The organism is Streptomyces sp. NPDC050264 (assembly GCF_040655895.1).
Taxonomy (GTDB): domain Bacteria; phylum Actinomycetota; class Actinomycetes; order Streptomycetales; family Streptomycetaceae; genus Streptomyces.
In genome coordinates this window covers 1-186,065 of record NZ_JBFAKV010000020.1, presented here as the reverse complement: position 1 = coordinate 186,065, position 186,065 = coordinate 1, and the positions used below count along the sequence as shown (strand labels likewise).

At 71.2% G+C, this 186,065-nt stretch carries 166 protein-coding genes, 2 tRNA genes, 1 pseudogene and 1 riboswitch; of the genes and pseudogenes, 119 read left to right on the top strand and 50 right to left on the bottom strand.

Annotation, left to right across the window (positions count from 1 at the left end; translation table 11 throughout):
* Positions 1-220 precede the first annotated feature (220 nt).
* The 3 genes from AB0J02_RS30820 (at position 221) to AB0J02_RS30810 (ending at position 3,027) form a co-directional block, all read left to right on the top strand.
* A complete protein-coding gene (locus AB0J02_RS30820; RefSeq protein ID WP_363197086.1) occupies positions 221-1,267 on the top strand; it encodes a chorismate-binding protein in 1,047 nt (348 codons plus the stop codon).
* A 35-nt stretch (positions 1,268-1,302) separates the two neighbouring features.
* A complete protein-coding gene (locus tag AB0J02_RS30815; protein WP_363197085.1) occupies positions 1,303-2,124 on the top strand; it encodes an aminodeoxychorismate lyase in 822 nt (273 codons plus the stop codon).
* Positions 2,125-2,199: 75 nt separating this feature from the next.
* A complete protein-coding gene (locus tag AB0J02_RS30810) occupies positions 2,200-3,027 on the top strand; it encodes a GNAT family N-acetyltransferase (RefSeq protein ID WP_363197084.1) in 828 nt (275 codons plus the stop codon).
* Positions 3,028-3,046: 19 nt separating this feature from the next.
* Here AB0J02_RS30810 and AB0J02_RS30805 read toward each other — a convergent pair whose 3' ends face one another.
* On the bottom strand, positions 3,047-3,550 hold the full coding sequence (locus AB0J02_RS30805) for a DsbA family protein (RefSeq protein WP_363197083.1): 504 nt from the start codon (positions 3,548-3,550) through the stop codon (positions 3,047-3,049).
* A gap of 178 nt (positions 3,551-3,728) precedes the next feature.
* Between AB0J02_RS30805 and AB0J02_RS30800 the strand changes: the two genes are divergently transcribed.
* A complete protein-coding gene (locus AB0J02_RS30800) occupies positions 3,729-4,172 on the top strand; it encodes a hypothetical protein (RefSeq protein ID WP_363197082.1) in 444 nt (147 codons plus the stop codon).
* A 241-nt stretch (positions 4,173-4,413) separates the two neighbouring features.
* Entirely contained in the window at positions 4,414-4,620 is a 207-nt protein-coding gene (locus AB0J02_RS30795) for a hypothetical protein (protein ID WP_363197081.1), read from the top strand.
* Positions 4,621-4,635: 15 nt separating this feature from the next.
* Here the strand turns inward: AB0J02_RS30795 and AB0J02_RS30790 are convergent, their stop codons facing one another.
* The gene (locus tag AB0J02_RS30790) at positions 4,636-5,205 is read right to left on the bottom strand and encodes a CGNR zinc finger domain-containing protein (RefSeq protein WP_363197080.1); all 570 of its coding nucleotides are present in this window, start codon (positions 5,203-5,205) and stop codon (positions 4,636-4,638) included.
* Between the two features lie 255 nt (positions 5,206-5,460).
* On the bottom strand, positions 5,461-5,874 hold the full coding sequence (locus AB0J02_RS30785) for an SsgA family sporulation/cell division regulator (RefSeq protein WP_004002642.1): 414 nt from the start codon (positions 5,872-5,874) through the stop codon (positions 5,461-5,463).
* 190 nt (positions 5,875-6,064) lie between these two features.
* On the opposite strand from AB0J02_RS30785, the gene AB0J02_RS30780 reads away from it, so the two are divergent.
* The 9 genes from AB0J02_RS30780 to AB0J02_RS30740 all read left to right on the top strand — a co-directional run bounded on the left by AB0J02_RS30780 (position 6,065) and on the right by AB0J02_RS30740 (position 14,068).
* Complete coding sequence (locus AB0J02_RS30780; RefSeq protein ID WP_363197079.1) at positions 6,065-6,502, top strand: TIGR02611 family protein; 438 nt, start codon at positions 6,065-6,067, stop codon at positions 6,500-6,502.
* Between the two features lie 61 nt (positions 6,503-6,563).
* Positions 6,564-6,635, top strand: a tRNA-Val gene (locus tag AB0J02_RS30775).
* Positions 6,636-6,885: 250 nt separating this feature from the next.
* On the top strand, positions 6,886-8,172 hold the full coding sequence (locus tag AB0J02_RS30770) for an extracellular solute-binding protein (RefSeq protein ID WP_363197078.1): 1,287 nt from the start codon (positions 6,886-6,888) through the stop codon (positions 8,170-8,172).
* Positions 8,173-8,186: 14 nt separating this feature from the next.
* Positions 8,187-9,161 (top strand): sugar ABC transporter permease, encoded by a 975-nt coding sequence (locus tag AB0J02_RS30765; RefSeq protein ID WP_363197077.1) that lies wholly within the window; start codon positions 8,187-8,189, stop codon positions 9,159-9,161.
* On the top strand, positions 9,158-10,030 hold the full coding sequence (locus AB0J02_RS30760) for a carbohydrate ABC transporter permease (protein WP_363197076.1): 873 nt from the start codon (positions 9,158-9,160) through the stop codon (positions 10,028-10,030). Before AB0J02_RS30765 ends, AB0J02_RS30760 begins: the two co-directional genes overlap by 4 nt.
* Positions 10,031-10,050: 20 nt before the next feature.
* Positions 10,051-10,617: a hypothetical protein gene (locus tag AB0J02_RS30755; protein WP_363197075.1), complete on the top strand. Its 567-nt coding sequence runs from the start codon at positions 10,051-10,053 to the stop codon at positions 10,615-10,617.
* 74 nt (positions 10,618-10,691) lie between these two features.
* A complete protein-coding gene (locus tag AB0J02_RS30750) occupies positions 10,692-13,448 on the top strand; it encodes a Tat pathway signal sequence domain protein (RefSeq protein WP_363197074.1) in 2,757 nt (918 codons plus the stop codon).
* A gap of 53 nt (positions 13,449-13,501) precedes the next feature.
* Complete coding sequence (locus tag AB0J02_RS30745) at positions 13,502-13,957, top strand: SRPBCC family protein (RefSeq protein WP_363197073.1); 456 nt, start codon at positions 13,502-13,504, stop codon at positions 13,955-13,957.
* Between the two features lie 39 nt (positions 13,958-13,996).
* Positions 13,997-14,068 (top strand) — tRNA-Val (locus AB0J02_RS30740).
* 75 nt (positions 14,069-14,143) lie between these two features.
* On the opposite strand, the gene AB0J02_RS30735 is transcribed toward AB0J02_RS30740, so the two are convergent.
* Entirely contained in the window at positions 14,144-14,869 is a 726-nt protein-coding gene (locus AB0J02_RS30735; RefSeq protein ID WP_363197072.1) for a 3'-5' exonuclease, read from the bottom strand.
* A 214-nt stretch (positions 14,870-15,083) separates the two neighbouring features.
* Here AB0J02_RS30735 and AB0J02_RS30730 point away from each other — a divergent pair, with 214 nt between their 5' ends.
* The 3 genes from AB0J02_RS30730 to thrS all read left to right on the top strand — a co-directional run bounded on the left by AB0J02_RS30730 (position 15,084) and on the right by thrS (position 19,014).
* Positions 15,084-15,650: a DUF4365 domain-containing protein gene (locus AB0J02_RS30730; protein ID WP_363197071.1), complete on the top strand. Its 567-nt coding sequence runs from the start codon at positions 15,084-15,086 to the stop codon at positions 15,648-15,650.
* 50 nt (positions 15,651-15,700) lie between these two features.
* Positions 15,701-16,918: a hypothetical protein gene (locus AB0J02_RS30725; RefSeq protein WP_363197070.1), complete on the top strand. Its 1,218-nt coding sequence runs from the start codon at positions 15,701-15,703 to the stop codon at positions 16,916-16,918.
* Between the two features lie 119 nt (positions 16,919-17,037).
* The gene (gene thrS / locus AB0J02_RS30720; RefSeq protein WP_363197069.1) at positions 17,038-19,014 is read left to right on the top strand and encodes a threonine--tRNA ligase; all 1,977 of its coding nucleotides are present in this window, start codon (positions 17,038-17,040) and stop codon (positions 19,012-19,014) included.
* A 9-nt stretch (positions 19,015-19,023) separates the two neighbouring features.
* Here thrS and AB0J02_RS30715 read toward each other — a convergent pair whose 3' ends face one another.
* Positions 19,024-19,704 (bottom strand): potassium channel family protein, encoded by a 681-nt coding sequence (locus AB0J02_RS30715; RefSeq protein WP_363197068.1) that lies wholly within the window; start codon positions 19,702-19,704, stop codon positions 19,024-19,026.
* A gap of 67 nt (positions 19,705-19,771) precedes the next feature.
* Here AB0J02_RS30715 and AB0J02_RS30710 point away from each other — a divergent pair, with 67 nt between their 5' ends.
* Positions 19,772-20,335 (top strand): HIT domain-containing protein, encoded by a 564-nt coding sequence (locus AB0J02_RS30710; RefSeq protein WP_363197067.1) that lies wholly within the window; start codon positions 19,772-19,774, stop codon positions 20,333-20,335.
* Between the two features lie 26 nt (positions 20,336-20,361).
* Here AB0J02_RS30710 and AB0J02_RS30705 read toward each other — a convergent pair whose 3' ends face one another.
* Complete coding sequence (locus AB0J02_RS30705; protein ID WP_363197066.1) at positions 20,362-21,828, bottom strand: PLP-dependent aminotransferase family protein; 1,467 nt, start codon at positions 21,826-21,828, stop codon at positions 20,362-20,364.
* Between the two features lie 124 nt (positions 21,829-21,952).
* On the opposite strand from AB0J02_RS30705, the gene AB0J02_RS30700 reads away from it, so the two are divergent.
* On the top strand, positions 21,953-22,651 hold the full coding sequence (locus tag AB0J02_RS30700; protein ID WP_363197065.1) for a hypothetical protein: 699 nt from the start codon (positions 21,953-21,955) through the stop codon (positions 22,649-22,651).
* Here the strand turns inward: AB0J02_RS30700 and AB0J02_RS30695 are convergent.
* Entirely contained in the window at positions 22,596-24,344 is a 1,749-nt protein-coding gene (locus tag AB0J02_RS30695; RefSeq protein ID WP_363197064.1) for a hypothetical protein, read from the bottom strand. The two genes, AB0J02_RS30700 and AB0J02_RS30695, sit on opposite strands and share 56 nt — an antisense overlap.
* Before the next feature lie 167 nt (positions 24,345-24,511).
* Positions 24,512-26,728, bottom strand: coding sequence for an elongation factor G-like protein EF-G2 (locus tag AB0J02_RS30690; RefSeq protein ID WP_363197063.1), 2,217 nt, complete (start codon positions 26,726-26,728; stop codon positions 24,512-24,514).
* 258 nt (positions 26,729-26,986) lie between these two features.
* Here AB0J02_RS30690 and pgsA point away from each other — a divergent pair, with 258 nt between their 5' ends.
* From pgsA to AB0J02_RS30615, 15 genes are all read left to right on the top strand, one after another.
* A complete protein-coding gene (pgsA, locus tag AB0J02_RS30685; protein WP_363197062.1) occupies positions 26,987-27,655 on the top strand; it encodes a phosphatidylinositol phosphate synthase in 669 nt (222 codons plus the stop codon).
* Complete coding sequence (locus AB0J02_RS30680; RefSeq protein WP_363197061.1) at positions 27,652-28,566, top strand: phosphatidylinositol mannoside acyltransferase; 915 nt, start codon at positions 27,652-27,654, stop codon at positions 28,564-28,566. Before pgsA ends, AB0J02_RS30680 begins: the two co-directional genes overlap by 4 nt.
* Positions 28,563-29,723: a glycosyltransferase family 4 protein gene (locus AB0J02_RS30675; RefSeq protein WP_363197060.1), complete on the top strand. Its 1,161-nt coding sequence runs from the start codon at positions 28,563-28,565 to the stop codon at positions 29,721-29,723. The genes AB0J02_RS30680 and AB0J02_RS30675 overlap by 4 nt, the downstream gene beginning before the upstream one ends.
* A 52-nt stretch (positions 29,724-29,775) precedes the next feature.
* Positions 29,776-30,321, top strand: coding sequence for a hypothetical protein (locus AB0J02_RS30670; protein WP_363197059.1), 546 nt, complete (start codon positions 29,776-29,778; stop codon positions 30,319-30,321).
* A 120-nt stretch (positions 30,322-30,441) separates the two neighbouring features.
* Complete coding sequence (gene pdxS / locus AB0J02_RS30665) at positions 30,442-31,371, top strand: pyridoxal 5'-phosphate synthase lyase subunit PdxS (protein WP_363197058.1); 930 nt, start codon at positions 30,442-30,444, stop codon at positions 31,369-31,371.
* Positions 31,372-31,377: 6 nt separating this feature from the next.
* A complete protein-coding gene (pdxT, locus tag AB0J02_RS30660) occupies positions 31,378-31,986 on the top strand; it encodes a pyridoxal 5'-phosphate synthase glutaminase subunit PdxT (protein ID WP_363197057.1) in 609 nt (202 codons plus the stop codon).
* A gap of 47 nt (positions 31,987-32,033) precedes the next feature.
* Entirely contained in the window at positions 32,034-32,786 is a 753-nt protein-coding gene (locus tag AB0J02_RS30655; protein ID WP_363197056.1) for a YebC/PmpR family DNA-binding transcriptional regulator, read from the top strand.
* Positions 32,787-32,890: 104 nt separating this feature from the next.
* Positions 32,891-33,421, top strand: coding sequence for a crossover junction endodeoxyribonuclease RuvC (ruvC, locus tag AB0J02_RS30650; RefSeq protein WP_363197055.1), 531 nt, complete (start codon positions 32,891-32,893; stop codon positions 33,419-33,421).
* The gene (ruvA, locus tag AB0J02_RS30645; RefSeq protein WP_363197054.1) at positions 33,418-34,029 is read left to right on the top strand and encodes a Holliday junction branch migration protein RuvA; all 612 of its coding nucleotides are present in this window, start codon (positions 33,418-33,420) and stop codon (positions 34,027-34,029) included. Before ruvC ends, ruvA begins: the two co-directional genes overlap by 4 nt.
* 45 nt (positions 34,030-34,074) lie before the next feature.
* Entirely contained in the window at positions 34,075-35,148 is a 1,074-nt protein-coding gene (ruvB, locus tag AB0J02_RS30640) for a Holliday junction branch migration DNA helicase RuvB (protein WP_363197053.1), read from the top strand.
* 166 nt (positions 35,149-35,314) lie between these two features.
* Entirely contained in the window at positions 35,315-35,836 is a 522-nt protein-coding gene (gene yajC, locus AB0J02_RS30635) for a preprotein translocase subunit YajC (RefSeq protein WP_363197052.1), read from the top strand.
* A gap of 149 nt (positions 35,837-35,985) precedes the next feature.
* Positions 35,986-37,722, top strand: coding sequence for a protein translocase subunit SecD (secD, locus tag AB0J02_RS30630; RefSeq protein ID WP_363197051.1), 1,737 nt, complete (start codon positions 35,986-35,988; stop codon positions 37,720-37,722).
* Between the two features lies 1 nt (position 37,723).
* Entirely contained in the window at positions 37,724-38,842 is a 1,119-nt protein-coding gene (gene secF / locus AB0J02_RS30625; protein ID WP_363197050.1) for a protein translocase subunit SecF, read from the top strand.
* A gap of 154 nt (positions 38,843-38,996) precedes the next feature.
* A complete protein-coding gene (locus tag AB0J02_RS30620; protein WP_363197049.1) occupies positions 38,997-39,536 on the top strand; it encodes an adenine phosphoribosyltransferase in 540 nt (179 codons plus the stop codon).
* Between the two features lie 169 nt (positions 39,537-39,705).
* Complete coding sequence (locus AB0J02_RS30615; RefSeq protein ID WP_363197048.1) at positions 39,706-42,228, top strand: RelA/SpoT family protein; 2,523 nt, start codon at positions 39,706-39,708, stop codon at positions 42,226-42,228.
* Between the two features lie 81 nt (positions 42,229-42,309).
* Here AB0J02_RS30615 and AB0J02_RS30610 read toward each other — a convergent pair whose 3' ends face one another.
* Entirely contained in the window at positions 42,310-43,542 is a 1,233-nt protein-coding gene (locus tag AB0J02_RS30610; RefSeq protein ID WP_363197047.1) for a DUF349 domain-containing protein, read from the bottom strand.
* Between the two features lie 136 nt (positions 43,543-43,678).
* Complete coding sequence (locus AB0J02_RS30605) at positions 43,679-44,533, bottom strand: peptidylprolyl isomerase (RefSeq protein ID WP_363197046.1); 855 nt, start codon at positions 44,531-44,533, stop codon at positions 43,679-43,681.
* Positions 44,534-44,714: 181 nt separating this feature from the next.
* Here AB0J02_RS30605 and AB0J02_RS30600 point away from each other — a divergent pair, with 181 nt between their 5' ends.
* From AB0J02_RS30600 to rpsD, 5 genes are all read left to right on the top strand, one after another.
* Complete coding sequence (locus AB0J02_RS30600) at positions 44,715-45,425, top strand: MBL fold metallo-hydrolase (protein ID WP_363197045.1); 711 nt, start codon at positions 44,715-44,717, stop codon at positions 45,423-45,425.
* Between the two features lie 12 nt (positions 45,426-45,437).
* Entirely contained in the window at positions 45,438-46,700 is a 1,263-nt protein-coding gene (gene hisS, locus AB0J02_RS30595; RefSeq protein ID WP_363197044.1) for a histidine--tRNA ligase, read from the top strand.
* A 130-nt stretch (positions 46,701-46,830) separates the two neighbouring features.
* Complete coding sequence (locus AB0J02_RS30590) at positions 46,831-47,481, top strand: vitamin K epoxide reductase family protein (RefSeq protein WP_363197043.1); 651 nt, start codon at positions 46,831-46,833, stop codon at positions 47,479-47,481.
* Between the two features lie 59 nt (positions 47,482-47,540).
* Positions 47,541-48,908 carry a replication-associated recombination protein A gene (locus AB0J02_RS30585; protein ID WP_363197042.1) on the top strand — a complete coding sequence of 456 codons (1,368 nt, stop codon included), beginning with the start codon at positions 47,541-47,543 and terminating at the stop codon, positions 48,906-48,908.
* A gap of 391 nt (positions 48,909-49,299) precedes the next feature.
* Positions 49,300-49,914, top strand: a complete 615-nt coding sequence (gene rpsD / locus AB0J02_RS30580; RefSeq protein WP_356495324.1) for a 30S ribosomal protein S4 — start codon at positions 49,300-49,302, stop codon at positions 49,912-49,914.
* Between the two features lie 30 nt (positions 49,915-49,944).
* Here rpsD and AB0J02_RS30575 read toward each other — a convergent pair whose 3' ends face one another.
* Entirely contained in the window at positions 49,945-52,173 is a 2,229-nt protein-coding gene (locus AB0J02_RS30575) for an AAA family ATPase (RefSeq protein ID WP_363197041.1), read from the bottom strand.
* A 170-nt stretch (positions 52,174-52,343) separates the two neighbouring features.
* Between AB0J02_RS30575 and AB0J02_RS30570 the strand changes: the two genes are divergently transcribed.
* The 15 genes from AB0J02_RS30570 (at position 52,344) to AB0J02_RS30500 (ending at position 68,116) form a co-directional block, all read left to right on the top strand.
* A complete protein-coding gene (locus AB0J02_RS30570; RefSeq protein ID WP_363197040.1) occupies positions 52,344-52,790 on the top strand; it encodes a DUF948 domain-containing protein in 447 nt (148 codons plus the stop codon).
* A gap of 7 nt (positions 52,791-52,797) precedes the next feature.
* On the top strand, positions 52,798-53,172 hold the full coding sequence (locus AB0J02_RS30565; protein WP_363197039.1) for a DUF6167 family protein: 375 nt from the start codon (positions 52,798-52,800) through the stop codon (positions 53,170-53,172).
* On the top strand, positions 53,172-55,844 hold the full coding sequence (gene alaS / locus AB0J02_RS30560; protein ID WP_363197038.1) for an alanine--tRNA ligase: 2,673 nt from the start codon (positions 53,172-53,174) through the stop codon (positions 55,842-55,844). The genes AB0J02_RS30565 and alaS overlap by 1 nt, the downstream gene beginning before the upstream one ends.
* The gene (gene ruvX / locus AB0J02_RS30555; RefSeq protein WP_363197037.1) at positions 55,844-56,308 is read left to right on the top strand and encodes a Holliday junction resolvase RuvX; all 465 of its coding nucleotides are present in this window, start codon (positions 55,844-55,846) and stop codon (positions 56,306-56,308) included. Before alaS ends, ruvX begins: the two co-directional genes overlap by 1 nt.
* 134 nt (positions 56,309-56,442) lie before the next feature.
* A complete protein-coding gene (gene mltG, locus AB0J02_RS30550) occupies positions 56,443-58,164 on the top strand; it encodes an endolytic transglycosylase MltG (RefSeq protein WP_363197036.1) in 1,722 nt (573 codons plus the stop codon).
* Positions 58,145-58,978 (top strand): shikimate dehydrogenase, encoded by an 834-nt coding sequence (locus AB0J02_RS30545; RefSeq protein WP_363197035.1) that lies wholly within the window; start codon positions 58,145-58,147, stop codon positions 58,976-58,978. The genes mltG and AB0J02_RS30545 overlap by 20 nt, the downstream gene beginning before the upstream one ends.
* Positions 58,979-59,124: 146 nt before the next feature.
* Positions 59,125-60,309, top strand: coding sequence for a chorismate synthase (gene aroC, locus AB0J02_RS30540; protein ID WP_363197034.1), 1,185 nt, complete (start codon positions 59,125-59,127; stop codon positions 60,307-60,309).
* Complete coding sequence (locus tag AB0J02_RS30535; protein WP_363197033.1) at positions 60,306-60,821, top strand: shikimate kinase; 516 nt, start codon at positions 60,306-60,308, stop codon at positions 60,819-60,821. The genes aroC and AB0J02_RS30535 overlap by 4 nt, the downstream gene beginning before the upstream one ends.
* A gap of 14 nt (positions 60,822-60,835) precedes the next feature.
* Positions 60,836-61,927: a 3-dehydroquinate synthase gene (gene aroB / locus AB0J02_RS30530; protein WP_363197093.1), complete on the top strand. Its 1,092-nt coding sequence runs from the start codon at positions 60,836-60,838 to the stop codon at positions 61,925-61,927.
* Positions 61,928-62,063: 136 nt separating this feature from the next.
* Positions 62,064-62,903 (top strand): Pro-rich N-terminal domain-containing protein, encoded by an 840-nt coding sequence (locus AB0J02_RS30525; RefSeq protein WP_363197032.1) that lies wholly within the window; start codon positions 62,064-62,066, stop codon positions 62,901-62,903.
* Between the two features lie 85 nt (positions 62,904-62,988).
* A complete protein-coding gene (locus tag AB0J02_RS30520) occupies positions 62,989-64,107 on the top strand; it encodes an aminopeptidase P family protein (RefSeq protein ID WP_363197031.1) in 1,119 nt (372 codons plus the stop codon).
* A 72-nt stretch (positions 64,108-64,179) separates the two neighbouring features.
* Positions 64,180-64,746 (top strand): elongation factor P, encoded by a 567-nt coding sequence (gene efp, locus AB0J02_RS30515; RefSeq protein WP_363197030.1) that lies wholly within the window; start codon positions 64,180-64,182, stop codon positions 64,744-64,746.
* A 2-nt stretch (positions 64,747-64,748) separates the two neighbouring features.
* A complete protein-coding gene (gene nusB, locus AB0J02_RS30510; RefSeq protein ID WP_363197029.1) occupies positions 64,749-65,183 on the top strand; it encodes a transcription antitermination factor NusB in 435 nt (144 codons plus the stop codon).
* A 102-nt stretch (positions 65,184-65,285) separates the two neighbouring features.
* The gene (locus AB0J02_RS30505; RefSeq protein WP_363197028.1) at positions 65,286-66,668 is read left to right on the top strand and encodes an MFS transporter; all 1,383 of its coding nucleotides are present in this window, start codon (positions 65,286-65,288) and stop codon (positions 66,666-66,668) included.
* Entirely contained in the window at positions 66,665-68,116 is a 1,452-nt protein-coding gene (locus AB0J02_RS30500) for an aminotransferase class V-fold PLP-dependent enzyme (protein ID WP_363197027.1), read from the top strand. The genes AB0J02_RS30505 and AB0J02_RS30500 overlap by 4 nt, the downstream gene beginning before the upstream one ends.
* Before the next feature lie 84 nt (positions 68,117-68,200).
* On the opposite strand, the gene bldD is transcribed toward AB0J02_RS30500, so the two are convergent.
* Complete coding sequence (bldD, locus tag AB0J02_RS30495) at positions 68,201-68,701, bottom strand: transcriptional regulator BldD (protein ID WP_093894511.1); 501 nt, start codon at positions 68,699-68,701, stop codon at positions 68,201-68,203.
* 243 nt (positions 68,702-68,944) lie between these two features.
* Between bldD and pyrR the strand changes: the two genes are divergently transcribed.
* From pyrR to AB0J02_RS30425, 14 genes are all read left to right on the top strand, one after another.
* Positions 68,945-69,517: a bifunctional pyr operon transcriptional regulator/uracil phosphoribosyltransferase PyrR gene (gene pyrR, locus AB0J02_RS30490; RefSeq protein ID WP_363197026.1), complete on the top strand. Its 573-nt coding sequence runs from the start codon at positions 68,945-68,947 to the stop codon at positions 69,515-69,517.
* Between the two features lie 104 nt (positions 69,518-69,621).
* Positions 69,622-70,605 (top strand): aspartate carbamoyltransferase catalytic subunit, encoded by a 984-nt coding sequence (locus tag AB0J02_RS30485; RefSeq protein WP_363197025.1) that lies wholly within the window; start codon positions 69,622-69,624, stop codon positions 70,603-70,605.
* Complete coding sequence (locus tag AB0J02_RS30480) at positions 70,602-71,900, top strand: dihydroorotase (protein WP_363197024.1); 1,299 nt, start codon at positions 70,602-70,604, stop codon at positions 71,898-71,900. Before AB0J02_RS30485 ends, AB0J02_RS30480 begins: the two co-directional genes overlap by 4 nt.
* Positions 71,897-72,478 carry a hypothetical protein gene (locus AB0J02_RS30475; protein WP_363197023.1) on the top strand — a complete coding sequence of 194 codons (582 nt, stop codon included), beginning with the start codon at positions 71,897-71,899 and terminating at the stop codon, positions 72,476-72,478. The genes AB0J02_RS30480 and AB0J02_RS30475 overlap by 4 nt, the downstream gene beginning before the upstream one ends.
* Positions 72,475-73,626 carry a glutamine-hydrolyzing carbamoyl-phosphate synthase small subunit gene (gene carA / locus AB0J02_RS30470; protein WP_363197022.1) on the top strand — a complete coding sequence of 384 codons (1,152 nt, stop codon included), beginning with the start codon at positions 72,475-72,477 and terminating at the stop codon, positions 73,624-73,626. Before AB0J02_RS30475 ends, carA begins: the two co-directional genes overlap by 4 nt.
* A complete protein-coding gene (gene carB / locus AB0J02_RS30465; protein WP_363197021.1) occupies positions 73,619-76,927 on the top strand; it encodes a carbamoyl-phosphate synthase large subunit in 3,309 nt (1,102 codons plus the stop codon). Before carA ends, carB begins: the two co-directional genes overlap by 8 nt.
* An 80-nt stretch (positions 76,928-77,007) precedes the next feature.
* Entirely contained in the window at positions 77,008-78,114 is a 1,107-nt protein-coding gene (locus tag AB0J02_RS30460; protein ID WP_363197020.1) for a quinone-dependent dihydroorotate dehydrogenase, read from the top strand.
* Complete coding sequence (gene pyrF / locus AB0J02_RS30455; RefSeq protein WP_363197019.1) at positions 78,111-78,959, top strand: orotidine-5'-phosphate decarboxylase; 849 nt, start codon at positions 78,111-78,113, stop codon at positions 78,957-78,959. Before AB0J02_RS30460 ends, pyrF begins: the two co-directional genes overlap by 4 nt.
* Positions 78,960-79,224: 265 nt before the next feature.
* Entirely contained in the window at positions 79,225-79,548 is a 324-nt protein-coding gene (locus AB0J02_RS30450) for an integration host factor (RefSeq protein ID WP_026246651.1), read from the top strand.
* Between the two features lie 62 nt (positions 79,549-79,610).
* A complete protein-coding gene (gene gmk / locus AB0J02_RS30445) occupies positions 79,611-80,168 on the top strand; it encodes a guanylate kinase (protein ID WP_363197018.1) in 558 nt (185 codons plus the stop codon).
* Positions 80,169-80,215: 47 nt separating this feature from the next.
* Positions 80,216-80,488, top strand: coding sequence for a DNA-directed RNA polymerase subunit omega (rpoZ, locus tag AB0J02_RS30440; RefSeq protein WP_005319902.1), 273 nt, complete (start codon positions 80,216-80,218; stop codon positions 80,486-80,488).
* 130 nt (positions 80,489-80,618) lie between these two features.
* Positions 80,619-81,845, top strand: a complete 1,227-nt coding sequence (gene coaBC, locus AB0J02_RS30435) for a bifunctional phosphopantothenoylcysteine decarboxylase/phosphopantothenate--cysteine ligase CoaBC (protein WP_363197092.1) — start codon at positions 80,619-80,621, stop codon at positions 81,843-81,845.
* Between the two features lie 288 nt (positions 81,846-82,133).
* Positions 82,134-83,342 (top strand): methionine adenosyltransferase, encoded by a 1,209-nt coding sequence (gene metK, locus AB0J02_RS30430; protein WP_363197017.1) that lies wholly within the window; start codon positions 82,134-82,136, stop codon positions 83,340-83,342.
* A 106-nt stretch (positions 83,343-83,448) separates the two neighbouring features.
* A complete protein-coding gene (locus AB0J02_RS30425) occupies positions 83,449-85,596 on the top strand; it encodes a primosomal protein N' (RefSeq protein ID WP_363197016.1) in 2,148 nt (715 codons plus the stop codon).
* A gap of 87 nt (positions 85,597-85,683) precedes the next feature.
* Here the strand turns inward: AB0J02_RS30425 and AB0J02_RS30420 are convergent, their stop codons facing one another.
* On the bottom strand, positions 85,684-86,226 hold the full coding sequence (locus AB0J02_RS30420; protein WP_363197015.1) for a hypothetical protein: 543 nt from the start codon (positions 86,224-86,226) through the stop codon (positions 85,684-85,686).
* 267 nt (positions 86,227-86,493) lie between these two features.
* Between AB0J02_RS30420 and fmt the strand changes: the two genes are divergently transcribed.
* The 7 genes from fmt to AB0J02_RS30385 all read left to right on the top strand — a co-directional run bounded on the left by fmt (position 86,494) and on the right by AB0J02_RS30385 (position 93,287).
* A complete protein-coding gene (gene fmt, locus AB0J02_RS30415) occupies positions 86,494-87,423 on the top strand; it encodes a methionyl-tRNA formyltransferase (RefSeq protein WP_363197014.1) in 930 nt (309 codons plus the stop codon).
* Positions 87,424-87,548: 125 nt separating this feature from the next.
* The gene (locus tag AB0J02_RS30410) at positions 87,549-89,033 is read left to right on the top strand and encodes a transcription antitermination factor NusB (RefSeq protein WP_363197013.1); all 1,485 of its coding nucleotides are present in this window, start codon (positions 87,549-87,551) and stop codon (positions 89,031-89,033) included.
* A 133-nt stretch (positions 89,034-89,166) separates the two neighbouring features.
* Positions 89,167-89,850, top strand: coding sequence for a ribulose-phosphate 3-epimerase (gene rpe, locus AB0J02_RS30405; protein WP_363197012.1), 684 nt, complete (start codon positions 89,167-89,169; stop codon positions 89,848-89,850).
* A 157-nt stretch (positions 89,851-90,007) separates the two neighbouring features.
* Complete coding sequence (locus AB0J02_RS30400) at positions 90,008-90,988, top strand: sugar-binding domain-containing protein (RefSeq protein WP_363197091.1); 981 nt, start codon at positions 90,008-90,010, stop codon at positions 90,986-90,988.
* 46 nt (positions 90,989-91,034) lie between these two features.
* Entirely contained in the window at positions 91,035-91,397 is a 363-nt protein-coding gene (locus AB0J02_RS30395) for a ribonuclease domain-containing protein (RefSeq protein WP_363197011.1), read from the top strand.
* Positions 91,394-91,705 (top strand): barstar family protein, encoded by a 312-nt coding sequence (locus AB0J02_RS30390; protein ID WP_363197010.1) that lies wholly within the window; start codon positions 91,394-91,396, stop codon positions 91,703-91,705. The genes AB0J02_RS30395 and AB0J02_RS30390 overlap by 4 nt, the downstream gene beginning before the upstream one ends.
* Positions 91,706-91,844: 139 nt before the next feature.
* Positions 91,845-93,287 carry a GuaB1 family IMP dehydrogenase-related protein gene (locus AB0J02_RS30385; RefSeq protein WP_363197009.1) on the top strand — a complete coding sequence of 481 codons (1,443 nt, stop codon included), beginning with the start codon at positions 91,845-91,847 and terminating at the stop codon, positions 93,285-93,287.
* 19 nt (positions 93,288-93,306) lie between these two features.
* Here AB0J02_RS30385 and AB0J02_RS30380 read toward each other — a convergent pair whose 3' ends face one another.
* From AB0J02_RS30380 to AB0J02_RS30350, 7 genes are read right to left on the bottom strand one after another with little or no spacing between them, the layout of a single operon-like run.
* Complete coding sequence (locus tag AB0J02_RS30380) at positions 93,307-93,660, bottom strand: ATP-binding protein (RefSeq protein ID WP_363197008.1); 354 nt, start codon at positions 93,658-93,660, stop codon at positions 93,307-93,309.
* Between the two features lie 21 nt (positions 93,661-93,681).
* The gene (locus AB0J02_RS30375; RefSeq protein ID WP_363197007.1) at positions 93,682-94,074 is read right to left on the bottom strand and encodes an STAS domain-containing protein; all 393 of its coding nucleotides are present in this window, start codon (positions 94,072-94,074) and stop codon (positions 93,682-93,684) included.
* Positions 94,071-95,309 carry a PP2C family protein-serine/threonine phosphatase gene (locus AB0J02_RS30370; RefSeq protein ID WP_363197006.1) on the bottom strand — a complete coding sequence of 413 codons (1,239 nt, stop codon included), beginning with the start codon at positions 95,307-95,309 and terminating at the stop codon, positions 94,071-94,073. Before AB0J02_RS30370 ends, AB0J02_RS30375 begins: the two co-directional genes overlap by 4 nt.
* Positions 95,306-96,319 carry an ATP-binding protein gene (locus AB0J02_RS30365; RefSeq protein ID WP_363197005.1) on the bottom strand — a complete coding sequence of 338 codons (1,014 nt, stop codon included), beginning with the start codon at positions 96,317-96,319 and terminating at the stop codon, positions 95,306-95,308. The genes AB0J02_RS30370 and AB0J02_RS30365 overlap by 4 nt, the downstream gene beginning before the upstream one ends.
* Entirely contained in the window at positions 96,316-96,741 is a 426-nt protein-coding gene (locus AB0J02_RS30360; RefSeq protein WP_363197090.1) for an ATP-binding protein, read from the bottom strand. Before AB0J02_RS30360 ends, AB0J02_RS30365 begins: the two co-directional genes overlap by 4 nt.
* A gap of 16 nt (positions 96,742-96,757) precedes the next feature.
* The gene (locus AB0J02_RS30355; protein WP_363197004.1) at positions 96,758-97,159 is read right to left on the bottom strand and encodes an STAS domain-containing protein; all 402 of its coding nucleotides are present in this window, start codon (positions 97,157-97,159) and stop codon (positions 96,758-96,760) included.
* Entirely contained in the window at positions 97,156-98,040 is an 885-nt protein-coding gene (locus AB0J02_RS30350) for an STAS domain-containing protein (protein WP_363197003.1), read from the bottom strand. Before AB0J02_RS30350 ends, AB0J02_RS30355 begins: the two co-directional genes overlap by 4 nt.
* A 445-nt stretch (positions 98,041-98,485) precedes the next feature.
* On the opposite strand from AB0J02_RS30350, the gene AB0J02_RS30345 reads away from it, so the two are divergent.
* The 3 genes from AB0J02_RS30345 to AB0J02_RS30335 all read left to right on the top strand — a co-directional run bounded on the left by AB0J02_RS30345 (position 98,486) and on the right by AB0J02_RS30335 (position 102,381).
* Positions 98,486-99,991, top strand: coding sequence for an amino acid permease (locus tag AB0J02_RS30345; RefSeq protein WP_363197002.1), 1,506 nt, complete (start codon positions 98,486-98,488; stop codon positions 99,989-99,991).
* Between the two features lie 10 nt (positions 99,992-100,001).
* Positions 100,002-100,454 (top strand): Lrp/AsnC family transcriptional regulator, encoded by a 453-nt coding sequence (locus AB0J02_RS30340; protein WP_363197001.1) that lies wholly within the window; start codon positions 100,002-100,004, stop codon positions 100,452-100,454.
* Between the two features lie 223 nt (positions 100,455-100,677).
* The gene (locus tag AB0J02_RS30335; RefSeq protein WP_363197000.1) at positions 100,678-102,381 is read left to right on the top strand and encodes an NAD(P)/FAD-dependent oxidoreductase; all 1,704 of its coding nucleotides are present in this window, start codon (positions 100,678-100,680) and stop codon (positions 102,379-102,381) included.
* Here AB0J02_RS30335 and AB0J02_RS30330 read toward each other — a convergent pair.
* Both AB0J02_RS30330 and AB0J02_RS30325 read right to left on the bottom strand, forming a co-directional pair.
* Entirely contained in the window at positions 102,378-103,307 is a 930-nt protein-coding gene (locus AB0J02_RS30330) for an LLM class F420-dependent oxidoreductase (RefSeq protein ID WP_363196999.1), read from the bottom strand. The genes AB0J02_RS30335 and AB0J02_RS30330 overlap by 4 nt on opposite strands.
* 87 nt (positions 103,308-103,394) lie before the next feature.
* Positions 103,395-104,111: a DUF5995 family protein gene (locus tag AB0J02_RS30325; protein ID WP_363196998.1), complete on the bottom strand. Its 717-nt coding sequence runs from the start codon at positions 104,109-104,111 to the stop codon at positions 103,395-103,397.
* A gap of 190 nt (positions 104,112-104,301) precedes the next feature.
* Between AB0J02_RS30325 and AB0J02_RS30320 the strand changes: the two genes are divergently transcribed.
* Positions 104,302-105,435, top strand: a complete 1,134-nt coding sequence (locus AB0J02_RS30320) for a glycoside hydrolase family 6 protein (protein ID WP_363197089.1) — start codon at positions 104,302-104,304, stop codon at positions 105,433-105,435.
* Here the strand turns inward: AB0J02_RS30320 and AB0J02_RS30315 are convergent.
* A complete protein-coding gene (locus AB0J02_RS30315; RefSeq protein ID WP_363196997.1) occupies positions 105,417-106,841 on the bottom strand; it encodes a solute carrier family 23 protein in 1,425 nt (474 codons plus the stop codon). The genes AB0J02_RS30320 and AB0J02_RS30315 overlap by 19 nt on opposite strands.
* Positions 106,842-107,051: 210 nt before the next feature.
* Here AB0J02_RS30315 and AB0J02_RS30310 point away from each other — a divergent pair, with 210 nt between their 5' ends.
* Together AB0J02_RS30310 and AB0J02_RS30305 are read left to right on the top strand one after the other, a co-directional pair.
* Positions 107,052-108,305 (top strand): alginate lyase family protein, encoded by a 1,254-nt coding sequence (locus tag AB0J02_RS30310; RefSeq protein WP_363197088.1) that lies wholly within the window; start codon positions 107,052-107,054, stop codon positions 108,303-108,305.
* A 71-nt stretch (positions 108,306-108,376) separates the two neighbouring features.
* Positions 108,377-108,676, top strand: coding sequence for a hypothetical protein (locus AB0J02_RS30305; RefSeq protein ID WP_363196996.1), 300 nt, complete (start codon positions 108,377-108,379; stop codon positions 108,674-108,676).
* 17 nt (positions 108,677-108,693) lie between these two features.
* Here the strand turns inward: AB0J02_RS30305 and AB0J02_RS30300 are convergent, their stop codons facing one another.
* On the bottom strand, positions 108,694-109,896 hold the full coding sequence (locus AB0J02_RS30300; protein ID WP_363196995.1) for an MFS transporter: 1,203 nt from the start codon (positions 109,894-109,896) through the stop codon (positions 108,694-108,696).
* Positions 109,897-110,014: 118 nt separating this feature from the next.
* Between AB0J02_RS30300 and AB0J02_RS30295 the strand changes: the two genes are divergently transcribed.
* Positions 110,015-111,199, top strand: coding sequence for an ROK family transcriptional regulator (locus tag AB0J02_RS30295; RefSeq protein WP_363196994.1), 1,185 nt, complete (start codon positions 110,015-110,017; stop codon positions 111,197-111,199).
* A gap of 36 nt (positions 111,200-111,235) precedes the next feature.
* Here AB0J02_RS30295 and AB0J02_RS30290 read toward each other — a convergent pair whose 3' ends face one another.
* A complete protein-coding gene (locus tag AB0J02_RS30290) occupies positions 111,236-111,979 on the bottom strand; it encodes an NAD(P)H-binding protein (protein WP_363196993.1) in 744 nt (247 codons plus the stop codon).
* Positions 111,980-112,131: 152 nt separating this feature from the next.
* Positions 112,132-113,034, bottom strand: a complete 903-nt coding sequence (locus AB0J02_RS30285; protein WP_363196992.1) for an RNA polymerase sigma-70 factor — start codon at positions 113,032-113,034, stop codon at positions 112,132-112,134.
* A gap of 164 nt (positions 113,035-113,198) precedes the next feature.
* A riboswitch (FMN riboswitch) is annotated at positions 113,199-113,329 on the top strand.
* Positions 113,330-113,494: 165 nt separating this feature from the next.
* On the opposite strand from AB0J02_RS30285, the gene AB0J02_RS30280 reads away from it, so the two are divergent.
* The 9 genes from AB0J02_RS30280 to AB0J02_RS30240 all read left to right on the top strand — a co-directional run bounded on the left by AB0J02_RS30280 (position 113,495) and on the right by AB0J02_RS30240 (position 120,856).
* Positions 113,495-114,097 (top strand): riboflavin synthase, encoded by a 603-nt coding sequence (locus tag AB0J02_RS30280; protein ID WP_363196991.1) that lies wholly within the window; start codon positions 113,495-113,497, stop codon positions 114,095-114,097.
* Complete coding sequence (locus AB0J02_RS30275; protein WP_363196990.1) at positions 114,094-114,744, top strand: nicotinamide mononucleotide transporter family protein; 651 nt, start codon at positions 114,094-114,096, stop codon at positions 114,742-114,744. Before AB0J02_RS30280 ends, AB0J02_RS30275 begins: the two co-directional genes overlap by 4 nt.
* Complete coding sequence (locus AB0J02_RS30270) at positions 114,741-116,030, top strand: bifunctional 3,4-dihydroxy-2-butanone-4-phosphate synthase/GTP cyclohydrolase II (protein ID WP_363196989.1); 1,290 nt, start codon at positions 114,741-114,743, stop codon at positions 116,028-116,030. Before AB0J02_RS30275 ends, AB0J02_RS30270 begins: the two co-directional genes overlap by 4 nt.
* A 33-nt stretch (positions 116,031-116,063) precedes the next feature.
* Positions 116,064-116,549: a 6,7-dimethyl-8-ribityllumazine synthase gene (ribH, locus tag AB0J02_RS30265; RefSeq protein ID WP_363196988.1), complete on the top strand. Its 486-nt coding sequence runs from the start codon at positions 116,064-116,066 to the stop codon at positions 116,547-116,549.
* Positions 116,550-116,583: 34 nt separating this feature from the next.
* On the top strand, positions 116,584-116,856 hold the full coding sequence (locus AB0J02_RS30260; protein WP_324775649.1) for a phosphoribosyl-ATP diphosphatase: 273 nt from the start codon (positions 116,584-116,586) through the stop codon (positions 116,854-116,856).
* 53 nt (positions 116,857-116,909) lie between these two features.
* Positions 116,910-117,767 carry an ATP phosphoribosyltransferase gene (gene hisG, locus AB0J02_RS30255; RefSeq protein WP_363196987.1) on the top strand — a complete coding sequence of 286 codons (858 nt, stop codon included), beginning with the start codon at positions 116,910-116,912 and terminating at the stop codon, positions 117,765-117,767.
* A gap of 12 nt (positions 117,768-117,779) precedes the next feature.
* Positions 117,780-118,220 (top strand): PH domain-containing protein, encoded by a 441-nt coding sequence (locus tag AB0J02_RS30250; RefSeq protein WP_363196986.1) that lies wholly within the window; start codon positions 117,780-117,782, stop codon positions 118,218-118,220.
* Positions 118,221-118,445: 225 nt separating this feature from the next.
* On the top strand, positions 118,446-119,783 hold the full coding sequence (locus tag AB0J02_RS30245; protein WP_363196985.1) for a hemolysin family protein: 1,338 nt from the start codon (positions 118,446-118,448) through the stop codon (positions 119,781-119,783).
* The gene (locus AB0J02_RS30240) at positions 119,780-120,856 is read left to right on the top strand and encodes a hemolysin family protein (protein WP_363196984.1); all 1,077 of its coding nucleotides are present in this window, start codon (positions 119,780-119,782) and stop codon (positions 120,854-120,856) included. The genes AB0J02_RS30245 and AB0J02_RS30240 overlap by 4 nt, the downstream gene beginning before the upstream one ends.
* 29 nt (positions 120,857-120,885) lie before the next feature.
* Here AB0J02_RS30240 and AB0J02_RS30235 read toward each other — a convergent pair whose 3' ends face one another.
* Both AB0J02_RS30235 and AB0J02_RS30230 read right to left on the bottom strand, forming a co-directional pair.
* Positions 120,886-122,757 carry an AAA family ATPase gene (locus AB0J02_RS30235; RefSeq protein WP_363196983.1) on the bottom strand — a complete coding sequence of 624 codons (1,872 nt, stop codon included), beginning with the start codon at positions 122,755-122,757 and terminating at the stop codon, positions 120,886-120,888.
* Between the two features lie 417 nt (positions 122,758-123,174).
* A complete protein-coding gene (locus tag AB0J02_RS30230; RefSeq protein WP_363196982.1) occupies positions 123,175-123,816 on the bottom strand; it encodes a hypothetical protein in 642 nt (213 codons plus the stop codon).
* A gap of 211 nt (positions 123,817-124,027) precedes the next feature.
* Here AB0J02_RS30230 and AB0J02_RS30225 point away from each other — a divergent pair, with 211 nt between their 5' ends.
* On the top strand, positions 124,028-125,413 hold the full coding sequence (locus AB0J02_RS30225; protein WP_363196981.1) for a peptidase C39 family protein: 1,386 nt from the start codon (positions 124,028-124,030) through the stop codon (positions 125,411-125,413).
* A 61-nt stretch (positions 125,414-125,474) separates the two neighbouring features.
* On the opposite strand, the gene AB0J02_RS30220 is transcribed toward AB0J02_RS30225, so the two are convergent.
* Positions 125,475-126,956 carry a M1 family metallopeptidase gene (locus AB0J02_RS30220; RefSeq protein ID WP_363196980.1) on the bottom strand — a complete coding sequence of 494 codons (1,482 nt, stop codon included), beginning with the start codon at positions 126,954-126,956 and terminating at the stop codon, positions 125,475-125,477.
* 183 nt (positions 126,957-127,139) lie between these two features.
* On the opposite strand from AB0J02_RS30220, the gene AB0J02_RS30215 reads away from it, so the two are divergent.
* Entirely contained in the window at positions 127,140-127,292 is a 153-nt protein-coding gene (locus tag AB0J02_RS30215) for an SCO1431 family membrane protein (RefSeq protein ID WP_363196979.1), read from the top strand.
* Positions 127,293-127,373: 81 nt separating this feature from the next.
* Here AB0J02_RS30215 and AB0J02_RS30210 read toward each other — a convergent pair whose 3' ends face one another.
* Positions 127,374-128,615 carry a glycoside hydrolase family 18 protein gene (locus AB0J02_RS30210; protein ID WP_363196978.1) on the bottom strand — a complete coding sequence of 414 codons (1,242 nt, stop codon included), beginning with the start codon at positions 128,613-128,615 and terminating at the stop codon, positions 127,374-127,376.
* A gap of 373 nt (positions 128,616-128,988) precedes the next feature.
* Between AB0J02_RS30210 and AB0J02_RS30205 the strand changes: the two genes are divergently transcribed.
* From AB0J02_RS30205 to AB0J02_RS30195, 3 genes are all read left to right on the top strand, one after another.
* Positions 128,989-130,152, top strand: a complete 1,164-nt coding sequence (locus AB0J02_RS30205; protein ID WP_363196977.1) for an acyl-CoA dehydrogenase family protein — start codon at positions 128,989-128,991, stop codon at positions 130,150-130,152.
* Positions 130,153-130,625: 473 nt separating this feature from the next.
* The gene (locus AB0J02_RS30200; protein WP_363196976.1) at positions 130,626-131,762 is read left to right on the top strand and encodes a hypothetical protein; all 1,137 of its coding nucleotides are present in this window, start codon (positions 130,626-130,628) and stop codon (positions 131,760-131,762) included.
* A gap of 29 nt (positions 131,763-131,791) precedes the next feature.
* Positions 131,792-132,904 (top strand): phosphotransferase family protein, encoded by a 1,113-nt coding sequence (locus tag AB0J02_RS30195; protein ID WP_363196975.1) that lies wholly within the window; start codon positions 131,792-131,794, stop codon positions 132,902-132,904.
* Between the two features lies 1 nt (position 132,905).
* Here the strand turns inward: AB0J02_RS30195 and AB0J02_RS30190 are convergent, their stop codons facing one another.
* Positions 132,906-133,358 carry a hypothetical protein gene (locus AB0J02_RS30190; RefSeq protein WP_363196974.1) on the bottom strand — a complete coding sequence of 151 codons (453 nt, stop codon included), beginning with the start codon at positions 133,356-133,358 and terminating at the stop codon, positions 132,906-132,908.
* Positions 133,359-133,592: 234 nt separating this feature from the next.
* Between AB0J02_RS30190 and AB0J02_RS30185 the strand changes: the two genes are divergently transcribed.
* The 4 genes from AB0J02_RS30185 to fxsA all read left to right on the top strand — a co-directional run bounded on the left by AB0J02_RS30185 (position 133,593) and on the right by fxsA (position 137,608).
* The gene (locus tag AB0J02_RS30185; RefSeq protein WP_363196973.1) at positions 133,593-134,033 is read left to right on the top strand and encodes an Lrp/AsnC family transcriptional regulator; all 441 of its coding nucleotides are present in this window, start codon (positions 133,593-133,595) and stop codon (positions 134,031-134,033) included.
* A 64-nt stretch (positions 134,034-134,097) separates the two neighbouring features.
* Positions 134,098-135,711 (top strand): amidohydrolase, encoded by a 1,614-nt coding sequence (locus tag AB0J02_RS30180; protein ID WP_363196972.1) that lies wholly within the window; start codon positions 134,098-134,100, stop codon positions 135,709-135,711.
* Between the two features lie 418 nt (positions 135,712-136,129).
* Complete coding sequence (locus AB0J02_RS30175) at positions 136,130-136,903, top strand: polyprenol monophosphomannose synthase (protein ID WP_363196971.1); 774 nt, start codon at positions 136,130-136,132, stop codon at positions 136,901-136,903.
* Between the two features lie 114 nt (positions 136,904-137,017).
* Entirely contained in the window at positions 137,018-137,608 is a 591-nt protein-coding gene (gene fxsA, locus AB0J02_RS30170; protein ID WP_363196970.1) for an FxsA family membrane protein, read from the top strand.
* A 91-nt stretch (positions 137,609-137,699) separates the two neighbouring features.
* Here the strand turns inward: fxsA and AB0J02_RS30165 are convergent, their stop codons facing one another.
* From AB0J02_RS30165 to AB0J02_RS30150, 4 genes are all read right to left on the bottom strand, one after another.
* Positions 137,700-138,074: an RNA polymerase-binding protein RbpA gene (locus AB0J02_RS30165; protein ID WP_003977404.1), complete on the bottom strand. Its 375-nt coding sequence runs from the start codon at positions 138,072-138,074 to the stop codon at positions 137,700-137,702.
* Between the two features lie 255 nt (positions 138,075-138,329).
* Complete coding sequence (locus AB0J02_RS30160; RefSeq protein ID WP_363196969.1) at positions 138,330-139,685, bottom strand: MFS transporter; 1,356 nt, start codon at positions 139,683-139,685, stop codon at positions 138,330-138,332.
* Positions 139,686-139,731: 46 nt separating this feature from the next.
* The gene (locus AB0J02_RS30155) at positions 139,732-140,499 is read right to left on the bottom strand and encodes a glycerophosphodiester phosphodiesterase (RefSeq protein ID WP_363196968.1); all 768 of its coding nucleotides are present in this window, start codon (positions 140,497-140,499) and stop codon (positions 139,732-139,734) included.
* Positions 140,496-141,167: a hypothetical protein gene (locus AB0J02_RS30150; protein ID WP_363196967.1), complete on the bottom strand. Its 672-nt coding sequence runs from the start codon at positions 141,165-141,167 to the stop codon at positions 140,496-140,498. The genes AB0J02_RS30155 and AB0J02_RS30150 overlap by 4 nt, the downstream gene beginning before the upstream one ends.
* Before the next feature lie 119 nt (positions 141,168-141,286).
* Between AB0J02_RS30150 and AB0J02_RS30145 the strand changes: the two genes are divergently transcribed.
* Positions 141,287-142,786 carry a PLP-dependent aminotransferase family protein gene (locus AB0J02_RS30145; RefSeq protein WP_363196966.1) on the top strand — a complete coding sequence of 500 codons (1,500 nt, stop codon included), beginning with the start codon at positions 141,287-141,289 and terminating at the stop codon, positions 142,784-142,786.
* A 31-nt stretch (positions 142,787-142,817) separates the two neighbouring features.
* Here the strand turns inward: AB0J02_RS30145 and AB0J02_RS30140 are convergent, their stop codons facing one another.
* Together AB0J02_RS30140 and AB0J02_RS30135 are read right to left on the bottom strand one after the other, a co-directional pair.
* Positions 142,818-144,464, bottom strand: a complete 1,647-nt coding sequence (locus tag AB0J02_RS30140; protein ID WP_363196965.1) for a hypothetical protein — start codon at positions 144,462-144,464, stop codon at positions 142,818-142,820.
* 37 nt (positions 144,465-144,501) lie between these two features.
* On the bottom strand, positions 144,502-144,696 hold the full coding sequence (locus tag AB0J02_RS30135) for a hypothetical protein (protein ID WP_018534760.1): 195 nt from the start codon (positions 144,694-144,696) through the stop codon (positions 144,502-144,504).
* A gap of 278 nt (positions 144,697-144,974) precedes the next feature.
* Here AB0J02_RS30135 and AB0J02_RS30130 point away from each other — a divergent pair, with 278 nt between their 5' ends.
* The 9 genes from AB0J02_RS30130 to AB0J02_RS30090 all read left to right on the top strand — a co-directional run bounded on the left by AB0J02_RS30130 (position 144,975) and on the right by AB0J02_RS30090 (position 158,338).
* Positions 144,975-145,367, top strand: coding sequence for an ankyrin repeat domain-containing protein (locus tag AB0J02_RS30130; protein ID WP_363196964.1), 393 nt, complete (start codon positions 144,975-144,977; stop codon positions 145,365-145,367).
* A gap of 279 nt (positions 145,368-145,646) precedes the next feature.
* Positions 145,647-147,059, top strand: a complete 1,413-nt coding sequence (locus AB0J02_RS30125) for a HEAT repeat domain-containing protein (protein ID WP_363196963.1) — start codon at positions 145,647-145,649, stop codon at positions 147,057-147,059.
* A gap of 162 nt (positions 147,060-147,221) precedes the next feature.
* A complete protein-coding gene (locus tag AB0J02_RS30120; RefSeq protein ID WP_363196962.1) occupies positions 147,222-148,346 on the top strand; it encodes a glycosyltransferase family 1 protein in 1,125 nt (374 codons plus the stop codon).
* Complete coding sequence (locus tag AB0J02_RS30115) at positions 148,343-149,506, top strand: glycosyltransferase (protein ID WP_363196961.1); 1,164 nt, start codon at positions 148,343-148,345, stop codon at positions 149,504-149,506. Before AB0J02_RS30120 ends, AB0J02_RS30115 begins: the two co-directional genes overlap by 4 nt.
* Positions 149,503-150,360, top strand: a complete 858-nt coding sequence (locus tag AB0J02_RS30110) for an SGNH/GDSL hydrolase family protein (RefSeq protein ID WP_363196960.1) — start codon at positions 149,503-149,505, stop codon at positions 150,358-150,360. The genes AB0J02_RS30115 and AB0J02_RS30110 overlap by 4 nt, the downstream gene beginning before the upstream one ends.
* A 72-nt stretch (positions 150,361-150,432) precedes the next feature.
* The gene (locus AB0J02_RS30105; protein WP_363196959.1) at positions 150,433-151,131 is read left to right on the top strand and encodes a GntR family transcriptional regulator; all 699 of its coding nucleotides are present in this window, start codon (positions 150,433-150,435) and stop codon (positions 151,129-151,131) included.
* Positions 151,132-151,200: 69 nt separating this feature from the next.
* Positions 151,201-152,727 carry a hypothetical protein gene (locus AB0J02_RS30100; RefSeq protein WP_363196958.1) on the top strand — a complete coding sequence of 509 codons (1,527 nt, stop codon included), beginning with the start codon at positions 151,201-151,203 and terminating at the stop codon, positions 152,725-152,727.
* A 120-nt stretch (positions 152,728-152,847) separates the two neighbouring features.
* Positions 152,848-153,684 (top strand): hypothetical protein, encoded by an 837-nt coding sequence (locus AB0J02_RS30095; RefSeq protein ID WP_363197087.1) that lies wholly within the window; start codon positions 152,848-152,850, stop codon positions 153,682-153,684.
* 43 nt (positions 153,685-153,727) lie between these two features.
* Positions 153,728-158,338 (top strand): hypothetical protein, encoded by a 4,611-nt coding sequence (locus AB0J02_RS30090; RefSeq protein ID WP_363196957.1) that lies wholly within the window; start codon positions 153,728-153,730, stop codon positions 158,336-158,338.
* 7 nt (positions 158,339-158,345) lie between these two features.
* Here AB0J02_RS30090 and AB0J02_RS30085 read toward each other — a convergent pair whose 3' ends face one another.
* From AB0J02_RS30085 to AB0J02_RS30070, 4 genes are all read right to left on the bottom strand, one after another.
* Positions 158,346-159,470, bottom strand: a complete 1,125-nt coding sequence (locus AB0J02_RS30085; RefSeq protein ID WP_363196956.1) for an aromatic ring-hydroxylating dioxygenase subunit alpha — start codon at positions 159,468-159,470, stop codon at positions 158,346-158,348.
* A 10-nt stretch (positions 159,471-159,480) separates the two neighbouring features.
* Positions 159,481-160,638, bottom strand: a complete 1,158-nt coding sequence (gene solA / locus AB0J02_RS30080; RefSeq protein WP_363196955.1) for an N-methyl-L-tryptophan oxidase — start codon at positions 160,636-160,638, stop codon at positions 159,481-159,483.
* A 40-nt stretch (positions 160,639-160,678) separates the two neighbouring features.
* Positions 160,679-163,147: an FAD-dependent oxidoreductase gene (locus tag AB0J02_RS30075; protein ID WP_363196954.1), complete on the bottom strand. Its 2,469-nt coding sequence runs from the start codon at positions 163,145-163,147 to the stop codon at positions 160,679-160,681.
* 298 nt (positions 163,148-163,445) lie between these two features.
* Positions 163,446-164,180 (bottom strand): IclR family transcriptional regulator, encoded by a 735-nt coding sequence (locus AB0J02_RS30070; RefSeq protein ID WP_363196953.1) that lies wholly within the window; start codon positions 164,178-164,180, stop codon positions 163,446-163,448.
* A gap of 310 nt (positions 164,181-164,490) precedes the next feature.
* Between AB0J02_RS30070 and AB0J02_RS30065 the strand changes: the two genes are divergently transcribed.
* Both AB0J02_RS30065 and AB0J02_RS30060 read left to right on the top strand, forming a co-directional pair.
* A complete protein-coding gene (locus tag AB0J02_RS30065; protein ID WP_363196952.1) occupies positions 164,491-164,871 on the top strand; it encodes a bifunctional 3-phenylpropionate/cinnamic acid dioxygenase ferredoxin subunit in 381 nt (126 codons plus the stop codon).
* 32 nt (positions 164,872-164,903) lie between these two features.
* Positions 164,904-166,184, top strand: a complete 1,281-nt coding sequence (locus tag AB0J02_RS30060) for an FAD-dependent oxidoreductase (RefSeq protein WP_363196951.1) — start codon at positions 164,904-164,906, stop codon at positions 166,182-166,184.
* A gap of 168 nt (positions 166,185-166,352) precedes the next feature.
* Here AB0J02_RS30060 and AB0J02_RS30055 read toward each other — a convergent pair.
* Positions 166,353-166,724, bottom strand: a pseudogene (locus AB0J02_RS30055) (hypothetical protein); the annotation flags it as partial.
* A gap of 507 nt (positions 166,725-167,231) precedes the next feature.
* On the opposite strand from AB0J02_RS30055, the gene AB0J02_RS30050 reads away from it, so the two are divergent.
* The 4 genes from AB0J02_RS30050 to AB0J02_RS30035 are packed head-to-tail and all read left to right on the top strand — an operon-like array spanning position 167,232 to position 171,439.
* Positions 167,232-169,934 (top strand): nitrate- and nitrite sensing domain-containing protein, encoded by a 2,703-nt coding sequence (locus AB0J02_RS30050; protein ID WP_363196950.1) that lies wholly within the window; start codon positions 167,232-167,234, stop codon positions 169,932-169,934.
* Positions 169,931-170,368, top strand: a complete 438-nt coding sequence (locus AB0J02_RS30045) for a roadblock/LC7 domain-containing protein (RefSeq protein ID WP_363196949.1) — start codon at positions 169,931-169,933, stop codon at positions 170,366-170,368. Before AB0J02_RS30050 ends, AB0J02_RS30045 begins: the two co-directional genes overlap by 4 nt.
* Positions 170,369-170,377: 9 nt before the next feature.
* Complete coding sequence (locus tag AB0J02_RS30040) at positions 170,378-170,782, top strand: DUF742 domain-containing protein (RefSeq protein ID WP_363196948.1); 405 nt, start codon at positions 170,378-170,380, stop codon at positions 170,780-170,782.
* Positions 170,783-170,833: 51 nt separating this feature from the next.
* A complete protein-coding gene (locus AB0J02_RS30035; protein ID WP_363196947.1) occupies positions 170,834-171,439 on the top strand; it encodes an ATP/GTP-binding protein in 606 nt (201 codons plus the stop codon).
* 89 nt (positions 171,440-171,528) lie between these two features.
* On the opposite strand, the gene glpK is transcribed toward AB0J02_RS30035, so the two are convergent.
* From glpK to AB0J02_RS30010, 5 genes are all read right to left on the bottom strand, one after another.
* Positions 171,529-173,055: a glycerol kinase GlpK gene (glpK, locus tag AB0J02_RS30030; protein WP_363196946.1), complete on the bottom strand. Its 1,527-nt coding sequence runs from the start codon at positions 173,053-173,055 to the stop codon at positions 171,529-171,531.
* Positions 173,056-173,122: 67 nt separating this feature from the next.
* Positions 173,123-173,890, bottom strand: coding sequence for an MIP/aquaporin family protein (locus AB0J02_RS30025; protein ID WP_363196945.1), 768 nt, complete (start codon positions 173,888-173,890; stop codon positions 173,123-173,125).
* A gap of 452 nt (positions 173,891-174,342) precedes the next feature.
* On the bottom strand, positions 174,343-175,533 hold the full coding sequence (locus tag AB0J02_RS30020; RefSeq protein WP_363196944.1) for a lipid-transfer protein: 1,191 nt from the start codon (positions 175,531-175,533) through the stop codon (positions 174,343-174,345).
* Complete coding sequence (locus AB0J02_RS30015; RefSeq protein WP_363196943.1) at positions 175,530-175,988, bottom strand: zinc ribbon domain-containing protein; 459 nt, start codon at positions 175,986-175,988, stop codon at positions 175,530-175,532. Before AB0J02_RS30015 ends, AB0J02_RS30020 begins: the two co-directional genes overlap by 4 nt.
* A gap of 161 nt (positions 175,989-176,149) precedes the next feature.
* Positions 176,150-176,959 (bottom strand): M15 family metallopeptidase, encoded by an 810-nt coding sequence (locus tag AB0J02_RS30010; RefSeq protein WP_363196942.1) that lies wholly within the window; start codon positions 176,957-176,959, stop codon positions 176,150-176,152.
* A gap of 72 nt (positions 176,960-177,031) precedes the next feature.
* Here AB0J02_RS30010 and AB0J02_RS30005 point away from each other — a divergent pair, with 72 nt between their 5' ends.
* Positions 177,032-177,568 (top strand): NUDIX domain-containing protein, encoded by a 537-nt coding sequence (locus tag AB0J02_RS30005; protein WP_363196941.1) that lies wholly within the window; start codon positions 177,032-177,034, stop codon positions 177,566-177,568.
* 36 nt (positions 177,569-177,604) lie between these two features.
* Here the strand turns inward: AB0J02_RS30005 and AB0J02_RS30000 are convergent, their stop codons facing one another.
* Entirely contained in the window at positions 177,605-179,956 is a 2,352-nt protein-coding gene (locus AB0J02_RS30000; RefSeq protein ID WP_363196940.1) for a glycoside hydrolase family 31 protein, read from the bottom strand.
* A 213-nt stretch (positions 179,957-180,169) separates the two neighbouring features.
* Here AB0J02_RS30000 and AB0J02_RS29995 point away from each other — a divergent pair, with 213 nt between their 5' ends.
* Both AB0J02_RS29995 and AB0J02_RS29990 read left to right on the top strand, forming a co-directional pair.
* The gene (locus tag AB0J02_RS29995) at positions 180,170-182,143 is read left to right on the top strand and encodes an acetoacetate--CoA ligase (RefSeq protein WP_363196939.1); all 1,974 of its coding nucleotides are present in this window, start codon (positions 180,170-180,172) and stop codon (positions 182,141-182,143) included.
* Positions 182,144-182,245: 102 nt separating this feature from the next.
* On the top strand, positions 182,246-183,145 hold the full coding sequence (locus AB0J02_RS29990) for a hypothetical protein (RefSeq protein WP_363196938.1): 900 nt from the start codon (positions 182,246-182,248) through the stop codon (positions 183,143-183,145).
* 78 nt (positions 183,146-183,223) lie between these two features.
* On the opposite strand, the gene ptsP is transcribed toward AB0J02_RS29990, so the two are convergent.
* Both ptsP and AB0J02_RS29980 read right to left on the bottom strand, forming a co-directional pair.
* Positions 183,224-184,894, bottom strand: a complete 1,671-nt coding sequence (gene ptsP, locus AB0J02_RS29985) for a phosphoenolpyruvate--protein phosphotransferase (RefSeq protein WP_363196937.1) — start codon at positions 184,892-184,894, stop codon at positions 183,224-183,226.
* A 77-nt stretch (positions 184,895-184,971) separates the two neighbouring features.
* Positions 184,972-185,421: a PTS glucose transporter subunit IIA gene (locus AB0J02_RS29980; protein ID WP_363196936.1), complete on the bottom strand. Its 450-nt coding sequence runs from the start codon at positions 185,419-185,421 to the stop codon at positions 184,972-184,974.
* Between the last annotated feature and the right edge of the window lie 644 nt (positions 185,422-186,065).

The window sequence follows — 186,065 nt, the reverse complement described above, 5'->3', positions numbered from 1 at the left end:
ACCGGCGACCTCAACCTTGGCAAGGTTGCGCTCTACCAACTGAGCTACGTTCGCGTGTCATTCCGTTCGGCTTGCGCGTCCCGGCGACGTGTTGAACTCTAGCGGATTCCCGGGCCAGCACAAAAACGCGTTTGCGCAGCGTGCTGAGGTGCTACCGGGGAAGCGGTCGCGAAACCTCCACCCTGGGTGACCTTCCCGCCACCCGCCTAAACTCGATGGCGTGATCGACGCCCCTCCTCTTGCCCGCTTCGGCGAACTCCTCGCGACCGGTCTGCTGGACGTGACCAGCGACCCGGCCGCTCTGGACTCCACCGGCTTCTGGGCGGTGACCGCCGACTTCGAGGGGCGCCTGGTCTGCGCCCGCTTCGAGGACGTACGCACGGAGCCGGTGCCCGCCCCGCGTCCCGGCGCCTGGCGCGGACCCGCGACGGCGCAGTGGGCGTCCTCGCTCGATCACGCCGCGTACACGGCAGGCGTACGACAGATACGCGCCCACATCGCGACCGGCGACGTCTACCAGGCCAACCTCTGCCGCGTTCTGACCGCGCCGATCTCCGTCGGCGCGGACATCGACGCGCTCACCGCCCTCCTGGCCCGCGGCAACCCGGCACCGTACGCGGGCACCATCCGCCTCCCCGGCCACGGCGTGGAGATCGCGACGGCCTCCCCGGAACTGTTCCTGCGCCGCCGGGGCGCGGTCGTCGAATCGGGGCCCATCAAGGGCACCGGGCGGACCGAGGCGGACCTCCTGGAGAAGGACCACACCGAGAACGTCATGATCGTGGACCTGGTCCGCAACGACCTGGGCCGCGTCTGCGCGCCCGGCACCGTGACCGTCCCCGACCTGTGCGTGGTCGAGAAGCACCCCGGGCTCGTGCACCTGGTGTCGCAGGTCCGCGGCGAACTGCGCACAGGCGCCGGCTGGGCCGAGCTGCTCGCCGCCACCTTCCCGCCCGGTTCCGTCACCGGGGCGCCCAAATCCAGCGCACTGCGCATCATCGACGCCCTGGAGACCGCGCCGCGCGGCCCGTACTGCGGCGGCATCGGCTGGGTCGACGCGGACCGAGGGACCGGTGAACTGGCCGTCGGGATCCGTACGTTCTGGATCGACCGGAGCGACGCGGGAGCCGTACTGCGGTTCGGCACCGGCGCCGGGATCACCTGGGGCTCCGACCCGGAGGGGGAGTGGCGGGAGACCGAGCTGAAGGCGGCGCGGCTGCTCGCGGTAGCGTCGGAGGGGTACGACGGGCAAGCGAGCGGTTCGTAGTCCGGGCACGCACGGAGAAGGCAGAGGGACCTGACGTGAAGATCTGGCTCGACGGCCGGCTGCAGGACACGGAGGAGGCGCGCGTCTCCGTCTTCGACCACGGGCTCACCGTGGGCGACGGCATCTTCGAGACCGTGAAGACGGTCGACGGCAAGCCGTTCGCGCTCACCCGGCACCTCGACCGGCTGGCCCGCTCGGCGCGCGGCCTCGGCCTGCCCGAGCCGGACCTCGACGAGGTGCGCCGCGCCTGCGCCGCCGTCGTCGAGGCCAACCCGATGGCCCTCGGCCGCCTGCGCATCACGTACACCGGCGGCGTCTCCCCGCTCGGCTCCGACCGCGGCGACGCGGGCACCACGCTCGTCGTCGCCCTCGGCGAGGTCACCCGGCGCCCCGACATCACCGCGGCGATCACCGTGCCGTGGACCAGGAACGAGCGCGGCGCCCTCGCGGGCCTGAAGACCACCTCGTACGCGGAGAACGTCGTCGCGCTGGCCCGCGCCCACGAACTCGGCGCGTCCGAGGCCCTGTTCGCGAACACGCTGGGCCGCCTCTGCGAGGGCACCGGCTCGAACGTCTTCGTCGTCCTCGACGGGGAGATCCACACTCCGCCGGTCGCCTCCGGCTGCCTGGCGGGCATCACGCGCGCCCTCGCCGTCGAGTGGACCGGCGCCAAGGAGACGGACCTGCCGCTGTCGGTGCTCGCCCAGGCCGACGAGGTGTTCCTGACGTCGACGCTGCGCGACATCCAGGCCGTGCACCGCGTCGACGACCGTGACCTGCCGGGCGCGCCGGGACCGGTCACGGCGAAGGCGATGCGCGTCTGGGACGAGCGGGCAGCGGACCACCTGGATCCGTAGAGCCGCGGGCAGCAGACCACCCGGGCCCGTAAATCCGCTGTCGTCCGCGGCGTACGGGCGGGTAGAACTCCCGTGATGACCACGACTCTGCGGCCGACCGAGCCGCTCCAGCGCACGGCCGACGGGTCGAGCTCGCGCCGCTTCGCGGTGTGCGTGAACAGCCGTCCCGTCGGCACGCTCCACCTCGCCACGCACCCTGTGTTCGGCCCGAAGGTCGCCCGGGTCCTGGACCTGCGCATCGATGAGCCGGACCGGGGACGCGGCCGCGCCACGGTCGCCGCGCTGGCCGCCGAGGAGGTGGCCCGCTCCTGGAACTGCCGACGGCTCGAGGCGTCGGTCCCCGCGGAACAGGGCGGGCTGCTCCGGCTCGCGGGCGCGCTCGGTTACGTGGAGCGCAATCGGAACCTGGCGAAGACGCTGCCCGAGGGCCGCTGCCCGGCGCTCCCCGCGGGCAGCGTCGGGCGGCGCATGACGGAGGACGAGTTCGGGCCGTGGCTGGCCCTGGCCAAGGAACGGTACGCACGCACCGTGGTCGAGCGCGGCGCCACGGAGGAGGAGGCCAGGGCGAAGGCCGAGCACGATCACGCCGCGCTGCTGCCCGAGGGCGTCGCGACCCCGGACGTCCTGGTCAGCGTGGTGGAGCACGACGGTGAGACGGTCGGCACCCTGTGGCTGGCCCAGCGCGCCGACGGAGCGTACGTCTATGACGTGGAGGTCGCCCCCGACCACCGGGGCCGGGGCCACGGGCGCGCCCTGATGCTGCTGGCCGAGGCCGACTCGATCGCCGCGGGCGCCACCCGGATCGGCCTCAACGTGTTCGCGGGCAACGCTCCCGCACTGCGCCTGTACGAGGCGCTCGGCTACGAGCCGACCCAGCACCACCTGTACAAGCAGCTGCTCTGAGCCTCGGCGCCACCTACCGCTACGGCTGCTCCGCGAGAAGCCGGTCGGCGATCTCCGCGATGCGCTGCCGCAGCCCTTCCTGGCTCTTGCCGCCGTCGAGAGGCTCGCCTCCGATGACATACGTCGGCGTGCCCGTCACACCGATCGCCTTGCCCTCGGCCTGGTCGGCGTCGACGATCAGGATGTGCCGTCCGTCGATCAGCGCGGTGTCGAACTCCTCGGCGTCCAGGCCGAGTTCACGCGCCACCTCGACGAGGAACGGCTCGCCCGCGCGGTCGAACTCCTCGACGCGGCTCAGCACCTTCTCGACGTAGGGCCACCCCTTGCCCTGCTCGAACGCCTCCTCGGCGGCCTGCGCCCCGGCGAAGGAGTGCTTGTGCTTCTCCAGCGGGAAGTGCCGCAGCCGCAGCTCCAGGCGGTCGCCGTAGCGCTCGCGCAGCGCGCGGACGTCGTCCAGGGCCGAGCGGCAGTCGGGGCACTGCAGCTCGCACCACACGTCAAGGATCGGGTTCAGGGCGTTCATGGGGCCAGTCTTCCAGGCCGGGTCACCGCCGCCCAACCTGGACCTGCGGAGGAGAGGCGACCCCGAGATCTCCCTGAGGTCCGTCGCCGCCGTGGCCCGGGGCCACCCCGGCGGTGCAGGATGGAAGGGGACGGAACGCCCCGCCCGCGACCGAAGCGCCCGAGCCCTGGAGGACCGGATGATTGCCGAGACAGTCTGCTCCGCCGTGTCCGTGGCGGGCCTGGGCATCGCCGCGGTCACCGCCTACCGCAAGCGGTTCCTCGCGGCCGCCCGGACCGCCGCCTACTCCCTGGTCCCGCTGGGACTGGTGATGACCGGCGCGGTCGGCTGGGTCGTCGACACCGCGTTCAGCCCGACCGCGTGGGCCGGGTTCGGTGTGCTCGGGGTGGCCTGGCTGACGTTCATGGGGACCCGCGCGGTCGAGCGGCGCGGCGGCGGCACCCGCAAGGAGCGCAAGGCGGCGGCGAAGGCCGCGCGCGGCGAGGCGGTGGCCCCGGCGGCGTCGGCCCCCTCGCTCGGCCAGGGCGCCCGCACCGCGCCTGTCGCCCAGGCCAAGCCGAAAGCCGCCACGGGCGAGGACTTCAGCGACATCGAGGCGATTCTGAAGAAGCACGGCATCTGATCAAGGTCCGTTCACGTCAGAGCGGTTGACCGTCCAGGCGGCTCGCGCGCCGAGCGGCCCCGGGGCGCTCCGGGCTCAACACCCTTCCGGCGTAAGACTCGTAGGACTGGACGCACGTACGACAAATACCTGATTTATCGCGCAGGTGTCCGGGCCGGGGGTCGCGGGATCCGGCTAACTCCCGCCCCGATCGGGCATGTTGGCAACCGGCAGCCTCGGCCTGCGACATCATCACGGCGAGATGCTGGACACACCACAGCTGGCCGACCAGCTGGACGCCGACCAGGGGCAGGCGCCGCACCACGAGCCCGCGCCGCCCACACCCGCACCCCCCGACACCCGGCGAGGCTGCCTCTTCGCGCTCTCCCAGCCGCCACTGATGATCTTCCTCGGAGTGATCGGCTGTCTGCTCCTGACGGCCGCGCTGCACGATCTGCTGCTGTTGTGAAAGGCCGACAGGCTCTCAGCCCGCGGCCTCCTTGCGGCGCGCCCGATAGGCGGCCACATGCAGCCGGTTCCCGCAGGTACGGCTGTCGCAGTAGCGGCGCGAGCGGTTGCGGGACAGGTCCACGAACGCGAACCGGCAGTCCGGCGCCTCGCAGCGGCGCAGCCGCTCCTGTTCCCCGGCGACGACGAAGAACGCCAGAGCCATCCCGCAGTCGGCGGCCAGGTGGTCCGCGACGGACGCCCCGGGGGCGAAATAGTGCACATGCCAGTCGTAGCCGTCGTGGTCGGTCAGTCGTGGTGTGGTGCCGGCCGCCGCGACCAGATCGTTGATCACCGTCGCCGCGCTGTGCGGATCCGGTGCGGCGAACACTTGTGCGAACTGTGCTCGGACCGCACGGACCGCGGCGAGGTCACGCTCCGCGAGCACGCCGACGTCGCTGATCTCGTGCTTCCCTACGAACTCCGCCAAAGCCGGCACCGTCGCGAGACCGTCGGCGCCCTCGGGGCCGGCGGCGCTGTCCGGTGCGGTGTTCACCAGATCAACCACGGTGTCGAGCGAGCACCGGGTGTCGTGGGTGATCAGCACGATTCGCTCCCTGGCCTGGGGGGTCGGGCCGCTGCCCGCCGATGCTGGCCGAGCCTAGCGCCCTTCCGGGGCGGGAGGAGTCGCGAGCACGCAACGGCGCCACCCCCGTGGAAGCTCCCACGGCGGCGGCGCCGATGTCTGCCCTATGCGGTTGTCCTGCACTTGCTGAACCGCGCCGTCTCCCCGAGTCGACGGCGCGAAGGCGCTCTCGCTCCGCTCACGCCGGCTGGCTGCCGGCGCGGGCCGCCCACGCGGCTAGCTTTCCGCGAGGATGTGCGAGAGCTCCTGATCGAGATCGAAGTGGCGATGCTCGGTGCCTGGTGGCACGGCGGCATCGGTCCGCTTCAGGAACGACTCGAGGGCCCGCGCCGGGGCCTCGAGCAGAGCCTCGCCCTCCGGGGAGCTCAGGGCGATGCAGACGACGCCCTGACCGTGGCTCCGGGACGGCCAGACTCGGACGTCTCCGGTGCCGGTCGGCCGGTGAAGGCCTTCGGCGAGGAGATCGCGGGCGAAAACCCACTCGACCGTCTCCTCGGCTCCGGTGTGGAAGGTGGCGTGCACGGCATACGGATCGGCCGTGTCATACCGCAGTCCTGCGGGTACAGGCAGTGAGGACTCGCTCGACACAACGAGGCGCAGGTGCAGCTCGCAGCTGACCGTGGTGTTCATAAGCGCCAGGGCCTTTCGCTCAGTGTGCGCTCGGGGATTCGCACGTCGGCGAAATCGACATGCCACCTACGGTGCCGTTGTAAACCCCTCTGAGTGTTTTGGGCGCCTTTAGGTAGCTCGTACGGCCGAGTCTTATCCGGCGGGGAACGGCCATTCCGGTGACGCGAATGTGTCCGGTAGGTTTGGTGCCATGAATACGGGGAGTGACGAGGCGGCCGGCCCGGCCGCCGGTGTCGAGGAGGACGCGTCCGGAGCGAAGCCGCTGGGCTCGCGGGCGCCGGGTTTCATCCAGGAGCGCAGGGCGCTGCATCTGAGCTGGCAGGTCGGCGTCTTCATCGTGGGGCTCGCGGTCGTCGGGGCGGGGATCGTCATGCTGCCGCTGCCGGGACCCGGCTGGCTGGTGATCTTCGGCGGCATGGCGATCTGGGCGACCGAGTTCGTCTGGGCCCAGCTGGTGCTGCGTTGGACGAAACGCAAGGTCACGGAGGCCACGCAGCGGGCTCTCGACCCCAGAGTGCGACGGCGGAACATCATCCTGACCACGGTCGGAGTGGTGATCATCGCGGTGCTGGTCGCGGTCTACGTATGGAAGTTCGGGTTCGAGATGCCGTGGAGGATCAAGCAGTGAGCGCGGGGCGCGGGGTGGTCCCAGGAACCCCCTGACATGGGGTAATGTTCTTCCTGCGCCGGGGCGATTAGCTCAGTGGGAGAGCGCTTCGTTCACACCGAAGAGGTCACTGGTTCGAACCCAGTATCGCCCACCCGGACCGAAGGCCCCGGAGACATCGAGTCTCCGGGGCCTTCGGCGTCCCCGCACCCCGGTATATCGGTGTACCGGATCTGCGCGTCTCCATTTACGTGTATCGCTTCAGTCACCGCTGTGAGCTGCCCATTCGAAGCGCTTCGACGCAATTCTTGCCTGAACCGTTGACGCGCTCCCGACACGTCTCTACCTTTGCCCGGCAAGCGCTTTCCTAAAACGATTCAATGCGCAGGGTGGAGGGGCGAACTGTGCCTACGAACTGGGATCTCGACCGGCGTGGCCTGCTGAAGGTCACGGGAGGGTCGATCGCGGCGCTCGGTCTGACGGCCGCCGGCTGCGGTGGCGGGAGCGGGTCGGGCGACGGACCGGTCACCCTTCGGTACGCGTGGTGGGGCGGGGAGCCGCGAGCTGTCGCGATCAAGAAGACGATCGCGCTCTTCGAGAAGAAGTACCCGAAGATCAAGATCAAGCCCGAATTCACCGACTACGAGGCGTTCTGGGAGAAGTTCCAGACACAGGCCTCCGGTGGTAATCCGCCGGATGTTTTCCAAAATTCGGTCGCCTTTCTGCGCAAGTACGACAAGCGCGGTGTTCTGATGGATCTCAAGTCCCAGTCGGACGCCGGAAATCTGAGCCTGAAGAACTTCCGGAACGGAGTGCTGACGTCCGGTCAGGTGGACGGCGGCAAGCAGGTCGGAATACCCGTCGGTGCCAACACCATGGCACTCGTCATCGATCTCAACGTCTTCAAAAAGGCGGGTATAGAACCGAAGTTCGGCTGGACCTGGGACGAGTACTGGAAGGCGCTGCAGAAGATCCAGGACACCCAGAAAGTCGCGGGTGACACCGGCTACTTCGGCGTGATGTACATGTACGACCTGTTCCTCCGTCAGAACGGCAAGGCCTTCTTCACCGAGACCGGACTCGGCTTCACCGAGGCCGATCTGACGCAGTGGTGGAAGGACGGCTACAAGCGGGTGAAGGCCGGGCTCGTCGCCGACCCGAACAAGATCGACCAGGCCAAGCCCGCCTCCGGCCTTTCCAAGGGACTCGCCGCGTCCGAATTCACGTGGGACAACTTCTCCGTCCGCTACGAGGGCGAGGGCGACTCCGACTACGGGCTCGTGTCGATCCCCACCACGGACGGCAAGCAGACCGGCCAGTACCTGTCCTCCCTGATGCTCAGCGCCTTCAGCGGGACCAAGCACCCCAAGGAGGTGGCCCAGTTCATCGACTTCATGGTCCACGACCCGGAGGTCGGCAAGATCATGGGTTACGACCGCGGCATCCTCGCGACCACCGAGCAGTACGACGCGTACCAGCCGACGGACAAGACCAACAAGGCCGTCGCCGCCTATGAGGCGGAGGTCTCCAAGGCCGGGGTGCTCGGCAAAATGACGCCGCAGCCGTCCGGCACCGATGTCGTCGAGGCGGCGTTCCTGCGCATCGGCGGAGAGGTCGCCCACGGCAAGACCCAGCCGGCCGCTGCCGCCAAGCAGTTCTTCGGCGAGGCGAAGGCCGCGTTCGCGGGCTGAGGGGACGTACCGCCATGACGCTACTCAAGGAAGCGCCCGCGCGCCCGGCAGGGACGCGGTCCGCCGTGCCCCCGGCCGGGCGGCGCGGGCGGCGCCGCGAGAACCTCGCCGGCTACCTCTTCATGTCGCCGTGGATCGCGGGGTTCGTCCTGCTCACCGCGGGGCCGATGATCGCCTCGCTGTACTACGCGTTCACCAGCTACAACCTGTTCACCCCGCCCCAGTGGGTCGGCCTGGACAACTTCACGACGATGTTCCAGGACCCGCGCTGGCAGAAGTCGGTGCAGGTCACCCTGAAGTACGTCGTGGTGGCCACGCCGCTGAAGCTGCTGCTCGCGCTCGGAGTGGCGATGCTGCTCGCGCAGAAGCGGCGCGGACAGGGTCTCTACCGGGCCGCGTTCTACCTGCCGTCGCTCATCGGCGCCAGCGTCTCCGTCGGCTTCGTGTGGCGGGCACTGTTCTCCGACAACGCCGTCGTGGACCGTACCCAGCAGATCTTCGGGCTCGACGTCGGCGGCTGGATCGGCAACCCGGACTACGTCATCTACGCCCTGGTCGCCCTGAGCATCTGGCAGTTCGGCGCGCCCATGGTCATCTTCCTGGCCGGGCTCAAACAGGTGCCGCAGGAGCTGTACGAAGCCGCCGAGATGGACGGGGCGGGGCCGCTGCGCCGCTTCTGGAACATCACCCTGCCGATGATCTCCCCGGTGCTCTTCTTCAACGTCCTGCTGGAGTCGATCCACGCGTTCCAGGTGTTCGGATCCGCGTACGTCGTCTCCAACACGCAATGCGGGCCGGCCGACGCCACGCTCGTCTACACCTGTTACCTCTACCAAAAGGGCTTCAAGGAGTCCCAGATGGGCTTCGCCTCCGCGATGGCCTGGACGCTCGTGATCGCGGTGGCACTCGTCACGGCCGTCCTGTTCTGGTCGCAGAAGAAGTGGGTGTACTACGCCAACAGCGCTGACAGCACGGAGGCCGTCAAGTGACCAGTGTGACCAGCCCCGTTGTGACCGCCGCGAGTGAGCGGCGGCGTACCGGATCCCTCGTCTGGCACGTGGGCGCGCTCGTCGTCCTCGCGGTCATCCTCTACCCGGTGATCTGGGTGCTCGGCGCGTCCTTCAAGCCGAGCAAGGACATCGTCGGCAGCCTCGACCTGTTCCCCGGCAGTCCGGTCCTCGCGAACTTCTCCGGGCTCGCCGACGGAATCTCCGGTATCTCCATCAGCAGCTTCTTCGTCAACTCCCTGACCTACGCGGGCCTCGCCGTGGTCGGCGTCGTGCTCTCCAGCTCACTGACCGCCTACGCCTTCGCCAAGATCCGGTTCGCCGGGCGGAACCTGCTGTTCACGCTGATGATCGGCACGCTCCTGCTGCCGTACCACGTGCTGCTCATCCCGCAGTACGTGCTGTTCCGCAAGCTCGGCTACATCGACACGTTCGTGCCGCTCGTCGCCGGCAAGTTCCTGGCCACGGAGGCGTTCTTCGTCTTCCTGATGGTGCAGTTCATGCGCGGCCTGCCCAAGGAGCTCGACGAGGCCGCCAAGCTCGACGGGTGCGGGCACCTGCGGACCTACTGGTCCATCGTGCTGCCGCTGAGCCGGCCCGCGATCATCACCAGCGCCATCTTCACCTTCATCAACGCGTGGAACGACTTCATGGGGCCGCTGATCTACCTCAACAGCCCCGACAAGTACACCGTCTCGCTGGGCCTGATGATGTTCCGGGACCAGGAGGGCATCTCCAACTACGGCGGTCAGATCGCCATGTCACTGGTGGCGCTGATCCCCGTCATCGCGTTCTTCGCCGCGTTCCAGCGCTATCTGATCGACGGCATGGCGACCTCGGGGCTCAAGTGACCGCCCGCCCCGGATCAGCCATGGCCGAGTCCCGGCGGCGTGTCGGATTCGGCGTCTTCGCCGAGTGCCTGCTGACCGGCGTGTGGATCGCGCTCGCGTCCGTGCCCGTCGTCACCGCCCCGGCCGCGTTCGCGGCAGGGTCCCGGCATCTGCGCCGGCACCTGGGGCAACACATCGGCGGACGACGGGAGTTCATCGCCGATTTCCGGCTCGCCGTCCGGCGCGGCTGGCTCGTCGGGCTCGCCGGGACCGCGGCCTGCGCGGCCGTCTGGATCGATCTGCGGGTCGCGCGCTCCGGACTCCCCGGCGGTCAACTCGCCGCCGCCGTCGGCATCTTCGCGCTGCTCGGCGCCGCCGTGACCGTGCTGCGGGCCGCCGCCGTCTGGGAGCCGGAAGCGCACTGGCGGCCGCTGCTCGGCGCCGCCGCCCGGCGCACCGTCCTGGCCCCCGCCGGTTCCCTCCTGCTCGTCTGCGGCCTCGCCGTCGTGGTCCTGTGCGCCGAATTCCTCGCACCGCTCGCCGTGCCCGTGCTCGGCGTCCTCGCCGCGGCGGCCGTCGCCGTGGAAGAACGCGGCCGGACCCGCTGACGCCGATCTCCTCTCCGCATCACCCCAACACCCTTCTCGTACAGCACCTTTGGCATGCACGGAAAGGAACGACGATGTCCGCTGTATCTCCCGGACTGCCCCGCAGATCCCTCCTCAAGGCCGCCGCGGTCGCCGGTGCCGCCGCCCAGTTCAGCTGGGCCCTCGGCAGCAAGGCCGCGCAGGCCGCGCCGAGCGCCCAGACCGCCGACGCCGAGCCCGTCACGCTCGGCTGGCTGGAGGACGGCGGACTCGGCGCCGCACCCGGCTCCACCGTCGGCGTGCCCTGGCCGAAGGGCGCGTACGAGAAGGGCCAGGAGTTCGCGCTCACCGACGCCGACGGCGCCCAAGTACCCGTACAGACCTGGCCGTTGGCGCAGTGGCCGGACGGATCGCTGAAGTGGACCGCGCACGCCGTCGGCCCCGGCGCCGGTGACGGGAAGCTCACGCTGACGGCCGGGAACGCCGCCGCGCCCGCGAAGAAGGTCACCGTCGCCACGAACGGCGGCGCCGTCACCGTCGACACCGGCGTCATCGTCGCCAAGCTCGGCAAGAGCGGATCCAGCCTCGTCAAGACCGTCACCCGCGGCTCCACCGAGATCGCCAAGGACGGCCGGCTCGTCCTGCTGCGCCAGGGCGAGATCGAGGACGGCGACCAGGGGACCCAGAAGTACGAGCGGTTCGAGAGTGTCATCGAGGAGACGAAGGTCGAACAGGACGGGCCCGTCCGCGCCGTCGTCCGCATCGACGGCAAACACCGTAAGGGAAACCGCAGTTGGCTGCCCTTCTCGATCCGGTTCTCCTTCTACGCGGGCGCCGACTCGTTCCGCATGGTGCACACGATCACCTTCGACGGGACGCAGGAACCCGGCAAGGCCTCCGGCGACTTCATCCGCGGGCTCGGCGTCCGGTTCACCGTCCCCATGCGCGACGCCGCGTACGACCGGCACATCCGTATCGGCGGCGAGTCCACCGGCATGATCCGGGAAGCGGTCCAGGGCATCACCGGGCTGCGCCGCGATCCCGGCGCGGCCGTCCAGGCGGCCCAGTTCGCGGGCGAGAAACTGCCCGACCCCGCGACCTGGGACCAGCGCGTCACCACGCGACTGCAGTACATCCCCGAGTGGGGCGACTACACCCTGTCCCAGCTGTCGGCCGACGGCTTCACCCTGCGCAAGCGCACGAAGAAGGGACATGGCTGGATCGGCGCGGGCGGCGGCCGCAGGGCGAGCGGTTTCGGCTACCTCGGCGGCCCGAGCGGCGGCTTCTCCTTCGGCATCCGCGACTTCTGGGAGAAGCACCCGGCCGGCCTCGACATCCGCGACGCGGGGACCGACGAGGCCGAGGTCACGCTGTGGCTGTGGTCGCCGGAAGCGCAGCCGATGGACCTGCGCTTCTACCACGACGGCATGGGCCAGGACACGTACGCCGAACAGCTCGAAGGCCTCAACATCACGTACGAGGACTACGAGCCCGAGTTCGGGACGCCGTACGGGATCGCGCGCACCAGCGAGCTGCTGTTCTGGGCCAACGAATCCACACCGAAGCCCGAGGTCCTCGCCCAGCAGGTCGAGGCCGTACGCGTGCTGCCGCAGCTCACCGCGCCGCCCAAGCAACTCATCAAGGCGCAGGTCTTCGGCCCCGGCCTCTACTCCGAACCGGACCGCTCCACCCCCGCCAAGGCCAAGATCGAGGACCACCTCGACTTCCTCTTCACCTACTACAAGGGCCAGGTGGAGATGCGGCGCTGGTACGGCTTCTGGGACTACGGGGACGTCATGCACTCCTACGACCCCGTGCGGCACCAGTGGCGCTACGACGTCGGCGGCTACGCCTGGGACAACTCCGAACTCTCGCCCGACCTGTGGCTCTGGTTCGCCTACCTGCGCAGCGGCCGGGCCGACATCTTCCGCTTCGCCGAGGCCATGACCCGGCACACCGGCGAGGTCGACGTCTACCACCTCGGAAAATGGGCCGGACTCGGCACCCGCCACGGCGTCCAGCACTACGCCGACTCCGCGAAGCAGCAGCGCATCGCCAACACCACGTACCGCCGCTACTACTACTTCCTCACCGGCGACGAACGCGTCGGCGACCTCATGCACGCCAACGTCGACTCCGACGAGACGTTCCTCGTCCTCGACCCGCAGCGCAAGGTCCGCCCCGACCCCGACTACCAGCCCGACCCGCACGCCCTGTCCATCGGCTTCGGCACCGACTGGAGCGGACTCGTCTCGGCCTGGCTCACCGAATGGGAGCGGCGCGGGCCCACGTGGGAGAAGGCCAGGGCCCGGGTCCTGTCGACCATGGAGACGATCGCCGCGCAGCCCAACGGTTTCGTCCAGGGCAGCGGACTCTACGACCTCGACACCGGCAAGTTCGCCATCGAGGACAAGCCGGTGGTCGGCGTCTCCCACCTGTCGGCCGTCTTCGGCCTCAACGAACTCTGCGCCGAGCTGATCGACCTCGTCGACATGCCGGAGTTCGAGGAGGCGTACTACGACTACTGCCGCTACTTCAACGCCACCAAGGCGGAGCAGAAAGCGCGGTACGGCAGCGACTTCGGTTCGTTGCTGCTCTTCCAGGGGCACTCCCGGCTCGACGCGTACGCGGCCGTGCGCACCGGCGACGCCAAGCTCGCGGCGCGCGCCTGGGAGAAGTTCTACCGAAGCGACGGCTACACCGAGTCCTCGCCCTGGAAGACCGAGAAGGTGGACGGCCCGGTCACGCTGGTCGCGGGCACCGAGGCGAACTGGGTCTACACCAACGACACCGCCCTGTACGGCCTCGCCGCCATCGAGAATCTGGCGCTGGTCGGGGACAAGATGCCCTGATTGAGTGACCTGACGTATACGGGAAGAGAACGTTCCGCGGGCAGACTCGGGCCATGGACCGCAACGCCCTGAGCCGATACCGCTTCCGCAGCGTCTGGGAGCTGCCCGCACCACCGGCCGCCGTGTACGCGGTCCTGGACCGGGCCGACGAGTACCCGCGGTGGTGGCCACAGGTGCGCTCGGTGACGTCGCTGGACGAGACCAGCGGCGTCGCCGTCTTCCGGTCCTTCCTGCCCTACGAGCTCACGGTCACGGCCCGGGAGCGACGCCGCGACCCGGCCGCCGGGGTCCTGGAGATCGCCATGAGCGGGGACCTCGACGGATGGGCGCGGTGGACACTGGCCCCGCGCGACGGCGGCACCCGCGCGGTCTACGACCAGGAGGTCGAGGTGCGCAAAGCGCTGATGCGCCGCTTCGCCCTCCTGGGCAGGCCCGTGTTCGTCGCCAACCACGCGTGGATGATGCGCGGCGGACGGCGGGGACTGCTCGCCCACCTGCGCCCGGTTTGAACACAGGCCGCCGCGCCCTGTATTGTTCAACCCGTTCCCGGGCGATTAGCTCAGTGGGAGAGCGCTTCGTTCACACCGAAGAGGTCACTGGTTCGAACCCAGTATCGCCCACCCGGAAATGGCCGGTCCGTCGAGAGACGGGCCGGTTTTTCGTTTCTTCTTTCAGGGCCCCCGGCAGGGGAACGATCAAGCCGCCGCCGGAAGTTCCGGCCGCAGTGGCCACGCCGGATCGACCACCTCAGGGGTGCCGCTGCGCGCGAACCACGCCTGCAGGCCGCGTGCCTGTGCCGCGTGCCAGACCGCCTGGAGGGTGTGCAGCTCGGCGGCGGAGAGCCGCTCGAGACGGCTCGCGAAGCGCCGGCCCACCGCGCGGACCACGTCGAGTGCCGCCTGCGCGTCCGCGGCCGCGTCGTGCGCCTCCGCCAGCTCCACCTCGTAGTGCGCGCACAGATCCGTCAAGGTGCGGCGGCCCTTGCGATAGCGGTCCAGCTGTTTGTCGAGGACCCGCGGATCCAGGACGCAGAGCGAGTAGCTCTCCAGATAGCGGCCCAGCGACGAAGCGCGGTGCCGCTTCAACTCCCGGTCCAGCATGGTCAGGTCGAACGGCGCGTTCATGATCACCAGCGGCCGTCCGGCCGCCGCCTGCTCGGCCAGCTCGCGGCCTATCTCCTCCATCGCGGGCGCCGGCCAGCGGCCGTTGCGCTGCAGGTGGACGTCGGTCAGACCGTGCACCTCCGTCGCTCCGGGCGGCACCGGTATCCCCGGATTCACCAGCCAACGCGTCACCCGCGGCCGCGTTCCCGGTGCGTCCTGCACCACGATCGCCGCCGACACGATGCGGTCGGTCTCCACGTCCACCCCGGTCGTCTCCGTGTCGAAGGCGGCAAGGGGGCCTTCGTACCAGCACGTCATGACCATGCAACTCCTCGTCCAGGTGCGGCAGATGACTATCCGTCGGTTTTCGCGTCCCTGCCCGTTTCGGTGATACCCGGGCCGTTTGCGTCGTACGCGGAGCGGTGACAACACAGATACGAGTCATGGCAGTTCAGCGGGGTGCCATTGACTCGGCTTTGATCAAACGCTTGATCTCCGCGGGGATTCACCACTCCGAAAGGCCAGTTGGACCATGGCGCTCGCGCAGCCCGAACAGGGCGGGCTGCTGCCCGAGCGGACCGCATCGACGCGCGGCACACTCGCCACCACCGCCTGCATGGAAACTCTCCAGGTCGGCTATCTGCACGCAGTGGCCGCGGCCGCCGGATGCTCGCTCTCGCAGCCCTTTCCCGACAACGGCATCGACTGGCACGTCAGCCACAGCGCCCCCGGGCACACGGTCGACGACGAGGTCACCATCAAGGTGCAGCTGAAAGCGACCTACCAGATCGCGCCGAACCCGCCGGGCCCTTCCTTCTCCTTCACACTCGACAACCCCCACCTGGAGAAGCTCGCCCGGACCCCGGTGTCGGTGCACAAGATCCTCGTCGTGATGCTCGTGCCGCGCTCCCAGGACGACTGGCTGCGCGCCGGCCACGACCGGCTCGACCTGCGGCACTGCTGCTACTGGACCAACCTCGCCGGCCAGCCGGTCACCGGCCGGCGCAGGACCACCGTGCGCGTCCCGACCTCGCGGATCTTCGACGACCGCGCGCTGTGCGAGATCATGACCCGCGTCGGGACGGGCGGGCGGCCCTGACCGGTCGCTCGTACCCGGTCAACTCGGCTGGCCCGGAAGGGAGTTACGAGATGCAGCACCGCTCGACCGACGAGCCCGTACGGTCCCTCGGCGCGGCCCGCGCCCACCCCGTCGACCTCGCGGGACCCGACCCCGGACAGGTCGACCCGGCCGTCCTCGGCGCCCTGCTCGACCGGCACGGCTGGCAACGGCGCGGCGGCGCCGCGGGCCGGTACGCGCGCTGGACGCCGCCCGGCCCGGGAACCCGCACCAGCCTGCTCGTGCCGGAGAGCCGCTCCTTCCCGGACAGCGAGGAACTGCTCGGCGAAGCACTCACCGCGCTGGAGCGCAGCGGCACGCCGTCCGCCCGCGAAGTGCTCGTCGCGCTCGCCGTGCCCAGCGACGAGATTCGCTGGTGGCGGGATGCCCCCGAAGGGACCTCCGGCGCCGCCACCTGGACCGCGGAGGAACAGCTCCGGTCCGCGGCGCGGCGGATGCTGCTCGCCGGGGCCCTCGCCGCGCGCGGACGCGCCGGGTACTACGGGGCCCGGCACCGGCGGCCCGCCGCCGCGGCCCTGGAGAACGTGCTGGTGCAGTCGGCGCCCGGCGGCCACCGGCTCACCGCCTTCGTCCCCGTCGACGCCGGCCGCTCGCTCGCCGTCCGCCTGCACCAGGCGCTCTACGCGGTGCGCGAGGCCGTCGACTACCGGCGGGCGACCGGCGGCATGGACGCCTTCGACGGCGCGGTCGAGGCGGGCGTCAGCCACGAGCTGACCGAGGCGCTCGTCGCGCTGGTGCGCGGCACCGAGGGCGCGCGGGTCGGCGTCGCCTGGGCGCCCGCCGCCGGGGTGCCCGAGGAGTGCACGGACGGGGACGCGCCCGTCGAGTTCTCACCCGGCGACCTGGACGTGCTGCGCGCGGCCGGCGCCCGCTACCTGCACGCGGAACCCGCCGTCTCCGTCCGCGTCACCGGCACCGTCGTGCGGATGCGCAGGACCGGACCGGGCGGCGCGGGGACGGTGCGGCTGCAGGTCATCGCGGGCGCCGAGGTCCCGTACGTCCGGATGACGCTCGACGAGGACGCGTACCGGACGGCGGGCCACGCCCACCTCGTCGGCCTGCCGATCAGGGTGCACGGACGGTTGGAGAGCCGAGGCGGGTTCCGGCGTCTCACCGGCGCGTGCGACGTCGTACCCGTGCAGGTGGAGGAGGCCGAGCGGGACCGGCTGATGAAGTCGCTGCAGGAGAATCTGGACTTCTTCGAGGAGGCGTGCGCGGGGGAGGAGTAGCCGGCCGCACCCGGGCTCCGGACAACCGCTTCGCGAGCGACCCCGACGACTCGGTACGATCGCCAAGGCGCGCGTCACAGGTAATGGCGTGGCGTTCCACCTTCAGGCAGGAGAGACCGGTGTCAGACGTCCGTGTAGTCATCCAACGCGATTCCGAGCGGGACGAGCGCGTGGTGACGACGGGCACTACGGCCGCCGAGCTCTTCGCCGGAGAGCGCAGCATCGTCGCGGCCCGTGTGGGCGGTGAGCTGAAGGACCTCGCGTACGTCGTGGCCGACGGCGAGACCGTCGAACCCGTCGAGATCTCCTCCCAGGACGGTCTCAACATCCTGCGGCACTCCACCGCGCACGTGATGGCGCAGGCCGTCCAGGAGCTGTTCCCCGAGGCCAAGCTCGGTATCGGCCCGCCCATCAAGGACGGCTTCTACTACGACTTCGACGTCAAGGAGCCGTTCACCCCCGAGGACGTCAAGCGCATCGAGAAGAAGATGCAGGAGATCCAGAAGCGGGGGCAGCGCTTCTCGCGCCGCGTCGTCACGGACGAGGACGCCCGCGCGGAGCTGGCCGACGAGCCGTACAAGCTGGAGCTCATCGGCATCAAGGGCGCCGCGTCCAGCGACGACGGCGCGGACGTCGAGGTGGGCGGCGGCGAGCTGACCATCTACGACAACCTCGACGCCAAGACCGGCGAGCTGTGCTGGAAGGACCTCTGCCGCGGTCCGCACCTGCCCAGCACCCGCAACATCCCGGCGTTCAAGCTGATGCGCAACGCGGCCGCCTACTGGCGCGGCAGCGAGAAGAACCCGATGCTCCAGCGCATCTACGGCACCGCCTGGCCCACCAAGGACGAGCTCAAGGCGCACCTGGAGTTCCTCGCCGAGGCCGAGAAGCGCGACCACCGCAAGCTCGGCAGCGAACTGGACCTGTTCTCCATCCCGGAGCAGATCGGGTCCGGCCTCGCGGTCTTCCACCCCAAGGGCGGCATCATCCGCCGGGTCATGGAGGACTACTCGCGCCGCCGGCACGAGGAGGAGGGGTACGAGTTCGTCTACACCCCGCACGCCACGAAGGGGAAGCTCTTCGAGACCTCGGGCCACCTGGACTGGTACGCCGACGGCATGTACCCGCCCATGCAGCTCGACGAGGGCGTGGACTACTACCTCAAGCCCATGAACTGTCCGATGCACAACCTGATCTTCGACGCGCGCGGCCGGTCCTACCGTGAACTGCCGCTGCGCCTCTTCGAGTTCGGGACCGTGTACCGGTACGAGAAGTCGGGCGTCGTGCACGGCCTCACCCGTGCCCGTGGCTTCACCCAGGACGACGCGCACATCTACTGCACCCGCGAGCAGATGGCCGAGGAGCTCGACCGCACGCTGACCTTCGTGCTCGGGCTGCTGCGCGACTACGGCCTGACCGACTTCTACCTGGAGCTGTCCACCAAGGACCCGGAGAAGTTCGTCGGCTCCGACGAGGCGTGGGAAGAGGCCACCGAGACGCTGCGGCAGGTGGCCGAGAAGCAGGGCCTCCCGCTGGTCCCGGACCCGGGCGGCGCCGCGTTCTACGGCCCGAAGATCTCCGTCCAGGCCAAGGACGCCATCGGCCGTACCTGGCAGATGTCGACCGTGCAGCTCGACTTCAACCTGCCGGAGCGCTTCGACCTGGAGTACACCGGGCCCGACGGCACCAAGCAGCGCCCCGTCATGATCCACCGCGCGCTGTTCGGCTCCATCGAGCGGTTCTTCGCGGTGCTCCTGGAGCACTACGCGGGTGCCTTCCCGGCGTGGCTCGCGCCCGTCCAGGCGGTCGGCATCCCGATCGGCGACGCGCACATCGACTATCTGCAGAAGTTCGCCGCCGAGGCGAAGAAGAAGGGTCTGCGGGTCGAGGTCGACTCGTCCTCGGACCGCATGCAGAAGAAGATCCGCAACCAGCAGAAGGCCAAGGTGCCCTTCATGGTCATCGCGGGCGACGAGGACATGAACGCCGGTTCGGTGTCCTTCCGCTACCGCGACGGCTCGCAGGAGAACGGCATCCCGGTCGACGAGGCCATCGCGAAGATCGCGAAGGTCGTCGAGGAGCGGGCGCAGGTCTGACCTGCTCGTTCAGTCGCGTGACGGGGCCCCCGGGGAGTTGTTTCCCGGGGGCCTTTCCTCTTCCCGGGCGAAGACCTGGAGCAGCCACGACGAGAACGAGCCCGTCACCGCGCCGAGCAGGGCCAGGCCGCAGGCCATCACGCCCACCGCCACGAGCCGGCCGAGCGCCGTCACCGGGGCCAGGTCGCCGTAGCCCACGGTCGACAGGGTCGTGCACGTGAACCACACCGAGTCGCCGTACGTGCGGATGTCCGCGCCGGGCGCCGCGTGCTCCTGCTGATACAGGGCGATCGACGCCGCGAAACCGAGCAGCGTCACCGAGACCCCCGAGTACGTGATCACCCGGGCGTACAGCGACAGCCGCGGCCGGTCGCGGTGCTCCTGCACCCGCTGGTAGGTCTGGACGATCCGCAAGGGCCGCAGCAGCGGCAGAAGCAGGACGAGCGTGTCCAGACCGTGGGTGCGCACGAAGCGCGGCCAGCGCAGTCCGCTCAGCCGCAGGCGCACCACGTAGTCCACGGCGAACACCGCCCACGACCCGAGCGTCACCACCAGACACAGGGTGCGCACGGCTTCGGGCAGGTCGTGGCCGAGGACCCTGGTCGCGTACGAAGCGAGGAAGAGCAGGGACGCCGCCGCGAGGACGGTGCCGTTGCGCCGCTCCCAGCGGGCGAGGGGGCTGTCGGTCATCCGGACAGCATCGCCCCTGCCGGGCGGGGGCGGCACCCGCCGACACGCCGGGCCGAGGTGACGCCATATGCTGCACTTCATGACGAGTGAGCCGGAGCAGCAGATGGGTCCTGTGGGTGAACCGGACGGGTTCGGGCGTCTGTGGACCCCGCACCGGATCGCGTACATCCAGGGCGAGGGCAAGCCGACGGGCCCCGGTGCCGACGACGGCTGTCCCTTCTGCGCCGCTCCCGGCAAGTCCGACGAGGACGCCCTGATCGTGGCGCGCGGCGAGCACGTCTTCGCGATCCTCAATCTGTACCCGTACAACGGCGGGCACATGATGGTGATGCCCTACCGGCACGTCGCCGACTACACGGACCTCGACGAGGCGGAGACCGCCGAGCTGGCCGTCTTCACCAAGCGCGCCATGACCGCGCTGCGCTCCGCGTCCGGGGCACACGGCTTCAACATCGGCATGAACCAGGGCTCCGTCGCCGGGGCCGGCATCGCCGCCCACCTGCACCAGCACATCGTCCCGCGGTGGGGCGGCGACACGAACTTCATGCCGGTCGTCGGCCACACGAAGGTGCTGCCGCAACTGCTCGGCGACACGCGTACGGCCCTCGCCAAGGTGTGGCCGAGCGCCTGACGCGCCCCTTCGCAGGCCTGGCCGCGTCAGGCGATCCAGCGCGGCCGCGACCCTGAGGCAGCGGGCCGGGGCCCCTCGGCACCGGCTCGCGCCAACCGCTGCACCGCCTCGCCCAGCGTCTCCTCGGGCAGCGTGTACGGGATGCGCAGCCGGTGCTCGAAGAGCCCCGGGTCCGCCGCGAAGCAGGCCCCGCTCTCGATGCGTACGCCGTGGGCGAGCGCGCGCTCGGCGAGGTCCGACGCGACGGGCGCGCCCAGGTCGACCCAGAGGGACAGACCGCCGGGCGGGACCCGCCACGTCCAGTGCGGCACGTGCTGCCGCAACGCCCCGGTGAGCGCGGCACGTTGGGCCCGCAGCCCGGTGAGACGGTCGGCCAGGAGGCCGTCCGCCCCGGCCAGCAGGGTGAGCGCCAGCAGCTGGTCCACCACGGAACCGCCCATGTCGTTCGCCACCCGCTGCGCCGCCAGCTCCGTGACGAGCCGCGCCGGGGCGCGCAGCCACCCGACGCGCAGGCCCGCCCAGTGCGTCTTGCTCATCGAGCCGACCGTGATGACCTGGTCGGACGGGCCGTGCGCGGCGAACGGGCGCGGGGGAGCGGTGTCCAGGGCGAGATCGGTGAGGGTCTCGTCGACGACCAGCCAGGTGCCGGAGCGGCTCGCCGCGCGCAACACCCCGGCCCGCTCGTCCGCCGGCATCACGCACCCCGTCGGATTGTGGAAGTCCGGGATCAGGTAAGCAAGTTGGGGCACCGAGTGGCGCAGCGTGGACTCCATGATCCCGGGGTCCCAGCCGGTGTCGTCCGTCACCGGCACGGACACCGGGCGGAGCCGGGCGCGACGCATCGCCTCCAGAGCGTTCGGATACGACGGGTTCTCGACCATGATCCGGTCGCCCGGCCGCGAGAGCAGGCCGAGGACCAGGCTGAGCGCGTGCTGCGCACCGGCGGTCACCAGGATCTGGTCGGGCGTCGTGGCGAGGCCGCGGGCCGTGCAGCGGGCGGCGAGCGCGGACCTCAACTCCGGCAGCCCGTACGGGTGGTAGCCCGGGGTGCCCGCGTGGTCGGCCAGCCGCGGGGCGATCTCGGCGAGGGCGTCCGCGAGGACCTGCCCGGGGAGCGCGGGCGCGGCCCGGGCCAGATCGATCGCGGCGTCCCCGGGGGCGAGCAGCCGGCTGACGCCCTTGGCGGCGCGGCCCTGCGGCAGCGACGTCCAGGTGCCCGAGCCCTGGCGGCTGTGCGCGAACCCGTTCTCCCGCAGCAGGTCGTACAGCGCGGTGACCGTCGTGCGGCTGGTGCCGAGCGCGGCGGCCAGCTCCCGCTCGGCCGGCAGCCGGACGTGCAGGGCGAGCCGCCCGTCGAGGATCAACTCACCCAGGGCGTGCGCGAGATGACGGTAGGCGGGACGCGCCTGCCCGGGATCGGGGAGCAGCGCGGCGAGCTGCCGGCCTCCCACGGTGCGGGGCGTCCGGCCGGGGTGACCGGCGGCGACCTTCACAGAACCACTCTCCCGCAATTGGCTGTGCAACCCGGGCCGGTCAATCTACAGAGTGAGCGGATTGGCCTTGGAAGCGCCTCCGCCGCGGGGCGCTTGTCCCTCTCATCCCTCGGAGTCACCCCGTATGCCGCTCACGTACGTCCCACTGCGCGAACACCCAGCGCGCCGTCTCCCGCAGCTCTTCACCGGCCTTGCCCTGTACGGGTTCAGCCTCGCCCTGATGGTCCGCTCGGGCCTGGGGCTCAGCCCGTGGAGCGTTCTCAACGAGGGCCTCGCCCGGCACACCTCGCTCAGTTTCGGCACCCTCACGACGCTGGTCGGCGCGGCCGTCCTGCTGCTGTGGATCCCGCTGCGGCAACGGCCGACCCTGGGCACGTTCGCCAACATCCTCACGGTCGGCTGGTCCTCGGACCTCGGCCTGTGGCTGCTCCCCGGCCACCCCGCCCTGCCGGTCCGCGGCGCCCTGCTCGCCACCGGCATCCTCCTCAACGGCCTCTCGATCGCCGTCTATGTGGGGGCCCGCTGCGGCCCCGGCCCCCGCGACGGCCTGATGACCGGGCTCACCGCCGCCACAGGCCGCTCCCTGCGCCTCGTGCGCACCGCCATAGAGGTCGTCGTACTGGCGGCGGGCTGGCTCCTCGGCGGAGCCGTGGGCCCCGGTACGGTCCTGTACGCCGTGACGGTCGGGGCCGTCACGCAGTACTGCCTGCCGCGGTGCGCCTACCGGACGGACCGGGACCCCGCCGTCCGGGACCCCGAAGCCGCGCCTACGCGTCGTACACGTCCGCCTTCCGCGGCGCCGGATCCTGGACCAGGCCGCTGAGCACGCCCGAGCGGTTGCCGAACTTGTCGGTGTTCACACCGTGGTCCTCCAGGACCTTGATGGCCGCGGCGTGCACCACGCGCAGCACCGGTGTCGCGGTACGCAGCGCGTCGTCGGCCATGAACCGGTGCCGCCAGGGCTGGTCCGCCCAGGCATGACGCAGGCCGAACGGCTCGGGCAGGACGATCTTGCCGCCCAGGTGGTCGAGGAGCGGCGGGTACCAGGTGAGGGGGGCGCGGACCGCGACCCGGACGGCTTCGTCCGCGTCGATGAGCGGGAGCGTCTTCTCGGTGGTCTCCCAGAACCGTATCGACTTGGCGACTTCCTTGGTCTTCGGCTCGGGCTTCGACGTGAACAGGGAGTTGACCGGGCCGAGGGCGTGACCGGTCACCTCGATACGCAGCGTCTCGTGCAGCACGGTCACCGTGATCAGCATGGTGATCACCAACTGGCCGTCCCAGAGCGTGAACTGCACGCCCAGGTAGTGGCGGTCGCCACTGCCGAACTGCTGCTCGTTGCAGATCCGCTGTATCTCGTGCTGCTTGATCTGGAACGCGTCGACGTCCTCGCCCGTGGGGCGGGCCACCGCCTTCGCGTTCTCCCCGATCGGCGTGACGATCCAGTCCTTCACCGACGGGGCCGTGAACCCGCCCGTGTGCAGCGGACCCCGCTGCAACAGCTGAAGCTGGTCCCGGATCGCGCGGATGACGTCCCAGCTGCGGAACGGGTGGATCTCCTTGCCCTCCTCGGCGGAGACCAGATCCTCGGCGAGCTGCCAGCTGCCCCAGCGGGTGCCCATGCCCAGGATGCCCTTGGGTCCGGCGTAGAAGACCGAGTTCGACTGCTGCTCCGCCGTGAGCCTGGCCAGGCTCTGGCGCAGCTGCTCGGCCGCGGTCTCGCCCGGACTGCCGGGCACCGCCTCCGGGACCTTCGGGCCGATGCCGCCGCCGGAGAGCAGCGCGTCCCACTGGTCGCGCAGCTCCTTCGCGGTGCGCTCGCAGATCCGCCGGGCCCAGAAGGCGCCGATGACCGGGGCCACGAACGCGATGCGCAGATACCAGGCCCAGAACCCGTGAAACGGGAGCTTGATGAGGAGGATCACGATGCCGACGCCGACGACGGCCATGATCGTGGTCGCCACGGCGGCCCGGCCGCGCGCCGCCCGCTCCCTCCTCCTCGCCTCGTTCTTCTCCTTGGTGGACTTGCCCTCGGCCTCCTTGACCATCTTCTCGGCCGTCTCGACCCGGGCGTTGTTCGTACGACGGATCTGGAACGCGGCCAGCCACAGGAGGAATCCGGGCAGGAAGAGAACGCCGAACACCACCGTGACGATGGTCAGCAGGCTGTCGCGCTCCCGCCGGATCCGATTGGCGGCCAGACAGTGCTCGACGACGACCTGGGGCTCGGTGCCGAACGACTGGATGAGCGGCTTGCGGCCGCCGCCCAGCATCCGCACCTGCACCGCCCGGGAGAACGCCTCACCGAGATTCGGCGCGAACAGGGACCACGTGCCCGCCTTCGCCTCGGTCTTGTGCCACTCGTTGTTGGCGTCCTCTATCTTCGAGGCCCGGTCGTCGCGGTACGCGGCCGACGCGATGGCAAAGGTCGCGGCGGTCTGCCCCGCCGAACCCTGCAGCGGGACCTGAGCCCCTGGCCTGAAATCGAACGCATCGTCCGCCACTGCCGCCCCCATCACCGCACGTAGTCGCTGCTGCGGCTCTTCCCGACTTCCGCGCCCCGCACACCTGTTGATCAGTTGATCGGCCTGATCCACCCGGTCGTGGACCAGCGTAACGGCCGCCACCGACATCCGCCCCGGCAAGGCGGATGTCGGCGGTCGCGTACAGCGGCGCCGCGCAACTACGGCGTGTTCTGCGCCTGTTCACGGATCCTCTCGCTCAGCTGAGGCGGCATCGGCTCGTGCCGTGCGTAGCCGCGGTCGAACCGTGCCGTCCCGTGCGACAGCGACCGCAGATCGACCGCGTACCGTCCGATCTCGATCTCCGGCACCTCGGCCCGTACGAGGGTGCGTCCGCCCGGCGCCTGTTCGGTCCCGACGACGCGGCCACGGCGCCCGGACAGATCGCTCATCACGGCGCCCACATAGTCGTCCCCGACCAGCACCTGCACTTCGGCCACCGGTTCCAGGAGATGGATGGTGGCGTCCGCCGCCGCCTCGCGCAGCGCGAGCGCGCCTGCCGTCTGGAACGCCGCGTCGGACGAGTCCACCGAGTGCGCCTTGCCGTCGAGCAGCGTCACCCGCACGTCGATCAGGGGATACCCGGCCGCGACCCCCCGCGCCGCCTGTGCCCGTACGCCCTTCTCGACGGACGGGATGAACTGGCGCGGCACCGCGCCGCCGACGACCTTGTCCACGAACTCGATCCCTGACCCGCCGGGCAGCGGCTCCACCTCTATCTCGCAGATCGCGAACTGCCCATGGCCGCCGGACTGTTTCACATGCCGGCCGCGCCCCGCGGACTTCCCCGCGAACGTCTCGCGCAGGGACACCTTGTGGGCGATCACGTCGACCTGCACCCCGTACCGGCTGCGCAGCCGGTCGAGGGCCACGTCCGCGTGCGCCTCGCCCAGACACCACAACACCACCTGATGCGTGTCCTGGTTCTGTTCGAGCCGCATGGTCGGGTCCTCCGCGACGAGCCGCGCGAGCCCCTGCGACAACTTGTCCTCGTCTGCCTTGCTGTGTGCCTGGATGGCGAGCGGCAGGAGGGGATCGGGCAGGTCCCAGGGCGCCATCAGGAGCGGATCGTCCTTCGCGGAGAGGGTGTCGCCGGTCTCCGCCCGGTTCAGCTTCGCCACGCACGCCAGATCGCCGGCGATGCAGTGCGTGAGCGTGCGCTGCTGCTTGCCGAAGGGCGCCGACAGCGCGCCGATCCGCTCGTCCGACTCGTGCAGGGCGCGGCCGTCGGGCCCGCGGTCGGCGAGCCCGTGCCCGGACACGTGCACCGTCTCCTCCGGGCGCAGGGTGCCCGAGAAGACCCGGACGAGAGAGACCCGGCCCACATACGGGTCGGACGCGGTCTTCACGATCTCCGCCACCAACGGGCCGTCCGGATCACAGGCCTTGACCGTCCGCGCGGTCCCGCCGAGCGTGCTCACCGCCGGGGCCTCGCGCTCCAGGGGCGTCGGGAAACCGCCCGTGATCAACTCCAGGAGCTCGACCGTGCCGATGCCCTGCCGGGCGCCCTCGGCGGCCGGAGCCGCCGCGAGGACCGGGTGGAAGACACCGCGGGCGACGGCCCGCTCCAGGTCCTCCACCAGCGTCTTGAAGTCGAGGTCCGCGCCGCCCAGATAGCGGTCCATGAGGGTCTCGTCCTCGCTCTCCGCGATGATGCCCTCGATGAGCCGGTTGCGGGCCGCCTCGATCGCCGGCTGCTGCTCCTCACCGGGCTCGGACTCCTTGCGTTCGCCCGTCGCGTAGTCGAACAGCCGCTGCGAGAGCAGCCCGATCAGGCCGGTCACGGGTGCGTGGCCGTCCGATGCCGGTGCGCCGTGCAGCGGCAGATACAGGGGGAGTACGGCATCCGGGTCGTCGCCTCCGAAGATACGCGCGCAGGTGCGCGTCATCTCCGCGAAGTCGGACCGGGCCGCCTCCAGGTGCGTGACGACGATCGCCCGCGGCATCCCGACGGCCGCGCACTCCTCCCACACCATGCGCGTCGCGCCCGCCATGGTCTCCGGGGCCTCCGCCGCCGAGACGACGAACAGGGCCGCGTCCGCCGCGCGCAGACCGGCCCGCAGCTCCCCGACGAAATCCGCGTAGCCGGGGGTGTCCAGCAGGTTGATCTTGTAGCCGCCCCATTCGACCGGGACGAGCGAGAGCTGGACCGAGCGCTGTTGCCGGTGCTCGATCTCGTCGTAGTCGGAGAGGCTCGTGCCGTCCTCGACCCGGCCCGCCCGGTTCACCGCCCCCGCGGTCAGCGCGAGGGCCTCCACCAGAGTCGTCTTGCCCGATCCGCTGTGGCCGACCAGCACCACATTCCGTACGGACGCGGGATGGTCGGCCGTTGCTGCCCTGCCGGCGGCTCCGGGGTGTCCGTTCGCCTTGTCGCCCATGCCTTGCCTCCCGGTTGTTGCACGGTGAGGTGGTTCGTGTGGGACGTGAACAATGCGGACGCGCGGAGCCGCGTGCGGAGGCGGCTTCGGCGACGCCCGCGGTGTCAACGAGCTTTCCACTCCGGTCACTGTGCGTCCATACGTCGTACGCGATCGCACGCGCGCGTGGTGGCCCGGCGGCCGTTCCTGTGCGCGCGTGACTACGATGGGCCAGCCGGTGGCCAGAGGGGCCGCACGGCACCGACCCTCGGGAAGGCCATGCTGAACAAGTACGCGCGTGCATTCTTTACGCGTGTCCTCACACCGTTCGCCGCGTTTCTCATCCGTCGCGGGGTCAGCCCGGACACGGTCACGCTCCTCGGCACCGCCGGAGTGATGGCGGGAGCGCTGGTCTTCTACCCACGCGGAGAGCTCTTCTGGGGCACGGTCGTCATCACGCTGTTCGTCTTCTCGGACCTCGTGGACGGCAACATGGCGCGCCAGCTCGGGCGCACCAGCCGCTGGGGCGCGTTCCTCGACTCCACGCTCGACCGGGTCGCGGACAGCGCCATCTTCGGTGGCCTGGCTCTCTGGTACGCGGGTTCGGGGAACGACAACGTCCTGTGCGCGGTGGCGATCTTCTGCCTGGCCAGTGGCCAGGTCGTCTCCTACACGAAGGCCCGTGGCGAGGCGATCGGCCTGCCCGTCGCCGTCAACGGCCTGGTGGAGCGCGCCGAACGCCTCGTCATCACGCTGGTCGCCGCCGGCTTCGCGGGCCTGCACAAGTTCGGCGTACCGGGCATTCAGTACCTGCTGCCGGTCGCCCTGTGGATCGTCGCCGTGGGCAGCCTCGTCACGCTGATCCAGCGTGTGGTGACCGTCCGCCGCGAATCCGCCGAGGCCGACGCCGCGGCCGCGGCCGCCGCCCAGGAGGAGGCCGCCTCGTGAGCGGGGCGCAGGAGCGGGTGACGGACGCGCTGTACGGGCTCGGCTGGGCCACGGTGAAGAAGCTCCCGGAACCGGTCGCGAGGCGCCTGGGCAGGACCATCGCCGACGCCGTATGGAAGAAGCGCGGCAAGGGCGTGCTCCGCCTGGAGGCGAATCTGGCCCGGGTGGTTCCCGACGCGACACCGCGGAGACTGGCGGAGCTCTCCAAGGCGGGCATGCGCTCGTACCTGCGCTACTGGATGGAGTCCTTCCGGCTCCCGGCGTGGAGCAAGGAGCGCATCAGGGAGGGCTTCACGGCCAAGGACCTCCACTACCTCACCGAAGGCCTGGAGCGCGGCAAGGGTGTCGTCCTCGCCCTGCCCCACATGGGCAACTACGACCTCGCGGGCGCCTGGGTCACCACCAAGCTGGAGACCCCTTTCACGACGGTCGCCGAACGCCTCAAGCCGGAGACCCTGTACGACCGCTTCGTCGCGTACCGCGAGGGCCTCGGCATGGAGGTGCTGCCGCACACCGGCGGCGCCGCCTTCGGGACGCTCGCCCGCCGGCTGCGCGCGGGCGGTCTCGTCTGCCTGGTCGCCGACCGCGATCTGTCGTCCTCGGGCGTCGAGGTGAAATTCTTCGGCGAGTCGACGCGGATGCCCGCCGGACCTGCGATGCTCGCCCAGCAGACAGGCGCGCTGCTGCTGCCCGTGACCCTCTGGTACGACTCCTCGCCGATCATGCGAGGCCGTGTCCACCCGCCCATCGACGTACCGGAGACAGGTACGCGCGCGGAGAAGACGTCTGTCATGACGCAGGCGCTGGCCGATGCCTTCGCCACGGGGATCGCGGACCATCCGGAGGACTGGCACATGCTGCAACGCTTGTGGCTCGCTGACCTGGAGCATTTTGAGGAGCGGTCGGCGTGAGGATCGGAATCGTCTGCCCGTACTCGTGGGACGTGCCGGGCGGCGTCCAGTTCCACATCCGCGATCTGGCGGAGCACCTCATCGCCCTGGGGCACGAGGTCTCCGTCCTCGCCCCGGCGGACGACGAGACCCCGCTGCCGCCGTACGTCGTGTCGGCGGGCCGCGCGGTCCCGGTGCCGTACAACGGCTCGGTCGCGCGCCTCAACTTCGGCTTCCTGAGCGCGGCGCGGGTGCGCCGCTGGCTGCACGACGGCACCTTCGACGTGATCCACATCCACGAGCCGGCCTCGCCGTCGCTCGGCCTGCTGACGTGCTGGGCGGCGCAGGGCCCCATCGTCGCGACCTTCCACACCTCCAACCCCCGCTCGCGCGCCATGATCGCCGCGTATCCGATCCTGCAGCCGGCCCTGGAGAAGATCAGCGCGCGCATCGCGGTCAGCGAGTACGCACGCCGCACGCTCGTCGAACACCTGGGCGGCGACGCGGTGGTCATCCCGAACGGGGTCGACGTCGACTTCTTCGCACGGGCCGAACCCAAGGCCGAGTGGCAGGGCGGGACCATCGGCTTCATCGGGCGGATCGACGAGCCCCGCAAGGGCCTGCCGGTCCTGATGAGGGCGCTGCCCAAGATCCTCGCCGAGCGGCCGCACACGCGGCTGCTGGTGGCCGGGCGCGGCGACGAGGAGGAGGCCGTCGAGTCGCTTCCCAAGGAGATGCGCGCGCGCGTCGAGTTCCTCGGCATGGTCAGCGACGAGGACAAGGCGCGGCTGCTGCGCAGCGTCGACCTGTACGTCGCCCCGAACACCGGCGGCGAGAGCTTCGGGATCATCCTCGTCGAGGCGATGTCGGCGGGCGCCCCGGTGCTCGCCTCCGATCTGGACGCCTTCGCCCAGGTCCTCGACCAGGGCGCGGCCGGCGAACTGTTCACGAACGAGGACGCCGACGCGCTCGCCGGGGTCGCCCTGCGGCTCCTCGCCGACCCCGAGCGCCGCGCCGAACTGCGCGAGCGCGGCAGCAAACACGTGCGCCGCTTCGACTGGTCGACCGTCGGGGCCGACATCCTCTCGGTCTACGAGACGGTGACGCACGGGGCGACGACCGTGGCGGCGGACGAGCGGACGGGATTCCGGGCGCGGTTCGGCCTGGCCAGGGACTGAGCGGACCGAGCGGGCGCGGGGGAAGGGCCCGCCACCGGTAGCCTTGCCGCCCGTGACCGCCACCCTGATCTGGATCGCCGTAGCCCTCTTCGCGATCGGCCTCTACCTGAGCTGGACCGCGGGGCGCCTCGACCGGCTGCACGCCCGTATCGACGCGTCCCGCGCCGCCCTCGACGCGCAACTCCTGCGCCGCGCCTCCGTCGCCCAGGAGCTGGCCACGTCCGGCGTCCTGGACCCGGCCGCGTCGATCGTGCTCTACGAGGCCGCGCACGCCGCGCGGCAGGCCGAGGAGGAGCACCGCGAGGTCGCCGAGAGCGAGCTCAGCCAGGCGCTCAGAGCGGTCTTCGGCGAAGCCGACCAGGTCGAGGCCGTCCGGGAGGCCCCCGGCGGCGAGGACGCGGCCGAGGAGCTGGCCCAGGCGGTGCGCCGCGTCCCGATGGCCCGCCGCTTCCACAACGACTCCGTCCGCGCGGCCCGGGCCCTGCGCCGGCACCGCAAGGTCCGCTGGTTCCGGCTGGCCGGGCACGCCCCGTTCCCGCTGGCCTTCGAGATGGACGACGAGCCTCCGGCGGCCCTCGCCGACCGCGTGACTACATAAGACGCGGGCAGGGGCTGAGGCAAAAGGAGCCACCGGCTACCCATTGGCCCTTGTAGTGGCCTGGTCCGCAGAGGTTTCCTCGGTGCTGCAGCAAGCCTTCGTCTTCGAGTGAGGTCACCCGTGTCCATCAGCACCCCGCAGTCCGCCTCCGACGCATCCTCTGGGGCTCCCGCCACCGGCACCGCCCGCGTCAAGCGCGGTATGGCCGAGCAGCTCAAGGGCGGCGTCATCATGGACGTGGTCGACGCCGAGCAGGCGAAGATCGCCGAGGACGCGGGCGCCGTCGCCGTCATGGCCCTGGAGCGGGTCCCCGCCGACATCCGCAAGGACGGCGGCGTGGCGCGGATGTCCGACCCGAACATGATCGAAGAGATCATCGGTGCCGTGTCCATCCCCGTCATGGCCAAGTCCCGCATCGGCCACTTCGTCGAGGCCCAGGTCCTGCAGTCCCTCGGCGTCGACTACATCGACGAGTCCGAGGTCCTGACCCCGGCCGACGAGGTCAACCACAGCGACAAGTTCGCCTTCACCACCCCGTTCGTCTGCGGCGCCACCAACCTGGGCGAGGCCCTGCGCCGCATCGCCGAGGGCGCGGCCATGATCCGCTCCAAGGGCGAGGCCGGCACCGGCAACGTCGTCGAAGCCGTCCGTCACCTGCGCCAGATCAAGAACGAGATCGCCCGGCTGCGCGGCTTCGACAACAACGAGCTGTACGCCGCCGCCAAGGACCTGCGCGCCCCGTACGAGCTGGTCAAGGAGGTCTCCGAGCTGGGCAAGCTGCCGGTGGTCCTCTTCTCCGCCGGTGGCGTCGCCACCCCGGCCGACGCCGCGCTCATGCGCCAGCTCGGCGCGGAGGGCGTCTTCGTCGGCTCCGGCATCTTCAAGTCGGGCGACCCGGCCAAGCGCGCCGCCGCCATCGTGAAGGCGACCACCTTCTACGACGACCCCAAGATCATCGCGGACGCGTCCCGCAACCTCGGCGAGGCCATGGTCGGCATCAACTGCGACACCCTCCCCGAGGCCGAGCGCTACGCGAACCGGGGCTGGTAAACCCTCATGAACGCCACCCCCGTCATCGGCGTCCTGGCCCTTCAGGGCGACGTACGGGAGCACCTCATCGCCCTGGCCACGGCCGACGCCGTGGCCAGGCCGGTGCGGCGCCCCGAAGAACTGGCCGAGGTCGACGGCCTCGTCATCCCCGGCGGCGAGTCGACCACCATCTCCAAACTGGCCGAACTCTTCGGCCTGATGGAGCCCCTACGCGCGTGCGTGCGCGCCGGTCTCCCCGTCTACGGCACCTGCGCCGGAATGATCATGCTCGCCGACAAGATCCTCGACCCGCGCTCGGGCCAGGAGACCATCGGCGGCATCGACATGATCGTGCGCCGTAACGCCTTCGGGCGACAGAACGAATCCTTCGAAGCGGCGGTCGACGTACAGGGCGTCGAGGGCGATCCTGTGGAGGGCGTCTTCATCCGCGCCCCCTGGGTGGAATCCGTGGGCGCCTCCGTAGAGGTGCTCGCCGAGCACGAAGGGCACATCGTCGCCGTACGCCAGGGCGACGCGCTCGCCACGTCGTTCCACCCGGAGCTCACGGGGGACCACCGGATCCACGGTCTGTTCGTGGAGATGGTCCGGGCGAAGGACGCCCGGGGTTCCTTGTAGGATCTGTGCGTTCGTACTGAGGTTGGTTACGCGAAGGAGACAGGCAGATGTCCGGCCACTCTAAATGGGCTACGACGAAGCACAAGAAGGCCGTGATCGACGCCAAGCGCGGCAAACTCTTCGCGAAGATGATCAAGAACATCGAGGTGGCGGCCCGCACGGGCGGCGCCGACGTGTCCGGTAACCCGACCCTCTTCGACGCCATCCAGAAGGCGAAGAAGAGCTCGGTCCCGAACAAGAACATCGACTCCGCGGTCAAGCGCGGCGCCGGTCTCGAGGCCGGTGGCGCCGAGTACGAGACGATCATGTACGAGGGCTACGGTCCGAACGGCGTCGCGGTGCTCATCGAGTGCCTCACCGACAACCGCAACCGCGCCGCTTCCGACGTGCGCGTGGCCATGACCCGCAACGGCGGCAACATGGCCGACCCGGGCTCCGTGTCGTACCTCTTCAACCGCAAGGGCGTCGTGGTCGTCCCCAAGGGTGAACTCTCCGAGGACGACGTGCTGGGCGCCGTGCTCGACGCGGGCGCCGAAGAGGTCAACGACCTGGGCGAGTCCTTCGAGGTGCTCTCCGAGGCCACCGACCTGGTCGCGGTCCGCACCGCCCTCCAGGACGCCGGCATCGACTACGACTCCGCCGACGCCAACTTCGTCCCGACCATGCAGGTCGAGCTGGACGAGGACGGCGCGCGCAAGATCTTCAAGCTGATCGACGCCCTCGAGGACAGCGACGACGTCCAGAACGTCTTCGCCAACTTCGACGTCTCCGACGAGGTCATGGAGAAGGTCGACGCCTGACGTGACATCAGCGGCGGGCCGACGGGACACACCCCGTCGGCCCGCCGCTTTGTCAGTGACAGCCGATAGCCTGCGGGAACAGGCGATCGAAGGTGGGGAGCGGCGTGCGCGTTCTGGGCGTGGACCCGGGGCTGACCCGGTGCGGTGTCGGCGTGGTCGAGGGGGTCGCGGGCCGGCCCCTGACGATGCGCGGTGTCGGGGTCGTACGCACGCCCCCGGACGCCGAGTTGGGCCACCGCCTGGTCGCCATCGAGCAGGGCATCGAGCAGTGGCTCGACGAGTACGAGCCCGAAGTCCTCGCCGTGGAGCGCGTGTTCAGCCAGCACAACGTGAGTACGGTCATGGGGACCGCCCAGGCCAGCGCCGTCGCCATGCTGTGCGCCTCGCGCCGCGGCCTGCCGGTCGCCCTGCACACCCCCAGCGAGGTCAAGGCCGCCGTCACCGGCAGCGGCCGCGCCGACAAGGCCCAGGTGGGCGCCATGGTGACCCGGCTGCTCCGGCTCGACGCGCCGCCCAAGCCGGCCGACGCCGCCGACGCGCTCGCCCTCGCCATCTGCCACATCTGGCGCGCCCCCGCGCAGAACAGACTCCAGCAAGCCGTAGCGCTGCACGCATCGAAAGGCCGTACCGCATGATCGCCTTCGTCAGCGGCTCCATCGCCGCCCTCGCCCCCGACGCCGCGGTGGTCGAGGTCGGCGGTGTCGGCATGGCCGTCCAGTGCACCCCGAACACCCTGTCCACGCTCCGCATCGGACAACAGGCCAAGCTCGCCACCTCTCTCGTCGTACGGGAGGACTCGCTCACCCTGTACGGCTTCGCGGACGACGACGAGAAGCAGACGTTCGAACTGCTGCAGACCGCCAGCGGCGTCGGCCCGCGCCTGGCCCAGGCCATGCTCGCCGTGCACAGCCCCGACACCTTGCGCCGCGCCGTCGCCACCGGCGACGAGAAGACACTCACCGCCGTCCCCGGCATCGGCAAGAAGGGCGCCCAGAAGCTGCTCCTGGAGCTGAAGGACCGCCTCGGCGAGCCGCTGGGCACCGGCGGTCCCGCCATCGGCACCGCGGTCACCAGTGGCTGGCGCGACCAGCTGCACGCCGCACTCATCGGCCTCGGCTACGCGACCCGTGAGGCCGACGAGGCGGTCGCCGCGGTCGCCCCGCAGGCCGAGGCGGCCGAGGGCACCCCCCAGGTGGGACAGCTCCTCAAGGCGGCTCTGCAGACCCTGAACCGCACCCGCTAGCCGACCGCCCGCCCGACTTCGAACCCGCAACGCGAGGCACACGTAATGAACTGGGACGACCCGACCGACGCGGCGCCGGACACCGAGCGGCTGGTGGACTCCGTCGCCGACCGCGAGGACCAGGCCGTGGAAGCGGCCCTGCGCCCCAAGGACCTCGGCGAGTTCATCGGCCAGGAGAAGGTCAGGGTCCAGCTCGACCTGGTGCTGCGCGCCGCCCGCGCGCGGGGGGCCACCGCCGACCACGTCCTGCTCTCCGGCGCCCCGGGCCTCGGCAAGACCACCCTCTCCATGATCATCGCCGCGGAGATGGGCGCCCCGATCCGCATCACCTCGGGTCCCGCCATCCAGCACGCGGGCGACCTCGCCGCGATCCTCTCCTCCCTCCAGGAGGGCGAGGTCCTCTTCCTCGACGAGATCCACCGCATGTCCCGGCCCGCCGAGGAGATGCTCTACATGGCCATGGAGGACTTCCGCGTCGACGTCATCGTCGGCAAGGGCCCCGGCGCCACCGCCATCCCGCTCGAACTGCCCCCCTTCACCCTCGTCGGCGCCACCACGCGCGCGGGGCTGCTGCCGCCCCCGCTGCGGGACCGCTTCGGCTTCACCGCGCACATGGAGTTCTACGAGCCGCCGGAGCTGGAGCGCGTCATCCACCGCTCCGCGAGCCTGCTCGACGTGGAGATCGACGCCGCGGGGGCCGTCGAGATCTCCGGCCGGTCCCGCGGCACCCCGCGCATCGCCAACCGGCTGCTGCGCCGCGTCCGTGACTACGCCCAGGTCAGGGCCGACGGTCACATCACCCAGGACATCGCCGCCGCCGCGCTCGCCGTGTACGAGGTGGACGGCCGCGGCCTCGACCGCCTCGACCGCGCCGTGCTGGAGGCCCTCCTCAAGCTGTTCGGCGGCGGTCCCGTCGGCCTGTCGACGCTCGCCGTCGCGGTGGGGGAGGAGCGGGAGACGGTCGAAGAGGTCGCCGAACCCTTCCTCGTACGCGAGGGGCTGCTGGCGCGAACGCCCCGGGGCCGCGTCGCCACACCCGCCGCGTGGGCGCACCTGGGCCTCACCCCGCCCCAGGGAAGAACGGGCGGAACCGGACAAGGGGACCTGTTCGGGGCGTGACGGCGCGGGTACTCGCCGGGCCTGGAACCCCGGTGCCATGCTGAGCGTTGTTACCACAGTGCGGACTCGCTTAGACTCCGCCGACGGTCGCCTTTTCGGCGACGGTGCACCCCCGAACCCAACAAGGCCGCATTCCGACGCGGTCGCCTGAAGGAAGTTCCCACCCGTGAGTCTCGTGACCCTCCTCCCGTTCATCGTGCTCATCGGGGCCATGTTCCTGATGACCCGGTCTGCCAAGAAGAAGCAGCAGGCGGCCGCATCGATGCGCAATGACATGCAGCCCGGTTCCGGCGTCCGCACGATCGGGGGCATGTACGCCACGGTCAAGGAAGTCAACGAGGACACGGTCCTGCTGGACGCCGGCCCCGGTGTCCACCTCATGTTCGCGAAGAACGCGATCGGTGCCGTGCTCTCGGACGACGAGTACAACCGCATCGTCCACGGCGCGGAAGCCTCCGAGGACGACGGGCTGACCGACGACGCCGTCGTGCCGGACGACGCGTCCTCCCTCATCGGGGCCGACGAGACCGCCGCTGACGACTCGCGCATCGACCTCGGCAAGAACGACAAGGCCGACAAGGCCGCCGAGGCCGTCGAGCCCGCCGCCGAGGCCGACGTGGCCGCCGACGCCGACAAGGCCGCCGACGCCGAGCCGAAGAAGACCGACGGCGAGTCCGACGCGAAGTAGTCACGGTCGGAGCCGCGGGGCGACCGCTTGCGTCGCCGCGGTTCCGGTTCGTGCGTGACCCGCGTGGATTCTCGACCATTTCATGGCCGTCTGTGCAGGTCGGGGTACGAATCCCCGATGCCGGGCGGATGGAGAGGGAGTACGAGAAGGTGGCCACACCTACAAAGAGCCGAGGGGCAGGTTCCCAGAGCAAGCCCGGGCGTGCTCTGAGCCTGATCGTGATCATCATGGTGGCGCTCGTCGGGGGGATGTTCCTCTCCGGTACGTTCACGCCCCGTCTCGGCATCGACCTCGCGGGCGGCACCAGCATCACGCTGGAGGCCAAGAACGAGCCGGGCCAGCCCAATGCGATCAACAAGACCAACATGGACACCGCGGCGGACATCATCAACCGCCGTGTCAACGGCATGGGTGTCTCCGAGGCCGAGGTCCAGACGCAGGGCAACAACAACATCATCGTCAACATCCCGCGGGGCACGGACCAGAAGCAGGCGCGTGAGCAGGTCGGCACGACCGCTCAGCTCTACTTCCGCCCCGTGCTGACGGCCGCCGCGGGCGCGCCCACGGGCAGCCCGTCGACGAGCCCGTCCCCGAGCGCCTCGTCCACGGACAAGGCAACCGACAAGGCGACCGACAAGGCGACGGACAAGGCGACCGAGCCGTCCGCCACCGCCACCTCGCAGGGCCGCGCCGTCACCGACAGCCTGAAGGCCGACTCCACGCCGAGCGCCTCGTCGACGCCGTCCGCCTCCGCCGACCCGGCGACGACCGCGCTGCAGAAGAAGTTCACGGATCTCGACTGCACCGACAACGCGGCCCGCACGAAGGTCAACGAGGGCGCCAAGGCGAGCGACACCATCGTCGCCTGCGGCAAGGACTCGCAGGGGCAGTGGGAGAAGTACGTCCTCGGCCCGTCCGAGGTGAACGGCAAGGACGTCAAGAAGGCCCAGGCCACGATCAACCAGCAGTCTGGCCAGTGGGTCGTCAACATGGACTTCACGGGCGGCGGCTCGAAGAAGTTCGCGGCGACGACGGGCAAGCTCAAGGACCAGCAGTCCCCGATGAACCAGTTCGCCATCGTGCTCGACGGCGACGTGGTCTCCGCCCCCAGCGTCAGCTCGACGCTGAGCGCCAACGCCGAGATCAGCGGCAGCTTCACCCAGGAGTCCGCCCAGGACCTGGCCAACGTGCTGTCGTACGGCGCCCTGCCGCTCACCTTCCACGAGCAGAGCGTCACCACGGTGACCGCCGCGCTCGGCGGTGAGCAGCTGCACGCCGGTCTGATCGCGGGCGCCATCGGCCTCGCCCTGGTCGTCATCTACCTGGTGGTCTACTACCGGGGCCTGTCAGTCATCGCCCTCGCCTCGCTGATCGCCTCCGGCATCCTCACGTACACGCTCATGACGCTGCTCGGCCCGGCCATCGGCTTCGCGCTGAACCTGCCCGCGGTGTGTGGTGCGATCGTTGCCATCGGTATCACCGCGGACTCGTTCATCGTGTTCTTCGAACGAATCCGGGACGAGATCCGCGAGGGCCGCTCCGTGCGGCCCGCCGTCGAGCGCGCCTGGCCGCGTGCCCGGCGCACGATCCTCGTCTCCGACTTCGTGTCGTTCCTCGCGGCCGCGGTGCTCTACATCGTGACCGTCGGCAAGGTGCAGGGCTTCGCGTTCACGCTCGGCCTGACCACCCTGCTGGACGTCGTCGTCGTCTTCCTCTTCACGAAGCCGCTGATGACGCTCCTGGCCCGCAAGACGTTCTTCTCGAGCGGACACAAGTGGTCGGGCCTCGACGCGAAGCGCCTGGGCGTCCAGCCTCCGGTGCGCCGGCGCTCCACCCGTCGTGCCACCGCTTCCGCCGCCGGCCCTGTCGACCCGAAGGAGGCGTGAGATGTCGAAGCTCGGCAATCTCGGCGCCAGGCTCTACCGCGGTGAGGTCGGCTACGACTTCATCGGCAAGCGCAAGATCTGGTACGGCGTCTCGATACTGATCACCATCACGGCCATCCTGGGCCTCGCGGTGCGCGGCCTGAACATGGGCATCGACTTCGAGGGCGGCGCCGTCTTCACGACGCCCAAGACCAGCATCTCGGCCGCGAAGGCGGAGGAGTACGCGACGGAGGCGTCCGGCCACGACGCGATCGTGCAGGAGCTCGGCACGGGCGGCCTGCGCATCCAGATCGCGGGCGTCGACACGAGCAAGTCGGACCAGATCGCGGCCGAGCTGTCCAAGGACCTGGGCATCGACGCCGACAAGATCAACGCCGACCTGGTGGGCCCCAGTTGGGGTGAGACGATCGCGAACAAGGCCTGGCAGGGCCTGGCCATCTTCATGGTCCTCGTCGTGATCTATCTGGCGATCGCCTTCGAGTGGCGCATGGCGCTCGCGGCGCTCGTCGCCCTCATCCACGACATCACCATCACCGTCGGCATCTACGCCCTGGTGGGCTTCGAGGTCACGCCGGGCACGGTGATCGGTCTGCTCACGATCCTCGGTTACTCGCTCTACGACACGGTCGTCGTCTTCGACTCCCTCAAGGAGCAGACGAAGGGCATCGAGAAACAGACCCGCTGGACCTACAGCGACATCGCCAACCGCTCGATCAACAGCACCCTGGTGCGCTCGATCAACACCACGATCGTGGCGCTCCTGCCTGTCGCGGGCCTGCTGTTCATCGGCGGCGGCTTCCTCGGCGCCGGCATGCTGAACGACATCTCGCTGTCGCTCTTCGTCGGCCTGGCCGCCGGTGCGTACTCGTCGATCTTCATCGCCACTCCGCTGGTCGCCGACCTCAAGGAGCGCGAGCCGAAGATGAAGGCCCTCAAGAAGCGGGTCCTCGCCAAGCGGGCCTCCGCCGCGGCGCAGGCCGACGCGGCTGCCGTCGTCGGCCACCAGGCGGACGGCCAGCCGGTGAGTGAGCCGGAGGACGCCGCCCCGGCGGGCGCGGGGCCGCGCAACCAGCCGCCCCGCAACCGCGGCCGCGGCCGTCCCTCGGGCAAGCGCCGCTGAACCGCACACCGCATCGCGCCACACGGGCGCCAGGAGCCGTCGAGGCCCTGGCGCCCGCGTCGTTCCCGAACAGGGGCGGCTGCTATGGTTTCGACCGCGCAAACCCGCCGAAACTTGTTGAGAAATGCTCGCACACACGCCCTGAGGTGCAGAAATGACCGACATCAAGGAACTGCTCCTCAGCCGTATCCGTGACGTTCCCGACTACCCGGAGCCCGGCGTGATGTTCAAGGACATCACTCCGCTCCTCGCGGACCCGGCGGCGTTCACGGCCCTCACCGACGCGCTCGCCGAGCTGTGCGTGCGCCACGGCGCCACCAAGGTCGTCGGCCTGGAGGCACGCGGCTTCATCCTGGGCGCCCCCGTCGCCGTTCGCGCGGGACTCGGTTTCATCCCCGTACGCAAGGCGGGCAAGCTGCCCGGCGCCACGCTCTCGCAGTCGTACGACCTCGAGTACGGGTCCGCGGAGATCGAGGTGCACGCCGAGGACCTGTCGGCGGGCGACCGGGTCATGGTCATCGACGACGTGCTCGCCACCGGCGGCACCGCCGAAGCCGCCCTGCACCTGATCCGCCGGGCCGGCGCCGGGGTCGCCGGGGTCGCGGTCCTCATGGAACTGGGTTTCCTGCCCGGCCGCGCGCGTGTGGAACCCGCGCTTCAGGGCGCCCCGCTCGATGCCCTGCTGGTGGTGTGAAACGCCAGCTCAGAGCGGTTTTGGCGGGCCCGGAGGAATCCGGTGCCCGCCTCTGGTGTTCCAGTAGTGCCAAGGCGTACCACTGGCCGAATACGTGTGGTGGGCGCCGGATCGATACCATGGGCTCTCCGGGACCCGTACGGGGAACCGTTGCGCACGAGGAGCGCCGTTGCCAGACGAGGCCAAGCCACTCACCGCCGCCAAGCCCGACCAGCAGGCCGACAAGGGCGTGGCTTCCTCCGGCACGCCCGAGAAGAACGGGCTGAGCCCCGCGAAGCCCACCGGTGCCCCGAGCGGCACGGCGGCCGAGCAGCCACGTCCCAAGCCCGCCGCCGAGCAGTCGCGCGCCACGCCACCGCCCGCGATCCGCGCGTCCGCGAACCAGCCGACGTCCCGCGCCGGCTCCTCGAACCGCGTCCGGGCCCGCCTGGCCCGCCTCGGCGTGCAGCGCTCGAACCCGTACAACCCGGTCCTCGAGCCGCTGCTGCGGATAGTGCGCAGCAACGACCAGAAGATCGAGACGTCGACGCTGCGCCAGATCGAGCGGGCCTATCAGGTCGCCGAGCGCTGGCACCGCGGGCAGAAGCGCAAGAGCGGTGACCCGTACATCACGCACCCGCTCGCCGTGACGACGATCCTCGCCGAGCTCGGCATGGACCCGGCCACTCTCATGGCGGGGCTGCTGCACGACACCGTCGAGGACACCGAATACGGCCTCGACACCCTCAAGCGCGACTTCGGTGACCAGGTAGCCCTCCTCGTCGACGGCGTCACCAAGCTGGACAAGGTCAAGTTCGGCGAGGCCGCGCAGGCCGAGACCGTGCGCAAGATGGTCGTCGCCATGGCCAAGGACCCGCGCGTCCTGGTCATCAAGCTCGCCGACCGCCTGCACAACATGCGCACCATGCGCTACCTCAAGCGCGAGAAGCAGGAGAAGAAGGCGCGCGAGACCCTGGAGATCTACGCGCCGCTCGCCCACCGCCTGGGCATGAACACCATCAAGTGGGAGCTGGAGGACCTCGCGTTCGCGATCCTCTACCCCAAGATGTACGACGAGATCGTGCGGCTCGTGGCCGAGCGCGCGCCCAAGCGCGACGAGTACCTGGCCATAGTGACCGACGAGGTGCAGAGCGACCTGCGCGCGGCCCGCATCAAGGCCACCGTCACCGGCCGCCCGAAGCACTACTACAGCGTCTACCAGAAGATGATCGTCCGCGGCCGTGACTTCGCGGAGATCTACGACCTGGTGGGCATCCGCGTCCTCGTCGACACGGTCCGCGACTGCTACGCGGCACTGGGCACCGTCCACGCCCGCTGGAACCCGGTTCCGGGGCGGTTCAAGGACTACATCGCGATGCCCAAGTTCAACATGTACCAGTCGCTGCACACGACGGTGATCGGTCCCAACGGCAAGCCCGTCGAGCTGCAGATCCGTACGTTCGACATGCACCGCCGCGCCGAGTACGGCATCGCGGCGCACTGGAAGTACAAGCAGGAGGCCGTCGCCGGCGCCTCCAAGGTGCGTTCCGACCAGCCGCGGACCACCGGCAAGGACGACCACCTCAACGACATGGCGTGGCTGCGCCAGTTGCTCGACTGGCAGAAGGAGACCGAGGACCCCGGCGAGTTCCTGGAGTCCCTGCGCTTCGACCTGTCGCGCAACGAGGTCTTCGTCTTCACGCCGAAGGGTGACGTCATAGCGCTCCCCGCGGGCGCCACCCCCGTCGACTTCTCCTACGCGGTCCACACCGAGGTCGGCCACCGGACCATAGGAGCGCGGGTCAACGGGCGGCTCGTCCCGCTCGAATCGACCCTGGACAACGGCGACCTGGTGGAGGTCTTCACCTCCAAGGCGGCCGGCGCAGGCCCCTCGCGGGACTGGCTGGGCTTCGTCAAGTCGCCCCGTGCCCGCAACAAGATCCGTGCCTGGTTCTCCAAGGAGCGCCGCGACGAGGCGATCGAGCAGGGCAAGGACGCCATCGCGCGTGCCATGCGCAAGCAGAACCTGCCGATCCAGCGGATCCTCACCGGCGACTCCCTCGTCACGCTCGCGCACGAGATGCGCTACCCCGACATCTCGTCGCTCTACGCCGCCATCGGCGAGGGCCACGTCACGGCACAGTCCGTCGTGCAGAAGCTGGTCCAGGCGCTCGGCGGCGAGGAAGCGGCCAACGAGGACATCGCCGAGAGCGCACCGCCCTCGCGCGGACGCTCCAAGCGCCGTGCGAACGCCGATCCGGGCGTCGTGGTCAAGGGCGTCGACGACGTCTGGGTGAAGCTGGCGCGCTGCTGCACGCCCGTGCCCGGCGACCCCATCATCGGCTTCGTCACGCGCGGCAGCGGCGTCTCGGTCCACCGCAGCGACTGCGTCAACGTGGACTCCCTCTCCCGTGAGCCCGAGCGCATCCTCGAGGTCGAGTGGGCGCCCACCCAGTCCTCCGTCTTCCTGGTCGCCATCCAGGTCGAGGCCCTCGACCGCTCCCGGCTGCTGTCCGACGTGACCCGGGTCCTCTCCGACCAGCACGTGAACATCCTGTCCGCGGCGGTCCAGACCTCCCGCGACCGGGTGGCCACGTCCCGCTTCACGTTCGAGATGGGCGACCCCAAGCACCTGGGCCATGTCCTGAAGGCGGTCCGCGGCGTCGAGGGCGTCTACGACGTGTACCGCGTGACGTCGGCGCGCAGGCCCTGACACAGGCGTACGCGTGAAGGAGGCCCCCGGCACCAAGTGCCGGGGGCCTCCTTCACGTACGCGAGCGGGTGCTCGGCAGGCTCAGCCGCCGAACTCCTCCAGGCCCTTGAGCGCCTGGTCGAGCAGCGCCTGGCGGCCGTCCAGCTCCCGCTGGAGCTTGTCCGCCTTGGCGTTGTTGTTCTGCGCGCGGGCCTGCTCGATCTGGCCCGTCAACTTGTCGACCGCCGCCTGCAGTTGACCCGTCAGACCCGCGGCACGCGCGCGTGCCTCCGGGTTCGTCCGGCGCCACTCGGTCTCCTCGGACTCCTGGATGGCCCGCTCCACCGCGTGCATCCGGCCCTCGACCTTCGGGCGGGCGTCGCGCGGCACGTGACCGATGGCCTCCCAGCGCTCGTTGAGCGAGCGGAACGCGGCGCGGGCCGCCTTCAGGTCGCCGACCGGCAGGAGCTTCTCGGCCTCGTCGGCCAGCTCCTCCTTGAGCTTGAGGTTCTCGCCCTGCTCGGCGTCCCGTTCGGCGAAGACCGAACTGCGCGCCGCGAAGAACACGTCCTGGGCGCCGCGGAAGCGGTTCCACAGGTCGTCCTCGTGCTCGCGCTGGGCCCGGCCCGCCGCCTTCCAGTCCGTCATCAGCTCGCGGTACCGGGCCGCCGTGGTACCCCAGTCCTGCGAGTTCGACAGCGCCTCGGCCTCGGCGACCAACTGCTCCTTGGCCTTGCGGGCCTCCTCGCGCTGCGCGTCCAGGGACGCGAAGTGCGCCTTGCGGCGCTTGGAGAACGCCGACCGGGCGTGCGAGAAGCGGTGCCACAGCTCGTCGTCCGACTTGCGGTCGAGCCGCGGCAGCCCCTTCCAGGTGTCCACCAGGGCGCGCAGCCGCTCACCGGCCGCCCGCCACTGCTCGGACTGGGCCAGCTCCTCCGCCTCGACGACCAGCGCCTCCTTGGCGTGCCGCGCCTCGTCGGACTGCTTGGCCTTCTGGACCTTGCGTTCCTCGCGGCGCGACTCGACCGACTCCACCAGCTTGTCGAGCCGCTTGCCCAGGGAGTCCAGGTCACCGATCGCGTGCGCGTCCGTGACCTGGTCCCGCAGGTGCTCGATGGCGGTCGAGGCGTCCTTCGCCGACAGGTCGGTCGTCTGCACCCGGCGCTCGAGGAGCCCGATCTCGACGACCAGACCGTCGTACTTGCGCTTGAAGTAGGCCAGGGCCTCGTCAGGGGATCCAGCCTGCCACGAGCCGACCACTCGCTCAGTGCCGTCGGCCGAACGCACGTACACGGTCCCCGTCTCGTCGACGCGTCCCCACGGGTCGCTGCTCACAGCGCCTCCTCCACATGATGCCTGCGGGGGACTCGTGGGCCCCCGGGCATCGTCCACAGTTTCGTCACCGCCAACATAGGCGACCGGCGGGGCGGCTGTCCGCATCCCGCGCGACCGAAGTTTGGCAGCTGGCAGGTCAGGACTTGGTCACAGTCCCCTTGTTGATCACCACGGTCGCGTTCGGTGCGGTGTTACCGGTCGTCTGGTCCGCAGCTTGTGCACCGGCCTTGGCAATCTTGTTCAAAACCTTCATTCCGGAGTCGGAAATGGTCCCGAACGGGGTGTACGTGGCAGGCAGCTTGCTGGCCTTGTAGACGAGGAAGAACTGGCTTCCGCCCGTGTGCTTCTGCCCCGTGTTCGCCATCGCGATGGTGCCCGCCGGGTACGTGTACAGCTGTGTGCCCTGAGACTTCTCCGCCTTCTTCAGGGAGGAGTCCTTCAGGTTCTCGTCCGGGATCGTGTACCCCGGGCCGCCCTGGCCGGTGCCCGTCGGGTCACCGCACTGCAGCACGTAGATGCCCTCGGTGGTGAGGCGGTGGCACTTGGTGTGGTCGAGGAAGCCCTTGCTCGCCAGGTAGTTGAACGAGTTGACCGTGTGCGGGGCTGCTGACGCCTTCAGGTCGATGCCGATGTCGCCGCAGGTCGTGGCGAGCTTCATCGAATAGTCCGCGGACTTGTCGATGGTCATCGCCGGCTCCTTCTTCCAGGTAGCCGTCTTCGCCTTCCCCGCGGCGGGCTTCTCGCACGGGTCCGGCGCCTTCGACGCCGACGGGCTCGCGCTCGGCTCCGAGCCGGCGGTGGCCTTCTTGTCGTCACTCTTGAAAGCGCCGGCGGCGTACGCGCCACCCGTGCCGAGCACGGCCACCGCGAGCACCGCGGCGATCACGGTGTTGCGGGTGCGCGCCTTGCGTCGCGCGGACTCGCGCCGCTGCTGCTGGCGCAGGAACTTCTCCCGGGCGAGCTGACGCTGCCGCTGATCCTTGGTGACCACCGGGTGTTCTCCTCGTACGTCTCGTGACCTCTGGTGCGGGCCGTCGGCTGGTGCCCCGTACCGTATATGGGTTCGCTGTGGAATCGGCAGCGCCGGTAGGCTGTGATCTGCCGCATTCCGTTGTCGCGACGGCGTACCGACGGCGTATCGACGACTTACCGACGACATACGAAGGACGATCGTGCTGATTGCCGGGTTCCCGGCCGGGGCCTGGGGCACCAACTGTTACCTGGTTGCCCCCGCCGCCGGTGAGGAGTGCGTGATCATCGACCCGGGCCACCAGGCCGCCCAGGGAGTCGAGGAAGCGCTCAAGAAGCACCGGCTCAAGCCGGTCGCCGTCGTCCTCACGCACGGGCACATCGACCATGTCGCCTCGGTCGTCCCGGTCTGCGGGGCGCACGACGTCCCGGCGTGGATCCACCCCGCCGACCGCTACATGATGAGCGACCCGGAGAAGGGCATCGGCCGCTCCATCGGCATGCCGCTGATGGGCGAGCTCACCGTGGGGGAGCCCGACGACGTACGGGAGCTGACCGACGGCGCCGCCCTGAAGCTCGCCGGGCTCGACTTCACCGTCGCGCACGCGCCTGGCCATACCAAGGGGTCGGTGGCGTTCCGGATGCCCGAGACCGCGGAGATTCCGCAGGTGTTCTTCTCGGGTGACCTGCTCTTCGCCGGCTCCATCGGACGCACCGACATGCCCGGTGGCTCCATGGACGACATGCTCGAATCGCTGGCCCGCGTGTGCCTGCCGCTCGACGACTCGACCGTGGTCCTCTCCGGGCACGGCTCCCAGACGACCATCGGCCAGGAGCGCGCCACCAACCCGTATCTGCGGCAGGTGGCCGCCGGCCAGGGACCCTCGACCGAGGCTCCCCGACGAGGAATGTGACGAAGACTTCCCGTGAGCACCTTTCAGGCCCCCAAGGGCACGTACGACCTGCTTCCGCCGGACTCCGCGAAGTTCCTCGCGGTGCGCGAGGCGATCTCCGGTCCGCTGCGCAACTCCGGCTACGGCTACATCGAGACGCCCGGCTTCGAGAGCGTCGAGCTGTTCGCGCGCGGTGTCGGTGAGTCCACCGACATCGTCACCAAGGAGATGTACGCCTTCGAGACCAAGGGCGGCGACAAGCTCGCGCTGCGCCCCGAGGGCACCGCGTCCGTGCTGCGCGCGGCCCTGGAGGCCAACCTGCACAAGGCGGGCAACCTCCCGGTCAAGCTCTGGTACTCGGGCTCCTACTACCGCTACGAGCGCCCTCAGAAGGGCCGCTACCGCCACTTCTCCCAGGTCGGTGCCGAGGCGATCGGTGCCGAGGACCCGGCGCTGGACGCCGAGTTGATCATCCTGGCCGACCAGGCGTACCGCTCGCTGGGCCTGCGCGACTTCCGCATCCTGCTCAACTCGCTGGGCGACAAGGAGTGCCGTCCCGTCTACCGGGCCGCCCTCCAGGAGTTCCTGCGCGGCCTGGATCTCGACGAGGAGACGCTGCGCCGCGCCGACATCAACCCGCTGCGCGTCCTCGACGACAAGCGGGCCGAGGTACAGAAGCAGCTCGTGGGCGCGCCCTCGCTGCGCGACTACCTGTGCGACGCGTGCAAGGCGTACCACGAGCAGGTGCGGGAGCTGCTGCTCGCCGAGGGAGTCGCCTTCGAGGACGACGAGAAGCTCGTGCGCGGCCTCGACTACTACACCCGTACGACCTTCGAGTTCGTCCACGACGGTCTCGGTTCGCAGTCCGCGGTGGGCGGCGGCGGCCGCTACGACGGCCTGTCCGAGATGATCGGCGGCCCGTCGCTGCCGTCCGTCGGCTGGGCCCTCGGTGTCGACCGCACGGTCCTCGCCCTGGAGGCGGAGGGCGTGGAGCTCGAACTGCCCGCCACCACCAGCGTGTTCGCGGTGCCGCTCGGCGACGAGGCGCGCCGCGTGCTGTTCACCAAGGTGACGGAGTTGCGCCGGGCCGGCGTCTCCGCGGACTTCTCGTTCGGGGGCAAGGGGCTCAAGGGCGCCATGAAGAACGCCAACCGCTCGGGTGCCCGCTACACGATCGTCGCCGGTGAGCGAGACCTCGCCGAGGGCGTCGTGCAGCTCAAGGACATGGAGTCCGGCGAGCAGGCCGCCGTCGCGGTGGACGAGATCGTGCCCGTCCTGAAGAGCAAGCTCGGCTGATCTTCCGCGAAGCGGGGTCCGGGGCAGGACCCCGCGACCCCGCTTATGCGTATCGAACGGTGAACAGCGGCGTCTGTACGGCAGAATGACTCTGCCCGCAAGCCCCACCACTCACCCACGGATCGGCGTGATGAGCAAGACGACCAACACCGCGACAGCAAGCGACAGCGTCTCCCGCTCCACGGACGCCGGAGGCGGGCCGCGTTCCGTCGGCGGCAGCCGCGCGTTCGCGCTGCTTCTGGTGATCACCGGAGCGGCGGGTGTGCTCGCCGCGTGGGTCATCACGATCGACAAGTTCAAGCTGCTGGAAGACCCGGGCTTCACGCCGGGCTGCTCCATCAACCCGGTGATCTCCTGCGGCAACATCATGAAGAGCGACCAGGCATCGGTCTTCGGCTTCCCGAACCCGATGCTCGGCCTCGTCGCGTACGGCATCGTGATTTGCGTCGGCATGAGCCTCCTCGGGCGGGCCCGCTTCCCGCGCTGGTACTGGCTCGTCTTCAACGCCGGCTGCCTCTTCGGCGTCGGATTCGTCACCTGGCTGCAGTTCCAGTCGCTGTACCGGATCAACGCGCTGTGCCTGTGGTGCTCCCTCGCCTGGGTCGCCACGATCCTGATGTTCTGGTACGTCACCTCGTTCAACATCCGCAACGACTTCCTGCCGGCGCCGCGCTGGCTCAAGACGTTCTTCGCGGACTTCACCTGGGCGCTGCCCGTCGTGCACATCGGCATCATCGTCGTGCTGATCTTCACGCGCTGGGGCGACAAGCTCTGGGCCTGAGAGCCCGTCCGCGAACGCTGCCCGCGGCGTTGTCACTGCCGTGACATAGGGTTTTCCCCGTGGAGCCCGACCTGTTCACCGCCGCAGCCGAAGAGCGCCAGGAGAAGGACCCGTCCGCGAGTCCCCTGGCCGTACGGATGCGCCCGCGCACCCTCGACGAAGTCGTCGGACAGCAGCACCTGCTCAAGCAGGGCTCGCCGCTGCGCCGGCTGGTCGGCGAGGGCGGCTCAGGAGGGTCGGGCCCGGCAGGAGTGTCGTCGGTCATCCTCTGGGGGCCGCCGGGCACCGGCAAGACGACCCTGGCGTACGTCGTCTCGAAGGCGACGAACAAGCGGTTCGTGGAGCTGTCCGCGATCACCGCGGGCGTCAAGGAGGTCCGCGCCGTCATCGAGGGCGCCCGGCGCGCGATGGGCGGTCACGGCAAGGAGACCGTCCTCTTCCTCGACGAGATCCACCGCTTCAGCAAGGCCCAGCAGGACTCGCTGCTGCCCGCGGTCGAGAACCGCTGGGTGACGCTGATCGCGGCGACCACGGAGAACCCGTACTTCTCGGTGATCTCCCCGCTGCTCTCCCGCTCCCTCCTGCTGACCCTCGAATCGCTCACCGACGACGACCTGCGCGGCCTGCTGGCCCGGGCGCTGGCCGAGGAGCGGGGCCTGGACGGCGCCCTGGTGCTCGACGAGGACGCCGAGGAGCACCTGCTGCGGGTAGCGGGCGGTGACGCGCGCCGTGCGCTGACGGCCCTGGAAGCGGCCGCCGGCGCTGCCTTCGACAAGGGCGAGGCGTCCATCACCCTGGAAAGCGTCGAGGAGACGGTCAACCGCGCCGCGGTGAAGTACGACCGGGACGGCGACCAGCACTACGACGTGGCGAGCGCCCTGATCAAGTCGATCCGCGGTTCGGACGTGGACGCGGCCCTGCACTATCTGGCCCGCATGATCGAGGCCGGCGAGGACCCGCGCTTCATCGCCCGCCGCCTCATGATCTCGGCCAGCGAGGACATCGGCCTCGCCGATCCGACGGCGCTGCCCACGGCGGTCGCCGCGGCCCAGGCCGTCGCGATGATCGGCTTTCCCGAGGCCGCCCTCACGCTGAGCCACGCCACGATCGCCCTGGCCCTGGCCCCGAAGTCGAACGCGGCGACGACGGCCATCGGCGCCGCCATGGAGGACGTGCGCAAGGGCCTCGCGGGGCCGGTCCCGCCGCATCTGCGGGACGGCCACTACAAGGGCGCCGCCAAGCTCGGCCACGCGCAGGGATATGTGTACCCGCACGATGTGCCGGGCGGCATCGCGGCCCAGCAGTACGCGCCGGACGCGATCGCCGGGCGGCGGTACTACGAGCCGACGCGGTACGGGGCCGAGGCGCGGTACGCCGACGTGGTGGAGCGGGTCCGGGAGAGGCTGCGGGGCGAGGGCGGCGGGTGAGCCGGCCCACCACGGAGGTGACCGTCACCCCGGCGGCGATCCGCCCCGAGCTGATCCGGTAGACTTCTGCGAAGTGCTGCGTCCCGCGCCCGGTGTCCCGAAAGGGAGACCGGCATCACCAGAACGGGACATCCAGCCGGATCCCCCACACCGCGAGGCAAGGGGATCCAGGAGCGTCGCGCACCTTCGAGGGTGTCGCGGGCAGCCCACCACCTCCCCGGATTCCGGGACTGGGTCGGTGGGCCACTCGCGTACTGCACGTATGTGCCCAGATTCGGGAGCGGCTGCCCTGCGCGTCCTTGTGACGTGAGGGGTTTCCCGAGCTGCGGATGCGACCTCCCCAAACCCTGGTGAAGCCGTATTCGCATCGAAAACATGAGGTGTTTGGTTCATGACGAACCAGTCCCGCCCCAAGGTCAAGAAGTCGCGTGCCCTCGGCATCGCGCTGACCCCGAAGGCCGTCAAGTACTTCGAGGCCCGCCCCTACCCGCCGGGCGAGCACGGCCGTGGCCGCAAGCAGAACTCGGACTACAAGGTCCGTCTGCTCGAGAAGCAGCGTCTGCGCGCGCAGTACGACATCAGCGAGAAGCAGATGGCCCGCGCCTACGACCGCGCCAAGAAGGCCGAAGGCAAGACCGGCGAGGCCCTGGTCATCGAGCTCGAGCGTCGTCTTGACGCGCTCCTGCTGCGTTCGGGCATCGCCCGCACGATCTACCAGGCCCGCCAGATGGTCGTGCACGGCCACATCGAGGTCAACGGTGGCAAGGTCGACAAGCCGTCGTTCCGTGTCCGTCCCGACGACGTCGTGATGGTCCGCGAGCGCAGCCGCGAGAAGCCGCTGTTCCAGGTCGCGCGTGAGGGTGGCTTCGCCCCCGACGGCGAGACCCCGCGTTACCTCCAGGTGAACCTGAAGGCCCTGGCCTTCCGCCTGGACCGTGACCCGAACCGCAAGGAGATCCCCGTGATCTGCGACGAGCAGCTCGTCGTCGAGTACTACGCCCGCTGACCGACCAGCGGACGCAGCTCACCCTGCGTTTCAGCCCGTCGTCTCCCCGCCGTTCGCGGTGGGGGAGGCGGCGGGTTCACGTTTTTCCGGGGTGCTCGGACGGGCGGTGCGCACCGGCGCCGTCGCGGGCCTGCCCCCGTCCCGGCCGAGCGCCCGGGCCACGGCCTCGTCGTGCCCCAACCGCTCGCCCGCGCGCGCCAGTTCCTCGAACCGGGCGTCGCCCAGGTCCGCGCGGGCCCGCGTCTCGCACAGCGCGTGCGGCTCGTTGTAGTGACCCGAACCGAACAGCGGCAGCCCGACCGACGGCCAGATCCCGCCCGCCGCGCCCTGCAGCACCGCGGCCTCCGCCGCGTCCCCCTCCGCCTGCGTGACCAGCGCGAGCAGTTCCAGCGCCAGCACCGAGCCGAGCAGATCGTGAAACTCGTGCTCGATGGCCAGGCACTCCTCCAGGAACCGCCGGGCCCGCACCAGATCGCCCTGGTGCCACGCCGCGTACGCCAGGACATAGAGCGCGTACGCCATGGTCCAGCGCTCGCCGTGGTCCTCGCACACCTGCCGTACGTCCTCGCACAGCGATACGGCCTCCGCCAGATCCCCCTGGAACGCCACCGCCATCGCCAGTTCGACCTGGCCCATCAGCACATTGCTGTTGAGCTCGCCGATCTCGCGGTAGCTGGTGAGCGCCGCCCGCAGCAGCTGCTCGGCGCGCGGCATGTCGTCCGTGACGAGGGCCAGGCAGCCGGTGCGGTGCACCGCGTACGCGAGCGCCGTCGCGTCGCCGCCGCGCTCCGCCTCGTCGTGGCACTCCTGCAGCGCCGCCAGCGCGGGCACGGTGTCGCCCTGCAGGATCGCCACGTACCCGAGCACCCACAGGGCCTTGAGCCGGGAGGCACCGTAGGCGTCGTAGTACAGCGCCTCGTCGGCCTCGTTCTCGTCGGCGGGATCGATCAGGTCGACACTGCGGTTCAGCCAGTGCCGGCCCTCCGTGAGCCGCCCGCAGCCCGCCCAGTAGAACCACAGCGTGCCCGCCAGGTACTGGCCCAGATGCGTCTCGCCCGGCTCGGTCAGACAGAACTCGAGGGCCGCCCGCAGATTGGGCAGCTCCGCGTCGATCCGTGCCGCCACCTCGCCCTGCCGCGGCGAGAACCAGTCCAGTTCGCACCAGGTCGCCAGGCCCATGTACCAGTCGCGGTGCCTGCGCCGCATCCGGCAGCTGTCGCCGGTCTGCTCCAGCCACTCGGCGCCGTACGCGCGCACGGTGTCCAGCATCCGGTAGCGCACCCCGGCCGCCGACTCCTCGCGGATCACCACGGACTGCGTGAGCAGCTCCTGCAGCACGTCCAGGACCGTGTCCGCGGGCAGCCCCTCGCCGCTGCAGATGTACTCGGCCGCCTCCAGGTCGAACTGCCCGGAGAACACGGAGAGCCGCGCCCACAGCAGCCGCTCCTGCGCCGTGCACAGCTCATGGCTCCAGCCGATCGCTGTACGGAGCGTCTGGTGGCGCGGCAGCGCGTCCCGGCATCCGCCGGTCAGCAGCCGGAACCGGTCGTCGAGGCGCTCCATCAACTGGGTCGGCGACAGGGCCCGCAGCCGCCCCGCGGCCAGCTCCACCGCCAGCGGCAGGCAGTCGAGCCGCCGGCACACCTCCTGGACGTCGACCAGATGCCCGTCGTCCAGGCTGAAGCCGGGCAGCAGCGCCGTCGCCCGGTCCGCGAACAGCTCCGTGGCGTCCTGTGCCGTCAACGGGGCCAGCGGGAACAGACGCTCGCCCTCCAGCGACAGCGGCCTGCGGCCCACCGCGACGACCCGCAGCCCGGGCGCGGCCCGCAGCAAGTCCCGTACGAGCGAGGCGCACGCGTCCACGAGGTGCTCGAACCCGTCGACGACGAGCACGAGTTGCCGCTCGGCGAGATGGTCGACCAGTACCTGGCGCGGCGGGCGCGTGGTGTGATCGGTCAGCCCCAGCGCCTCGACGACCGTGTACTCGACGAGTTCCGGCTGCCGTACGGTGGCCAGCTCCACGCGCCACACGCCGTCCCGGCGCAGCTGCTCGGGGGCGCGGGCGGCGACATGCGCGGCGAACCGGGACTTGCCGACACCACCGGCACCGGTGACCGTCACCAGCCGCGCGGCCTCCAACATCCTTCGCAGAGAGGCGAGTTCGGCCGAGCGACCGACGAAACGATTCATTTCGTGAGGAAGGTTGCCGGGGCGTGGGGGTGCGGTGAGGGGGCTGTCGGGGCGCGGAGAACGTCGCATGGTGTACGGAGCGTACTCATCCGTACGCAGTCCGTACAATCGCTCCGGTCGGAATGACCCCACGCGGCGCCGGGATGCGGTAGGGAGTGCGGGGCGGGGCGCGATAGGCTCGGGGGACGACTTTTCGATGTCCAGGTTCGATGTTCAGGCAAGCTAGGGAGCGGTGCCAAGTGTCCGGTGGAGAGGTGGCCGGGATCCTCGTGGCTGTCTTCTGGGCGATTCTCGTCTCCTTCCTCGCGGTGGCACTCGCGAGACTGGCCCAGACGCTCAGGGCGACCACGAAGCTGGTCGCGGACGTGACCGATCAGGCCGTCCCGCTGCTCGCCGACGCCTCCGCCGCCGTGCGCTCCGCGCAGACCCAGATCGACCGGGTCGACGCCATCGCCTCGGACGTCCAGGAAGTCACCTCGAACGCGTCGGCGCTCTCCTCCACCGTGGCCTCCACTTTCGGCGGCCCTCTGGTCAAGGTGGCCGCGTTCGGATACGGGGTGCGCCGGGCCATCGGAGGCCGCGCCAAGGACGCGCCCGCCAAGCAGACCCGTCGCACCGTGATCGTGGGGCGCCCGGTGCCGCAGGCGCGCCGAGCCAAGCGGGCCAACCGGAATAAGAGGGACTGACCCAGCGATGTTCCGCCGTACGTTCTGGTTCACCGCCGGCGCTGCCGCCGGCGTGTGGGCCACCACCAAGGTCAACCGCAAGCTCAAGCAGCTGACGCCCGAGAACCTCGCCGTGCAGGCCGCCAACAAGGCGGTCGAGGCAGGCCACAAGCTCAAGGACTTCGCTCTCGACGTCCGCGACAACATGGCCGACCGCGAGGCCGAACTCGGCGACGCGCTGGGCCTGAGCGACCCGGTGGATCCCGAACTGCCCGCGCCGCGCCGCTTCGCGGTCGTCGAGAACCACTCGAAGACACCGCCCAAATACATCGAGAACACCCAGCGCACCGCTGGCACAGCTCACACGACGTACAAGCACAACAATCGGAATGAGGACCACTGATGGAGTCGGCTGAAATCCGTCGCCGCTGGCTGAGCTTCTTCGAGGAGCGTGGCCACAAGGTCGTGCCCTCGGCGTCGCTCATCGCGGACGACCCGACTCTGCTGCTCGTGCCGGCGGGCATGGTCCCGTTCAAGCCGTACTTCCTGGGCGAGGTCAAGCCGCCCGCGCCGCGCGCCACCAGCGTGCAGAAGTGTGTGCGTACGCCGGACATCGAAGAGGTCGGCAAGACGACCCGCCACGGCACGTTCTTCCAGATGTGCGGGAACTTCTCGTTCGGCGACTACTTCAAGGAAGGCGCCATCAAGTACGCCTGGGAGCTGCTCACGTCGCCCCAGGACAAGGGCGGTTACGGCCTGGAGCCGGAGAAGCTCTGGATCACCGTGTACCTGGACGACGACGAGGCCGAGCGGATCTGGCACGAGGTCGTCGGCGTACCGAAGGAGCGCATCCAGCGCCTGGGCAAGAAGGACAACTTCTGGTCCATGGGCGTCCCCGGACCCTGCGGCCCCTGCTCCGAGATCAACTACGACCGCGGCCCCGAGTTCGGCGCCGAGGGTGGCCCGATCGTCAACGACGAGCGGTACGTGGAGATCTGGAACCTGGTCTTCATGCAGTACGAGCGCGGCCAGGGCATCGGCAAGGAGGACTTCGAGATCCTCGGCGACCTGCCGTCGCAGAACATCGACACGGGTCTCGGCCTCGAGCGTCTCGCCATGATCCTGCAGGGCGTACAGAACATGTACGAGACCGACACCCTGCGCGTCGTCATGGACAAGGCCACCGAGCTGACCGGCGTGCGCTACGGCGAGAAGCACGACTCCGACGTCTCGCTCCGCGTGGTCGCCGACCACATCCGCACCTCCGCCATGCTCATCGGCGACGGCGTCACCCCGGGCAACGAGGGGCGCGGGTACGTGCTGCGCCGCATCATGCGCCGCGCCATCCGCAACATGCGCATCCTCGGCGCCACGGGCCAGGTCGTGAACGACCTGATCGGCGTCGTCATCGACACGATGGGCGAGCAGTACCCGGAGCTGATCTCCGACCGCAAGCGCATCGAGACCGTCGCCCTCGCCGAGGAGGCCGCGTTCCTCAAGGCCCTCAAGGGCGGCACGAACATCCTCGACACCGCCGTCACCGAGACCAAGGCCGCCGGACAGTCGGTCCTCGCCGGCGACAAGGCGTTCCTGCTCCACGACACCTGGGGCTTCCCGATCGACCTCACCCTGGAGATGGCCGCCGAGCAGGGGCTGTCCGTGGACGAGGACGGTTTCCGGCGCCTGATGAAGGAGCAGCGCGAGCGCGCCAAGGCCGACGCGCAGGCCAAGAAGACCGGCCACGCCGACATGGGCGCCTACCGCGAGATCGCGGACGCCGCCGGTGCCACCGACTTCATCGGCTACTCCTCGACCGACGGCGAGTCCACCATCGTCGGCCTGCTGGTGAACGGCGCTTCGTCGCCCGCCGCCACCGAGGGCGACGAGGTCGAGGTCGTCCTCGACCGCACCCCCTTCTACGCCGAGGGCGGCGGCCAGATCGGCGACACCGGCCGCATCAAGCTGGACAACGGCGCGGTGATCGAGATCCGCGACTGCCAGAAGCCGGTCCCCGGCGTGTACGTCCACAAGGGCGTCGTCCAGGTCGGCGAGGTCACCGTCGGAGCCCCGGCCCAGGCCGTCATCGACGTGTCGCGTCGCCGGGCCATTGCCCGCGCCCACTCCGCTACGCACCTCACGCACCAGGCGCTGCGCGACGCGCTCGGCCCGACGGCCGCCCAGGCCGGTTCGGAGAACCAGCCGGGCCGCTTCCGCTTCGACTTCGGTTCGCCGTCCGCCGTGCCCACGGCCGTGATGACGGACGTCGAGCAGAAGATCAACGAGGTCCTGACCCGGGAACTCGACGTGCAGGCCGAGGTCATGTCGATCGACGACGCCAAGAAGCAGGGCGCCATCGCCGAGTTCGGCGAGAAGTACGGCGAGCGCGTCCGCGTCGTCACCATCGGCGACTTCTCCAAGGAGCTGTGCGGCGGCACGCACGTGCACAACACCGCCCAGCTCGGCCTGGTGAAGCTGCTCGGCGAATCGTCCATCGGCTCCGGTGTGCGCCGCATCGAGGCCCTGGTCGGCGTCGACGCGTACAACTTCCTCGCGAAGGAGCACACGGTCGTCGCCCAGCTCCAGGAGCTGGTCAAGGGCCGCGCCGACGAGCTGCCCGAGAAGATCTCCGCGATGCTCGGCAAGCTCAAGGACGCCGAGAAGGAGATCGAGAAGTTCCGCGCGGAGAAGGTCCTGCAGGCCGCCGGCGGCCTCGTCGACTCCGCCAAGGACGTCCGCGGCGTCGCGCTCGTCACCGGCCAGGTCCCGGACGGCACGACCGCCGACGACCTGCGCAAGCTGGTCCTCGATGTTCGAGGCCGCGTCCAGGGCGGCCGCGCCGCGGTCGTCGCCCTCTTCACCACGGTCAATGGCAAGCCGCTCACGGTCATCGCCACGAACGACGCGGCCCGCGACCGCGGCCTCAAGGCCGGCGACCTGGTCCGCACCGCCGCCAAGACCCTCGGCGGCGGTGGCGGCGGCAAGCCGGACGTCGCCCAGGGCGGCGGCCAGAACCCGGCCGCCATCGGCGACGCCATCGACGCCGTCGAGCGCCTCGTCGCGGAGACGGCCAACTGATGCGCCGAGGCCGCCGGCTGGCGATCGACGTGGGGGACGCCCGGATCGGGGTCGCGTCCTGCGACCCCGACGGGATCCTCGCGACTCCTGTCGAGACGGTGCCGGGACGCGATGTCCCGGCCGCCCACCGGCGGCTGAAGCAACTCGTCGAGGAGTACGAGCCGATCGAGGTCGTCGTCGGGCTCCCTCGTTCCCTCAAGGGGGGCGAGGGCCCGGCGGCCGTCAAGGTCCGCGGCTTCGCGACGGAACTGGCCCGTGGCATCGCCCCCGTCCCGGTACGGCTCCTGGACGAGAGGATGACCACAGTGACGGCCAGTCAGGGCCTGCGCGCCTCAGGCGTCAAGTCCAAAAAGGGCCGGTCTGTCATCGACCAGGCGGCGGCCGTCATCATCCTGCAGCAGGCGCTGGAGTCCGAACGGGCGTCAGGTAATACCCCCGGCGAGGGCGTCGAAGTGGTCATCTGATCGCGATACGGTAACGTTCCGCGCGATCGGCGGCGTTCGAACAGTCGCCGCACAGCATCAAGAGGCGGAACGGTTGCCCTCCTGACCGGACCGGTACATGGGTTCCTCCCCGCCTCGCGGCTTGTAGGGGATCGATGACTGAGTATGGCCGGGGCCAAGGCTCCGAACCGTGGCACCCTGAGGATCCCCTGTACGGGGACCAGGGGTGGGGGCAGCAGGCCGGACACGGCCAGCCTGCCTACGGCGGCCAGGGGCAGTACGACCCTCAGCAGCCGCATCAGCAGCAACAGGCGTACGAAGGCGACTGGGGGACGGGACAGCAATCCGGGTACGGGCAGGGCTCGGGGTACGCACAGGGCCCGCAGCACGGGCAGGACCCGAACTACGCCCAGAACCCCGGATACGCACAGGGCCCGGGGTACGGACAGGACCCGGGATACGGGCAGCAGGCGTACGGCGGGCAGCAGGGGCAGGGCGGCTGGGACACCACCGGCACGCACGGCCAGGTCCCGTACGGCTCCGACCCCACGGACCCCTACAACACCGGCCACACCGCGGCGTACAACGGTGAACAGCCGGACTACTACAACACCCCCGGCGCCTACCCGCCGCCCGAGCCGCCGGGCCGTCGCCGCGCGCCCGAACCGGAGGCGACCGAGTGGGACGCGGGCCCCGACCAGGGCGAACACGCGTTCTTCAGCGGCGGTGACGACGACGAGGAAGACGAGAGCGAGAGCCGGGGCGGCCGACGCGGACGCGGCGGCAAGAAACCGAAGAAGCGCCGCAGCGGCTGCGCCTGCCTCGTCCTGACCGTGGTCTTCGCGGGCGGTATCGGTGGCGTCGGCTACTTCGGCTACCAGTTCTACCAGGACCGGTTCGGCTCGGCGCCCGACTTCTCCGGCGGAGGCAACGGCGAGAACGTCACCGTCGTCATCCAGAAGGGCTGGGGCGGTTACGACATCGGGCGCGCGCTCAAAGAGGCAGGTGTCGTCCAGAGCGTCGACGCCTTCGTGGCGGCCCAGTCGGCGGACCCCAAGGGCAAGTCGATCCAGGCAGGCGCCTACGTACTGCAGAAACAGATGTCGGCCGCGAGCACGGTCGATCTGCTGCTCAGCCCGAAGAGCCGCGCCAACCTGACCATTCCGGAGGGGACGCGCAACGCGACGGTCTACGCGAAGATCGACGACAAGCTCGGGGTGGCCAAGGGCACCACGGCGGGGGTCGCGAAGAAGGACTACAAGAGCCTCGGCCTGCCCGACTGGGCGTTGAACCACGCCAACCTGAAGGATCCGCTCGAGGGCTTCCTCTTCCCGTCGAGCTATGCGGCCGCCAAGGGCATGAAGCCCGAGGACGTCCTGAAGGACATGGTCTCCCGCGCCAACGACAAGTACGACGAGTTCGGCCTGGAGAAAAAGGCCAAGGCCCTCGGCCTTGAAAGCCCCTGGCAAGTGCTCACTGTGGCCAGTCTCGTCCAGGCCGAGGGCAAGACCCACGAGGACTTCCAGCGGATGGCAGAAGTGGTCTACAACCGCCTCAAGCCGACGAACACGGAGACCAACCAGCTGCTGCAGTTCGACTCGACCTTCAACTACCTCAAGGGTCAGAGCAAGATCAACATCGGCGAGTCCGAGATCAACAGCAACAAGGATCTGTACAACACCTATACGCGCAAGGGTCTCCCGCCCGGGCCGATCGACAACCCCGGTGACGAGGCGTTCGCCGCGGCGCTCAACCCGACGACCGACGGCTGGATGTACTTCGTGGCCACGGACGGCATGGACAAGACGGAGTTCGCGAAGACCCACGCCGAATTCGAGAGGCTGAGGGACAAGTTCAATGCCAGCCAGGGCAACTGACGCGCGCAGGGCGGCCGTGCTCGGCTCGCCCATCGCCCACTCCCTCTCCCCGCAGCTGCACACCGCGGCGTACGCGGCGCTGGGCCTGGACGGTTGGACGTACGACCGGTTCGACGTCGACGAGGCGGCCCTCGCGGGGTTCCTCTCGGGGCTCGGGTCCGAGTGGGCCGGCCTGTCCCTGACGATGCCGCTCAAGCGGGCAGTCATCCCGCTGCTCGACGGGATCACCGACACGGCGGCGTCCGTGGAGGCGGTCAACACCGTGGTGTGCCACGCCGACGGGCGCAGGACCGGCGACAACACCGACATCCCCGGGCTCGTGGCCGCGCTGAACGAGCGCGGCGTCGACAAGGTCGAGTCGGCCGCGATCCTGGGCGCGGGCGCCACCGCCTCGTCGGCACTCGCCGCGCTCTCCCGCATCTGCTCCGGCGAGGTCGTCGCCTACGTACGCAGCGAACAGCGGGCCGACGAGATGCGCGGCTGGGGCGAGCGGCTCGGCGTCGCGGTGCGCACCGCCGACTGGGCGGACGCGGCACGGGCCTTCGAGGCACCGCTGGTGATCTCCACGACACCCAAGGGCGGCACGGACCATCTGACGGGCGAGCTGCCCGACCGGGTGGGCACGCTGTTCGACGTGGTCTACGACCCCTGGCCGACGCCGCTCGCGGCGGTCTGGCAGCAGCGGGACGGCGCGGTGCTGAGCGGCCTCGACCTGCTGGTGCACCAGGCCGTCTTCCAGTTCGAGCAGTTCACGGGCGAGACGCGTCCGGTGCTCACGGCGATGCGCGAGGCGGGGTTGCGGGCGCTCGGCTGAGGCCGGGGCGCGTCGTCCGGAGGGCGGACAGGGCGACAGCCCGCATGCGGGGCATGGGAGGATCGGGGACACACGGTGGGGGCCGGGCTGCGCACCCGGTGCCGCCCGTTGAGCCGTAACGCAGAGCGCGAGCATGAGGAGCACCGTTGAGCAGGTTGCGCTGGCTGACCGCGGGGGAGTCGCACGGACCCGCACTTGTCGCGACGCTGGAGGGGCTTCCCGCCGGCGTTCCGATCACCACGGAGTTGGTGGCGGACCACCTGGCCAGGCGGCGTCTTGGGTATGGGCGCGGGGCGCGGATGAAGTTCGAGCAGGACGAGATCACCTTCCTGGGTGGCGTCCGGCACGGGTTGTCGCTGGGTTCGCCGGTCGCGGTGATGGTGGGCAACACCGAGTGGCCCAAGTGGGACCAGGTCATGGCGGCCGACCCGGTCGACCCGGAGATCCTCGACGGTCTGGCGCGCAACGCTCCGCTGACCCGGCCGCGGCCCGGTCACGCGGACCTCGCGGGGATGCAGAAGTACGGGTTCGACGAGGCGCGGCCGATCCTGGAGCGGGCGTCGGCGCGGGAGACCGCGGCGCGGGTGGCGCTGGGTGCGATCGCCCGGTCGTACCTGAAGGAGACGGCCGGGATCGAGATCGTCTCCCACGTCGTCGAACTGTGCTCGGTCAAGGCGCCGCAGGGCGTGTACCCGACGCCCGCCGACGTGGACAAGCTGGACGCCGACCCGCTGCGCTGCCTGGACGCGGACGCCTCCAAGGCGATGGTGGCGGAAGTCGACCAGGCCCACAAGGACGGCGACACCCTGGGCGGCGTCGTCGAGGTCCTCGCCTACGGCGTCCCGGTCGGTCTCGGCTCGCACGTGCACTGGGACCGCAAGCTGGACGCCCGCCTCGCCGGCGCCCTCATGGGCATCCAGGCCATCAAGGGCGTCGAGATCGGCGACGGCTTCGACCTCGCGCGGGTCCCCGGCTCGCAGGCGCACGACGAGATCGTCAACACCCCCGAGGGCATCCGCCGGGTCTCCGGCCGCGCCGGCGGCACCGAGGGCGGCCTGTCCACCGGTGAACTGCTGCGCGTGCGCGCCGCGATGAAGCCGATCGCGACCGTGCCGCGCGCCCTCAGGACCGTGGACGTCGCCACCGGCGAGGCCACGCAGGCCCACCACCAGCGCTCCGACGTCTCGGCCGTGCCGGCGGCCGGCATCGTGGCCGAGGCCATGGTCGCGCTGGTCCTCGCGGACGCGGTCGCGGAGAAGTTCGGCGGCGACAGCGTCCCCGAGACGCGGCGCAACGTGCAGTCCTACCTCGACAACCTGCAGATCCGGTGAGCGGGCCGAAGGTCGTCCTCGTCGGTCCGATGGGGGTCGGCAAGTCGACCGTGGGCGGCATGCTCGCGGAGCGCCTCGACACCGTCTTCCGGGACACCGACGACGACATCGTGGGCGCGCAGGGCCGCACCATCGCGGAGATCTTCGTCGACGACGGCGAGGCCCGCTTCCGCGCCCTGGAGAAGGCCGCCGTGGCAACCGCGCTCGCCGAGCACGACGGGGTCCTCGCCCTGGGCGGCGGCGCGATCCTCGACGCCGACACCCGCGCGCTGCTCGCCGGCCACCACGTCGTCTATCTCTCGATGGACGTCGACGAAGCGGCCAAGCGGACCGGCCTGAACGTGGCCCGGCCGCTGCTCGCCGTCAACCCGCGCAAGCAGTGGCGCGAGCTGATGGAGGCGCGACGGCATCTGTACACCGAGGTGGCCGCGGTGGTCGTGGCCACCGACGGCCGTGGTCCCGACGAGGTGGCGCAAGCCGTCCTCGACGCACTGGAGTTGAAGCAGGCATGAGCGAGCAGTCGGAAGTGGCCGAGCAGATCACCCGGATCCAGGTCGGCGGCACCGCCGGCACCGATCCGTACGAGGTGCTGGTGGGCCGCCAACTCCTGGGCGAGCTCGGCTCGTTGATCGGCGACCGGGTCAAGCGGGTCGCCGTCGTGCACCCGGAGGCGCTGGCCGAGACCGGGGAGGCGCTCCGCGCCGACCTGGCCGATCAGGGCTTCGAGGCCGTCGCCATCCAGGTGCCGAACGCCGAGGAGGCCAAGACCGCCGAGGTGGCCGCGTACTGCTGGAAGGCCCTCGGGCAGTCCAACTTCACGCGCAGCGACGTCATCGTGGGCGTCGGCGGCGGCGCCACCACGGACCTCGCCGGGTTCATCGCGGCGACCTGGCTGCGCGGCGTGCGCTGGATCGCCGTCCCGACGACCGTGCTCGCCATGGTCGACGCCGCGGTCGGCGGCAAGACCGGCATCAACACCGCCGAGGGCAAGAACCTGGTGGGCGCCTTCCACCCGCCGGCCGGTGTGCTGTGCGACCTCGCCGCGCTCGACTCCCTCTCGGTCAACGACTACGTGTCCGGCCTCGCCGAGATCATCAAGGCCGGGTTCATCGCTGACGAGCGGATCCTGGAGCTCATCGAGGAGGACCCGCAGGCGGCTCGTACCCCGGCGGGCCCGCACACCGCAGAGCTCATCGAGCGGTCCATCAAGGTCAAGGCCGAGGTGGTCTCCGGCGACCTGAAGGAGGCGGGCCTGCGCGAGATCCTCAACTACGGGCACACCCTCGCGCACGCCATCGAGAAGAACGAGCGCTACAAGTGGCGCCACGGCGCGGCCGTCTCGGTGGGCATGCACTTCGCCGCCGAACTCGGCCGCCTGGCCGGGCGCCTGGACGACGCGACCGCCGACCGGCACCGCACCGTCCTGGAGTCCGTCGGCCTCCCGCTGAGCTACCGCCACGACCAGTGGCCCAAGCTCCTGGAGACCATGAAGGTCGACAAGAAGTCCCGCGGCGACCTGCTGCGCTTCATCGTCCTCGACGGTCTCGGCAAGCCCACTGTTCTTGAGGGCCCCGACCCCGCCGTCCTTCTCGCCGCCTATGGCGAAGTGGCCGAATAGCTCCGGTCGTTCAGCTACGGGCACTTTGTGACCTCCCCGGCCGTTCACACAACGGCGGCCGGGGGCGGTACCGTTCGGTAGCGCCCCTGATCGTCGGCGCCCCCCTTGACGGTTGTACGAGACGGAGTGGCACCGGATGCAGCACGCAGTGGGGTCTCCGCTGCCACCGCCCCATCGGCCGGGGCACGGACCGGCCGGCGCCTGGCCTGTGGCGCCGCAGGCGCAGCAGCACCCCGGTGCGCCCGGCTTCACCGGTGCCTCGCACCCGCCGCCGGTCCCACCGCACCCCCAGCCGCCCCAGGCCCCGCTGGCGTCGGCCGCGCCGCAGCGCGACACCACGGGGCACGTGCAGCTCCCGACGGGCGCGCCCGTCGCCGTGCCGAGCCCGCCGCCCGCGCAGGCCCCCGCCGATCCGGCCGGGACCATCCTCGCCGTGCTGCTCATCGGCCCCGCCGGCGCGGGCAAGACCAGCGTCGCCAAGCACTGGGCGGAGAGCCGTCGTGTGCCCACGGCCCACATCAGCCTCGACGACGTCCGCGAATGGGTGCGCTCCGGGTTCGCCGACCCGCAGACGGGGTGGAACGACAACAGCGAGGCGCAGTACCGCCTCGCCCGCCGCACCTGCGGTTTCGCCGCCCGCAATTTTCTGGCGAACGGGATCTCCTGCGTTCTCGACGACGCCGTCTTCCCGGACCGGCCTGTCGTCGGCCTGGGCGGCTGGAAGCGGCACGTCGGCCCCGGCCTGCTGCCGGTCGTCCTGCTGCCGGGCCTGGAGATCGTCCTGGAGCGCAACGCGCAGCGCAGTGGGAACCGCCGCCTGACCGACGAGGAAGTGGCCCGCATCCACGGCCGCATGGCGGGCTGGTACGGCTCGGGACTGCCGATCATCGACAACTCGCAGCTCGACGTGGCCGCCACCGCGCAGGTCCTCGACGAGGTGCTCGCCCGCGCCATCGCGAGCCCGCCCCAGTGGTGACCGCAGCCCGGGCGGCACAGGCGGCACCGCCCGTCCGGACGCGCTGAACCGGCCGCCCGGCGCAGCCGCTCGTACGCTCGGCCTCATGGCAGAGGTGTACGCGGCCCGACGGGACCGGCTCAGAGAGCACGCGACGGCGGGCGGCAGCGCGGCCGCGCTCGTCTCGCGCCCCGCCAATGTCCGCTACCTCACGGGAGCGGCGCCGCCCGGCGCCGTCCTGTTGCTCGGCAGGGACTCCGGCGGCAGTGGTGACGTCCTGCTCTGTGCCCGGCCGCCCAGCGGGCAGACCGGCGAGGGGCGGGCCGACGAGGAGCTGCGGGTGCAGGTCCTGGCCGTGTCCGCCGGGGACCCGGCCGTCGCCGCCGCCGATGTGGCGGCCGCGCAGGGCGTCGACTCGCTCGCCGTCGAGGAACACCATCTGACGATGGCCCGGCACCGTGCGCTCGGCGCGGTCGCGCCCGGGCTGCGCTTCCGTGACCTGAACAAGGCCGTGGAGCAGCTGCGCCTGGTCAAGGACGAGGACGAGATCTCCTGCCTGCGCATCGCCGCCGAGATCGCCGACCAGGCGCTGGGCGAACTGCTGGAGTCGATCCTCGTGGGCCGCACCGAGCGCCACCTCGCCCTGGAGCTGGAACGTCGACTTGTCGACCATGGCGCCGACGGGCCGGCCTTCCCCACCTGCGTGGGCACCGGGCCGAACTCCGGCCGGGGCGGCCACCGGCCCAGCGACCGCCGCGTCGAGGAGGGTGACTTTCTCTCCGTGTGCCTGGGTGCCACGTATCGCGGATACCGCTGCGAGATCGGCCGGACCTTTGTCATCGGGACTTCGCCCGCCGACTGGCAGATCGAGCTGTACGACGTCGTTTTCGCCGCTCAGCGGGCCGGCCGGGAGAGTCTCGTGCCCGGGGCGGAGTACCGCGAGGTGGACCGGGCGGCCCGTCACGTACTGGACGCGGCGGGGTATGGTGACGGGCTCCCGCAGCTGACCGGACACGGGGTGGGACTCGAAATCGACGAGGACCCGCAGTTGGCCCCCGCGGCCATGGGTAAACTGGACGCTTGTGTGCCGGTCACCGTCGAACCGGGGGTCCACCTCCCGGGCCGGGGCGGCGTCCGGATCGATGACACGCTCGTCGTTCGCCCCGAGGCGGACGGCGGACCCGAGCTACTCACCATCACGACCAAGGAGCTGCTCGCGCTCTAGCCGGAGAGATCCGGCCAGGGGCCGAGCGCCTGCCCCGGGGTCGTCCACGTCAGTCCAGGAGATTCCGCAACCGTGGCTTCCACGAACGACCTCAAGAACGGCCTGGTGCTCAAGCTCGACGGGGGCCAGCTCTGGTCCGTCGTCGAGTTCCAGCACGTCAAGCCCGGCAAGGGCCCGGCCTTCGTGCGCACCAAGCTCAAGAACGTGCTCTCCGGCAAGGTCGTCGACAAGACGTTCAACGCCGGCGTCAAGGTCGAGACGGCCACGATCGACAAGCGCGACATGCAGTTCTCGTACATGGACGGCGACTACTTCGTCTTCATGGACATGGAGACCTACGACCAGCTGCACGTCGACCGCAAGTCCGTCGGCGACGCCGCCAACTTCCTGATCGAGGGCTTCACCGCCTCCGTGGCGCAGCACGAGGGCGAGGTGCTCTTCGTCGAGCTGCCGGCCGCCGTCGAGCTCGTCATCAAGGAGACCGAGCCCGGCGTCCAGGGCGACCGCTCCACCGGTGGCACCAAGCCCGCCATCCTGGAGACCGGCCACCAGATCGCCGTGCCGCTCTTCATCACCACGGGTGAGAAGATCAAGGTCGACACCCGTGACAGTGGCTACCTCGGCCGGGTGAACAGCTAACCGTGGCTGCCCGTAATACGGCCCGCAAGCGCGCCTTTCAGATCCTCTTCGAGGCAGACCAGCGCGGCGCCGATCCCCTGACGGTCCTCGCGGACTGGATCCGGCACTCCCGCAGTGACACGCGGCAGCCGCCCGTCAGCGAGTACACGATGGAGCTGGTCGAGGGGTACGTCGAGCAGGCGGCCCGGATCGACGAGCTCATTTCGCAGTACGCCGTCGGGTGGACCCTGGACCGCATGCCGGTCGTCGACCGCAACATTCTGCGGATCGGCGCCTACGAGCTGGTCTGGGTCGACGGGACCCCGGACGCCGTGGTGCTCGACGAGGCCGTCTCGCTCGCCAAGGAGTTCTCCACCGACGAGTCACCGGCGTTCATCAACGGACTTCTGGGCCGCTTCAAGGACCTGAAGTCCTCGCTCCGCCGCGATCAGGCATAACGCCGCAGAGCGCACCGCATCTCCGCAGGCCCGAGGTAGAACTTGAACAATGTTCTGCTTCGGGCCTGGTGCGTTCCCCCGGGGCCTCACTAGGTTCTGGCCATGTCCCCAACAGGCCCGAGCCCGCTCCGTGCCAGGGTGCGCGTCGGTTACGGTCTCGGCTCCTTCGCCACCGGCACCTTCGGCACCGTCCCCGGCCTGCTCCTGCTCTACTACCTGACCGACGTCCTCGGCGTCGGCGCGGGAGTGGCGGGGCTGCTCGTCTTCCTGCCCAAGGCATGGGACGTCCTGCTCAACCCCTGGATCGGCAGCCTCTCCGACCGCAGTACCCGGTCCCGCTTCGGCCCGCGCCGCTCCTGGATGCTCCTCGGCGCGCTCACCATGCCCATCTGCTTCGCGGCCATGTTCGCCGCGCCGGGCCTCGCCGGCGGCCCCGCGGCCGCGTACGTCGCCGTCCTGTTCCTGCTCACCGCCTCCGCGTACGCCTGCTTCCAGGTCCCCTACGTCGCGCTGCCCGCGGAACTCACGGCCGACCCGGACGAGCGCGCCCGCGTCATGTCCTGGCGCGTGGCCTTCCTGGCCGTCGCGATCCTGCTGTCAGGCGCCGTCGCGCCGCTGCTCGCCGGGGCCACCGCCGACGACCGGGGCAGCGCGGGCGGCTACCGGCTGATGGGCGTGGTGATCGGCGCGCTCCTCGCCGCCGGCATGCTCGCCGCCGTGGCCGCGACCGCGGGGACCAGGAGCGTCATCCCCGCGGCGAGCGGGCCCGGCCTGCGCGCCCAGCTCCGCGCGGCCCGCGGCAACGCGCCGTTCGCCTGGCTGCTCGGCGCCTTCGTCACCCAGGCCGCGGCGACCGGCCTGATGCTGGCGGGCACCCAGTACTTCGCGACGTACATCCTCGGCCGTCCCGGCGCCACGACACTGCTGTTCGCCTGTCTCATCGTCCCGTCGCTGCTCGCGATGCCGTTGTGGCTGGCGCTCGGACGCCGCGGCGGCAAGCGGAACGCGGCGGTCGGGGCCTCGCTCTGCTTCCTGCTGGGCGCCCTGGGGGCGGCAGCCGGCCGTGAGCTGCCGACCACCCTGATCTACGTCGCCGTGGCCGTGGCCGGGGTCGGGTACGCCGGCATGCAGATGCTGCCGATGGCGATGCTCGGCGACGCGATCGCCGCCGACGCGTACACGAGCGGCCGGCGCAGGGCCGGGGTCTTCACCGGGCTGTGGACCGCCGGGGAGACGCTCGGACTCGCCCTGGGGCCCGGCCTGTTCGGGCTCGTACTGGCGCTCGGCGACTTCGCCTCCTCCGACGCCGACCACCGCGTGGCCCAGCCCGGCTCGGCGCTCACCGCGATCGTCGTCGGCTTCGGCGCCCTGCCCGCCGCCCTGCTCCTGCTCAGCCTTCCCCTGCTGGCCCGCTACCGCCTGACCGAGGCCGAACTGACCCGGCTGCGCGATGAGCGCACCGAGCGAGACGAGGAGTCCGTATGACGACCGATGACCCCATCCTGGCGCGGCTGACCGCGCTGCGCGCAGCCGATCTTCCCGTACGCGGCGGCCGCACGATGGCGTACGTCTACGACTCCGGGCGTGAGGGGCTGGAGGAGCTGGCGAGCGCGGCCGCCGCCGCCTTCGCCGGGGTCAACGGGCTGGACATGACCGCGTTCCCGAGCGTGGTGGAGCTGGAGAACGACCTCGTGCGGCGGGCCACCGCGCTGCTCGGCGGGGACGCGGGTACGTTCACCAGCGGCGGCACCGAGAGCTGCCTGCTCGCCGTGCTGACCGCACGGCAGCACGCACGTCGCGTGCGGGGCGTGACCGACCCGGAGCTGGTGCTCCCGGAGACCGCGCACGCCGCGTTCCACAAGGCCGCCGAACTCTTCGGCCTCACCGTCGTCACCGTCCCCGTCGACCCCGGCACCTTCAAGGTCCGTCCCGCCGACGTCGCCGCCGCCCTCACCGACCGCACCGCGCTGGTCGTGGTCTCCGCGCCCTCGTACGCCCACGGCGTGCTCGACCCGATCGCCGAGGTGGCGGCGGAGGCGGCCCGGCGCGACGTGCTCTGCCATGTCGACGCGTGCATCGGGGGGTGGTACCTCGGGCATCTGCGGGCGGCCGTACGCGAAGGCCGCTTTGCCCAGGACGCGCCGGAAATACCGGAGTTCGATCTGTCCGTCCCGGGAGTGACCTCCCTCTCGGTGGACCTCCACAAGTACGCGTACACGGCGAAGGGCGCCTCGCTCCTCCTCTTCCGGGATGCCGAACTGCGCCGCCATGGCTGGTTCGCACATGCCTCCTGGCCCGGCTACCCCGTCGTCAACTCCACCCTCCAGGGCACCAAGTCGGCGGGGCCGCTCGCGGCGGCCTGGGCGGTGACGGAGCGGGTGGGCGCCGAGGGTTACACCGAGTTGTCGACGCGCGTCCACCGAGCGACCCGGGCGCTCGCCGACGGCGTGCGGCGGATCGAGGGACTGCGCCTGCTCGCCGAACCCGAGGCGTCCCTGCTCGCCGTCGCCTCCGACGACCCGGAGATCGATGTGTTCGTCGTGGCGGACGAGATCCGGGGGAGCGGCTGGTATCTGCAGCCGCAGCCCGCGTTCGGCGCCTCCCCGGCCAATCTGCATCTGACGGTGACCGCGGCGGTCGCGGGCGAGGAGGGCGTGCGCCTGCTCCTGGCCGAACTGGAGAAGGCGGTGGGCCGGGCGCGGGAGGCCGGGCCCGTGCACGTGGACCCGGCGATCGTCGAGGCCGCCGCCTCGCTCGACCCGGAGGCGCTGGGCCCCGAGGAGGTCGACGTGGCGCTCGCCCTCGCGGGGGTGGGGGAGGAAGGCCGGCTGCCCGAGCGGATGGCGCCGGTCCTTGCCGTGCTGCAGTCGCTGCCGCCACGGCTGAGCGAGCGGCTGCTGCCCGAGGTCATCGGGCGGCTGTACCAGGTCTGAGCCTGGCGGGGTCGCCACATCCCTAGGGGCGGAGCCGACGGCTCCGCCCCTAGGGATGTGACGTTTCTGCGATGCGGCCCTGGGTCAGGCCTCCTCGTGCGCCACCGCACGGCGCGCGTCCGCGTCCAGGACGCCCCAGCTGATCAGCTGCTCGGTCAGGACCGAGGGCGACTGGTCGTAGATGACGGCCAGCGTGCGCAGGTCGTCCTGGCGGATCGAGAGCACCTTGCCGTTGTAGTCACCGCGCTGCGACTGGATCGTGGCGGCGTAGCGCTGCAGCGGGCCCGCCTTCTCCGGCGGCACGTGGGCCAGGCGCTCCAGGTCCAGGACGAGCTTCGGCGGGGGCTCGGCCGCGCCGCCGGGAGTCGTGCCGGGCAGCAACTCCTGCACCGGAACCCCGTAGAAGTCCGCCAGCTCGGCAAGGCGCTGCACGGTCACGGCACGGTCACCGCGCTCGTACGACCCGACCACGACCGCCTTCCAGCGTCCCTGGGACTTCTCCTCGACGCCGTGGAGGGAAAGGCCCTGCTGGGTACGGATCGCACGGAGCTTGGCCCCGAGCTGCTTGGCGTATTCGCTGGACATATAGCTCCCCGGACACTGCATCACTGTGCGGCTGCGCCGCGTGGTAGGTAACTCACTGTGAGGTTACGCAGCGTTACTTGGCCGCGTCAAGCCGAATGGTCCGTACCGACCTTCCCCCAAAACGGGCGATCTCGCACCTCCAGGGTGGTGATCAGCGATGTTGAAGGGCTGGTAATGTGGATGGCGCAAATCCGACGTCCTTTAAGATCCGTCCCGTGAGGCGGAGAAGGGGGTCCGTTTCGTATGGACACGCAGAATTCCGACGCCAGGTCCGTTCTCGAAGGCCCTGACATCGCGCGGGTACTGACCCGTATCGCCCACGAGATCGTCGAGCGCGCCAAGGGCGCCGAGGACGTGGTCCTCCTGGGCATTCCCACGCGGGGCGTCTTCCTCGCCCGCAGGCTGGCCGAGAAGCTCGAAGAGATCACCGGCCGCGCCGTCCCCGTCGGCTCGCTCGACATCACGATGTACCGGGACGACCTGCGCATGCACCCGCCGCGCGCGCTCGCCCGCACCGAGATCCCCGGCGACGGCATCGACGGCCGCCTCGTGATCCTCGCCGACGACGTGCTCTTCTCCGGCCGCACCATCCGCGCCGCCCTCGACGCCCTGAACGACATCGGGCGCCCGCGTGCCGTGCAGCTCGCCGTCCTCGTCGACCGCGGCCACCGCGAACTCCCGATCCGCGCCGACTACGTCGGCAAGAACCTCCCCACGTCGCTGCGGGAGACGGTCAAGGTCCAGCTCGCCGAGGAGGACGGCCGCGACGCCGTGCTGCTCGGTGCCAAGCGGGACTCCAAGGCGGCCGAGCAGTAGCCACCTTCGCGCGTGCGTCCCAGCCGGGACGTACGCCCTGACAGGTGTGCCCTCGCGCGCCCGTATGCCCCAAATCTCCTGATCTTCCTTACGGAGCACCCCCGATGATGCGACACCTCATCTCGGCCGCCGACCTCACCCGCGACGACGCCGTCCTCATCCTCGACACCACCGAGGAGATGGTCCGGGTCGCCGACCGGCCCATCAAGAAGCTGCCCGCGCTGCGCGGGCGGACCGTCTGCAACCTCTTCTTCGAGGACTCGACCCGGACCCGGATCTCCTTCGAGGCCGCCGAGAAGCGCCTCTCCGCCGACGTCATCAACTTCGCGGCCAAGGGCTCCAGCGTCTCCAAGGGCGAGTCCCTGAAGGACACCGCGCAGACCCTGGAGGCGATGGGCGTCGACGCCGTCGTCATCCGGCACGGCGCGTCCGGCGCCCCCTACCGGCTCGCGACCTCCGGCTGGATCGACGCCCCCGTCATCAACGCGGGCGACGGCACCCACCAGCACCCCACCCAGGCGCTCCTGGACGCCTTCACGATGCGCCGCCGCCTGGTCGGCGCGGACGCCGGGCTCGGCAAGGGCCTCGACGGCAAGCGCGTCACGCTCGTCGGCGACGTCCTGCACAGCCGCGTCGCCCGCTCGAACGTCGACCTGCTGCACACCCTGGGCGCCGACGTCACCCTCGTCGCGCCGCCCACCCTGCTGCCCGTCGGCGTCGAGAGCTGGCCCTGCGAGGTCTCCTACGACCTGGACTCCACGCTCCCCAAGTCCGACGCCGTGATGATGCTGCGGGTCCAGCGCGAGCGGATGAACGCGGCGTTCTTCCCGACCGAGCGCGAGTACTCGCGCCGCTACGGCCTCGACGGCGACCGCATGGCGAAGATGCCGGAGCACGCCATCGTGATGCACCCGGGACCGATGGTCCGCGGCATGGAGATCACCGCCGAGGTCGCGGACTCCGACCGCTGCACGGCCATCGAACAGGTCGCCAACGGTGTGCACACCCGTATGGCCGTCCTCTACCTGCTGCTCGGCGGCAACGAGCCCGCCGTCACCCACTCTCGTACCGAGGAGAAGCAAGCATGAGCGAGACGCAGAAGACACTGATCCGTGGTGCGAAGGTACTCGGCGGCGAGGCGCAGGACGTCCTGATCGACGGCGACGTCATCGCCGAGATCGGAACTGCGCTGAGCGCGGACGGCGTGGACGAGGTCGTCGAGGCCGACGGCAAGGTGCTCCTGCCGGGCCTCGTCGACCTCCACACCCACCTGCGCGAGCCGGGCCGCGAGGACTCCGAGACCGTTCTGACCGGCACCAAGGCCGCCGCCTCCGGCGGCTACACCGCCGTGTTCGCCATGGCCAACACCTTCCCGGTCGCCGACACCGCCGGCGTCGTCGAGCAGGTCTACCGGCTCGGCCAGGAACACGGCTACTGCGATGTGCAGCCCATCGGCGCCGTCACCGTGGGCCTCGAAGGCAGCAAGCTCGCCGAGCTCGGCGCCATGCACGAGTCCGCCGCCGGCGTCACCGTCTTCTCCGACGACGGCAAGTGCGTCCACGACGCCGTGATCATGCGCCGCGCCCTGGAATACGTGAAGGCCTTCGGCGGCGTCGTCGCCCAGCACGCGCAGGAGCCCCGGCTCACCGAGGGCGCCCAGATGAACGAGGGCACCGTCTCCGCCGAGCTGGGCCTGGGCGGCTGGCCCGCCGTCGCCGAGGAGTCGATCATCGCCCGCGACGTGCTGCTCGCCGAGCACGTCGGCTCGCGGGTGCACATCTGCCACCTGTCGACCGCAGGGTCCGTGGAGATCGTGCGCTGGGCCAAGTCCCGCGGCATCGACGTGACCGCCGAGGTGACCCCGCACCACCTGCTCCTCACCGACGAGCTCGTGCGTTCGTACAACCCGGTCTACAAGGTCAACCCGCCGCTGCGCACCGAGAAGGACGTGCTGGCGCTGCGCGAGGCGCTTGCCGACGGCACGATCGACATCGTCGCCACCGACCACGCCCCGCACCCGCACGAGGACAAGGACTGCGAGTGGGCCGCCGCCGCCATGGGCATGGTGGGCCTGGAGACCGCGCTGAGCGTCGTGCAGCAGACCATGGTCGAGACGGGCCTGCTGGACTGGGCGGGCGTCGCCGAGCGGATGTCCGTCAAGCCCGCCGAGATCGGACAGGCCGCGGGCCATGGACGTCCCGTCTCGGCAGGTGAGCCCGCCAACCTCGTTCTCGTCGACGCCGACTACCGTGGAGCCGTTGACCCCGCGGGCTTCGCCTCCCGCAGCCGCAACACCCCGTACGAGGGCCGTGAGCTGCCGGGGCGCGTCACCCACACCTGGCTGCGGGGCAAGGCCACCCTCGCCGACGGGAAGCTCGCGTGACACCTCTGCTGCACCTGGCCGCCGAACAGAAGTCGGCGGACGTGACCGACTGGGCCGACCGGATCGGCTGGATCGTCGGACTGCTGCTCTTCATCACGCTCGTCTACTGGCTGATGCGCCAGGGCTGGAAGTGGCGCGGCACCCTGCAGGGCGGCCTGCCGCCGCTGCCGCAGTCGCCCGAATCGCCGGACGAGCCGAAAATGACCATGAGCGGCCGGTACCACGGCTCCACCACCGCCGGGCAGTGGCTCGACCGCATCGTGGCGCACGGCCTCGGTACCCGCAGCCGCGTCGAGCTGACCCTGACGGACGCCGGTCTGGACGTCGTACGCCCCGGCGCGAGCGACTTCTTCGTCCCGGCGGACGCGCTGCGCGAGGCCCGCCTCGACAAGGGCATCGCCGGCAAGGTCCTCACGGAGGGCGGTCTGCTGATCGTCACCTGGGAGCACGGCGACAGGCTGATCGACTCCGGATTCCGCTCGGACCACGCGGCCGAGCAGGCCGCATGGGTCACCACCCTGAACGACATGGTCAAGACGACCATCACGACCATCACGACGGAAGGCACCGCACGATGACCACCTCCACCAGGGGAGCCGCAAAAGTTCCCGCCGTTCTCGTCCTGGAGGACGGCCGGGTGTTCCGCGGCCGTGCCTACGGGGCCGTGGGGGAGACCTTCGGCGAGGCCGTGTTCTCCACCGGCATGACCGGCTACCAGGAGACGCTCACCGACCCGTCGTACGCCCACCAGATCGTGGTCGCCACCGCCCCGCAGATCGGCAACACGGGCTGGAACGACGAGGACGACGAGTCGGGTCGCATCTGGGTCTCGGGATACGTCGTCCGCGACCCCGCGCGCGTGCCGTCCAACTGGCGCGCGAAGCGTTCGCTCGACGACGAGCTGGTCGCCCAGGGCATCGTCGGGATCAGCGGGATCGACACCCGTGCCCTCACCCGCCACCTGCGCGAGCGCGGCTCCATGCGCTCCGGGGTCTTCTCCGGCGAGACGCTGCCGGCCGACGCCGAGCTGGTCTCCCGCGTCCAGGCGCAGCCCGCGATGAAGGGCCTGAGCCTGTACGAGGAGGTCGCCACCAAGGAGGCCTACGTCGTCCCGGCGGTCGGCGAGAAGAAGTTCACCGTCGCCGCCATCGACCTCGGCATCAAGGGCATGACCCCGCACCGGATGGCCGAGCGCGGCATCGAGGTGCACGTGCTGCCCGCCACGGCGACCGAGGAGGACGTGTACGCGGTCGACCCCGACGGCGTGTTCTTCTCCAACGGACCCGGCGACCCGGCCACCGCCGACGGACCGGTCGCGTTGATGACCGCCGTCCTCGCCCGCAGGACGCCGCTGTTCGGCATCTGCTTCGGCAACCAGATCCTGGGCCGCGCCCTCGGCTTCGGCACGTACAAGCTGAAGTACGGCCACCGCGGCATCAACCAGCCGGTGCAGGACCGCACCACCGGCAAGGTCGAGGTCACCGCGCACAACCACGGCTTCGCCGTGGACGCCCCGCTCGACAAGGTCAGCGAGACGCCCTTCGGCCGCGCCGAGGTCTCCCACGTCTGCCTGAACGACCAGGTCGTCGAAGGCCTCCAGCTGCTCGACCAGCCGGCCTTCTCCGTCCAGTACCACCCCGAAGCGGCGGCCGGTCCGCACGACGCCGCGTACCTCTTCGACCGCTTCGTCTCTCTGATGGCAGCAGAAGGAGCCCAGCGTGCCTAAGCGCTCCGACATCCAGTCCGTCCTGGTCATCGGTTCAGGACCGATCGTCATCGGCCAGGCCGCCGAGTTCGACTACTCCGGCACCCAGGCGTGCCGCATCCTGCGGGCCGAGGGCCTGCGGGTGATCCTCGTGAACTCCAACCCCGCGACGATCATGACCGACCCGGAGATCGCCGACGCCACGTACGTCGAGCCGATCACCCCCGAGTTCGTCGAGAAGATCATCGCGAAGGAGCGCCCCGACGCGCTGCTGCCCACCCTGGGCGGCCAGACCGCGCTCAACACCGCGATCTCCATGCACGAGCAGGGCGTCCTCGAGAAGTACGGCGTCGAGCTCATCGGCGCCAACGTCGAGGCGATCAACAAGGGTGAGGACCGCGACCTCTTCAAGGGCGTCGTGGAAGAGGTCCGCAAGAAGATCGGGCACGGCGAGTCCGCCCGGTCCGTGATCTGCCACACCATGGACGACGTCCTGAAGGGCGTCGACACCCTCGGCGGGTACCCCGTCGTCGTCCGCCCCTCCTTCACCATGGGCGGCGCCGGTTCCGGCTTCGCGCACGACGAGGAGGAGCTGCGCCGCATCGCCGGTCAGGGCCTGACCCTGTCTCCCACCACCGAGGTGCTCCTGGAGGAGTCCATCCTCGGCTGGAAGGAGTACGAGCTGGAGCTGATGCGCGACAAGAACGACAACGTCGTGGTCGTCTGCTCCATCGAGAACTTCGACCCGATGGGCGTGCACACCGGCGACTCGATCACGGTCGCGCCCTCGATGACGCTCACCGACCGCGAGTACCAGCGGCTGCGCGACATCGGCATCGCGATCATCCGCGAGGTCGGCGTCGACACCGGCGGCTGCAACATCCAGTTCGCGATCAACCCCGAAGACGGCCGCGTCATCGTCATCGAGATGAACCCGCGCGTGTCGCGTTCGTCCGCGCTCGCCTCCAAGGCCACGGGCTTCCCGATCGCGAAGATCGCCGCGAAGCTGGCCGTCGGCTACACGCTCGACGAGATCCCGAACGACATCACCGAGAAGACCCCGGCCTCCTTCGAGCCGACGCTCGACTACGTGGTCGTGAAGGCCCCGCGGTTCGCCTTCGAGAAGTTCCCGTCCGCCGACTCCACCCTCACCACGACCATGAAGTCGGTCGGCGAGGCCATGGCGATCGGCCGCAACTTCACCGAGGCGTTCCAGAAGGCGCTGCGCTCCCTGGAGAAGAAGGGCTCGCAGTTCACCTTCGTAGGGAAGACCGGCGACAAGACCGCTCTCCTCGAAGAGGCGGTGCGCCCGACCGACGGCCGGATCAACACCGTCATGGAGGCGATCCGGGCCGGCGCCACGCCGGAGGAGGTCTTCGACTACACGAAGATCGACCCGTGGTTCGTCGACCAGCTCTTCCTGATCAAGGAGGTCGCGGACGAGCTCGCCGCCGCCGAGCGCCTCGACGCGGAACTGCTCGCCGAGGCCAAGCGCCACGGCTTCTCCGACCAGCAGATCGCCGAGATCCGCGGCCTGCGCGAGGACGTCGTCCGCGAGGTCAGGCACGCGCTCGGCGTCCGCCCGGTCTACAAGACGGTCGACACGTGTGCCGCCGAGTTCGCCGCGAAGACGCCGTACTTCTACTCCTCGTACGACGAGGAGAGCGAGGTCGCGCCGCGCACCAAGCCCGCCGTGATCATCCTGGGCTCGGGACCGAACCGCATCGGCCAGGGCATCGAGTTCGACTACTCCTGCGTCCACGCCTCCTTCGCGCTCAGCGACGCGGGCTACGAGACCGTGATGGTCAACTGCAACCCGGAGACGGTCTCCACGGACTACGACACCTCCGACCGCCTGTACTTCGAGCCGCTGACGCTGGAAGACGTGCTGGAGATCGTGCACGCCGAATCCCTCGCTGGCCCGATCGCGGGCGTCGTCGTCCAGCTCGGCGGCCAGACCCCGCTGGGCCTGGCGCAGGCGCTCAAGGACAACGGCGTCCCGGTCGTCGGCACGCCCCCGGAGGCGATCCACGCCGCCGAGGACCGCGGCGCCTTCGGCCGGGTGCTCGCGGAGGCCGGTCTCCCGGCGCCCAAGCACGGCACCGCCACCACGTTCGCGGAAGCGAAGGCGATCGCCGACGAGATCGGCTACCCGGTCCTCGTCCGCCCGTCCTACGTCCTCGGCGGCCGCGGCATGGAGATCGTCTACGACGAGACCCGCCTGTCCTCGTACATCGAGGAGTCGACGGAGATCAGCCCCAGCCGCCCCGTGCTGGTGGACCGCTTCCTCGACGACGCCATCGAGATCGACGTCGACGCCCTGTACGACGGCGAGGAGCTCTACCTCGGCGGCGTCATGGAGCACATCGAGGAGGCCGGCATCCACTCCGGCGACTCGGCGTGCGCGCTGCCCCCGATCACGCTCGGCGGCTTCGACATCAAGCGCCTGCGCGCCTCCACCGAAGCCATCGCCAAGGGCGTCGGCGTGCGCGGCCTCATCAACATCCAGTTCGCCCTGGCCGGGGACATCCTCTACGTCCTGGAGGCCAACCCGCGCGCGTCGCGCACCGTCCCCTTCACCTCGAAGGCGACCGCGGTGCCGCTCGCGAAGGCCGCCGCCCGCATCTCGCTGGGCGCCACCGTCGCCGAGCTGCGCGCCGAGGGACTCCTGCCGAAGACCGGCGACGGCGGCACGCTCCCGCTCGACGCGCCGATCTCCGTCAAGGAGGCCGTCATGCCGTGGTCGCGCTTCCGCGACATCCACGGCCGCGGCGTCGACACGGTCCTCGGCCCGGAGATGCGCTCCACCGGCGAGGTCATGGGCATCGACACCGTCTTCGGCACGGCGTACGCCAAGTCGCAGGCGGGCGCCTACGGGCCGCTGCCCACGAAGGGCCGCGCGTTCATCTCCGTGGCCAACCGAGACAAGCGCTCGATGATCTTCCCGGCGCGCGAGCTGGTCGCCCACGGCTTCGAGCTGCTGGCCACGTCCGGCACGGCCGAGGTCCTCAAGCGCAACGGCATCAACGCCACCGTCGTGCGCAAGCAGTCCGAGGGCGAGGGTCCGAACGGTGAGAAGACCATCGTCCAGCTGATCCACGCGGGCGATGTCGACCTGATCGTCAACACCCCGTACGGCACCGGCGGCCGCCTCGACGGCTACGAGATCCGCACGGCGGCCGTGGCCCGCTCCGTGCCCTGCCTGACGACGGTCCAGGCGCTCGCCGCCGCCGTCCAGGGCATCGACGCCCTCAACCACGGTGACGTGGGCGTGAGTTCACTGCAGGAACACGCGGAACACCTGACCGCGGCCCGCGACTAGCAGCCCACGAGGGGGACACCGGAAACGGTGTCCCCCTCTTCATGAGCCCCCGCCGCCCGCGTACCTCTAGGACCTGAGTCATGTACAAGCTGTTCTTCCACCTCGTCTTCAAGCGCATGGACCCCGAGAAGGCCCACTACCTCGCCTTCCGCTGGATCCGCCGCGCGGCCCGCACCCCCGTCCTGCGCACCTTCGTAGCGGCCGCTCTCGCGCCGCGCTACAGGGAGCTGCGCACGGAAGCCCTCGGTCTCCGTATGCACGGTCCTTTCGGGCTGGCCGCCGGCTTCGACAAGAACGCCATCGCCGTCGACGGCATGGCGATGCTCGGCTTCGACCACGTCGAGATCGGCACCGTCACGGGCGAGGCGCAGCCCGGCAACCCCAAGAAGCGCCTCTTCCGGCTCGTCCAGGACCGCGCGCTCATCAACCGCATGGGCTTCAACAACGAAGGCTCGCTGGCCGTCGCTGCCCGCCTGGCCTCCCGCAACCCGGTCTTCAAGACCACGGTCGGCGTGAACATCGGCAAGACGAAGGTCGTGCCGGAGGCGGAGGCCGCCGCGGACTACGTGAAGTCGACCGAGCGCCTCGCCGCCTTCGCCGACTACCTCGTCGTGAACGTCTCCTCGCCCAACACCCCGGGCCTGCGCAACCTCCAGGCCACGGAGGCGCTGCGCCCGCTGCTCACCGCCGTGCGCGAGGCCGCCGACCGCGTCGTGCGCTCGCGCCGCGTCCCGCTTCTCGTGAAGATCGCGCCCGACCTCGCCGACGAGGACATCGACGCGGTCGCCGACCTCGCCGTCGAACTCGGCCTGGACGGCATCATCGCCACGAACACCACGATCTCCCGCGCCGGCCTCACGACCGAGGGCGACGTCGTGAACGAGACCGGCGGCCTGTCCGGCGCTCCCCTCAAGGAGCGCTCCCTGGAGGTCCTCAGGCGCCTCTACGCGCGCGTGGGGGACCGGGTCACCCTCGTGGGCGTCGGCGGCATCGAGAACGCCGAGGACGCCTGGCAGCGCATTCTCGCCGGTGCCACGCTCATCCAGGGCTACTCGGCCTTCATCTACGAGGGCCCGTTCTACGCCCGCGCGATCCACAAGGGCCTCGCCGCACGTCTGAACAACTCCCCGCACGCCACGCTCGCCGACGCGGTGGGCGCCGATGTGAAGAAGGCGGAATCCGCATGACCGTGCAGGAACCCTTCGGCGCCCGTCTGCGCCGCGTCATGGACGAGCGCGGCCCGCTCTGCGTCGGCATCGACCCGCACGCCGCCCTGCTGTCCTCCTGGGGCCTGAACGACGACATCGCGGGCCTGGAGTCCTTCACCCGTACGACGGTCGAGGCGCTGGCCGGCACCGTCGCCGTGGTGAAGCCGCAGTCGGCGTTCTTCGAGCGGTTCGGCTCGCGCGGCACCGCCGTCCTGGAGCGCGCTGTCGCCGACCTGCGCGCCGCGGGCACCCTCGTCGTCCTGGACGCCAAGCGCGGTGACATCGGCTCCACCATGGCCGCGTACGCGGAGACCTTCCTGCACAAGGACTCCCCGCTGTTCTCGGACGCGCTGACGGTGTCGCCGTACCTCGGCTACGGGTCCCTGAAGCCGGCCGTCGACCTCGCGCGCGAGTCCGGCGCGGGCCTCTTCGTCCTCGCGCTCACCTCCAACCCCGAAGGCGGCGAGGTCCAGCACGCCGTACGGGCCGACGGCCGCACCGTGGGCGCGACGATGCTCGCGCACCTCGCCGAGGAGAACGCGGCGGAGAGCCCCCTGGGGTCCTTCGGCGCGGTCGTCGGCGCGACCCTCGGGGACCTGTCCTCCTACGGACTCGACATCAACGGTCCGCTCCTCGCGCCCGGCATCGGCGCGCAGGGCGCCACGGCCGCCGATCTCCCCACGGTGTTCGGCGCGGCCGTACGCAATGTCGTACCGAGTGTGAGCCGCGGGGTCCTCAAGGCGGGGCCGTCCGTGACCGCGCTGCGGGACGCGGCCGTGCGGTTCGCGGACGAGGTGCGTGAGGCGGTCGAGGGGGCCCGATGAGAGCCGCCTCGGAGTGGCACTCCGTGCCTACCTTGGGCCTCCCGTCCGAATCTTGACCGATTTACAGGTCGTTTTGTCTGAAATGCATGGCTCGGCCAAGGCTGACCAGGACTTTTCGTCTGTTCTCGCTGACTCAGACGGCCGCGGCCGCTAGTCTCCGTCGAGGAGAACGGGCGAGCGCGTTGCTCGTTGCTCCCCTGGTGTGGGGCGACTAGGTTCCTCACCGGTCCGTATCCGATTTTTCGACATCCGAGGTGACGTAGGCGTGGCTCTTCCGCCCCTTACCCCTGAACAGCGCGCAGCCGCGCTCGAAAAGGCCGCCGCGGCTCGCCGGGAGCGGGCCGAGGTCAAGAATCGACTCAAGCACTCCGGCGCCTCCCTTCACGAGGTCATCAAGCAGGGCCAGGAGAACGACGTCATCGGCAAGATGAAGGTCTCCGCCCTTCTGGAGTCCCTGCCGGGCGTGGGCAAGGTCCGCGCCAAGCAGATCATGGAGCGGCTCGGGATCTCCGAATCCCGCCGGGTGCGCGGTCTCGGTTCCAACCAGATCGCCTCCCTGGAGCGCGAGTTCGGCAGCACCGGAGCCTGAGCGTCACCGGCCGGCCCGAGGGCTGGTCCGGGGCACTCCGGAACAACTGGAATAATCGCTGCATGAGTGAACGTCCGCGGCTGACCGTGCTCTCCGGCCCCTCCGGGGTCGGCAAGAGCACGGTCGTCGCCCATATGCGCAAGGAACACCCCGAGGTCTGGCTCTCGGTGTCGGCGACGACCCGTAAGCCGCGCCCCGGCGAGAAGCACGGCGTCCAGTACTTCTTCGTCACCGACGAGGAAATGGACAAGCTGATCGCCAACGGCGAGCTCCTTGAGTGGGCCGAGTTCGCGGGTAACCGCTACGGCACACCGCGCCGCGCCGTCCTCGATCACCTCGAGGCGGGTGAGCCGGTCCTCCTCGAGATCGACCTCCAGGGCGCGCGCCTGGTCCGGGAGTCGATGGCCGAGGCGCAGCTGGTCTTCCTCGCACCGCCGAGCTGGGAGGAGCTGGTCCGCCGGCTCACCGGGCGCGGTACCGAGGCCCCGGAGGTCATCGAGCGCCGACTCGAGGCCGCCAAGATCGAACTGGCCGCCGAGGCGGAGTTCCACACCACCCTGGTCAACACCTCCGTCGAGGACGTGGCGCGTGAGCTGCTAGCCTTGATGAAAGTTGTTTGATCTTCACCGTATTTCTCACCCCGGTTTTACCCATCGGAAGGCAGAGCGTGTCCTCTTCCATCACCGCGCCCGAGGGCATCATCAACCCGCCGATTGATGAGCTCCTCGAGGCAACCGACTCGAAGTACAGCCTGGTCATCTACGCCGCCAAGCGCGCGCGTCAGATCAACGCGTACTACTCGCAGCTCGGCGAGGGCCTCCTCGAGTACGTCGGCCCGCTGGTGGACACGCACGTCCACGAGAAGCCGCTCTCGATCGCCCTTCGCGAGATCAACGCGGGTCTGCTGACGTCCGAGGCCATCGAGGGCCCCGCGCAGTAACGCTCGTTCTTTACGTCACCACAGGCCCGGCAGTGCCCCTGCCGGGCCTGTGGTGTGTCATGGAGTCGTACGAAGACGAGTACGGGGATACGGGTGCGGGGAGGCGCGGACGGTGGAAGCGGTGGAGACGGTGGACAAGCCGAAGGTCGTTCTGGGGGTCAGCGGCGGAATCGCCGCCTACAAGGCGTGTGAACTGCTGCGGCGACTGACCGAGTCCGGCCACGACGTACGCGTCGTCCCCACGGACTCGGCGCTGCACTTCGTCGGCGCCGCGACCTGGTCCGCGCTCTCCGGCAACCCGGTCTCCACCGAGGTCTGGGACTCCGTCCACGAGGTCCCGCACGTGCGGATCGGCCAGCACGCGGACCTGGTGGTCGTCGCTCCGGCCACCGCCGACATGCTGGCCAAGGCGGCTCACGGCCTCGCCGACGACCTCCTCACGAACACCCTGCTCACGGCCCGCTGTCCGGTCGTCTTCGCGCCCGCGATGCACACCGAGATGTGGGAGCACCCGGCCACGCAGGAGAACGTCGCCACGCTGCGCCGCCGCGGCGCCCTCGTCATCGAGCCCGCCGTCGGGCGGCTGACCGGTGTCGACACCGGCAAGGGCCGCTTCCCGGACCCCGTCGAGATCTTCGAGTACGTGCGCCGGGTGCTGGCGCGCGGCGCCGATGCCGCCGTCTCCGATCTGGCCGGGAAGCACGTCGTCGTGAGCGCCGGCGGCACCCGCGAACCCCTCGACCCGGTCCGCTTCCTCGGCAACCGCTCCTCCGGCAAGCAGGGCTACGCGCTGGCCCGTACGGCGGCCGCCCGCGGCGCCCGGGTCACCCTGCTCTCCGCGAACGCGGCGCTGCCCGACCCGGCGGGCGTCGACACCGTCCACGTGGGCACGGCCGTGCAACTGCGCGAGGCCGTCCTCAAGGCGGCCGCCGACGCCGACGTGGTCGTCATGGCGGCGGCCGTGGCCGATTTCCGCCCCGAGGTGTACGCCACGGGCAAGATCAAGAAGAAGGACGGCCAGGAGCCCGCCCCGATCGCGCTCGTGCGCAATCCGGACATCCTCGCCGAGGTGTCCGCCGGCCGGTCGCGCCCCGGCCAGGTGGTCGTCGGATTCGCCGCCGAGACCGACGACGTGCTCGCCAACGGCCGGGCCAAGCTCGCCCGTAAGGGCTGTGACCTGCTCGTCGTCAACGAGGTCGGGGAGCGCAAGACCTTCGGCTCCGAGGAGAACGAGGCCGTGATCCTGGGCGCCGACGGCAGTGAGACGCCGATCCCGTACGGCCCGAAGGAAGCGCTCGCGGACCGGATCTGGGACGAGGTCGTCCGCCGCGTCGTGCCGTCGGCCAACGGCGTGTGAAATCTCGCCGCACGTGTGCCCCGCCCATCGGGGAGTGAAAATCCACGTTCGCCCCTTCGGACGCACCGAACTCCCGAAAACACGGGAATTTCGGGCGCCCGGTACTCTTCCGAAGACCGATCGTCGTATCGCAGAATGCGGTGTCGCAGGTCACAGCGCTCCCAAGTGGCGAGACGCGTGGTCCGGCGGCCGAGCGTGACCGATAAACTGGTCTCGGACGCCGCCGGGCGCAGCTCCCGGCAGTCCATCAATGATCAGCCAGCAGCCGCTGCAACCACAGGGAGCGTTGTGTCCCGTCGCCTGTTCACCTCGGAGTCCGTGACCGAGGGCCACCCCGACAAGATCGCTGACCAGATCAGCGACACCATTCTCGACGCGCTGCTGCGCGAGGACCCCACGTCCCGCGTCGCCGTCGAGACGCTGATCACCACCGGCCTGGTCCACGTGGCCGGCGAGGTCACCACCAAGGCGTACGCCCCGATCGCGCAGCTCGTGCGCGACAAGATCCTCGAGATCGGCTACGACTCCTCGAAGAAGGGGTTCGACGGCGCTTCTTGTGGCGTCTCGGTCTCCATCGGGTCGCAGTCCCCGGACATCGCGCAGGGCGTCGACACGGCGTACGAGAAGCGCGTCGAGGGTGACGAGGACGAGCTCGACAAGCAGGGCGCCGGCGACCAGGGCCTGATGTTCGGCTACGCGTGCGACGAGACGCCGGAGCTCATGCCGCTCCCGATCCACCTCGCGCACCGCCTCTCGCGCCGCCTCTCCGAGGTCCGCAAGAACGGCACGATCCCTTACCTGCGCCCGGACGGGAAGACCCAGGTCACCATCGAGTACGACGGTGACAAGGCGGTCCGCCTGGACACGGTCGTGGTCTCGTCCCAGCACGCCTCGGACATCGACCTGGACTCGCTGCTCGCCCCGGACATCCGCGAGTTCGTCGTCGAGCCGGAGCTGAAGGCGCTCCTCGACGACGGCATCAAGCTGGAGACCGAGGGCTACCGCCTGCTGGTCAACCCGACCGGCCGCTTCGAGATCGGCGGCCCGATGGGCGACGCCGGTCTGACCGGCCGCAAGATCATCATCGACACCTACGGCGGCTACGCCCGGCACGGTGGCGGCGCCTTCTCCGGCAAGGACCCGTCCAAGGTCGACCGCTCCGCCGCGTACGCGATGCGCTGGGTCGCCAAGAACGTGGTGGCCGCCGGTCTCGCCGCGCGCTGCGAGGTCCAGGTCGCGTACGCGATCGGCAAGGCCGAGCCGGTCGGTCTCTTCGTCGAGACCTTCGGTACGGCGACGGTCGACACGGACAGGATCGAGGCCGCGATCAGCGAGGTCTTCGACCTTCGGCCGGCCGCGATCATCCGCGACCTCGACCTGCTCCGCCCGATCTACTCCCAGACGGCCGCGTACGGCCACTTCGGGCGTCCGCTGCCCGACTTCACGTGGGAGAAGACGGACCGCGTGGACGCGCTGCGCAAGGCCGCGGGCGTGTAAGTCCCCGGTCGCGACGCCTGTGGGCCCGGCTCTCCTTCGGGAGGGCCGGGCCCCGGCGTTTTCCCGGGGCCTCACCGTGTCGGTGCCCTCTGGTAGGAATGCACCTGTGAGCAGCGAGAACGACACCCCCGAGCAGCCCGCCGGCGGCGAGCCGGAGCAGCTTGCGTTCATTCGGGAGAGCGTGCGCAAGGCCAAGGGTCCGAAGGCGAAGCCGCGGACGTGGCGGGGGGCGGCGCTCGCCAAGGAGTTGCCGGTGGCCCGGGTGCTCGTCGACAAGGGCGTGCTGCACCTCGACCGGTACTTCGAGTACGCGGTGCCCGAGGAGCTGGACGCCGTCGCACAGCCAGGGGTGCGGGTCCGGGTCCGGTTCGGGGCCGGGTCGAGGAACGTGCGGGACGGGCGGCGCGAGGGCGGCGGCCTGATCGACGGGTTCCTGGTGGAGCGGGTCGCCGAGGCCGAGTACCAGGGGCCGCTGGCCGCGCTCGCGCAGGTGCTGTCGCCCGAACCGGTGCTGGGCGCCGAGCTGTTGGGGCTGACCCGGGCCGTCGCCGACCGGTACGCGGGGAGCCTCGCGGATGTGCTGCAGCTGGCGGTCCCGCCCCGGCACGCCAAGGCGGAGGCCAAGGAGTTCCCGGCGCCGCCCGCCGCTCCGGCCGCGCCCGAGCCCGGCTCGTGGCAGCGGTACGAGCGCGGGGCCGATCTGCTGGCGTCCCTCGCCGCCGGGGGTGCGCCGCGCGCCGTGTGGACGGCGCTGCCCGGTCCCGAGTGGGCCGCGGAGGTCGCCCGGGCCGTGCAGGCGACCCTCGCGTCGGGGCGCGGGGCGCTGGTGGTCGTGCCGACCGTGCGGCTCGCCGCCAGGGTCGATGCCGCGCTGCGGGAGGCGCTTGGGGAGGGCCAGCACGCGCTGCTGACCTCCGACGCCGGGCAGCAGCGGCGCTATGAGGAGTGGCTCGCCGTGCGCCGGGGGGCCGTGCGGGCCGTGGTCGGGACGCGCGCCGCCATGTTCGCTCCCGTACGGGACCTGGGACTTGTCGTGGTCTGGGACGACGGGGACGACCACCACAGCGACGACCACGCGCCCTTCCCCCATGTGCGGGAAGTTCTTGAGCTGCGGGCCACCCGGGACAAGTGCGCGTTCCTGCTGGGGAGTTGGAGCTGCACCGTCGAGGCGGCCCAGCTGGTGCGCAGCGGGTGGGCGGCCGCGGTCGCGGCTCCCCGGGAGACCGTGCGGCGGGTCGCTCCGCTGGTGCGGACCGTGGGGGATCTGGACGTCGCCAGGGACGAGGCGGCGCGGGCCGCCCGGCTGCCCAGCATCGCCTGGGACGTGGCGCGGACAGCGCTGCGCGACGGGCCGGTGCTCGTGCAGGTGCCGCGGCGCGGATACGTGCCACGCCTCGCCTGCCAGCGATGCCGGGAGCCCGCCCGCTGCCGGCACTGCGCGGGCCCGCTGGAGGCGCGCGAGGCGACCGGCGTCCTGGCCTGCGGCTGGTGCGGCCGCGAGGAGGCGAACTGGCATTGCGCGGAGTGCGGCGGCGCCCGGCTGCGGGCCCAGGTCGTCGGGGCGCGGCGTACCGCCGAGGAGTTGGGCCGGGCGTTCTCCACGGTGCCGGTGCGCACGTCGGGCCGCGAGCAGGTGCTCGACACGGTGTCCGGGGCGCCCGCGCTGGTCGTCAGCACGCCCGGTGCCGAGCCCGTCGCCGAGGGCGGCTACGCCGCAGCGCTGCTGCTCGACGGGTGGGCCATGCTCGGGCGGCCCGATCTGCGGGCGGGGGAGGACGCGCTGCGCCGCTGGATCGCCGCGTCGGCGCTCGTACGGCCCCAGGAGGCGGGCGGCACCGTCGTGATCATGGCCGAGCCGACGCTGCGGCCGGTACAGGCCCTGGTGCGCTGGGATCCGGTCGGACACGCGGTGCGGGAGCTCGCCGACCGGGCCGAGCTGGGCTTCCCGCCGGTCTCCCGGATGGCGTCGGTGAGCGGGACGCCGGATGCGCTCAGCGGTTTCCTCGGCGCGGTCGAACTGCCCGCGGACGCAGAGGTGTTGGGCCCGGTTCCGATGCGTGAAGCGGGGTCGGCGGCGGCTCGCCGCGCGGGGCAGACGGCGGCGGACGAGCCGGGGGAGCGGGTGCTGGTGCGGGTGCCGCCGGGCAGTGGTGCCGCCCTGGCCCGCGCCCTCAAGCAGGCGCAGGCCGCGCGGATGGCGCGCGGCGGGAACGAACCGGTGCGCGTACGGGTGGATCCGCTCGACATCGGCTGACCGGGGGTCAGGCCCCGATGACCCGGGAGCGTCAACACACCACTGCCTCCCCGCACCTGTGTGCGGGGAGGCAGTCGGCGATTCGGCTCATCCGTTGCGTGGGCCGGGGAAGGCGCCCGGGCGCGCCTCCTCGCGCAGGACCGGGCTGCCCGCGGTCGGCTGCGTCGGCATGGAGCGGGCGGCGGGCACCGCCGACAGCGGTCCCGCACCCAGCGGCAGGGCGGGACGCGGCGGTGTGGGGGCGTCGGTGGCGCGCTCGGCCTCGGCCGCCGCCTGCGTGACGGCCCTGCGGGCCCCGTAACGACGGTGCACCGCCTGCTTGGTGACTCCGAGGGCGGAGCCCACCGCGTCCCACGAGAAACCCAGCGAGCGGTCGAAGTCCACGGCGGCGGTCACCAGGGTCTCGACGCTGTCCCGCAGCTCCTGGGCGAGACGGACGGTCGGGGCGGGGGCCCTCCCGTAGACGACGAACCCCGCGGAGGGGCCGGAGCGGCGCGGGCGGTAGACGTTGCCGAGCTGTGCGGTGAGGGTGCGCAGTGCGTCCACCTGCCGGCGGACCCGCTCGATGTCCCGCACCAACAGATGCAGGCTGGCCCGTGCCTGGGCGTCGTGGGTTGCGTGGTCGGCCATTTACAAGCCTCTCGGACCGGCGATGAAAAGGATCGGGCCGCGCTCGCAGCAGCGACGATCTCCGCTGTCGAACGAGTGATCACGGCCCAGGGACTGGTCAACTCTCTCTTGACCAACGCGCCATTCAGTGAGGGGTCACGCTGTTCCGGCGCATCCGCATATGCGCGGGGCGCACGTTCAGGCGTGCGCCCCATGCGTGGCGGCCGCGCGGCCGCCATAGACTGGTGCGCTGCCCGTGCTCCTGCCCCGAGAGGCCGTTAGCCACTGATGAAGCTCGTCTTCGCCGGCACCCCCGAGGTCGCCGTTCCCGCTCTGGACGCCCTGATCGCCTCCGACCGGCACGAGGTCGCCGCGGTCGTCACCCGGCCCGACGCCCCCGCGGGGCGCGGCCGCCGCCTCGTCGCGAGCCCGGTCGCCGAGCGGGCCGAGGAGGCCGGCATCGAGGTGCTCAAGCCCGCCAGGCCGCGGGACGAGGCGTTCCTCGCCCGGCTGCGCGAGATCGGCCCGGACTGCTGCCCGGTCGTCGCGTACGGGGCGCTGCTGCCGAAGATCGCCCTCGACGTGCCGGCCCGCGGCTGGGTCAATCTGCACTTCTCGCTGCTGCCCGCCTGGCGCGGGGCCGCGCCCGTGCAGCACGCGCTGATGGCGGGCGACGAGATCACCGGCGCCTCCACGTTCCTCATCGAGGAGGGGCTCGATTCCGGGCCCGTGTACGGCACCGTGACCGAGGCGGTCCGTCCCACCGACACCAGCGGCGACCTGCTGACCCGGCTCGCGTTCGCGGGCTCCGGGCTGCTCCTCGCGACGATGGACGGCATCGAGGACGGCTCGCTCGACGCGCTGCCGCAGCCCGCCGACGGCGTCTCGCTCGCCCCGAAGATCACCGTCGAGGACGCCCGGATCGACTGGGCGGCGCCCGCGCTGCGCGTCGACCGGGTGGTGCGCGGCTGCACCCCGGCACCCGGTGCGTGGACCGAGTTCCGCGGCGAGCGCCTGAAGGTGCGCACGGCCGTGCTCGCGCCGGACCGCACGGACCTGGCGCCGGGCGAGCTGAGCGTCGGCAAGAAGAGCCTGCACGTCGGCACCGGATCGCACGCCGTCGAGCTGCTGTGGGTGCAGGCCCAGGGCAAGAAGCCGATGGCCGCCGCGGACTGGGCACGCGGGGTGCGCATCGCGGCGGGCGAACAGCTGGGCTGAGCGCCCGGCCGGGGCCCGGTCAGGGGCCCGGGGGTCGGGCGGGCGGCCGCGACGTAGGCTGGGAGGGTTCACTTCGGCGTACGACTTCTGCGTATCGCCTGTACGACCCCACCAGCGGAGCACCTTTGAGCGACCAGCCGACTTCGTCGAATCGCCGTCCCGGCAAGTCCGGTAGGCCCAGTAAGCCGGGTCGGTCGGGCAAGCCCGGCAAGCCGCACCGCCGTCCGAAGAAGGACCCCGTGCGCTTCCTCGCGTTCGAGGCGCTGCGCGCCGTCGACGAGCGGGACGCCTACGCCAACCTCGTGCTGCCGCCGCTGCTGCGCAAGGCCCGCGAGAAGGAGGGGCCCGAGAAGTTCGACGGACGGGACGCCGCGCTCGCCACCGAGCTGGTGTACGGCACGCTGCGCCGCCAGGGCACGTACGACGCGATCGTGGCGGCCTGTATCGACCGGCCGCTGCGCGAGGTCGACCCGCCGGTGCTCGACGTGCTGAACATGGGCGTGCACCAGCTGCTCGGGACGCGCATCCCCACGCACGCCGCCGTGTCCGCGTCCGTGGAGCTGGCCCGGGTCGTGCTCGGCGACGGACGCGCCAAGTTCGTCAACGCCGTGCTGCGCAAGGTCTCGCAGCACGATCTCGACGCCTGGCTGGAGCAGGTCGCGCCGCCGTACGACGAGGACCCCGAGGAACACCTCTCCGTGGTGCACTCGCATCCGCGATGGGTCGTCTCGTCGCTCTGGGACTCCCTGGGCGGCGGGCGCGCCGGGATCGAGGACCTGCTGGAGGCGGACAACGAGCGGCCCGAGGTGACGCTCGTGGCGCGCCCCGGACGGACCACGGCCGAGGCCGTTCTCGCCGAGGTCGGCGAGGAGACCGGGCTTCCGGGCCGCTGGTCCCCGTACGCGGTGCGCCTCACCGAGGGCGGCGAGCCGGGATCGTTCGACGCCGTGCGGTCCGGCCGGGCCGGGGTGCAGGACGAGGGCAGCCAGCTCGTCGCCCTCGCCCTCGCGAACGCTCCGCTGGAGGGCCGGGACGAGAAGTGGCTCGACGGCTGCGCGGGCCCCGGCGGCAAGGCGGCGATGCTGGCCGGGCTCGCCGCGGGTCGTGGGGCGACGCTGCTCGCCGCCGAGAAGCAGCCGCACCGCGCCGGGCTCGTCGCGAAGGCGCTCGACGGGAACCCCGGTCCCTACCAGGTGATCGCCGCGGATGGCACGCGCCCGCCGTGGCTGCCCGGCACGTTCGACCGGGTCCTGATGGACGTGCCCTGTACGGGCCTCGGCGCCCTGCGGCGGCGCCCCGAGGCGCGTTGGCGGCGCCGCCCGGAGGACCTGGAGGGGTTCGCTCCGCTCCAGCGTTCCTTGCTGCGGATGGCACTTGAGTCCGTGCGGATCGGCGGCGTCGTCGGGTACGCGACGTGCTCCCCGCACCTGGCCGAGACGCGGGCCGTCGTCGACGACGTACTGAAGTCGTCCTCCGGGGCCGAACTCATCGACGCGCGGCCGCTGATGGAGGGCGTGCCCGCGATCGGGGACGGCCCGGACGTGCAGCTGTGGCCGCATCTGCACGGCACCGACGCGATGTACCTGGCGCTGATCCGTCGCACCGCCTGACTCCCTGGACCGTTCCCCTCGGCCGTGCTGTGGGCGGCCGAGAACGGCAGGGGAGGGCACGGCTCGGCATCGGTATCGCGTACAGGTCCAGACCGAGGCGGGCAATGGGCGCCGGGCATGACAGGCTGGGGGCATGGCTCAGATCAACCCCAGCATCCTGTCCGCGGACTTCGCCCGCCTTGCCGACGAGGCCAAGGCCGTCGAGGGCGCCGACTGGCTCCATGTCGACGTGATGGACAACCACTTCGTCCCGAACCTCACGCTGGGGGTGCCGGTCGTAGAGTCCCTGGCACGTGCGACGGACACCCCGCTGGACTGCCATCTGATGATCGAGAACCCCGATCAGTGGGCTCCCCAGTACGTCGAAGCGGGCGCCGGTTCCGTCACGTTCCACGCCGAGGCGGCCGCCGCCCCGGTCCGCCTCGCCCGCGAGATCCGCGCCAAGGGCGCCCGCGCCTCCATGGCGCTCAAGCCGGCGACGCCCATCGAGCCGTACGAGGATCTGCTCCCCGAGCTCGACATGCTCCTGATCATGACGGTGGAGCCGGGCTTCGGCGGGCAGGCGTTTCTGGACATCATGCTGCCCAAGATCCGCCGCACCAGGCAGCTGATCGCCAAGCACGGCCTGGAGCTGTGGCTGCAGGTCGACGGGGGTGTCTCCGCGTCGACGATCGAGCGGTGCGCCGAGGCCGGTGCGGACGTCTTCGTCGCCGGTTCTGCGGTCTACGGGGCAAAGGACCCGGCAGAGGCGGTACGTGCACTGCGCACCCAGGCGGCGGGCGCGACGGCTTCCGCGGCGTGGGCATGCGACCACTGAGCCACGGAGACGTGAACGCCGTACTTCAGGGCTGATCAAGCCCCCCGGATCTGCAAGGATGAACCGCGTATCCAGCTTGTGAACGCAGTGAGTCGTGCAGAAGAGCAGTGAGGAGATCGCCGTGTCCGCATCGTCGGCGGGTCGGGCAGCCCTGCGGATGGGACCCGCGGAACTGGTGCAGGCGGCGGCCATGGCCCGCCGTTTCTACCTAGAGGGCAAATCCAAGATCCAGATCGCCGAGGAGTTCGGCGTCAGCCGCTTCAAGGTGGCCCGGGTCCTGGAGACCGCCCTGGAGCGGGATCTCGTACGCATCGAGATCCGGGTCCCGGCCGAGCTGGACGCCGAGCGCTCCGACGCGCTGCGCGCCCGGTACGGCCTGCGGCACGCGGTCGTCGTCGAGTCGCCGGCCGAGGCGGAGGAGTCCCCGGACCCCGAGAACCTCGGCGAGGTCGCCGCGGATCTGCTCGGCGAGCTGGTCACCGAGGGCGATGTGCTCGGCCTCGCCTGGGGCCGTTCCACCATCCATATGGCCGCGGCCCTCGACCGGCTTCCGCCGTGCACCGTCGTGCAGTTGACGGGGGTGTACGACGCCGGGACCGCGGAGCGCGGATCGGTGGAGGCCGTGCGGCGTGCCGCGCAGGTCTCGGGCGGCGACGCCCACCCGATCTACGCGCCCATGCTGCTGCCGGACGCCGCCACCGCGGCGGCCCTGCGCAACCAGACCGGGATCGCGCGCGCCTTCGAGTACTTCGACAAGGTCACCGTGGCGTGTGTGTCGATCGGCTCGTGGGAGCCCGGCATCTCGACCGTGCACGACATGCTCAGCGACGAGGAGCGCGCGCACTACGCGTCCCTCGGGGTCGCCGCCGAGATGTCCGCGCACCTCTTCGACGCGCAGGGGCGCCGGGTCGGACGGGACCTGGGGGAGCGCTGCATCACCGTCGAGACGGATCGCCTGAGGCGCATACCGGAGGTCGTGGCCATCGCGGGCGGCCAGCGCAAGGCAGCCGCCATCGACGCCGTGCTGCGCTCGGGCCTGGTGACCAGCCTGGTCACCGACACGGCCGCGGCCGACTCCCTGCTGACCGCCGGGCCCCCGCCGAAGCCCGCCCTGCAGCGGACCGACCCCGACGACTGAGCGGGGTTCGATGGCCGGAGGGGCTTGCGGATGGCAGCATCGGGTCATGCTGCGGCCTCGCTCCCTCCGGCTCCTTTGCGCCGTTCTGCTGCTCTGTCTCGGGCTGCTGGCCGGCGGATGCTCCTCCTCCGGCAGGGCCACCGTGCGGGAGGACCGGCTGCCCGCGGAGGCGCGGCACACGCTGGAGCTCATCGACCGGGGCGGCCCCTTCCCGTACGAGAAGGACGGCAGCGTCTTCGGGAACTTCGAACGGGAACTGCCGCAACAGCGGCGCGGCTACTACCGGGAGTACACCGTGCCCACCCCGGGCGAGCGGGACCGCGGGGCCCGGCGCCTCGTCACCGGGAGCGGCGGCGAGACCTACTACACCGATGACCACTACGAGTCGTTCGAAGAGGTGCTGCGATGAGCGGGCTGCCCGCGTCCCCGGCCGACTGGAGCGTCCGCGTCATCGACCTGGACGGGGTCACGGACAAGGCCGCGCTCATGGAACGCTGCGCCGCCGCGCTCGACCTGCCCGACTGGTTCGGCCGGAACTGGGACGCTCTCGCCGACGCCCTCGGCGACCCGGGGCAGCTCCCCGACGTGGCGGGCCGGCTCGTGCTCGTCGTCACCGGTTGGGAGCAGTTCCGCCGGCGCGATCCCGAGCAGTGGGAGACCGCGCTCGACGTGTTCGGACAGGCGTCCGCGGCGAACGTGCTGCTCTCGCTCGGATGATCGTCCAAGGTCCGCTGCGGACCTTGGGACGTTCGGCCCGGAGACGGACTCGGCGGGCGCGTGGGAAAATGAGGTACGTGCTTTGTGCCCCGGAGGGCTCCTCCCGGGGAACCCCTTCTACCGACTGGGATGTCCGCACGTGCGTTTCCTCAATGACATCAAGCCCGCGTACGACCTGACGTACGACGACGTCTTCATGGTGCCGAGCCGGAGCGCCGTCGGCTCCCGCCAGGCCGTCGACCTGTCGTCGCCGGACGGTTCGGGCACCACGATCCCGCTGGTCGTCGCCAACATGACCGCGATCGCCGGGCGCCGCATGGCCGAGACGCTGGCCCGCCGCGGCGGACTCGTCGTCATTCCCCAGGACATCCCGATCGAGGTCGTCACCGAGGTCATCTCCTGGGTCAAGACCCGCCACCTCGTGCTCGACACCCCGATCGTCCTCGCGCCGACGCAGACCGTCGCCGACGCCCTGGCGCTGCTGCCCAAGCGCGCGCACAACGCCGGCGTGGTCGTGGACGACGAGCTGCGCCCCGTCGGTGTCGTCACCGACCAGGACCTGACCGGCGTCGACCGCTTCACACAGCTGTCCGAGGTCATGGCCAAGGACCTGCTGCTGCTCGACGCGGACATCGATCCGCGCGACGCCTTCAACAAGCTGGACGGCGCCAACCGCCGCTACGCCCCCGCGGTCGGCAAGGACGGCAAGCTCGCCGGCATCCTGACCCGCACGGGCGCCCTGCGCGCCACGCTCTACACCCCGGCCACCGACGCGGACGGCAAGCTGCGGATCGCCGCCGCCGTCGGCATCAACGGCGATGTGGCGGGCAAGGCCAAGCAGCTGCTCGACGCGGGCGTCGACACCCTCGTCATCGACACGGCCCACGGGCACCAGGAGTCGATGATCAGCGCCATCAAGACGGTGCGCGGGCTCGACCCGCACGTCCCGATCGTGGCGGGCAACATCGTCGCCGCCGAGGGCGTCAAGGACCTGATCGAGGCCGGCGCGGACATCATCAAGGTCGGTGTCGGGCCCGGCGCCATGTGCACCACACGCATGATGACCGGCGTCGGCCGGCCGCAGTTCTCCGCCGTCATGGAGTGCGCCGCCGAGGCGAAGAAGTACGGCAAGCACGTCTGGGCCGACGGTGGCGTCCGCCACCCGCGCGACGTCGCCATGGCGCTCGCCGCCGGCGCGTCGAACGTGATGATCGGCTCCTGGTTCGCGGGCACCTACGAGTCCCCGGGCGACCTGCAGCACGACGCCAAGGGACGTGCGTACAAGGAGTCCTTCGGCATGGCCTCCGCGCGGGCCGTGAAGAACCGGACCTCCGACGAGTCCGCCTACGACCGCGCCCGCAAGGCGCTCTTCGAGGAGGGCATCTCCACCTCCCGGATGTTCCTCGACCCGGAGCGTCCGGGCGTCGAGGACCTGATCGACTCGATCATCGCGGGCGTCCGTTCGTCCTGCACGTACGCCGGTGCCAACTCGCTCGCCGAGTTCGAGGAGAAGGCCGTCGTCGGGATCCAGTCGGCCGCCGGTTACGCCGAGGGCAAGCCACTGCACGCCAGCTGGAACTAGTCGGGAAGGGCGGCGCGGGTCAGACCGCCGGCGCCGCCCACCCCGCCTCGATGCGCTTGCCGCCCGGCGCCGGCAGCACCGCGAGGCGCTCGGCCAGCCGCTCCACCATGTGCCAGCCGAAACCGCCGCCGCCGGCCATGTCCGGGGTGCGCGGCACCGGCGGGCGCGGGTCGCCGTCCTCCACCGTCACCGAGAGGCCGCCCGCGTCCACGTGCAGTCGCAGGCGCGCGAGGGCGCCCGTGTGCCGGGCCGCGTTGGTCACCAGCTCCGAGACGACGAGCAGCACCGCGTCGGCGTCGGCCCACGCGCAGTGCTCGGCGAGGAAGCGGGCAGCGGCGCTCCTGGCCTGTGTCCCCGTTACGGGACCGTCCACCACGATCTCCATGCCGGACAGCTACCCAGCGGCCGGATCTTCACCGCTCCCGGACGCGGTCGGTGCGTCCGGGACGAAAACCGTGTCGAGACCCGTGATGCGGAAGATCCGCTCGACCACGGGGGAGAGGCGGCGCACGGCCAGCTCGATGCCCTGGTCGCCGAGGGCGGAGCGGGCCCGCAGCAGCACGTTGATGCCGCCCGAGTCGAAGAACCGGACGCCCGACAGATCGAGGGTCAGGGTGGTGCCGGCCGGTGCGCCGAGCGCCGTCGCCGAGGCGAGCAAGTCGGGCGCCGTCTCGTAGTCGAGGTCACCGGTGAGCGCGATGACAGGGCCGTCGGGGCCCTCCGTGGTGGTGCAGGTCAGCGGGGCGTGCGGCCCGTCGGGTATGGACTCGGGTGCCGCGGGTGTCATCGGCTTCTCCGTACGGTCAGGGCGAGTGTGTCGTCCGGGTGCAGGATCACGGTGTGCATCTCCTCGGCGAGTGCGCCGGGGATCTCGGCGGTCGGTCGGTGCCGGTGCCGGACTGCCGCGGACACGAGCCGGCGCTCACCCTCGTACGGGTCGCGGCGGCTCTCGGTGAGGCCGTCGGTGTACAGGACGAGCAGGTCGCCCGGGTCGAGCTGCTCGTGCCACAGCCGGTCACTGCCCGCCATCGGGTAGCCGATGCCCCGGCCGCGTACTTCGAGGAACCGGGTGGTGCCGTCCTCGGCCACGAGCAGGGGCGGCGGGTGGCTGCCGTTGGCGATGACGACACGGCCCGACACCGGGTCGATACGGACCAGCAGGACCGTCGCCATCAGCTCGCGGTCGTAGGGCAGCAGGATCTCGTCGGTACGCGCGACGATCGTCTCCAGCGGGTGGCCCTCCAGGGCGAGCGTGCGGACGGCGTGCGTCACGTTCAGGGCGCTGCTGGTACTCGTGAGGCCGTGGCCGAGCGCGTCGACGACCGTGATGTGCACGGTGCCGTCGGGGAGCTGGAACCAGTCGTAGAGGTCGCCGCCGGTCGGTGCGTCCGTGCCCGCGGGCGCGTAGTGGATGGCCAGGTCGAGGCCGTCGACCTTCATCGGCCCGGGGCGCAGCGCGTCCTCCAGTTCGCGCAGCATCTGGCCGTGGGCGCGGCGCAGTTGCTCGTCGCGCTCCTCCAACTGGACGTACAGGGCGAGGACTCCGCTGTTCGTCTCGTCCAGTTCGTGGGTGAGCCGGCGGCGGTCGGCCTCCAGGGCGTCGGCGCGGGCGACCGCCACGCGCAGCTCCTCCTCCAGGAGTTCGGTGGGGGAGGGCCCGGTGGACTCCAGCGCCGTCGGCAGCCGCTGGCCGGGCAGCGGCAGCTGCCACACCGTCGTGTCCGCCTCGCGTCGCGCGGGCAGCGGCAGCGCATCGACCGGCGCGGCCCAGGGCGTCTGCGGGGCCTGCAGCCGCACCGTCAACGCCTGCCCGTGCGCGGCCTGTTCGTGCGCGGACTCCAGCGTGACGGGCCGCCCCGCCCGCAGCTCGGACTCGGCGACGCGGGCCACAGACAGCGTCAGCCGGGTGCGCAGCTCGGCCGGCAGCCGGAACGTGACCGCCAACGCCCGTACCGCGGCACGCAGTTCCGCCGGGGAGCGATGGGTCGTGCGCTGAGCAGGCGCGGCTGCCCGGTCGGTCATGAAGTCCTCCTTGCCGCCCCGGTGACCAGGGCGGTCGCGTCATCCCGGGGCGAACGACAACCATGGCCCAGGGCCGCGGCCAGCAGCCGGGGCGGCAGCCCCAGCAGGAACGGGGTGGCCGTGTCCGCCCAGCGCGGCGCGATGCCGTCGCTGTGCAGCACCGCCGTGCTCGTCTCGGGCATGTCCAGGGAACGCGGCAGCGGGCGCGGCATGTTCCAGCCGACCACACCCGGCTGCCCGACGGCCCGGGAGCCGATGCCGTCGTGGCCGACGAGCAGCAGCCGTACGTTGCCGATCCCGCAGTGCTCGGCCGAGCCGGGCCGCAGCCGCAGCAGGCCGACGGCGGCGCCGCGTCCGCCGCGCAGCGCCCGGTCCATCGCCGCGAGCAGCTCCGGCAGGGGCCGCTCGGGGCCCTCGCGGAACACCCGCACGGCCGCGGCGCTGGCCTCGGCGGCCTCGGCGCCGTGCCCGAGCCCGTCCACGACGAGGGCCGTCCGGCCGCCCGGCGCGTCGGCCACGGCCGCGCTGTCCCCGCACGCCTCCTCGCCCCGCAGGGGCAGGCAGAGCAGGCCGATGTCGGCCCGCAGCGGACCGGCGCCGGGTGCGTGGAAGCGGGCGCAGATCAGCGTGCCGACGCCTGGCAGGGTGCGCAGCGTCAGTTCGTCGGCGAGCCGTCGCAGCGCGCCCATGCCGGAGCCGAGTGTGCCGGTGGTGCTGTAACCGTCGACCATGGCCCGGTCGGGGCTCGCCATGCCGGGGCCCCGGTCCACGGCGACCACGTCGAGGCCGCCGCCCTGCGGATGGCGCTGCACGTAGACGGCGCCGCCGACCGCGTGCCGCAGCAGGTTCCCGGCGAGTTCGCTGGTGAGCACCGCGGCCCGTTCGGCGACGGTGTCCCCGAGGCCGCTCGCGCGCGCCGCGTCCCTGGCCAGCGTCGCCGCGTGGTGCACGGCGCTGGAGTGGTCGACGACGACGTGGGCGGTCACGGCGACGTCGGTGAAGGCCGTCACCGCACCGTCCAGCGCGCCACGGTGACCGTCGTGCCGACACCGGGCCGGGTGTCGACGTCGAACTCGTCCATCAGGCGCCGGGCGCCGCCCAGGCCGTGGCCGAGGCCGTTGCCCGAGGTCCAGCCGTCCGTCATCGCCGCGCCCATGTCCGGGATGCCGGGCCCCTCGTCCCTGATGACGAGGCGGATCCCGTCGGCGCCCCGCCGCTTGAGCAGCTCGACGGTCAGGGTGCCACCCCCTCCGTGGATGTAGGCGTTGCGTGCCAGCTCACTGGCTGCGGTCACCACCCGGGTCTGGTCGACCAGACCGAACCCGCACTCGACGGTCGCCGCGCGCACGGCGTGACGGACCGTCAGCAGATCGTCCTCCGAGCGCACTTCGTAGTCGCGGCGGACGGCCACCTGCGACGGGGCGGAACGCATCGTGTGCGCGGCAAGCTCATCCGACATGGTCACGGCCTGGGCCCTCCGGGGTCCGCTGCCAGCCGAGTGCGGTCAGGCCCTGCTCGGCGTTGAGCGCCGTCTCCACTCCGGTCAGCTGGATGCCCAGTTCGACCAGGGTGATCGCGACGGCGGGGCGCATGCCGGCGACGATGACCCGGGCACCCAACAGGCGGGACATCGTGGTCAGTTCCATCAGCGTGCGGGCCACGAACGAGTCGATGAGCTCGAGCCGGGAGATGTCGATGAGCACGCCGCGGGCACCGTCGGCCGCGATGCGCTCGGTCAGCTCGTCGGTGAACGCGACCGCGGACCGGTCGTCCAGCTCGTTGAGCAGTCCCGTCACCAGGACGTCGGCGAGCCGCAGAATGGGAACGCCCGTCGGGCGCGGAGTGGTCACCGGGATGCCGATTCCGTCACGGCGAGGCCGACGGCCGGCTGGTCGGTCAGTTTGACCGCGTCGGCCAGTGCGTCGGCCAGGGTCGCGCGGGTCAGGATGGTGGACAGGTCGATCCCCAACTGGGCGATGGTCTGGGCGATGGGCGGCCGGATGCCGCTGATGACGCAGTCCGCGCCCATCAGGCGCACCGCGTTGACGGTGTGCATGAGGTGCTGGGCGACCGCGGTGTCGACGGTCAGCACACCGGTGATGTCGATGATGGCGATCTTGGCCTCGTCGTCCTGGATCGCCTGGAGCAGGGACTCCATGACGATCTGGGTGCGGGCCGTGTCCAGCGTGCCGATCAGCGGGACGGCCAGCACGTGCCGCCACAACCGCACGACGGGCGTGGACAGTTCCATCAGCTGGCGGCTCTGGCGCTGGATGATCTCCTCGCGCCCCTCGACGTAGGTCTCGAAGGAGAGGGCGCCTGCGGCGTCCAGCATCCGGTTGACGAGCACGGCCGCCGAGAACAGTTCGCTCGTGTCGCGGGTGGTGTGCTGCACCGCCGCCAGGAGCGCCTCCTTGAGGGAGAGGACGGCGAGCGAGGTGTCGGTGGGCGTGGCCCCGGCCCGCACCCGGCGCAGCGACAGGTCCGTCACCGTCGTGCGCAGATTGTGGTGCGACGTCACCAGGCGCCCCACCGGGGTGTCACTCGCCAACGCCTCGGTGAGGGCGTCGATGAGGAGGTGCGCCTCCTCGCGCAGCTCGCTCTCGGACATGTCGGTGCCGAGAGCCGCCTGCTCCAGCTGGAGCAGGGTCCACCGGTCGGCGATCTGCCCCTCCTGGTCGCGCAGCGCCTCGAGCAGCAAATTGCGGATATCGGTCTCGCTGGTACTCACAAGCCCCTCTCACACTGTTCTTCTCTAGCGGCCATCTGCATCCTGCACATGATGCACACATCGAACGTTTGTTGCCTCAACCGCAGGGGTGGCACATGGCCGTCCCGTGGGGCCAACGTACGGCCGACGCACGGGACGGCCCCACCGTGTACCCATGAACCCCGAGTTCAGTCCGCCCCGCGCGGTGTGACCCCCGACACATTGAGCGCAACAGACGAAACGGACGCCGCAACGAACGCCCGCACAGCGGGGATCCGCGCAACGATCACCCATCGGTGCGCAAGGTTGCTGCATTACAGCCGGGAAGCCAAGTCCTCTAGAGTCGTCCGCTGTACGTGGCACGGCGGGGGACGGCCTGCTCGGCGGTCCCCGATCGGGGTGTGACCGCCGTGTGCTTTCTCACCGCGGCCGCCTCCCCATCAGGCAGCGATCAAGGAGCCAGTCCGTGCTCGATCACGGCGCACCCCCGCGCACCCCGCACACCGAGTCGGCGGCCGCCGGCCTCGGCGCCCGTCTGATGCGCCGAAAGCCGGTGGAACGCCTGGTCGCCGAGGGTGGCCAGGGAGAGGGCGGCACGCTGCGGCGCTCCCTCGGGCTCTGGCAGCTGACCATGATCAGCATTGGCGCCACGCTGGGCACCGGCATCTTCGTGGTCCTCGGCGAAGCCGTCCCGAAGGCCGGCCCCGCCGTCACGCTGTCGTTCGTGATCGCGGGTCTGACGGCCCTCTTCTCGGCCCTCTCGTACGCGGAACTGGCCGGCACCATCCCGGTCGCCGGGTCCTCCTACTCGTACGCATACGCAACGATGGGCGAGCTGATCGCCTGGGTGTGCGGCTGGTGTCTGGTCCTGGAGTACGGCGTGTCCGTCGCGGCCGTCGCCGTCGGCTGGGGCGAGTACCTCAACGAACTGCTCGACGGCACCATCGGCGTCACCATTCCCGACGCGCTCTCCGCGCCGCCCGGCGACGGCGGCATCTTCAACCTGCCCGCACTGATCGTGGTGCTGCTCGCCATGGTCTTCCTGCTGGGCGGCGCCAAGGAGTCCGCCCGCGCCAACACGATCATGGTCGTCGTGAAGATCGTGTCGCTGCTGCTGTTCTGCGCCATCGGGCTCAAGGGCTTCCAGTCCGGCAACTACGAGCACTTCATGCCGCTCGGCATGGCCGGCGTCAGCGCCGCGGGGGCCACGCTGTTCTTCTCCTACATCGGCTTCGACGCCGCCTCCACCGCCGGCGAGGAGGCCAAGAACCCGCAGCGTGACCTGCCGCGCGCGATCATGCTGTCGCTCGTCATCGTCACCGCGCTGTACGTCATCGTCGCCGCGGTCGCCGTCGGCGCCCGGCCCTGGAAGCAGTTCAACGACTCGGAGGCGGCGCTCGCCGGGATCATGAAGGACGTGACCGGGCAGTCGTTCTGGGCCACGCTGCTCGCCGCCGGCGCGGTCATCGCCATCGCGTCCGTCGTGCTGACCGTGCTCTACGGACAGACCCGCGTCCTGTTCGCCATGAGCCGGGACGGGCTCGTGCCCAAGGTCTTCTCCAAGGTCCACCCGAAGACCGGGGCGCCGCGCGCCAACACCGTCATCGTGTCCCTGTTCTGCGGCGTGCTCGCCGCCGCCGTCCCGCTGGGCCAGCTCGCCGACGCCACGAGCATCGGCACCCTCTTCGCCTTCGCCCTGGTCAACATCGCCGTGATCGTGCTGCGCAGGACCCGGCCCGACATGAAGCGCACCTTCCGGGTGCCGCTGTCACCGGTCCTCCCGGTCATCGGCTTCGCGCTCTGCCTGTGGATGATGGGCAGTCTGTCCGTGATCACCTGGATCGTCTTCGGTGTCTGGATGGCCGTCGGCCTCGTGTTCTACTTCTGCTACGGGATGCGTCGCTCCCGTCTCGCCTCCCCCGGGGCCGTGGAAGCCGGAGCAGCACAGAAGTCCGGAGAAGCACAGAAGTGAACCGCCTGCCTTGCTGAACGATCTCGACGAACGCATCGTGCACGCCCTCGCCGAGGACGCCCGCCGCTCCTACGCCGACATCGGACAGATCGTCGGCCTCTCCGCCCCCGCCGTGAAGCGGCGCGTGGACCGGCTGCGGGCCACCGGGGCGATCACCGGTTTCACCGTGCGGGTCGACCCGGCCGCGCTCGGCTGGGAGACCGAGGGGTTCATCGAGATCTACTGCCGCCGCAACACCTCACCGGACGCGATCCGGCGGGGCCTGGAGCGGTACCCCGAGGTCGCGGCCGCCTCCACCGTCACGGGTGAGGCGGACGCCCTCGTCCAGGTCTTCGCCTCCGACATGCGGCACTTCGAGCGGGTCCTGGAGCGGATCGCGGGAGAGCCGTTCGTCGAGCGGACGAAGTCCGTGCTCGTGCTCTCCCCGCTGATGCGCCGCTTCACCTCGGGCTCGCCCGTCTGACCCGGCGCAACGGATCGCCGTTTCGGCCGCGACCGGCGCAACGGATCGCACGATCAGACGCAACAGACGTGTCTTGTCGCACCTGCCAGCGGAAACGTACCGTCGTATGGGTCGTGGGCAGCCCCTGGCGCCCCTCCCGCCCTGTCTCTGTCGTACGTCGCTGAGCACAGCCATGCCGTCGTCGCCGCGCGCCCGAATCCGTATCCGCAAGGAGCCGTACCCCATGACGTCCACGGTGCCCAACGCCGTCCAGCACACCGAAGCGCAGCCGCCGATCACCATGTTCGGTCCTGACTTCCCGTACGCGTACGACGACTTCCTCGCCCACCCGGCGGGCCTCGGGCAGATACCGGCGACCGAGCACGGCACCGAGGTCGCCGTCATCGGTGGCGGCCTGTCGGGCATCGTCGCCGCGTACGAGCTGATGAAGATGGGCCTCAAGCCCGTCGTGTACGAGGCGGACAGGATCGGCGGCCGGCTGCGCACGGTCGGCTTCGACGGGACGCCGCCGGACGCGGCCGGGCTGAGCGCCGAGATGGGCGCGATGCGCTTCCCGCCGTCGTCGACGGCACTGCAGCACTACATCGACCTGGTGGGCCTGCGCACCCGGCCGTTCCCCAACCCCCTCTCTCCGGCGACCCCTTCGACCGTCGTCGACCTCAAGGGCGAGAGCCACTACGCCGAGACGATCGACGACCTGCCGCAGGTCTACCGCGACGTCGCCGCCGCGTGGAACGCCTGCCTGGAGGAGGGCGCCGACTTCACGGACATGAACCAGGCGATGCGCGAGCGGGACGTGCCGCGCATCCGGGAGATCTGGTCGCAGCTCGTCGAGAAGCTCGACAACCAGACCTTCTACGGGTTCCTCTGCCAGTCCGAGGCGTTCAAGTCCTTCCGGCACCGGGAGATCTTCGGCCAGGTCGGCTTCGGCACGGGCGGCTGGGACACCGACTTCCCGAACTCGATCCTGGAGATCCTGCGCGTCGTCTACACCGAGGCCGACGATCACCACCGCGGCATCGTCGGCGGCTCGCAGCAGTTGCCGCTGCGGCTGTGGGAGCGCGAGCCCGGGAAGATCGTGCACTGGGCACCCGGCACCTCCCTCGCCTCGCTGCACGCGGACCGCTCGCCCCGGCCCGCGGTGACCCGGCTCGCCCGTACCGCCGGGAACCACATCACGGTCACCGACGCCGACGGCGACATCCGGACGTACCGGACCGCGATCTTCACCGCGCAGTCCTGGATGCTGCTCTCCAAGGTCGCGTGCGACGACGCGCTCTTCCCGATCGACCACTGGACGGCGATCGAGCGGACCCACTACATGGAGTCCAGCAAGCTGTTCGTCCCGGTCGACCGGCCGTTCTGGCTGGACAAGGACGAGACCACCGGCCGCGACACCATGTCGATGACGCTCACCGACCGGATGACGCGCGGCACGTACCTGCTGGACGACGGGCCGGACAGGCCCGCCGTCATCTGCCTCTCCTACACGTGGTGCGACGACAGCCTGAAATGGCTGCCGCTCTCCGCCAACGAGCGGCTCGAAGTCATGCTGAAGTCCCTCGGCGAGATCTATCCCAAGGTCGACATCCGCAAGCACGTCATCGGCAACCCGGTGACCGTGTCCTGGGAGAACGAGCCCTACTTCATGGGCGCGTTCAAGGCGAACCTGCCGGGGCACTACCGCTACCAGCGGCGCCTGTTCACGCACTTCATGCAGGACCGGCTGCCCGCGGACCGGCGCGGCATCTTCCTCGCCGGCGACGACATCTCGTGGACGGCCGGCTGGGCCGAGGGCGCCGTGCAGACCGCGCTCAACGCCGTATGGGGCGTGATGCATCACCTGGGCGGCAGCACGGACGCCACCAACCCCGGCCCCGGCGACCTGTACGACGAGATCGCGCCGGTGGAGCTCCCGGAGGACTAGATTCCGGCGGCCCGCGCCTTCTCGTAGACCTCCGACGCGACGTCCTTGAGTTCCTGGGCGTCGCGGAGCGGGCCCTGGAGGTCGATCAGGATCTCCTCCAGGCCCACTTCGTCGTGCGCGACCAGGTCCTCGACGATCTGGTCCGTGCTGCCCTGGAACGGCCGGCGGTCGTCGGCCGTGTACGCATCGCGCGTATAGAGCGTGTTCGCCCGCAGCACGCTCTGCAGCGGGGCCGTGCGCCCCCGCTCCTGTGCGAGGGACCGCAGCTCCGACCACTGCTTCTTGAGGGGCTCCGCGCCCAGGGCCACGGGCATCCAGCCGTCCGCGCGGTCGACCAGGCGGCGCAGGGCCTTCCCGCTGTTCGCCGGGAGCAGGATCGGGACCGGGCGGGCCGGCTTGGGCCCGACCACGGACGGGGCGATGCTCGTCCATTCACCCTTGTACGCCACCGGGTCCGGGCCCCACACCGCGCGGCACACGTCGATCAGCTCGTCCAGGACCTGCCCGCGCCGCTCGAAGGGGGCCACGGCCGCCGCCGCGTACTCGTCGTGCGACCAGCCGGTGCCGAACCCGGCGACGACCCGGCCGCCGCTCGCCGCGTCCAACGTGGCGAGGGAGCGGGCCAGTTGAAAGGGCACGTGCAGGGGTGCCACCAGGACGCTGGTGCCGATCCGGGCGCGGGAGGTGGCCGCCGCGGCGAGCGTGAGCGAGACGAGCGGGTCGGCGACCGAGCGGTACCGCTCCGGCCAGGGGAGGCCCGGGACCCCGTAGAGCCCCTGCCGGGCGGGTTCGGGGAACAGGATGCGCTCGATGACCCACAGGCTCTCGTACCCCGTCGCCTCCGCGGTGCGTGCCACGTCGGGGATGTCACGGCCGATGTCGTACTGCTTCATCTGCGGGAGGCCGAGGCCGAGTCGGGTCGCCATACCGTGCTCCTTCGTCGCATGCGCATCGGGTGTCGCATGGATCAACGGACGGAGATCACCCGGTAGTTCCGCGTATGGGCGGCGGCGTCAGTCGGGGAGCGGGGTGAGCAACATGCGCCCCACCAGGCCCACCGAGGTGTCGAGGCGCTGGGCGAACTCGGCTTCCAGGCACGGAAGTCCACGCAGTGCCCACAGTGCGCGGGCCGCTCCCCACGCGGCGTCGCGCGCCCGCTCCAGGCTCCATGAGCCGAGCAGATGGGTGAGCGGATCGGCGACCTGGAGGAGATCGGGGCCCGGCATCAGCTCTTCGCGGATGTGCTCCTCCAGCGTGACGAGGATGTCGCCCACACGCTCGAACTCGTCCTCCAGTACGTCGGGTTCGCAGTCGAGCGTACGACAGGCGTCCACCACGGCCAGCGCCAGATCGTGGCCGATGTGCGCATTGATGCCCGCGAGCGCGAACTGCAGCGGACGTACGCCGGGGTGGCGGCGGAACTGGAACAGCGGGCGCCAGCACGCGGGCCCGCGGACCCCGAGCGCCGCCGCGTCGACGGCCGTGAGATACCGCTCGGCGAAGCGGACATCCAGCGTGATCGCGGCGGTCCGGTCCAGGAAGCCGCCCGCGGCGCCGCCGTCGATGGCCCGGTCGACCGCCTCCGTGACGGAGAGGTAGACACGGTTGAACACCGCCACACCGTCCCGGGGCGGCAGGTCGAGGGCGAGCGCGCGCATCCGCGCGAGCACCGTGTCGACCCCCGGTGCGGCGGGGGTCTGAGTCACTGCGATCCGTTCCGACTGCGCCATGGACGAAGGGTCCCAGTCGTAGGGTGACGCGGGTGTCGGCTGGCCGGGGGCTTCCCCAGAACGAGCGAACGGGCGGCCCGGGGAAGTGTGACCGGAGAGGGAGAGCGCGGTGTCAGGTTCACGTGCGCGGCGGCTCACCGAGCGGGCGGCGGTGCGGCGACGTGCGGTATTCCGCCGGGGGCGCGGCGCGATGGTCGCCGCCGCCTCGGTCGTCGTGGCCGTCGGGACGGTCGCGGGCCTGGTGTCCGCACTCGACAGCGGCCCCGACGGCGACGACGAGGCGCGGCCGCTGGTGAGCGAGGAGCCGAGCATGCGGCCGTGGCCCGCCGTACCGAGTGCGACCCCGAGCACGGGTCCGAGCACGAACTCGCCCTCGCCGACGAAGAGTTCGGCGGAACCCGTACCCAGGAAGGCGCCGGCCCGGCCGAAGCCGTCCAGCGCGGCCCCGGTGGCGTCCGCCTCGACCCGGCTGTACCGCCATGGCGACTCGCAGGTCCTGGAGTGGGTGCGGGACCACCGCTCCGACCCGCGCCGCCCGCTCATCGAGTCCCGGATAGCGGACCGCCCCGCGGCCGTCTGGTTCGCCGACTTCCAGCCGGACACCATCACGTCCCGGGTGCGGGTGGTGACCTCCGCGGCGAGGAGCGCCGGGCAGGTCCCGGTGGTCGTGCCCTACGCGATACCCCAGCGCGACTGCGGCGGCGCCTCCGACGGCGGGGCCCCGGACCGGGGCGCGTACGACGACTGGATCGACCGGTTCGCGGCGGGGCTCGGCTCCCGCGAGGTCATCGTGATCCTGGAGCCGGACGCCGTGTCGGAGACGGAGTGCCTGAGCGAGGGACAACGGGCGGACCGGTACGCGGCATTGGCGCGCGCGGGCCGGGTCATGAAGGCGGCGAACCCGCGGGCGCGCGTCTACTACGACGCCGGGCACTCCGACTGGAACCCGGTCGGTACGCAGGCCGCGCGGCTGCGGCAGGCGGGTGCGGCGACGGCCGCCTCGTCCGACGGCATCTTCACCAACGTCTCGAACTTCAACTGGACGTCGTCCGAGGCCGCGTACGCGCGCGGCGTCCTTGCGGCCATGGGCGGGCCGAGCGGCCTCGGCGCCGTCATCGACACCAGCCGCAACGGCAACGGGGCGCCGGCGAACGGCGCCTGGTGCGATCCGGACGGCCGCAAACTGGGGCAGGCGCCGACCCTGCGGACCGGTCGGTCCCGGATCGACGCCTACCTGTGGGTGAAACTGCCGGGCGAGTCCGACGGCTGCAAGGGCGACGCCGGCGCGTTCACGCCCGACTACGCCTACGAACTGGCCGACTGACCCCGCTCGTCCTTCTGGCCGGACCCGTCGCCCTCGTGCTTGTCATACGTCGACGTGCCCGAATCCAGCAGGGGCTCCTGCGACTTGAGGTGCGCGGGGGCCATCGCGCGCAGCGCGTGATAGCCGGTGATGACGACGATCGTGCCGAGGGCGATGCCGCTGAGGGAGAAGGTGTCGGTGAACTTCAGGGAGACGTTGCCGACGCCGATGATGATGCCCGCGGCGGCCGGTACCAGGTTCAGCGGGTTGCGCAGATCGACCTTGGCGTTGATCCAGATCTGCGCGCCGAGCAGGCCGATCATGCCGTAGAGGATGACGGTGATGCCGCCGAGCACGCCGCCCGGGATCGCCGCGACGATCGCGCCGAACTTGGGGCACAGGCCGAAGAGGAGGGCGAAACCGGCCGCCGCCCAGTAGGCCGCCGTCGAGTAGACGCGGGTCGCGGCCATCACGCCGATGTTCTCGGAGTACGTGGTGTTGGGCGGGCCGCCGACAGCGGTGGAGAGCATCGAGGCGGCGCCGTCCGCGGAGATCGCGGTGCCGAGCTTGCCGTCGAGGTTGTCGCCGGTCATCTCGCCGACGGCCTTGACGTGCCCGGCGTTCTCCGCGATCAGGGCGATGACCACGGGCAGCGCGACGAGGATCGCCGACCACTGGAAGGACGGCGCGTGGAAGGAGGGCAGGCCGACCCAGTCGGCCTTGCCGACGGCGGAGAGGTCCAGGCGCCAGTGGTCGACGGCCGCGGTGCCGCCGTTCACCGAGTGGATCCGGCCGAAGACCCGGTCGAAGACCCAGGAGATGCCGTAGCCGAAGAGCAGGCCGAGGAAGATCGCGATGCGTGACCAGAATCCGCGCAGGCACACCACGGCCAATCCGGTGAACAGCATCACGAGGAGCGCCGTCCACTGGTCGGCGGGCCAGTACGTGGAGGCCGTGACCGGCGCCAGGTTGAAACCGATCAGCATGACGACCGCGCCGGTGACGATCGGCGGCATCGCGGCGTGGATGATCCGCGCCCCGAATCTCTGGACCGCGACCCCCACGAGGAACAGCACGACACCGACGACGAAGACGGCGCCGGTCACCGTCGCGCTGGAGCCGCCCTGGGCCCGGATCACGGCCGCGACCCCGACGAAGGAGAGCGAACAGCCGAGGTAGCTGGGCACCCGGCCGCGCGTCGAGAGCAGGAAGATCACCGTCGCGACGCCGGACATCATGATCGCGAGGTTCGGGTCGAGCCCCATCAGGACCGGCGCGACGAACGAGGCGCCGAACATGGCGACCACGTGCTGGGCGCCGAGTCCGATCGTGCGCGGCCACGACAGCCGCTCGTCGGGGCGGACGACGGCTCCGGGAGCCGGGGTGCGCCCGTCGCCGTGCAGTTTCCAGCGCACGCCGAGGTCCATGTGAGTTCTGCTTTCTGTGGCTCGAAACGATCGCTTCATGTTAGAGGCACGTAAGTGCGAGGACTGGCCGCCCTCCGTGGCGGGGTCCTTTCGGCGGTGCCGCGCTTCTTGTTGAGGGGAAGTCGGAGGTCTACTCTCGGGCGCACTTATCCGTGAACATCGTTCAGATACATGTCTGGATGGAGCCGTGTGATGCGTGCAGGACCTCGGATGCGCCTCGGCGCCCTCGTCGCGGCCGCGGCCGCTCTGACCGCCGTCCTGATACCGGCCGCGGACGCCGCTCCCCGCGACGCGGCCCCCGGAACCGCCGTCCTGGACGGCAAGCGCCTTCAGCGGACCAAGCTCCGCCTCGCCCACGGCGACCGCCAACTCAGGCGCTCCCTGGAGGACTTGACGACGCGCGCCGACGGCTGGCTGGACCAGGGCCCGTGGACCGTCGTCGACAAGCCGAAGCCCGCACCGGGCGGCGACGTCCACGACTACCTGAGCCAGGCCCCGTACTGGTGGCCCTCCACCACCCCCACCGCGGACGATCCGTGGGGCTGCCCGTACGTGCAGCGCGACGGGGAACGCAACCCCGAGGTCGACACCGGCACCGACCGGCAGGACGTCGAGAAGGTCTTCGACTCCACGTACGACCTCGCCCTCGCCTGGTACTACACGGGCGAGAAGCGGTACGCGGAGAAGGCCGGGCAGGTCCTGCGCACCTGGTTCCTCGACGCCGGCACGAAGATGAACCCGAACCTGGATCACGCCCAGTTCATCCCCTGCAAGTACGACGGCCGCGCCATCGGCATCATCGACTTCTCGCAGTCGTACACGAGCGTCGTCGACGCGGTCGCCCTCCTCGCCACCGGCGCCCCCGGCTGGTCGAGGGCCGACCGCGCGGGCATGGGGGAGTGGAACAAGGACTTCCTCGACTGGCTCGTGCACAGCGACTTCGGCAAGCAGGAAGGCGCCGCCGACAACAACCACGGCACCTTCTACGACATGCAGGTCGCCGCCCTCGCCTACGCGACCGGCGACACGGATCTCGCGCGCCGCACCGTCCTCGACGCCCGCGGCAAGCGTGTCGACTCGCAGATCGCGGGCGACGGCACCCAGCCGCAGGAACTCGCGCGCACCCGCAGCTGGCACTACTCGACCTTCGACCTGGTCGCCTACACCCGGCTCGCCGCCATCGGGCGTCACGTAGGCGTCGACCTGTGGAGGTACCAAGGCCCGGACGGCCAGAGCCTGTTCAAGGCCGTGGACGTGCTGCTGCCCGCGGCGACGGGAGCGCGTGCCTGGCCCTACCCGGAGCTGGAGTTCCACCGCTTCGCGGCGGGCGACATCGTCCAGGCGGCCGCCGACGCGGGCGACCCTGCCGCGCGCAAGGCGGTCCCGAAGCTGGAGAGCCCGCCCGGCGGCGACCTGTGGACACTGCGGCCCGCGGCCGAGCAGCTGGATTCGATCGCGGGGTGAGCACTTCCCCTTACGCGCCGCCAGGGCCCGGACAGTAGCCTCCAACCATGGTGGATCAAAGGGCAGTTGTCGTGATCAGTGTGCGACCGTCACTCGTCGCCGCCTGGTTCCACCGGCTGCTGACGCGGCCCGTCGTCGAGTTCGACGGCCGCGCGAGCGCGCGGGGCTGGGGTACGCACGAGGTGCGGGTCCCGCCCGGCGAGCACCACGTACGTGTCTTCTTCCGGTACCGGGGGCAGCGCGGCGCACGGCTCGCCGAGGCGGACACCCGGTTCGTGACGCGGCCCGAGGCGCGCCGGGTGGAGATCTCGGCGCGCCTCGGGCCGCGCAACGGCAGCCGGTTCCCTATGGGGGAGCCGGTGGTGCGCTGAACTGAACCTCGCCGGGGTCAGTTCGAGCGGACCACGGCCGCGTCCGGCTCCGCCGCGCGCGTGCGGTCGGCGCCGCGCAGCACCCCAGCGAAGATCATCAGCCCGCAGGTCAGCGCCGTCACCAGGCCGAACGACACCACCAGGCTCGTCGCGTCCGCGACCGTGCCGATGGCCGACGGCGCGATCAGACCCGAGGTGTACGTGATCGTGGCGACGCCCGCGATGGCCTGGCTCGGGTTGGGGCCGCTGCGTCCGGCCGCCGCGAAGGCGAGCGGCACGACGACCGCGATGCCGAGGCCCAGCAGACCGAACCCGGCCATCGCGACCGGCGGATTCGGGGCCAGGACCACGAGCAGCGCGCCCAGCGTGGCCACGACCCCGCTCAGCCGTACGGTGCGCACCGCGCCGAACCGGTCCACCACGGCGTCACCGGCGATCCGCGCCACGGCCATGGTGAGCGTGAACGCCGTGGTGCAGGCGGCCGCCAGTCCGGCCGAGGTGTCGAGGACGTCCCGCAGATACACCGCCGACCAGTCCAGGCTCGCGCCCTCCGCGAAGACGGCGCAGAACCCGACCGCGCCGATGAGCAGGGCCGACTTCGGCGGCAGCGTGAACCGCGGCGGCGGCTCCTCGTCCTCCGAAGGCCGCAGGTCGAGCACCCACCGGCAGGCGACGAGTCCGGCCACGGTCAGCACCGCCGCGGCCAGCAGGTGGTGCAGCCGGGCGTCGGCGCCCATGTGCGCGGCGAGCGTGCCGCCCGCCGAGCCGATGAGCGCGCCCGCGCTCCACATGCCGTGCAGCCCCGACATGATCGATTTGTCGAGACGGGTCTCGACCTCCACCCCGAGCGCGTTCATAGCCACGTCCGACATGCCGGCCGTGGCGCCGTAGACGGCGAGCACCGCGCAGAGCGTGAGCAGGTTCGGCGCGAGCGAGGGCAGGACCAGGGCCAGCGTCCACAGGGCGAGCAGCCCGCGCAGCGCCGCGCGTGCGCCGAACCGGTGGCTCAGCCGGCCGGCCAGCGGCATCGCCACGGAGGCGCCGATCGCGGGGAAGGCGAGCGCCAGGCCGAGCTGGCCCGCGCTCACTCCCGCGTGCTCCTGGATCCACGGCACGCGGGTCGCGAACGAGCCGGTCACCGCCCCGTGGACGCAGAACACGGTCGCGACGGCGTAGCGCGCCCGTTTCAACTCCCCTGGCGCGTACGTCACTTCACTCATTCCGCGAGCCCCTCCCAGTAGGTCCCTGTGTGCGTCCCCACCAGCATCCCCAGGGCGCCGCCGTAAACTATCAGGAACCCTGCCTGATAGTTACCCCGTTTCGGCGTAGGATCCGGCCATGCCCGCATCACCGAGGACCGCCCGAGCCATCAACGACCGGCTCGCGCTGCGCTTCCTGCAGGACGAAGGCCCCCTGACCGCGGGGCAGTTGAAGGACCTCACCGGCCTGTCCCGGCCCTCCGTCGCCGACCTCGTCGAGCGGCTCACCGCCTCCGGGCTCGTCGAGGTCGTCGGGGAGGCGGGTGCCCAGCGGCGCGGCCCGAACGCCCGGCTCTACGGGATCGTCGCCGACCGCGCGCACCTCGCCTCCCTCGACGTGCGCACCGAAGGTGTCCGCCTCGTCGTCGCCGACCTGCTCGGCACGGCGCTCGCGCGGGCGGAACTGCCCGTCGAGGAGGGCGAGGAGACGGGCGCCGCCGTCGAGCGCGCGGTCGCCTTCCTGGAACTCACGGCGAAGGAGGCCGGCGCCACACGCCTGCACACGGTGGGCGTGGGCGCCCCCGGCCTGATCGACCCGGTGTCGGGGGAGCTGCGGAACTCGACCGGCCTGCCGGAGTGGCACAGGCAGTTGGTCCCGGCACTCCAGGAGCGGCTCACGGCGCAGGTGCTGGTGGAGAACGAGACGAACCTCGCGGCCCTCGCCGAGCAGCGCGACGGCGCCACGCGGGACCTGGACACCTTTGTGCTGCTCTGGCTCGGGCTCGGCGTCGGGGCGGCCGTCGTGCTGGATGGAAAGCTGCGGCGCGGCGCCTCCGGCGGGGCCGGAGAGGTGGGGTTCCTGCCGGTGCCGGGCACGGGCGGGCTGCCCTCCGCCACGGGGTGCGACGACGGCTTCCACTCCCTCGCCGGATCGCGGGCGATCCTCGAACTGGCCGCCGGGCACGGGCTCGTGAGGCCGGGGGAACCGGTGGAGCGGGCGGCCGAAGTGGTGCGCGACGCCGTGGCATCCGGCGCGGACGCCTTCCTGGACGCCCTCGCCGACCGCGTGGTACTGGGCGCCGCCGCCGTGGTGGCGGTGCTCGACCCCGGCTGCGTGGTGCTGGCCGGGGAGGTCGGCCGGGCCGGGGGCGATGTGCTGGCGCGCCGGGTCGCGGAGCGGCTGACCGCGATGTCGCCGCTCGCGACGGAGGTACGGGCCGGCGCCCTCGGCGGCGGTGCCGTGCTGCGCGGCGCCTTGCTGATGGCGCGCGAGGCCGCACAGGAGGACGTGTTCGGGCCGGGGGGCCGGGCGCCCGCCGCATAACGGGCGCACGGTCCACCGGCATCACAGCACCTGCGTTCAGCGCGCGACCCGCTCGCCGAGGTACTCCTCGAACGTGCGCTTGCCCACCGCCTGTTGAGGCGCGAGGTGCCCGCCCGAGCGGAACGCGCGATACGCCTTCCCCGCCAGCGGGACGCCGAGCACCGCACGGCGCTTGCCCTCCGCTCGCAGATACGCGCGGGCCAGCTCCGGGAACGTACGGACCTCGGGGCCGCCCATGTCGGCCACCCGCCCGGCAGGGGCCTCCAGCGCCAACTCGGCCAGCCGGGCGGCCACTTCGGCCACCTCGATCGGCTGGTCGTCGACGCCCGCGGGGAGCAGCATGACCGGAAGCTTCGCGAAGGCCCGCAGCATCGTGCGGACGAGATCGTGGAACTGCGTCGTGCGCAGCACCGTCCAGCCGAGCCCGGACTCCTCGACCAGCCGCTCCACCGCGTGCTTCGCCTTGTAGTAGCCGAGCGGCACCCGGTCCACGCCGACGATCGAGATGTGGACGAGGTGCGGGACCTCCGCCCGGCGCGCGGCCCCGATCAGGTTCCGCGCCGCCTGCTCGTCACCGCCCCGCGGCGTCGACGCGCAGTGCACGATCACGTCCACCCCGTCGACCGCCCGGTCGAGGCCCGGCCCGCCTTTCCGCAGGTCCACGGCGTACGGCTCGGCGTGCCTGCTCAGCACCCGCACGTCGTGCCCGTCGCCGCGCAGCCGCTCGGTGACGAGCCGGCCGAGCGTTCCGGTTCCGCCGGTCACCAGGATCGTGGTCACCGCGCATCAGCTCCTTCCAACGCGGGGCGCTCCCGTGCGGAGCACCCCTCGTCAGCTGAGAACCGACGGGCCGACGCGAATGTGACAACCGCGGAGAGCTGTTTTCGGAGCCGCACAGCTGCAGGACCGCGCGGCTGCAGAACTTCCGGATTTCAGGAGGCCGCCAGCTGTCGGCCCACGAAACCCAGCTTGTCCGGGTTCGTCACAGCCCGCGCGGTCACGATGGCGCCCTCGCGCACCTCGAACGAGACGACCCCGAAGACCGCCCCTCCGGCCGACGCGACGAGCGCCGCCACCCCGTTGACCTCGGCGGTCGTGAACTCCAGACCCGCCGCGAAGCGCTCCCGGCCGCCGGCCAGGAACCGCAGCACCTTCTCGCGCCCCTCGATGGGCCGGCGCGCGGCCGTGACCTTGCCGCCCCCGTCGCTCCACCACGTCACATCGGCGGCCAGGGACTTCTCCAGGGTCGTCAGATCGCCGTCCCTGGCCGCCTCGACGAAGGCCTCCACCAGTTCGCGGTGTATCCGCTCCGACGGCTCGAACCGCGGCTGCGGCGTCGCGATCCGGCCCGCGGCCCGCCGGTACAGCTGACGACAGTTGGCCTCGCCGAGATCGAGCACCCCGGCGATCTCCCGATAGCCGTACGCGAACGCCTCCCGCAGCACGTACACCGCCCGCTCCGTCGGCGTCAGCCGCTCCAGGAGCAGCAGCAGGGCGCACGACACGGAGTCGCGGCGCTCGGCGGACTCCAGCGGGCCGAGCGTGCCGTCCGAGGTGAGGACGGGCTCGGGCAGCCAGGGCCCCGTGTACTGCTCGCGCCGCACACGGGCCGAGGTGAGGCGGTTGAGACAGAGGTTCGTGACGACCTTGGCGAGCCAGGCACCCAGGTGGTCGATCGATCCCGGCTCGGTGGCGCTCAGCCGCAGATAGGCGTCCTGGACCGTGTCCTGCGCCTCCTCGGCGGAGCCGAGCAGCCGGTAGGCGAGCCCGAACATCCGTGGACGGTGGCTCTCGAACTCCTCGGCCGACGGACCGGGACCTGGCGAAGTCGTCACGCCCCCAGCCTGGCAGAGGGCCCGCCAACCGCCGCGCCCACCAGGCCGGTTGCCCCGTATTCCCGGAGGCCGGGGAAAACCATTGATCCGCTCTGTGAGTCAGCCCACAACATTCGTCCGCATGCACATCGACAGGACGTGGCAGACTGGTTGTGTACCAGAAGCAGCGCACTCCGGGGTCGGTGAAAGTCCGAACCGGCGGTTACAGTCCGCGACCCGGTCACTTCCAGTGGCCGGTTGACCAGGTGAAATTCCTGGACCGACGGTTAAAGTCCGGATGGGAGGCAGTGCGCGGCGGGCGGGCACCTCGGGTGCGCGTCGCCGTCTGTTTCGGGTACCGGCCTCGTCAGACGGCCGGTCCCGTCGTTCGGTGTCGTTCCCGGTGCCGCTGTCCGTACGTTCTGTCGTCGTCGTACGACAGTGCCCCGGAGTCCATGCCCTATGAGGGAGGACCCGGGAAGTGTTCACCGGAATCGTCGAAGAGCTGGGCGAGATCACGGCGGTCGAGAATCTCGATGACGCCTCCCGCTTCCGCGTCCGCGGCCCTGTCGTCACCGAAGGCGCCAAGCACGGTGACTCCATCGCGGTCAACGGGGTCTGTCTCACCGTCGTGGAGCACGAGGGCGACACGTTCACGGCGGACGTCATGGCCGAGACCCTCAAGCGCTCCAGCCTCGGCGCGCTGACCTCGGGCTCCCGCGTCAACCTCGAACGGCCGATGATCGCCGACGGCCGTTTCGGCGGTCACATCGTGCAGGGCCACGTCGACGGCACCGGCACGATCATCGAGCGCCTCCCCTCCGAGCACTGGGAGATCGTCAAGATCTCGCTCCCCGTGGAGCTGGCCCGGTACGTCGTCGAGAAGGGTTCGGTCACCGTCGACGGCGTGAGCCTGACCGTCGTCGAGGCCGGCGCGGACTACTTCACCCTCAGCCTCATCCCCACCACCCTCGACCTGACCACGCTGGGCCTGAAGCAGCCCGGCGAGCCGGTCAACCTCGAGGTCGACGTCATCGCGAAGTACGTCGAGCGCATGCTCGGCGCCCAGGGGGGCACCAAGTGAACTGGCTCAACACCGAGGCGTTCACCATCTTCGGCCAGCACATCCTCTGGTCCGACATGATCGGCAACACCATCGGCCTGATCGCCCTCGCGCTCGGCTGGCGCCGCTCCATATGGACCTGGCCCGCCCAACTGGTCTCCGGCGCGATCCTGCTGACCGCCTTCGCGACCGCCCACCTCTCCGGCAGTGCGGGCAAGCAGCTCGTCGTGATCGTCGTCGCCCTCTTCGGCTGGTGGCAGTGGAACCGCGGCAAGGGCACGGCGCAGGACGGCTCGATCGCCGTCCGGTTCGCCACCTGGCGCGAGCGCGGCGCCCTGCTCGGCGCGGCGGCCCTCGGCACGCTCGCCGTCGGCGGCCTGTTCACCGCGTTCCCGACGCTGTCGTGGGACCCCTGGCCGGACGCGTACATCTTCGTCGGCACCGTCGTCGCCATGTACGCCCAGGCGCGCGGCATGGTCGAGTTCTGGTTCGCCTGGCTCCTCGTCGACCTCGTCGGCGTCCCGCTGAACTTCGCCAACGGCTTCGCCTTCTCCGGCTTCGTCTACGTCATCTACGGCGCGCTCGTCCTGTGGGGCATGCGCGACTGGTGGCTGCGGTCCCGCGCCGCCGCGGCCACCGCCCCCGCGCTCGAAGGAGCCCACGCATGAGCACCGCAGCCCACCTGTACGACGTCTCCGCCGATGCCGACCTGAGCCTCGACCCGGTCGAGCAGGCCCTCCGCGACATCGCCGCGGGCCGCCCCGTCGTGGTCGTCGACGACGAGGACCGGGAGAACGAGGGCGACCTCGTCGTCGCCGCCGAGAAGATCACCCCCGAGATCGTCGCCTTCATGATGAGCGAGTGCCGCGGCCTGATCTGCGCCCCCATGGAGGGCGACGAACTGGACCGGCTCGACCTCCCGCAGATGGTCGGCAACAACACCGAGTCGATGAAGACCGCCTTCACCGTCTCCGTCGACGCGTCCGGCGAGCACGGCGTCACCACCGGCATCTCCGCCGCCGACCGCGCCACCACGCTCCGCCTCCTCGCGGGCGGCACGGCACAGGCGGGCGACTTCGTCCGCCCCGGCCACATCTTCCCGCTGCGCGCCAAGACGGGCGGCGTGCTGGTCAGGAACGGCCACACCGAGGCCGCCGTCGACCTCGCCCGCCTCGCGGGCCTGCGGCCGGCCGGCGCCATCGTCGAGATCGCCGGCGAGGACGGCGTCATGCTGCGCCTGCCCGAGCTGATCCCGTTCGCCCGCAAGCACGGCCTGACGATCATCTCCATCGAGGACCTGATCGCCTACCGCCGCTCCGCCGAGCCCACGGTCAAGCGCGAGGCCACGGTTCAACTCCCCACCGCCTACGGCGACTTCACGGCCTACGGCTACCGCTCCACGGTCGACGGCGTCGAGCACGTCGCCCTGGTCCACGGCGACATCGGCGACGGTACGGACGTCCTCGTACGGATCCACTCCGAGTGCCTCACCGGCGACGTCTTCCACTCGCTGCGCTGCGACTGCGGCCCCCAGCTGGAGGAGTCCATGCGCCGGATCGTCGAGGAGGGCCGCGGCGTCGTGGTCTACCTGCGCGGACACGAGGGCCGCGGCATCGGCCTGCTCTCCAAGCTGCGCGCGTACGAGCTCCAGGAGCGGGGCCGCGACACCCTCGACGCCAACCTGGAGCTGGGCCTGCCCGCCGACGCCCGCGACTACGCGGCCGGCGCGCAGATCCTCGCCGACCTCGGCGTGCGCAGCCTGCGCCTGATGACCAACAACCCCGACAAGACCGACGCCCTCACCCGGCACGGCCTCGAGGTCACCGCCCGCGAACCGATGCCGATCACGGCCGGCGAGCACAACCTCCGCTACCTGCGCACCAAGCGGGACCGGATGGGCCACGACCTGCCCTGGCTGGACGCCCCCAAGACGTCCGCCTGCACCAACCAGTAGCGATCAACCAGTAACGACACCGAGGAGAAGCGCGTGAGCGGCAAGGGTGCCCCCGAACTGAGTGTGAAGAACTGCGGCGACCTGCGCGTGGCCGTCATCGCCGCCCAGTGGCACGAGAAGGTCATGGACGGTCTCGTCGACGGCGCCCTGCGCGCCCTGAACGAGCTGGGCATCAGCGAGCCCACCGTGCTGCGCGTCCCCGGCAGCTTCGAGCTGCCGGTCGTCGCCAAGGTCCTCGCGGGCCGCGGCTACGACGCGATCGTCGCGCTCGGCGTCGTCGTCCGCGGCGGCACCCCGCACTTCGAGTACGTCTGCCAGGGCGTCACCCAGGGCCTCACGCAGGTCTCCATCGACACCGGCGTCCCGATCGGCTTCGGCGTGCTGACCTGCGACACCGAGGAGCAGGCCCTGGACCGCGCGGGCATCGAGGGCTCCCGCGAGGACAAGGGGCACGAAGCGGTCACCGCCGCCGTGGCCACCGCCACCACGCTGCGTACCGTCTCCGAGCCCTGGCGTTAACGGCCCGGCAGGGCCGCGTAAAGTAGGGACCACCATGTCCAATAAGACGTTCGAGGAGCTCTTCACCGAGCTCCAGCAGAAGGCCGCCACCGGCGACCCCGCCACTTCCCGCACCGCAGAGCTGGTCGGCAAGGGCGTCCATGCCATCGGCAAAAAGGTCGTCGAGGAGGCCGCCGAAGTCTGGATGGCGGCCGAGCACGAGGGCAAAGAAGCCGCCGCCGAGGAGATCTCGCAGCTGCTGTACCACGTCCAGGTGATGATGGTCGCCCGCGGCATCTCCCTCGACGACGTGTACGCCCATCTCTGAGCCGTCACCCCGCGCTCGCCCAACTCACCCATCACGCAAAGGAATCCGACCTCATGCTGCGCATCGCCGTCCCCAACAAGGGTTCACTGTCCGGACCTGCGTCGGCGATGCTGCATGAGGCCGGATACCGGCAGCGCAAGGAGTCCAAGGAACTCGTCACCGTCGACCCGGACAACGACGTCGAGTTCTTCTACCTGCGCCCCAAGGACATCGCGATCTACGTGTCCTCCGGCAAGCTCGACATCGGTCTCACCGGCCAGGACCTGCTGATCGACTCCGGGGCGGACGCCGAGACGATCCTGCCGCTCGGCTTCGCCCGCTCCACCTTCCGCTTCGCCTCCCGGCCCGGCGCCGTCAAGGACCTCGCCGACCTCGCCGGGAAGACGATCGCCACGTCGTACGAGGGCATCGTCGGCAAGTACCTCGCCGAGCGCGGTGTGGACGCCGCCGTCGTGCACCTCGACGGCGCCGTCGAGACCGCCATCGAACTCGGTGTCGCCGACGCGATCGCGGACGTCGTGGAGACCGGCACCTCGCTGCGCAACGCGGGCCTGGAGGTCTTCGGCGAGCCGATCATGAAATCCGAGGCGTGCGTCATCCGCCGCAAGGGGGACAGCTCCGACAAGACCGCGGACCCCAAGGTGCAGCAGTTCCTGCGCCGGCTCCAGGGCGTCCTCGTCGCCCGCACGTACGTGATGATGGACTACGACTGCCGCGCCGAGCACCTGGAGAAGGCCGTCGCCCTCACCCCGGGCCTCGAATCGCCGACCGTCTCGCCGCTGCACAACGAGGGCTGGGTCGCCGTGCGCGCCATGGTTCCCTCCAAGGACGCGCAGCGCATCATGGACGACCTGTACGCCCTGGGCGCGCGGGCCATCCTGACCACGGCCATCCACGCCTGCCGTCTCTGAGGACCGCCAGCCATGTCCGACCTTGTGGATCTTCCCGTCACCTTCAGGCCCGGCCGCACCCGCGTCATCCTGCACGCGCTCGGCGCCGTCTGTTTCGTCGTGATCACCGTCATCGCGCTGGTCCTGGACACGATGAGTCCGGGTGAGCGGGCCAGCTTCGTCTTCACCGCCGCCCTCTTCTGGGGCGTGCTCGGGCTCCTCGCCCGGCCCAAGGTCGTGGCCGACGACAACGGCGTCACCGTCGTCAACGTCGCCCGCAGCCGCCGCCTGGCCTGGGCGGAGATCGTCCAGGTCAACCTGCGGCCCGGTGACCCGTGGGTCTTCCTCAACCTCACCGACGGCACGAGCCTGGCCGCCATGGGCATCCAGCCCGGCATCGCCAAGCAGAGCGCCATCCGCGACGCCAAGGCGCTGCGCGCCCTGACCGAGGCCCGAACCACACTTCAGGGCTGACTCAGGGCCCCAGGCCCTGACGCCCCCGCCCCGGTCGTGATTAATCTGGTGGCGGGGCACGCGTTGTGAGCCGCCCCGCCCCTGACGCGCCCGGACGGGTGGCCGGGGGACCCTGCTAACCAAGGAGTGACTCCCTCCAGCGATGGACGGATCGTCCGGCAGTACCTGCGCCGCCCCCTCCCGACATAGCGCGCCCCGCGCGCACACGTCCCCGGAGGCGGCGGTATGACCACCCCGTTGCTGCTCCTCGCGGCAGCCTTCCTCCTGATCCTCGCCAACGGATTCTTCGTGGCAGCCGAGTTCGGGCTCGTCACCGTCGAACGCCAGGACGCCCAACAAGCGGCGGCCGCCGGCGACAAGCGCGCCCGAACCGTCGTGGCCGCCCTCAAGGAGCTGTCCTTCCAGCTCTCCGGCACCCAGCTCGGCATCACCATCACCTCACTGGTCGTCGGCATGCTCGCCGAACCGGCCCTGGCCGAGCTGCTGCGCGGCCCCTTCACCGCCCTCGGCGTCCCGGAGGGCGCCGCCGGCGGAGTGTCGGTCGTCGTGGGCATGCTGCTCGCGGCCGCCGTGCAGATGGTGGTCGGCGAACTGGTCCCGAAGAACTGGGCGGTCTCCAAGCCGCTGCAGGTGGCCCGCTTCGTGGCGGGCCCCCAGCACGCCTTCGCCCGCCTCTTCCGCCCGGTCATCGCCCTGCTCAACACGGTCGCCAACCGCCTCGTGCGCGCGCTCGGCGTCGAACCGGCCGATGAACTCGCCTCCGCCCGCACCCCGGGCGAACTCGTCTCACTGGCCCGCCACTCCGCGCAGGCGGGGGCGCTGGAACAGGACACGGCCGACCTGTTCGTACGCACCCTCTCGCTCGGCGAGCTGACCGCGCAGCACGTCATGACGCCGCGGGTGAAGGTCAGCGCGCTGCAGGCCTCCGCGACGGCCGAGGACGTGGTCAACCTGACCCGCGCCACCGGCCTGTCCCGCTTCCCCGTGTACCGGGAGCGGATCGACGAGGTCATCGGCATGGTCCACCTCAAGGACGCCCTGGCGATGTCGGCGCACGAGCGGCTGCGCACGCCCGTCGTCCGGATCGCACAGGCCCCGCTCATGGTCCCGGAGAGCCTCCCCGTCCAGCCGCTGCTCGGGCGCCTGCGCAGCGAGCAGCCCATCGCCGTCGTCGTCGACGAGTACGGCGGCACGGCCGGGGTCGTCACCCTCGAGGACATCGTCGAAGAGCTCGTCGGCGAGGTCCGCGACGAGCACGACCGCCTCGACCTGCCCGAACTGGCGGTGGCCCCGCCCGAGGACGGACGGCCCGCGTGGGACGCCGACGGCAGCTGCCGTGTCGACATCCTGCGCCGCATAGGGCTCGACGTCCCCGAGGGCCCGTACGAGACGGTGGCCGGACTGGTCGCCGACCTCCTCGGCCGCATCCCCGCCCCCGGCGACAGGGCGGAACTGCCCGGCTGGCGTCTTTCCGTGCGCCAGGTCGGCCACTACCGGGCCGAGCGCGTCCGTATCGTCAAGCTCGCGGACGCCCCGCAGGCACTGCTGGAGGCGGCCCGATGAGCGCCCTGCAACTCTTCTTCGCGATCCTGCTGGTGCTGGCGAACGGCTTCTTCGTGGGCGCGGAGTTCGCCCTGGTCTCGGTGCGCCGCAGCCAGATCGAGCCCCTCCCCGGCAAGCGGGCCCGCCAGGTCATGTACGGACTCGAGCACCTGCCGCAGATGATGGCGGCGGCCCAGTTCGGCATCACGGTCTGCTCGTTGACGCTGGGCGCGGTGGCGGAGCCCACGGTGGCGCGCCTCCTGGAACCCGTCTTCGAGGCGATCCACATCCCGCACGGTGTGATCCACCCGCTGGGCTATGTGATCGCTCTGGCCGCGGTGGTCTCCCTCCACCTCGTCATCGGTGAGATGGTGCCGAAGAACCTGGCGATGGCGGCCCCCGAGAAGACCGCCCTCTGGTTCAGCCCGGGACTGGTCGCCTTCGCCCGGCTCTGCAAGCCGGTCACGATCGCCCTCGGCGCGTGCGCCCGGCTGGTCCTGAAGCTGTTCAGGGTCGAGCCGAAGGACGAGGTCGAGGCGGTCTTCACCAGCGAACAGCTCAACCGCCTGGTGGAGGACTCGGGGCAGGCGGGCCTGCTCGCCCCCGAGGAGCAGGAGCGCCTGGAGGACGCGCTGGAGCTGGGCTCGCGCCCGGTGACGGACGTCCTTCTGGCCCGCTCGGACCTGGTCACGGTCGGCCCCTCGGTCACCCCGGCCGAGATCATCGCTCTCACGGCCCGCACCGGCTACTCCCGTTTCCCGCTGTGCGCGGACAGCGGCGCCTTCATGGGATACCTGCACGTCAAGGATGTCCTCGACCTGATCGAGGGCCCCGACACGGACCGGGCCGTCCCGCAGCAGATCTGGCGCCCCATGACGACGCTGCGCTCCGAACTCCCCCTGGACGACGCCCTCACGGTGATGCGCCGCGCGGCCACGCACCTGGCCCAGGTCGCGGACGCGTCCGGCCGGGTCCTCGGCCTGGTCGCCCTGGAGGACGTCCTGGAGCTGCTGGTCGGCGAGGTCCGCGACCCGGCACACCGTGCGGAACCGCAGGTCCCGGAGGCCCGTAAGAAGCAGGAGGCGCTCACGTAGTCCCGCTACGGCGGGCAGGCCGCAGGCCCCTACAGCCCAGTGGGGTCCTGCGGCCCCCTCCCGGACAGCACCTCCCCGTACGCCTGCATGAGGTCGGGAAGCCGCAACGTGGCCAGGTCGTCCCGGGACGGCTCCTTGAAGTACCCGGTGAGCCTCAAGTCCCGGTACGCGCACGACTTCTCGTAGAGCGTCCGCAGGAACCGCCCGTTGCCGAGCTCGTCGATCCACCCCTGCTCCACCACGTGCCCGGCGATGGAGCGCAGTTCCTCAAGGGCCTCCTCGTCCCACGCGTCCCCGTTCTCCGCCGCCAGCACCTCGCCGATCGACGTGAGCTCCAGCGGACGGTACGAGGGGAAGTCGACCCGTGACGTGAAGCGCGACGACAGCCCCGGGTTCGCCGCGAGCAGCCGGTCCATGCCCTCCGGATAGCCGGCCAGGATCACCACCAGATGGTCCCGGTTGTCCTCGGCCCGCTTCAGCAGCACCTGCAGCGCCTCGTCGCCGTACGCGTCGCCCTTGCCGTAACCGGAGTTGGACAGCGCGTACGCCTCGTCGACGAAGAGCACCCCGCCGAGCGCCGAGTCGATCAGCTCGTTCGCCTTCACAGCGGTCTGGCCCAGGTACTCGCCCACCAGATCCGCGCGCTGCGCCTCCACGAGGTGGTCCCCGCCGAGCAGCCCGAGGGCGTAGAAGACGCGCCCGAGGATCCGGGCGACCGTCGTCTTGCCGGTGCCCGAAGGGCCCGAGAAGACGAAGTGGCGTTTGGGCGGCTGGACCGGCAGGCCCTGCCCGGCACGCAGCCGCGCCATGTTCAGCTGCGCGGAAAGTGCCATGACCTGCCGCTTCACCGGTTCCAGGCCCACCATCAGCTCCAGCTCCGAGAGGGCCTCCTCCAGGAGCACCGGATCGGCAGGACCGGCCGGCAGCGGCGCCGAGACCGGCACCACGGCCTTCTCCCGCACCATGTCGGGGTCCTCCGCGCCGGCCCCGCCCGGTGGCAGATCGGGCTGGGTGACCTTCAGGTCCCGGCCGTCGCTCGCGTACAGCGGCTCGACCGACTCCACGCCGTCCAGGCCGTCCTGATACCCCGTCAGTGTGAGCGGGGCCAGGTCCGGGCCGTCCGCGAAGTCCGCGTACCCGTCGCCCTCACCGATCGCCGCGAGCCGCGCCGAGGTGTCCATGAACGCCGGATCGACCCGGTGCACGGCCCGGTACAGCGGCATCGCGGCCGCCGAGCGGCCCGTGCCCTCGTGCGCCCTGGCCAGCCAGTACCGCAGCTCCTTGCGCTGCGGCTGCTCGCTGCGGCAGCGCATCAGGGCCGAGGAGAGCAGCGGCTCCGCCTGCCCGTACATCTCCAGGCGCACCCGCGCCATCCCGCCGAAGAGCCCGGCCTCGATGCCGAGCATCGGATCGTCGATCAGTGAGTCCGTCTGCCGGACCAACTGGTCCCAGTCCTTGACCAGATACGCCCGGCACGCGTGCAGGAAGCGCACCTGCGGATCCGCGTCGACCGGCGGCAGCGTCGCGAGCGCCCGGTCCAGCTCCGGTACATGGCGCCCGTCGAGCCAGTGCGAGGCGTGCGCGAGGAGCAGGTCGCGCGGGTGCTCCAGGACCGGCTGCACCCACCATCCGAGCCAGTACCAGGAGTTGAGCGTGCGCCGGTGCCTCGTGCGCTGCTCCCCGAACCGGTCGCGGTGCCGGAACATCCGCAGCAGCGCGGTCGTCGTGTCGATGCGCAGCGCGTGCAGCCCGAGCCAGCCGTCGGCCATCCCGGGATCCATCCGCACGGCCGCGCGGAACTCCTCCTCCGCCTGCGGATACGCGCCCATCGTGTAGGCGTCGACGCCTCGCAGCCAGGCGAGGTCGGCCGGGCTCGTCGGCGCACCAGTGCCGAAGTCCATCACGTCCCCCACAAACCGTGCCCCCGATGAACCGCTCTGTCATGGACGGGAGTTGGAACGATGCGGACAGCGAGCCGTCCGTAGGCCGCACCGAGAGGCATCGTACCTGTGGGGGCCTGATCAGCCGTAGGGCGCGACGGCGGCGGATCGGTGCGAGGCGGGCCGAAAACCGGGGATTTCGCGCAGGTGAGCGCGGTGCCGGATGGTGACCCAGGGTGAACGGGAAGTGCTTCGGCGCGCCCGGGAAAGGGCATTGCGGGCAGTACGAAGCCCCCGATCACGGGGGAACAACCGGGGGCTTCGCGTTCGCAGGCGGTCCCGAAAGGCCGCACATTGAGAACGTAAGTCCTGTACGGCCCCTGGGTCAAGCAGAGTTGAGGCACTCGGAGAAACTGGCGGAAGGCCGTTTCGAGGGGTTCAGCGCACCGCTGGCGGTCCCTCACCGTGAGTGACGGAGCGGCGGGCCTGTGCGGTCACACCGGGCCCCTCGCGCATCTCGTATCCCTGCGGGCACTCTCTTACCAATTCCTCAGCGAAGGGCCGGGACGGGTCCCTAGCGAAATGTTTGCGCTCCGCTGGAATCCAGCCGTCCCAGAATTCCTCCTGCGCCGCGCCGTCCCGGGCGCGCCCCCGTGCCCAGGACGTCCCGGGCGGCACGTCCATCCACAACAGCCTCGCCAGGTACGGCCGCAGCGCACGCCGTCCCGCCCCGACACCCTCGACCAGGACCACGTCCGCGGGCGGGAGCGGGCGCGCGGCGCCGAAGCGGCGGGCGTGCCAGTCGTACGTCTCGTAGTGCGCCGCGTCGCCGCGGGACAGGGGGGTGAGCACCTGCTCGCGCAGCCGGTCCGTCCAGGCGAAGAGCGCGTCGTGGCTCGCGATGTCGTCGAGGCGCAGCACGGGAGCCCCGCCGAGCGCCGCGGCGAGCCGCGCCGCGAAGGTCGACTTCCCGGAGCCCGCGTGCCCGTCGATGCCGACGAGGCGGACGGGGCCGCAGGAGGCCGGCAGCCGGCGGACACGGCCGGCGTACTGGTCGAGGGGGACGCGCAGATAACTCACGGCGGCAAGGGTACGGCTTGCCGTGCCGGGGTTTCATGTACGCCGCCGCAGGTCATGCCAGTGGTGGAGACCAATATTGGTGGCCCGGACAGCACGCGAAACGCTGGTGGAAATCCTGCTCCAGCGGCCATAGTTGGCGCACTGTTCCACCAGGCCCGCACCCGGCCCGCCCATCCCGTCCGCCCGACCCGTCGACTGGGGGAACCACCCGATGACCCGACCCGTTCCGGACTCCCGTCCGTCCCGCAGAACCGCGCTCGCCGCGGCCGTGGGCGCCGCCCTCGCCGTCACGACGGCCGCGGCGGGAACCGCGCACGCCGCGGGAGTCGCCGGACCACCCCGCAAGAAGGCCCCCGCCCGCTCCGTGGACAACCACACCTGGACGACCGCCGCCGACTGGCGCGCGGGCACCGGCCGGGGGACCCGCGCCGTCCCCGGCGCCAGACCGGGCGTGAGCATCGGCAAGGCCGTCGGCACGACGACGTACACCGACCCGCACCTGAACAGGACGGCCGAGTGGGAGTACGCGCAGTGGATCTCGCCGGTCCACCGCCTGAGCGTCCCCGCCACCGAGGTCATCGCCTCGTGGAACGCGCACACCCCGACCGGCACCTGGATCCAGGTGGAACTGCAGGGCACGTACACCGACGGGACCCGGACACCCTGGTACGTGATGGGCCGCTGGACGGCCGGCGACGACCGGGACGCCGACATCCGCCGGACGTCCGTGGACGACCAGAGCGACGGCAGGTCGAGCATCTGGACGGACACCTTCGCCATCGACGACGCGGCCACGGGCCTGCGGCTCGTCTCGTACAGCCTGCGCCTGACCCTGCTGCGCACCCCCGGCTCCAAGGCCGCGCCGACGGTCTGGCGGCTGGGCGCGATGGGCTCGGACGTCCCGGACCGCTTCACCGTCCCGGCATCCGCCCCCGGCCTCGCGAAGGAGCTGGCCGTCCCGCGCTACTCGCAGAACATCCACTCCGGCCAGTACCCGGAGTACGACAACGGCGGCGAGGCCTGGTGCAGCCCCACCTCCTCGCAGATGATCATCGAGTACTGGGGCCGCGGGCCCACCGCCGCCCAGCTGGCCTGGGTCGACCCGTCCTATGCCGACCCGCAGGTCTGCCACGCCGCCCGTTTCGCCTACGACTACCAGTACGAGGGCTGCGGGAACTGGCCCTTCAACGCGGCGTACGCGGCGACGTACAAGGATCTGCAGGGCGTGGTCACCCGCCTCTCCTCGCTGGCCGACCTGGAGACGCTGATCGCGGCCGGCATCCCGGCCATAACGTCCCAGTCGTTCCTCAAGGAGGAGCTGACCGGAGCGGGCTACGGGACCTCGGGACACCTCATGACGGTCATCGGGTTCACCGCCGACGGCGATGTGATCGCCAATGACCCGGCCTCGCCGAGCGACCAGGCGGTGCGCCGCGTCTACAAGAGGGCGGAGTGGGAGACGATCTGGCTCCGCACGAAGCGCCACAACGCCTCGGGCGCCGTCGTCTCCGGCACCGGCGGCGTCTGCTACCTGTACTTCCCGGCCCACCCGACCCCGAAGCAGTCCAAGGCGCTGGCGGCGGTGGGCGTGCGCTGACGGATGCCTGGTGTCCCCCGCGCGCGGGCCGCGCGGGGGCGTACGCAGGTGTTTGCGCGGATCAGCCGGTGACGACCGGGGTCACGACCCAGTCCGGGTGGCCGGGCATCGGCGGGGTCTTCGCCCCGTACAGCCACGGGCGCAGGAAGCCCGACAGGTCATGGCCCGCGACCTTCGAGGCCAGTGCGATGTAGTCCTCCGTCGAGGCCGGCCTGCCGCGGTACTTCGTGACCCAGGCGCGCTCGATCCGCCGGAAGGTGTCCGCGCCGACCTGCTCGCGCAGCGCAAGGAGGACCAGCGCCGAGCCGTCGTAGCGCATCCGCTTGAAGAGGTTCGGCTCGGTGGGTTCGGCCGGGGCTCCGTAGTCGTGCCGCCACTGGTCGTGGCTCTCGTACGCCGTCTTCATGGCGGCCTCGAAGCTGTCCCCGCCGTGCTCCTGCGAGTACAGACGCTCGTAGAAGCGGGCATGGCCCTCGCTGAGCCACAGGTCGGACCAGGTGGCGATGGCGACGCTGTCACCGATCCACTGGTGGGTCAGCTCATGGAGCATGTTGCGCTCGGCGTCGACCTTCGTGCCGAGCAGATCCGCCTTCGGGATGAGCGCGAGCGTCTGCGTCTCCAGGGCCACGGCCAGGTCCGTGTCGCCGACCAGGACGCCGTACCGGTTGAAGGGGTAGGGGCCCAACTGGTCCCGCAGCCAGGCCAGATGGCCGGGCGTCAGGTCCCGGTACTTCTTGGTCGGTGCGACCAGCGCGTCCGGCACGACATCGCGCAGCGGCAGCCCGCCGGGGCCCTTGCTGTCGATCAACTGGAACGTGCCGATGGCCAGTTGGACCAGTTGGGCCGCCACCGGCTGTTCGGAGTCGTATGTCCAGCGGACGCGGCCGTCAGGACGTGCCGTCCGGTCGACGAGGCGGCCGTTGGCGACGGCCGTCAGACCGGCCGGCGTGGTGACATGGAAAGTGATGGGGGCCCGCCGGCTGGGGTGGTCGTCGGCCGGGAAGATCATCTTGGCGCCGTTGGGCTGTGGATACAGGACCGTCCCGTCGGGTGTGGGGATCCAGCCGTAGTCCTCGATCGCGTCGTCGCGGTGGCGTATCTGCGCCGGGTCGGCGGTGTAGCCGACCTTCACCGTGAACGAACTGCCCTTGTGTATCGCTGACTTGGGAGTGATGACGAGTTCGTCGCCGTCCCGCCGGGTCTGCGCCGGCCGGCCGTTCACCGTGACCGAGTGCAGCTCGTTGCCCGCGAAGTCCAGGTCGAAGCGGGACAGCGCCTGCGTAGCCGTTGCCTTGATCGTCGTCGACGCGGCGAACGGGGTCGGCGGCGCCTGCCAGTCGAAGTCGAGCGTGTAGTGGCGGACCGAGTAGCCGCCGTTCCCGTCGAGCGGGAACATCGGGTCGCCGAGCCCCGCGGCGCCCGGCGTGGGCGTGTCGGAGGCGGCCTGCGAGACGGCCGCCGGGCAGGCCAGCGCGGCGCTGACGGTGATCGCTGCGGCGACGGTGACACGGGATCTGCGGCGGGGCGTCCGGTACGTGTGCATCGGTGACCTTCCGGTGGGACGAACGCGTCGCAATGTGGGACACGCGACATCCGCACCCGGTTGTGCGTGACCAAGGTCTCGGCCGCAAAAAGACATTCCGGTGGCAAGGTGGAAAGGGCGCCGGAGGGGACCCGGGCGCCCGGGGGGAGTCACGACCCATCCCACGAACCGAGCGAGATGCCCATGACCTCAAGCACCGCCGCCAGCACAGCCCCCGCCGCCGCGCGCACCCGTACCGGCGGCCCGGACGACGGTCCCAGGATCGTCGAGCACATCGTGGGCTGGGCCTTCGTGATCGTGCTCGCGATGCTCGTCACACAGACCGGCCTGATGTGACCTGAGCCACCCCGACGCCATCGAACAGCGAGGGGCGGAGCCCGGAAGACCGGACCCCGCCCAAGTGACCCGCACGTACGGCTAGTTGACCGACTTGATCAGTTCACCGTTCGTCGTGTCGCCGGACAGCTCCCAGAGGAAGGTGCCGCCCAGGCCCTGCTGGTTCTTGTAGTCCATCTTCCCGGCGATGGTCGCCGGGGTGTCGTAGCTCCACCAGTCGCTGCCGCAGTGCGCGTACGCGGTGCCGCCGACCGTGCCCGTGGCGGGGCACTTGGTCTTGAGCTCCTTGTAGTCGTCGATGCCCTGCTCGTACTTGCCGGCGGCGGGGCCGGTCGCCGTGCCGCCGGGCGCCGCCTGCGTGACGCCGGTCCAGCCGCGCCCGTAGAAGCCGATGCCGAGCAGCAGCTTCGAGGCGGGCACGCCCGCGCCCTTGAGCTTGGCGATGGTGGCGTCGGTGTTGTACCCGTCCTTCGGGATCCCGTCGTACGCCGTCAGCGGAGAGTGCGGGGCGGTCGGCCCCTTGGCGTCCCACGCACCGAAGTAGTCGTACGTCATCGGGTTGTACCAGTCGACGTACTGGGCGGCGCCCGCGTAGTCGGTGGCGTCCAGCTTGCCGCCGGCCGAGGCGTCGGCCGGGATGGCGGAGGTGATGAGGTAGCTGCTGCCGAACTTCGAACGCAGCGCGCCCATCAGGTTCTTGTACGCGTCGGGCCCACTGGTGTCGCAGGTCAGACCGCAGTCGTTCGGGTACTCCCAGTCGATGTCGATGCCGTCGAAGACATCGGCCCACTTGGAGTTCTCGACCAGGTCGTAGCAGGACTGGGCGAACGCGGCCGGGTCCTTCGCCGCCTCCGTGAACCCGCCGGACCAGGTCCAGCCGCCGAAGGACCACAGGATCTTGAGGTTCGGATGCAGCTTCTTCAGCTTCAGCAGCTGGTTGAAGTTGCCGCGCAACGGCTGGTCCCAGGTGTCGGCGACGCCGTCCACGGCCTGGTCGGCGGTGTACGCCTTGTCGGTCGCCGCGTACGAGTCGCCCATCGTGCACTTGCCGCCCTGGACGTTGCCGAAGGCGTAGTTGATGTGCGTGAGCTTGTCGGCGGAGCCGGATGTCTCGACGTTCTTGACGTGGTAGTTCCGGTCGTAGACACCCCACTCGGTGAAGTATCCGACGACCTTCGAACCGGCCGCGGTCTCCTGGGAGTTGACGTCCGTCTGTGCGGCGGCGCTGCCTGCCGAGGCCAGCAGTCCCGCGCCGAGTACGGCGCAACACGCGGCGGCGGCGAGCGCCTTGAAGCGCGCGCGGGGGAGGTGCGGTCTGAGCATCGTGTCTCCTCGTGGGGGAGGGGGACAAGGGGGGGAAGTGGTGCTGAGAGCCTGCGTGAGCACGACGTGACGCGCCCGTTCGGTGTGACATGAACGCGGTAAGTCGTTGAACGGAACAGTAGGAGGACTAGACCAGTGAGGTCAATGGTCCGAACCAATTTCGCGCGGGTTCACCGCCCCGGAGAAAAAAATGGGGTAAGCGATCGTTAACCAGTGACGCGGGGCCCGGGATCGGTCATACTCGACACGCCGCAGCCGCTGGTCAGACCCGTCCGAGACCCGGAAGGGCAGCATCGGCTCGGTAGTGACCACCCGGCGGCGCCGCCCACCCCGCGCGCCGCCGCAACCCCCGCCCAGGGAGGAGAGCGTCGCCATGCCGGAGTCAGGAGTCGAGCGTCAGCTGCCGACGGACGAAGCTCAGGATCTGCTGCGGCTGGTCCGCGACCTCGCGCGGCGGGAGATCGCCCCGACCGCGTCCGAGGACGAGGAGGCGGGCCGCTTCCCGCGGGAGGCCTTCACGCTGCTCTCCTCGGCCGGCCTGCTGGGTCTGCCGTACGACTCAGGGTTCGGCGGCGGCGATCAGCCCTACGAGGTGTACCTCCAGGTCCTCGAGGAGCTCGCGGCCGCGCGCCTGACCGTCGGTCTCGGTGTCAGCGTGCACTCGCTGGCCTGTCACGCGCTGGCCAACTTCGGTACGAAGGAGCAGCGTTCGCAGCATCTGCCCGACATGCTCGGCGACGGACTGCTCGGCGCGTACTGCCTCTCCGAGCCGTCCTCGGGTTCGGACGCGGCGTCCCTGCGCACGAAGGCGGTGCGCGACGGGGACACGTGGGTGCTCACCGGGACCAAGGCCTGGATCACCCACGGCGGCATCGCCGACTTCTACACGGTGCTGGCCCGCAGCGGCGGCGAGGGCTCCCACGGGATCACGGCGTTCCTGGTCCCCGGCGACGCCGAGGGGCTGAGCGCCGCGGCGCCGGAGAAGAAGATGGGCATGAAGGGCTCGCCCACCGCCCAGGTGCACTTCGACGGGGTGCGGGTGAGCGACGCGCGCCGCCTCGGGGACGAGGGGCAGGGCTTCCAGATCGCCCTGTCGGCACTGGACTCGGGCCGGCTCGGCATCGCGGCCTGCGCGATCGGCGTGGCACAGGCCGCGCTCGACGAGGCGGTGGCGTACGCGAAGGGGCGCTCACAGTTCGGGCGGCCCGTCGCCGACTTCCAGGGCCTCAGGTTCATGCTCGCGGACATGGCGACGCAGATAGAGGCGGGCCGTTCCCTGTATCTGCTCGCGGCCCGGCTGCGGGACGCGGGCAGGCCGTTCTCCAAGCAGGCGGCCATGGCGAAGCTGTTCTGCACGGACGCGGCGATGAAGGTGACCACGGACGCGGTGCAGGTCCTCGGCGGCTACGGCTACACCGCCGACTTCCCGGTCGAGCGCTTCATGCGGGAGGCCAAGGTGCTGCAGATCGTCGAGGGCACGAATCAGATCCAGCGCATGGTCATCGCCCGTCACCTCGCGGGTCCTGAGAGCCGCTGAACTGCCCCGCGCGCACGATGGGCGCCACGAGCCGCGCCCACTCGGGGTCGTGCTGCCCCGGCAGGGTCTTGCCGCGGTCGGCCCACGCGGTGATCAGGGCCCGGTAGATGGGCGGGTCCTGTGGGGGGACGTACACCTGCTGTGGCTGCTGCGTCTGCTGTGGCTGTCGTGCGTGAAGTGCCTGATGCGGCTGGTGAACCGATTCTGCGGGGACAGGAACGAGGACGCGCCTGCGACGGCCGGTGGGCGCGGGGGCCGGTGTCTGCGTCGGGGTCATGCCAGATCAACGTACGGCGGCGGAGCAGGTCACCCAGGGGCGTAATCGGGCGTCAGTTCGCGGCATAACCGTGCGCCCGGGTCCGACGGGTCGAACATCTGGTCTCCACCGATGAGCTGACGTACCGTCAAATTCGGCGTCGGCAGGTCGTATCCCTCCGGGCGACGTCAACTGCCGTGCCTCCAGGAGGACTGCCGTGGCCGAGGACGACCGCCCCGTCGCGTTCGACGAGTATCCGATCCACCAGGTGCCGCTGTCGATGAAGCACGTCGCCACCGGCGACCGGAACGCCTATGACCGGTGCATCTTCCATCTCCTCGACTCCGAGGGCCGGTTCCTGCTCATCCTCGGCCTCGGCGTCTACCCCAACCTCGGCGTGATCGACGCCTACGCCACCCTGCGCGTCGGCGACACCCTGCACGCCGTCCGCGCCTCGGACGCGCTGAGCGACGAGAGCCGGACGCGGATGGAGGTCGGACCGCTGCGGATTCTGGTCGAGCGCCCGCTGAAGGACTTCGTCCTGACCGGTGCCGCCGACCCGGACGACCCCGGCGGACTCTCGTACGAGATCGCCTGGCACGCCGATTTCCCGGCGCTGTGGGAGCCGCACCACACCCAGCGCCGCGGCGCCCGGCTCACGCTGGAGGGCAAGCGCTTCGTGCAGGCCGGGCGGTGCGACGGATGGCTGCGGATCGGCGGCCGCGAGGTCGAGATCCGCGGCTGGACCGGGACCCGCGACCGCAGCTGGGGCGTGCGGCCCGTGCCGGGGGAGGAGGGCGGCCGGCTCGCCGAGGAACACCCCACCGAGGGCTTCCACTGGATCTGGGCACCGGTCCGCTTCGACGACCGCTTCCTGATGGTCGTCACACAGGAGGACGCCGACGGCCACCGCACCCTGAACGACGCGACCCTCGTCCGTGCGGGCCACCGTGACCGCCAACTCGGCTGGCCCCGCACCGACATCACCTACCGCCCCGGCACCCGCCACCCGCAGAGCGCCGTCGTCCGGCTCACCGACCCGACGGACGGCAAGCCCCTCGAACTGGGCGTGGAGATCCTCGCCTCCTCGCCCCTCGCCGTCGGCGCCGGCTATCCACCGGCCGACGACTGGCAGCACGGCACCTGGCGCGGACGCGACTGGACCGATCGTCGCGCCTACGACCTCGCCGACCCCGCGGCCCACCCCCTGGCCGCCTACGGCGTCCTCGACCACGCCGCCCGCTTCACCCTCGACGGGCAGGTCGGCCACGGCATCTTCGAGCACGGCAGCTTCGGCCGCCACGACCCGAGCGGCTTCACCGGCTTCGACTCCGTGGCACCCGCGCGCCCCTGATCACCCCGGTACGGAAAGGGAGTCCGGCCATGGCGACAGCACCGCGCCCCCGCACGTCCACGCGCGAACCCGAGGAGATCACCCGGCGGCTCACGGTCTGGCTGGACCGCCGGCTGCCCGGCGCGAAGGCGGTGAACGTCACCGTCCCCGCGTCCAACGGCATGTCCAGCGAGACCCTCCTCTTCGACATCGCACACCCCGAACCACCCATGCGCGCCTGTGCGTTGAGGCTGGCCGCGGATCCGTCGGCGTACACGATCTTCCCGGTGTACGACATGCCGCGCCAGTACCGCACGATGCGGCTCGCCGCCGAACGCACCGGTCTGCCGGTGCCGCGCGTGCTGTGGCTGGAGGAGGACTCGGGGCCGCTCGGCGCGCCCTTCTTCGTGATGGAACGCGTCGCCGGCCGGGTGCCGCCCGACGTCATGCCCTACACGTACGAGGGGAACTGGCTGCACGCTGCCACGGACGAGGAGCGCGCGCGACTGGAGGACGCGACCCTACGACTGCTGGCCCGGCTGCACGACGAAGTGCCCCCGGCCGAGGCGGACTTCCTCGCGCTGCCGGGAGAGGGCAGCCCGCTGCGCCGGCACGTCCGGTCCCAACGCGCCTACTACGCCTGGGTGGTGGACGGCCTCCCGCGCTCGCCCCTCATCGAGAGCGCCTTCGACCGCCTGGAGTCGCTGTGGCCGGGTGACGAGGGCGACGCCGTCCTGAACTGGGGCGACGCCCGTATCGGCAACATCGTCTACGACGGTTTCGCACCTGCGGCGGTGCTCGACTGGGAGATGGCGGCGCTCGCCCCGCGCGAGGTGGACCTCGGCTGGACGGTCTATCTGCACCGCTTCTTCCAGGACCTCACCGAAAGCTTCGGCCAGCGCGGCCTGCCGGACTTCCTGCGCCGCGACCGGATCGAGGCGCGCTACGCCCAACTCACCGGCCGCACACCGCGCGACATGGACTTCTACACGCTGTACGCGGCGCTGCGGCACGCCGTCGTGATGCTCCGCGTCGCCTACCGCCAGGTCCACTTCGGCGAGGTCACCGTGCCCGCCGATCCGGACATGCTGATCCTGCACCACGGCAGCCTGCGGGCCATGGTGCAGGGCAGTTACTGGAATCGCCCGGGGTGTCCGGGGTAGGTCAGGCGGCCCTGCGGTCCGTCTGGAGGGGGACCCGCAGGGGGCGCGACGCGGGGCCGCCCACGTGCGAGAACGGCTGGGTGCGCCAGTCGAGGCCCTGCGGCAGCGTCAACAGCAGGGCGGTGTCCTGCTCCTGAGTGCCCGTCACCTCGTCGGCGGGCTTCGCCTCGGCGGCCGCGCGCCCGGTCCCCGCGCAGACGGTGAGTCCGAACGGATTCCACGGCGACGCGCACAGCGCGTGCTCGGGCAGGACGTCCTCGTCCGCCAGCAGCGCGATGGGCTGCGCACAGTCCGGGCAGAGCACCCGGTACATCTCGAACGTGTCGTACGCGTCGTATCCGTCGGTGCTGTCCCCGTCGAAGGCGTCGGGTTCGACGCCCTCCGGCTGGGGCTCGACGACCGTCTGCTTGCGGGTGCGCGTGGCAGGGCGTCCGGAACGCTTCACACTCTGCATGGGAATCTCCCCCTCGGGTGGGCCGACCAGGAGCCGCGGCCCGACCACAGCAAGCACTTCCCGTCCCGCGCGCGAGGTAACCGCGTCATGCGTCTGGACACGGCCCGAGGGGTGTGGCGTTCGTCACATGCCGATTGCGGGTGCCGGTGGAGAGGTAGGCGAAACAGCCGTCCCGGGCCGCTCTCGCGTCGCTCAGGTATCCGGGGCGATCACGGGCCCTGTAGGTTCAGCCGCATGGAGGAGCTCGACCGACAGATCGTGCAGCTGCTCGTCAAGGACGGGCGGATGAGCTACACCGACCTGGGCAAGGCCACGGGTCTGTCCACGTCGGCCGTGCACCAGCGGGTGCGCCGCCTCGAACAGCGCGGTGTGATCCGCGGGTACGCCGCGGTCGTCGACTCCGAGGCGGTGGGACTGCCGCTCACCGCGTTCATCTCGGTGAAGCCGTTCGACCCGAGCGCCCCCGACGACATCGCGGAACGCCTCGCGGGAGTCCCCGAGATCGAGGCGTGCCACAGCGTGGCCGGCGAGGAGAACTACATCCTCAAGGTGCGCGTGGAGACCCCCCACGAACTGGAGAACCTGCTGGCGCGGGTGCGGTCCCTGGCCGGCGTCTCGACCCGCACGACGGTGGTCCTCTCGACGCCCTACGAGGCACGGCCCCCGCGCATCTGAGGGAGTCCCGACAAAAGGGACCCCGGCGGCCGTGCGGAGCACCCGGCGCGGGAGACTGTCCCCCATGAGCACGCCCCCCAGCACCCGCACCGTCCTCCTGCGACGCGGCGAGGTCCACAGCCCCGCCGACCCCTTCGCCACCGCCATGGTCGTGGAGGCCGGACACGTCGCGTGGGTCGGTTCGGAAGGTGCGGCGGACGCGTTCGCCGACGGCGTGGACGAGGTCGTCGACCTCGACGGCGCCCTGGTCACCCCGGCGTTCACCGACGCCCACGTGCACACCACCTCGACCGGCCTCGCGCTCACCGGACTCGACCTCACGGCCGCCCGCTCCCGCGCCGAAGCCCTCACCCTCGTACGGGAACACGCCGCGGCCCGCCCCGCCGACCGGGTCCTGCTCGGCCACGGCTGGGACGCGGCCCGCTGGCCCGACGACCGGCCGCCCTCTCGCGCCGAACTCGACGAGGCGACCGGCGGCCGACCCCTCTACCTCTCCCGGATCGACGTGCACTCCGCCGTCGTCAGCACCGCCCTGCTCGACCTGGTCCCCGGCGTCACCGGCCGGACCGGATACGCGCCGGACGAGCCCCTGACGCGCGACGCCCACCACGCGGTACGCGCCGCAGCCCTCGGCGCGGTGGGGCCGCAACAGCGCACCGAGGCCCAGCGCGCGGCCCTGCGGCACGCGGCCTCCCTCGGCATCGGCTCGGTCCACGAGTGCGGCGGCCCGGACATCTCCTCCGAGGACGACTTCACCGGGCTGCTCGACCTCGCCCGCTCCGAGCCGGGCCCGCGCGTCGCCGGTTACTGGGCCGACCGCGACATCGAGCGGGTCCGCGCACTCGGCGCACTCGGCGCCGCGGGCGACCTCTTCGTGGACGGCGCCCTCGGCTCGCACACCGCCTGCCTGCACGCGCCCTACACGGACGCGGCCCACACCGGGACCGCCTACCTGACCGCCCAGGACGTCGCCGCGCACGTCGTCGCCTGCACCGAGGCCGGCCTCCAGGCCGGTTTCCACGCGATCGGCGACGCCGCCGTCACCGCGGTCGCCGACGGGCTGCGCGCCGCCGCGGAGAAGGTCGGCCTCGCGCGCGTGCGCGGCGCCCGGCACCGCGTCGAACACGCCGAGATGCTGAGCCCCCAAACGATCGCCGCCTTCGCCGAGTTCGGGCTCACCGCTTCCGTACAACCCGCCTTCGACGCACTGTGGGGCGGCGAGGACGGCATGTACGCCGACCGCCTCGGCGCCGAACGGGCGCGCACCCTCAACCCGTTCGCGGCCCTGCTGCGGGCCGGTGTCCCGCTCGCCTTCGGCTCCGACAGTCCGGTCACCCCGCTCGACCCGTGGGGCACCATCCGCGCGGCCGCCCACCACCGCACGCCCGAACACCGGGTCTCCGTACGCGCCGCCTTCACCGCCCACACGCGCGGGGGCTGGCGCGCCGTCGGCCGTGACGACGCGGGGATCCTGGTGCCCGGTGCCCCCGCGGACTACGCCGTATGGCGCACCGACGAGCTTCTCGTGCAGGCCCCGGACGACCGGGTGGCCCGCTGGTCCACGGACCCGCGCTCCGGCACGCCGGGCCTGCCGGACCTCTCGCCGGGCGCCCAACTCCCCGTCTGCCTGCGGACGGTGGTCTTCGGACAGACGGTCTTCGTAGGGCCGGACGAGTGAGATACCGGGGCGGCGCGCACCGGATCCCGGCTCCGCGCGGTCCCGTACGACCTGCGTATCCTCCGCCCTGACCAGGGGACTTCGTGAAGAGGCCCAGGTCAAACGGCTGTTGACAGACCGCGGCGGTCGGCGGGTAGGTTCGGCCGGGTCCACCACCTTTCGTACGACCGGGCAGATCCAGGCAGTCGTAGAACGCAGCCCGGCGCCCGCGCCACGGGGCGCCGGAACGTTCCGGCCGGTCGGCGAGGTGCGACCCGGGTGGGGCCCGGGCGTTCAGTAGACAACGGCTTTCGGTCGACCCGCAGCCAGCGGGCCCCAGGTCGGCCCGAAGGACGTCCGGCCCCGATCCGCAGTGTCGGCCTGATCATCGCCGCTCGATATGGTGGTCCCCTGTGCACGGAAGTTCTAAGGGGAAGCTGTGAGCGACGGCGGCGGGCGCAAGTTCGGCCCTCTGGGTACGACCTTGGTGATCATCCCGACCTATGACGAGGCGGAGAACATCACGGCCATCGTCGGGCGCGTGCGCGCGGCGGTGCCCGCGGCGCACGTCCTGGTCGCCGACGACAACAGCCCCGACGGCACGGGCAAGCTCGCCGACGAGCTGGCCGCGGCCGACGAGCAGGTCCACGTCCTGCACCGCACCGGCAAGGAAGGCCTGGGCGCCGCGTACCTCGCGGGCTTCGCCTGGGGCATGGAGCACGGCTACGGCGTCCTGATCGAGATGGACGCCGACGGATCCCACCAGCCGGAGGAGCTGCCGCGGCTGCTCACCGCGCTGAAGGGCGCCGACCTCGTGCTCGGTTCGCGCTGGGTGCCCGGTGGCCGCGTCGTGAACTGGCCCAAGTCCCGCGAGTTCCTCTCCCGCGGCGGCTCCACGTACTCACGCTTCCTGCTGGACGTCCCCATCCGCGACGTGACCGGCGGCTTCCGCGCCTTCCGCCGCGAGACCCTCGAAGGCCTCGGCCTGGCCGAGGTCGCCTCGCAGGGGTACTGCTTCCAGGTCGATCTCGCGCGCCGTGCGGTGAAGGCCGGCTACCACGTGGTCGAGGTCCCCATCACCTTCGTCGAGCGCGAGCTGGGCGACTCCAAGATGAGCAAGGACATCGTCGTGGAGGCCCTCTGGAGGGTCACCACGTGGGGCGTGGGGGAGCGGGTGGGCAAGATCCTCGGCCGCACCCCCGAGAGCCCCTGAGACAGACCCTGAGAGCGCGTCACGGCGGCTCCCGGGCGCGCCCCCGGATCCGCCCCTGACGACCGTGATCCCTCGCTTACGCCACTCGGACGTGTCCCCAGGCACACTGGGGGCATGACCACTGGCACTCCGCCCCGTAACCAGCCCGCGGGAGCCCGGCGCTCCCGGCTCCGCACGTTCCTGCCGCTCGGCGTCGCCGCCTGGGTGGTCCTGGAGATCTGGCTGCTCACGGTGGTGGCGGGAGCGGTCGGCGGCTTCACGCTGTTCCTGCTCCTGGCGGCCGCCTTCGTCCTCGGTGCCGTCGTGATCAAGGCGGCCGGGCGCCGCGCCTTCCAGAACCTCAGCGAGACGATCCAGCGGCAGCAGCAGCCGGGCGCCGTCGAAGCGGGTGAACAGCGCTCGCAGGGCAACGGGCTGCTGATGCTCGCAGGCCTGCTTCTGATGATCCCGGGCCTCGTCTCGGACGCCTTCGGCCTGCTGCTGCTCGTCCCGCCGCTCCGGGCGGCCCTGAGCCGGTACACGGAGCGCGCCATCGAGCGGAAGATGAGCGTGGCCACGCAGGGCGCCTTCGGCGGCGCGTTCCAGCAGGCCCGTATGAAGCAGTCCGGCAGCACCGTGATCCAGGGCGAGGTCGTCAGGGAGGACGAGGGCCCGCGCGGTCACCGGGACGACTCGGACCCGCGCCCGCCGATCATGCCTTCCTGAGCGTGAGCGCGTAGGAGAAAACGGCTGTGGGCCGGACGCACCAGGTGCGTCCGGCCCACAGCCGTTTCACGTATCGCCGAGCTCCGTCGGGTCAGGCCGACTTGCGGCTGTCCCTCGGGTGGACCGCGATGTTCATCGCGCCCGAACGCAGGACGGCCAGACGCTCCTCGAGGACCTCTTCGAGCTCCTCGCGGGTGCGCCGCTCCATCAGCATGTCCCAGTGCGTACGGGCCGGCTTCGCCTTCTTCTCCTCAGGGCCGTCACCGTCCACGAGGAGTGCCTGGGCCCCGCAGACCTTGCACTCCCACTCCGGCGGAATTTCGGCCTCCACCGAGAAGGGCATCTCAAAGCGATGTCCCTTCTCGCATGCGTACTCCACGGCCTGGCGCGGAGCCAGGTCGATACCGCGGTCCGTCTCATAGCTCGTCACTACGAGGCGTGTACCGCGAAGAGCTCGCTCACTCATGAATCGTGCCTCCCGGGCTTGTCGCCCACAGGACAGGTGTCGCTGTCGTCGTCATCCGGTCAACGTCCGGTCGGCGGTAAAGATTCCCGTTCCGGGCCATGCGTCGCCGTCGTAGCCGCCCCTTGTTGTACCCACCGACGCCCGGTTTGTCACATCTGACGCCAGTTGTCACCTAGCGTTTTGCAGTCTTGACGTGCAGTAACGGTACGCCTGAGCAGGCCAACCGCGTACACTACCGGCCTTTGCCTTCAGGTGCTAAATCCGGGTCGGTACGGGGTTCCCCGCGTCGCGCACCGCCTGCCCCACGGGAACCCGTGCGAGCAGGACAAAACCGATCAGGAAGAACACCACCAGGGACACGATCGCGTCCCGATAGCTCCCGGTCAGCTGGTACGCGAGCCCGAACACCAGGGGCCCCAACCAGCTCATGCCCCGGTCGCTCATCTCGTACGCGGAGAAATACTCCGCCTCCTTCCCGGCCGGCACGAGATGCGAGAACAGTGACCGTGACAGTGCCTGGGTACCCCCGAGGACGAGGCCGATGCCGACCGCGAGCGCGAAGAACCATTTGGGGGAACCCGCGGGCAGGAAGAAGCCCGCCGCGATCGTCACCGTCCAGGCCACGAGGGAACCCAGGATCGTGCGCTTGGCGCCGTACGCGCGGGCCAGCCGGCCCATCGCGAGGGCCCCGGCCACCGCCAGGATCTGCACGAGCAGGACCGCCACGATGAGCGCCGACTGCTCCAATCCCAGTTCCTCGGAGCCATAGACGGACGCCTGTGAGATCACCGTCTGCACGCCGTCGTTGTAGACGAGGTAGGCCAGCAGGAAGGAGAGTGTCAGCGGATAGCGGCGCATGTCCTTCACGGTGGCCACGAAGTGGCGCAGGCCCGGCGCCGTGGCGGACGCCGTCCGCGTCGAGCGCCGGTCACGCAGACGACGTAGGGGCACCATGGTGAACGCGCCCCACCACACGCCCGCCGAGGCCAGACAGATCCGCACCGCTGTCGACTCCGAGACACCGAAGGTGTCGTGGGACGTGTACAGCCACAGGTTGGCCAGGAGTACGAGAGCGCCCGACGCGTACCCGAAGGCCCAGCCGCGCGAGGAGACCGCGTCGCGCTCCTCCACAGGTGCGATCTGCGGCAAGTAGGAGTTGTAGAGCACCATCGAGACGGCCAGCGAGGAATTCGCGACTACCAGAAGCGCGCCGCCGAGCAAATAGCGCTCGCCTTCCAGGAAGAACATGCCTGCCGTCGCCGCCGCGCCCACATAAGCGGCGATCGCGAGAAGCGGCTTCTTGCGGCCCGTACGGTCGGCGGCCGCTCCCGCCAGCGGCATCACGAAGAGCGACAGGATCACCGACAGCGAGACCGTGTACGCGAAGAAGGAACCCGCGCGGACCGGTATGCCGAGCGGATGCACGAAGCCGTCCGCGTCGGCCGCCGCCTTCGCGACCGAGGTCAGGTAGGGGCCGAGGAAGACGGTCAGGACGCTCGTCGAATAGACCGAACAGGCCCAGTCGTAGAAGTACCAGCCGCGCTGCTCGCGCTTGCGGTCGGCGAGGGCGCTCGCCCCGGTCGCCGTCTCCGGCGCGGTCTCGGTGCCCACCCGTGTCCCCTTGTGTTCCCCGTGGTCCGGCGCCGCGGACCGGCCCTCAGGCCCAGGTTCCCCTGTCCTTGAGGACGTCTCGCAGCGTCTCGATGTGATCGGAAACTATGCCATCGACCCCGAGATCGAGAAGCCGTCGCATCTCGTCCTCGTCGTTGACGGTCCAGACGTGGACCTGCACCCCGCGCGCGTGGGCGGCCCGGACGAAGCGGCGGTCGACGACGCGGATCCCGGACCGCGCCACGGGCACCTGGGCGCACACGGCCGAGCGGCGCAGCGCGGCCGGCACCCCGTAGGACCTCAGGCGGAGTCCGAGCACGCCCTTGGTTCCGTACGACGTGGCGAGGTGCGGGCCCGCGAGTGCCTGGGCCCGGGCAACGCGCGCCTCCGAGAACGAGCCGACGCAGACGCGGTCCCACGCGCGCGTGCGGCGCATCAGATCGAGGAGGGGGCGCAGCGCGGGCTCCGCCTTGACGTCCACGTTCCAGCGCACGTCGGGGAAGGTCTCCAGCATCTCCTCGAAGAGCGGTACCGGTTCGCTGCCCGCGACGCGCGCGTGGCGTACGTCCTCCCAGGGGAGGTCGGCGATCCGGCCGCTGCCGTCCGTGATCCGGTCGAGCGTCGCGTCGTGGAACGCGACGAGCTTCCCGTCGGCCGTCGCGTGCACGTCGGTCTCGATGTACCGGTAGCCGAGGTCGACGGCGCGGCGGAACGCGGCGACGGTGTTCTCCAGGCCGTCCGCCGCCCCGCCGCGATGGGCGAGGGCGAGCGGCCCGGGATGGTCGAGGTAGGGGTGGCGTACGGGCTCGGTCACCGACGCAGTATCGCCCGCCGCGGTGACGCGCCGGCGACCGCGGTCGAGCCCGCGGGCGACGCGGGGACGGCGAAGACCCGCAGGAAGAACTGGGCCAGCGGCCCGATGGCGAGGGCGTACAGGACCGTGCCCGCGCCGATCGTGCCGCCCAGCAGGAATCCGGTGGCCACGACCGCGACCTCGACGGCCGTGCGCATCAGGCGCAGCGAGCGGCCGGTGCGCCGGTGCAGGCCGGTCATGAGGCCGTCGCGCGGGCCGGGACCGAACCTCGCCGCTATGTAGAGGCCGGTCGCGATCCCGTTGAGCACGATCGCGGCGGCCATCAGCGGAACGCGCACCCCGTAGGCGTGCACGTCCGGCACGACGGCGAGGGTGCCGTCCATGGCGAGCCCGACGACGAAGACGTTCGAGACCGTGCCGAGGCCGGGACGCTGGCGCAGCGGGATCCACAGGAGCAGCACGATCGCGCCCACGATGATCGACACGACGCCGATGGAGATGTCCGTCCGCTCGGCGAGCCCCTGGTGCAGCACGCCCCACGGTTCCAGGCCGAGCCCGGCCTCCACGAGCAGCGCCGAGCTGGCGCCGTACAGGGCCAGGCCCACGTAGAGCTGGACGAGCCGGCGGACGGCGGAGCCGCCGGACGGTGTGGACGTCGACGCGGACAACAGGTCCCCCCAGAGGTGGAGTGGTGGGTGAAGTGGTGATGGTGGACTGGCACGTGACACTCTGTGGCTCGGAAACAAGCGCCAGCCATGGCCAATTCCGGAAAGGTGGACTGGTCTGCATGGCCCAGTGGACTTCGGCGATCGGCTCCGCCCAGCTCGCCCGGCTGCTCACCTCGCAGCAGTCGCGCCCCGCGGCGTCCGGCGCCCGCCGCCCGCCCGCCTACCGCGCCCTCGCCGACGGCGTCCGGCTGCTCGTCCTGGAAGGCCGCGTTCCGGTGGCCACCCGGCTTCCCGCCGAGCGCGAACTGGCGCAGGCGCTCTCGGTGAGCCGCACGACGGTCGCGGCGGCCTACGAGGCCCTGCGCGGCGAGGGGTTCCTGGAGTCCCGCCGGGGAGCGGGCAGCTGGACCGCAGTCCCCGCGGGCAATCCGCTTCCCGCGCGGGGCCTCGAACCCCTGCCGCCCGAAGCGCTCGGCTCGATGATCGACCTCGGCACGGCGGCCCTGCCCGCCCCCGAACCCTGGCTGACCCGCGCCGTCCAGGGCGCCCTCGAGGAGCTTCCGCCGTACGCCCACACGCACGGCGACTACCCGGCGGGCCTGCCCGCGCTGCGCACGATGATCGCCGAGCGCTACACCGCGCACGGCATCCCGACCATGCCCGAGCAGATCATGGTCACGACCGGCGCGATGGGCGCCATCGACGCGATCTGCCACCTCTTCGCGGGCCGCGGCGAACGCGTCGCCGTCGAGTCGCCCAGTTACGCCAACATCCTCCAGCTGATGCGCGAGGCGGGTCTGCGGCTCGTCCCCGTCGCCATGGCCGACGGCCTGACGGGCTGGGACCTCGACCGCTGGCGGCAGGTGCTGCGCGACGCCGCGCCCCGGCTCGCGTACGTCGTCGCCGACTTCCACAATCCGACCGGGGCCCTCGCCGACGAGGAGCAGCGCCGTTCGCTGGTCGACGCCGCGCGCTCGGCCGGCACGGTGCTCGTCGTCGACGAGACCATGACTGAGCTGCACTTCGACCCGGATCACGTGATGCCGCGCCGGGTCTGCGCGTTCGATCCCGGCGGCTCGACCGTCGTCACCGTCGGCTCGGCGAGCAAGGCGTTCTGGGCGGGGATGCGGATCGGCTGGGTACGGGCCGCTCCGGATGTGATCCGCAGCCTGGTCGCCGCGCGCGCCTACGCGGACCTGGGCACGCCGGTGCTGGAACAACTGGCCGTGAACTGGCTGCTGAGCACCGGGGGCTGGGAGGCGGCCGTGCAGGTGCGCCGGGAGCAGGCCTTGGAGAACCGGGACGCGCTGGTCGCGGCGGTCCGCCGCGAGCTGCCCGACTGGGAGTTCGCCGTGCCCGACGGCGGCCTGACCCTGTGGGTGAAGGCGGGCGGACTGTCGGGCTCACGGCTGGCCGAAGCCGGCGAGCGGGTGGGGGTGCGGGTGCCGTCGGGGCCGCGGTTCGGCGTCGACGGGGCCTTCGAGGGGTACGTGCGGCTGCCGTTCACCGTGGGCGGTGCCGTGGCCGACGAGGCGGCGGCGCGGCTCGCGGCGGCCGCCCGGCTCGTGGGCGCGCGGCAGGATGCGGGCGGGGACGTACCGCGCACCCTGATCGCCTGACAGCTGTAGCTGTAGTCATCGCCGCAGCCGGCTACCGCTCGGCGAGCGCCTCGGCCTCGTCGGGGATCGCCTCGACGGCCGGTGCATCAGAGACATCAGAGGACTCAGGGGCAGCAGCGGCGGCAGGGACTTCAGGGGCATCGGTGGTGTCAGCGGCGTCGGCGGGTGCGGCGCGGTCCGGCAGCAGCGCGACGACCGCCTGCCGGTGCGCCTCGCTCGTCGCCTCGTCGTGCGGGTCGGGAGTGGCCGGCACCTGGAGGCGGTGGACCCGCCCGGTGCCCAGCCGGGCATAGCCGCGGCCCGGCGGGACCTCGGTGGTGGGCGTCGTCGGGGGCAGGACGCCGAGGACGTACTGGAGCTCCGCGGGCGTGGCCGGACCGAGCACCACGCGCGCGCGGGTGTGCTGACGGACCGGCTCCATGAGGGCGTCGAGGCTGTCGAACTGTTCCGCCACCACGACCGTCACGCCCGCCGCGCGCCCGTGCCGCAGCGGGACCTGCAGCAGGGTCTGCGGATCGGTGCGGCCGTCCGCCGCCGCGAGGTGCCCGAACGCGGTGGGCCGGTCGAGCAGGACCCACAGCGGGCGTTTGATGTCGTCCGGCATCGGATGCCCGGCCTGCCGCGCCCGGTTCGCCGAGATCAGCCGCCGCTCGGTCTCGTGCGCGGCCCATTCGAGACTGGCCAGGGCGCCCGCGAGCCCGCACTCCACGGCGAGGACGCCGGTCCGCCCGACCAGACAGGCGTAGTCGCCGGTGCCGCTGCCCTCGACGATGAGGACGTCGCCGTGCTGCAGGGCCTGGAGCGCGATGGAGCGCATCAGTGAGGTCGTGCCGCTGCCGGGCTGGCCGGCGATCAGCAGATGCGGCTCGGTGGAGCGGATGCCGGTGCGCCACACCACGGGCGGTACGTCCCGCTGCTCCTCGCCGTCCACCACCGGGAGGGTGCGCTGTACGCCGGTCCCGTCGGTGAAGCCGAGCACCGTCTCGCCGGGGGACGTGACGAAACGCTGGGCGGCGATGTCGGTGGGCAGCGGTTCGAGGACCGTCACGGTCAGGTGGTTGTCCTCCTCGTCCCACCCGAAGTGGTACTCGCGGCCGCGGCCGAGCTTGGCGTTGAGCAGCTGCTCGATGCGGGCGCGGGACTCGGCCTCCCCGTCGGTGAAGTAGGCGGGGTAGCGGATCGAGAGCCGGTCGAAGCGGCCGTCGCCGTCGAAGTCGTAGGTGTCGAACGCCTTCTCCCACTCGCCGCCGTGGGCATACAGGGGACTGGGGTCCTCGGCGACGGAGAAGTACGGGACGAGTGCTTCGTAGAGCGCGGACAACCGCTGGACCTGTGACTCGTCGGGGCCTTCCGGCTCCGACGGCTGCTTGGGGTCGCGCCCCTTCCACGCGGCCGCCGCCATCAGGGAGATGAATGCCAGCAGTGGCCCGTACGGAAGGAAGACCACGACCAGGATCACGGCCGCCACCAGGAACAGCAGCGGTCCGCGCCGGTCCTTCGGGGTGTCCACGACCTTGCGCCGTCCGGCGGCTGCCAGCCGGCGCAGGCCACGGGTGATCGTGATGAGGGGATGGAGAACGTCGGTGGCGCCGTCGGCGGCCGTCCGTGCCATTTCCCGGCTCCGGGCGATCGAGGCGCTGCCGTTGCTCAGAATGCGGGGGAGAGGGCGCCTGGCCACGTCGGTCTCCTGAGGGTGGGTGCGGTTGGGTGAGCCGTCAGAACTTGATCCCGCCGAGCAGGCTGGCGAGGCTCGCGCCGCCTGCCTTGATGCTCGGGGCGATGGCCGTGCCCGCCAGGTAGAAACCGAAGAGGGCGCATACCAGTGCGTGCGAGGCCTTCAGGCCGTCCTTGCGGAAGAACAAGAAGACGATGATGCCGAGCAGCACGACGCCCGAGATGGACAGGATCATGAGGTTCTCCTGGGTGAGGGGACAGTCACCATGAGTTCTTCCAGGCTCACAGCATGTATCTATACGACAAAAGGTGCAAACGGGTGGAATGCTGCCTATTTCACCCGATCGGCAGACGGCTGACGGGTCACCGGGCGTGCCACCGGGTGATCGCCCGAGCTGTTGGTGATCTTTGCCTCGGCGGGGTCGGGTCATGTACTCCGGTGGGCAGTACTCTGTCGATTCACTCGTACGGCCGCACGGTCGTACCAGCACGTATGCGAAAGGCGGTCCGGCCGATGAGCGAAGCCCCCGACCCTGAGGTCGTGGAGCTGGCCACCAAGATCTTCGATCTCGCCCGCCGGGGCGAGACCGAGGCGCTCGTGGGGTATGTGGACGCGGGCGTTCCGGCCAATCTCACGAACGACCGTGGCGACACGCTTGTCATGCTGGCCGCCTACCACGGGCACGCGGACGCGGTACGCGCCCTGCTGGCGCGCGGGGCCGACGCCAACCGCGCCAACGACAAGGGGCAGACCCCGCTCGCGGGCGCCGTCTTCAAGGGCGAGGACGGCGTGATCCGGGCGCTGCTCGACGGGGGCGCCGATCCGGCCGCGGGGACGCCGTCGGCCGTCGACACGGCCCGGATGTTCGGCAAGGCGGAGCTCGTCGAGCTCTTCGGAGCTTCTTGACGCACGGGTTCTGACCAGGCAAAACGGGGGTGCAGGAAATGTGGTCGCGGCGGGCAGAACCGCTGGGTCATGATGACGGCGTGCTTTACGGACGCGACGGTGGGGCAGCTGGTGCCCACGTGCCGCGCGGGCCGTGAACGGCCCGAATCGGGCCTTGGACGAGAGGCAGAGAGATGGTCTACAGCAAGCAAGAGACGGCGGGCGCTCCGACGTGTTGTCGCGTGGCCAGGTAGTCACAGGTTCCCGGTTGCGTCGACGCTTGATGTGAGGCTGTTTCCCATGTTCGAACCGGTCATAGCGCCCAGCGGTACGCTGCTCGGCCTGCTGCAGCGAGGCCGCGGCGACGGCACGCTGCACGCGCTGACGGCTCCGCGGGACGAGGCGCTCGCGGCTCTCAATCACTGTGTGCTGAGCGACCCCCGCCACGACTGGCAGGTGGAGAACCGCTCGCTCTACTACGCCCGCCTCTACCTCGATCTCCACGGAGAGCTCGGGGAGATCGAGCGGCACCTCTTCGACCCCGACGATCTCGTCGACACCGAGGAGTCCCGTACCGGGCTCGCGCTCGCGGTCCTCGGCCACCTCGCCTCGTACGGCAGGCGGGACGCCCTCGAACTGCTGCGCAGGTACGCGGCCTTCGGCGGCAACTGGGCCTGGGCCCTGGACGAGCTGGCCCTGCGCGACGACGACGCGGGCCTGCGCGCCCTCGCCGAGCCGGTCCTCGCCAGGTTCCCCGCGCAGGACGAGGCCGACCTCGCCGCCGTCGTCCGTGACGCCTTCGAGCCGCGGCCCTGGCGCCTGTGGGCCGAGGATCCGCGTCCCCACGTGGGGGCACGCGTGCGTGCCGCCCAGGAAGCCGGGTCGTTCGACCGCTGGCAGCGGCAGCTGAACCCCTCGGGCCCCCGGCCCGAGTGGAGCGTGCAGGCCGTCTTCGACTGGGCGCAGGAGGGCTTCGAGCGAGGCGCCGTCCTGTACGTGCCCGCCGCCCGCTGCCTGACCGCCGTCGCCGGACCCGAGGACCGCGCGCAGATCGTGCGCGCCGCACAGGACGGCACCGACGGGGCACGCTGCACCGCACTGCGCTACCTCGCCGACACCCACGACCCCGACGTGCTCGACCTCATCGAGGCCGCCGTGGAGTCACCCTCACGCCTGGTGGTGGACGCCGCCCTCGACTCCTTCGAGCGCATGCGCAGCCTCGCCACCGTGGAGCGCGCCCGCCGCTGGGCCCACCGGCCCGACGCGCTCGGCGCCGCCGCCGGCCGCGTGCTCGCCTGCCGGGGCGGTGCCCCCGACAGCGAACTCGTCCTGTGGTCCCTACGCGAAGCGGTACGCGGTGACGGCCCCGACGCCCCCACTCTGTGGCCGCTCGTCGACGGGGCGGGACGGCTCGGCATCGACTGCGCCGCCCCCGTACTGCGCCACATCTACCGCGAGACCGCGTCGTCCCATCTGCGCGGGCGCGCCGCCCGCGCCCTCGCGGTCACCGACCCCTCCTTCGCCGCCGGATTCGCCGTCGAGTGCCTGTGGGACTGCGAGGAATCCACCCGCGAGGTCGCCGCACGGCACGCCGAGACCGGTGACGCCCGGGTCGTCGACCAGCTGCGCCGGCTCGCCGCCGACCCCGCGGAGGAGGCCGAGGTGCAGACCGCCGTCCGCGCCCGGATCGGGCCCGACGCGACGGCCCTGTGACCGGCTGATGTACGGGAGGCGGCCCGCCGGCCGCCGGTCGCCTCCCGTTGTTCGCCCCGGCCGCCCGCTGTTTGCCCGGGCGGTGCAACGCTCACGGGACGTTCCCCGCCAGGAAAGATCCACGTTGACGTGGGCACGTCCGGCATGGCGACAAACACAGGTATGCGTGTCGTCATCGTCACCGAGTCCTTCCCGCCCGACATCAACGGTGTGGCGCACTGCGCCCTGCAGACCGCCCGGCACCTCGCCGTCCGCGGCCACGAACCCCTCGTCGTCGCCCCGGCCACCACGGCCGGGCCCGAGGCGGACGCGGGCGCGCCCTGCCCCGTGATCCGTGTGCCGTCCCTGCCGCTGCCCGGCTACCCGCAGGTCCGGGTCGCGCTGCCCAGCCGCCGCGTCGACCGGGCCGTGGCCGCCCACCGGGCCCACCTCGTCCACCTGGCAGGACCCTTCGTGCTCGGCGTGCGCGGCATGGCGGCCGCGGCGCGCCACGGCGTCCCCGCCGTCGCCGTCTACCAGACCGACCTGGCCGGCTATGCCCGTACGTACATGGGGGCGGGCGAAGCCGCGGCCTGGCGGCGGATCCGGGGCGTGCACGCCGCCGCCGACCGGACTCTCGCCCCGTCCAGTGCCGCGCGGCTCGATCTGGAGGCGCACGGGGTGCCCCGGGTGCGGCTGTGGCCGCGCGGCGTGGACGGCGACCGGTTCCGCCCCGAACGGCGCGACGAACGGCTGTGCGCCGAGCTCGCGCCCGGCGGGGAACTGCTCGTCGGCTATGTGGGGCGGCTCGCGCCCGAGAAACAGGTCGAGCTGCTGGCCCGGGCCTGCGGGCTGCCCGGCGTGCGGATCGTCGTCGTCGGGGACGGCCCGAGCGGGGTCTCCCTGCGCGGCGCGCTGCCCGGCGCCGTGTTCCTCGGGCGGCGCACCGGGGACGAACTCGCCCGGATCTTCGCCTCGTTGGACGTCTTCGTGCACACGGGGCCGTTCGAGACGTTCTGCCAGACCGTGCAGGAGGCCATGGCCGGCGGGGTGCCGGTGATCGCCCCGGCCGTCGGCGGACCTCTTGACCTCGTCACGCACGGCGGGACCGGGCTGCTCGTGCCACCCGGCGACGCGGACGCCGTGCGCGATGCCGTGTGGTCACTGGCCGCCGACCCCGCGCTGCGCGCCGCCTACGGGACCGCGGGCCGCGCGGCGGTCGCGGGGCGCACCTGGGAGGCCGTCGGGGACCAGCTCGTCGAGCACTACGCCGAAGTGCTGCGCGCGCGGACGGCGGTGGCGGCATGAGCGAGAGCCTGCGGATCGTACGCGTCGCGAACTTCGTGGCACCCGCGTCCGGCGGACTGCGCACCGCCCTGGGGGAGTTGGGAGCCGGCTACCGGGCGGCCGGGCACGAACCCGTCCTGATCGTGCCCGGGGACCGCTTCTCGGACGTGGACCAGGCACAAGGCCGTGTCCTTACGTTGCCGGGGACGCCGCTGCCGGGTACCGGCGGATACCGCGTGCTGACCGAACGCCGCAGCGTGGCACGGCTGTTGGAGGAGGTGCGCCCCGACCGCCTGGAGGTCTCCGACCGCACGACCCTGCGCTGGACCGGCGAGTGGGCACGGCGCGCCCGGGTGCCCGCCGTGATGGTCTCCCACGAGACCGCGCACGGGGTGCTGCGCACCTGGGGCATGCCCGAACCGGCCGCACGCCGCGCCGCCGACATGCTCAACTCGCGTACCGCACACGCCTACGCGCGCGTGGTGTGCACCACAGAGTGGGCCGAGCGCGAGTTCGTGCGCATCGGCGCGCGCAACGTCGTCCGGGCACCGCTCGGTGTCGACCTCGAACGCTGTCGGCCCGGGGCCGCGCACAGCGGCGTACGGGAGCGGTACGCGCGCGTGGACGAGGTGCTGCTCGTCATGTGCACCCGGCTGTCCGTGGAGAAACGGCCGGGCGCGGGCCTCGACGCCGTAGCGGCGCTGCGCCGACGAGGTGTGCCCGCACGGCTCGTCGTCGCCGGCTCCGGGCCGCTGCGCGGTCGCCTCGAACAGCGCGCGCGGGCCGACCGGTTGCCGGTGGACTTCCTCGGGCACGTGGCCGACCGGGACACGCTCGCCGCGCTGCAGGCCGCGGCCGACGTGTGCCTGGCGCCCGGTCCCGCCGAGACGTTCGGGCTCGCCGCGCTGGAGGCGCTGGCCTGCGGCACACCGGTCGTCGTCAGTGCCTCATCGGCGCTGCCGGAGGTGGTGGGGGCCGCGGGCGCGGTGGCGGGCGACAACGGCGCGGCGTTCGCGGCCGCGGTGCAGGAGGTGCTGGGGCGGCCCGTGCGGCAGCGCAGGGACGCCGCACGCGCGCGTGCCGAGTGCTTCGGGTGGGGCGCGGCCGTGGAGGCCTTTCTCGGGGCGCACGACGCGCCGGTGCGGCTGCCGGTGCCGACGCACGAACCGGACGCGGCATGATCGCGCTCAGGTTCGCCGCGCTCGGCGACTCCCTCACCCAGGGGATCGGCGATCCGGTCGACGGCGGGTGGCGGGGCTGGGCCGCGCTGCTGGCCACCGGGCTCGTGCCCGCCGAAGAGCCGGTGGAGTTCCGCAACTTCGCTGTGAGCGGGGCGCAGACGGCCGATGTGCGCGGGCGCCAGTTGCCGGCCGCGCTCGTCTTCGCCCCCGATGTCGTGTCCGTCGTCGTCGGCGTCAACGACACGCTCCGCCGCACGTTCGACATCCATGCCGTGGCCGCTCATCTCGACGCCGTGTACGGGGCGTTCGCCGAGCGGGGCGCGGTCGTGCTCACGGCGTGCCTGCCCGACCCCGGCGCCATGCTGGGCCTGCCCGGGGCCCTGGCCCGCCCTCTGGCGCGACGGCAGCACGCGGTCAACTCCGTGGTCCACGCCCTGTCCGAACGCCACGGAGCCGTCCACCTGCACGCCGCCGAGGGCGCCTGGGTGGCCGACCGTGCCATGTGGAGCGCGGACCGGCTGCATCCGGGGGAGCGGGGGCACCGGCTGTTCGCCGCCCGCTTCCACGCGGTGCTGGCCGCGTCCGGGGCGGCTCGCGGCCCGGCGCCCGGCACCGAACCGGAGCGGCCCGCGCCGACCCGCTCGGCCGGCCTGTGGTGGCTGGCCACCGCGGGCACCGGCTGGGTGGCCCGGCGCTGCACCGACCTGCTGCCGCAGCTCGTGGCACTGGCCGCCGACGAGGTACGGCACGGACTGCGCGGCACCAGCGCCCGGCTCGACCTGCGGGCGACGGCCGGGGCGGCCGCCGCACTGTCCGCGCCGACGGCCTCGGCGGCGGAGGTGACCAGGACCTAGAGGGAGGGGATCGTTGAACGATCCCTCGATACCCATGTTGTTTCGTTCCTGTATCTGCGCTTGAATTCGGCCGTGGCCACGGAAGAACTGAACGCACTCGCGGACGACCGCGCGCTGCTGGGGCGCACCAGCACCGCCGAGCGCGTCGCGGACATCCTCAGGAGCCGGATCGCGGAGGGCTTCTTCCCGCCCGGCACCCGCCTGTCGGAGGACAGCATCGGGGGCGCCCTCGGCGTCTCGCGCAACACCCTGCGCGAGGCCTTCCGGCTGCTCACCCACGAGCGGCTGCTCGAGCACCGCCTCAACCGCGGGGTCTTCGTCCGCGTCCTGAGCGTCGACGACGTCGAGGACATCTACCGGATCCGGCACATGATCGAGTGCGCCGTCGTGCGTACCCTCGGCGAACCCCCGTACGCCCTCGACCGGGTCGCGGCCGCCGTCGCCGACGGGCAGCGGGCCGCCAAGGCCCGCGAGTGGAAGGGCGTCTCGACCGCCAACATCCACTTCCACCGCGAGCTCGTCGCCCTCGCGCGCAGCGAGCGCACCGACGAACTGATGCGCAGCGTCCTGGCCGAACTGCGGCTCGCCTTCCACGTCGTGGACGATCCGCGCGGCCTCCACGAGCCGTATCTCGCCCGCAATCTCCAGATCGTCGAGACGCTGCGGGAAGGGCGTCGCGACGCGGCCGAGGCGCTGCTCGCCGAGTACCTCGACGACTCCCGCGACGGGCTCGTCGAGGTGTACGGCCAGCGGGTCCCCACGGACCTGTAGCCGCCCGGTGCCACCGTGGCATCTGCGTCGTTTCGACCGTTGTCAGACCCAGCGCCTAGTCTGTGCTCCGTGACTTCGCCTGCCACCACGGAATCCGTTCCGCCCCAGCTCAGCGCGGGGCCGCGCCCCGCACCGGGGCCGGCCGCCGACGAGGGGCTCGCGCGGCGGCTTCGCGCGCTCGCCTGCACCGCTCCGCTGCACGATCTCGACGTGCGCAAGGCCAACCTCGCGGGCGAGTACTCGACGTACGGCATGGCCGAGGTGGCGCTCTCCGCGATCGACCTCGTCACGCTGAACATGGACTTCGACACGGGCGCCGACCACGAGCAGATAGTGGCCCGGCTGGTGCCGCGGATCGCCGCGCAGGCCCCGCAGCGGCCCACCTCCGAGCACGAGCGCGTCGCCCGCTGGGTCCTGGAGAACCTGATCAACGTCGGCACCGTGGACCGCGGATTCCGCGCCGTGTACGGCACGTTCGCGACGGACGGCTCCTATGTGCGGCGCGACTACGACTTCAAGCTGATCGAGGAAGTCCCCGGTTACGGCGGCAGCGTCTATCTCCGGACGACCGACGAAGCCGTCAATGTGCTCGTCGGCGCCCTCGACACCGACGTCACCAGTGCGCAGATCGCCGCCGAGGTGAAGCTCGAGGTTTTGATCAGCCGCGGCCGGCTCGCGGACGCCCAGCTCGCCGCCGAGCAGGCCAGGTACCGGACCGTGCAGTACTCGGAGACCCTGCGCAAGGCGCTGGACGCGACGCGGCGCAATGTGCGCGCCGTCGACTGGCTGAAGGCCGTGCCCGACATGATCGCCGAGGCCCTCGACCACGTCGCGGACCGCTACCGCCACGAGAACGCGATCCTGACGAACATCCGCAAGGCCCGCGACGAATCCGAGGACCCGGAACAGAAGCGCCGCGCCGCCGAGCTCGTCGACATCGTCAAGGACTGCATCCGGCGCCACACCCAACTGCAGTCCCGCCTCCTCGAAGCCGGGCCGCTGTTCCGCGCCGAGCAGGACCGGCAGGCCTTCGCCACGCCCTCCGCGCGCGCGGGCCTCGACCTGTACGGCCACCTCGTCGCGCCCCTGCTCCCGCTGCCGGTGGAGAGCGCCCGCAGGGTGACCGACGCCTTCTTCGCGCGCGGCACCGGACTGCGCACCCCCGTCTCCGTACGGGTGGGCGACCTCGTCGACCTGCTGCTGACCCCGCCGCTGGAGCGGGAGCACCTCGGCGCCGAGATGCCCGAGCCCGACCTCATCGCCACCCCGGACGACAGCCGCTTCAGCGAACAGCAGCTCACGAGCGCCAAGGAACTCCTCGACCTGCCTGCGGACGCCCCGCGCCGGCTCTCGGGACTGCTCGCCGAAGCGCGTCGACGCGACCCCGAACTGCCGTACCTGGTCGCCCTGTTGGCGGTCCACGCGGCGAGTCCGCCGGTCGGCACCGCCTACCGCCAGGGCGAGGGAAAGCTGCTGTTCGCGGTGGACGACGGCACCGACCTCGACGACCCGGAGTTCGGCGGCGCCGACCTCATCGTGGGCATGGCGCTGCTCGACACGGTCGGCATGGCGGCCGGCCGGACGGAGGCCGCGTGACCCACCGGACAATGATCGCCGCGTGACGTACCGAGAAATGATCAAGGAGCACCGCCCGTGACCGAGCACCCCGAAGAGCACGCCGAGTGGGGCGAGCCCGAGGCCGCCGGCTCGGGCTCGGTGAAGACCGCGGCGCCGGTCACGCCCGCCGACGCCGCCGACGCGGCCCGGCTCGTCGCCTTCGGCCTGCAGCCCAAGCTGGGCCCCTCCCGCGACCAGGAGTACAGCGAACTGCTGCGGCGCTACCGGGAGGACCCGGCGTTCGCGCGGCTCGCCGACGCCGTCGCCACCGGGCTCGGCCTCGTCGTCCTGGAGGTGTCCCCGCGCGCGGGGATGGCCGTGACCGCCGCGGAGGACTCCGTCTTCGCCGTCCGCATGGGCGACTACGCGCGCCGCACCGCCGCCGACTCCACGGACCGGTTCCTGCACGGCCTCGCGCATCTCGCGGTCGCCGCGCTCGCCTTCCCCCGCCCCGAGGACCTCGCCGACGACGGCTACATCGGCCGCGTCAGTGTCAACGGCGTGGACGCCTTCGTCCGCCAGGCCTGCCGCAAGCTGGAGGAGCGCGCCGACGAGCAGGGCCTGAACACGGACCCGGCCAGCGACGCCCCCGGACTCGAAGCGGCCTGGCGGATCTGGGCCCGGCGCAGCTCCACCGGCGCCACCAAGGACGCGCGCCGTCTCGCCGGCTCGACGACGGGCATCGTCGCCAAGGCCGTCGCGTTCCTGACGGACTCGGGGTTCCTGCAGAGAACCGGCGACGACGCCGGCGGCACCTACCGCACCACCGCGCGCTACCAGTTGCAGGTCCGCGACATGGCCGGCACCGCGGCCATGGCCGAACTCCTGGACCTGGGCGTGGTGACCGTGACCGACGGATCCGCGAGCCTGGTGCCGCCGATGGACGAGGACGCGGCCGAGCTCGCCGCCGACGCGGGCCTGCCGTTCCACTCCTGACCGCCTACCGACCGTCCGTCCGTACCTACCACGAGAGTCCGCCATGTACGAGCTGTCCCGGGTTCGCCTCTACTCCATCGGGCCGGCCGGTGCGCGCTACGCCGACACCGTGCTCGACCTGCGGGGCGTCGGCGCGCCCGTGCCCGACCCCGCGCCCACCCAGGCGGAGTTCTTCCAGGACGAGCCCGTCGGCCCGCCGCGCCGCCCGGCGCCGGCCGGTGTGCTCTTCCTGGAGAACGGCGGCGGCAAGTCGGTCCTGCTCAAGCTGATCTTCTCCGTGATGCTGCCCGGCCACCGGAACACGCTGGGCGGTGCCAGTTCCGGCGTGCTGCGCAAGTTCCTGCTCGCCGACGACTGCGGACACGTCGCCCTGGAATGGCAGCACACACTCACCGGCGAGTGCGTCGTCGTCGGCAAGGCCAGCGAGTGGCGCGGCCGCCAGGTCTCCAACGACCCGCGGAAGTTCGCGGAGGCCTGGTACTCGTTCCGGCCCGGACCCGGACTGAGCCTCGACTCGCTGCCCGTCGCCGAGTCGACCGCGGTACGGCCCATCGCCGAGGGCGCCTCGGGAGCGCAGGGTCGGCGCCGCACCATGAAGGGGTTCCGTGACGCGCTGACCGAGGCGGGCAAGGCGTACCCGCACCTCGAAGTGCACTGGGAAGAGATCCACGACCGGTGGAACGAGCACCTCGGTGACCTCGGCCTCGACCCCGAACTCTTCCGTTACCAGCGGGAGATGAACGCCGACGAGGGCGAGGCCGCCGGCCTCTTCGCGGTCAAGAAGGACTCCGACTTCACCGACCTGCTGCTGCGCGCCGTCACGGACACCCGTGACACCGACGGTCTCGCCGACCTGGTCAGCGGGTTCGGGAACAAGCTGGGACGGCGCGCCGAGCTGATCGCCGAGCGCGACTTCACCGCCGGCTCCGTCGACCTGCTCACCCGCATCGTCGAAGCCGCCGACACCCGGGCACGCGCGCGTGACATCCACGCCGCCGCCGAGCGCCGCACCCGTACGCTCGCCCGGCGCCTCTCCGCCCGCGCCGCCGTCGAGCGCGGCCGCGCCGGTGACCTCGCCCAGCGGGTCACCGCCGCCGCGCACACCGTCACCGAGGCCGAGTCCGCGCGCGAGCGCAGCGCCCTCATCGCCGCCGAACTGGCCTACCGGCACGCCTCGTTGGCCCTCGCGGGCGCCGAGAAGGCCGCCGCCGCGCAGAAGCGCGAGCTGGCCGACGCCCGTACCCTGCACTCCGCCTGGCAGGCCGCCGAGGCCGTACTGCGCCACCGCGCCGCATCCGACCGCTCCGCGCGCGTGGCCGCCGCCATCCGCGAGGCCGAGCGCGACGCCGCCCCCGCTCTCGCCGCCCGCGCCAAGGCCGCTTCCGAACTCGTACGGGCCCTGCACGGCGCCGCCGAGAAGGCCGAGAGCCACGCGAACGAGGAGGAGGAGCGCTCCGCCGTCCTCCAGGAGGCGGGCGAGACCGCGCACCACGACGCGACCGTCGCCGCCACCGAGGCGCAGCGTGCCCGCAGCGACCTCGGCCACCTGCGCCAGCGCCTCGGCGAGGTCGAGCAGGAGACCGCGGAGGCCGTCCGCGCCGGCTGGCTCGACGACAGCGCGCCCGACGCCGACCCGGCCCGCGCCGCGCTCGCCGCCAGCGACGCCGAGAAGACGACCGTCGCCGCCTGGGACACCGCCCGCGAGGCCGCCCGCCGCGCCACCGAGCACGCCCGCGAGGCCGCCGCCGTGGAGGCCCGCGCCGAGCTGACCGCGGCCCGCGCCGCCGACGCCGCGAGCGCGGCGGACCACGCCCACCAGGCCGAGGAGCGGGCCGCCGCGTCCCTGGCCGCGGAAGAGCGGCTCGCCGAACTGCTCGGTGTGCACGGCCCGTCGGGCGCGACCGCCCCGGCCGATGGACCCCGCGCCACCGACGCCCCCCTCACCTCCGAGGACCTCGACCGCGCCGCCGACGACCTCACCACCTTCCTCGACGACTCCGTCGCCTCCGCCGAGCGGCAGATGTTCGAGCTGCGCACGGCCGCCGCCGACGACTCCCGCATCCTCGGCGCGCTCGGCGACGGCGGCCTGCTGCCGCCGGGCCCGGACGTGCTGGCCACCACCGAGTACCTGGGCGAGCACGGCATTCCCGCCCTGCCCGGCTGGCGCTACCTCGCCCAGTCCGTCGACCCGGCCGACCACGCGCGCGTGCTCGCCGCCCGCCCCGAACTGGTCGACGGCGTCATCATCACCGACCCGGCCTCCCACGTACGGGCCCGTGACGTCCTCGCGGGCGCCGCGCTGCTGCCGCGCTCCACCGTCGCCGTCGGCACCGCCGCCGCCCTGCTGGCCCCGACCCCGGCCGAGAACGTGTCCGACGAGGGCGTCTTCCTCGTACCGCCGAACCCGGCGATGCACGACGAGCACGCCGCCGACGAGGAGCGCCAGGCACTACGGACCCGTGCCGCCCAGCGCGACGAGGGCATCCGCACACTCGCCGGACGCCTCGCCAAGGACCGCGAACTGGCCGCCCGGCTCACCTCATGGCGCGCCGGCTGCCCCGCGGGCCGCCTGACCGAACTCGCCACGGCCGCACAGGAAGCCCGTACGTTCGCGGAAGAGGCCGAAGCCGAGCTGGCCGAGGCCCGTACCGTGCGCGCCGAGGCCGACGAATCCGCCGCCGAAGCGACCCGCGTACGCGACGAACGGCAGGAAGCGGCCCAGCGCGCCCGGCGCGCCGCCGACGCGCTCGCCGGTCTCGCCTACCGCCTGCGCGAGCGCGCCGCATGGCAGGCCCAGGTACGCGAACTCGCCGACGAGGCCGTCGAGTCGGAGGCCCGCGCCCAGACCTGCCTGGACCACGCCCGCGCCGCCGACGAGGACCGGCGCGCCGCCCAGCGCTCCGCCGACGACACCCGCCGCACCGCCCGCGCGCTGCGCGCCGAGCGCGCCGAGATCGCCGGCGCACCCGACGACGTACCCGAAGGGGAGGCCCCCCAGGCATCGCTGCCCGCCCTGCGCGAGGCCTACCGTGCCGCGTCCCAGCTGTACGAGAAGGTCGGCGTCGGCGCCGACCTGCGGGCCGAGCAGGCCCGCGCCGAGAGCGACGAATCGGCCTCGCTCACCGAGTTGCAGCGGCTCAGCAACAAGGTGCGCACCCGCGCCGCGGCCCTCCTCGAATCGCCCGACGGGTCCGACGGGCCGTCCCGGCAGGCCGCGGCCGCCCGCGCCGAGGAACATGTCCAGCTCCTGGAGACCCGCGCCTCCACGGCCAGCGAGCAGCTCGGCCGGCTGCGCGGTGAGGCCGAGCGGCACGCGCCCGAGGACGGCGGCGTCCACACCGAGCTGCCCGCCGACCTGGTACCCGCCGACACCGAGCAGGCGGGCACCCTGCTGCGCACCGCCACCACCGAACTGGCCGCGCGCAGCGACGCGTTGACCACCGCCCGCGCCGCCCACGGCGAGCTTCTCGACGCCCACCGGGCCGCCGAGGACGGGATCGGCGGCTTCGAGGAGACGGCCGCACTCCTGCGCGACCTGCTGCGCGACCACGCGGACGGCGAGGAACAGGAGGAGCAGGAGCCCTACCCGGGCACCCTGGAGGAGGCCCGCACGGCCGCGTCCGAGACCCGCCGCTCGCTGCGCGGCTGCGCCGCCGACCTGTCCGCCGCCGAGGCCGCCGTCCGCGAGGCGAGCGACATCCTCGTACGGCACGCGAACTCCACCCGCTACGAGCAGGTGCGCACCCCCGCACGGCAGCAGATCCGCGAGCTGCCCGCGGCGGCGCTGCCGGAGCACGCACAGCGCTGGGCAGACGCGTTCGCGCCCCGACTGCGCGTCCTGACCGACGAGTTGGAGCAGCTGGAGCGCAACCGCGACTCGATCGTGGACCGGCTGCGCGGCCTCGTCGAGTCCTCGCTCGCCACGCTCCGCTCCGCGCAACGACTCTCCCGGCTCCCCGAGGGGCTCGGCGAGTGGTCGGGCCAGGAGTTCCTGCGGATCCGTTTCGAGGAGCCCGACCAGGCCACGCTCACCGAGCGGCTCGGCGAGGTCATCGATGAGGCAACCCGCGCGGCCGTGAAGAAGAACTCCGACATGCGACGCGACGGCATGTCCCTGCTGCTGCGCGGTGTCGGCGCCGCCCTGGAGCCCAAGGGTGTCGCCGTCGAGATCCTCAAGCCGGACGCGGTGCTGCGCGCCGAGCGCGTCCCCGTCGGACAGATGGGCGACGTGTTCTCCGGCGGCCAGCTGCTCACCGCGGCCATCGCCCTGTACTGCACGATGGCCGCGCTGCGCTCGAACGACCGGGGCCGCGACAAGCACCGTCACGCGGGCACGCTCTTCCTCGACAACCCCATCGGCCGCGCCAACGCCACGTACCTCCTGGAGCTCCAGCGCGCCGTCTCCGACGCGCTCGGCGTCCAACTCCTGTACACGACCGGCCTGTTCGACACGACGGCGCTCGCCGAGTTCCCGCTCGTCATCCGCCTGCGCAACGACGCGGACCTCCGTGCGGGACTGAAGTACATCAGCGTCGAGGAGCACCTGCGTCCGGGCCTGCCGCAGCAGGAACCGGACGGGGAGAAGGTGCACGGCGAGATCACGGCGACCCGCATGTTCAAGCGGCCCGCCGAACCCGCCGGGCAGGACGCGTGAATACCCGCTAGGCGGCGTCCAGTTGCTCCCTGAGCCACGCGTGGAAGATCCCGATGTGGTGCTCGGTGGGTACGAGGACGCCGCCGTCGCGGTAGGCGCGTGACGCCATGGCGGGCTGGGTGCGCTCGCACGCCGCGAAGTCCTGCGTGTTGACCCGGTGGAAGAGCTGGACCGACTTCGACAGGTCGGCCCCGGACGCCACGACCTCCGGGGCGTACAGCCAGTCGCACTCGACGACCGTGCGATCCTCGGCCAGCGGGAACATGCGGTGCAGGATCACATGGTCGGGCACCAGGTTCACGAAGACCGTCGGCTTGACCGTGATCGCGTAATAGCGGCGGTCCTGCTCGGGCGGGACCTCGGGAAGCGTGCCGAAGCCCTCGCCGCCGTCGACGGTGAACCCCCGCACGCCGTCCCCGAACTCGGCGCCGTGCCCCACGTAGTACTGGGCCGCGTAGCCCTCCGCGAACTCCGGTAGGACATCGGTGAGTTCGGGGTGGATGGTCGCGCAGTGGTAGCACTCCATGAAGTTCTCGACGATCAGCTTCCAGTTGGCCCGGACGTCGTACGTGATCCGCTTGCCCAGGGCGAGGCCTTCGGCACCGTAGCGGTCGATCGCCGCCGTGTCGCCGAGCCGCTCGACGGCGGCGCCCGGCACCGTGTCCTCGAACGACGGCGGCTCGTCGGCCAGACACACCCACGCGTACCCGAGCCACTCCCGCAGCGCGACCCCGACCAGCCCGTAGGCGGAGCGGTCGACGTCCGGCATCCGCCCCAGATTCGGCGCCGCGATCAACTTCCCGTCGAGGCCGTACGTCCAGGCGTGGTACGGGCATTGCAGGGTGCGCCGGACCTCGCCCCGCTCCTCGGTGCACAGGCGGGCCCCGCGATGCCGGCAGACATTGAGGAAGGCGTTCAGCGCGCCCGTGCGGGAGCGGATGACCAGGACACTCTCGCGGCCGACCTGCACCGTGCGGAACGCGCCCGGTTTGTCGAGGTCGGCGCAGCGGACGGCGCAGAACCACATGCGCTCGAAAACCCGCTCCTGTTCGGTGCGGAAGAGGTCCGGGTCGGTGTAGTAGCGGCCCGGCAGCGTGGCCGCCAGGCTCGGCGGCAGGGGGAGCGTCGTCATGGCGGACTCCTCAGACGGCGGGCGCGGCGGTGAGCCGGCCCGGGTCGAACAGCTCGATGGGGTGCTCGGTGGCGCCGGTCAGCGCCAGATCGGCGAGGATCTCCCCGACGACCGGTACGAACTTGAAGCCGTGCCCGGAGAAGCCGCAGGCCACGGTCACCGACTCCGGGTGCGCGGGGTGCCGGGCGATGACGAAGTGCTCATCGGGCGTGGTGGAGTACATGCAGGTCGCGGCCTTGAGGAAGGTGCCGGGCAGGGCCGGGACGCAGCCCGACATGTGATCGGCCATGGCCCGGACCTCGTCGTCGTGGACGGTGCGGTCGATGGTCTCCGGAGTGCACACGACGCCCTTGCGGAAGAAGGCGACCTTGGCGCCCAGGGCAGGGCCGTCGAGGGCGGGAAAGCCGTAGACCTGGACGCCTGCCGCGTCCTCCCAGATGTAGACCGGATGGTTCTCCGGGCGGAAGGGCACCACCCCCGTGCTGGGCTGGAACCAGTACATGACCTGCCGCTCGATGGTGAACGGCACGCCGAGATCGGTGAGCAGTCGCGGTGCCCAGGCGCCCGGGCAGATCACCAACTGCCCTGCCGTGTAAGTGTTTTCGGCAGTGTGCACCCGCACGCCGTCCGCGCACGGCTCCCAGCGCGTCATCGGCTCCTCGAAATGCAGGTCGGCGCCGGCCTGCGTGGCGAGCTGGAGATGCGCGGCGACCGTGTTCTCCGGGCGCAGGAACCCGGCCTTCTCCTCGAACAGGGCGACCTCGTCGGCGCGCGGCGTCAGGGTCGGGAAGCGGCGCCGGATCTCCCGCGCGTCGAGCATCTCGTGCGGCAGCTCCCACTGCCGGGCCGAGCGCAGCGAGCCCTCGACCGTACGGGAGCCGGGGCGGCCGATCATGACGCCGCCGCACAGTGTGGCGATGGAGCGGCCGGTGGCCCGTTCCAGGTCCTCGTACAGCTCGTAGGAGCGCAGCAGCAGCGGAACGTACGCCGGGTCCTCGAAGTACGACTGGCGGGTGATCCGTGAACCGCCGTGGCTGGAACCGCGGTTGTGCACCGGGCCGAACTTCTCCAGGCCGAGCACGCGGGCGCCGCGCGCGGACAGATGGTGCGCGGCGGCGCTGCCCATGCCGCCGAGGCCGATCACGATCACGTCATAGGTGGGGGACATGTCCCGGCCCTCCCAGGGCTGGTGCGGTCGTAAGGAACGTTCAGCGGCGGATGCGGGTCATCTTCGGGTCGAAGAGCGGCTCGTCGGCGACGGTGGCCGGGACCTTCGCGCCGAAGTACTCGATGTCCACGGCGGATCCGGCCGGCAGCGGCGGCAGCCACGTGTACGCGACGCAGCGGCCGAGGGTGTAGCCGTACGAGGCGCTGGTGACGTAGCCGCACGGGACACCGTCCAGATGGACGGGCTCCTTTCCGAGGACCACGGCGGACGGGTCGTCGAGAAGCAGTGCGGTCAACCGTCGTGTCGGGGGCGGGAGTTGTTCGAGTGCGGCGCGGCCGTGGAAGTCGCCGCGGTCCATCCGCACGGCGAAGTCGAGCCCCGCCTCGTACGGGGTGTGCTCCTCGGTCATGTCGACGCCCCAGGCGCGGTAGCCCTTCTCCAGGCGCAGGCTGTTGAACGCCGACCGTCCGGCCGCGACGACGCCGTGCTCCTGCCCCGCCTCCCACAGCGTGTCCCACAGACGCAGCCCCAGATCGGCGGTCGTGTACAGCTCCCAGCCCAGTTCGCCCACGTAGCTCAGGCGCAGCGCCGTGACGGGGACGTGCCCGACGTACGTCTCCTTGGCGCGGAAATAGCCGAAGCCCTCGTGCGAGAAGTCGTCGCGGGTCAGAGGCTGGACGAGGGCTCGGGCGAGCGGGCCCCACACACCGACGCAGCAGGTACCGGAGGTGATGTCGCGGATCCGGACGTCATCGGGGGCGTGCCGCTCCAACCACACCTGATCAGCGGGGGAGTTGGCGCCCACCTGGAAGCGGTCGGCGGTGAGCCGGGCCACGGTCAGGTCCGAGCGGATCCCGCCCTTCTCGTCGAGAAGCAGGCTGTACGTCACCGCGCCCGGCCTCTTCGCGACGTTGTTGGTCGTCATGCGCTGCAGGAACGCGAGCGCGCCGGGTCCGGTGACTTCCAGGCGGCGCAGCGGGGTCATGTCGTACAGGGCGACCCGCTCACGGGTGGCCCGCGCCTCCGCGGCGACGACGGGCGACCAGTAGCGGGCCGACCAGGGATCGCGCTCCTGCCCCTCGCGCCTGCCGGACTCTTCGACGAGCGGGGCGTTCGCCTCGTACCAGTGCGGACGCTCCCAGCCGCCGCCCTCCAGGAAGTACGCGCCCAGCTCCCGCTGCCGGGCGTGGAACGGGCTGACGCGCAGCGGACGCGGCCGCTCCATCGGCTGCAGCGGGTGGATGACGTCGTACACCTCGACGAACTGCTGCGCCCCGCGGTCGCGCACGTACGCGGGCGAACGGTGTGCGTCCTCGAACCGGTGCACGTCGCATTCGTGCAGGTCGACCGAGGCGTGCCCGTCCACCATCGACTCGGCGACCGCCTTCGCGACCCCCGCCGAATGCGTCACCCACACCGCCTCCGCGAGCCAGAAGCCGCGCAGCGCCCGGGACTCGCCCAGCACCGGCATGCCGTCGGGGGTGAAGGAGAAGACGCCGTTGAAGCCCTCCTCGATGTCGGTGTCCCGCAGCGCGGGCAGCAGCGTCCGGCACGTCTCCCAACTGGGCGCCCAGTCCTCCTCGGTGAAGGGGAGCGACGACGGCATGTCCAGGGCCCTGGCGCGCGCGTCGTCGTAGGAGAGCACCGCGAACGGGTCGACGGGCAGGGGCCGGTGGGCGTAGCTGCCGATGCCGATGCGGTCGGTGTGCTCACGGAAGTACAGGTCGCGGTCCTGGAAGCGGAGGATCGGCTTCGAGGCCTCGGTGCGCGGATCGTTCGCCCCGGCGAGCTCAGGCAGTGGCTTCGTCCGCGCGTACTGGTGGGCGAGCGGCAGCAGCGGCACGCCGACGCCCGCCATCCGGCCGATCACCGGGCCCCAGAAGCCGGCCGCGGACACGACATGGGTGGCGGCGAACGAGCCGCGGTCGGTGACGACTCCGGTGACGCGGCCGTCCGCCTGCTCGATGCCGGTGACGGTGTGACGGTCGAGGAAACGTGCGCCGCGTTCCTCAGCGCGGCGCAGCTGCGCGCGGGCGGCCAGCACGGCCCGGGCCAGACCGTCGTCGGGCGTGTGGAAGCCGCCGAGAATCATCGACTCGTCGACAAGGGGCCAGAGTTCCTTGCAGCGGGCGGGGGAGACCAACTCCCCGCGCACGCCCCAGGAAGCCGCCCAGCCCGCCTTGCGGTGCAGGTCGGCCCAGCGCTCGGGGGTGGTCGCCAGTTCCAGGCCGCCCACCTGGTGGAAGCACGGCAGGCCGTCCACTTCGAGGGCGGAGAACTTCTCCACCGTGTAGCGCGCGAACGCGGTCAGGGTCTTGGACGGGCTGGTCTGGAAGACGAGCCCGGGCGCGTGCGAGGTCGAGCCGCCGGGCGCCGGGAGCGGGCCCTGGTCGAGGACGGTCACGTCGTGCAGGCCGCGTGCGGTGAGCTCGTCGGCGAGCGAGCAGCCGACGATTCCCGCGCCGATGACGACGACCTTCGGGGAGCCGGATTCGGGAGCGCTGGACATGTCCCTCCTAAGAAGTGACCTGCTCAGGATGTACGTGAACGGTCTCGACGGGGTCGGCCGCCGCGTGCCCGGACAGGAAGGGGAGGCAGTCGTTGTTCGCGCCCTGCGCTGTTGCGTATCGCAGGATCGGTTGCGTGATGAGAGACGCGATGAGAGACGATGGGAGCCATAGTGGGAACGTCGTCGAGGCCTCGTCAAGGGGCGGGCGCCAAGCCCTCGCAAAAGGGCGCCATGGCGCGAGGCGGGAAACGCGTTCGGCGCCCCGCGGCTCGCGGAGCGGTCGTTCCCGCGGACTCCCTCAGAAGCCGTGGCCCAGCCGGCGGGAGAGTTCGGCGGCGGCCGCGACGACGCGCTTGGCGAGCGCCGGCAGGCTCTCCTCGGTCAGTCGGTAGACCGGCCCCGACACGCTGATCGCCCCGATGACCTTGCCGTCGTGGGAACGGGCGGGCGCGGCCACCGCGGCGAGTCCGAGTTCCAACTCCTCGACGGCGACGGCGAATCCCTGCTCCTGCACCGTCTCCAGTTCGGCGCGCAGCGCGGTCGTGCCGGTGATCGTGTGCTCGGTGAACCGCGGCAGCGTGCGCGCCAGCAGCCCCTCGCGCATCACCTGCGACTGGTACGCGAACAGCACCTTGCCGCTGGACGTGGCATGCAACGGGGTACGCCGGCCGAGCCAGTTCTGCGCGGTCACGGACGCGGCGCCGCGCGCCTGCATGATGTTGACCGCCATGTCCTCGTCGAGCACCGCGATGTTCACCGTCTCGCCCAGCTCGTCCGCGAGTTCACGGCAGACCGGGCCGCCCTCCTGCGAGATGTCCAGGCGTACCGCCGCCGCCCCCGCGAGGCGCAGCATGCCCGCCCCCAGGTAGTACTTGCCGCGCTCCTTGGCCTGCCCGACCAGGCCGCGGTTCTCCAACACGCCGAGCAGCCGGAATGCCGTGGACTTGTGCACACCCAACTCGTCGGCGATCTCGGTGACTCCGGCCTCGCCGTGCCGGGCGAGGCTCTCCAGGACGCTCACGGCACGATCCACGGACTGGACGGCGCCGGCCGCGCCTCTGGGCGACTTCTCCGCGCCCGACGCGGTCGAGGATCCCGGCGCGGGTTCCGGCGCGTGTGAGGATTCCGGCGCGTTCGACGGATCGGATGTACCCGGCTCGGTCTGCGGTTGCTTGCGTGGCATGGCTCAACTCTCGCGACCTGGCGCCCCGTTGCCGGGACGCATCTTCGAGAAGCCCTTGACGCGAAGGGCACCCGACTCGGATTCTGTTGCGCAGTGCGCTCCCTCGTGCGCGATGTGAAACATCATGTTACCGAAGAGTCCCGGATCAAGAGGGGGGCCCGTGATACCCGTCTGCCGCCTTGAAGACCTCCCCGTGGGCGAGTCCGTCCGCGTCGACACCGTGCCGCCCATCGCGGTGTTCCACGCGGAGGGGAAGCTGTACGCCATCGACGACACCTGCACCCACCAGGACGCCTCGCTGTCCGAGGGCTGGCTGGAGGGCTGTCAGGTTGAATGCCCGCTCCACGAGGCTTCATTCGATCTCCGCACCGGACAGGCCACTTGTCTGCCGGCCCGCCGCCCCGTCCGCACCCACCGGGTGACCGTCGACGACGGCGTGATCCACGTCCACCCCGCAGCTTCCATCTCTACCTCTACCTCTACCCCTACCCCTACCTCTACCTCTACCTCGGCTACGGCTCCGGCTGGCAATGCGGCGTAGCCACCCGTCAGCACAGAGAAGGGCACTGCCTCATGAGGACCGTGACCGTGGTCGGCGCTTCCCTCGCCGGGCTGTACGCGGCACGCGAGTTGCGTGCCCAGGGTTTCGACGGGCGTCTGGTGATCGTGGGAGAGGAGCCGCACCCGCCGTACGACCGGCCCCCACTGTCCAAGGACTTCCTCACCGGCCGGGCCGGTGAGGGCCGACTCGCCCTCTGTGATGCCGAGGAGACCCGGGAACTCGGCGCCGAATGGCTGCTCGGTGTGCGAGCGGCCGGGCTCGACGCCCAGGCACGCACCGTGCTCCTGGAGGACGGCCGGGCCGTGTGCGGCGACGGCGTCGTCATCGCCACCGGCGCGCGTGCCCGACGGCTGCCGGGCCCGCGCCTCGCAGGCGTGCACACCCTGCGCACGCTCGACGATGCCCGCTGCCTCCGCGCCGACCTGCTGCGCGGTCCCCAGCGGGTCGTCGTCATCGGCGGCGGCTTCATCGGCGCCGAGACCGCCTCCTCCTGCATCGCACTCGGCCACCACGTCACCGTCGTCGAGGCCGCGCCACTGCCCCTGCTGCCCCAGCTTGGCCCCGAACTGGCGTCGGTCTGCGCGGAGTTGCAATGTCGCGGGGGAGCGCGGCTGTTCACCGGAGTGGGCGTGGCGGAGCTGCTCGGCGCGCCGTGCACCGGCAGTGCCGAGCCGGCCGCCGATGGTCCTCACGCGAACGCTCCCCGCGTGATGGGCGTGGTCCTCAGGGACGGCCGGACGCTCCCGGCCGACGTCGTCGTCGTCGGCATCGGTGCCGTGCCGAACACCGACTGGCTGTCCGGCTCGACGACAGCCGTGCGCGACGGCGTGCGCTGCGACGACGGAGTGCTCTGCGACGACGGCTGCGTCACGGCGCTGCCCCAGATCGTGGCCGTCGGCGACGTGGCCCGCGTCGGCGGCGCGCGCGCCGAGCACTGGACCAGCGCCACGGCCCAACCCCGGGTCGCCGTACGCAATCTGCTGGCCGGCCGCACCGTGGAGCGGGCGGATCCACTGCCCTACTTCTGGTCGGACCAGTACGGCTCCCGCATCCAGTTCGCCGGACGCCGCCGCGAGGGCGACCTCGTCCGCATCGTGGAGGGCTCGCCGCGGGACGGCCGCTTCCTCGCACACTACGAGCGCGACGGGATCACCACCGCCGTCCTCGCGCTCGACATGCCCCGCCCCTTCACCAAGATCCGGCGTGAACTGGCCCGCGCCGAAACGCGGGACCCGGCTCCGGCTCCGGCCAAGGCTCCGGTTCCGGTGATGGGGGCGGTCGGGGGCAGCTGAGCACCGGCGGCTCCCACTCGTGGCACGGGCACGCGGGTCAGCTCGGCCGACTCCGCAGTCTCGTATACAGCTACAGCTACAGCTACAGCTACGGCCACAACCACAACCACAACCACAACCACAATCACAGCTACGGCGATGGCTACGGCTCAACGTCCGCATCTCATCTCACGTATGCGTCAACTGCCCGGCCCCACCGTGCCTCCGTATGCTCTCCGGCGCCTGCCGCGCCGCCCGGCGGGCCCGGCGCCGCTCCTTGCGCAGTTGACGAGCCGTGCTGGACGGCACCGAGACGACACCGTGCCGCTGGTTCCACACCTGGCGCGTCACCCAGACGTCGAGCACGCCCCACGTCGCCACCACCGTGCTGGCCACGCTGCTGAGCACCATGGGGAACGCCAGCCAGGAATCGGCGAGCGTGCACAAGAAGGCGACCATCGCCTGTATCAGCGTGAGCGCGCTGATCAGGACGGCCCGCACCGCCGCCTTCCGGACCGGGTCGGGCATCCGGCGCCGCTTCGCCGGCTCCTCGACCCACAATTCCCTCTGCCCCGCCGCATCCATCACCACATCACTCCCCACAGCTACCAGGCCCCGGATCCGATGCCGGCCCCAGACGCGATGCCACGCACCGGCCTGCACAGTGACTGCCCGGTTTGCTCTGCTTCAGGCCACCTCTCGGTGCCCTCCCCGTGCCCCATCCACATCCTGCGAAGCAATCAGTGCATGTGAAGCGTTCGATGAAGAAGACGAACAACAGCCCGGGAAGATTCCCGGATCCGGGCAACTGCCCCGACCCAGAGGTCCGAACCGAAGATTTCAAGCCAACTGCCGCTCGGTGTCGTCCGATTTTGATCGCCGGTCCAGTCCGGATTCTCGGGATGCAATCTCCCCCAATGCCCGGACAACTCGGGGCGTCCACCTGGGCAGCGGACCGGACAGTGTCCGGACGGGCCTTCGAGTTACTCCTGTGTCAGTAGTAGGCTCGCGCCGTTTGTTGACGCACATGTGTGCCCCTGACCACCCGGGGCCGATCTGGGGGAGGCCATGCGCTTTCGCGGGAAGTCCATCCGCCGGAAGATCGTGGCGTTGCTGCTGGTACCGCTCCTGTCGCTGACAGCGATCTGGGCGTTCGCCTCAGTGATCACGGGGCGCGCCGCCATGCAGCTGTTCTCAGCGGGCAGGAGCGCCGACGCGATCGGCTATCCGCTGGTCGACACCGGCCGCGCCCTGCAGGAGGAACGCCGGCAGACCCTCGTCTATCTCGCCGACCCCCGGGCCTCGGACGCCCAGTCCGCCCTGCGGACCCGGCGCTCCGCCTCCGACGAGCAGATGTCCCGGATCAAGGAGAAGGCCGCCGACGCGGGCCTGCGCGACAATCTGAGCGGCGCCGCACGCGGCGTACTGGACGCCGCCGTCGAGGGCTTCGAAGGCATTGAGTCGCTGCGCAGGAACGTCGACGACGGAACCGTCACCCGAGCACAGGCCCTGACCTTCTACACCCGCCTGATCGAGCCGACGTACGACTTCCTCCTCGACCTCACCGCGCTCGACGACTCCACGGTGGAACGCCAGGGCCGCGCCGTCGTCGGCGTCATCGAGGCCCGCGAACTGCTCTCCAGGGAAGACGCGTTGCTCGGCTCCGGCCTCGTCGCCGGCCGGCTCACCCAGGAAGAGCTGCGCCGGCTCTCCGACCTCGTGGCCCAGCGCACCCTCCTGTACGACGCGAATCTCGCGCTGCTTCCCGCCGACGAACGCGCCCGCTTCCAGCGCTACTGGCGCAGCCCCGACACCAACCCGCTGCGCACCGCAGAGAACGCCGTCGTGAACGGCGCGCCCGGCACGCCCAAGGGCGTCACCGCCGCAAGCTGGGACAAGGCCTCCGGGCAGGTCCTCGACGAGCTCTCCGACCGCGACACCGCGGCCGCCGAGCGCTACCAGGACCGGGCCCGCCCGGTCGCCGTCAAGGTGTTCCTGCGGGCCGGGATCGCCGGCGTGCTCGGCCTGCTCGCCCTGCTCGTCTCCCTGTTCATGTCGGTCCGTATCGGGCGCGGTCTCGTCCGCGACCTGCGCCGTCTGCGCCTGGAAGCCCATGAGGCCTCGGGCGTCCGGCTGCCGGGCGTCATGCGCCGCCTCGCCGCGGGCGAGGAGGTCGACATCGAGACCGAGGCCCCGCGCCTCGAATACGACAAGAACGAGATCGGGCAGGTCGGCCAGGCCCTCAACACCCTGCAGCGCTCCGCCGTCGAAGCGGCCGTGAAACAGGCAGAGTTGCGCCGCGGTGTCTCCGAGGTGTTCGTCAACCTCGCCCGCCGCAGCCAGGTCCTCCTCCACAAGCAGCTGACCCTGCTCGACGCCATGGAACGCAGGACCGACGACACCGACGAACTCGCCGACCTGTTCCGCCTCGACCACCTGACCACCCGCATGCGCCGCCACGCCGAGGGCCTCGTGATCCTCTCCGGGTCCGCCCCCTCCCGGCAGTGGCGCAAACCCGTACAGCTCATGGACATCGTGCGGGCCTCCGTCGCCGAGGTCGAGGACTACGAGCGCATCGAGGTGCGCCGCCTGCCGCGGATCGCGGTGACCGGACCCGCCGTCGCCGACCTCACCCACCTCGTGGCCGAACTCCTGGAGAACGCCACGGTGTTCTCGCCGCCGCACACCGCCGTCCAGGTCCTCGGCGAGCGCGTCGCCAACGGCTTCACGCTGGAGATCCACGACCGCGGCCTCGGCATGGCCGCCGACGGCCTCCTCGACGCCAACCTGCGGCTCGCCGAGACCCCCGAGTTCGAACTGTCCGACACCGACCGGCTCGGCCTCTTCGTCGTCAGCCGCCTCGCGCAACGGCAGAACGTCCGCGTCTCCCTGCAACCGTCCCCGTACGGAGGCACGACCGCGGTCGTCTTCATCCCGGACGCGCTGCTCACGGACGCCCCCGACACCGAAGGCACCGGGTTCCGCCTCGACCGGCCCGACGCGGCGCGGCTGGTGACCCCGGCCGGCCTCAACACGTCCGACGGACTGCCCGGACTGCCCGCCTCCGTGCTGGACGGCCCGATCGAGCTCGAAGCGCCGCTGAGCACCTCCGACATGACCCCCTTCCCGGGAGCCCTGGGCGACGACGACAGCGAACGCGGCGCCCTGTTCCGCCCCCGCCGCCCCGTCGCGGGAAGCTCCGGCGAGCAGCACCAGCAGGCCGACGAGCCCGGCAGCGGCCACGGCACGGGGCGCGACGCGACGCCGGAGGGACTCGTACCGCTGCCGCGCCGCCGAGCCCCCAAGCTCGTCAGCTCGCACGGCCGGCCCGTCACGCGCACCCGCCCCGCCTCGCTCGACCGCGGCGGCGCCGGGGAACCGGGGGAGCGGCACGACCGCGGCAGCGGCGACGGGCTCCGCGACACCCCGCCGGCGCCCTTGACGGACCTCCCCAGGAGGCGCGCCAGGGCAGCGGCGCCGAGCGAGCCCGAGCAGCAGCCGGGTCCCATGACCGGGGGCCTGCCCAAGCGGGTACGACAGGCCAACCTGGCCCCGCAGTTGAAGGACGGGCCCGATCTGCGCGGTGACCGCGCGACGGCCCGCGACGAACCAGTCTCCGCACCGCCCGCCGACCGGGACGCCGACGAGGTACGCGACCGGATGGCCTCGCTCCAGCGTGGCTGGCGGCGCGGCCGCGAGGAGAACGCCGAGAGCGACAACAGCGCCGACGGCACAGCACAGGGAACGACTTCTGAGGGGGACGGTCGATGACCGCACCGAAGGCCACCGCGCACACCACGAACGGTGGTTCGGGGGAGCTCAACTGGCTCCTCGACGACCTGGTCGAACGTGTCGCCAGCATCCGCAAGGCGCTCGTCCTCTCCGGGGACGGGCTGCCGACGGGGGTCTCCAAGGACCTCAGCCGGGAGGACAGCGAACATCTCGCCGCCGTCGCCTCCGGCTTCCACAGCCTCGCCAAGGGGGTCGGGCGGCACTTCGAGGCGGGGAGCGTCCGGCAGACCGTCGTCGAACTCGACGACGCCTTCCTGTTCGTCACCGCGGCCGGTGACGGCAGCTGTCTCGCGGTCCTGTCCGACGCGGACTCCGACGTCGGTCTCGTCGCCTACGAGATGACCCTGCTGGTCAAGCGGGTGGGCGCACATCTGGGGACGGCTCCGCGCGCGGATCAGCCTGCTGGGGGGTAGTGGGACGGCATGAGCGCAGACGGTGAGGGGACGCAGGAGACGCACCACTGGTTCGACGACGAGGCCGGACCCGTAGTGCGTCCGTATGCCATGACACGCGGCCGCACCACCAGCGCGGCCCAGCACCGCCTCGACCTGATCGCGGTCGTCGTCGCGGAGTCCCGTGACGACGACCCGGTGGCCGACCAGACCCTGTCGCCGGAGCACGTCGACATCGTCGGACTCTGTCAGGACGCCCCGCAGTCGGTCGCCGAACTCGCCGCGGAACTCGACCTGCCCGTAGGCGTGGTACGCGTCCTCATAGGCGATCTGGTCGACGACGAACTGGTCCATGTGACCCGCCCCGTGCCGCCCGCGGAACTGCCCGACGAGAGCATTCTGCGCGACGTCATCGACGGCCTCAGAGCCCTCTGACAGGGCCTTGCACAGCACCCAGCGACATCAGTGAGGCAGGAGAGACAACCCATGATCTTCGGGCGTTCCGAGCGTGGCAAGGGCCCCGTCGAGCCCGTCACGCTCAAGATCCTGGTGGCCGGCGGCTTCGGCGTGGGCAAGACCACGCTCGTCGGCGCGGTCAGCGAGATCAGGCCCCTGCGCACGGAGGAGTTACTGAGCGAGGCGGGCCGGCCCGTCGACGACACCCAGGGCGTCGAGGGCAAGCACACCACCACGGTTGCCATGGACTTCGGCCGGATCACGGTCCGCAAGGACCTGGTCCTCTACCTGTTCGGCACCCCGGGCCAGGACCGCTTCTGGTTCCTGTGGGACGAACTCGCCACCGGAGCGCTGGGCGCCGTCGTCCTCGCCGACACCCGCCGTCTGGAGGACTGCTTCGCCGCCGTCGACTACTTCGAGCGGCGCTCCATCCCCTTCGTGATCGGCGTCAACTGCTTCGAGGGAGCCGACCGTTACCCCGCCGACTCGGTGCGGCAGGCGCTCGACCTGGACGCGGGCGTCCCCGTCGTCCTGTGCGACGCACGGGAGAAGGACTCCGTGAAGAACGTCCTCATCGACGTCGTCGAGCACGCCGCGGCGGCGGCCGCCCGCCGCCGGCAGCCCGCGGTGACCTGACCCCGTACAGAGCCGTACAGCGCACCACGCGCGCGTAGAGACGTCCTACGCCACTACGCGCGCGGGGCGGCTTGGTGCACTCGGGGGACTTACGCCCCGGCCCCTTCCTCCTCGTGCCAGCCGAAGCTCTTCTCCACCGCCTTGCGCCAGTTCTGGTATTCACGGTCCCGGACCTGCGCGTCCATCGACGGCGACCACTCGGCGTCCCGCTGCCAGTGGGCCTTCAGTTCGTCCAGGTCGTTCCACACGCCCGTCGCGAGCCCCGCGGCGTACGCGGCACCCAGACACGTCGTCTCGGAGATCCTGGGCCGGATGACGGGCACCCCGAGCACATCCGCCTGGTGCTGCATCAGAAGGTTGTTCTTCGTCATGCCGCCGTCGACCTTGAGGGTCGTGATCTGCACTCCGGAGTCCTGGTACATGGCGTCGACGACCTCGCGGGTCTGCCAGCTCGTCGCCTCCAGTACGGCACGGGCCAGATGCCCCTTGGTGACGTACCGGGTCAGGCCCGTGACGACACCCCGCGCGTCGGAGCGCCAGTACGGCGCGAACAGGCCGGAGAACGCCGGCACGATGTACGCCCCGCCGTTGTCGTCGACGCTCGCCGCCAGCGCCTCGATCTCGTCGGCGGTCTTGATGATGCCGAGCTGATCACGGAACCACTGCACCAGGGCGCCGGTGATCGCGATCGCGCCCTCCAGGCAGTACACGGGCGGCTCGGAGCCGATCTTGTACCCCATGGTGGTGAGCAGCCCGTTCTTCGAGGGCACCGGCCGGTCACCGGTGTTGAGCAGCAGGAAACTGCCCGTCCCGTACGTGTTCTTCGCCGTGCCCGTGTCGTAACAGGCCTGCCCGAAGACCGCCGCCTGCTGGTCGCCCAGCGCGGAGGCGACGGGCACGCCGGAGAGCTGGCCCACCGCCGTGCCGTACACCTCGGCGGACGAACGGATCTCCGGGAGGACCGCCTCGGGGACGTTCATCGCCGACAGGATCGAGGGATCCCACTGGAGGGTCTCCAGGTTCATCAGCATGGTGCGCCCGGCGTTGGTGACGTCCGTGACGTGCACGCCGCCGTCGGTGCCGCCGGTCAGGTTCCAGATCAGCCACGAGTCGATCGTGCCGAAGGCGATCTCGCCCCGCTCCGCGCGGGCCCGAAGGCCGGGCACGTTGTCGAGGAGCCAGGCGGCCTTCGGCCCGGAGAAGTAGCTGGCCAGCGGCAGACCGGTCCGGTCGCGGAACCGGTCCTGACCGTCCGTGCCGCCCAGCTCCTTGCACAGCGCCGAGGTCCGCGTGTCCTGCCACACGATCGCGTTGTGCACCGGTTTGCCGGTCGCACGGTCCCACAGGACCGTCGTCTCGCGCTGGTTGGTGATGCCGAGCGCGCTGAGCTGGTCGGCCCGCAGGCCCGCCTTGGCGAGTGCACCGGCGACCACGGCCTGGACCTTGGACCAGATCTCGGAGGCGTCGTGCTCCACCCAGCCGGGCTTGGGGAAGATCTGGCGATGCTCGCGCTGGTCGACGGCGACGATCTCGCCGGCGTGGTTGAAGATGATGCAACGGCTGGAGGTGGTGCCCTGGTCGATGGCGGCGACGTACTTCACGGAGTTGTCGGGCATGGCTACCCCTTCGTGAGGAGACGGTCGTGCGGGAGAGAGTTGTCGTGTGTGCTTCGGAAGCCGCGCTTCAGAACGCTGCGTTGTAGATGACGCCCGCGAGCGCTCCGCCGAAGAGTGGTCCGACGACCGGGATGAGTGCGTAACCCCAGTCGGAGGTGCCCTTGTTCGGGATGGGCAGGAACTGGTGCACGATGCGCGGGCCCAGGTCACGGGCCGGGTTGATCGCGTAGCCCGTGGGCCCGCCGAGCGACAGACCGATGCCCACCACGACCAGTGCCACGACCAGCACCTGCGTGCCCGACTCGCCCAGCCCCTTGGTCAGCCCGAAGGCGAGGACGGGCAGGACCAGCGCCATCGTCGCGATGATCTCCGTGATCAGGTTCGCGACCGGGTTCCGGATCTCCGGGATCGTCGAGAAGATCCCCAGCGTCGGGGTCGGTCCGTCCTCGCCCGCACCGGTCGCCGCGCCCTCCGCGCTCTTCGCGCCCGCGCCCACATTGGCGTTGAACTGCGCGAGATAGACCAGGTACGCGAGGACGGCGCCCAGCATCGCCCCGACCATCTGGCCGCACAGATAGACCCAGACCTTGTCCCACTTGCCGGTGTCGACGGCGATGCCGAGGGTGACGGCGGGGTTGAGGTGGCCGCCCGAGAGCGGCGCGGCCGTGTACGCCCCGGCGAGGACGCCGAAGCCCCAGCCGAACGCGATGACGATCCACCCGGAGGCCCTCGCCTTGGAGTATTTGAGGGTGACTGCGGCGCAGACGCCCGCGCCGAAAAGGATCAGAATGGCGGTGCCGATGACCTCACCGACGAAGATGTCTCCATTGCTCATGGCGGCTCCTAGGCCCTCGCCCGGGGCCCTCGCCCCGGTCCTCCGTGCAGGGTGCGTTTCCCATGGCTGGTTCTGGCGACTTCAGCCGACGGCAAGGGTGTGTGCCGCACCCCGCCCGGCCTCCGTGACGAGCGTGCCCGCACAGCCGCCGATCGTGGGGGGAGCGGCCCGACCTGCCACAACACGGCAGGCAGCGCCCCCAGGGCAGACAAAGAACCCGAGTGGGCGGTGGGCCGGCATGCGGCGATGCCGACTGACACCCGGAAGTGTTCACCGGCCGTACTGGAGCGTCAAGGTCGCGGACCGCACCGGTTAACCGGTGGCAAGCCATCCTCTAAGTTCCCTCCTGCACAAGGGAGTTGGGTCGCCGGTGCGGAGCATGCGGCACCTGCCCGTACACCGTGTGCCGGTACCGCACGCACCGGTACGGTTCGTGCCCGTACCGCGCGGGATCAGCGCACGGCGACGACCGACGAGCCGTGGCCGAACAGCCCCTGGTTGGCGGTGATCCCGACCCGGGCCCCCGCCACCTGCCGGGCACCGGCCGTGCCCCGCAACTGCCATGTCAGCTCGCAGACCTGGGCGATCGCCTGCGCCGGAACCGCCTCGCCGAAGGAGGCGAGCCCGCCGCTGGCGTTCACCGGTATGCGGCCGCCGAGCGCGGTCACGCCCTCACGGAGCAGCTTGGCCCCCTCACCCCCGCCGCACAGCCCGAGGTCCTCGTACCACTGCAACTCCAGGGCGGTGGACAGGTCGTAGACCTCCGCGAGCGACAGGTCCTCCGGTCCGATTCCGGCCTCTTCGTAGGCGGCGTGGGCGATCGAGGCCCGGAAGACCGGCCCGCGCGGCTCGGCGCCGGCGGCCGAATCCGTGGCGATGTCGGGAAGGTCCAGGACGGTGTTGGGATAGGTCGGCGTCACCGTGGAAACGGCCCGGATACGGACCGGGTCCGCGGCCCCGTGCCGACGCGCGAACTCCATGCTGGACAGCACCAGCGCCGCGCCCCCGTCCGAGGTCGCGCAGATGTCGAGCAGGCGCAGCGGATCGGCCACGACGGCGGATCCGGCGACCTCCTCGGCCGTCACCGCGGTGCGGTACCGCGCATTCGGGTTGAGCGCTCCGGATGCCGCGTTCTTCACCTTGACCTGGGCGAAGTCCTCCAGGGTGTCGCCGTGCAGGGCCATGCGGCGGCGGGCGTAAAGGCCGAAATACGTCGGGTTCGTCGCCCCCAGCACCCGGAAGCGCAGCCAGTCAGGGTCATCGGGCCGCTCCCCGCCCGCGGGGCGGAAGAAGCCCTTGGGAGCGGCATCCGCCCCCACCACGAGTACGACGCCGGCCAGCCCCGAAAGAATCTGCGCCCGCGCCGTGTTGACCGCCTGCGCCCCCGAAGCGCATGCCGCGTACACACTCGCGACCCGCGCCCCCTGCCAGCCGAGGGCCTTCGCGAACGTCGCCCCCGCCACATAGCCCGGATAGCCGCCGCGCATCGTGCCCGCGCCGACCACGGAGCCCACGTCCCGCCAGTCCATGCCCGCGTCGGCCAGCGCGGCCCGCGCCGCCGCCGTCCCGTACTCGATGAAGCTCCGCCCCCATTTGCCCCAGGGGTGCATGCCCGCGCCGAGCACCGCCACGTCCTGCGTCATGCCGTCACCCCCGTCGGCCGCCAGTGCCATGTCGTCCAGGCCGTGCCGCTCTCGTCGTCCCCGTCCTCGCTCAGCACGCCCGGTACGACCTCCACCTCCATGCCGACCTCCAGATCGGTCACGGAGATCCCGGGCACTCCCTGGCCGAGCACCACGAGTCGCTCTGCCGCAAGCTCCACAGCGATCAACGTGTAGGGCCGCCAGGGAAGTTCCCGATCCGAGACGTACGGCGCCGGCGGCCGGTAGCGGGCGTCGGTGTACGACCAGACCCGTCCGCGCCGCGACAGCGGCACCTCGTCCAGGTCGCCGCCCGCGCAGCCGGGATTGCGGCACGACGCGTCCTCGCGCGGGAAGAACACCGACGCACACGCCGAGCAGCGTGTCCCCAGCAGGCGGAAGTCGTCCCCTTCCCCGGCGAACCAATCGGTCACGACGGGTGTACGCGCACGCGCCACAGTTCCTCCCCGGCAGCAGATCTGACGGAACGTCAGAAGTGTGGCACGGGCAGCCGGATGACGTCAGGGGTCCCGCAGAACCGTGTGCGCCTTCTGTGCGTCCGTGTAATCGGTGAGAGCGCGGCCGGGGCCCACGGGGGTGGTTCCGGCCGCGCCTCTCCTCACCGGCCGGTGAGGGACCGCCGGGAGACCGGGAAGTCGAAGTAGGTGTCGGGGAAGAGCTCGGGCTTGTACGTGAAGTGCCACCACTCCTCGGGCAGGTTGACGAACCCCTGCCCCGAGAGCGTGTCCCGCAGCAGATCCCGGTTGGTCCGCTGCACATCCTGGATGCGCGGATCATCCGTGTGAGCGAGCGTGTCGAAGCAGTCGAACCCCGTGCCCATGTCCACGGAGTTGTCGGGGAACCGGTCCGCCTTCGGCCCATAACAGGCAGCGAGCCGCTCCCCGGGCACGTAAGGACGCGTCGGCCGGGCCGGCAGCTTCACGAGGGTGAGATCGACCGTGGAGCCGCGACTGTGCCCCGACTTCTCCGCGATGTAACCGTCAGCGAACAAGCGCGTCTTGTCGACCCGCGGATAGAACTCCGCCTTCATCTTCTGGTCGTCGAGATCCTTGGCCCACCGCACGAAGTGGTCGACCGCCCGCTGCGGCCGATAACAGTCGTACACCTTCAGGGAGTAACCCCTCTTCAGGAGCGTGACCTGCGCCTTGTGGAGAGCCTTCGCGGCAGGTCTCGTAACGATGCACATCGGCTTCTTGTAGCCGTCGACCGGCGCACCCACGAAGTCGTGCTCCGTGTAGTAGCGCATCTCCTGAATGATCGTCGGGTCCATGTCGCGGAGAGCGACGAAGTCCTCGGGCGCCTTCGGCTCGGACGTCGCATGAGCGGTCGACGGGGCGGCGACCACGCCGAGCAGCGCGGCGGCCGTCATGGCGGCGAGTTTCCGTAGGGCGGTGGCAGTTCGCGTCATGGCCCCTGGATCTACCAGGAGATCACCCCTCCGGGGAAGCCCGTGCACGAGTGATCGGATACAGTCCGCGCCGTGTCCGCATCAACCCACCCCACGATCAACCCCGTGCCGGATTCCCACTGTTCGAGCTGCGGGGCCGCCTACGGGATCGAAACGACCGGCTGGCCGCGTACCTGCCCGGCCTGCGACTCCGTCGCCTACCGCAACCCCCTGCCCGTCGCGATCGCCCTGCAGCCCGTGTACGACGCGGACGGCACGGCCCTGGTCGTGATCACCCGCACCATCGCGCCCGCGCGCGGGGAGCCCGCGCTGCCCGGCGGGTTCATCGACGACCGGGAGGACTGGCGGCAGGCCGTCGTCCGCGAGCTCAAGGAGGAGACGGGCATCGACGCGGCTGGCCGCGACGTACGCCTCGTGGACGCCCTGAGCGCCCCGGACGGCCACCTCCTGCTCTTCGGGGCGCTGCCCGAACGCCCGGCCGCGCAGCTGCCCGTCAGCGCCCCGACGGACGAGACGGCCGGCTGGCACCTCCTGCGCCGCCCGGCCGAACTGGCCTTCCCCCTGCACACCCTGGCAGTCAAGGCATGGTTCGACGGCCGCTACATGTGAACGACGTGACCGGCCCGAGAGCCCGCTGAAAAGCGTTCAGAGGCCGCGCACACGTACCGGGTACGGCGGTGCGCCGCCGTCCCCACCCTCCTCCTCCACGACCACCCGCCCCTGGCTCCAGCGCACCCGAAACCGCTCGGCCGCGGGCTCCTCCCACCCGTTACCCGCATCCGGTACGAGAAGGCCACCACCCGTACGACCGGCCTCCGGAGCCCACACCTCCAGCTCGATCGCACCGCTCCCGCCTCGTACGGGAAGCACCGCGCCGGCGCGAGCCAGCACCGGAACACGCGACAAGGGGGCATCGACCGTCACCTGCCCAGGGCCCTCGAACGCCGCGCCGGTCGCCGTGTCGTACCAGCGTCCACCGGGCAGCCGCACGGTTCGCCGCTCATCTCCCGGCTCCAGCACAGGAGCGACCAGCAGGCAGTCCCCCAACAAGAAGGCGTCCTCGCAGTCCCGCAGACCGCGCTCCTCCGGAGCCCCCCACCACAAGGGGCGCACATAGGGAGCACCCGTACGCCGAGCGAGGTGAGCGAGCGTCATGAAGTAGGGGAGGAGACGACGCCGCTCGTCCAGCACCACGCGCGCGTGCCCCAACACCTCGTCACCGAAGGCCCAGGGCTCCCGCCGACCCGCCGGCGACGCCGAGTGCGCGAAGAACAGCGGCAAATAGGCACTCAGTTGAAGCCGGCGCAAGTAGAGCTCGGGAGACGGATCCCCCTCGAACTCGCCTACATAAGGCCCCGAGTACGGCACGCCGCACAGCCCGAGACCGATCACCAGGGACAGTGAGGCACGCAACCCTGGCCACCCGGCTGCCAGGTCCCCCGACCATGCCCCTCCGTAGCGCTGCATTCCCGCCCAGCCGGAACGGGAGAGCACGAACGGCCGCTCCCGTGGCTGGAGTTCACGCAGCCCCTCGTAGCCCGCCCGGGCCATGCACAGGCCGTAGACGTTGTGCGCCTCACGATGGTCACCGCCGCCACCCTCCAGCGCGTGCCGCGCCGACCGGGGCAGCACCGGGCCGAACGCGGCGGAGGACATGGCCTCGTTCCTGCCGTGCCGGAACCCGGAGAAACCCTGTGCCAGGCGCTCCTCGTACAGCCCGCCCCACCACTTGCGGACACCCTTCGCGGTGAAGTCCGGGTACACCGACTCACCAGGCCGCACGACCCCGCGTATCAGGTGGCCCGCCCCGTCCCGCACAAAGGCGTCGATCGACCGTCCCGCGTCGAACGCCGCACCCCCGCGCTCGGCCCTGACCGCCGGATCGACGACGGACACCAACCGGACGCCGTCTCCGTGCACGTCCTCAGTGAGACGGGACAAGGAGGAGAAGCGTTCCGGGTCGTCGGCGGAAGTCCGCCGCGCCGCATGAGGGTCGATGTCCACATGCACGGCGTCCAGCGGCAGGGCGCGCTCCTTGTAGGCGGCGACGATCTGCCGCACCTCCTCCTCGCTGCCGACATGCCGACGCGCATAGTGATGACCCAGCGCCCACGAAGGCGGCACGGCCGCGGCACCTGTCAACTGCGCCCACGTATGAAGAACACGCGCGGGCGTGCCCACCACGACCCAGCACCGCAACGGGCCGCCCTCGACGCGCAGTTCACCCGTACCCGGCCGATCGTGCCCCGACCCCGCGCCCTCACGACCCTCTCGCAGACTCACCGTGCCGTCCCACGTGCTGTCGTAGAACACCAGGTGCGTGCCCGCGTCGGCGACCACCATCTGCACCGGCATCGTGATCGACAGCGGATCGTCCCCGGGACTGTCCGGACCGCCCGGATCGGCGTTCCACAAGGCGTACGTACCGTCCCGCAACCGAGGACCCGCCGCGCGCGCCCCGAGCCCGAAGAACCGTGCGTCCGCGGAGACCTCCGAGCGCTGCACCCACCGTGCCTCTCCGCCGCCCTCGGGCTCCCACCAGCGCGGCGGCAGATCACGACGCAGCATCACGCCGCCCGGTGTGCACACCTGGACGGCGCCGTGCCGCGACACCGCCACGGTCGCCCGCTCGGACACCACGCGCCAGCCACCGTCCTTGTCCGGCTCCAGAACGGCCCGCGGATCCGCCTCAGGGCACCCACCGGCCAGGCCGTAGGACGGCGTGGGCCCGGCCCCGTCCCACCCCCAGAACACGGCGCCGCTCGCCGTGACCACGACCCGCACACGCGACCGCTCGAAACGCACCACACCGCCGCCCGGCTCGGGATCCACCCCGACCACGTCCCCCGGGACCCGGGCCCGCTCGGGACCCCTTTGCGCGAGCCCCACGGATTCCGCCCGACGCTGCCGCCATGAGGCCCGCACTGCGCGCAGCCCCCGGGCCGGCCCCACCACAGAGACCGCCTTCACCGAGCGCACCAGGTCACGACCGTTCATGCTGCTCACCCTGCCACTCGGCGCCACGCGCGCGTGGCGCGTTCAACTTCCGTTCACCCGTGGCCGCGGCACATCTGCACAGCACGGACTGTGTGGGGCACACCCTGGTGTCGAAGTCGATCACGTGGCATCGTCCTGTCAGCCGCCTCACGCGCACACCCCAGCCCGTGTGCGCCGACGACGCGCACACCGCGTATTACCAGGAGCCGCCCCATGACCACAGCGAACCCCGCCCCGCTCTGGCAGCCCGACGAGCAGCAGATCGCCGACGCGCAGGTCACCCGGTTCCAGGCCTGGGCCGCCGAACAGCACGGAGCGCCCGCGGAGGGCGGCTACGAGGCACTGCACCGCTGGTCCGTCACCGAACTCGACACGTTCTGGAAAGCCGTCACCGACTGGTTCGACGTGCGGTTCACCCACCCCTACGCGCGCGTACTGGGCAGCCGAGCGATGCCCGGCGCCGAGTGGTTCCCCGGAGCCACCGTGAACTACGCGGCCCACGCGCTGCGCACCGCCGACGACCCCGCGCGCGCGGACACCCCCGCCATCCTGCACGTGGACGAGACGCAGGAGCAGCGCCCCGTCACCTGGACGGAACTGCGTCGGCAGGTCGGCTCGCTCGCCGCCGAACTGCGCACCCTGGGCGTACGTCCCGGTGACCGCGTCAGCGGCTACCTGCCCAACATCCCCGAAGCCGTCGTCGCCCTCCTGGCCAGCGCGACCGTCGGCGCTGTATGGACATCGTGCGCCCCCGACTTCGGGGCCCGCAGCGTCCTGGACCGATTCCAGCAGGTCGAGCCCGTCGTCCTGTTCGCCGTCGACGGCTACCGCTACGGAGGCAAGGAACACGACCGCCGCGACACCGTGACGGAACTCCGCTCCGAACTGCCCTCCCTGCGCGGCGTGGTGCACATCCCTCTCCTGGGAAGCGAAGCCCCGGAAGGCGCCCTCGCATGGTCGGCGCTCACCTCCGCCGACGTGACACCCGTCTACGAAGAGGTGCCTTTCGACCACCCTCTCTGGGTGCTCTACTCCTCCGGCACGACCGGTCTGCCCAAGGCCATCGTCCAGTCACAGGGCGGCATCCTCGTCGAACACCTCAAGCAGCTCGGCCTGCACTGCGACCTCGGCCCCGACGACCGCTTCTTCTGGTACACGTCCACGGGCTGGATGATGTGGAACTTCCTCGTCTCCGGCCTCCTCACCGGCACCACGATCGTCACCTACGACGGAAGCCCCGGCTTCCCCGGGACCGGCGCACAGTGGTCCATCGCCGAACGCACCGGAGCGACCCTCTTCGGCACCTCCGCCGCGTACGTCATGGCCTGCCGCAAGGCCGGCGTGCGCCCCTCCCACGACCACGACCTGTCCCGCGTGAAGTGCGTGGCCACGACAGGATCCCCGCTCCCACCGGACGGCTTCCGCTGGCTGCACGACGAGGTCCGCGCCGACCTCTGGATCGCCTCGGTCAGCGGCGGCACCGACGTCTGCTCCTGCTTCGCCGGAGCCGTGGCCACGCTCCCCGTGTACATCGGCGAGCTCCAGGCCCCCGGCCTCGGCACCGACCTGCAGGCCTGGGACCACGAGGGAAACCCGGTCGTCGACGAGGTCGGTGAACTCGTCGTCACCAACCCCATGCCCTCCATGCCGATCCGCTTCTGGAACGACCCCGACGGCAGCCGCTACCACGACAGCTACTTCGACACCTACCCCGGAGTCTGGCGACACGGCGACTGGATCACCGTCACCTCCCGAGGCTCCGTCGTCATCCACGGCCGCTCCGACTCCACCCTCAACAGGCAAGGCGTCCGCATGGGTTCCGCGGACATCTACGAAGCGGTGGAGCGCCTCCCCGAAATCCGCGAGTCGCTCGTCATCGGCCTGGAACAGCCGGACGGCGGCTACTGGATGCCGCTCTTCGTGCACCTCGCCCCCGGCGCTGTCCTCGACGACGACCTGCGCGCCCGGATCAAACTGACCATCCGCGAACAGCTCTCCCCGCGGCACGTCCCCGACGAGATCATCGAAGCCCCGGGCGTCCCGCACACCCTCACCGGCAAACGCATCGAAGTCCCGGTGAAGCGCCTCCTGCAGGGCACCCCGCTCGAAAAGGCGGTCAACCCCGGCTCAATCGACAACCTCGAACTGCTCCGTTTCTACGAGGAGATCGCCCGCAAGCGAGCCTGACGGCCACCCGGCGTCCGGCCGTGCGAGCCGCCCCCACGGCGTTGTCAGTGCCGACGATTACTCTGAGTGAGCAATGATCGACGAGCGTACTCAGGGGGAATCATGGCGGGCACCCAGCACAGCCGGACGACGGGCACACGGCACATCCTGCGCCGCGAAGTCGCGGGCACGATCGGCCTGTTGGCCGACGAGCAGGACTTCACGGAGATGCGGCGCTACCGCAGCTTCACCTTCGACGACCACACCGCGTATCTGCGGCAGGTGGAAGAACTCCTCAAATCCCTGGCCGCGGCAGGAGGCCACACCACGGTCGCGCTCTTCGACCCCGGGGAGTACGCCGAGTTCTGCGCGGACGCAGGCCTCGAACCCGACACCCCGATCAGCCGTACGCGCTTCACGGCGGAACTGGCCTCGACCGGCCCGTCGATCCCGTACGAGGGCCAGCCCCTGGCCGACCTCGTCCCGGACCTCGTGGAGGAAGCCGTCCGCCGGGCGACCTGGGAGTACGCCTCCTCCGTCCTCGCCCGCATCGGCCCCTGCGCGGTATGCGGGCAGGACATGGGACGGGCAGCCTTCGCGCGCGCCTCGTATCTGGTGGCCCGGGTGATCGACACCATCGGAGAAGGCGCCCACCACTGGGTGTGCAGCGTCCCCACGGGAAAGCAGACGCTGCTGGCGGTGCTCCACGTCGATGCCGCCACGCCCGGCACCGTCCGCCTCGAGGAGAGCGCGGCGATGGAGCTCACGACCGTGATGGCGCTGGCCATCGTCACCGAGGGGCCCTGCGCACTGGTAGTCCGCACCACCGCCGACAAGAGCGACCGCGTCTACGGCTGGCGCCTCAAGGACGAGAACCTCAAGCAGCTGACCGCGGCCCAGGTCTTCGACGCGTACTGCACCGACGCCTTCTCCGGTGATCTGACGGCACCGGAACCCGGAGTCGACTACTGCACCGCACCCGAAGTGGAGGACCCGGCCCCCGAGAGCCGGCACCACCACTGACCGACCCGGCGGGAAACGCCCTGAGGGCGCCCCACCCACAGGTGGAGCGCCCTCAGGAGAGACAGCGTGCGCGGGCGACTACTCGCCGGACAACACGGCCTGCGCGGCCGAACGGGCCTCTTCGGCGGAGTCCGCGGCGCGGGCAGCGGCAGCCGCACGCTCACACTGGGCCAGCGTGTACTTGCCGAGCGTCGCCCGGACATACGGAATCGACGCGGCACCCATGGAAAGAGAGGTGACACCCAGACCGGTCAGCACACAGGCCAGAAGCGGGTCGGACGCGGCCTCGCCGCACACGCCACAGCTCTTGCCCTCCGCCCGCGCCGCGTCGGCGGACAGCGCGACCAGGTCGAGCAGTGCGGGCTGCCACGGGTCCTGCAGACGCGAGACGGCGCCGACCTGACGGTCCGCCGCGAACGTGTACTGGGCCAGGTCGTTGGTGCCCAGCGACAGGAATTCGACCTCCTGCAGCACGGAGCGCGCACGCAGCGCGGCGGACGGAATCTCCACCATCGCACCGTACTTGGCCTGCAGACCGGCCTCACGGCAGGCATCGGCGAACGCCTTGGCGTCGGCCCGGTCGGCCACCATCGGAGCCATGACCTCGAGGTATACCGGCAGCCCCTCGACGGCCTTGGCCAGCGCGGTCAGCTGCGTACGCAGCACCTCGGGGTGGTCGAGGAGCGACCGCAGGCCACGCACGCCCAGAGCCGGGTTGGGCTCGTCGGCGGGGGTGAGGAAGTCCAGCGGCTTGTCGGCGCCGGCATCCAGCACCCGCACGACGACACGGCCCTCGGGAAACGCCTCGAGTACCTGACGGTAGGCCTCGACCTGCTTCTCCTCGGTCGGTGCCTGCTTGCTGTCATCGAGGAAGAGGAACTCGGTGCGGAAGAGACCGACACCCTCGGCACCCGCCTCGACGGCGGCCGGGACGTCAGCCGGACCACCGATGTTGGCGAGCAGCGGTACCTTGTGCCCGTCCGAGGTGGCACCCGGGCCGGTCGAGCCGGCCAGCGCCGCCTTGCGCTCGGCGGCCGAGGCCTCCAGAGCGGCCCGCTTCTCCGGCGTCGGGTCCACGAAGATCTCGCCGGTGCTGCCGTCGACAGCCACGACGGTGCCCTCCGCCAGCTCACCGGCGCCCGGCAGCGCCACAATGGCAGGCACTCCGAGAGCACGGGCCAGGATCGCGCTGTGGCTGGTCGGCCCGCCTTCCTCGGTGACGAAGCCGAGCACGAGCGTGGGGTCCAGCAGCGCGGTGTCCGCGGGCGCCAGGTCACGGGCGATGAGCACATACGGCTTGTCGCTGTCCGGGACGCCGGGCATCGGAACACCCAACAAGCGGGCCACGATGCGGTTCCGCACGTCGTCGAGGTCCGCCACCCGACCGGCCATGTACTCGCCGGCGCCCGCCAGAAGTTCGCGGTAGTGCGAGAACGCGTCATAGATCCCACGCTCGGCCGTGCTGCCGACGGTGATACGACGGTCGACATCGGCGATGAGCTCAGGGTCCTGAGCGATCATGGCCTGGGCCTCGAGCACCGCCTGCGCCTCGCCACCGGCCAGATTGCCGCGGGCGATCAGGTCGGCCGCGACGGCTTCGACGGCCTGGCGGGCGCGCCCCTGCTCGCGCTCGGCCTCCTCCGGCGGAATCTGCTTGGCCGGCGGCTCGAGCACCGCAGTCCCCATGTGCCGAACCTCGCCGATCGCCACACCGTGGCTCACGCCGACGCCCCGAAGCGTTGTCTCCATCTCACCCGTCTCCGATAGTGCGGCGGGCCGAGCCGCCGCGATGGTATTCCTGCCGGCCGCCAGTGACGACGTCCGGCTCACTTCCAGCTGAAGAGAGCGTCGCCGGACTTGAGGTCGCCGCTCTCGGCGACGTCAGCCAGCGATTCGGCGCTGGCCTCGAGCGCGACGACCGGGCACACCGGCGACTTGCCCGCGGCCTCGACCGCGGCCGGGTTCCAGCGGACCACGGCCTGGCCTCGCTGGACGGTGTCACCCTTGTTGACGAGCAGCTCGAAGCCCTCGCCATTGAGCTGGACGGTGTCGATGCCCAGGTGCGTCAGCACCCCGTGACCCTCCTCGTCCACGACGACGAAGGCGTGCGGGTGCAGGGACACAACGATGCCGCTGACGGGAGCGACGGCCTCGGAGGGCTCGCGGATGGGGTCGATGGCGGTGCCGGGGCCGACCATCGCACCGGAGAACACCGGGTCAGGAACAGCGGAGAGCCCGATGGCGCGTCCTTCAAGAGGGGACGTCACACTGGTCATGGCAAGCCTCCCAGGGGGCCGAGATTCATGGTCGTCGTCACTGCGTGTCGTGGACGACGTACTGTTCAGAAGCGTAAGTCATAAAAAGTCCCGGTTCCGCACGAGAGGTACCGGTTGGCAGTCGTAGGGACACCCGGCAAACGATTTGCGCCGCACCCCGGCCCCATGTACTGTCGTACTCCTGCCTGGGGCCGTCCGACGCCATCGAGCGTCCTTCATCCCGGCAGCATCTATCAAGTCAAACCTTATCTTCGATCAGCTTCTGCATGTCCGCAGATGAGTGGTCAGACGGTCAAGAAAAGCCTGGTAGTGTTCCATCCCGCCGGAAAGGAAACCGCGAAAAGCGGAATTCCTGGAAAGCGGAGCAAAATCCCGAGGAAATCGGATCGGAAAGATCTGATAGAGTCGGAAACGCAAGACCGAAGGGAAGCGCCCGGAGGAAAGCCCGAGAGGGTGAGTACAAAGGAAGCGTCCGTTCCTTGAGAACTCAACAGCGTGCCAAAAGTCAACGCCAGATATGTTGATTACCCCGTCTCCGGCCGTCACGGCCGGGACGAGGTTCCTTTGAAAAAGTCCTGTCGGCCCTTGCGGCTGGCAGGCGCACAGCGAGGACGCTGTGAACGGACGGGATTATTCCTCCTGTC

Excerpts from the sequence above, each read along its gene's own strand:
- AB0J02_RS29995 (WP_363196939.1), top strand. The coding sequence starts at position 180,170 with ATGACCACAGCGAACCCCGCCCCGCTCTGGCAGCCCGACGAGCAGCAG.
- ruvX (WP_363197037.1), top strand. The coding sequence starts at position 55,844 with ATGCGCCGAGGCCGCCGGCTGGCGATCGACGTGGGGGACGCCCGGATC.
- AB0J02_RS30485 (WP_363197025.1), top strand. The coding sequence starts at position 69,622 with ATGATGCGACACCTCATCTCGGCCGCCGACCTCACCCGCGACGACGCC.
- AB0J02_RS30090 (WP_363196957.1), top strand. The coding sequence starts at position 153,728 with ATGTACGAGCTGTCCCGGGTTCGCCTCTACTCCATCGGGCCGGCCGGT.
- AB0J02_RS30320 (WP_363197089.1), top strand. The coding sequence starts at position 104,302 with ATGGTCGCCGCCGCCTCGGTCGTCGTGGCCGTCGGGACGGTCGCGGGC.
- ptsP (WP_363196937.1), bottom strand. The coding sequence starts at position 184,894 with ATGGAGACAACGCTTCGGGGCGTCGGCGTGAGCCACGGTGTGGCGATC.
- fmt (WP_363197014.1), top strand. The coding sequence starts at position 86,494 with ATGAAGCTCGTCTTCGCCGGCACCCCCGAGGTCGCCGTTCCCGCTCTG.
- glpK (WP_363196946.1), bottom strand. The coding sequence starts at position 173,055 with ATGCCCGACAACTCCGTGAAGTACGTCGCCGCCATCGACCAGGGCACC.
- AB0J02_RS30810 (WP_363197084.1), top strand. The coding sequence starts at position 2,200 with ATGACCACGACTCTGCGGCCGACCGAGCCGCTCCAGCGCACGGCCGAC.
- AB0J02_RS30300 (WP_363196995.1), bottom strand. The coding sequence starts at position 109,896 with ATGAGTGAAGTGACGTACGCGCCAGGGGAGTTGAAACGGGCGCGCTAC.
- AB0J02_RS30480 (WP_363197024.1), top strand. The coding sequence starts at position 70,602 with ATGAGCGAGACGCAGAAGACACTGATCCGTGGTGCGAAGGTACTCGGC.
- AB0J02_RS30270 (WP_363196989.1), top strand. The coding sequence starts at position 114,741 with ATGAGCACCGCAGCCCACCTGTACGACGTCTCCGCCGATGCCGACCTG.
- AB0J02_RS30525 (WP_363197032.1), top strand. The coding sequence starts at position 62,064 with ATGCAGCACGCAGTGGGGTCTCCGCTGCCACCGCCCCATCGGCCGGGG.
- AB0J02_RS30420 (WP_363197015.1), bottom strand. The coding sequence starts at position 86,226 with ATGGCCGACCACGCAACCCACGACGCCCAGGCACGGGCCAGCCTGCAT.
- AB0J02_RS30000 (WP_363196940.1), bottom strand. The coding sequence starts at position 179,956 with ATGAACGGTCGTGACCTGGTGCGCTCGGTGAAGGCGGTCTCTGTGGTG.
- AB0J02_RS30370 (WP_363197006.1), bottom strand. The coding sequence starts at position 95,309 with ATGACCGACCGGGCAGCCGCGCCTGCTCAGCGCACGACCCATCGCTCC.
- AB0J02_RS30210 (WP_363196978.1), bottom strand. The coding sequence starts at position 128,615 with ATGCTCAGACCGCACCTCCCCCGCGCGCGCTTCAAGGCGCTCGCCGCC.
- AB0J02_RS30375 (WP_363197007.1), bottom strand. The coding sequence starts at position 94,074 with ATGACACCCGCGGCACCCGAGTCCATACCCGACGGGCCGCACGCCCCG.
- AB0J02_RS30565 (WP_363197039.1), top strand. The coding sequence starts at position 52,798 with ATGTTCCGCCGTACGTTCTGGTTCACCGCCGGCGCTGCCGCCGGCGTG.
- AB0J02_RS30020 (WP_363196944.1), bottom strand. The coding sequence starts at position 175,533 with ATGACGCAGGACGTGGCGGTGCTCGGCGCGGGCATGCACCCCTGGGGC.
- AB0J02_RS30400 (WP_363197091.1), top strand. The coding sequence starts at position 90,008 with ATGGGACCCGCGGAACTGGTGCAGGCGGCGGCCATGGCCCGCCGTTTC.
- AB0J02_RS29990 (WP_363196938.1), top strand. The coding sequence starts at position 182,246 with ATGGCGGGCACCCAGCACAGCCGGACGACGGGCACACGGCACATCCTG.
- AB0J02_RS30120 (WP_363196962.1), top strand. The coding sequence starts at position 147,222 with ATGCGTGTCGTCATCGTCACCGAGTCCTTCCCGCCCGACATCAACGGT.
- AB0J02_RS30700 (WP_363197065.1), top strand. The coding sequence starts at position 21,953 with ATGCCGCTCACGTACGTCCCACTGCGCGAACACCCAGCGCGCCGTCTC.
- bldD (WP_093894511.1), bottom strand. The coding sequence starts at position 68,701 with ATGTCCAGCGAATACGCCAAGCAGCTCGGGGCCAAGCTCCGTGCGATC.
- AB0J02_RS30755 (WP_363197075.1), top strand. The coding sequence starts at position 10,051 with ATGGCCGAGTCCCGGCGGCGTGTCGGATTCGGCGTCTTCGCCGAGTGC.
- AB0J02_RS30205 (WP_363196977.1), top strand. The coding sequence starts at position 128,989 with ATGCCGGAGTCAGGAGTCGAGCGTCAGCTGCCGACGGACGAAGCTCAG.
- AB0J02_RS30075 (WP_363196954.1), bottom strand. The coding sequence starts at position 163,147 with ATGTCCAGCGCTCCCGAATCCGGCTCCCCGAAGGTCGTCGTCATCGGC.
- AB0J02_RS30110 (WP_363196960.1), top strand. The coding sequence starts at position 149,503 with ATGATCGCGCTCAGGTTCGCCGCGCTCGGCGACTCCCTCACCCAGGGG.
- AB0J02_RS30715 (WP_363197068.1), bottom strand. The coding sequence starts at position 19,704 with ATGACCGACAGCCCCCTCGCCCGCTGGGAGCGGCGCAACGGCACCGTC.
- AB0J02_RS30655 (WP_363197056.1), top strand. The coding sequence starts at position 32,034 with ATGTCCGGCCACTCTAAATGGGCTACGACGAAGCACAAGAAGGCCGTG.
- AB0J02_RS30325 (WP_363196998.1), bottom strand. The coding sequence starts at position 104,111 with ATGGCGCAGTCGGAACGGATCGCAGTGACTCAGACCCCCGCCGCACCG.
- pdxT (WP_363197057.1), top strand. The coding sequence starts at position 31,378 with ATGAACGCCACCCCCGTCATCGGCGTCCTGGCCCTTCAGGGCGACGTA.
- AB0J02_RS30730 (WP_363197071.1), top strand. The coding sequence starts at position 15,084 with ATGGCGCTCGCGCAGCCCGAACAGGGCGGGCTGCTGCCCGAGCGGACC.
- AB0J02_RS30165 (WP_003977404.1), bottom strand. The coding sequence starts at position 138,074 with ATGAGTGAGCGAGCTCTTCGCGGTACACGCCTCGTAGTGACGAGCTAT.
- AB0J02_RS30460 (WP_363197020.1), top strand. The coding sequence starts at position 77,008 with ATGTACAAGCTGTTCTTCCACCTCGTCTTCAAGCGCATGGACCCCGAG.
- AB0J02_RS30085 (WP_363196956.1), bottom strand. The coding sequence starts at position 159,470 with ATGACGACGCTCCCCCTGCCGCCGAGCCTGGCGGCCACGCTGCCGGGC.
- AB0J02_RS30010 (WP_363196942.1), bottom strand. The coding sequence starts at position 176,959 with ATGACGCGAACTGCCACCGCCCTACGGAAACTCGCCGCCATGACGGCC.
- AB0J02_RS30215 (WP_363196979.1), top strand. The coding sequence starts at position 127,140 with ATGACCTCAAGCACCGCCGCCAGCACAGCCCCCGCCGCCGCGCGCACC.
- AB0J02_RS30195 (WP_363196975.1), top strand. The coding sequence starts at position 131,792 with ATGGCGACAGCACCGCGCCCCCGCACGTCCACGCGCGAACCCGAGGAG.
- AB0J02_RS30225 (WP_363196981.1), top strand. The coding sequence starts at position 124,028 with ATGACCCGACCCGTTCCGGACTCCCGTCCGTCCCGCAGAACCGCGCTC.
- solA (WP_363196955.1), bottom strand. The coding sequence starts at position 160,638 with ATGTCCCCCACCTATGACGTGATCGTGATCGGCCTCGGCGGCATGGGC.
- AB0J02_RS30245 (WP_363196985.1), top strand. The coding sequence starts at position 118,446 with ATGACCACCCCGTTGCTGCTCCTCGCGGCAGCCTTCCTCCTGATCCTC.
- AB0J02_RS30135 (WP_018534760.1), bottom strand. The coding sequence starts at position 144,696 with ATGATCCTGTCCATCTCGGGCGTCGTGCTGCTCGGCATCATCGTCTTC.
- AB0J02_RS29980 (WP_363196936.1), bottom strand. The coding sequence starts at position 185,421 with ATGACCAGTGTGACGTCCCCTCTTGAAGGACGCGCCATCGGGCTCTCC.
- AB0J02_RS30575 (WP_363197041.1), bottom strand. The coding sequence starts at position 52,173 with ATGCGACGTTCTCCGCGCCCCGACAGCCCCCTCACCGCACCCCCACGC.
- AB0J02_RS30390 (WP_363197010.1), top strand. The coding sequence starts at position 91,394 with ATGAGCGGGCTGCCCGCGTCCCCGGCCGACTGGAGCGTCCGCGTCATC.
- AB0J02_RS30735 (WP_363197072.1), bottom strand. The coding sequence starts at position 14,869 with ATGACGTGCTGGTACGAAGGCCCCCTTGCCGCCTTCGACACGGAGACG.
- AB0J02_RS30045 (WP_363196949.1), top strand. The coding sequence starts at position 169,931 with ATGACCGCACCGAAGGCCACCGCGCACACCACGAACGGTGGTTCGGGG.
- AB0J02_RS30795 (WP_363197081.1), top strand. The coding sequence starts at position 4,414 with ATGCTGGACACACCACAGCTGGCCGACCAGCTGGACGCCGACCAGGGG.
- AB0J02_RS30590 (WP_363197043.1), top strand. The coding sequence starts at position 46,831 with ATGAGCAAGACGACCAACACCGCGACAGCAAGCGACAGCGTCTCCCGC.
- AB0J02_RS30765 (WP_363197077.1), top strand. The coding sequence starts at position 8,187 with ATGACGCTACTCAAGGAAGCGCCCGCGCGCCCGGCAGGGACGCGGTCC.
- AB0J02_RS30260 (WP_324775649.1), top strand. The coding sequence starts at position 116,584 with ATGTCCAATAAGACGTTCGAGGAGCTCTTCACCGAGCTCCAGCAGAAG.
- AB0J02_RS30040 (WP_363196948.1), top strand. The coding sequence starts at position 170,378 with ATGAGCGCAGACGGTGAGGGGACGCAGGAGACGCACCACTGGTTCGAC.
- AB0J02_RS30035 (WP_363196947.1), top strand. The coding sequence starts at position 170,834 with ATGATCTTCGGGCGTTCCGAGCGTGGCAAGGGCCCCGTCGAGCCCGTC.
- pyrR (WP_363197026.1), top strand. The coding sequence starts at position 68,945 with ATGGACACGCAGAATTCCGACGCCAGGTCCGTTCTCGAAGGCCCTGAC.
- AB0J02_RS30750 (WP_363197074.1), top strand. The coding sequence starts at position 10,692 with ATGTCCGCTGTATCTCCCGGACTGCCCCGCAGATCCCTCCTCAAGGCC.
- AB0J02_RS30130 (WP_363196964.1), top strand. The coding sequence starts at position 144,975 with ATGAGCGAAGCCCCCGACCCTGAGGTCGTGGAGCTGGCCACCAAGATC.
- AB0J02_RS30125 (WP_363196963.1), top strand. The coding sequence starts at position 145,647 with ATGTTCGAACCGGTCATAGCGCCCAGCGGTACGCTGCTCGGCCTGCTG.
- AB0J02_RS30025 (WP_363196945.1), bottom strand. The coding sequence starts at position 173,890 with ATGAGCAATGGAGACATCTTCGTCGGTGAGGTCATCGGCACCGCCATT.
- AB0J02_RS30505 (WP_363197028.1), top strand. The coding sequence starts at position 65,286 with ATGTCCCCAACAGGCCCGAGCCCGCTCCGTGCCAGGGTGCGCGTCGGT.
- rpsD (WP_356495324.1), top strand. The coding sequence starts at position 49,300 with ATGACGAACCAGTCCCGCCCCAAGGTCAAGAAGTCGCGTGCCCTCGGC.
- AB0J02_RS30235 (WP_363196983.1), bottom strand. The coding sequence starts at position 122,757 with ATGGACTTCGGCACTGGTGCGCCGACGAGCCCGGCCGACCTCGCCTGG.
- ruvB (WP_363197053.1), top strand. The coding sequence starts at position 34,075 with ATGAACTGGGACGACCCGACCGACGCGGCGCCGGACACCGAGCGGCTG.
- AB0J02_RS30180 (WP_363196972.1), top strand. The coding sequence starts at position 134,098 with ATGAGCACGCCCCCCAGCACCCGCACCGTCCTCCTGCGACGCGGCGAG.
- AB0J02_RS30115 (WP_363196961.1), top strand. The coding sequence starts at position 148,343 with ATGAGCGAGAGCCTGCGGATCGTACGCGTCGCGAACTTCGTGGCACCC.
- AB0J02_RS30310 (WP_363197088.1), top strand. The coding sequence starts at position 107,052 with ATGCGCCTCGGCGCCCTCGTCGCGGCCGCGGCCGCTCTGACCGCCGTC.
- hisG (WP_363196987.1), top strand. The coding sequence starts at position 116,910 with ATGCTGCGCATCGCCGTCCCCAACAAGGGTTCACTGTCCGGACCTGCG.
- AB0J02_RS30220 (WP_363196980.1), bottom strand. The coding sequence starts at position 126,956 with ATGCACACGTACCGGACGCCCCGCCGCAGATCCCGTGTCACCGTCGCC.
- pyrF (WP_363197019.1), top strand. The coding sequence starts at position 78,111 with ATGACCGTGCAGGAACCCTTCGGCGCCCGTCTGCGCCGCGTCATGGAC.
- AB0J02_RS30250 (WP_363196986.1), top strand. The coding sequence starts at position 117,780 with ATGTCCGACCTTGTGGATCTTCCCGTCACCTTCAGGCCCGGCCGCACC.
- secF (WP_363197050.1), top strand. The coding sequence starts at position 37,724 with ATGTCGAAGCTCGGCAATCTCGGCGCCAGGCTCTACCGCGGTGAGGTC.
- AB0J02_RS30295 (WP_363196994.1), top strand. The coding sequence starts at position 110,015 with ATGCCCGCATCACCGAGGACCGCCCGAGCCATCAACGACCGGCTCGCG.
- AB0J02_RS30050 (WP_363196950.1), top strand. The coding sequence starts at position 167,232 with ATGCGCTTTCGCGGGAAGTCCATCCGCCGGAAGATCGTGGCGTTGCTG.
- rpe (WP_363197012.1), top strand. The coding sequence starts at position 89,167 with ATGGCTCAGATCAACCCCAGCATCCTGTCCGCGGACTTCGCCCGCCTT.
- AB0J02_RS30745 (WP_363197073.1), top strand. The coding sequence starts at position 13,502 with ATGGACCGCAACGCCCTGAGCCGATACCGCTTCCGCAGCGTCTGGGAG.
- fxsA (WP_363196970.1), top strand. The coding sequence starts at position 137,018 with ATGACCACTGGCACTCCGCCCCGTAACCAGCCCGCGGGAGCCCGGCGC.
- AB0J02_RS30710 (WP_363197067.1), top strand. The coding sequence starts at position 19,772 with ATGCTGCACTTCATGACGAGTGAGCCGGAGCAGCAGATGGGTCCTGTG.
- AB0J02_RS30520 (WP_363197031.1), top strand. The coding sequence starts at position 62,989 with ATGGCAGAGGTGTACGCGGCCCGACGGGACCGGCTCAGAGAGCACGCG.
- AB0J02_RS30315 (WP_363196997.1), bottom strand. The coding sequence starts at position 106,841 with ATGGACCTCGGCGTGCGCTGGAAACTGCACGGCGACGGGCGCACCCCG.
- AB0J02_RS30335 (WP_363197000.1), top strand. The coding sequence starts at position 100,678 with ATGACGTCCACGGTGCCCAACGCCGTCCAGCACACCGAAGCGCAGCCG.
- AB0J02_RS30240 (WP_363196984.1), top strand. The coding sequence starts at position 119,780 with ATGAGCGCCCTGCAACTCTTCTTCGCGATCCTGCTGGTGCTGGCGAAC.
- AB0J02_RS30330 (WP_363196999.1), bottom strand. The coding sequence starts at position 103,307 with ATGGCGACCCGACTCGGCCTCGGCCTCCCGCAGATGAAGCAGTACGAC.
- AB0J02_RS30145 (WP_363196966.1), top strand. The coding sequence starts at position 141,287 with ATGGCCCAGTGGACTTCGGCGATCGGCTCCGCCCAGCTCGCCCGGCTG.
- AB0J02_RS30695 (WP_363197064.1), bottom strand. The coding sequence starts at position 24,344 with ATGGGGGCGGCAGTGGCGGACGATGCGTTCGATTTCAGGCCAGGGGCT.
- mltG (WP_363197036.1), top strand. The coding sequence starts at position 56,443 with ATGACTGAGTATGGCCGGGGCCAAGGCTCCGAACCGTGGCACCCTGAG.
- AB0J02_RS30360 (WP_363197090.1), bottom strand. The coding sequence starts at position 96,741 with ATGCGTTCCGCCCCGTCGCAGGTGGCCGTCCGCCGCGACTACGAAGTG.
- ruvA (WP_363197054.1), top strand. The coding sequence starts at position 33,418 with ATGATCGCCTTCGTCAGCGGCTCCATCGCCGCCCTCGCCCCCGACGCC.
- AB0J02_RS30060 (WP_363196951.1), top strand. The coding sequence starts at position 164,904 with ATGAGGACCGTGACCGTGGTCGGCGCTTCCCTCGCCGGGCTGTACGCG.
- AB0J02_RS30620 (WP_363197049.1), top strand. The coding sequence starts at position 38,997 with ATGACCGACATCAAGGAACTGCTCCTCAGCCGTATCCGTGACGTTCCC.
- gmk (WP_363197018.1), top strand. The coding sequence starts at position 79,611 with ATGAGTGAACGTCCGCGGCTGACCGTGCTCTCCGGCCCCTCCGGGGTC.
- AB0J02_RS30500 (WP_363197027.1), top strand. The coding sequence starts at position 66,665 with ATGACGACCGATGACCCCATCCTGGCGCGGCTGACCGCGCTGCGCGCA.
- AB0J02_RS30780 (WP_363197079.1), top strand. The coding sequence starts at position 6,065 with ATGAATACGGGGAGTGACGAGGCGGCCGGCCCGGCCGCCGGTGTCGAG.
- AB0J02_RS30395 (WP_363197011.1), top strand. The coding sequence starts at position 91,035 with ATGCTGCGGCCTCGCTCCCTCCGGCTCCTTTGCGCCGTTCTGCTGCTC.
- AB0J02_RS30545 (WP_363197035.1), top strand. The coding sequence starts at position 58,145 with ATGCCAGCCAGGGCAACTGACGCGCGCAGGGCGGCCGTGCTCGGCTCG.
- carA (WP_363197022.1), top strand. The coding sequence starts at position 72,475 with ATGACCACCTCCACCAGGGGAGCCGCAAAAGTTCCCGCCGTTCTCGTC.
- alaS (WP_363197038.1), top strand. The coding sequence starts at position 53,172 with ATGGAGTCGGCTGAAATCCGTCGCCGCTGGCTGAGCTTCTTCGAGGAG.
- AB0J02_RS30690 (WP_363197063.1), bottom strand. The coding sequence starts at position 26,728 with ATGGGCGACAAGGCGAACGGACACCCCGGAGCCGCCGGCAGGGCAGCA.
- AB0J02_RS30800 (WP_363197082.1), top strand. The coding sequence starts at position 3,729 with ATGATTGCCGAGACAGTCTGCTCCGCCGTGTCCGTGGCGGGCCTGGGC.
- AB0J02_RS30185 (WP_363196973.1), top strand. The coding sequence starts at position 133,593 with ATGGAGGAGCTCGACCGACAGATCGTGCAGCTGCTCGTCAAGGACGGG.
- AB0J02_RS30190 (WP_363196974.1), bottom strand. The coding sequence starts at position 133,358 with ATGCAGAGTGTGAAGCGTTCCGGACGCCCTGCCACGCGCACCCGCAAG.
- AB0J02_RS30785 (WP_004002642.1), bottom strand. The coding sequence starts at position 5,874 with ATGAACACCACGGTCAGCTGCGAGCTGCACCTGCGCCTCGTTGTGTCG.
- pgsA (WP_363197062.1), top strand. The coding sequence starts at position 26,987 with ATGCTGAACAAGTACGCGCGTGCATTCTTTACGCGTGTCCTCACACCG.
- AB0J02_RS30805 (WP_363197083.1), bottom strand. The coding sequence starts at position 3,550 with ATGAACGCCCTGAACCCGATCCTTGACGTGTGGTGCGAGCTGCAGTGC.
- AB0J02_RS30725 (WP_363197070.1), top strand. The coding sequence starts at position 15,701 with ATGCAGCACCGCTCGACCGACGAGCCCGTACGGTCCCTCGGCGCGGCC.